This is a genomic window from Sphingobium sp. B12D2B (assembly GCF_025961775.1).
GTDB lineage: Bacteria > Pseudomonadota > Alphaproteobacteria > Sphingomonadales > Sphingomonadaceae > Sphingobium.
Genome location: NZ_JAOQOH010000001.1, coordinates 1 through 225,737, shown reverse-complemented (window position 1 = coordinate 225,737; position 225,737 = coordinate 1). Strand labels below are relative to the sequence as shown.

The 225,737-nt window shown below is 65.7% G+C and carries 223 protein-coding genes, 2 tRNA genes and 1 riboswitch (1 of these 226 running past the window's edge); of the genes, 141 read left to right on the top strand and 84 right to left on the bottom strand.

Annotated elements, in window-relative coordinates; genetic code table 11:
- The 3 genes from M2335_RS01125 to M2335_RS01115 all read left to right on the top strand — a co-directional run.
- Positions 1-238: the 3' end of an ArnT family glycosyltransferase gene (locus tag M2335_RS01125; protein ID WP_264588154.1), read on the top strand. It extends 1,259 nt beyond the left edge of the window; 238 of the gene's 1,497 nt are visible here — the last part of the coding sequence; the start codon falls outside the window, past its left edge; it ends in the stop codon at positions 236-238.
- 58 nt (positions 239-296) lie between these two features.
- Positions 297-1,793, top strand: a complete 1,497-nt coding sequence (locus tag M2335_RS01120) for a CpaF family protein (protein WP_264571622.1) — start codon at positions 297-299, stop codon at positions 1,791-1,793.
- Positions 1,794-1,880: 87 nt separating this feature from the next.
- Positions 1,881-2,687 (top strand): class I SAM-dependent methyltransferase, encoded by an 807-nt coding sequence (locus M2335_RS01115; RefSeq protein WP_264593521.1) that lies wholly within the window; start codon positions 1,881-1,883, stop codon positions 2,685-2,687.
- A gap of 29 nt (positions 2,688-2,716) precedes the next feature.
- Here the strand turns inward: M2335_RS01115 and M2335_RS01110 are convergent, their stop codons facing one another.
- Both M2335_RS01110 and acnA read right to left on the bottom strand, forming a co-directional pair.
- Positions 2,717-3,394, bottom strand: coding sequence for a DsbA family oxidoreductase (locus M2335_RS01110; protein WP_264593520.1), 678 nt, complete (start codon positions 3,392-3,394; stop codon positions 2,717-2,719).
- A 165-nt stretch (positions 3,395-3,559) separates the two neighbouring features.
- Positions 3,560-6,235 carry an aconitate hydratase AcnA gene (gene acnA, locus M2335_RS01105; RefSeq protein WP_264593519.1) on the bottom strand — a complete coding sequence of 892 codons (2,676 nt, stop codon included), beginning with the start codon at positions 6,233-6,235 and terminating at the stop codon, positions 3,560-3,562.
- A gap of 296 nt (positions 6,236-6,531) precedes the next feature.
- On the opposite strand from acnA, the gene M2335_RS01100 reads away from it, so the two are divergent.
- A complete protein-coding gene (locus M2335_RS01100) occupies positions 6,532-7,587 on the top strand; it encodes a MarR family transcriptional regulator (RefSeq protein ID WP_264593518.1) in 1,056 nt (351 codons plus the stop codon).
- Positions 7,588-7,660: 73 nt separating this feature from the next.
- Positions 7,661-7,736, top strand: a tRNA-Val gene (locus M2335_RS01095).
- A 16-nt stretch (positions 7,737-7,752) separates the two neighbouring features.
- Here M2335_RS01095 and M2335_RS01090 read toward each other — a convergent pair.
- The 5 genes from M2335_RS01090 to metX all read right to left on the bottom strand — a co-directional run bounded on the left by M2335_RS01090 (position 7,753) and on the right by metX (position 12,281).
- Positions 7,753-8,619, bottom strand: a complete 867-nt coding sequence (locus tag M2335_RS01090; protein WP_264593517.1) for a pirin family protein — start codon at positions 8,617-8,619, stop codon at positions 7,753-7,755.
- 115 nt (positions 8,620-8,734) lie between these two features.
- Positions 8,735-9,958 carry a multidrug effflux MFS transporter gene (locus M2335_RS01085; protein WP_264577776.1) on the bottom strand — a complete coding sequence of 408 codons (1,224 nt, stop codon included), beginning with the start codon at positions 9,956-9,958 and terminating at the stop codon, positions 8,735-8,737.
- A 136-nt stretch (positions 9,959-10,094) separates the two neighbouring features.
- Positions 10,095-10,688: a methionine biosynthesis protein MetW gene (metW, locus tag M2335_RS01080; RefSeq protein ID WP_181561002.1), complete on the bottom strand. Its 594-nt coding sequence runs from the start codon at positions 10,686-10,688 to the stop codon at positions 10,095-10,097.
- The gene (locus M2335_RS01075) at positions 10,681-11,136 is read right to left on the bottom strand and encodes a GNAT family N-acetyltransferase (RefSeq protein ID WP_264595330.1); all 456 of its coding nucleotides are present in this window, start codon (positions 11,134-11,136) and stop codon (positions 10,681-10,683) included. The genes metW and M2335_RS01075 overlap by 8 nt, the downstream gene beginning before the upstream one ends.
- 5 nt (positions 11,137-11,141) lie before the next feature.
- Positions 11,142-12,281: a homoserine O-acetyltransferase MetX gene (metX, locus tag M2335_RS01070; protein WP_264593516.1), complete on the bottom strand. Its 1,140-nt coding sequence runs from the start codon at positions 12,279-12,281 to the stop codon at positions 11,142-11,144.
- 138 nt (positions 12,282-12,419) lie between these two features.
- Between metX and hisC the strand changes: the two genes are divergently transcribed.
- From hisC to M2335_RS01055, 3 genes are all read left to right on the top strand, one after another.
- Positions 12,420-13,535, top strand: a complete 1,116-nt coding sequence (gene hisC / locus M2335_RS01065) for a histidinol-phosphate transaminase (protein ID WP_264593515.1) — start codon at positions 12,420-12,422, stop codon at positions 13,533-13,535.
- On the top strand, positions 13,535-14,443 hold the full coding sequence (locus M2335_RS01060) for a prephenate/arogenate dehydrogenase family protein (RefSeq protein WP_264583903.1): 909 nt from the start codon (positions 13,535-13,537) through the stop codon (positions 14,441-14,443). Before hisC ends, M2335_RS01060 begins: the two co-directional genes overlap by 1 nt.
- 113 nt (positions 14,444-14,556) lie before the next feature.
- Complete coding sequence (locus tag M2335_RS01055) at positions 14,557-15,225, top strand: hypothetical protein (RefSeq protein ID WP_264593514.1); 669 nt, start codon at positions 14,557-14,559, stop codon at positions 15,223-15,225.
- 70 nt (positions 15,226-15,295) lie between these two features.
- Here M2335_RS01055 and M2335_RS01050 read toward each other — a convergent pair whose 3' ends face one another.
- Complete coding sequence (locus M2335_RS01050; RefSeq protein ID WP_264593513.1) at positions 15,296-17,662, bottom strand: ribonuclease R family protein; 2,367 nt, start codon at positions 17,660-17,662, stop codon at positions 15,296-15,298.
- A 236-nt stretch (positions 17,663-17,898) separates the two neighbouring features.
- On the opposite strand from M2335_RS01050, the gene M2335_RS01045 reads away from it, so the two are divergent.
- The 3 genes from M2335_RS01045 (at position 17,899) to M2335_RS01035 (ending at position 20,369) form a co-directional block, all read left to right on the top strand.
- Entirely contained in the window at positions 17,899-18,531 is a 633-nt protein-coding gene (locus M2335_RS01045; protein ID WP_264595329.1) for a PilZ domain-containing protein, read from the top strand.
- A 130-nt stretch (positions 18,532-18,661) separates the two neighbouring features.
- Positions 18,662-18,982 carry a DMT family transporter gene (locus M2335_RS01040; protein ID WP_264574049.1) on the top strand — a complete coding sequence of 107 codons (321 nt, stop codon included), beginning with the start codon at positions 18,662-18,664 and terminating at the stop codon, positions 18,980-18,982.
- A 136-nt stretch (positions 18,983-19,118) separates the two neighbouring features.
- Positions 19,119-20,369 (top strand): mechanosensitive ion channel family protein, encoded by a 1,251-nt coding sequence (locus M2335_RS01035; protein WP_264593512.1) that lies wholly within the window; start codon positions 19,119-19,121, stop codon positions 20,367-20,369.
- A 46-nt stretch (positions 20,370-20,415) separates the two neighbouring features.
- Here M2335_RS01035 and dapD read toward each other — a convergent pair whose 3' ends face one another.
- Positions 20,416-21,258, bottom strand: a complete 843-nt coding sequence (gene dapD / locus M2335_RS01030) for a 2,3,4,5-tetrahydropyridine-2,6-dicarboxylate N-succinyltransferase (RefSeq protein ID WP_264593511.1) — start codon at positions 21,256-21,258, stop codon at positions 20,416-20,418.
- A gap of 252 nt (positions 21,259-21,510) precedes the next feature.
- Between dapD and M2335_RS01025 the strand changes: the two genes are divergently transcribed.
- A complete protein-coding gene (locus M2335_RS01025) occupies positions 21,511-21,939 on the top strand; it encodes a GlcG/HbpS family heme-binding protein (RefSeq protein WP_181560992.1) in 429 nt (142 codons plus the stop codon).
- Between the two features lie 18 nt (positions 21,940-21,957).
- Complete coding sequence (locus tag M2335_RS01020; RefSeq protein WP_264593510.1) at positions 21,958-24,072, top strand: malate synthase G; 2,115 nt, start codon at positions 21,958-21,960, stop codon at positions 24,070-24,072.
- Positions 24,073-24,130: 58 nt separating this feature from the next.
- Here the strand turns inward: M2335_RS01020 and M2335_RS01015 are convergent, their stop codons facing one another.
- Both M2335_RS01015 and M2335_RS01010 read right to left on the bottom strand, forming a co-directional pair.
- Positions 24,131-24,571 (bottom strand): DUF4168 domain-containing protein, encoded by a 441-nt coding sequence (locus tag M2335_RS01015; protein WP_264571608.1) that lies wholly within the window; start codon positions 24,569-24,571, stop codon positions 24,131-24,133.
- A 204-nt stretch (positions 24,572-24,775) separates the two neighbouring features.
- Positions 24,776-24,850: transfer RNA gene (locus M2335_RS01010), tRNA-Thr, on the bottom strand.
- Between the two features lie 110 nt (positions 24,851-24,960).
- Here M2335_RS01010 and M2335_RS01005 point away from each other — a divergent pair.
- The 9 genes from M2335_RS01005 (at position 24,961) to M2335_RS00965 (ending at position 35,560) form a co-directional block, all read left to right on the top strand.
- Entirely contained in the window at positions 24,961-25,128 is a 168-nt protein-coding gene (locus M2335_RS01005) for a hypothetical protein (RefSeq protein WP_264577787.1), read from the top strand.
- A 205-nt stretch (positions 25,129-25,333) separates the two neighbouring features.
- Complete coding sequence (locus M2335_RS01000; protein ID WP_264574055.1) at positions 25,334-26,038, top strand: CerR family C-terminal domain-containing protein; 705 nt, start codon at positions 25,334-25,336, stop codon at positions 26,036-26,038.
- A gap of 4 nt (positions 26,039-26,042) precedes the next feature.
- Positions 26,043-27,047, top strand: a complete 1,005-nt coding sequence (locus M2335_RS00995; RefSeq protein ID WP_264593509.1) for an HlyD family efflux transporter periplasmic adaptor subunit — start codon at positions 26,043-26,045, stop codon at positions 27,045-27,047.
- Positions 27,048-27,096: 49 nt separating this feature from the next.
- Complete coding sequence (locus tag M2335_RS00990; protein ID WP_264593508.1) at positions 27,097-28,851, top strand: ATP-binding cassette domain-containing protein; 1,755 nt, start codon at positions 27,097-27,099, stop codon at positions 28,849-28,851.
- Positions 28,848-30,032 carry an ABC transporter permease gene (locus tag M2335_RS00985; protein ID WP_264593507.1) on the top strand — a complete coding sequence of 395 codons (1,185 nt, stop codon included), beginning with the start codon at positions 28,848-28,850 and terminating at the stop codon, positions 30,030-30,032. Before M2335_RS00990 ends, M2335_RS00985 begins: the two co-directional genes overlap by 4 nt.
- On the top strand, positions 30,032-31,144 hold the full coding sequence (locus M2335_RS00980) for an ABC transporter permease (protein WP_264593506.1): 1,113 nt from the start codon (positions 30,032-30,034) through the stop codon (positions 31,142-31,144). Before M2335_RS00985 ends, M2335_RS00980 begins: the two co-directional genes overlap by 1 nt.
- 5 nt (positions 31,145-31,149) lie before the next feature.
- On the top strand, positions 31,150-32,601 hold the full coding sequence (locus tag M2335_RS00975) for an efflux transporter outer membrane subunit (RefSeq protein ID WP_264593505.1): 1,452 nt from the start codon (positions 31,150-31,152) through the stop codon (positions 32,599-32,601).
- Positions 32,602-33,027: 426 nt separating this feature from the next.
- Positions 33,028-34,545, top strand: coding sequence for a chromosomal replication initiator protein DnaA (dnaA, locus tag M2335_RS00970; RefSeq protein ID WP_264593504.1), 1,518 nt, complete (start codon positions 33,028-33,030; stop codon positions 34,543-34,545).
- Between the two features lie 412 nt (positions 34,546-34,957).
- Positions 34,958-35,560, top strand: coding sequence for a murein L,D-transpeptidase catalytic domain family protein (locus M2335_RS00965; RefSeq protein WP_264593503.1), 603 nt, complete (start codon positions 34,958-34,960; stop codon positions 35,558-35,560).
- A 32-nt stretch (positions 35,561-35,592) separates the two neighbouring features.
- On the opposite strand, the gene M2335_RS00960 is transcribed toward M2335_RS00965, so the two are convergent.
- Genes M2335_RS00960 through M2335_RS00950 form a run of 3 tightly spaced genes read right to left on the bottom strand, consistent with a single transcriptional unit; the run spans position 35,593 to position 38,082 of the window.
- Positions 35,593-36,789, bottom strand: coding sequence for a L,D-transpeptidase family protein (locus tag M2335_RS00960; RefSeq protein WP_264593502.1), 1,197 nt, complete (start codon positions 36,787-36,789; stop codon positions 35,593-35,595).
- A gap of 30 nt (positions 36,790-36,819) precedes the next feature.
- On the bottom strand, positions 36,820-37,794 hold the full coding sequence (locus M2335_RS00955) for a TauD/TfdA family dioxygenase (RefSeq protein WP_264593501.1): 975 nt from the start codon (positions 37,792-37,794) through the stop codon (positions 36,820-36,822).
- A gap of 57 nt (positions 37,795-37,851) precedes the next feature.
- Complete coding sequence (locus tag M2335_RS00950; protein WP_181561563.1) at positions 37,852-38,082, bottom strand: zinc-finger domain-containing protein; 231 nt, start codon at positions 38,080-38,082, stop codon at positions 37,852-37,854.
- A gap of 51 nt (positions 38,083-38,133) precedes the next feature.
- Between M2335_RS00950 and M2335_RS00945 the strand changes: the two genes are divergently transcribed.
- Positions 38,134-38,865 (top strand): hypothetical protein, encoded by a 732-nt coding sequence (locus tag M2335_RS00945; RefSeq protein ID WP_264593500.1) that lies wholly within the window; start codon positions 38,134-38,136, stop codon positions 38,863-38,865.
- A gap of 108 nt (positions 38,866-38,973) precedes the next feature.
- Entirely contained in the window at positions 38,974-40,575 is a 1,602-nt protein-coding gene (locus M2335_RS00940; RefSeq protein ID WP_264593499.1) for an ABC-F family ATP-binding cassette domain-containing protein, read from the top strand.
- 15 nt (positions 40,576-40,590) lie between these two features.
- On the opposite strand, the gene M2335_RS00935 is transcribed toward M2335_RS00940, so the two are convergent.
- The 5 genes from M2335_RS00935 to M2335_RS00915 all read right to left on the bottom strand — a co-directional run bounded on the left by M2335_RS00935 (position 40,591) and on the right by M2335_RS00915 (position 43,868).
- Positions 40,591-40,923: a zf-TFIIB domain-containing protein gene (locus tag M2335_RS00935; protein WP_264593498.1), complete on the bottom strand. Its 333-nt coding sequence runs from the start codon at positions 40,921-40,923 to the stop codon at positions 40,591-40,593.
- 333 nt (positions 40,924-41,256) lie between these two features.
- Positions 41,257-41,781, bottom strand: a complete 525-nt coding sequence (gene rpsI / locus M2335_RS00930) for a 30S ribosomal protein S9 (protein WP_264571594.1) — start codon at positions 41,779-41,781, stop codon at positions 41,257-41,259.
- Positions 41,781-42,260 carry a 50S ribosomal protein L13 gene (gene rplM / locus M2335_RS00925; protein ID WP_181560974.1) on the bottom strand — a complete coding sequence of 160 codons (480 nt, stop codon included), beginning with the start codon at positions 42,258-42,260 and terminating at the stop codon, positions 41,781-41,783. Before rplM ends, rpsI begins: the two co-directional genes overlap by 1 nt.
- 145 nt (positions 42,261-42,405) lie before the next feature.
- Positions 42,406-42,738 (bottom strand): divalent-cation tolerance protein CutA, encoded by a 333-nt coding sequence (gene cutA, locus M2335_RS00920; RefSeq protein WP_264593497.1) that lies wholly within the window; start codon positions 42,736-42,738, stop codon positions 42,406-42,408.
- Positions 42,735-43,868, bottom strand: a complete 1,134-nt coding sequence (locus tag M2335_RS00915; protein WP_264593496.1) for a COX15/CtaA family protein — start codon at positions 43,866-43,868, stop codon at positions 42,735-42,737. The genes cutA and M2335_RS00915 overlap by 4 nt, the downstream gene beginning before the upstream one ends.
- Positions 43,869-43,979: 111 nt before the next feature.
- On the opposite strand from M2335_RS00915, the gene M2335_RS00910 reads away from it, so the two are divergent.
- The 3 genes from M2335_RS00910 (at position 43,980) to M2335_RS00900 (ending at position 45,751) form a co-directional block, all read left to right on the top strand.
- Entirely contained in the window at positions 43,980-44,363 is a 384-nt protein-coding gene (locus tag M2335_RS00910) for a MerC domain-containing protein (RefSeq protein WP_264574071.1), read from the top strand.
- 131 nt (positions 44,364-44,494) lie between these two features.
- Positions 44,495-44,884 carry a protocatechuate 4,5-dioxygenase subunit alpha gene (locus tag M2335_RS00905; protein ID WP_181560971.1) on the top strand — a complete coding sequence of 130 codons (390 nt, stop codon included), beginning with the start codon at positions 44,495-44,497 and terminating at the stop codon, positions 44,882-44,884.
- Positions 44,885-44,887: 3 nt separating this feature from the next.
- The gene (locus tag M2335_RS00900) at positions 44,888-45,751 is read left to right on the top strand and encodes a class III extradiol dioxygenase family protein (RefSeq protein WP_264571590.1); all 864 of its coding nucleotides are present in this window, start codon (positions 44,888-44,890) and stop codon (positions 45,749-45,751) included.
- Positions 45,752-45,894: 143 nt separating this feature from the next.
- On the opposite strand, the gene M2335_RS00895 is transcribed toward M2335_RS00900, so the two are convergent.
- Positions 45,895-47,049 (bottom strand): L-lactate dehydrogenase, encoded by a 1,155-nt coding sequence (locus M2335_RS00895; protein WP_264593495.1) that lies wholly within the window; start codon positions 47,047-47,049, stop codon positions 45,895-45,897.
- Positions 47,050-47,402: 353 nt separating this feature from the next.
- Between M2335_RS00895 and M2335_RS00890 the strand changes: the two genes are divergently transcribed.
- Positions 47,403-47,702 (top strand): hypothetical protein, encoded by a 300-nt coding sequence (locus M2335_RS00890; RefSeq protein WP_181560968.1) that lies wholly within the window; start codon positions 47,403-47,405, stop codon positions 47,700-47,702.
- Between the two features lie 93 nt (positions 47,703-47,795).
- Here M2335_RS00890 and M2335_RS00885 read toward each other — a convergent pair whose 3' ends face one another.
- From M2335_RS00885 to M2335_RS00855, 7 genes are read right to left on the bottom strand one after another with little or no spacing between them, the layout of a single operon-like run.
- Positions 47,796-48,452, bottom strand: coding sequence for a glutathione S-transferase family protein (locus tag M2335_RS00885; protein WP_264588227.1), 657 nt, complete (start codon positions 48,450-48,452; stop codon positions 47,796-47,798).
- Between the two features lie 4 nt (positions 48,453-48,456).
- Entirely contained in the window at positions 48,457-48,948 is a 492-nt protein-coding gene (locus tag M2335_RS00880) for a VOC family protein (RefSeq protein ID WP_264588228.1), read from the bottom strand.
- 11 nt (positions 48,949-48,959) lie between these two features.
- Positions 48,960-49,730, bottom strand: a complete 771-nt coding sequence (locus M2335_RS00875; RefSeq protein WP_264593494.1) for a VOC family protein — start codon at positions 49,728-49,730, stop codon at positions 48,960-48,962.
- Positions 49,731-49,753: 23 nt separating this feature from the next.
- Positions 49,754-50,113, bottom strand: a complete 360-nt coding sequence (locus M2335_RS00870) for a DUF1428 domain-containing protein (RefSeq protein ID WP_181560964.1) — start codon at positions 50,111-50,113, stop codon at positions 49,754-49,756.
- Positions 50,110-50,793: a glutathione S-transferase family protein gene (locus M2335_RS00865; RefSeq protein WP_264593493.1), complete on the bottom strand. Its 684-nt coding sequence runs from the start codon at positions 50,791-50,793 to the stop codon at positions 50,110-50,112. Before M2335_RS00865 ends, M2335_RS00870 begins: the two co-directional genes overlap by 4 nt.
- A 42-nt stretch (positions 50,794-50,835) precedes the next feature.
- Positions 50,836-51,066, bottom strand: a complete 231-nt coding sequence (locus M2335_RS00860) for a DUF4287 domain-containing protein (protein WP_264571582.1) — start codon at positions 51,064-51,066, stop codon at positions 50,836-50,838.
- Positions 51,067-51,089: 23 nt separating this feature from the next.
- Positions 51,090-51,503: a VOC family protein gene (locus M2335_RS00855; RefSeq protein WP_264571581.1), complete on the bottom strand. Its 414-nt coding sequence runs from the start codon at positions 51,501-51,503 to the stop codon at positions 51,090-51,092.
- Positions 51,504-51,588: 85 nt separating this feature from the next.
- On the opposite strand from M2335_RS00855, the gene M2335_RS00850 reads away from it, so the two are divergent.
- On the top strand, positions 51,589-52,311 hold the full coding sequence (locus tag M2335_RS00850) for a winged helix-turn-helix transcriptional regulator (RefSeq protein ID WP_264593492.1): 723 nt from the start codon (positions 51,589-51,591) through the stop codon (positions 52,309-52,311).
- 39 nt (positions 52,312-52,350) lie between these two features.
- Positions 52,351-53,862: a YifB family Mg chelatase-like AAA ATPase gene (locus tag M2335_RS00845; RefSeq protein WP_264593491.1), complete on the top strand. Its 1,512-nt coding sequence runs from the start codon at positions 52,351-52,353 to the stop codon at positions 53,860-53,862.
- A 35-nt stretch (positions 53,863-53,897) separates the two neighbouring features.
- Here the strand turns inward: M2335_RS00845 and M2335_RS00840 are convergent, their stop codons facing one another.
- Positions 53,898-55,187: a dipeptidase gene (locus tag M2335_RS00840; RefSeq protein WP_264593490.1), complete on the bottom strand. Its 1,290-nt coding sequence runs from the start codon at positions 55,185-55,187 to the stop codon at positions 53,898-53,900.
- A 102-nt stretch (positions 55,188-55,289) separates the two neighbouring features.
- Positions 55,290-56,129, bottom strand: coding sequence for a diacylglycerol/lipid kinase family protein (locus M2335_RS00835; RefSeq protein WP_264593489.1), 840 nt, complete (start codon positions 56,127-56,129; stop codon positions 55,290-55,292).
- Positions 56,130-56,320: 191 nt separating this feature from the next.
- Here M2335_RS00835 and M2335_RS00830 point away from each other — a divergent pair, with 191 nt between their 5' ends.
- The 5 genes from M2335_RS00830 (at position 56,321) to M2335_RS00810 (ending at position 61,610) form a co-directional block, all read left to right on the top strand.
- A complete protein-coding gene (locus M2335_RS00830; RefSeq protein WP_264571563.1) occupies positions 56,321-57,106 on the top strand; it encodes a succinate dehydrogenase iron-sulfur subunit in 786 nt (261 codons plus the stop codon).
- 41 nt (positions 57,107-57,147) lie between these two features.
- Complete coding sequence (locus M2335_RS00825; RefSeq protein WP_181560956.1) at positions 57,148-57,612, top strand: GFA family protein; 465 nt, start codon at positions 57,148-57,150, stop codon at positions 57,610-57,612.
- Positions 57,609-58,727: a cell division protein ZapE gene (zapE, locus tag M2335_RS00820; protein WP_264593488.1), complete on the top strand. Its 1,119-nt coding sequence runs from the start codon at positions 57,609-57,611 to the stop codon at positions 58,725-58,727. The genes M2335_RS00825 and zapE overlap by 4 nt, the downstream gene beginning before the upstream one ends.
- A gap of 85 nt (positions 58,728-58,812) precedes the next feature.
- A complete protein-coding gene (locus M2335_RS00815; RefSeq protein ID WP_264593487.1) occupies positions 58,813-60,480 on the top strand; it encodes a hypothetical protein in 1,668 nt (555 codons plus the stop codon).
- Positions 60,481-60,491: 11 nt separating this feature from the next.
- A complete protein-coding gene (locus tag M2335_RS00810) occupies positions 60,492-61,610 on the top strand; it encodes a glycosyltransferase (protein ID WP_413716130.1) in 1,119 nt (372 codons plus the stop codon).
- Between the two features lie 10 nt (positions 61,611-61,620).
- Here the strand turns inward: M2335_RS00810 and M2335_RS00805 are convergent, their stop codons facing one another.
- Complete coding sequence (locus M2335_RS00805) at positions 61,621-63,084, bottom strand: glycosyltransferase family 39 protein (protein WP_264593486.1); 1,464 nt, start codon at positions 63,082-63,084, stop codon at positions 61,621-61,623.
- A 170-nt stretch (positions 63,085-63,254) separates the two neighbouring features.
- On the opposite strand from M2335_RS00805, the gene sppA reads away from it, so the two are divergent.
- Together sppA and M2335_RS00795 are read left to right on the top strand one after the other, a co-directional pair.
- Positions 63,255-65,150 carry a signal peptide peptidase SppA gene (gene sppA, locus M2335_RS00800; RefSeq protein ID WP_413716129.1) on the top strand — a complete coding sequence of 632 codons (1,896 nt, stop codon included), beginning with the start codon at positions 63,255-63,257 and terminating at the stop codon, positions 65,148-65,150.
- Between the two features lie 2 nt (positions 65,151-65,152).
- Positions 65,153-65,416, top strand: coding sequence for a GFA family protein (locus M2335_RS00795; protein WP_264593484.1), 264 nt, complete (start codon positions 65,153-65,155; stop codon positions 65,414-65,416).
- A gap of 109 nt (positions 65,417-65,525) precedes the next feature.
- Here the strand turns inward: M2335_RS00795 and M2335_RS00790 are convergent, their stop codons facing one another.
- Positions 65,526-66,191, bottom strand: a complete 666-nt coding sequence (locus M2335_RS00790) for a trimeric intracellular cation channel family protein (protein ID WP_264593483.1) — start codon at positions 66,189-66,191, stop codon at positions 65,526-65,528.
- Between the two features lie 131 nt (positions 66,192-66,322).
- Between M2335_RS00790 and M2335_RS00785 the strand changes: the two genes are divergently transcribed.
- The gene (locus M2335_RS00785; protein WP_264593482.1) at positions 66,323-66,901 is read left to right on the top strand and encodes an NADPH-dependent FMN reductase; all 579 of its coding nucleotides are present in this window, start codon (positions 66,323-66,325) and stop codon (positions 66,899-66,901) included.
- A 2-nt stretch (positions 66,902-66,903) separates the two neighbouring features.
- Here the strand turns inward: M2335_RS00785 and M2335_RS00780 are convergent, their stop codons facing one another.
- Positions 66,904-67,581 (bottom strand): YggS family pyridoxal phosphate-dependent enzyme, encoded by a 678-nt coding sequence (locus tag M2335_RS00780; protein ID WP_264593481.1) that lies wholly within the window; start codon positions 67,579-67,581, stop codon positions 66,904-66,906.
- A gap of 43 nt (positions 67,582-67,624) precedes the next feature.
- Here M2335_RS00780 and M2335_RS00775 point away from each other — a divergent pair, with 43 nt between their 5' ends.
- Positions 67,625-68,212 carry a thiamine phosphate synthase gene (locus tag M2335_RS00775; RefSeq protein ID WP_264593480.1) on the top strand — a complete coding sequence of 196 codons (588 nt, stop codon included), beginning with the start codon at positions 67,625-67,627 and terminating at the stop codon, positions 68,210-68,212.
- Here M2335_RS00775 and M2335_RS00770 read toward each other — a convergent pair.
- Together M2335_RS00770 and M2335_RS00765 are read right to left on the bottom strand one after the other, a co-directional pair.
- Entirely contained in the window at positions 68,205-69,500 is a 1,296-nt protein-coding gene (locus tag M2335_RS00770) for an SGNH/GDSL hydrolase family protein (RefSeq protein ID WP_264593479.1), read from the bottom strand. The two genes, M2335_RS00775 and M2335_RS00770, sit on opposite strands and share 8 nt — an antisense overlap.
- 153 nt (positions 69,501-69,653) lie before the next feature.
- Entirely contained in the window at positions 69,654-70,412 is a 759-nt protein-coding gene (locus tag M2335_RS00765; protein ID WP_264593478.1) for a hypothetical protein, read from the bottom strand.
- Positions 70,413-70,761: 349 nt separating this feature from the next.
- Between M2335_RS00765 and M2335_RS00760 the strand changes: the two genes are divergently transcribed.
- From M2335_RS00760 to M2335_RS00735, 6 genes are all read left to right on the top strand, one after another.
- Positions 70,762-71,211, top strand: a complete 450-nt coding sequence (locus M2335_RS00760; protein WP_264574095.1) for a DUF3576 domain-containing protein — start codon at positions 70,762-70,764, stop codon at positions 71,209-71,211.
- A gap of 62 nt (positions 71,212-71,273) precedes the next feature.
- Positions 71,274-73,919: a leucine--tRNA ligase gene (gene leuS / locus M2335_RS00755; RefSeq protein ID WP_264593477.1), complete on the top strand. Its 2,646-nt coding sequence runs from the start codon at positions 71,274-71,276 to the stop codon at positions 73,917-73,919.
- Positions 73,919-74,416 (top strand): LPS assembly lipoprotein LptE, encoded by a 498-nt coding sequence (lptE, locus tag M2335_RS00750; protein WP_264593476.1) that lies wholly within the window; start codon positions 73,919-73,921, stop codon positions 74,414-74,416. Before leuS ends, lptE begins: the two co-directional genes overlap by 1 nt.
- Positions 74,413-75,396, top strand: coding sequence for a DNA polymerase III subunit delta (locus tag M2335_RS00745; RefSeq protein ID WP_181560942.1), 984 nt, complete (start codon positions 74,413-74,415; stop codon positions 75,394-75,396). Before lptE ends, M2335_RS00745 begins: the two co-directional genes overlap by 4 nt.
- 202 nt (positions 75,397-75,598) lie before the next feature.
- Positions 75,599-76,009 (top strand): peptide-methionine (R)-S-oxide reductase MsrB, encoded by a 411-nt coding sequence (msrB, locus tag M2335_RS00740; protein ID WP_264572327.1) that lies wholly within the window; start codon positions 75,599-75,601, stop codon positions 76,007-76,009.
- A gap of 91 nt (positions 76,010-76,100) precedes the next feature.
- Positions 76,101-78,242 carry a transglycosylase domain-containing protein gene (locus tag M2335_RS00735; RefSeq protein WP_264593475.1) on the top strand — a complete coding sequence of 714 codons (2,142 nt, stop codon included), beginning with the start codon at positions 76,101-76,103 and terminating at the stop codon, positions 78,240-78,242.
- A 145-nt stretch (positions 78,243-78,387) separates the two neighbouring features.
- On the opposite strand, the gene lpdA (M2335_RS00730) is transcribed toward M2335_RS00735, so the two are convergent.
- The 7 genes from lpdA (M2335_RS00730) to mdh form a co-directional block, all read right to left on the bottom strand.
- Complete coding sequence (gene lpdA / locus M2335_RS00730) at positions 78,388-79,791, bottom strand: dihydrolipoyl dehydrogenase (RefSeq protein WP_264593474.1); 1,404 nt, start codon at positions 79,789-79,791, stop codon at positions 78,388-78,390.
- 50 nt (positions 79,792-79,841) lie between these two features.
- Positions 79,842-80,108, bottom strand: a complete 267-nt coding sequence (locus M2335_RS00725; protein WP_264595327.1) for a GIY-YIG nuclease family protein — start codon at positions 80,106-80,108, stop codon at positions 79,842-79,844.
- Between the two features lie 67 nt (positions 80,109-80,175).
- Positions 80,176-81,450 carry a 2-oxoglutarate dehydrogenase complex dihydrolipoyllysine-residue succinyltransferase gene (gene odhB / locus M2335_RS00720; protein ID WP_264593473.1) on the bottom strand — a complete coding sequence of 425 codons (1,275 nt, stop codon included), beginning with the start codon at positions 81,448-81,450 and terminating at the stop codon, positions 80,176-80,178.
- A 33-nt stretch (positions 81,451-81,483) separates the two neighbouring features.
- Complete coding sequence (locus tag M2335_RS00715; RefSeq protein WP_264576918.1) at positions 81,484-84,303, bottom strand: 2-oxoglutarate dehydrogenase E1 component; 2,820 nt, start codon at positions 84,301-84,303, stop codon at positions 81,484-81,486.
- A 99-nt stretch (positions 84,304-84,402) separates the two neighbouring features.
- Complete coding sequence (gene sucD, locus M2335_RS00710) at positions 84,403-85,287, bottom strand: succinate--CoA ligase subunit alpha (protein ID WP_264593472.1); 885 nt, start codon at positions 85,285-85,287, stop codon at positions 84,403-84,405.
- Positions 85,284-85,592 carry a GIY-YIG nuclease family protein gene (locus M2335_RS00705; RefSeq protein ID WP_264588248.1) on the bottom strand — a complete coding sequence of 103 codons (309 nt, stop codon included), beginning with the start codon at positions 85,590-85,592 and terminating at the stop codon, positions 85,284-85,286. Before M2335_RS00705 ends, sucD begins: the two co-directional genes overlap by 4 nt.
- Before the next feature lie 70 nt (positions 85,593-85,662).
- Positions 85,663-86,625, bottom strand: coding sequence for a malate dehydrogenase (gene mdh / locus M2335_RS00700; RefSeq protein WP_181560933.1), 963 nt, complete (start codon positions 86,623-86,625; stop codon positions 85,663-85,665).
- A gap of 450 nt (positions 86,626-87,075) precedes the next feature.
- Between mdh and groES the strand changes: the two genes are divergently transcribed.
- From groES to pepF, 3 genes are all read left to right on the top strand, one after another.
- A complete protein-coding gene (groES, locus tag M2335_RS00695; protein WP_181560932.1) occupies positions 87,076-87,363 on the top strand; it encodes a co-chaperone GroES in 288 nt (95 codons plus the stop codon).
- A gap of 38 nt (positions 87,364-87,401) precedes the next feature.
- Positions 87,402-89,048: a chaperonin GroEL gene (groL, locus tag M2335_RS00690; protein WP_181560931.1), complete on the top strand. Its 1,647-nt coding sequence runs from the start codon at positions 87,402-87,404 to the stop codon at positions 89,046-89,048.
- A gap of 187 nt (positions 89,049-89,235) precedes the next feature.
- Positions 89,236-91,101, top strand: a complete 1,866-nt coding sequence (pepF, locus tag M2335_RS00685) for an oligoendopeptidase F (protein WP_264593471.1) — start codon at positions 89,236-89,238, stop codon at positions 91,099-91,101.
- Positions 91,102-91,810: 709 nt separating this feature from the next.
- On the opposite strand, the gene M2335_RS00680 is transcribed toward pepF, so the two are convergent.
- Positions 91,811-92,020 carry a hypothetical protein gene (locus tag M2335_RS00680; RefSeq protein ID WP_264593470.1) on the bottom strand — a complete coding sequence of 70 codons (210 nt, stop codon included), beginning with the start codon at positions 92,018-92,020 and terminating at the stop codon, positions 91,811-91,813.
- 10 nt (positions 92,021-92,030) lie between these two features.
- Positions 92,031-92,438 (bottom strand): EVE domain-containing protein, encoded by a 408-nt coding sequence (locus tag M2335_RS00675; RefSeq protein ID WP_264593469.1) that lies wholly within the window; start codon positions 92,436-92,438, stop codon positions 92,031-92,033.
- A 151-nt stretch (positions 92,439-92,589) separates the two neighbouring features.
- Here M2335_RS00675 and M2335_RS00670 point away from each other — a divergent pair, with 151 nt between their 5' ends.
- Positions 92,590-93,537: an isopenicillin N synthase family dioxygenase gene (locus M2335_RS00670; protein WP_264576911.1), complete on the top strand. Its 948-nt coding sequence runs from the start codon at positions 92,590-92,592 to the stop codon at positions 93,535-93,537.
- A 115-nt stretch (positions 93,538-93,652) separates the two neighbouring features.
- On the opposite strand, the gene M2335_RS00665 is transcribed toward M2335_RS00670, so the two are convergent.
- Positions 93,653-94,024 (bottom strand): dihydroneopterin aldolase, encoded by a 372-nt coding sequence (locus tag M2335_RS00665; RefSeq protein ID WP_264593468.1) that lies wholly within the window; start codon positions 94,022-94,024, stop codon positions 93,653-93,655.
- Positions 94,025-94,189: 165 nt separating this feature from the next.
- Here M2335_RS00665 and M2335_RS00660 point away from each other — a divergent pair, with 165 nt between their 5' ends.
- From M2335_RS00660 to M2335_RS00645, 4 genes are read left to right on the top strand one after another with little or no spacing between them, the layout of a single operon-like run.
- Entirely contained in the window at positions 94,190-94,735 is a 546-nt protein-coding gene (locus M2335_RS00660; protein ID WP_264574108.1) for a GNAT family N-acetyltransferase, read from the top strand.
- A gap of 23 nt (positions 94,736-94,758) precedes the next feature.
- Positions 94,759-95,385, top strand: a complete 627-nt coding sequence (locus M2335_RS00655) for a DUF1285 domain-containing protein (RefSeq protein ID WP_264593467.1) — start codon at positions 94,759-94,761, stop codon at positions 95,383-95,385.
- The gene (locus M2335_RS00650; RefSeq protein ID WP_264574110.1) at positions 95,382-95,981 is read left to right on the top strand and encodes a CoA pyrophosphatase; all 600 of its coding nucleotides are present in this window, start codon (positions 95,382-95,384) and stop codon (positions 95,979-95,981) included. The genes M2335_RS00655 and M2335_RS00650 overlap by 4 nt, the downstream gene beginning before the upstream one ends.
- Positions 95,978-97,198, top strand: coding sequence for a CCA tRNA nucleotidyltransferase (locus M2335_RS00645; protein ID WP_264574111.1), 1,221 nt, complete (start codon positions 95,978-95,980; stop codon positions 97,196-97,198). The genes M2335_RS00650 and M2335_RS00645 overlap by 4 nt, the downstream gene beginning before the upstream one ends.
- Here the strand turns inward: M2335_RS00645 and M2335_RS00640 are convergent.
- From M2335_RS00640 to M2335_RS00625, 4 genes are all read right to left on the bottom strand, one after another.
- Positions 97,162-98,877 carry a putative bifunctional diguanylate cyclase/phosphodiesterase gene (locus M2335_RS00640; protein ID WP_264593466.1) on the bottom strand — a complete coding sequence of 572 codons (1,716 nt, stop codon included), beginning with the start codon at positions 98,875-98,877 and terminating at the stop codon, positions 97,162-97,164. The genes M2335_RS00645 and M2335_RS00640 overlap by 37 nt on opposite strands.
- Before the next feature lie 205 nt (positions 98,878-99,082).
- Positions 99,083-101,374, bottom strand: a complete 2,292-nt coding sequence (gene parC / locus M2335_RS00635; RefSeq protein ID WP_264593465.1) for a DNA topoisomerase IV subunit A — start codon at positions 101,372-101,374, stop codon at positions 99,083-99,085.
- 41 nt (positions 101,375-101,415) lie between these two features.
- The gene (locus M2335_RS00630; RefSeq protein ID WP_264577839.1) at positions 101,416-101,901 is read right to left on the bottom strand and encodes a cyclodeaminase/cyclohydrolase family protein; all 486 of its coding nucleotides are present in this window, start codon (positions 101,899-101,901) and stop codon (positions 101,416-101,418) included.
- A 47-nt stretch (positions 101,902-101,948) separates the two neighbouring features.
- The gene (locus tag M2335_RS00625) at positions 101,949-103,313 is read right to left on the bottom strand and encodes an MFS transporter (RefSeq protein WP_264593464.1); all 1,365 of its coding nucleotides are present in this window, start codon (positions 103,311-103,313) and stop codon (positions 101,949-101,951) included.
- A 175-nt stretch (positions 103,314-103,488) separates the two neighbouring features.
- On the opposite strand from M2335_RS00625, the gene hemB reads away from it, so the two are divergent.
- From hemB to M2335_RS00610, 3 genes are read left to right on the top strand one after another with little or no spacing between them, the layout of a single operon-like run.
- Positions 103,489-104,484 (top strand): porphobilinogen synthase, encoded by a 996-nt coding sequence (hemB, locus tag M2335_RS00620; RefSeq protein ID WP_181561559.1) that lies wholly within the window; start codon positions 103,489-103,491, stop codon positions 104,482-104,484.
- Positions 104,485-104,505: 21 nt separating this feature from the next.
- Entirely contained in the window at positions 104,506-105,081 is a 576-nt protein-coding gene (locus M2335_RS00615; protein WP_264593463.1) for a GNAT family N-acetyltransferase, read from the top strand.
- Complete coding sequence (locus tag M2335_RS00610; protein ID WP_181560915.1) at positions 105,078-105,635, top strand: gamma carbonic anhydrase family protein; 558 nt, start codon at positions 105,078-105,080, stop codon at positions 105,633-105,635. Before M2335_RS00615 ends, M2335_RS00610 begins: the two co-directional genes overlap by 4 nt.
- Here the strand turns inward: M2335_RS00610 and M2335_RS00605 are convergent.
- Entirely contained in the window at positions 105,610-106,134 is a 525-nt protein-coding gene (locus M2335_RS00605) for a hypothetical protein (protein ID WP_264593462.1), read from the bottom strand. The two genes, M2335_RS00610 and M2335_RS00605, sit on opposite strands and share 26 nt — an antisense overlap.
- Positions 106,135-106,361: 227 nt before the next feature.
- Between M2335_RS00605 and rplU the strand changes: the two genes are divergently transcribed.
- The 3 genes from rplU to M2335_RS00590 all read left to right on the top strand — a co-directional run bounded on the left by rplU (position 106,362) and on the right by M2335_RS00590 (position 107,887).
- Positions 106,362-106,724: a 50S ribosomal protein L21 gene (gene rplU / locus M2335_RS00600; protein WP_264595326.1), complete on the top strand. Its 363-nt coding sequence runs from the start codon at positions 106,362-106,364 to the stop codon at positions 106,722-106,724.
- Between the two features lie 90 nt (positions 106,725-106,814).
- Positions 106,815-107,084 (top strand): 50S ribosomal protein L27, encoded by a 270-nt coding sequence (gene rpmA / locus M2335_RS00595; protein WP_181560913.1) that lies wholly within the window; start codon positions 106,815-106,817, stop codon positions 107,082-107,084.
- A 230-nt stretch (positions 107,085-107,314) separates the two neighbouring features.
- Complete coding sequence (locus M2335_RS00590; protein WP_264593461.1) at positions 107,315-107,887, top strand: GNAT family N-acetyltransferase; 573 nt, start codon at positions 107,315-107,317, stop codon at positions 107,885-107,887.
- Positions 107,888-108,117: 230 nt separating this feature from the next.
- Here M2335_RS00590 and M2335_RS00585 read toward each other — a convergent pair whose 3' ends face one another.
- Complete coding sequence (locus tag M2335_RS00585) at positions 108,118-109,086, bottom strand: magnesium and cobalt transport protein CorA (RefSeq protein ID WP_264593460.1); 969 nt, start codon at positions 109,084-109,086, stop codon at positions 108,118-108,120.
- A gap of 125 nt (positions 109,087-109,211) precedes the next feature.
- On the opposite strand from M2335_RS00585, the gene obgE reads away from it, so the two are divergent.
- From obgE to lptG, 7 genes are all read left to right on the top strand, one after another.
- Entirely contained in the window at positions 109,212-110,282 is a 1,071-nt protein-coding gene (obgE, locus tag M2335_RS00580; protein ID WP_181560910.1) for a GTPase ObgE, read from the top strand.
- 262 nt (positions 110,283-110,544) lie between these two features.
- A complete protein-coding gene (proB, locus tag M2335_RS00575) occupies positions 110,545-111,675 on the top strand; it encodes a glutamate 5-kinase (protein WP_264593459.1) in 1,131 nt (376 codons plus the stop codon).
- Entirely contained in the window at positions 111,672-112,595 is a 924-nt protein-coding gene (locus M2335_RS00570; protein ID WP_264595325.1) for an NAD-dependent epimerase/dehydratase family protein, read from the top strand. Before proB ends, M2335_RS00570 begins: the two co-directional genes overlap by 4 nt.
- 101 nt (positions 112,596-112,696) lie before the next feature.
- Positions 112,697-112,945: an acyl carrier protein gene (locus tag M2335_RS00565; protein ID WP_181560908.1), complete on the top strand. Its 249-nt coding sequence runs from the start codon at positions 112,697-112,699 to the stop codon at positions 112,943-112,945.
- Between the two features lie 4 nt (positions 112,946-112,949).
- The gene (gene spt / locus M2335_RS00560; protein ID WP_264593458.1) at positions 112,950-114,209 is read left to right on the top strand and encodes a serine palmitoyltransferase; all 1,260 of its coding nucleotides are present in this window, start codon (positions 112,950-112,952) and stop codon (positions 114,207-114,209) included.
- A gap of 212 nt (positions 114,210-114,421) precedes the next feature.
- A complete protein-coding gene (locus M2335_RS00555; RefSeq protein ID WP_264593457.1) occupies positions 114,422-115,633 on the top strand; it encodes an LptF/LptG family permease in 1,212 nt (403 codons plus the stop codon).
- Between the two features lie 3 nt (positions 115,634-115,636).
- Positions 115,637-116,731 (top strand): LPS export ABC transporter permease LptG, encoded by a 1,095-nt coding sequence (gene lptG / locus M2335_RS00550; protein ID WP_264574122.1) that lies wholly within the window; start codon positions 115,637-115,639, stop codon positions 116,729-116,731.
- Between the two features lie 608 nt (positions 116,732-117,339).
- On the opposite strand, the gene M2335_RS00545 is transcribed toward lptG, so the two are convergent.
- Positions 117,340-118,155 carry a flagellin gene (locus M2335_RS00545; protein ID WP_181560905.1) on the bottom strand — a complete coding sequence of 272 codons (816 nt, stop codon included), beginning with the start codon at positions 118,153-118,155 and terminating at the stop codon, positions 117,340-117,342.
- A gap of 374 nt (positions 118,156-118,529) precedes the next feature.
- Here M2335_RS00545 and M2335_RS00540 point away from each other — a divergent pair, with 374 nt between their 5' ends.
- From M2335_RS00540 to M2335_RS00445, 20 genes are all read left to right on the top strand, one after another.
- The gene (locus M2335_RS00540; protein ID WP_264593456.1) at positions 118,530-119,789 is read left to right on the top strand and encodes a sigma-54 interaction domain-containing protein; all 1,260 of its coding nucleotides are present in this window, start codon (positions 118,530-118,532) and stop codon (positions 119,787-119,789) included.
- Positions 119,790-119,806: 17 nt separating this feature from the next.
- The gene (gene fliE / locus M2335_RS00535; protein ID WP_181560903.1) at positions 119,807-120,163 is read left to right on the top strand and encodes a flagellar hook-basal body complex protein FliE; all 357 of its coding nucleotides are present in this window, start codon (positions 119,807-119,809) and stop codon (positions 120,161-120,163) included.
- Positions 120,164-120,167: 4 nt separating this feature from the next.
- Positions 120,168-121,934: a flagellar basal-body MS-ring/collar protein FliF gene (fliF, locus tag M2335_RS00530; protein ID WP_264593455.1), complete on the top strand. Its 1,767-nt coding sequence runs from the start codon at positions 120,168-120,170 to the stop codon at positions 121,932-121,934.
- Positions 121,927-122,943: a flagellar motor switch protein FliG gene (gene fliG, locus M2335_RS00525; protein ID WP_264571519.1), complete on the top strand. Its 1,017-nt coding sequence runs from the start codon at positions 121,927-121,929 to the stop codon at positions 122,941-122,943. Before fliF ends, fliG begins: the two co-directional genes overlap by 8 nt.
- Positions 122,936-123,619, top strand: coding sequence for a flagellar biosynthesis protein (locus M2335_RS00520; RefSeq protein ID WP_264576891.1), 684 nt, complete (start codon positions 122,936-122,938; stop codon positions 123,617-123,619). Before fliG ends, M2335_RS00520 begins: the two co-directional genes overlap by 8 nt.
- The gene (locus M2335_RS00515) at positions 123,616-124,947 is read left to right on the top strand and encodes a FliI/YscN family ATPase (RefSeq protein ID WP_181560899.1); all 1,332 of its coding nucleotides are present in this window, start codon (positions 123,616-123,618) and stop codon (positions 124,945-124,947) included. Before M2335_RS00520 ends, M2335_RS00515 begins: the two co-directional genes overlap by 4 nt.
- A complete protein-coding gene (locus M2335_RS00510; RefSeq protein WP_264576889.1) occupies positions 124,944-125,372 on the top strand; it encodes a hypothetical protein in 429 nt (142 codons plus the stop codon). Before M2335_RS00515 ends, M2335_RS00510 begins: the two co-directional genes overlap by 4 nt.
- Positions 125,369-126,760: a flagellar hook-length control protein FliK gene (locus tag M2335_RS00505; protein ID WP_264593454.1), complete on the top strand. Its 1,392-nt coding sequence runs from the start codon at positions 125,369-125,371 to the stop codon at positions 126,758-126,760. The genes M2335_RS00510 and M2335_RS00505 overlap by 4 nt, the downstream gene beginning before the upstream one ends.
- 12 nt (positions 126,761-126,772) lie before the next feature.
- Positions 126,773-127,393 carry a flagellar basal body-associated protein FliL gene (gene fliL / locus M2335_RS00500; RefSeq protein WP_264571515.1) on the top strand — a complete coding sequence of 207 codons (621 nt, stop codon included), beginning with the start codon at positions 126,773-126,775 and terminating at the stop codon, positions 127,391-127,393.
- Positions 127,394-127,431: 38 nt separating this feature from the next.
- Positions 127,432-128,301, top strand: coding sequence for a flagellar motor switch protein FliM (locus M2335_RS00495; RefSeq protein ID WP_264593453.1), 870 nt, complete (start codon positions 127,432-127,434; stop codon positions 128,299-128,301).
- Between the two features lie 11 nt (positions 128,302-128,312).
- Entirely contained in the window at positions 128,313-128,642 is a 330-nt protein-coding gene (fliN, locus tag M2335_RS00490; RefSeq protein ID WP_181560894.1) for a flagellar motor switch protein FliN, read from the top strand.
- Positions 128,639-128,911 (top strand): flagellar biosynthetic protein FliO, encoded by a 273-nt coding sequence (locus M2335_RS00485; RefSeq protein WP_181560893.1) that lies wholly within the window; start codon positions 128,639-128,641, stop codon positions 128,909-128,911. The genes fliN and M2335_RS00485 overlap by 4 nt, the downstream gene beginning before the upstream one ends.
- Before the next feature lie 103 nt (positions 128,912-129,014).
- On the top strand, positions 129,015-129,845 hold the full coding sequence (fliP, locus tag M2335_RS00480) for a flagellar type III secretion system pore protein FliP (RefSeq protein ID WP_264593452.1): 831 nt from the start codon (positions 129,015-129,017) through the stop codon (positions 129,843-129,845).
- Positions 129,846-129,867: 22 nt separating this feature from the next.
- Complete coding sequence (fliQ, locus tag M2335_RS00475) at positions 129,868-130,140, top strand: flagellar biosynthesis protein FliQ (protein WP_181560891.1); 273 nt, start codon at positions 129,868-129,870, stop codon at positions 130,138-130,140.
- Positions 130,137-130,913 (top strand): flagellar biosynthetic protein FliR, encoded by a 777-nt coding sequence (fliR, locus tag M2335_RS00470; RefSeq protein WP_181560890.1) that lies wholly within the window; start codon positions 130,137-130,139, stop codon positions 130,911-130,913. Before fliQ ends, fliR begins: the two co-directional genes overlap by 4 nt.
- A 3-nt stretch (positions 130,914-130,916) precedes the next feature.
- Entirely contained in the window at positions 130,917-132,062 is a 1,146-nt protein-coding gene (locus tag M2335_RS00465; protein ID WP_264593451.1) for a flagellar biosynthesis protein FlhB, read from the top strand.
- 58 nt (positions 132,063-132,120) lie between these two features.
- The gene (locus M2335_RS00460) at positions 132,121-132,564 is read left to right on the top strand and encodes a hypothetical protein (RefSeq protein ID WP_181560888.1); all 444 of its coding nucleotides are present in this window, start codon (positions 132,121-132,123) and stop codon (positions 132,562-132,564) included.
- Between the two features lie 120 nt (positions 132,565-132,684).
- Complete coding sequence (fliD, locus tag M2335_RS00455; protein ID WP_264571513.1) at positions 132,685-134,067, top strand: flagellar filament capping protein FliD; 1,383 nt, start codon at positions 132,685-132,687, stop codon at positions 134,065-134,067.
- 76 nt (positions 134,068-134,143) lie between these two features.
- A complete protein-coding gene (gene fliS, locus M2335_RS00450) occupies positions 134,144-134,512 on the top strand; it encodes a flagellar export chaperone FliS (protein ID WP_264576883.1) in 369 nt (122 codons plus the stop codon).
- A 133-nt stretch (positions 134,513-134,645) separates the two neighbouring features.
- Positions 134,646-134,798 carry a hypothetical protein gene (locus M2335_RS00445; RefSeq protein WP_264571511.1) on the top strand — a complete coding sequence of 51 codons (153 nt, stop codon included), beginning with the start codon at positions 134,646-134,648 and terminating at the stop codon, positions 134,796-134,798.
- A gap of 59 nt (positions 134,799-134,857) precedes the next feature.
- Here M2335_RS00445 and gdhA read toward each other — a convergent pair whose 3' ends face one another.
- The gene (gene gdhA / locus M2335_RS00440) at positions 134,858-136,207 is read right to left on the bottom strand and encodes an NADP-specific glutamate dehydrogenase (RefSeq protein WP_264576881.1); all 1,350 of its coding nucleotides are present in this window, start codon (positions 136,205-136,207) and stop codon (positions 134,858-134,860) included.
- 471 nt (positions 136,208-136,678) lie between these two features.
- On the opposite strand from gdhA, the gene ung reads away from it, so the two are divergent.
- Together ung and M2335_RS00430 are read left to right on the top strand one after the other, a co-directional pair.
- The gene (gene ung, locus M2335_RS00435; RefSeq protein WP_264593450.1) at positions 136,679-137,419 is read left to right on the top strand and encodes a uracil-DNA glycosylase; all 741 of its coding nucleotides are present in this window, start codon (positions 136,679-136,681) and stop codon (positions 137,417-137,419) included.
- A 74-nt stretch (positions 137,420-137,493) separates the two neighbouring features.
- The gene (locus M2335_RS00430) at positions 137,494-138,423 is read left to right on the top strand and encodes a DUF808 domain-containing protein (protein ID WP_264593449.1); all 930 of its coding nucleotides are present in this window, start codon (positions 137,494-137,496) and stop codon (positions 138,421-138,423) included.
- A gap of 58 nt (positions 138,424-138,481) precedes the next feature.
- Here the strand turns inward: M2335_RS00430 and M2335_RS00425 are convergent, their stop codons facing one another.
- On the bottom strand, positions 138,482-138,835 hold the full coding sequence (locus M2335_RS00425) for a hypothetical protein (RefSeq protein ID WP_264593448.1): 354 nt from the start codon (positions 138,833-138,835) through the stop codon (positions 138,482-138,484).
- A gap of 44 nt (positions 138,836-138,879) precedes the next feature.
- Here M2335_RS00425 and M2335_RS00420 point away from each other — a divergent pair, with 44 nt between their 5' ends.
- Positions 138,880-139,992 carry a serine hydrolase domain-containing protein gene (locus M2335_RS00420; protein WP_264593447.1) on the top strand — a complete coding sequence of 371 codons (1,113 nt, stop codon included), beginning with the start codon at positions 138,880-138,882 and terminating at the stop codon, positions 139,990-139,992.
- Between the two features lie 424 nt (positions 139,993-140,416).
- On the opposite strand, the gene M2335_RS00415 is transcribed toward M2335_RS00420, so the two are convergent.
- Genes M2335_RS00415 through pdxH form a run of 3 tightly spaced genes read right to left on the bottom strand, consistent with a single transcriptional unit; the run spans position 140,417 to position 142,876 of the window.
- Positions 140,417-141,244: a PhzF family phenazine biosynthesis protein gene (locus M2335_RS00415; RefSeq protein WP_264593446.1), complete on the bottom strand. Its 828-nt coding sequence runs from the start codon at positions 141,242-141,244 to the stop codon at positions 140,417-140,419.
- Complete coding sequence (locus tag M2335_RS00410; RefSeq protein WP_264593445.1) at positions 141,241-142,245, bottom strand: cation diffusion facilitator family transporter; 1,005 nt, start codon at positions 142,243-142,245, stop codon at positions 141,241-141,243. Before M2335_RS00410 ends, M2335_RS00415 begins: the two co-directional genes overlap by 4 nt.
- 10 nt (positions 142,246-142,255) lie before the next feature.
- Positions 142,256-142,876, bottom strand: coding sequence for a pyridoxamine 5'-phosphate oxidase (gene pdxH / locus M2335_RS00405; RefSeq protein ID WP_264593444.1), 621 nt, complete (start codon positions 142,874-142,876; stop codon positions 142,256-142,258).
- Between the two features lie 173 nt (positions 142,877-143,049).
- On the opposite strand from pdxH, the gene M2335_RS00400 reads away from it, so the two are divergent.
- From M2335_RS00400 to M2335_RS00350, 11 genes are all read left to right on the top strand, one after another.
- The gene (locus M2335_RS00400) at positions 143,050-143,745 is read left to right on the top strand and encodes a DUF4136 domain-containing protein (RefSeq protein ID WP_264593443.1); all 696 of its coding nucleotides are present in this window, start codon (positions 143,050-143,052) and stop codon (positions 143,743-143,745) included.
- A 237-nt stretch (positions 143,746-143,982) separates the two neighbouring features.
- Entirely contained in the window at positions 143,983-144,909 is a 927-nt protein-coding gene (locus tag M2335_RS00395; protein WP_264593442.1) for a DnaJ C-terminal domain-containing protein, read from the top strand.
- A gap of 94 nt (positions 144,910-145,003) precedes the next feature.
- Entirely contained in the window at positions 145,004-145,960 is a 957-nt protein-coding gene (locus tag M2335_RS00390; protein ID WP_264572320.1) for a YihY/virulence factor BrkB family protein, read from the top strand.
- Positions 145,957-146,766, top strand: a complete 810-nt coding sequence (gene fabI / locus M2335_RS00385) for an enoyl-ACP reductase FabI (RefSeq protein ID WP_181560875.1) — start codon at positions 145,957-145,959, stop codon at positions 146,764-146,766. Before M2335_RS00390 ends, fabI begins: the two co-directional genes overlap by 4 nt.
- 52 nt (positions 146,767-146,818) lie before the next feature.
- Positions 146,819-147,889: a chorismate synthase gene (aroC, locus tag M2335_RS00380; protein WP_264588275.1), complete on the top strand. Its 1,071-nt coding sequence runs from the start codon at positions 146,819-146,821 to the stop codon at positions 147,887-147,889.
- Entirely contained in the window at positions 147,886-148,473 is a 588-nt protein-coding gene (locus M2335_RS00375) for a hypothetical protein (RefSeq protein WP_264593441.1), read from the top strand. Before aroC ends, M2335_RS00375 begins: the two co-directional genes overlap by 4 nt.
- Before the next feature lie 27 nt (positions 148,474-148,500).
- Entirely contained in the window at positions 148,501-148,917 is a 417-nt protein-coding gene (locus M2335_RS00370) for a secondary thiamine-phosphate synthase enzyme YjbQ (RefSeq protein WP_264588425.1), read from the top strand.
- Between the two features lie 73 nt (positions 148,918-148,990).
- Positions 148,991-150,313 (top strand): dicarboxylate/amino acid:cation symporter, encoded by a 1,323-nt coding sequence (locus tag M2335_RS00365; RefSeq protein WP_264593440.1) that lies wholly within the window; start codon positions 148,991-148,993, stop codon positions 150,311-150,313.
- Between the two features lie 8 nt (positions 150,314-150,321).
- A complete protein-coding gene (locus M2335_RS00360; protein WP_413716089.1) occupies positions 150,322-151,257 on the top strand; it encodes a glutaminase in 936 nt (311 codons plus the stop codon).
- A 106-nt stretch (positions 151,258-151,363) separates the two neighbouring features.
- Positions 151,364-152,164: a class I SAM-dependent methyltransferase gene (locus M2335_RS00355; RefSeq protein WP_264593438.1), complete on the top strand. Its 801-nt coding sequence runs from the start codon at positions 151,364-151,366 to the stop codon at positions 152,162-152,164.
- 86 nt (positions 152,165-152,250) lie between these two features.
- Entirely contained in the window at positions 152,251-154,107 is a 1,857-nt protein-coding gene (locus M2335_RS00350; RefSeq protein WP_264593437.1) for an ABCB family ABC transporter ATP-binding protein/permease, read from the top strand.
- A 1-nt stretch (position 154,108) separates the two neighbouring features.
- Here M2335_RS00350 and M2335_RS00345 read toward each other — a convergent pair whose 3' ends face one another.
- The 4 genes from M2335_RS00345 to M2335_RS00330 form a co-directional block, all read right to left on the bottom strand.
- On the bottom strand, positions 154,109-154,801 hold the full coding sequence (locus M2335_RS00345) for a methyl-accepting chemotaxis protein (protein ID WP_264577872.1): 693 nt from the start codon (positions 154,799-154,801) through the stop codon (positions 154,109-154,111).
- Positions 154,802-154,901: 100 nt separating this feature from the next.
- Positions 154,902-155,432: a L,D-transpeptidase family protein gene (locus M2335_RS00340; RefSeq protein WP_264593436.1), complete on the bottom strand. Its 531-nt coding sequence runs from the start codon at positions 155,430-155,432 to the stop codon at positions 154,902-154,904.
- Positions 155,429-156,505, bottom strand: a complete 1,077-nt coding sequence (gene ribA, locus M2335_RS00335) for a GTP cyclohydrolase II (RefSeq protein ID WP_264593435.1) — start codon at positions 156,503-156,505, stop codon at positions 155,429-155,431. Before ribA ends, M2335_RS00340 begins: the two co-directional genes overlap by 4 nt.
- Before the next feature lie 13 nt (positions 156,506-156,518).
- Positions 156,519-157,319, bottom strand: coding sequence for an exodeoxyribonuclease III (locus tag M2335_RS00330; RefSeq protein ID WP_181560868.1), 801 nt, complete (start codon positions 157,317-157,319; stop codon positions 156,519-156,521).
- 270 nt (positions 157,320-157,589) lie between these two features.
- Between M2335_RS00330 and M2335_RS00325 the strand changes: the two genes are divergently transcribed.
- Together M2335_RS00325 and M2335_RS00320 are read left to right on the top strand one after the other, a co-directional pair.
- Positions 157,590-157,874, top strand: coding sequence for a hypothetical protein (locus tag M2335_RS00325; protein WP_264588282.1), 285 nt, complete (start codon positions 157,590-157,592; stop codon positions 157,872-157,874).
- Positions 157,875-157,941: 67 nt separating this feature from the next.
- Positions 157,942-158,427, top strand: coding sequence for a vgr related protein (locus tag M2335_RS00320; protein ID WP_264593434.1), 486 nt, complete (start codon positions 157,942-157,944; stop codon positions 158,425-158,427).
- Positions 158,428-158,432: 5 nt separating this feature from the next.
- Here M2335_RS00320 and M2335_RS00315 read toward each other — a convergent pair whose 3' ends face one another.
- From M2335_RS00315 to M2335_RS00275, 9 genes are all read right to left on the bottom strand, one after another.
- Positions 158,433-158,927, bottom strand: a complete 495-nt coding sequence (locus M2335_RS00315) for a flavin reductase family protein (RefSeq protein WP_264576861.1) — start codon at positions 158,925-158,927, stop codon at positions 158,433-158,435.
- Between the two features lie 135 nt (positions 158,928-159,062).
- Entirely contained in the window at positions 159,063-159,494 is a 432-nt protein-coding gene (locus M2335_RS00310) for a SufE family protein (protein ID WP_413715179.1), read from the bottom strand.
- Between the two features lie 40 nt (positions 159,495-159,534).
- A complete protein-coding gene (locus tag M2335_RS00305; protein WP_264593433.1) occupies positions 159,535-159,795 on the bottom strand; it encodes a hypothetical protein in 261 nt (86 codons plus the stop codon).
- Between the two features lie 25 nt (positions 159,796-159,820).
- A complete protein-coding gene (locus M2335_RS00300) occupies positions 159,821-160,120 on the bottom strand; it encodes a hypothetical protein (RefSeq protein WP_264593432.1) in 300 nt (99 codons plus the stop codon).
- 29 nt (positions 160,121-160,149) lie between these two features.
- Positions 160,150-160,452: a cell division protein ZapB gene (locus tag M2335_RS00295; RefSeq protein WP_181561549.1), complete on the bottom strand. Its 303-nt coding sequence runs from the start codon at positions 160,450-160,452 to the stop codon at positions 160,150-160,152.
- A 94-nt stretch (positions 160,453-160,546) separates the two neighbouring features.
- Positions 160,547-160,927 (bottom strand): envelope stress response membrane protein PspC, encoded by a 381-nt coding sequence (gene pspC / locus M2335_RS00290; RefSeq protein WP_181560863.1) that lies wholly within the window; start codon positions 160,925-160,927, stop codon positions 160,547-160,549.
- A 1-nt stretch (position 160,928) separates the two neighbouring features.
- On the bottom strand, positions 160,929-161,195 hold the full coding sequence (gene pspB / locus M2335_RS00285; RefSeq protein ID WP_181560862.1) for an envelope stress response membrane protein PspB: 267 nt from the start codon (positions 161,193-161,195) through the stop codon (positions 160,929-160,931).
- A gap of 3 nt (positions 161,196-161,198) precedes the next feature.
- The gene (gene pspA / locus M2335_RS00280) at positions 161,199-161,867 is read right to left on the bottom strand and encodes a phage shock protein PspA (protein ID WP_181560861.1); all 669 of its coding nucleotides are present in this window, start codon (positions 161,865-161,867) and stop codon (positions 161,199-161,201) included.
- 66 nt (positions 161,868-161,933) lie between these two features.
- On the bottom strand, positions 161,934-162,110 hold the full coding sequence (locus M2335_RS00275) for a hypothetical protein (RefSeq protein ID WP_264593431.1): 177 nt from the start codon (positions 162,108-162,110) through the stop codon (positions 161,934-161,936).
- Positions 162,111-162,292: 182 nt separating this feature from the next.
- On the opposite strand from M2335_RS00275, the gene pspF reads away from it, so the two are divergent.
- Positions 162,293-163,333: a phage shock protein operon transcriptional activator gene (gene pspF, locus M2335_RS00270; protein ID WP_264593430.1), complete on the top strand. Its 1,041-nt coding sequence runs from the start codon at positions 162,293-162,295 to the stop codon at positions 163,331-163,333.
- A 33-nt stretch (positions 163,334-163,366) separates the two neighbouring features.
- Here pspF and M2335_RS00265 read toward each other — a convergent pair whose 3' ends face one another.
- The gene (locus M2335_RS00265; RefSeq protein WP_181560858.1) at positions 163,367-163,930 is read right to left on the bottom strand and encodes a urate hydroxylase PuuD; all 564 of its coding nucleotides are present in this window, start codon (positions 163,928-163,930) and stop codon (positions 163,367-163,369) included.
- A gap of 247 nt (positions 163,931-164,177) precedes the next feature.
- Between M2335_RS00265 and M2335_RS00260 the strand changes: the two genes are divergently transcribed.
- The gene (locus tag M2335_RS00260) at positions 164,178-164,789 is read left to right on the top strand and encodes a superoxide dismutase (protein ID WP_264593429.1); all 612 of its coding nucleotides are present in this window, start codon (positions 164,178-164,180) and stop codon (positions 164,787-164,789) included.
- A 166-nt stretch (positions 164,790-164,955) separates the two neighbouring features.
- On the opposite strand, the gene M2335_RS00255 is transcribed toward M2335_RS00260, so the two are convergent.
- Positions 164,956-165,411 (bottom strand): universal stress protein, encoded by a 456-nt coding sequence (locus tag M2335_RS00255; protein ID WP_181561548.1) that lies wholly within the window; start codon positions 165,409-165,411, stop codon positions 164,956-164,958.
- A 142-nt stretch (positions 165,412-165,553) separates the two neighbouring features.
- Between M2335_RS00255 and M2335_RS00250 the strand changes: the two genes are divergently transcribed.
- The 5 genes from M2335_RS00250 to M2335_RS00230 all read left to right on the top strand — a co-directional run bounded on the left by M2335_RS00250 (position 165,554) and on the right by M2335_RS00230 (position 173,089).
- Entirely contained in the window at positions 165,554-166,873 is a 1,320-nt protein-coding gene (locus M2335_RS00250; protein WP_264593428.1) for a pyruvate dehydrogenase complex dihydrolipoamide acetyltransferase, read from the top strand.
- 7 nt (positions 166,874-166,880) lie between these two features.
- Positions 166,881-167,285: an acyl-CoA thioesterase gene (locus tag M2335_RS00245; protein ID WP_264593427.1), complete on the top strand. Its 405-nt coding sequence runs from the start codon at positions 166,881-166,883 to the stop codon at positions 167,283-167,285.
- A 66-nt stretch (positions 167,286-167,351) separates the two neighbouring features.
- A complete protein-coding gene (lpdA, locus tag M2335_RS00240; protein WP_264593426.1) occupies positions 167,352-168,767 on the top strand; it encodes a dihydrolipoyl dehydrogenase in 1,416 nt (471 codons plus the stop codon).
- A gap of 11 nt (positions 168,768-168,778) precedes the next feature.
- Positions 168,779-169,441, top strand: a complete 663-nt coding sequence (locus M2335_RS00235) for a phosphatase PAP2 family protein (RefSeq protein ID WP_264593425.1) — start codon at positions 168,779-168,781, stop codon at positions 169,439-169,441.
- Between the two features lie 378 nt (positions 169,442-169,819).
- On the top strand, positions 169,820-173,089 hold the full coding sequence (locus tag M2335_RS00230) for a carboxypeptidase regulatory-like domain-containing protein (protein ID WP_264593424.1): 3,270 nt from the start codon (positions 169,820-169,822) through the stop codon (positions 173,087-173,089).
- A gap of 100 nt (positions 173,090-173,189) precedes the next feature.
- Here the strand turns inward: M2335_RS00230 and mtgA are convergent, their stop codons facing one another.
- Both mtgA and M2335_RS00220 read right to left on the bottom strand, forming a co-directional pair.
- Complete coding sequence (gene mtgA, locus M2335_RS00225; RefSeq protein ID WP_264593423.1) at positions 173,190-173,942, bottom strand: monofunctional biosynthetic peptidoglycan transglycosylase; 753 nt, start codon at positions 173,940-173,942, stop codon at positions 173,190-173,192.
- 29 nt (positions 173,943-173,971) lie between these two features.
- Entirely contained in the window at positions 173,972-175,309 is a 1,338-nt protein-coding gene (locus M2335_RS00220; protein WP_264593422.1) for a dihydroorotase, read from the bottom strand.
- 49 nt (positions 175,310-175,358) lie between these two features.
- Between M2335_RS00220 and M2335_RS00215 the strand changes: the two genes are divergently transcribed.
- The 3 genes from M2335_RS00215 to M2335_RS00205 all read left to right on the top strand — a co-directional run bounded on the left by M2335_RS00215 (position 175,359) and on the right by M2335_RS00205 (position 177,163).
- The gene (locus M2335_RS00215; RefSeq protein WP_264593421.1) at positions 175,359-176,135 is read left to right on the top strand and encodes a YgfZ/GcvT domain-containing protein; all 777 of its coding nucleotides are present in this window, start codon (positions 175,359-175,361) and stop codon (positions 176,133-176,135) included.
- Positions 176,132-176,878 carry a glutaminyl-peptide cyclotransferase gene (locus M2335_RS00210; RefSeq protein ID WP_264593420.1) on the top strand — a complete coding sequence of 249 codons (747 nt, stop codon included), beginning with the start codon at positions 176,132-176,134 and terminating at the stop codon, positions 176,876-176,878. Before M2335_RS00215 ends, M2335_RS00210 begins: the two co-directional genes overlap by 4 nt.
- A gap of 102 nt (positions 176,879-176,980) precedes the next feature.
- Complete coding sequence (locus M2335_RS00205; protein WP_264571478.1) at positions 176,981-177,163, top strand: DUF2892 domain-containing protein; 183 nt, start codon at positions 176,981-176,983, stop codon at positions 177,161-177,163.
- A 140-nt stretch (positions 177,164-177,303) separates the two neighbouring features.
- Here the strand turns inward: M2335_RS00205 and M2335_RS00200 are convergent, their stop codons facing one another.
- The 3 genes from M2335_RS00200 to M2335_RS00190 form a co-directional block, all read right to left on the bottom strand.
- Positions 177,304-178,026 carry a DsbA family protein gene (locus M2335_RS00200; protein ID WP_413716128.1) on the bottom strand — a complete coding sequence of 241 codons (723 nt, stop codon included), beginning with the start codon at positions 178,024-178,026 and terminating at the stop codon, positions 177,304-177,306.
- A gap of 92 nt (positions 178,027-178,118) precedes the next feature.
- Entirely contained in the window at positions 178,119-179,543 is a 1,425-nt protein-coding gene (locus tag M2335_RS00195; protein WP_264593419.1) for a M48 family metalloprotease, read from the bottom strand.
- Positions 179,544-179,632: 89 nt separating this feature from the next.
- Positions 179,633-182,320, bottom strand: a complete 2,688-nt coding sequence (locus M2335_RS00190) for an Rne/Rng family ribonuclease (RefSeq protein ID WP_264593418.1) — start codon at positions 182,318-182,320, stop codon at positions 179,633-179,635.
- A 512-nt stretch (positions 182,321-182,832) separates the two neighbouring features.
- Here M2335_RS00190 and M2335_RS00185 point away from each other — a divergent pair.
- From M2335_RS00185 to M2335_RS00165, 5 genes are all read left to right on the top strand, one after another.
- Positions 182,833-183,738, top strand: a complete 906-nt coding sequence (locus M2335_RS00185; RefSeq protein ID WP_319801180.1) for an N-acetylmuramoyl-L-alanine amidase — start codon at positions 182,833-182,835, stop codon at positions 183,736-183,738.
- 71 nt (positions 183,739-183,809) lie between these two features.
- Complete coding sequence (locus tag M2335_RS00180) at positions 183,810-186,311, top strand: penicillin-binding protein 1A (RefSeq protein WP_264593417.1); 2,502 nt, start codon at positions 183,810-183,812, stop codon at positions 186,309-186,311.
- Between the two features lie 184 nt (positions 186,312-186,495).
- A complete protein-coding gene (locus M2335_RS00175; protein WP_264593416.1) occupies positions 186,496-186,987 on the top strand; it encodes a DUF2062 domain-containing protein in 492 nt (163 codons plus the stop codon).
- Between the two features lie 120 nt (positions 186,988-187,107).
- The gene (prfB, locus tag M2335_RS00170) at positions 187,108-188,235 is read left to right on the top strand and encodes a peptide chain release factor 2 (RefSeq protein ID WP_264593415.1); all 1,128 of its coding nucleotides are present in this window, start codon (positions 187,108-187,110) and stop codon (positions 188,233-188,235) included.
- Positions 188,235-188,993 (top strand): class I SAM-dependent methyltransferase, encoded by a 759-nt coding sequence (locus tag M2335_RS00165; RefSeq protein ID WP_264593414.1) that lies wholly within the window; start codon positions 188,235-188,237, stop codon positions 188,991-188,993. The genes prfB and M2335_RS00165 overlap by 1 nt, the downstream gene beginning before the upstream one ends.
- Before the next feature lie 12 nt (positions 188,994-189,005).
- On the opposite strand, the gene M2335_RS00160 is transcribed toward M2335_RS00165, so the two are convergent.
- A complete protein-coding gene (locus tag M2335_RS00160; protein ID WP_264593413.1) occupies positions 189,006-189,677 on the bottom strand; it encodes a helix-turn-helix transcriptional regulator in 672 nt (223 codons plus the stop codon).
- A 102-nt stretch (positions 189,678-189,779) separates the two neighbouring features.
- On the opposite strand from M2335_RS00160, the gene M2335_RS00155 reads away from it, so the two are divergent.
- Together M2335_RS00155 and M2335_RS00150 are read left to right on the top strand one after the other, a co-directional pair.
- On the top strand, positions 189,780-189,965 hold the full coding sequence (locus M2335_RS00155; protein WP_181561545.1) for a hypothetical protein: 186 nt from the start codon (positions 189,780-189,782) through the stop codon (positions 189,963-189,965).
- 8 nt (positions 189,966-189,973) lie between these two features.
- The gene (locus tag M2335_RS00150; protein WP_264593412.1) at positions 189,974-190,357 is read left to right on the top strand and encodes a hypothetical protein; all 384 of its coding nucleotides are present in this window, start codon (positions 189,974-189,976) and stop codon (positions 190,355-190,357) included.
- A gap of 21 nt (positions 190,358-190,378) precedes the next feature.
- On the opposite strand, the gene M2335_RS00145 is transcribed toward M2335_RS00150, so the two are convergent.
- Positions 190,379-190,696, bottom strand: coding sequence for a hypothetical protein (locus tag M2335_RS00145; RefSeq protein WP_264593411.1), 318 nt, complete (start codon positions 190,694-190,696; stop codon positions 190,379-190,381).
- 271 nt (positions 190,697-190,967) lie between these two features.
- Here M2335_RS00145 and M2335_RS00140 point away from each other — a divergent pair, with 271 nt between their 5' ends.
- The 3 genes from M2335_RS00140 (at position 190,968) to M2335_RS00130 (ending at position 195,165) form a co-directional block, all read left to right on the top strand.
- Positions 190,968-191,957: an NAD(P)H-dependent flavin oxidoreductase gene (locus tag M2335_RS00140; RefSeq protein WP_413716088.1), complete on the top strand. Its 990-nt coding sequence runs from the start codon at positions 190,968-190,970 to the stop codon at positions 191,955-191,957.
- Positions 191,958-192,059: 102 nt separating this feature from the next.
- Entirely contained in the window at positions 192,060-192,362 is a 303-nt protein-coding gene (locus tag M2335_RS00135) for a hypothetical protein (protein WP_181560836.1), read from the top strand.
- Positions 192,363-192,675: 313 nt separating this feature from the next.
- Positions 192,676-195,165 carry a PAS domain S-box protein gene (locus M2335_RS00130; protein ID WP_264593409.1) on the top strand — a complete coding sequence of 830 codons (2,490 nt, stop codon included), beginning with the start codon at positions 192,676-192,678 and terminating at the stop codon, positions 195,163-195,165.
- A gap of 16 nt (positions 195,166-195,181) precedes the next feature.
- Here the strand turns inward: M2335_RS00130 and M2335_RS00125 are convergent, their stop codons facing one another.
- Entirely contained in the window at positions 195,182-195,676 is a 495-nt protein-coding gene (locus M2335_RS00125) for a MarR family winged helix-turn-helix transcriptional regulator (protein WP_264595324.1), read from the bottom strand.
- 270 nt (positions 195,677-195,946) lie between these two features.
- Between M2335_RS00125 and ectA the strand changes: the two genes are divergently transcribed.
- The 12 genes from ectA to M2335_RS00065 all read left to right on the top strand — a co-directional run bounded on the left by ectA (position 195,947) and on the right by M2335_RS00065 (position 211,244).
- Positions 195,947-196,462 (top strand): diaminobutyrate acetyltransferase, encoded by a 516-nt coding sequence (gene ectA / locus M2335_RS00120; protein ID WP_264572314.1) that lies wholly within the window; start codon positions 195,947-195,949, stop codon positions 196,460-196,462.
- Entirely contained in the window at positions 196,459-197,769 is a 1,311-nt protein-coding gene (gene ectB, locus M2335_RS00115) for a diaminobutyrate--2-oxoglutarate transaminase (protein ID WP_264593408.1), read from the top strand. The genes ectA and ectB overlap by 4 nt, the downstream gene beginning before the upstream one ends.
- Positions 197,770-197,784: 15 nt before the next feature.
- The gene (locus M2335_RS00110) at positions 197,785-198,198 is read left to right on the top strand and encodes an ectoine synthase (protein ID WP_264593407.1); all 414 of its coding nucleotides are present in this window, start codon (positions 197,785-197,787) and stop codon (positions 198,196-198,198) included.
- A gap of 32 nt (positions 198,199-198,230) precedes the next feature.
- A complete protein-coding gene (thpD, locus tag M2335_RS00105) occupies positions 198,231-199,151 on the top strand; it encodes an ectoine hydroxylase (RefSeq protein ID WP_264593406.1) in 921 nt (306 codons plus the stop codon).
- Positions 199,148-200,584: an aspartate kinase gene (locus tag M2335_RS00100; RefSeq protein ID WP_264593405.1), complete on the top strand. Its 1,437-nt coding sequence runs from the start codon at positions 199,148-199,150 to the stop codon at positions 200,582-200,584. Before thpD ends, M2335_RS00100 begins: the two co-directional genes overlap by 4 nt.
- Positions 200,585-200,607: 23 nt before the next feature.
- Positions 200,608-201,843, top strand: a complete 1,236-nt coding sequence (locus tag M2335_RS00095) for an MFS transporter (protein WP_264585969.1) — start codon at positions 200,608-200,610, stop codon at positions 201,841-201,843.
- Positions 201,840-203,186, top strand: a complete 1,347-nt coding sequence (locus M2335_RS00090; RefSeq protein WP_264593404.1) for an MFS transporter — start codon at positions 201,840-201,842, stop codon at positions 203,184-203,186. Before M2335_RS00095 ends, M2335_RS00090 begins: the two co-directional genes overlap by 4 nt.
- A 179-nt stretch (positions 203,187-203,365) precedes the next feature.
- Complete coding sequence (locus tag M2335_RS00085; RefSeq protein WP_264593403.1) at positions 203,366-206,266, top strand: TonB-dependent receptor plug domain-containing protein; 2,901 nt, start codon at positions 203,366-203,368, stop codon at positions 206,264-206,266.
- An 80-nt stretch (positions 206,267-206,346) separates the two neighbouring features.
- Entirely contained in the window at positions 206,347-207,819 is a 1,473-nt protein-coding gene (locus M2335_RS00080) for an FAD-dependent oxidoreductase (protein WP_264593402.1), read from the top strand.
- A gap of 32 nt (positions 207,820-207,851) precedes the next feature.
- Entirely contained in the window at positions 207,852-208,922 is a 1,071-nt protein-coding gene (locus tag M2335_RS00075; protein WP_264593401.1) for a hypothetical protein, read from the top strand.
- A 34-nt stretch (positions 208,923-208,956) separates the two neighbouring features.
- Complete coding sequence (locus tag M2335_RS00070; protein ID WP_264593400.1) at positions 208,957-209,868, top strand: LysR family transcriptional regulator; 912 nt, start codon at positions 208,957-208,959, stop codon at positions 209,866-209,868.
- A gap of 56 nt (positions 209,869-209,924) precedes the next feature.
- Positions 209,925-211,244: a hypothetical protein gene (locus M2335_RS00065; protein WP_264593399.1), complete on the top strand. Its 1,320-nt coding sequence runs from the start codon at positions 209,925-209,927 to the stop codon at positions 211,242-211,244.
- 72 nt (positions 211,245-211,316) lie between these two features.
- Here the strand turns inward: M2335_RS00065 and M2335_RS00060 are convergent, their stop codons facing one another.
- The 4 genes from M2335_RS00060 to glpD form a co-directional block, all read right to left on the bottom strand.
- Positions 211,317-212,105 carry a DeoR/GlpR family DNA-binding transcription regulator gene (locus tag M2335_RS00060; RefSeq protein ID WP_181560822.1) on the bottom strand — a complete coding sequence of 263 codons (789 nt, stop codon included), beginning with the start codon at positions 212,103-212,105 and terminating at the stop codon, positions 211,317-211,319.
- A gap of 130 nt (positions 212,106-212,235) precedes the next feature.
- Positions 212,236-213,723: a glycerol kinase GlpK gene (glpK, locus tag M2335_RS00055; protein ID WP_264593398.1), complete on the bottom strand. Its 1,488-nt coding sequence runs from the start codon at positions 213,721-213,723 to the stop codon at positions 212,236-212,238.
- Positions 213,724-213,762: 39 nt separating this feature from the next.
- Positions 213,763-214,599, bottom strand: a complete 837-nt coding sequence (locus M2335_RS00050) for an MIP/aquaporin family protein (protein ID WP_264593397.1) — start codon at positions 214,597-214,599, stop codon at positions 213,763-213,765.
- A 28-nt stretch (positions 214,600-214,627) separates the two neighbouring features.
- Complete coding sequence (gene glpD / locus M2335_RS00045; protein ID WP_264593396.1) at positions 214,628-216,145, bottom strand: glycerol-3-phosphate dehydrogenase; 1,518 nt, start codon at positions 216,143-216,145, stop codon at positions 214,628-214,630.
- 294 nt (positions 216,146-216,439) lie between these two features.
- Between glpD and M2335_RS00040 the strand changes: the two genes are divergently transcribed.
- From M2335_RS00040 to M2335_RS00010, 7 genes are all read left to right on the top strand, one after another.
- Positions 216,440-216,640: a hypothetical protein gene (locus M2335_RS00040; RefSeq protein WP_181561543.1), complete on the top strand. Its 201-nt coding sequence runs from the start codon at positions 216,440-216,442 to the stop codon at positions 216,638-216,640.
- Positions 216,640-217,722, top strand: coding sequence for an FAD-dependent monooxygenase (locus tag M2335_RS00035; protein WP_264593395.1), 1,083 nt, complete (start codon positions 216,640-216,642; stop codon positions 217,720-217,722). The genes M2335_RS00040 and M2335_RS00035 overlap by 1 nt, the downstream gene beginning before the upstream one ends.
- Before the next feature lie 483 nt (positions 217,723-218,205).
- A riboswitch (cyclic di-GMP riboswitch) is annotated at positions 218,206-218,282 on the top strand.
- A gap of 271 nt (positions 218,283-218,553) precedes the next feature.
- Positions 218,554-219,075, top strand: a complete 522-nt coding sequence (locus M2335_RS00030) for a DUF4402 domain-containing protein (protein ID WP_264593394.1) — start codon at positions 218,554-218,556, stop codon at positions 219,073-219,075.
- A 19-nt stretch (positions 219,076-219,094) separates the two neighbouring features.
- Positions 219,095-219,667 (top strand): hypothetical protein, encoded by a 573-nt coding sequence (locus M2335_RS00025; RefSeq protein ID WP_264593393.1) that lies wholly within the window; start codon positions 219,095-219,097, stop codon positions 219,665-219,667.
- Positions 219,660-220,649: a hypothetical protein gene (locus M2335_RS00020; RefSeq protein ID WP_264593392.1), complete on the top strand. Its 990-nt coding sequence runs from the start codon at positions 219,660-219,662 to the stop codon at positions 220,647-220,649. The genes M2335_RS00025 and M2335_RS00020 overlap by 8 nt, the downstream gene beginning before the upstream one ends.
- Before the next feature lie 16 nt (positions 220,650-220,665).
- Positions 220,666-223,317: a hypothetical protein gene (locus tag M2335_RS00015; protein ID WP_264593391.1), complete on the top strand. Its 2,652-nt coding sequence runs from the start codon at positions 220,666-220,668 to the stop codon at positions 223,315-223,317.
- Entirely contained in the window at positions 223,314-224,378 is a 1,065-nt protein-coding gene (locus tag M2335_RS00010; RefSeq protein WP_264593390.1) for a DUF4402 domain-containing protein, read from the top strand. Before M2335_RS00015 ends, M2335_RS00010 begins: the two co-directional genes overlap by 4 nt.
- Before the next feature lie 61 nt (positions 224,379-224,439).
- Here the strand turns inward: M2335_RS00010 and M2335_RS00005 are convergent.
- A partial coding sequence (locus tag M2335_RS00005; protein ID WP_264593389.1) for an amidohydrolase family protein occupies positions 224,440-225,737 on the bottom strand: 1,298 nt, incomplete at its 5' end.

The window sequence follows — 225,737 nt, the reverse complement described above, 5'->3', positions numbered from 1 at the left end:
GGTGATCGCGTTGTCACACACCCCTCTCGTGCGCCCGCACAACGAAGCGACGCGCGCTATTCTCATGCAGGGCTTGCAGCGCAATTATCGTTTGATAGCAAGGCTTCCAATGAACGAGGCCCATCGGCCCCGTTATGAAATGGAGGTCTGGGCGTTGCCCGCCCCCCCGCCGCACCGCCGTTTCACTGCACCTGGGTCGAAATCCGACCACCTCTTAGCATTTTCCAAACAGTTCTGAGCGTAAATCAAGCGCAATGGTCGGCGCATGCCGACGACAGCTGAAAGCAGACCTGTCGATGAATGCATTTGGACGAAAGACCGGTTTAGGCGCCAAGTCGTCCTTTGGGGTTGCGCGGCCGATGCATGGGGGCGTTCCCTCAGCCAGTCCAGCCGTCGCGCCGCTAGAACCAGCCGCGCCAGATATTTCCCCTGCTGGCGTAGGCTCCACCCCCGACCGCCACGCCGATGCCCTCGGGCGCCTGAATGAGCGGATGAATTCCGAGCATGCGCAGACCGATCATTCGCAGGGTTTCGAGGCCAACGTCCATCGCATCAAGGAGCAGGTGCTGCCGCGCTTGCTGGAGCGGGTAGATCCGGAGGCGGCGGCGACGCTGACCAAGGATGAGCTGGCCGAGGAATTCCGGCCGATCATCATGGAGGTGCTGGCGCAGCTCAAGCTCACGCTCAACCGGCGCGAGCAGTTTGCACTGGAGAAGGTGCTGGTTGATGAGCTGCTCGGGTTCGGGCCGCTCGAGGAGTTGCTGGCCGACCCGGATATCAGCGACATCATGGTCAACGGCCCGGCCCAGACCTACATCGAGAAGAAGGGCAAGCTGCAGCTCGCGCAGATTCATTTCCGCGATGAGGAGCATCTGTTCCAGATCGCCCAGCGCATCGTGAACCAAGTCGGCCGCCGGGTCGACCAGACCACGCCGCTAGCCGACGCGCGCTTGCCGGACGGTAGCCGCGTCAACGTGATCGTGCCGCCGCTCTCCTTGCGCGGTACGGCGATCTCGATTCGTAAGTTCGCCGCCAAGCCGATCACGCTGGACATCATGGCGCGGGGCGACTCGATGTCCGACAAGATGGCGACGGCGCTCAAGATCGCCGGGGCCTGCCGGTTCAACATCGTGATTTCGGGGGGCACCGGCTCGGGCAAGACGACGATGCTGAATGCCCTCTCCAAGATGATCGATCCGGGCGAGCGCGTGATCACCATCGAGGACGCGGCGGAACTGCGTCTCCAGCAGCCGCATTGGCTGCCGCTCGAAACCCGGCCACCGAATCTGGAAGGGCAGGGGGCGATCACTATCGGCGATCTGGTCAAGAACGCCCTGCGTATGCGGCCGGACCGCATCATCCTGGGCGAAATTCGTGGCGCGGAATGCTTCGATCTGCTCGCGGCCATGAATACCGGCCATGACGGCTCCATGTGTACGCTCCACTCCAACAGCCCGCGCGAATGCCTGGGCCGTATGGAGAACATGATCCTGATGGGCGACATCAAAATCCCCAAGGAAGCCATTTCCAAGCAGATCGCCGATTCGGTGGACCTGATCGTGCAGGTGAAGCGCCTGCGCGACGGCTCGCGGCGCGTCACGAACGTCACCGAGGTGATCGGCATGGAAGGCGACGTGATCGTCACCCAGGAGCTGTTCAAGTTCGAGTATCTGGATGAAGATGCGGACGGGCGGATCATCGGCGAATATCGCTCGATGGGCCTGCGCCCCTATACGCTGGAGAAGGCGCGCGGGTTCGGCTTCGATCAGGCGCTGCTGGAAGCCTGCCTCTAAGGGCAGCGCGTTCGTCCGTCATTGGGTTGCGCTCCGTCCGGGCTTCCGACATCTTGCCGCATAACGCCCCTCACGGAGAGACACCCCATGCCTTTCAGGACATCCCTCATGCTCGCCGGTGCGTTTCTGCTGGCTGGCAGTGCCGTCGCCACCGCTCCGGTACTGGCGGCTACCGAGGCAGCCGTCGCCATCAAGCCGGACATCGCCGCAGCCGTGGCTGCGCCGACCCGCACAGCCAGCAATGTTGCACGCGACACATATCGCCACCCGGCCGAAACGCTGAGCTTCTTCGGCGTGAGCGGCAATCAGACAGTCGTCGAATATTTCCCCTCCGGTGGCTGGTATCTCGAGATTCTCGCTCCGTTGGCGGCCAAGGGCGGCGGCACCTATTATGGCGTCCAGCCGGGCGGGCAGGGGCGCCAGTCCACAGAGAAGCTGATCGCATCCAATCCCGCGCTCTATGGCGGGGTGAAGCTGGTCGAGCTGACCGAGGTGCCAGATGGCGCGGCGGATACTGTGCTCACCTTCCGCAATGTCCACAATATGGTCATGCGCGGCAATGGCGGCGAGATTTTCGGCCAGTTCTTCCGGATGCTCAAGCCCGGTGGCGTGCTGGGGGTGGTCGATCATCGCCTGCCCGAAGACCGCGACACCGCGGCCGAGAAGACGAGCGGCTATCTGAAAGTCTCGACGGTGCGCAAGCTGGCGGAGGATGCCGGCTTCGTGCTGGAGGCAAGCTCTGACGTGAACGCCAACCCGCGTGACACGGCGGACTGGGCCACCGGCGTCTGGACGCTGCCGCCGACCCTGCGCAATGGCGCGGTCGATCGGGACAAATATCTGGCGGTGGGCGAAAGCGACCGCATGACGTTGCGGTTCCGCAAGCCCGGCTAAGCGGCGCGGCCCCGCGCAGCCCCCATCTTTTATGCGGGGGCGGGCGGGTTGCCGTCTGATGGGGCCTGTGCGGCGATCTGCCGCAACGCCTGCTCATAGGCTTCCGCGGGCTGCGCGCCGGAGATCAGGTAGCGACCGTCGATGATCGCTGCCGGCACGCCTGTCACGCCGCGGGTCTGCCAGAGATATTCGGCCTGACGCACATCATTGGCATATTCATCCGAGTCGAGCACCGCGCTTGCGGCATCCCGGTCCAGTCCGGCTTGCTCGGCGGCGTTGAGAAGCACGGCAGCGGTCGCGATATTCTCGTTGCGGCTGTGATAAGCCTCAAACAAGGCGCGCGCGAGGGCCGGCTGCCGGCCCTGCAGCCCTGCCCAATGCATCAGGCGATGGGCATTGAAGCTGTTGTAGACGCGCGTCTCCAGCGAGGTCTTCATGTCGAAGCCCAAAGCGGCGGCGCGATCGCTCACCACGGCGCGGCGCTGGAGGATCTCGTCGGGCGTTGATCCATAAGCCTGCGCAAGATGATCGACGACAGTGCGTCCCTCCGGCGCCATATCTGGGCTGAGCTCGAACGGTTGGAAATGCAGATCGACATCCACGTCACCCGCCAGGCGACCGATGGCCTCTTCAAGCCCGAGCAGGCCCAACACGCACCAGGGACAGGCAATGTCGGATACGAAGTCTATTCTGAGGGTGGGGGTCATGGTCTCTCCTGATCGCGACGAGTGTAGCGGAGGGGAGGGGGAGCACAACCCCGGCGAGGGCCGTCTACCGCCGCCTCTGGCACATGAAGAAGGGGCGACAGACTATCGTCCATCGCCCCTTCATGTTGATCGTCGGCCGGGTCAGCGTGCCCGGCGATCTGCGTCTCAGGCTGCGAGCTTGCGCAGCACGTAGGGCAGGATGCCGCCGTTGAGGAAGTAATCCAGCTCGTTCACCGTATCGATGCGGCACAGCGCCTCGAAGGTGAAGCTGGTGCCGTCCGCGCGGCGCGCTTCTACCGTCACTGTCTGGCGCGGCTTGAGGCCGGCGACGTTGCGGATGGTGAAGCTCTCGTCGCCCTTGAGGCCCAGCGTCTCGCGGTTCGTGCCCTCGGGGAACTGCAGCGGCAGTACGCCCATGCCGACGAGGTTGGAGCGGTGGATCCGCTCGAAGCTCTCGGCCACGACCGCACGCACGCCGAGCAGGCGCGTACCCTTGGCCGCCCAGTCACGCGAGGAGCCGGTGCCATATTCCTTGCCGGCGATGACGACGAGCGGCGTGCCGTCGGCCTCATGCTTCATGGCTGCGTCATAGATCGGCATCACTTCGCCGGCATAGCTGGTCATGCCGCCTTCCACGCCGTCCAGCATCAGGTTCTTGATGCGGATGTTGGCGAAGGTGCCGCGCATCATCACCTCATGATGGCCGCGACGCGAGCCGTAGCTGTTGAAGTCGGCAGGGGCGACCTGCCGTTCCTGCAGCCACTGGCCGGCCGGGCTGGCCGCCTTGATCGAGCCGGCCGGAGAGATGTGGTCGGTGGTGATCGAATCGCCGAAGATGGCGAGCGGCTTGGCGTCGATGATGTCGGCGACCGGCGCGGGCGTCATCTCCATGCCCTCGAAATAGGGCGGGTTGGCGACATAGGTGCTGCCGGCGCGCCACGCATAGGTATCCGAGCCGGTCACGTCGATCGCCTGCCAGCGCTCATCGCCGGTGAAGACGGCGGCATAGCGGCTCTGGAACATGTCGCGCGTGAGCGCGCCTTCCATCACCGAGCGGACTTCCTCGTTCGAGGGCCAGATGTCCTTGAGATAGACGTCCGTGCCATCGCTGCCCTGGCCGATCGGCGTCTCGACAAAATCGGTCGTGACCGTGCCCTTGAGCGCATAAGCCACCACGAGGGGCGGGGACGCGAGGAAGTTGGCGCGCACATCCGGGCTCACGCGCCCTTCGAAGTTGCGGTTGCCCGAAAGGACCGAGGCGGCGACGATGTCGTTGCCGTTGATCGCCTTGCTGATCGGATCGGCGAGCGGGCCGCTGTTGCCGATGCAGGTCGTACAGCCATAGCCGACGAGATTGAAGCCGACGGCATCCAGATAGTTCTGGAGACCCGCCTTCTCGAGATAGTCGGTGACCACCTGCGAGCCGGGTGCGAGGCTGGTCTTCACCCACGGCTTGGGCTTGAGGCCCTTTTCGGTGGCCTTCTTGGCGACCAGACCGGCGGCGACGAGGACGCTCGGGTTGGAGGTGTTGGTGCAACTGGTGATCGCGGCGATCACAACGTCGCCGTCACCAATGTCATGCGCCGCGCCCTCGACGGGCACGCGCACGGCGGCGTCCTTCTTGTAGACCTTGGCGAGGTCGGCGTTGAAGACCTCGTCCACCTGCGTGAGGATCACCTTGTCCTGCGGGCGCTTGGGGCCGGCGAGGCTGGGCACGACCGAGCCCATGTCCAGCTCCAGCGTGTCGGTGAAGATGGGGTCGGCAGCTTCGGGGTCGAGCCAGAAGCCCTGCACCTTGGCATAGGCCTCGACCAGCGCGATCTGGTCTTCGTCACGGCCGGTGAGGCGCATGTAATCGAGCGTCTTGCCGTCGATCGGGAAGAAGCCGCAGGTCGCGCCATATTCCGGCGCCATGTTGGCGATGGTCGCACGGTCGGCGAGACTGAGCGCCGAAACGCCGGGACCGTAGAACTCGACGAAGCGGCCCACCACGCCCTTGGCGCGAAGCATCTGCGTGACCGTGAGCACGAGGTCGGTGGCGGTGATGCCCTCGGCCAGCGTGCCGGTCAGCTTGAAGCCGACGACCTCGGGAATGAGCATGGAAACCGGCTGGCCGAGCATCGCCGCTTCGGCCTCAATGCCGCCGACGCCCCAGCCGAGCACGCCAAGGCCATTGATCATCGTCGTATGGCTGTCCGTGCCGACGCAGGTGTCCGGATAGGCCACCGTTTCGCCATTGGCGTCGACCGAGGTCCACACGGCCTGTGCGACATGCTCCAGATTGACCTGGTGGCAGATGCCGGTGCCGGGAGGAACGACCTTGAAGTTGTCGAGGCTCTTCGAGCCCCATTTGAGGAAGTCATAGCGCTCGGCGTTGCGCTGATATTCCAGCGCGACATTGTCCTCGAACGCCTTGGGCGTGCCGAACTCGTCGACCATCACCGAGTGATCGATGACGAGGTGGACAGGCACCTGCGGGTTGATCTTGCTGGCGTCCGCGCCGAGCGCGTTCATCGCGTCGCGCATCGCGGCGAGGTCGACCACGCAGGGCACGCCGGTGAAATCCTGCATCAGCACGCGCGCGGGGCGATACTGGATCTCGTTGCTGGAGGCCGTGGGGTTCTTGAGCCAGTCGATGACCGCCTGCGCATCGCTGGTGGTGACAGTGACGCCATCCTCGAAGCGGAGCATGTTCTCCAACAGCACCTTCATCGAGAAGGGAAGGCGCGAGCAATCGCCGAGCTTCGCGGCGGCCTTCGCCAGCGAGTAATAGCCATAGCGCTTGCCACCGACATCCAGTGTGTCGCGCGTGCCAAGCGTATCCTGTCCGATCGCGGTCATCAGCGGGTCTCCTCGAAAAATATCAGTGGCTGGCACTCCGCATGGTTCTAGCCGTTCAGTGCGGTCGCAGCGCAGGGCGTTTTGATCGGTTGGGCCATAACGGTTCAATGCGACCTGTCAACGGGAGCGCGAGCGCGGGCCGGGCCAATCAGAGCGCGGACGTGGCGCCCCGGCTCGGTGCCGATAGGATTGGATTGGTGGCGGGACAGCCAATTCATCCAAAATGGAACAAAACTGGTTCAAAAGGTTAATCGAATGGCGCATATTGGTGTCAGATCAAGCAATTGAGGCTCCAAATGTTAACAGGCTTCGATGACAACCCGCGTTATGATGCAAGCTTTGCGCCCCGGCTCGACCAGATGCTGTGCGAAGCGTTGGAGCAGCCCACGGTCCTGGTGGGAGGGGATCGCCCGGCAGGTGACTTTTTGGCGCGGGCTGCAGAGCGCGCGGGACTGCAATGCATCGGGTCTACAAGCCTCACGGCCCTTCTTTGGTCGGCGGTCTCGACCGTGCCCGATCTGCTGCTGCTCGATCTAAGGGGTGAGGAGGCCCACGACTGGCTGGAGCATCCCTTGGCGCCACAAGTCATGCTGAAGGGGCGCCGGGTCTGTGTGCTCGTCGATCTGGCTTCCCTCGAGCGCGCTTTTGCGCTTCTCGAAGGCGTCGAGGCCGAGGTCTTGTGCGATCCCAGCCTTGCGGACATCGTCACGATGCTCGTCTCAGCCGGGCTGCGCCCAATGACGTCCGGGCCTGCGACGATGCGCGATATCGCCGGGGACGGGGAGGGCGTTCGGCTGGAGAGACTGAGCGAGGAAGTCCGCCGGCTCGCCCAGACGCTCGAGCGACTGTCCGGCAGCGCCAAGCCTGCTTCATCGCTAGAGGGTTCGACATCGCAAAGCGGACAGGGGCTTTCGTCGCCGCCCTCCACGCAAAAGCCTCAGGCCGCAGCGCTCCCAGCCCAGCCGGCCATGGCGGAGCGGTCGCCGATCGAAAGCCGCGCCAGCGCCGCAGAGATCCGCGCCCTCATCCGGGCGCGGCGGCTCCGCGACGAGTTTCTGCCGGCGGACCTGTTCGCCGATCCCGCCTGGGACATGCTGTTGGACCTGCTGGCGGCCCGCCTTGCCGGCCAGCGCGTTTCGGTTTCGAGCCTCTGCATTGCCGCTGCCGTTCCGCCGACCACGGCGCTGCGCTGGATCACGCAGCTGACCGAACGCAAAATCCTGGTCCGGCTTGCTGATCCCACCGATGGACGGCGGGTATTCATCGACCTGACCGACGAGACGGCGGACGCAGCCCTGCAATGGGTCGACAAGGTGCGTCGCAGGGGCGGGCTTCTGGCGCCGCCGCGTTGAAGCACAGCTTGACCCGCCCCCATAGCGACCGATAAGGGGCGCCTGTGACGGACGAACCGTCACGATGCTGCTGGGGCGATTAGCTCAGTTGGTAGAGCGTCTCGTTTACACCGAGAATGTCGGCGGTTCGAGCCCGTCATCGCCCACCAGCATCCTGTCCGGCGATCACACGGGCGCGCCAAAGCGCCCGCTGTTGAAATCATCGATCGCGGCGTGGATTTCCGCTTCGCTGTTCATCACGAAGGGCCCGTAGCCGACAATCGGTTCGTCGATCGGTTCGCCGGTGAGGACGAGCAGGCTCGACTCACCTGCGGCCTGGATTTGAAGATCCTTGCCGTCCTGGCTCAGTAGCAACACCTCGGCCTCATCAAGCGGCTGGGTGCCATTGATTGTGAGGCGGCCGCTCAGCGCGACAATCAGGGCAATGTGTCCCTCAGGCAGATCGAGCGTCGTGTCCGCGCCTGCGTTCAGCCGCACATCCCACACGTTGATGGGCGTGAAGGTGCGCGCCGGCCCCTGAGTGTCGCCAAGTACGCCCGCGATGATGCGTGCGGTACCCGTATCAGCACCGAGGTCGAGGGTGGGGATGTCTTCGGCCGAAATCGCCTGATAACCCGCCGGCCCCATCTTGTCCTTGCCGGGCAGGTTCACCCAGAGCTGGACGATCCGGAATGGACCACCGGCGCGCGCGAAGGCGGGCGAATGGAACTCCTCGTGCAAAATGCCGCCCGCGGCCGTCATCCATTGCACGTCGCCAGGGCCGATGATGCCGCCATTGCCCGTGGAATCGCGATGCTCCACTTCGCCATCGTACACGATGGTGACCGTCTCGAATCCACGATGGGGATGCTGTCCTACGCCCCGCCGCGCCTGCGTCGGTTCGAACGCGTGCGGCCCAGCATAATCGAGCAGCAGGAACGGGCTGATCTGTTGCCCAAGATCATGATAGGAAAAGAGCGAGCGAACCGGGAAGCCATCGCCGACCCAGTGACCCTGATTGTTGCCGTAACGGCCGAGAAATGCCTTGCGCACGAACGATCTCCGCAGGCGGGCACGGGCCAGCCTTTCCCTATTCAGATAGGGTGAGGGCCTCAGGAAATGAAGGACGGACGGCGCAGTTGCTCGTCCGGCGCTCGCCCGAGACCGCTCAGCGCGGCGGCAGTGGGGGCCGCATGGCGTTGCGGCGCGGGCGGGTGAAGAGGCGTCCGCGTTCGGCAAGCAGGATGAAGACGAGCGCGACCAGACCGGTGGCCATGAAGCCTTCCGCCAATGGCTGGGTGGTGCCATCGAACCGTTGTCCGGTCGCCGCCCCGATCAGCGTGGCAATCGCCATGCGCGCAAAGCTCTGGAAGCTGGCGGCTGATCCGGCGATGTGACCGAAGGGCTCCATGGCGATCGAGCCGAAGTTCGACCCGGTAAAGCCGACCATGCCCATGTTGAGCGCGATCAGCACCATGAACAGCAGCAGCGGCTCGGGATGCATCTGGCTGGCCAGCAGCTGCGCGACGCTGACGACGATGAAGAAGATGAGCGCGAGGTGCGAGACCCTACGGGCGCCGAAGCGCTCGACAATGCGGCTGTTCGAAAAGTTCGCCACCGCCATCGACCCCGCCACGCAGGCGAAGGCGAGCGGGAAGAAAGCCCCGGCATCGAACACGTCGAAGAAGATTTGCTGCGCGCTGTTCAGGAAGCCGAACATGCCGCCCATCATGATCCCCGCGCCGAGCATATAGCCCAGGCCCTGACGATCCTTGACGACCGCCGCCCAGTTGCGGGCGATGACCGGCAGGGAAATGCGCTGGCGCTGGTCTTCATCCAGCGTTTCCGGCAGCCGGCGCCATGTCCACACCAGCACGATGCTGGCATAAGCTGCGAGGACGAGGAAGATCTCGCGCCAGGATGCCACGGTCAGCACCAGTTGACCCACGGAGGGAGCGATGACCGGCACCAGCATGAAGATGATGAAGATCACGCTCATCAGCCGCGCCATGGTGTCGCCCGAGTAGCGATCGCGGATCACGGACACGGCGAGCACGCCCAGGCCCGCGGCAAAGAAGCCGTGCACCGCGCGCATCGTGAGCAGCATCTCGTAGGTCGGCGCCAGCGCGCTGGCGAGGCCGCCGAGCGCCGAGAAGGTAATGCTGAGCAGCAGCATCGGCCGGCGCCCGAACCGGTCGGCCAGCGGACCGGCGACCAGCGAACCGACGGCATTGGCCAGCATATAGGCCGTGATCATATATTGCAGGGAATTGGGGTCGGCCACGTTCAGGGACGCGCGAATCGCTGGGAAGGCTGGCAGCATCGCATCGATGGCGAGCGCATTGAGCGCCATGATCGACGCCATCAGGCCGACAAATTCACGTTCGTTCATAGGAAAGGGCTTGGCCGCAGCAGTCATGTCGTCGTTTCGCTGTTCTGTTCGTGGCACGCCCTATGCACCGCCTGTTGCCATCTGGCCACCCCGTTGTTGCACTGCAGCATGGTTCGGAAGGATGGTGTGTCGCCCATCAGGCATGCAGCAGGAAGACGGCGTGTTCGGCGAACAGATTGGCATTGGCCGATCCCGTCGTTCGGCCATGGTTGAGGAACCATTGGGCATCGATGGTCCAGCCGCGCTCACGCACCAGCGCCCGAAAATCGTCGATGGTGAGGTGGTGGATGTTGGGCGTGTCGTACCAGCGCTCGGGCAACAGCGGCGTCACCGGCATCCGCCCGCCCCACATCAGCGAGAGGCGCCCGCGCCAGTGCGCGAAATTCGGGAAGGACACGAACGCCTGTTTGCCGATGCGCAGCAGTTGCTCGATCACCTTGTCAGGCCGCCGCGTGGTCTGGAGCGTCTGACTGAGGATCGCGAAATCGAAGCTCTTGTCGGGATAATAGCCAAGGTCGGTGTCGGCATCACCCTGGACGACCGGCAGACCGCGTCCGACGGCCGCGGCGACATTGGCCGGATCGATCTCCAGCCCGCGCACATCCGCGTGTGCTCCGTCGCGCATCGCCGCCATGAGCGCGCCATCGCCGCAACCCACGTCCAGCACCCGAGAGCCCGTGGTGACATGGCGGGCGATCAGCGCAAGATCCGGACGCAGGCCGTCAGTCATGCGGCGAAGTCTCTTCGCCATTCAGCAGCGTGTCGAAGGCGGGGTCGAGCCGTTCCATATAGCGGTCCGGCCTTCGCGGACTGCGGAATCCGAGCGGGGCATAGACGCCATGCGCATCGAGCGTGGTGAGTCCGATACGCCGTATGCCCTGGAAATCAGGATGATCGAGAAACCACTGGACCATGCGGCGTGCCAGCCCGGCCCCGCGCGCTGCCTCGTCGACCCACACGTCGCTCAGCCAGGCAAAGGTGGCATGGTCGGTGATCATGCGGGCGAAGCCGATTTGGGTGCCATTGCGATAGGCGCCGAGGCAGTGCGATCCGTCAATGGCCCGGTCCACCAGCGCGCGGGCGATGCTGGGCGACCAGTAGCTCGAGGCTAGCCAACCATGAATGCGCGCGCGGTCCAACCGGACCGGATCGTCGCTCAAAGTGATGTCATGGGGCATCCCGGTCACGCGCCGCCCCTTAGGAAGCCGTCGAGAACACGATTCATCTCCGGCGCATCCAGCAGGAAGCTGTCATGCCCGAAGGGGCTCGAAAGCTCGACGAAGGTCGCGGCCCGACCGGCGGCATGGAGCGCGTGCACGATGTTGCGGGACTCTGTCGTCGGGTAGAGCCAGTCGGTATCGAAGCTGATGATGCAGAAGCGCGCCTGCGTCCGCGCGAACGCACTCGCCAGGCTGCCGCCATGATCTTCCGCCAGATCGAAATAATCCGTCGCCCGGGTGATATAGAGATAGCTGTTGGCGTCGAACCGCTCGACGAAGCTGATGCCTTGGTGACGCAAATAGCTCTCGACCTGGAAGTCGGCATCGAAGCCGAAGGTCTTCGCCTCCCGCGCCTGCAGCTTGCGGCCGAACTTTTCAGTCAGCCCGGCTTCGGAGAGATAGGTGATGTGAGCGGCCATGCGTGCCACCGCCAGACCCGCCGCCGGGGGCTCGCCGCTCGCATAATAGTCGCCGCCGCGCCAGCGCGGGTCGGCCATGATCGCCTGGCGCCCCACTTCGTGAAAGGCGATGTTTTGCGCGCTGTGACGGGCGGTAGTGGCAATCGCCAGCACGGCGCGCACGCGCTCGGGATAGAGGGTCGGCCACGCCAGCGCCTGCATCCCGCCCATCGAGCCGCCGACCACAGCGGCAAGCTGGGCCACGCCCAGATGATCGAGCAGCATCGCCTGGGCGCGGACCATGTCGGCGATGGTGATGACGGGAAAGCGCATCTCAAAAGGCGCGCCGGTGGCAGGATCGATGCTGGCCGGGCCGGAAGAGCCGAGGCAACTGCCCAACACATTGGCGCAGATGATGAAGTGCCGCTCGGGGTCGATCGGCTTGCCAGGCCCCACGGCGCGCGTCCACCAGCCCGGCTTGCCTGTCACCGGATGTTCCGACGCCACGAACTGATCGCCGGTCAGCGCATGGCAGATCAGCACGGCATTGCTGCCCTGCGCGTTCAGCGTGCCATAAGTTTCGTAAGCGATCTCGACGGGCGTCAGGCTAGCGCCGCTATCGAGCCGGAGCGGCCCTGCCAGCCGGATGGACCGCCGCAGGCCGAAGCGCTGGTCTGTGGAAGCGATGGCACTCTCCATGGACATGATCCAGCGCTTGAGCCGAAGAGCGGATATTGTCAATCGGGCCGGCCGGGCGGGGCTGTCGAGCGCATCATCGCGGAGCTTTGGGCGAATCGCACAGGCCTTTGCCAATTGCGCGCAGCGGGGCTAAAGCGCCACGCCATGACAGACGATCTTCAAAAGCCCGCCGCGCCCGTCGCCAAAGACTGGATTATGGCCATCGCGCCTTATGTGCCGGGCAAGTCGAAGGCGGATGACGGCCGCGAGGTCGTGAAGCTTTCGTCCAATGAAAATCCCTTCGGCACGGCCGAACCGGTGCGCGCGGCATTCCGCTCCGCTGCCGATTGCCTGGAGCGCTATCCCGACTCCGCTGCGGTGGAACTGCGCGAGGCGATTGCACAGCGGCACGGGCTTGATCCGGCCCGGATCATCTATGGCACGGGGTCGGACGAAGTGCTGCACATGGCCGCCGGCACCTTCGCTGGTGCGGGCGATGAGATCATCTTCATGCGCTATGGCTTCTCGGTCTACCCCATCGCGACGCGGCGCGTCGGCGCGGTGCCCGTCGAGGTCGCGGACAAGGATTATGCGACGGATGTCGATGCCATCCTCGCCCATGTCACGGACCGCACCCGGCTGGTGTTCCTCGCCAATCCGAACAACCCGACCGGCACGTTCACGCCCCGCGCGGAGATCGCCCGCCTGCATGCCGGACTGCCGCCGCATGTGCTGCTGGTGCTGGATCAGGCCTACAGCGAATATCTCGACGCCGAGGATGACGATGGCGGGCTGGAACTGGCCCGCACCGCGCCCAATGTGCTGGTCACGCGCACCTTCTCCAAGATCTTCGGCCTTGCTGCCGGCCGGGTCGGCTGGGGCTATGCCAGCGCGGCGGTGATCGACGCGATGCACCGTATTCGCCAGCCCTTCTCCTTCCCGATCGCCTCGTCCCGCGCAGCGGTCGCGGCGCTGGAGGCGCAGGACTTTGTGGAGAAGAGCCGCGCGCACAACAGCGAATGGCGCGCCTGGTTCGAGACGGAGATCGGGGCGCTCGGCAACAAGGGGCTGCGCGCCGTGCCGTCCAAGGCCAATTTCAGCCTCGTACTGTTCGAGGGCGAGACGAGCGCCGAGACGGCCTATAAGAGCCTGATGGATGCGGGCTACATTGTGCGCTGGCTGCCGGGGCAGGATCTTCCCAATGCCCTGCGCATCACCATCGGCACGCCGGAAGACATGAAGGGGCTCGTCGCTGCACTCCGTCGGATCGTCGGCGCCTGATGCTGCCCTTTTCGCGCGTTGCCATCATCGGGCTGGGCCTGATCGGCTCGTCGCTGGCGCGCGCCCTGCGGGCCTATGCGCCGACCGTGCGGGTGGTCGGGCATGATGCCAATCCGGACGTGCGAGAGACCGCGCGGCGGATCGACCTATGCGATGATGTGACGGACACGCCCGGCGCGGCGGTGATCGATGCCGATCTGGTGGTGCTGTGCGTGCCGCCGGGTGCGATGGCGCCGGTTGCCGAGGCGATCCGCGACGATCTGGCAGCCGATGTCATCCTCTCGGAGGTGGCCTCCTCCCAAGCCAGCATCATCGCCGAAATCCACAGGGTCCTGCCCGATGTGACGCTGGTGCCGGCACATCCGGTTGCCGGCACGGAGAATAGCGGCCCGGAGGCAGGCTTTGCGACGCTGTTCCGCAACCGCTGGTGTATCCTGACGCCGCCGGCCGGGACCGATCCGGTCGCGGTCACGCGGGTCGAGGCGCTGTGGCAGCGACTGGGCGCCAATGTCGAGATCATGGATGCCGCGCATCATGATCTGGTGCTGGCCGTCACAAGCCATTTGCCGCACCTCATCGCCTATACGATCGTCGGCACGGCCAATGATCTGGAGAGCGTGACGCGCAGCGAAGTCATCAAATATTCGGCCGGCGGCTTTCGCGACTTCACCCGCATCGCCGCGTCCGATCCCACCATGTGGCGCGATGTCTTCCTCACCAACAAAGACGCGGTGCTGGAGATGCTTCAGCGCTTCTCGGAGGATCTCTCGCAACTGCAACGGGCCATTCGCTGGGGCGATGGCGATGCGCTGTTCGAGCATTTCAGCAAGACGCGGGCGATCCGCCGCTCGATCATCGAGCAAGGGCAGGACGACGCCGCGCCTGACTTCGGGCGGCAGCACGAATAATCGGCCGCCGAAACACAGCGATCGCTTCCGCAGCGTATATCCCTGACAGGATATGACGCCTGTACCCGGCTCGGGCATGAGCGCGCCCTCACGACATTTGGGGGGAAAGCAAAATGCCTATCAAGATGAAGACCTGTCTCGCACTGAGCACCGCCACGCTTCTGGCGGTGTCGCCCGCCTTCGCAGAAGATGCGCGTTACTCGGTTGGCGTCACCGCCGGCACGCTCGGCGCCGGGCCGGAAGTGGGGATGAGGATCAATGAGACGTTTGGCGTACGAGCCAGCGCGTCCTTCTTCGATTTCAGCCATGACATCGACGTCAACGACCTGACCTATGAGGGCAAGCTGAAGCTCGAATCCTATGGCGCCGTCGCGGACGTCTATCCGTTCGGCGGCGGGTTCCGGCTTTCCGGTGGTTTCCGCATCGCCAAAAACCGGGTCAGCGCTACGGCGACGCCGACCGAGCCTGTGACCATCGGCGATGTTACTTATACCCCGAGCGAGATCGGCACGCTCTCCGGCACGATCCGCGCCAAGGACTTCGCGCCGTTGCTGACCGTGGGCTATGCGGGCGGCCTGACGCGCGGCATCAAGTTCGGCGTGGACGCCGGCGCCATGTTCCAGGGCACGCCGCGCGTGGATGCGCTGCGGGCCACCGGTAGCCTCGCGACCAACGCGGCTTTCCAGGAGCAGTTGCTCAAGGAACAGGCGGACGTCAACGACGAGGTCAACAAGTACAAGGTTTACCCTGTGCTGCAGTTTTCTCTGTTCTATGCCTTTTGACCTGACAGCGCAGGAATGAACGACGGGGCGCGCCTAGATGGAGCGCCCCTTTATCCAATGTCCCGCGCGATCAGCGGCGTTTGACCGGCCCCTTGCGGCGCGCGGTGTGCCGGATGTTCGGCGGGCGTCCGGTGCGGCGGACGGGCGCACTGCCGGGCCGGCGGCGGTCCTTGCGCTCGGCCATGTGGCTGGCGCCGTGCGGAATCTCGAAGCGCAGCGCGCCGCTCACCGGGTCGGATTCGGCGATGCGCAGGTCGATGCGGTCGCCCATGGCATAGCGATCGCCGCTATCCTCGCCGATCAGCGCCTGCTGCACTTCGTCATAGCGAAAATATTCCCCGCCGAGCGTCGAGACCGGGACGAGGCCATCGCCGCCCAGTTCGACAACGGTGGCGAAGAAACCGAAGCTCTGCACACCGGTGATGCGGCAGGCCATGATCTCGCCGACATGCTGCGCCAGAAACGCCGCGACATAACGGTCGACTGTTTCGCGTTCCGCTTCCATCGCCCGACGCTCATATTGGCTGATCCGCTCGCCGATGGGCGCGAGATCGGCCACGTCTTCCGAAGAGAGCCGCGTGTCGCGCGGGAGCGACTTGTCCGCCGGGGCGGGCATTTCCAGCCCATAGGCGCCGACCAGCGAGCGATGCACCAAAAGGTCCGAATAGCGCCGGATCGGTGAGGTGAAGTGCGCATAGGAGCCGAGCGACAGGCCGAAATGGCCGAGATTGCGCGGGCCGTAATAGGCCTGCGTCTGGCTGCGCAGGATCTGCTCCATGATCTGCGGCCGCGCGGCGGCATCATCCGGAATCTGCTCGATCAGCCGGTTGAAGGTCTTGGTGGTGATCACCTGCCCGAGCGCCAGACTGATGCCGTAGGTTTCGAGATACTCCTTGAGCGTCGTCAGCTTCTCCCGGCTGGGTGGCTCATGAACGCGGTACATGACCGGCGCCTTCTTGGCTTCCAACGCCTTGGCGGCGGCGACATTGGCGGTGACCATGAAATCCTCGATCAGCCGGTGCGCATCCAGCCGTTCGCGGATGGCGATGCTGACAATGCGGCCTTCCTCGTCGAGCACGACCCGTCGCTCGGGCAGGTCGAGATCGAGCGGACCACGGGCATCGCGCGCCTTGGCCAGCGCCCGCCAGCAAGCCCAGAGCGGCACCAGCGCGTCGTCAATCAGCCCATCGCCCTTGAGGCGGTCGATGAGGCCCATATCGAGCCGGGTGTCGGAGAAGGTCCGCTCGGGCTTGCCTTCCACCCGGTCCACGGCGGCCTGTGCCATCTCATAGGGAATGTTGGCGGCGACGCGGATGATCGCGCGGGTGAAGCGCCAGGATTTGAGCGCACCGCCCGGTCCGATGACGAGATGACAGGCCAGTACGGCGCGATCCTCGCCTGCCTTGAGCGAGCACATGTCCGACGAGAGCGCGTGCGGCAGCATCGGCACGACACGGTCGGGGAAATAGACGCTGTTGCCGCGCTTGCGCGCGGAGCGATCCAGTGCCGAGCCGGGCCGTACATAATAAGAGACGTCAGCAATGGCGACGATGGCCTTGAAGCCGCCTTCATTGGCCGGATCATCGTCCGGCGCGGCCCACACGGCATCATCGAAATCGCGGGCATCGACCGGATCGATCGCCACGATGGGCAGGGCGCGCAGGTCCTCGCGCGCATCGGCGTGGAGGGGCAGGTCGTGGACCTTCGCGGCTTCGGTCTCGGCCTCCTCGGGAAACACGTCGGGAATGCCATATTTGTGAATGGCGATCAGGCTGAAGCTACGCGGCTGGAAGGGGTCGCCAAGCACGTCCGTCACCCGCGCCGTGACGCGCGGCGGTCGGCCACTCTTCTCGGCCAGCACGAGATCGCCCGGCTGCGCATCGCCCTGGTCACTGATCGGCGTCTCATAGCGGATGCGCTTGTCGACGGGACGCAGGATCAGCTTGCCGCGCTCGTCCTTGGCCACCACGCCGAGCATCTGCTCGGTCGCGCCGGCCAGCTTCTTCATCGGATGGGCGACCCAGCCATGACCGGCCTGCTCGGTGCGCGCCAGAATCCGGTCGCCAATGCCCAGCGCGCCGCGCTTGCCGCGCTCGATGACGCGCAGCTTGGGAATAGGGTGGCCCTCGGCTTCCCAGCGCTCCGGCACGGCGATGACCTGGCCGCCATCGGACTCGACCACGCGCAGCACGGTGACCTTGGGGACGCCGCCCATCAGGTTGAACGCTCTCGCCTTGCCGGTTTCGAGCAGGCCTTCATCGGCCATGTCGCGCAGCAGGGCCTTGAGCGCGATCTTCTCGTTGCCGCGCAGGCCAAAGGCCTTGGCGATCTCGCGCTTGCCTGCCGGCTGATCGGCATTGCTGATGAAATCGAGGATCTGTTCGCGCGTCGGCAGGCCGGCGGGCTGAGGACGGGTGGGCTTTCTGGGTGGTGCCATAGCGTCGATATAGGCACGTGCCGGCGCCGGCGCTAATCAATTGCAACGCGGCCCGTTCGGCGCATTTCGGGACTCGGCATGGGGCGGGAGTCGACGGATGGGATTTGCGCCGGCAAGCGAGCCTGCTATTTGCGGGGAGATTTCCTCAGCCCCGCAGACGTCCGGGAGGTCGGACGGACGCCGGGCCGAGCGACGGATCTAGAGAATGTTTTTTGGATAGGAAGCCGATTGTGCCGATGCCGGCAGACCAGTCCAACCCAGCGGCCGCTCGGCCTTCCCGCACGAATCTGCTCCTGTCCGCGACTATTGAGGCGGAGGGGATCGCCGCTCCGGTGCGCATCCGCAATCTCTCCGAGCACGGCGCGTTGCTGGAAGGCGCCGCGCTGCCGCCGGTCGGCGCGGGCCTCGTCTTGCGGCGCTTGCAGCTGGAGATGGGCGCCACGGTCATCTGGGTGGACAAGAATCGCTGCGGCGTGCGCTTTGAGGGCACGATTTCGGTGTCCGGCTGGCGCGAGGGCAATTGGATCGCCGCCGCAAGTCAGACCGGGCAGCCCCGCGTCGATGCGCCTCTGCCGTCATCACGGCCCGCTGCGGCTGGGACGGCGCCCCGCGCCTCGACCCCGACTGCGGAGCTGGATCGGCGGATCGCCGAGGAACTGGATGTGCTGCGGCATCTGATCGAAGACCTCGGCACGCAACTGGTCGAAACGGTTGATGTCACGAGCCGGGCGACCGCCTTGCAGCAGTTCGATCTTGCCGCGCAGACGCTTGGCTATCTGGCCGAGGTGCTCAAGGCGTCCGACCGGGCAGTCGCCATTGACGCCATCGGCATGGAACGCCTCCGCCAGCGCCTGCTCGGCGGCGGCTGAGGGCTTGATCGACTTAGGGCCTAAGTGCCCTTGATCGGGCGTGGTGTGGCGCCTAAATTTTCTCTGCGGCGACCACGTTCCCGCCTCTGACGTCAAGACCGGGACGGCCCGGCGCTTTCAGGAGGCTGTCATGGCGTGGATTGCGCTTTTTATCGCGGGGTTATTCGAGGTCGTCTGGGCAACGGCCATGAAGCAGTCGGATGGCTTCACCCGGCTATGGCCCACCCTCGTCATGATCGCGGCGATGCTGCTCAGCTTTGCCTGCCTGGCCTGGTCGCTGAAGGTTTTGCCACTCGGCACGGCCTATACGATCTGGACGGGCATCGGCGCGCTCGGCGCATTCGCTGTCGGCATCGCGTTTTTTGGGGAGGCGCTTACAGTGCTGCGGCTGACCGCTGCTGCGCTGATCGTTTCGGGCCTCGTCCTCATGAAGATTTCAACGCCGGTCTAGATCGTCTGGCCCAGCCAGCGGCCCGCACAATCCGGCCGCTGGTTTGACTTCATGCCTAAAGGCAGGCAGGTTGGCCGCCCAATTTGAGATAAAACAGGAGCTTATCGCCGGCCCGCTCGCGGCCGCGCCCTTTGTCATGATTGATTCTATTCCCACGGCAACCGACCCTTCCTTTTCGATTCCCCTTTTTGATCGGTGGTTCGCCGGTCTGCCGGCCTGGGCTGAAAGCCTCGCCGGGCTGGCGATCCTGATTGCGGTCGCGGCGCTCGCGAACTTCATCTTCAAGTCGATCCTGCTGCGCATGGCGCTGCGCGTCCTGCCGCACGATACGCCCGCGCTCGGCCGCGCGGTGGCCCGGCTGACCAATATCGTCCCGGCTATGGTCGTCTCACGCGGGATCGCGGCCGTACCGCATCTGCCGCCGTCGCTGGTGACGGTGGTGCAGAATGTGGCGGGCGCGTTCGTGATCCTCACCATCGTGCTGGCGCTCAGCCATGCACTGACCTTCGTCAACGATCTCTATCAGCGGCGGCCGCACGCCGTGAACCGGCCGATCAAGGGCTATATCCAGGTTCTCAAGATCGTGCTGTTCGCGGCGGCGGCGATCCTGATGATCGCCCAGCTGATGGACAAGTCGCCGCTGCTGCTGCTGTCCGGCCTTGGCGCCATGGCGGCGGTCATCATGCTGGTGTTCAAGGATACGATCCTGTCGCTGGTGGCCTCCGTCCAGCTGACCTCCAACGACATGCTGCGCGTGGGTGACTGGATCGAGATGCCGCAGCTCAATGCTGATGGCGACGTGATCGACATCGCGCTGCACACGGTGAAGGTGCAGAACTGGGACAAGACGATCACCACCATCCCGACTCACCGGCTGATCGAGGAGAGCTTCAAGAACTGGCGCGGCATGTCCGAATCCGGCGGGCGGCGGATCAAGCGCTCGCTGATGATCGACCAGACCAGCGTGCGGTTTCTGTCCGATCAGGAAGAGCAGAGCCTGCGCCGCTTTGCGCTGCTGGGCGACTATCTGGCGGAGAAGCAGGCGGAGCTGGAGCGATGGAACAGCCGCATCGCCCATGACGGCCTTGATCCGGTGAACAGCCGGCGCGTCACCAATTTCGGGACATTCCGGGCCTATATGGCCGCCTATCTGCGGGCCAATGGGCGCATCTCGAAGGAGATGACGCTGCTGGTGCGGCAACTGGACCCGACGCCGCAGGGCATTCCGCTGGAAATCTACTGCTTCACCACCACCACGGCTTGGGCGGCCTATGAGGCGATCCAGGCCGACATCTTCGACCATATGCTGGCCGTGCTGGACTCCTTCGATCTGCGGGTGTTCCAGGAGCCAAGCGGACGGGATCTGCGCCAGCTCAAAGCCGCGTGAAAATGTTGAAAAGCGGGGCGAGGTCTGGCCCCGCCCCCTTTCCGGATCAGTCGCGCAGCAGGTCGTTGATGCCCGTCTTGGAGCGGGTCTGTGCGTCGACGGTCTTGACGATGACGGCGCAATAGAGGCTTGGGCCGGGCGTGCCGTCCGGCAGCGGCTTGCCGGGGAGCGAGCCGGGCACAACCACCGAATAGGGCGGCACCTCGCCCATATAGACCTTGCCGGTGGCGCGATCGACGATCTTGGTCGACTGGCCGATGAACACGCCCATCGACAGCACCGAGCCCTGGCCGATGCGCACGCCCTCGACGACTTCCGAGCGCGCGCCGATGAAGCAGTCATCCTCGATGATGACCGGGTCGGCCTGCAGCGGCTCCAGCACGCCGCCAATGCCGACGCCGCCGGAGAGGTGGACGTTCTTGCCGATCTGCGCGCAACTGCCCACCGTCACCCAGGTGTCGACCATCGTGCCGTCACCCACGAACGCGCCGATATTGGTGAAGCTGGGCATCAGGATGACGTTTTTGCCGACATAGCTGCCAGCGCGGACGATGGAACCCGGCACAGCGCGGAAGCCCGCGGCGCGGAAATCCGCCTCGCCCCAGTTGGCGAACTTGGACGGCACCTTGTCCCACCAGTGGCCGGCGCCGGGACCATTGTCGATCAACGCATTGTCGTTAAGGCGGAAGGAGAGCAGCACGGCCTTCTTGAGCCATTGATTGACCTGCCAGCCATTCCCGGTAGCCTCGGCAACGCGCGCCTCGCCGCTGTCCAGCAGCGCCAGCGCCTTCTCCACCGCCGCACGGACGTCACCAGTGGTGGACAGGCCGATATTGGCGCGGTCCTCCCACGCGGCATCGATGGTGGCGATCAGCTTGGTATCGGTCATGACGTCCCTCGTAATTCATCGCGAGTGCGGAGTGTGGGCCGCCCCTTAATGCGTTTTGGCACGATGCTGAACCGCTTTGTGACCGGGGCGTTGGCATTTCGGCAGTTGCTGTGACGGATGTCCTGTCGCCAGCAAGGCGTTGCGCTTCGCGGCTGATTCGACGCGGACTTCGCTGGTCTCGACTGAACGGGCCGGCTATGTCCACGCACAGCCAAATCCCGATGATCGCACGTGAGCGGAAGGAACAGATTTATGAGCCGGATCAGTTTGCAACAGGCCAATGCGGTCATCGAGGGTGTCTTCGAGAAAGGGCAGGCCGCAGGGTTCAAGCCGCTGAGCGCCGCCGTCGTGGATGCCGGCGGGCATTTGATCGCCTTTCAGCGTGGCGATGGCGCTTCTTTCGCGCGCGCGCAGGTGGCGACGGGCAAGGCGGCCGGGGCGCTCGCCATGGGCGTTTCGTCGCGCAAGCTGGGGGATATGGCGCAGGAGCGGCCCTGGTTCATCGGCGCTTTTGCGGCCTCCGCGCCGCATGCGGTGATCCCGGCCGCCGGTGGCGTCATCATCGTCGACGATGAGGGCGTGGCGATCGGCGCGGTCGGGGTGACCGGCGACACGTCGGACAATGACGAAGCGGCCGCGCTGGCCGGGCTGGCAGCGGCCGGCCTCAAGGCGCAGGGCTGAACGGCGGGGATGCAAGGCATGACGAACAAGGTGGACCGCGCCGGGCTCTCGGTGGCGCAGGAACTGGCCGATTTCATCGAGCAGCGCGCGCTGCCGGGTACGGGGCTGACTGCGCAAGCCTTTTGGGCCGGGACGGCGGCGATCTTCGCCGATTTTGCACCGCGCAATCGGGCGTTGCTGGCGAAGCGCGACGATCTTCAGGCGCAGATCGATGCCTGGCATGAGGCGCGGGCCGGCCAACCGATCGATCAGCCGGCCTATGAGGCGTTCCTGCGCGAGATTGGTTATCTCGTTCCAGAGCCGGCGCCCTTCACCATCGATCCGCAAAAGGTCGATGCCGAGCTCGCAACGCTGGCCGGTCCGCAATTGGTGGTGCCGGTGCTCAACGCCCGCTTCCTGCTCAACGCGGCCAATGCGCGCTGGGGTAGCCTGTACGATGCGCTCTACGGCACGGATGCCTTGCCGGGAACGGCCAGGCCGGGCGGATACGATCCCGAGCGCGGCGCGCAGGTCATCGCCTGGGCCAAGGCCTTTCTCGACCAGGCTGTGCCGCTGGTGTCCGGAAGCTGGGCGGACATGGGCGATCCCGCCAAGGGCTTCGCGATCGCGGATGGCACCCAATATGTCGGCCAGACGCCCAAGGGCCGCCTGTTCCGCAAGAACGGCCTGCATATCGAGGTGGTGTTCGATCGCAATCACCCCATCGGCAAGGATGATCCCTCGGGCATCGCTGACGTAGTGATCGAATCAGCGCTCTCGACCATTGTCGATCTGGAGGATTCGGTCGCGGCGGTGGATGCGGAGGACAAGGTGGCGGCCTATGCCAACTGGCTTGGGCTGATGCAGGGTGACCTCTCTGCGACGTTCGAGAAAGGCGGCAAAACGCAGACGCGCAGGCTCAACCAGGACCGGGTTTTCAAGGATCGCGACGGGTCGGAATGGTCGCTCAAGGGACGCAGCCTCCTGCTCGTCCGCAATGTCGGCCATCTGATGACCACGCCAGCGATTGTGCTGCCCGATGGTGCCGAGGCGCCCGAAGGCATTCTCGATGGCATAGTCACCAGCCTGATCGCCCTGCACGATCTCAAGGGCGCCGGCCCGGTGCGCAACAGTCTCGGCGGCAGCGTCTACATCGTGAAGCCCAAGATGCACGGGCCGGAGGAATGCGCCTTCACCAACGATCTGTTCGATGCGATCGAGGATTTGCTGGGCATGGACCGGCACACGATCAAGGTCGGCGTGATGGACGAGGAGCGGAGGACGTCCGCCAACCTCATGGCCTGCATCTCGGCGGTCAAGGATCGGGTGGTGTTCATCAACACCGGCTTCCTCGACCGGACTGGCGATGAGATTCACACATCGATGCGGGCCGGGGCGATGATCCGCAAAGGCGACATGAAGAGCGCCGCCTGGATCAAGGCCTATGAGGATCGCAACGTGCAGATCGGTCTGGCCTGTGGGTTCTCCGGCCGGGCGCAGATCGGCAAGGGCATGTGGGCGGCGCCGGACCGGATGGCCGACATGCTTGAGCAGAAGATCGCGCATCCCATGAGCGGGGCGAACACGGCCTGGGTGCCCTCCCCGACGGCGGCGACGCTGCACGCGACGCATTATCACACCGTCGATGTCGCGGCGCGCCAGCAGGAGCGCGGACACGAGCCGGTGGCGCCGCTTTCGGACCTGCTCACCGTGCCACTCTCGCCCGGCACCAACTGGTCCGAGCAGGAGATCGTCGAGGAGCTGGAGAATAATGCGCAGGGGATTCTTGGCTATGTCGTCCGCTGGATCGATCAGGGGGTTGGCTGTTCGAAGGTGCCGGACATCAACGACATCGGCCTGATGGAAGATCGCGCGACGCTGCGCATTTCCTCCCAGCATATCGCCAATTGGCTGCTCCATGGCGTGTGTACGCCAGCGCAGGTCGATGCGGCCTTCGAGAAGATGGCGGCCAAGGTCGACGCCCAGAATGTCGGCGATCCGCTCTATCGACCGATGGCAGGCCATCCGGAGAGCCTCGCCCTGCAAGCCGCACGGGCCTTGGTCTTCGAGGGCGTCGCGCAACCGAACGGCTATACCGAGCCCCTGCTTCATGCGTGGCGATTGCGGGTGAAGGGGCAGGACAACCGGGCATGAAAATGGGCGGCTCCGGAGGGAGCCGCCCAATTCGTTTCAGCGTTGCGCCCGCCGCGTCTTAGGGATTCGCGGTGGCCGGCTGCTGGGTCGCCATGTCGGCCGAGGCCAGTTCCTGGATCTTCTTCACGAGATCCGGATTGGTCCGGGTCGCCTGGGCAATCTCGTTGTAGCGCGCCGGCGTCAGGCCATTGGACTGCACGGCGGCGAGCATCTGCTCCTGCTTGGCGTCCGCAGCGACCGTTGCGTCCTTCTGGATCTTGTCCGCTTGGATAGCGGCCTTGGCAAAGCCGACCAGCTCCGCGTCCGTAAAGCTCGTGGGAGCCGCTGCCGTAGCCGGTGCGGCCGGCGTGGCAGGAGAAGCCGGCGCTGCGGGCGAGGCGGGCGACGCGGGGGCCGCCGGCTGTGCAGTGGCCGGCGCTGTGGTGTCCTGCGCCATGGCTGGCACAGCAATGCCGCCGCTCAGCAGCAACGCAGCGGTGTAAAGCAGTGATGACTTCATGACGGATACCTTTCAGATGTTTTGAACCGTGCTTGAAAGGTAGGGAGCGATGGGGAGGGGGCAAATAAACGTCGATTACACGTTTACTCACCGGGGTGAGGTGTGTCTGCAGCGCCACTCATACACCGTAAGTCGATGATTTCTCGTGGCCCGCAACCACCCTTCACGGGCTGGCTCTGGGTTCTTCACAGCAAATGGGGAAAATGGTGCTGCCGGCGAGGATTGAACTCGCGACCTCAGCCTTACCAAGGATGCGCTCTACCACTGAGCTACGGCAGCACTGCCGTTCGCAGGGGGACCCCGCGTCAGCAAGGCCGCGCCTATGGCCTTACCGTCTGGCCTTGTCAAGGCGACTTGCAGCGTAAAAGCCGGATTCGTAAAGCAGGAGCATGAGTACCCCGCCCTCCGACCGCCAACGCCGGCTCGCCGAAGCGCTGCGGGCCAATCTGCGCCGCCGCAAGGGGCAGGCCCGTGCCAAGACGGATGCGCCGGATTCAAAGGCCACGCTGGATCAACCTGTCGAGGGGCGCGAGGAGGAGGCTCCTACGGATCGCTAGGGCGTCACAGCGGTTCAACCTAGCCTTCCGGATGGTTACTCTCACCATTTGACATTGTTCGTTCGATCGAACAAATATCCTTCATGCGGTCTCCATCGTCATTGTGCTGGTCATCGTTGAACGCCACTCGACGAAGGATGTCGAGATCGAGCGGTTCAGGGACGTGCCACCAGCACGTCCGCCACGCCATGACGGGCAAAGAAAAATGCATGAGGCCGTAACCCGCACGCGCAAGAAAGCGCTCGCGACGGATATCGGGGCCGCATCCGTGGACACGGAAAGCCCTGCAAGAAGCGATCTTCCGTTGCAGATTATCGAGGCAGCTCTTGAGCAATTCGGCCGCTTCGGCTTCGATGGGGCAAGCACGCGCGAAATTGCCCGCGCCAGCGGGACGGCGATGTCCTCGATCACCTATCACTTCGGCTCCAAGGAAGGGCTCTACCTCGCCTGCGCCGACCATATCGCCTCCGTCGTGGGGAGTATCTACGCGCCGCTGATCGCCATCATCGAGAAGCAGCCACCGCAGACGCCCGCGCAGGCCCGCACACAGATGCTGGCGCTGCTGGAGACGCTGGCGCGCTTCCTGCTCTCGTCGCGCTCGGCGACCTTTGCGCAGTTCGTGGCCCGCGAGCAGCAGCACCCGACCGAGGCCTTCACGCGCCTCTACGATGGATTGATAGGGCCGCTGGTGGAGACCGCGATTCTTCTCTCCGCGGTCGCACGGCCCTCGCTCGCGGAAGCGGAGCGCCGCCCGCTGATCCTCCATATCATGGGCATGGCGCTGATTTTGCGCCTCGGCCGCGCCTGCGTGGTGCGGACCATGCAAGTGCCCGATCTCGATTCCGCCACGGGCGAGGCGCTGGTCGCCAGCCTGCTCAAGTCCGCCGAAACCCTGCTCACCGAGGAATGACGCCATGACCCGCCAGCGCCTGATCGTGCTCATCATCGTCACCGTCCTGCTGATCGCTGCCGTGAGCACGCGCGGCTTCGGGCTGCTGGGGCGGGATGACGGGCCTCTGACGCTCTATGGCAATGTCGACATTCGGGAAGTGGATCTCGGCTTCCGGGTCGGCGGACGGATCGCGCAGATCCCGGTCGAGGAAGGCCAGCGGGTCAAGCAGGGCATGCTGCTGGCCGAGCTGGACCGGGCCTCCATCGATAGCGCCGTCGCCCAGTCCGATGCGCGCGTGGCGCAGGCTCGCGCGGAACTGCTCAAGCTCCAGCGCGGCAGTCGGCCGGAAGATGTCGCTCAGGCGCAGGCTCGCTTTGCGGCAGCGCAGGCGGCGGCGCGCGATGCCCAGCGCGACTATGAACGCCGGCAGCCGCTGGTCGCCCCGGGCGCAATCAGCCGCGATGTGTGGGAATCGACCGTCGCCATGCGCGATCGCGCTAATGCCCAGCTCGCTGAAGCGCAGGCGGCGCTGACCCTGGTGCGCACCGGCGCGCGGCGTGAAGATATCGAGGCGGCGCGCGCGGCGCTGCAGGCGGCCGAGGCCGCGCGAAAGGGCGTCGGCACCGATCTCGACGACGCGCACCTGCTCGCCAGCGTGGATGGCGTGGTGGTCACGCGCGCGCGCGAACCCGGCGCGATCGTGGCGCCGGGCGAAACCGTCTTCACGCTGGCCATCGATCGCCCGGTGCGCGTGCGGGCCTATGTCGCGGAGAACCAGCTCAGCCGGATAGCGCCGGGCATGACGGTCACGATCACGGCGGACGGCAATCCCAAATCCTATTCCGGCATCATCGGCTATATTTCGCCGCGCGCGGAATTCACCCCCAAGACGGTGGAGACGAGCGACCTGCGCACCGACTTGGTCTATCGCTTGCGGATCGTCGTGGATCATCCGGACGGCAAGCTGCGGCAGGGCCAGCCGGTGAGCGTCTCCATCGCCGATGCCGCTCCTGTAGCGAAGCGCTGACCATGCGCGGGACGTCGCCATCGCGACGGAATAACGGCGGTAGGCCGATATGAGTGACCTCGCGCCTGTTGCTGGCGATGGCCAGCCGGTCGCGACGGCGATGGGGATCGTGAAAGCGTTCGGCGATACACGCGCGCTCGGCGGGGTCGATCTGGTTGTGGTGCCGGGCAAGGTCACCGGGCTGGTGGGGCCGGATGGCGCCGGCAAGACAACGTTGATTCGCGTGCTGGCCGGGCTGATGCGGGCGGACGAGGGCACCGTTTCCATTCTCGGCGCGCCGCCTGCCGACCGCCTTGATTCGATCGGCTACATGCCGCAGCGCTTCGGCCTCTATGAAGACCTGACCGTGCGCGAGAATCTCGTTCTTTATGCCGAGATGCGGGGTCTGCCGCGCGATGCGCAGGAGAGCGTCTTTAAGCGCCTCCTCGAATTCACCGACCTTGCCCGCTTTCAGGCGCGCCCGGCCGGCAAGCTCTCGGGCGGCATGAAGCAGAAGCTGGGTCTGGCTTGCGCGCTGGTGAGCACGCCGCCATTGTTGTTGCTCGACGAGCCGGGCGTGGGCGTCGATCCGATCAGCCGCCGCGAGCTGTGGGCCATGGTTGCCGAGCTTACCAAGGAGGGCATCGGCGTGCTCTGGTCCACCGCCTATCTCGATGAAGCCGAGATGTGCGACACGGTGTATCTGCTGAGCGAGGGGCGGACGCTGTTCACGGGTCCGCCGGCCACGCTGACCGATGCGATCAGCGACCGCGTGATCCGGGTCACCGGCTTTGCCGAGCGCCGGCGGCAGGCGCTCACCCGCGCGCTCGACCGGCCGGACGTGATCGACGGCACCTTGCAGGGCCGCGCGATCCGCCTGCTCATCGGCGAGGGCCATCCGGTGCCGGATGCCGACGCGCTCGATATGGGGCCGGAAACGCAGGTGTCTCGGGCGCCCGCGCGCTTCGAGGACGGGTTCATCGAGCGGCTGGGGGGCGGGCCGGAGGGGACCAGCGCGCTGGCGGCGGCCTATCGCGACATTCCCGCCAGCGACGCACCCGCCATCGAAGCCAGGGGGCTGACCAAAAGATTCGGCGACTTCACGGCGGCGCGTGATGTGAGCTTCACGGTTCCGCGTGGCCGGATTTTCGGCCTGCTGGGGCCAAATGGTGCTGGCAAATCGACCACGTTCAAGATGCTGTGTGGCCTGCTCACGCCGAGTGAGGGCAGCGGATCGGTGGCCGGGCACGATTTGCGCCGGGCCGCCGCACAGGCCCGCGGATCGCTGGGCTATATGGCGCAGAAATTCTCGCTCTATGGCGATCTGTCGGTCGCCCAGAATCTCGATTTCTTCGCCGGGGCTTATGATCTGGCTGGCGCACAGGCGCGCGCGGCGATCGAGCGTGTGACGGACATTTTCGAGCTCGGCGGCAACCTCAAGCGCAATGCCGGGACGCTGCCGCTCGGCTTCAAGCAGCGCCTCGCTCTGGCCTGCGCGGTGATGCACGAGCCGCCGGTGCTGTTCCTCGATGAGCCGACATCCGGTGTCGATCCGGTGATGCGCCGCGAGTTCTGGACGCATATCAACGGACTCGTCCGGCGCGGCGTCACGGTACTGGTCACCACCCATTTCATGGACGAGGCCGAATATTGCGACGATGTGACGCTCATCTATCGCGCGCGGCAGATCGCCAGCGGCCCGCCCGACTCGCTCAAGGCGAAAGCTGGCGAACTGACCGGCAAGGATGATCCCACGATGGAGGACGCGTTCATCGCCCTCATTGAGGCGTCCGACGCCGACAGGGACGCGGAGGCCGCGGCATGAGTGGGACCGATCCCGACCCGACGCTGGCGCAGGTGGAGGCGAGTGCCGGCGCCATGGCAGGCTCTTCGCACCGCCGGCTGCTGGCGCTGATCGTCAAGGAATATGCCCAAATCCGGCGCGACCCTTCGACCTTCCTCATCGCCTTTGCGATGCCGCTGCTGCTGCTCTTCCTCTTTGGCTATGCGATTTCTCTCGATCCGCGCGACACCAAGATCGCGCTGGTGGTGCAGGATGACAGCGCGCCGGCCGCGCGGCTGGCGCAGGCCTATGCCCATTCGCCCTATTTCCAGGTCACCCCGCTCAATGCCGTGCTGCCCGCCCGCGCGCTGATGCAGCAGGGGGCGATTCGCGGCTTCGTCGTCATTCCGCCCGATTTCGGCCGGGCCATGGCCCAGGGAACACCGCAGCCGATCCAGATTGTCACCGATGGCACTCAGCCCAATCAGGCGAACTTCGTCGCCAGCTATGCCGAGGGGGTGCGCCAGACATGGATGGCCGACGAGCAGGGGATGCGCCTCGGGCGCCGGGCTGCGCCGCCCATCGATGTCTCCCAGCGCATGTGGTTCAATCCGGGCCTGCAGAGCCGCTATTTCCTCGTGCCCGGCGCCATCGCCATCGTGATGACGATGATCGGGACGCTGTTGACCGCGCTGGTCGTCGCGCGTGAATGGGAGCGCGGCACCATGGAGGCGCTGCTGGCCACGCCGATGCGGATGACCGAGTTCATTCTCTCCAAGGTGCTGCCCTATTTCCTGCTCGGCATGGTCTCCATGGCGCTGTGCACGGTGATCGCCGTGACCACCTTCGGGCTGCCCTTCCACGGGTCGATCTTCGCCCTGTTCGCCATCGCTGCCGCCTTTCTGCTGCCGGCGCTGGGGCTGGGGCTGTTCATCTCGGCGACGACGCGCAACCAGTTCGTGGCCAGTCAGGTGGCGTTGCTCGCCTCCTTCCTGCCGACCTTCCTGCTCTCCGGCTTCATCTTCGAGATCGGGTCGATGCCCTGGCCGATCCAGGCGCTGACCTATGCCGTGCCGGCGCGCTACCTCATTCCCGCGCTGCAAACCGTGTTCATGGCCGGGGACATCTGGGCGATCATCCTGCCCAACATCCTGATCATGCTGGGCTTTGGCCTCCTGTTCTTCATCCTGTGCTTCCGCGCCACGCGGCGGAGCCTTGACTGATGGCCGCCCGGTTCACCCGCCTGCGCGCGATGATCGTCAAGGAGATCTGGGCGCTGCTGCGCGATCCCAAGTCGCGCATCGTGCTTGTGCTGCCGCCGCTGATTCAGTTGCTGATCTTCACCTTCGCCACCACGCTGGACGTCAAGAATGTCGACATCGGCCTCGTCGATCGTTCCGGCGGCGCCCATGCGCAGGAATTGCTCCAGCGCATCGAGGGCAGTCCGCGCTTTCGGGACGTCATCGTGCTGCCCTCCATGGCGGCGATGGAAGAGGCGATCGACGAGCAGAAGGTGCTGGCGGCGCTCGTCATCCAGGAGGATTTCGATCAGCGCCTCGCGCGTGGGCAGAGCGCCGCGCTGGGCCTGGTGCTGGACGGCCGCCGGTCCAATGCTGCGCAGATCGTCGCGGGCTATGTGAGCCAGATCGCGGCGGGCTATGGGGCGGAACTGGCGCCGATCAGTGCGCGCATGGCCGGCGGCAGCGCGGTGACGCATTGGTACAATCCCAGCCTCGATTATATGTGGTTCACCCTGCCGGGACTGGTGGCGCTGATCATCTCGATAGCCGGCATCGCCATCACCTCGCAGGCGGTGGCGCGCGAGCGGGAACTTGGGACGTTCGATCAGCTGATGGTCTCGCCCATGCGGGTACATGATATCCTCATCGGCATGATGGTGCCGCCGCTCTTGGTCGGCATGGTCAACGGCGTCTTGTTTCTGGTGGTGGCGCAGGTGGCGTTCGGGGTGCCTTTCACCGGCTCCTTCCTGCTCTTCCTCATTGCGATGCTGTTCTACCAGCTTGCTCTCATCGGCCTGGGTCTGCTCGTTTCGGCCATGTCGATGACGCAGCAGCAGGCGTTTCTCGGCTCGTTCATCGTCACCGTGCCGCTCATCCTGCTCTCCGGCTATGCCGCGCCGATCGAGAACATGCCGGACTGGTTGCAGATCATTACGCACGCCGATCCTGTCCGCTATTTCCTCATCATCGTGCAGGGCCTGTTCTTGAAGGCCATGCCCGCCGCCGTCGTGTTCCATCAACTCTGGCCGCTTGGCATCATAGCCCTCGTCTCTCTGAGTGCGGCGGCCTGGCTGTTCCGTGCCCGAATGGAGTGAAGTCCATGCGTGTTACCCCTCTCCCTCCGCTCGCCGGCGCTGCGCTGGTACCGCTGCTGCTCTCCGCCTGTGCGCTCGGTCCCGCCTATGCGCCGCCGCAGACCCAACTGGCGGATCGCTGGCTGGGCGAGGCTGGGACGGGCGCTGTGAAGGCCGAGCGGTGGTGGGAGCAGTTGCACGATCCCATGCTAAACGGACTGGTCGAGCAGATGCTGGCCGGCAATCCCGATCTGCGCGAGGCACAGGCGCGGGTCGCGGAGGCGCGGGCGAATCGCGATGCCGTGCGCGGCGGGCGCCTGCCGCAGGTGACGACGAGCGCCAGCGGCAATCAGGTGGTGCTGAGCGAGAATGGCCAGATGCCGGTGGGCCAGATCCCGGGCTTCGCGCGGGACTTCCCGCTGTTCGATGTCGGCTTCGACGCCAGTTGGGAACTTGATCTGTGGGGCCGGCAGGCGCGCCAGAGTGAGGCCGCGCAGGCGCGTAGCGAGGCGGCGGCGCTCTCGGCGCAAGCGGCGCGGATGCAGCTCATCGCGGAGCTGGCCCGGGCCTATGTCGGTCTGCGGCAGGCGCAGGCGGATCTTGCGGTCGCGCAGGACATACTGGCCGCGCGCACGCAGCTTGCCGATCTGGCGGGGCTGCTGGAGCGTGCTGGCGAAGCCAATGCCATCGATGCGGGCCGCGCGCGGGGCGAGGCCGAGACCGCCCGGCTGGCGGTAACGCAGGCGCAGGCCGGCGTGCGGAGCGCAGCGGTGCAGGTAGCGCGGCTCGTCGGCAAGGAACCCGCGGCGCTGGTCCCGCAACTGGAGCAGCCGGGCGCCATTCCCGCGCCGCCGCCGGCCATTGCGGCGGGCCTGCCGTCCGAGCTGTTGCGGCGTCGGCCGGATATTCTCGGCGCCGAGCGGGAGCTGGCTGCAGCCACGGCCGACATCGGCGCGGCGCGGGCCGATCTGTTTCCGCGCCTGTCGCTCAGCCTGGCTGTCGGCCAGCAGGCCCGCGCGATCGGCGATCTGGTGAGCGGGGACAGCACCCGGCTGCAGGGCGGGGGCGGCCTGTTCTGGCCGCTGTTTAACGGCGGGCGGGCGCGGGCGATGGTGCGTGCGGCCGATGCGCGCGCGCAGGCAGCCGTGGCCCGCTATGATGGCGCCGTGGTCGGCGCGCTGGCGGACAGTGAAGACTCGATCAATCGATTCGACCGCAGCGTGGAGGGGCTCACCGCTGCACGCGAGACGCTGGCGCGGGAAGAGGCTGCCTATGCGCTGGTGTCCCGCCGCCAGGCCGCTGGCGAGGACGACCGGCTCGCGCTGGCGCGGGCCGCCCTGGCGCGCCAGTCCGCGATGCAGCAGCTGAACCGCGCGCAGGCGGGGGCGGTCCAGGCTGCGATTGCACTCCACAAGGCATTGGGCGGTGGCTGGACGTCCGAGTCGCAGGCCTCGATGGAACCCGATGGAGCGCGCTGAGCGAGCCGCGTGAGAACAAGAAGAGGACAAGCGCAAATGGTGTCCGAACGGTTAAACTTTCGGGGTGCAGGAGCGCCGCGACCTGATCTTCGGAATCCCAACGATTCGCAGCGGGCGCAGCAAATTCCGGCTTCCCGATGCCTAAAAAATATACTAGATATCAGTGCCTTATCTGTTTAACCGTCCTTCCGGTCGGGATTCCGTGGTCAAGCATTTTATTTCAGATTTTTGACAGAGGGCGTGCTTGATCGGGGGGGCGAGCACTGCCACAACTTGCCCTCGGCGGGGCTCGAATCGTAGCCTCGTCATACAGCGGTCTGAGTTGAACACTGGACGTGGGAGGGGCACTCCCGCGAGGGATTTTCGCGTCCAGCGTCTGACAGCAGATCACCTGCGAGGAGTAGGACGATCGGGGATCGGGAAGACATGGGGCAACACGTGAATCAGCAACATTTCAGCAGCGTTGCCGACGGCATCGGGCCAGCCGACATTGGCGAGCAGCCCGAGCGCGAGGCGTTGGAACAGGCATGGACGGAGATCCGCGCAGGGCTGCGCAGGGCCGTCGGGGTTCGCCTGTTCGATCAATGGATTCGGCCGTTGCGGCTGGGCAGCTTCTGCGCCCAGTCCGGCACGCTCGATATCGAGGCGCCGTCGGAATTCGCGGCGAGCTACGTCTCCAGCAATTTCGCCACGCGCATCGCACTGGCCTGGCGTACGACGCCCGTCGGCGTGCATGATCTGCGCATCGTTCGCGCCAGCGAGGCGCCTGAAACGGTGCCGGTCACCCCGCGCGGCTTCCGCCCACAGGAGAGCGCGGCGCGTCCGAGCCAGTCGACGCGGGCGCTTGCCTCCTCGCAAGACGCATCGACCAACCGCGAGTCGGCGGGGCGGCGCGCTGCACACCGCTTCGAGCCGCGTCACGATTTCGCCGGCTTCATGACGGACGAGAGCAATGTGCTGGCGGCGTCGGCTGCCAAGGCCATGGCCGGCGCGACCCGCCCGGCCTTCAATCCGTTGTTCATCCACGGCCCGACCGGCTTTGGCAAAACGCACCTGCTCCATGCCATTGCGCAGGCCTATGGCGAGACGCTTGGCGGCAGCACCGGCGCGCCGCCGAGGGAGGGGGCGATCCTCTATATGTCGGCCGAGCGATTCATGAACGAGTTCGTGGCAGCGATTCGCGCCAACGACACCTTCTCGTTCAAGGCCCGGCTGCGCGAAGCACGGATGCTGCTGATCGACGACATCCAGTTCATCGCCGGCAAGGGGCCGACGCAGGAGGAATTCCTCCATACGCTCAACGATCTCATCGATGCCGGCGCCCGGATCGCAATCGCCGCCGATCGTCCGCCCCAGCAGCTTGGTTCGGTCGATCCGCGCATCCTATCCCGCCTCGCCGGCGGGCTGGTCGCCGACATCCAGCCTGCCGGCCTTGAGCTGCGCATGAAAATTCTGGAAGCGCGGCGCGAGGCGGTGGCGGACATCGCCGTGCCGGACGACGTCATCGCCCTGCTCGCCGGGGCCATCCGCACCAGCATTCGGGAGCTGGAGGGCGCCTTCAACAAGCTGGTGGCTTTTGCCCAGCTCGTCGACAAGGCGATCACCACCGAATTGGCGCAGTCGATGCTGGCCGAATCGCTTCGGGCTAGCCATCGGCGCATCACGATCGATGAGATCCAGAAGCTGTGCGCGGCCCATTACCGGATCGACCAGTCCGAAATGCGCTCACAGCGTCGCGCCCGTGCGGTTGCCCGGCCGCGTCAGGTGGCGATGTATCTGGCCAAGAAGCTCACGCCGCGCTCGCTGCCGGAAATCGGTCGCGTGTTCGGTGGACGGGACCACAGCACGGTGATCCACGCCGTGAAGACCATCGAGGCGATGCGCCTCGACAATCCCGAGATGGATGCGGATATCCGCACGCTGCAGAAGCAGCTCGAGGGATAAAGGGGTGAAGAGGCGGGCTGGGTGCGGTGTGTATCCGGCTCGGCTTTGGTCCTTTCGGGACTGGATCCGGCTGGGCTGGTCACGCGTGGCCACCAGCCGAGATAATCATGCCCCGCCTCGGCCAGCTTGAGATGATCACCTGCTCTCCACCCATCCACCCAGTGCTCCTGCGAAGGCAGGAGGCCAAGGCGGTTTAGGCGGTCCCGTGCGCCCTAGGCTCCTGCCTTCGCAGGAGCACGGGGTGGTCAGGTCGTGGGGTTTTCTTGCCCATCGCGCGGCCAGCGAAACGCGCGATGCACCGCACGGGGGTTGGCAAATGGAGGCTCTTCCCCTATTTTCCGATCTATCGAAGCCTCCGCGGGGACGGGATGCGGGGCGCGTTGCAATCATCGATTGATCGAAAAGAGCCGTCATGTCCTTAGTGCATCGCCGTCAGTTTCTTACGCTCGCTGGAGCGGCCGTATCGGCTGCTCTGGTGCCTGCCAGTGTGCGCGCCGCCGTGCGCACGCCGCCGCAATGGGCCAAGCTCGTTGCCAAGGCGGAAGCGGCCATGGACCAGTATAGCGTCAAGTTGCGCGACCGGTTCGTCGTGGTGGACTTCTCGCTGCCCTCGGCGGCCGCGCGGATGCTGCTGGTCGATCGCGAGAGTGGCCTGCATCGGCTGCTCACCGTCGCGCACGGGCGTGGGTCCGACCCGGCGCATAGCGGCTTCCTGCATAGCTTCAGCAATGCGCCCGGCTCCAACGCCAGCTCGCGCGGGGCCTATCTTACCGGCGCTCATTATACCGGCCAGCATGGCCGCTCGCAGCGGCTGATCGGCCTGGAGACGAGCAACGACAATGCCGAATCGCGCGCCATCGTGATTCACGGGGCTTGGTACAGCAATGACGACATGGTGAAGCGCCTCGGCAAGCTCGGCCGCAGCGAAGGCTGCTTCGCCGTGAGCGAAACGCAGATCAACCCTCTGCTCGACTGGCTTGGCCCCGGGCGGATGCTCTACGCCGACAAGGTGTAAGGCGCCGCACTGCCGAGCGTGTTACGGGGCGCCTAGCCGGCCAGACATCCCATGCTGGAGAGTTGCCGGGTTGCGGCGAGGCTGCCGGCGCCGAGGGCCGCGGCAATATCGCTATCCAGCCCGTAGACATCATCGAACCTGTTGAGCCGGCCTTTCGCATCGGCACGCGCGGTCATGTAGACGATGTAGACCGGAATCGGTGCGGACAGCTTGGCCGTCACGGTGGTGCCGGCGGCGACTGCAGCGTCGATCCGCGCTCGCGTCCAGTCCGTACCGGTGAGCATCGCCACGGCGAGGTCGAACGGTTGGTCCGTGCGCACACAGCCGTGGCTGAAGGTGCGCTCTTCCTTCTCGAACAGGCTCTTGCTCGGCGTATCGTGCAGGAAGATGGCGAGCGGATTGGGCATGTCGATCTTCATCTGCCCGAGTGCATTGCCGGGGCCTCGTTGCTGCACGACCTGCAGGCTGCCGCCCTGCTGGGTCCAGCTATAGCCCCGCGCGCGGGCCGTGGCCGGGCGCGTGCGGATCAACGCGCCGACGCTCTCGCGCACGATCGACTGTGGCACGGTCCACGTCGGGTTGAGGATGACCCCTGTAGCGGTGGTGGCGAATTGCGGCGTCGGCGTGCCGGGTTTGCCCACGATCACCCGGTGGGTGGCTAGCACCGCACCGCGATCGACCAGTTGCGCCACATATTCCGGCACGTTCACGATCAGATAGCGCGGCCCCATGTCGCGGGGCAGCCAGCGCCAGCGTTCGAGATTGGCGCGCAGCCGGGCGCGGTCCGCCACGGCATCGGCCGGCAGGCTCAGCAGCGCGGCCCGAAGCCTGAGATAATCGGCATGGGCAGGGGCCAGCCGGTCCAGCTCGGCAGCGATATCGCCGCTGCTCAGCGCGCGGTCGATCAGGGCGAGCACCGCGTCCGGGCTGAGATTGGGGGTGCGGAAATAGGAGAGGCGGCGCTGGTCGGCAGGCACCCGGCCATTGGCGAGGTCGCGGGCTATCAAGGCAAAGCTGCGCGTCGCAGCGATGTCAAGGCCGCGCTGGTCTCCAGCGCCAAGGGCAGTGCTGAGCCGGTCCAGCTCATAATCGCGCGGATCGAGGCCGTGCGAGTCGATCTTCCGGCCATAATCGAGCAGCGTGGTTGCCGCGGGGCGGGACCAGGGCGTGCTGGCCTGCGCCGGCATCGCGATGAGAAAACACAGAAGAGCGAGCAGGATACGAGGCATGGGCCGTCCTCCCAAGATGATCGGTCCCTCCTAGGCCGGCACCGCAACCCCGCCATGATATGCATCAATCTCCGCCGTCAGGCTGCGCATGGCGGGATGAATCGGCCGTCCGTCCGGGATGTTCAGCCACAGGCGCAGCAGCAGGCGGCGCGCATCGGGCGTGTCATGGAATTGCTGGCGCGAGTGCAGCACGAGGAAATTGTGCCAGAAGAACATCTCGCCGGGCTGCAGCACGAAATCGGCGCGGACATCGGGCCGCAGCGCGATCTCGTCGAACAGGGCGAGCGCCTCGCGGAATGCAGCAGGCAGCTTCTCCGGCTCGCGGCCATGGCGCAGGAACACGCGGTTGTTGAACCCGCTCGTCTTGCCGCCCAAGTTCCAGAAGAAAGGCAGCGCCTCCTCATGAGGCTGCGGCCGCTGCGGCCAGTCGATATAATGGCCCTCGTAGAGGCGGGCGAGAAGATCGGGTCGCTCGCGGGCCATGATGTTGTGGATGGCGAGCAGGCTGACAGCACCACTCTCACCGCCCTGCGCCGAGGCACGAAGGCCGTAGAGCGAGAGCACTTCGTGAAAATCCGTATGGGAGCGCAGTTCCAGATCGGACGTGTAGCCGCGCGGCGGCCCGCCCTCTTCCTTCTGGACATGGGCGATATGGTCGCCACGTGGGCTTTGCACGACGCCGGTGCCGATATGGGTGCCAAGCCCCCAATAGAGCCGCTCATGATCTGCCAGATCATAACGGCCCGCATCGATCCCGGAGAGAATGACCGCGCCGCAGCCATGGAAAAGCTGCCAGCGTGCTGCCTTCATCAGCGCGTCGATTTCAGGGCAGGAGAAATCCTCGCGCCGGAGGTCCTGCGCGACTCGGCCGCGCACGCGGAGCACGGCGCGATCGATAGCGTCGCGTTGCGCAGGGGAAAGCCGATGGGTGAAGCCTTCGCGTCCACCGATTTCGGCACTGGTCCAGACAGCGGGATCGTCGACCGGCACGGGATGCAATGGCATGGGCGGTCGATCCTCTCCGTTGATGGCCCGGTCTTCGCCGGGTGGGGCGTCAGCCGTTCAGAGGCTGGCGCCGGACGAAATGTCTGGCTTGTTCACAATGTCCGGGGTGTCGGCCGGGCCACCCGCCAGCACGAAGCGCCTGTCGCAATAGCCGCAATCGACATAGCCATGCTCGTCGATCTCCAGAAAGATGCGCGGATGCCCCAGCGCAGCGGGGATGCCGTGGCCCGAGCCATCGCAGGAGACTCGGCGAGCATGAACGTGAATGATTTCAGGCGGCGTGTGCATGAGGTTGGCGGTTAGCATCCCCGCCGCCAGCGGGCAATATGGAGGATGCGGTTGATCCCGCGCAAAGCCTGGCGGTGGGGGCTGACCTATCCTGTGCACATGTTGGAAGACGAGCGGCAGACGATGGGCAATCCATCAGAGCAGCAGGACCGCGCGATGGCCGCACGGCTCGCTTATGCGGCTGCACTGGCCTGCGCGTTGTTCGCCCTCGCCTATGTCTGCGGGCAACTGCTCGAATGGCTTGGCCTGCTCGGCTCTGCCGGCGGCCCGAATGCTGCCAGCGCCCCGCGCGGGCTGGCGCTGCTGCTCACGCCGTCGCTGTTGCTCGGCCCAGCCTTCGTGATCCTCATGGCCGCCCTGCATCGGCTCGCGCCGCCGGGGCGTCGGGCCTTCAGTCAAAGCGCGTTTGGCTTCGCGATCATGTATGCCACGCTCACGGGCCTCGTCTATTTCGTTCAGCTCACCTTCGTAGCGCCGAGACTGGCCAGCGGCCATACGGCCGGCATCGAGCCCTTTCTCTTCCTGCCTTATCGCAGCTTTCTCTTCGCAGTGGATCTACTGGGCTATGCTCTGATGAGCCTCGCTTCCCTGCTGGCTGCCTTCGCGCTTCCCGCCGGGCGGGGCGGTCGCGCGGCTCATGCAGCCCTGCTCGCCAACGGCCTCCTGATGCCGGCGCTGGCGCTGCAGATGTTCTGGCCGTGGCTGATTTGGGTGGGCGCCTTGTGGGCACTCAGCTTTCCCGCCGCGATGCTTCTCGTCGCGCGCTTGGTGCGGCGGATTTGATTCCGCGCACGATCGCGCCTACATCGCCCCTTCAACGCCGGCAGGAGCACATCATCATGGACAAGGCACCGGACATCCGCCCGATTGTTCCTTCGTCACAGGTGTTCCATGCCCGGCCCAAATCCCGCTCTTCTCACCCTCGATCACGTCACGCTCGCGCGGCCTGACGGGACGGCGCTTTTCTCTGACCTGACTCTGGCCATCGGGCGGGAGCGGGTCGGCCTTGTCGGGCGCAACGGCGCCGGCAAGTCGAGCCTGCTCGCCATGATCGCCGAGGGCGGCGCGCCACAGGCGGGGACGATCCACCGGACCGGGCGCATCGGCACCTTGCGGCAGATCCAGCCGGATGCTGGCAGCGTTGCACATGCGCTCGGCTTGTCCGATGCGCTGGAGAGACTCGCGCGCCTGGACGCGGGCGAAGGATCGCTGGAGGATGCAGCGGAGGCGGACTGGACTCTGCCCGAGCGCCTTGAGCGAGCGCTGGCCGATGTCGGGTTGACCGGCACCGGCCTTGATCGCGATTGCGCGACGCTGTCTGGTGGGGAACGCACCCGCGTCGGGCTGGCGGCGATGCTGCTTGCCGAGCCCGAACTGCTGCTGCTCGATGAACCCACCAACAATCTCGACGACGCCGGCCGGGCCGCGGTGGGGGAGTTGCTGGCCTGCTGGCCGGGCGGCGCACTCGTCGCCAGCCATGATCGCGCGCTGCTGGAAGGCATGGACCGGATCGTCCAGCTCTCGCCGGTCGGGGCCTTCAGCGTCGGCGGGGGTTGGAGCGCCTTTGTGGCGAGTCGCGATGCGATGCGCGCACGGGCCGAGGACGAGCTGGATCGCAGCCAGCGCACACTCGCCCGGCAGCAGCGGGATGCCCAGGCTCAGGCCGAGCGAAAGGCCCGGCGGGACAGGGCCGGGCGCACTGCCCGGGCGCGGGGGGATCAGCCGCGCATTCTGCTCGGCAAGCGGGCGGAGCAAGCCGAGCAAAGCGGGGCGCGCGAGCGTCATCAGGCTGAGCGCCAGATCGGCGCCGCCAGCCAGTCGCTAGAGGCCGCCCGCGCGCAGGTGGAGGTTTTGACGCCGATGCAGATCAATCTGCCATCGGCCGGCCTCCCGCATAATCGCACGTTACTGCGGTTTGAGGATGTGGTGCTGGCACGGGGCGGGCGCCGGCTGTTCGGCCCGCTGTCCTTTGCCATCACCGGGCCGGAGCGCGTCGCGATCACGGGCCCGAACGGCAGTGGCAAGACCAGCCTGCTGGCCCTGGCGGTCGGCTTGGCCGAGCCGAGCGCGGGGACCATCCATCGCGGGCCGGGCCGGATCGCGCTGCTCGACCAGCATGCCGACCTTCTGAGGCCCGGCCAGACCCTGCAAGGGGCGATGCTGGCCGCGCATCCCGGTATGACCCTGCACATGGCGCATGAGGCGCTGGCCCGCTTCGCCTTCCGCAACCGCGATGCCCTGAAGGATGTCGCGGTGCTGAGCGGCGGCGAGCGGCTGCGCGCCGCCCTGTGCGTGATCACAAGCTGGCCGGTGCCGCCGCAGCTCTTAATCCTCGATGAGCCGACCAATCATCTCGACATCGAGAGCATCGAGCTCCTTGAGCAGGCACTCGCTGACTATGATGGCGCCTTGCTCGTCGTGAGCCACGATGCCGCGTTTCTGGACCGGATCGGCATCGAGCGGCGGCTGAGGCTGGGCGTGGACGGCTTGTGAGAGCTAAACCCCCGATCAGTCGAACAGCTCTTCGAGGAACGACTTCTTTCGCTTAGGATAGCCTTTATGCGAGCGGTAGCCGTCATCCCGATGGCCCTGCTCGCGATATCGCTCATCGCGGTACGGCTGCTGAGCCTGAGATTGAGGCGGATAGGGCTCGGCGCGGGTCTGTGGCGGGGCGGCAGGCGCCAATTCGGCACTGGCGCGCTCGATAATCTTGTCCAGCTCGCCCCGGTCCAGCCACACGCCACGGCATTGGGGGCAATAATCGATTTCGACGCCTTGGCGCTCGCTCATCACGAGCGGCACGCGGCAGACGGGGCAGGGCATGGACTGGGCTGATGACATGAAAAACCTCCGATGGAACGACTGTCGATCGGGTGACTGATGCAGGTCTTCAATGGGTCTGGACCCGGCACCGAGCGCACTCGATGCGGTCCGACATCACGATCCATAGGGGATCGCCAGAGGGGCCCGGCCCGCAAGGCCAAAGTAGGTGAGCCCTGTTGCAGGTCAAGCCGTCGCGCGTGAACCTATGAGCGCTGCGCCCACAACGCGTCCAAAAGAAAAGGGCCGCCCTGAAGAGCAGCCCTTGTTCCGATCCCGGACGGGAAATTCTGAAGCTTCTGCGCGTCCGCGGAGCCGGACCATGGTCTGCTCCGCGAAACGACGCCGACGTTCTTAGCGCTTCGAGAACTGGAAGCTGCGGCGAGCCTTGGCGCGGCCGTACTTCTTGCGCTCGACGACGCGCGGGTCGCGCGTGAGGAAGCCTTCTGCCTTCACGGCGGCGCGCAGCGTGGGCTCATATTTGCTGAGCGCCTGCGCGATGCCGTGCTTCACGGCGCCGGCCTGACCGGAAAGACCGCCACCCTTCACGGTGCAGATCACGTCATACTGGCCGGTGCGGTCGGTGACCGTGAAGGGCTGGTTGATGACGAGACGCAGCGTGGGACGTGCGAAATAGGTTTCCTGATCGCGGCCGTTGACCGTGATCTTGCCGGTGCCGGGCTTCACCCACACGCGGGCGACGGCATCCTTACGACGGCCGGTGGCGTAGGCGCGGCCCTGCTTGTCCAGCTCCTGCTGGCGCAGCGGCGCGTTCGACACCTTCACGGGTGCCTGCACGGCGTCGGTGGCGGCGGGCGCATCGGCGTTACCCTGGGTGAGGTCCTGCAGATCGGACAGCGAGTTGACGGTATCGGACATCAGGCACCAACCTTGTTCTTGCGGTTCATCGCCGCAACATCGAGCACTTCGGGGTTCTGGGCTTCATGCGGATGTTCGCTGCCCGCGAAGACGCGCAGGTTGCGCATCTGCTGACGACCGAGGGGACCGCGCGGAATCATGCGCTCCACGGCCTTCTCCAGCACGCGCTCGGGGAAACGACCCTCGAGCACCTTCTGCGGAGAGGTCTCCTTGATGCCGCCGGCATAGCCGGTGTGCTTGTAATAGCGCTTGTCGGTCAGCTTGTTGCCGGTGAACTTCACCTTGTCGGCATTGATGACGATGACATTGTCACCGCAGTCGACATGGGGAGTGAAGCTGGGCTTGTGCTTGCCGCGCAGGATGTTCGCGATGATGCTCGCGACGCGACCAACGACGAGACCCTCGGCGTCGATCAGCAACCATTTCTTCTCGACCGTGGCCGGGGTTGCCGGCTTGGTGGTCTTCATGAGCGCCTTCATGGCCTCTTGCCTCCAGGAATGAGTATCCAGAAAATAACAACAGCGGCGCCCCGGAAAAGGCACCGCCCGCGCGGCCCCAATGGCGATGAGGGGGCGGAGAGTCAAGAAAAAGCACGCCCTTGCTGACGGGTATCAGGATACCCTATCAGTCCAGACGGGCGTCAGGCCGGGTTTTTTCGTGCACCCAGGCCGCATAGGCCGCGGTGGTGTGCGCGGGCCAGGTGAGGATCGCGGGGAGATCATAGGCATGGGCCTGCGCAATGGCGGTCATGAGCGCCGCGCAGCGGTCCGGCGCGGTCTTGAACAGCACCACCGTTTCGGCGCTCTGCTCGATGACGCCATCCCACGGATAGATCGAGCAGCCTTCGCCCAGCACATTGGCGCAGGCGGCCAGTCGCTCTTGCACCATCTGGCGGCCCGCCGCTTCAGCCTCGGCGCGCGAACCATAAGGCACGTAGACCAGAGCGATCTCGCTCATGCGCGCGCAGGCGCGAGATCCGATTCGCGATCCCGCTGGCCGATCCGATGCGCGCCGGCGACCGCGATGGCGAGGAGCAGCGCGCCGGTGACCTGATGCGTGACGGCAATGTGCAGCGACACGCCGGTCAGCACAGTGCCGATGCCGAGCATCACCTGCACCAGCGTGGCGCCGGTCAGCGCATAAGAGAGGCGAAGCGCGCCCTGGGCATGAAGGCGCCCGGCCATCCACAGCATGGCGCCCGCCGCGACCATGGCCCACCAGCGATGGAGGAAGTGGACGAGGAACGGGTCACTGGTCAGCGTCATCCACAGCGACCCCCACCATGCGATTCCGTCAGGCACGAAGCGGTCGTTCATCATCGGCCATGTGTTGGAGACATAGCCGGCGCGCAGACCGGCGGTGAGCGCGCCGAGCAGCAACTGGATGAAGAGGATGAGCACGGGGATGGTGCCCGCCCATGTCGGCACGGCCCGTCGCGGCGCGAGGCTGGCGGGAGTGGTGGCGCTGGCGGGATTGGCGGCACCATGCCGGGCCAGGCGCAGGAAGTCGCAGGCGGTCCACACCACGGCGCCGAGCAGGATCAGTGCCATGCCCAGATGCGCGGCGAGCATCGCCGGCTGCACGTTCACCCGGTCGACAAGGCCGCTCTTCACCATCAGCCAGCCGACGGCCCCCTGGGCGCCGCCCAGCGCCAGCAGCACCAGCAAGCGGACACCGAAGCCGCGCGGAATAGCGCGACGCAGCGCGAACCAGGCCAGCGGCACGGCATAGGCAAGGCCGATGATGCGGCCGACCAGCCGGTGGAAATATTCCCAGAAATAGATGTGTTTGAACGCTTCGAGCGTCATGCCCTTGTTCATCAGCGCATATTGTGAGCTGGTGCGATACTGGTCGAACTCTTCCTGCCACTGCGCCTCGTTCATGGGCGGCAGGGTGCCGGTCACCGGCTTCCACTCGGTGATGGAGAGGCCCGACTCGGTCAGGCGGGTGATGCCACCCACCGCCACCATGAAGAGAATCAGGCCCGCGACGACGAACAGCCAGCGTGCCAGCGGGGCGGGACGGCCAAGATGGCGCCCGCCGACCGCGGGCGCACCGGGCGAGGACGAGTGCGCAAGTTCAGCCATCCGGTCCCCATGCGCCGCGGGATCGGCGGAAGCAAGCCCCCCGCATAAAGGCCTCACCCGGAGGCAAAGGATATGTTGTATCTTCCCGCGAGGGGGCGTATGGCCCTTGCAATGAGAACGCTCACCGCACCCCGGATGTGGACAATGCCACAGCTCGACCGGCTGGCCATCGGCCTGTCCGGCCTGTGCGCCGTGCATTGCCTGACGACGGCGATTGCTGTGGGCGTGCTGTCTTCTGTCGCGGGCATTTTCGAGGCGGAGATCATCCATGAGGCCGGCCTGATGATCGCCATGGTGCTCGGCGCACTGGCGCTCGGCCACGGCGCGCTCAAGCATGGCATGGCGCTGCCGGTTGCGGTCGGCGCGCTCGGCCTCGGCATCATGGCCGGGGCGCTCAGCCTGCCCCATGGCTGGGCCGGCGAGACGCCTTACACGCTGCTCGGCGTCGCCCTGCTTGCCTTCGGTCACGAGCTTAATCGCCGCGCCTTCTGGTGACCCCCTAGCGCCAGGGGCGCTGCGACGACGACCCCCCGCGCGATCAACATCCCCTGCTTGATCAAGGTCAATGTCTGCCCGGCGCGGCGAGCGCAGTGACGGATCCAGTCCTGAAGCAGGAGCATGGATCAATGGGTGCGATCGAAACGATCGAGGCGGGAACGACCGCCAAACGAATCATTCCCGGTACGCCGGTCTTCGACGGTGATGCGGCGGCGCGCGGCTTCGCGCTGAACGCCATGTGCTTTTCGTTCAACGATGCTGCCAATCGCGCCGCCTATCAGGCGGACGAGGAAGCCTATTTCGAGCGCTTCCATCTGACTGAGGAGCAGCGCGAGGCGGTCCGCGCCCGCAATGTCCTCCAGATGATCGAGGCGGGCGGCAACATCTATTATCTCGCCAAGCTGGCCGGCATCTACGGCCTCAATGTGCAGGATGTGGGGGCGCAGCAGACCGGCATGAGTGTCGAGGCTTTCCGTCAAATGCTGCTCGACGCAGCCCATCAGCAAGAGGAGGCCTGAGCCATGGCGCATATTCTCGGCGGTATCTTCACCAGCCACGTGCCGGCAATCGGCGGCGCCATTGCGCGCGGTCAGGAGCAGGACCCTTATTGGAGCCCGTTCTTCGATGGGTTCAAGCCGATCCATCGCTGGCTTGCAACCGCCAGACCGGACGTTGCCGTGGTCTTCTACAATGACCACGGCCTCAACTTCTTCCTCGACAAGATGCCGACCTTCGCGGTGGGCGCGGCGGACAGCTACCACAATGCCGATGAGGGCTGGGGCCTGCCGGTGCAGAACGGATTCAAAGGCGACGCCGCCCTCTCCTGGCACATCATCGAGGGACTGGTGGAAGACGAGTTCGACGTCACGACCTGCCAGTCGATGCTGGTGGATCATGCGCTGGTCGTGCCGTTCCAGCTGTCCTGGCCCGGCGGCGGCCAGTGGCCGGTGCGCATCGTGCCCATCGCCATCAACACCGTGCAGCATCCGCTGCCGAGCCCCAAGCGCTGCCTGGCGCTGGGTCGCGCGGTCGGCAAGGCGCTGCGCAGCTGGCAGGGCGATGAGCGGATCGTGGTGTTCGGCACCGGCGGACTCTCCCACCAGCTGGACGGGGAACGCGCCGGCTTCATCAACCAGCGCTACGACCAGTTCTGCATGGACAATCTCGGCCCCGATCCGGATGCGCTGACGAAAATCAGCGCGCTGGATATCGTTGAGGAAGCCGGCAGCCAGGGCATCGAGATCGTCAACTGGATCGCGGCGCGCGGGGCCTTGGGCGAGGATGTGGCCGAGGTCAGCCGGAACTATCACATCCCCATCTCGAACACGGCGGCGGCGACGATGTTGCTCGAAAGCGGTTCGACCGCCCTTGAACAGGCGGCCTGACGAGGAGGCTATGTTCTCCCCTCCTCTTTAGAGGAGGGGGCGGGGGTGGTGGCGATGCGCCAGCATCGCGCAGGCTTGAATGACGGCGAAGTCGTCGCACCACCCCAACCCCTCCTCTGAAGAGGAGGGGCTTAATAAGGTTGCTAGTATCCGCCCCGCTTGTCGAGCAAATGCGGCCCGGCGTCCGCCACGCGGGCGCAGCCGGTGAGCGCGAGGCCGGAGCGCAGTTCGAGCGCATATTGCGCGAGCATCCGGGAAACAGCGGCTTCGCCCCCGGCGGCGAGGGCGAAGGCCCAGGGGCGGCCGATCATGACGCCCTTGGCACCCAGCGCCAGCATGCGCAGCACATCGAGGCCGTTGCGGATGCCGCCATCGATCAGCACGGTGAGGCGGTCACCCACCGCTGCCACGATGTCCGGCAGCGCCTGCGCGGTGCCCACCGTGGCATCGAGTTGGCGGCCGCCATGGTTGGAGACGACGATCCCATCCGCGCCGATCTCCGCCGCGCGGACCGCGTCGGCCGGGTCCATGATGCCCTTGAGCACCAGCGTGCCGGACCAATGCTCGCGGATGAATGCCAGATCCTTCCAGGTGACGGACGGATCGAAGTTCTGGCCGCTCCAGCGCAGAAAATCGCCCATGCGCACCTTGCCGTTCATGATCGGCACCAGATTGCCGAGTGTATGCGGGCGGCCGTGCAGCCCGACATCCCAGGCCCAGCCGGGATGGGCAAGGATCTCACGCCAGCGCCGGGCCTGACCGCGCAGGCCGGGCGGTCCCGAGAGGCCCGAGCGCTGGTCGCGCCAGCGCGGGCCGGGCAAGGGCAGGTCGACGGTCATGAACAGCGTGTTGCAGCCCAGAGCCTTCACCCGGGCCAGCAGGTCGGCGATGAACGCGCGATCCTTCGCCATGTAGAGCTGGAACCAGAAGGGCAGGCCGGTGCCGGCGATTTCCTCGGCCGAGCAGACCGTCACGGTCGAGGCGACCATCGGCACGCCGTTGGCATGGGCGGCACGGATCGCCTGCGCCTCGCCGCGCCGCGCCAGCAATCCGCCCATGCCGATCGGCGCGAGCATCAGGGGCATGGCGAGCTTTTGCCCGAACAAGGTGGTCGAAAGATCGGATGCCGAGACGTCGTTCAGCACCTGCTGGCGCAAGGTGACGGCGCGAACGGCGGCGCTGTTGCGCGCTAGGGCCAGCTCGTCGATGCTCCCGCCATCGACATAATCGAACAGGAAGCGCGGTAGCCGGCGGCGGGCGGCGTCTCGAAGATCGGTGAAGCTGTGCGGCCAGACCATTCAGCGCCGTGCCTCGCGGGCCTTGGCGGGCGCGTTCGACGCCGCCTTCGTCATCCTCATCATCTGGCTCTCCTCACGGGGTGTGTGCCCACCATTCTGTTTGCGGCGGTGAGCGTAGAGCGGATGACGCGCAAACAAAATAGCGTGCTCTCGATACGGCGCTCGGTGCGCGATGGTGAATTTCGCCAACTATCTGGACGAATAACCAACCTGTGGGAGGGGGCTTTTGACGGCGCTGAGCTTCCCGATTTTCAACATACTGAAAAGAGGTGTTTTTATGATTTGGCACGCAAAGTGCAAAGCCTTGTGTGTCAGTCATTCGGGACTGAAAAAATTCAGTAGGGAGAACCAACATGTCGAGCAAATTTCATCTGATCGCCGCCGCTGCCGCTATCGCCATCCTGCCGCTGGCCCAGCCGGCGCTGGCCGCGCCTGCTGCGGAAACCACCTATCAGATTCCGGCCAAGGTGCTGAAGCGTGGCGACCAGACCTTCTATTGCTTCAAGCAGCAGGCGACGACTGGCACGCGCATGTCCCGCCGGGTTTGCGTGACCGAGAAGGAGCTGAGCTATGCCGGCGCGCGGATCGAAGGCGCGGGGGACTCGGTGCAGATCAGCAAGGGCGGCGAAACCCGGATCGCGAGCCAGCGCTGATCGCCACGCGCTCCGCATGACACACAGGGGCCACAGGCCGGGGGGGAGCGTGGGAGCGTGACCCCTCGGCAGCCGGCCGATGGTTAGAGGATTTCAATCCCGGTCCGGCGCGCCAAGCGGGAAATAATGGCGATAGGGCCTCGCGCCCTCGATGCAGCGGGCAACCGACGGGCGCTCGTTCAGCCGCCCGCGATAGGCGCGCACTTCCGGATAGCGCTCGCCGATCGGGTGGACCCAATCGGCATAGAACAGAGCCGGCGCGGCGGCGCAATCCGCCATGCTGAACCCTTGCGGCGAGGCCCAGAGATGCCCGGTCAGCCGCGTTTCCAGCCAGCCATAAATGGTCTCGAGCGCGTCTCGCGCGCGCTGGGTGCGCACCGGATCGCTCGCGCCGATGAGGTGGGGCAGGGCCTCGGTCACCGCCGCCTGAACGGGCGTCATCACATGATTGTCGAACACGCGGTCCATGAACCGCACATCCAGCGCGTCATGGGCGGTGGCGGGAATCAAGGGCGCGCGCTCATAGTGGCGCAGGTCCAGATATTCGATGATCGTCGTCGCCTCGATCACCGGTGTGTCTTCATCCATCAGCACCGGGAACTTGCCGAGCGGCCACTGGTCGCGCAGCGCGTCCATCACGCCTTCGTCTTCCACATTGCGCAGCGTGTAGGGCAGTTCCTTCTCGTGCAGCGCGATCATCGCCTTCCAGCTGTAGCTGGAGAAGGGATGGGCAAAGAGGATGTAACTCACGGGGTCAGTCTCCGGAAAAGGCGGTTTCGAGCGTGGCGATGTCGATCTTGTGCATGGTCATCAGCGCGCTGCTCATGCGGCGGACGGCGTCTGCGTCGTCGCTGGCCTGCATCTCCAGCGCCCGGCGCGGCACGACCTGCCAGGAGACGCCGAAGCGATCCTTGCACCAGCCGCACATGCTTTCCGCGCCGCCATCCGCGATGAGTGCGGTCCAGACGCGGTCCAGCTCGGCCTGATCCTCGACGGGGATGACGAAGGACACGGCTTCGGTCTGCGGAAACATCGGCCCGCCGTTCAATGCGGAGAAGGGACGGCCGCTCAGCGTGAACAGCACGAGCATGGCCGTGCCGGCGGGGAAATTGGGCGGGAAGGGCGAGTCATCGACATAGCGGACGATCCGGTCGATGCGGGAATCCGGGAAGAGCGAGACGTAGAAGGTCGCGGCCTCCTCGGCTGTCCCGTCCATCCAGATGCAGGGCGTGATCGCGCTGGTCATCTCCGCTCTCCTTATCGACCGCCCACAAGCGCAAAACGCGCGCCCTGCGGATCGGTGCCCATGACGACCCAGTCACCGCCGGGGACCTCATGGGGGCCTGTGGTGATGGTGCCGCCATGGGCTGTGATGGCTTCCATCGCGGTCGCGATGGACGGTACGCGGAAATAGAAGCGCCATTCGGCCCGCTGGTCTTTCTGTTCCAGACTGGCGCCGATGGGCAGATCGCCGACGGACAGGAAGCGATAGTCGCCCATCGGCCCCATCGGCATGGCGGAGGGGTTGGTCCAGCCGAACAGGCCTGTATAGAAGGCGAGCGCTGCCGGCTGGTCCGGCGAGGATAGTTCGTTCCAGCCGCAATGGCCCACCGCTTGCGGCGAGAAAGCGCGGCTGACGCCACCCTCGACGCTGCCGCGCATGATATAGAAGGGCGCGCCATGCGGGTCGGCCGCCATGGCGAAGCGGCCGACACCGGGGATGTCCTGCGGTTGCACGTAGAGGCGACCGCCCATGGCCAGGATCGCCGCCGCTGTCGCATCGACATCATCGACGCCGATATAGCCGAGCCAGATCGGGCGCCCGCCGCCGGCGATCATCTCGGCATCCAGCGCCATCATGCCCCCGACCTCGCCATCGGCGGCGCGGATCATGCGATAGTCCATGCCCGGCATGTCGCTTCGCTCCGCGATGCTCCAGCCGACCACGGCCCCGTAGAAGGCGCGGGCGGCCTCCAGATCGGTGGTCATCAGCTCGTACCAGATGAATTCGCCCTGCCTGTTGGTCATGGGGCCGCCTCCTCCCGCCAATGCTATTTGCGCTCGTCCAGAATCACGGTGAAGCCCCCGTAGATCATGCGCGGGCCGACCATCGGATTGTCCTCCGGGGCGTGCGCCATGCGCTCGTCGGCCATCAGCTTCTGCCAGCCGGAATCGCGGGTCGCCTTGTCCGGCCACTCGATCCAGGAGAAGACGACATCCTCGCCCTCTTCCGCCAGGACGGCGGTGCGCAGATCGTTGGTCTTGCCGGGCTGCACATCGTCATTCCAGCCCTCCACCACGCGCAGCGCGCCATATTCGATGAAGAGTGGATCGACCCGGCGGGCGATCTCCAGATAGTCTGCCTTGCGGCCGGGTTTCACCGGCACGAGGATGCCATCGATATAGGTCATGCGGATACTCCTTCTGATTGGACCGCATCATCGGAGATGAAGTCGGCCATTTGCGCCGCCATGGCGGCCTTGAATGCGGGACGCGCCTCGCCGCGCGCGACATAGGCGGTCAGCACGTCCGGTATGGCGAGGCGATCCGGCGAGAGATTGCGCAGCGCCTCGACCATCAGAAGGTCGCCGACCGTGAAGCGCTCTTCCAGCCAGGGTTTGTCGCCCAGCGCTGCGGCAAGCCGGTCGAGGCGGCCTTCCACCTGCCTGACGGCATCCGGGCGGCGCAGCCTCGCCCACTCCTGCCCGGCGCAGAACAGGTCGATATCGGCCAGATGCATGATGCCCGGCTCGATGCTGTTGAGTGCGGCGACGGCCCATGTGATCGCCCGCGCCCGCCCGACGGGATCGCGCGGCATCAGCCGCTCGTCCTTCTCGGCGATGTGGAGGACGATGGCGCCACTCTCGAACAGGGCGACATCCCCCTCCCGATAATGCGGCACCTGGCCGAAGGGCTGCTCGCGATAATAGTCCGCCGGCCGGTCGATGGCGCTGATCAGGCGGGTGCGATAATCGAGGCCTGCCTCCTCCAGCGCCCAGCGCACCCGCAGATCGCGGACATGGCCGCGCGCGAACGGCGGCACCCATGAAAATGCAGTGACCTCGATCGGCGCATCAGTCTTCTGCGGCATGGTGAACTCCTCTCATCGGATGCGCTGAGGCGATGGGCGCGCTCAATCGCCTTCCTTGCGAATGCCCTTGAGCAGGGCGTAGACGGCCATCGCGTGGCCCCGGCCAAGATCGAAATCGCGCTTGAGACTGGCGATCAGCGTCGCGGCCTTCACGTCCGGCTTCAGTCTCTTCTCGTCATCGAGAAAGCCGTGAAAGGCGGCATAGGCGCGCAGATCGTCCGGCGACTGGCCGGTCTTTGTCCGAATGGTATCGAGATAGGCCTGAAAGGACATGGCGTGTCTCCGTCGTGTGGCAATTAGGCAGGCTCAGGCATTGCGCTCATGTCCATCCATACCGGCTCCCAGATGTGCCCATCGGGATCGGCGATGCTGCGCGCGTACATGAAGCCATGGTCTTGCATGGGGTTGGGATCTGCGAGACCGCCGCTGCCGGCGCCGCGCTGGACCATATCGTCCACGGCCTCACGGCTTTGCTCGCTCAGGGCAAAGGCCGCCTGCGCGCTGCGGTGGGCGTCGATGATCTCCCGGTCGGTGTAGCTCGAGAAGCGCGGGCGGGTGAGCAGCATGACGCAGATCGCGTCCGAAAAGCGCATCATGGCGGCGCTGTCATCCGTAAACTCCGGCACATTGACGGCGCCGATCGCCTCATAGAAGTGCATCGATCTCGACAGATCGGTCACTGGCAGATTGACGAAAATCATCCGTTCCATGGGCAGCGCGTTTCCTCTCCGGTAGCGAGCCGACCGACTCGGTTCGCCTTGACGATCCTGACCCACAGACTTAAATGTTGCAACCATGGAGTTAGAAAAAATAACTAACGAGTCGAAACTCCCTCAAAAGCGTCGATTTGACGATGCCTGCGGCCTTGCGCACGGGCTCGATCTGGTCGGCGAGCGCTGGGCGCTGCTTGTCGTCCGCGAATTGCTGCTCGGGCCGCGTCGCTTTTCCGATTTGCGCGCGGCCTTGCCGGGGCTGAGCGCCAATGTGCTCACCCAGCGCCTGACCGAGCTGGAGGAGCGCCACATTGTCGAGCGCCTGCGCCTGCCGCCGCCCGCCAATGTGCAGGTCTATGGTCTGACGCCATGGGGCAAGGAGGCCGAGCCGATGGTGCTGGCGATGGCGCAATGGGCCTATCGCTCGCCGACGCATGACCGGATGCTGCCGCTCAACGGCACGGCCATGATGCTCTCCTTCAAGATCAATCTGGATCGGGCAGCGGCGGCGGAGATGGTGCTGCAGGTCGGCTTTCGCATTGACGGCACGCCCTATCGCGCCAGTCTGGATCGCGGGCTTTATCATGTCGAAGCCGGCGAGGTTTCCGACCCGGACCTGGCCTATGAGGGCACGGCGCGGGGCCTCGCCAAGCGCTTCTACGGCAAGATGCCCGTCGACCAGCTTGCCGAGACGGGCGAGCTTAGCGTGAGCGGCGATGCGGCGCTGGAGGCGCGCTTCGCGGCGCTGTTCACTTTGCCCGCGCGATACCAGCCCAACGAAAGCGGCTCGACTTTGCCCCTCTGACCCGACATAGACAGGGAGGGGAACAAAGAGGGGGCAAGCTTGGTTGCGACGGTGGAAACGGTGGCGTTTCTCGGGCTGGAGGCCCGGCCGGTCGAGGTGCAGTGCCAGCTTGTCTCCGGCTTGCCGAACTTCATCGTTGTCGGGCTGGCCGACAAGGCCGTGGCGGAAAGCCGCGAGCGCGTGCGCAATGCCATCGCCGCCATTGGCCTCTCGCTGCCGCCCAAGCGCATCACGGTCAATCTCTCTCCCGCGGACCTGCCCAAGGAAGGCTCGCATTACGATCTGCCGATTGCGCTCGCCTTGCTGGGGGCGATGGGCGTCGTCGATGCCGAGCAACTGGCCGATCATCTCGTCGTGGGTGAGTTGGGGCTGGACGGGCGCATCGCGCCGGTGCCGGGCGTGCTGCTGGCCGCGCTCCATGCGGCGCAGGCGGACAAGACGCTGATCTGCCCGGCGGCGCAGGGGTCGGAGGCTGCCTGGGCAGGCTCCGAAGGCGTGCTGGCCGCGCCGGATCTGCTCGGTCTCATCAATCATCTCAAGGGCGCGACGGTGCTGCCGCGCCCGGCACCCGGGACGGTCGAACCGCCGGTGCCGGGGCCGGATCTGCGGCAAGTGAAGGGCCAGGAGGTCGCCAAGCGGGCGCTGGAGATCGCGGCGGCTGGCGGGCATAATCTGGTGATGGTCGGGCCGCCCGGAGCCGGCAAATCCCTGATGGCGAGTTGCCTGCCCGGCATATTGCCGCCGCTCACGCCGGCCGAAGCGCTGGAAGTCTCCATGGTCGCCTCCGTGGCCGGTACGCTCTCGGGCGGGCGGATCAGCCAGAACCGGCCCTATCGCGCGCCGCATCACAGCGCGTCCATGGCGGCGCTGGTCGGCGGCGGGCTGCGGGTGAAGCCGGGGGAAGTCAGCCTCGCGCATCTGGGGGTGCTGTTTCTGGACGAACTGCCTGAATTTCAGCGCGCGGTGCTGGATAGTTTGCGGCAGCCGCTGGAGACGGGCGAGGTCAGCGTGGCGCGCGCCAATGCGCATGTGACCTTCCCGGCGCGGGTTCAGCTGATTGCCGCGATGAACCCCTGCCGCTGCGGGCATCTCGCCGATCCCGCTTTGGCCTGCTCGCGGGCGCCACGCTGTGCGGGCGATTATCAGGCGAAGGTTTCGGGGCCGCTGCTGGACCGGATCGATCTGCATGTGGAGGTCGGCGCGGTTTCGGCGGCGGACCTGCTACTGCCGCCGCCGGTCGAGGGATCGGCGGAGGTCGCCGCCCGCGTCGCGCAGGCCCGTGCCCGCCAGACGGCGCGCGCGGCATCAAGCGGGGGCGCGCGCACCAATGCGGAACTGAATGGCGATGCGCTGGATGCCCATGCCGCGCCGGATTCGCCGGGCCGCGATCTTCTGGCGCAGGCTGCCGCCGCGATGAAGCTGAGCGCGCGGGGCTATACCCGCGTGCTCCGGGTCGCCCGCACCATTGCCGATCTGGCGGGTGCAGAGACGGTGGGGCGGGTGCATGTGGCGGAAGCGCTGAGTTACAGGCGGCGCGCGCCAGTGAATTGAGGGGGTGAATTGAGCGGGTGAATTGAGGGGATGGCTTAGCTCTTCGGCGCGGCGTCCATCGCCTCGCGCGTGCCGGTGGCGGGTGGTTCGTCCTTCAGGGAGGCGGCGACCTTCTCGGCCTGTTCCATGACGCGCAGGATGTTGCCGCCGGCCAGCTTGGCGATATTGGCATCGCTCCAGCCGCGCTTCATCAGCTCCAGCAGCAGCGGCGGATAGCTTTCCACGCCGGTCATGCCGTCCGGCAGGGCTGGTAGCCCATCATAATCGCCGCCCAGGCCGACATGATCATAGCCGGCGACCCTGGCGATATGATCAATATGGTCGGCGACCATCTGCACCGTCACGCGCGGCTCGGGATTGGCGGCGAGCCAGGCCTCCATGGCGGCCTTCGCCCGGTCCGGCTGGCCGATATAGAGGCCGTTGAGCGGCGGCTGGTTGTAGAGCGCGCGCTGGGCGCCCTGCTGCACCCCCCACACCCGGCGCGCCTCCGAAATATAATTGGGCGCGAAGGCGACCATGACGATGCCGCCGGTGCGCGCGACTTCCTTGAGCACCTTGTCCGAGACGTTGCGAGGATGATCGCACAGCGCCCGTGCGCTGGAATGGGAGAAGATGACCGGCGCGCGGCTCGCGGCAATCGCGTCCAGCATCGTGTCCTCGTTCACATGGCTGAGATCGACCAGCATGTTCAGCCGGTTCATCTCGCGCACCACCGCCACGCCGAAGGGTGTGAGCCCGCCATGGGCCGGATCGTCGGTGGCGCTGTCCGCCCAGGCAATGGTGCGGCTGTGCGTCAGGGTGAGATAGCCCACGCCCAGCTCGGCATAAGCGCGCAGGACCGAGAAGCTCTCATCGATCTGGCCGCCGCCTTCCGCGCCGATCAGCGAGGCGATGCGCCCGGCCTTGTGCGCGGCCCGGACCTGCGCGGCGGTGCGCGCGAGCGTGAACTCGGCCGGGTAGCGGCGCACGATGGATTTCACGAGGTCGATCTGTTCCAGCGTCTTCTTGACCTGCTCCAGCGGCGGCAGCGTCGCGGGGACGTAGACGGACCAGAACTGACCGCCGACCATGCCCTGCCGCAGCCGGATGATGTCCGTATCGAAATCCTCTGTGTTCAGCCGCGTCAGGTCCACCGACCAACGCGCATCGCCATCATGGCCGGCGATGGCGCCGGGCCAGTCATTATGCCCATCGATCAGCGGCGTGGCGCCGAGCACTTTCTTGAGGCGCGGCAGATTGGGATCGGCGGGGTCGGCCGGTTCGGCCAGCGCGGTGGTCGCGGAGAAAGCCAGAGCGGCGGTGAGCAGGCGCGTGAGCATGGACATGGCTGCATTTCAGCATGTCCGCGGGCTGGTGGGAAGGGGCCGGCGGGGCGCTGGAGGGGGAGAAATGTCGTACGGCGGGCGGCGGCGCTGCGGCGCTGCGGCTCAGCGCCAGCCTGCGTCGCCCTGTGCGGCGAAGAAGCGCACGCCTGATTGCGCGCTGCGGAGGTTGAAGGGCGCCTTGGTGGTCGCCTTCTCGCCATCGACGAGCAGGTCCAGCGTCTTGCCGGCGCTTTCTATCTCCAGATGATCGGCGGCGCCGAGCGATTCGGAAGGCCCATTGCGGAAATCGCCCGAGAGCCAGGCCCAGCCATGCGCGAATAGCTCGCCGGCATTGCGGGCGAGCACGCCATAGGCATGCAAGCCCTGCTTGGCCGGCTCTACGAAGATCGCGGGATAATCGCGCGGATCGCCGACGAGGGAGACGGCCGGGGCCTCGAAGGTGGCGGTGATGGCCTCCGGCACCTTTTCCGCCAGCGCGGCGAGATCATGATTGCGCAGCGCCTCGCGCACATTGCCCCATGCGGCCGTGGGGCCGACGATGATGCCCGTATAGGCGGTGATCTCGTCTGCCTCGATCACCGGCACGGCCATCACGGTCCCCTTGTCCGCCAGATAGGCCTTGGCGATGGCGAGCGGATCGAGATTGCCGTGGAGCCGGTGAGCCAGCAGGTTCATCGTGCCGCCGGGCAGCGCGAGCAGGGTGCCATCCCAGCCGGCGAGCGCCTGCGCCGTGGAGGCCAGCGAGCCATCCCCGCCGAGAATGATGACGAGGCCGATGCCGCGCTCACGGGCCTGCGCGGCGTTTGGCAGCGGGCCGTCGTCGATGGGCCGGGCGGTGCCGATGGGCCGTCCGGCCTGCGCGAACGCGGCCTGGATCGCGGACACCAGCGCAGGATCGCATGTGCCGCTGCGCTCATTATAGATGAAGAGGGAGTCGCTCATTGTGACCGTCATGCTCGCCGGGAACGTCTGGCGGGGTGTTTGGATGCAGGATGGCGGTGGTTACAAGCAATTTCGCTTGGCCTCCGCTCGGTGCTTGAGCCGCGCGGACACACGCGCTAGGACGCCGCATTGCTTTTATTGCGGCGCGGCATCAAGCGCCCGATCAGCCAGCAGGCGGCAGGAAACAGACGATGGCCGAATTCTCCCTCCCCGCAAACAGCGTCGTTCGCAAGAACGGGACCGTGCATAAGGCGCAGGACGGCGCCACGAACGTCAAGAAGTTCAAGGTCTATCGCTACGATCCGGATAGCGGCGAGAACCCCCGCTACGACACGTTCGAGATCGATCTCGATAAATGCGGGCCGATGGTGCTGGACGCGCTCATCAAGATGAAGGGCGAGCAGGATTCGTCGCTGACCTTCCGCCGCTCCTGCCGCGAGGGCATTTGCGGCTCCTGCTCGATGAACATCAACGGCAAGAACGGCCTCGCCTGCACGACCGCGATCGAGGACTGCAAGGGCGAGGTCCGCATTACGCCGCTGCCGCATATGGACGTGATCAAGGATCTCGTGCCGGACTTCACGCATTTCTATGCGCAATACAGCTCGATCAAGCCCTGGCTGCAGACCGTCACCCCGCCGCCGAGCGGCAAGGAGCGGCTGCAGAGCCCGGAGGATCGCGAGAAGCTGGACGGACTCTACGAGTGCATCCTGTGCGCCTGCTGCTCCTCCAGCTGCCCGAGCTACTGGTGGAATTCCGATCGCTTCCTTGGCCCGGCGATCCTGCTCCAGGCCTATCGCTGGCTGGCCGACTCGCGCGACGAGATGACCGGTGAGCGCCTCGATGATCTGGAAGATCCCTTCCGCCTCTATCGCTGCCACACCATCATGAACTGCGCCAATGTGTGCCCCAAGGGCCTGTCGCCCGCCAAGGCCATTGCCGAGACGCGGAAGATGATGGTCGAACGCGCGATTTGACGTCACAGTCGACCGAGACAACGACAATTCGGAGATCGGCGATGGTGAAGGAAGGCGAAGTTCTGGATGGCGGCTGCTTGTGCGGAGAGCTCCGCTACAAGCTGACCGGGCCGACGCTGTGGGTCTCCCAATGCTGCTGCAAGGATTGCCAGAAGGCGACCGGCACCGGCCACACCACGATCATCGGCATTCATAACAGCCAGCTCGCCATCGAGGGCACGCCCAAGACCTATACCAACCATGGCGATACCGGAGGGGATGTGACGCGGCATTTCTGCGGAACATGCGGCGGGCGGATTTTCACCTCCGGCACGCTGCCGGGCGAGTTCATCATGGTGCAGGCCGGGTCTCTCGATGAGCCCGACCGCGTCTCGCCGCAAAGCGTCATCTACATGAAGGATGCCGTGGCCTGGGACTATTTCGACCCGGCGCTGCCCAAATATGAGATCATGCAGCCGCGCGTGCAGCACAGCGCCCCGGCGGAGGCCTCCCCGCGCGACGCATGAGTGGCCTGCTCTCCTGTTATGACGACCTTATCGCCGCTGGAGAGCTGAAACCCGATCCGGATCAGCGCGCTGCCGCGATCCGGCTCGACCGGCTGCAGCAGGAGCTGGAAGCCGCGCCGAAGAAAGGCTCCGTGCTCTGGCGGATGCTCCGCAAGGCGCCCGAGCCGATCCGCGGCGTGTACCTGTGGGGTGGCGTCGGGCGCGGCAAGTCCATGCTGATGGACCTGATGCGCGATTGCCTGGATGGCCCCGCCAAGCGCCGCATCCACTTCCACGAGTTCATGCTCGATGTGCATGCGCGGCTGAGGGCGGTGCGCGAGAGCGAGAGCGGCGACCCGATTGCGCCCGTCGCCGCGCAACTCGCGGCCGAGGCCAAGGTGCTGCTGTTCGATGAAATGGTGGTCAACAATATGGCGGATGCCGCCATCATGTCCCGCTTGTTTACCGCCCTGTTCGATGCTGGGGTGACGCTGGTCGCCACCTCCAACCGCGCGCCGGACGATCTCTACAAGGATGGGCTCAACCGCGAGCTGTTCCTGCCCTTTATCGATCTGCTCAAGGCGCGGCTCGACGTGGTGCCGCTCAACGGGCCAACCGATTATCGGCTGGATCGGCTGGGCGGCATGGACATCTGGCATGTCCCCAATGGCGATGAGACCACTGCCAAGCTGCGCGAAATCTTCTTCCGCCTGACGGACTATCCGCCTGAAGACAGCGCCAATGTGCCGAGCGAGGAACTGAGCGTGGGCGGCGGGCGCAGCCTGCATGTGCCCAAGAGCCTCAAGGGCGTGGCGGTGTTTTCCTTCAAGCGCCTGTGCGGAGAGGCGCGCGGCGCGGCGGACTATCTCGCCATTGCGCGGCGCTTCCACAGCGTCATCATCGTCGGCATTCCGGTGCTCTGGCCGGAAAACCGCAACGAGGCCGCGCGTTTTGTCACGCTGATCGACGCCCTGTACGAGCATAAGGTCAAGCTGATCGGCGGTGCGGACGCCCTGCCTCAGCATCTCTATCCGCAGGGTGATGGCAAGTTCGAGTTCGAGCGGACGGTCTCCCGCCTGATGGAAATGCAGTCGCTGGAGTATCTCGCGCTCGGCCATGGCGCGCACGCCAGTTGACGTAAAATTAGGCTGCCGGTGCTAGCGGCTAGCTGAATGATGATCTGATATGCGGGCCGGTGGGCCTGTGGGACGTGGGGAATCAATGAAGCAGGGGTCCAGCGGTGCAGGACGGCTTTGGCTTGCGGCCACGCCCGTCCTCGTGATTTTTGCCATCGCGGCAGTCCTCTTCGCGCGTGTCCAGAATATCTGGATCGACGAGACCACCCAGCTTTCCGGCGTCATGCTCGCGCCGGGCGCGCTGCTCTCCTGGCTGGCCGGCGGCTATGATGCCGGGTTCGGCGTGCCGGACGACCGGATGCCGCCGCTGAGCTACTTTATCGATATGATCGGCTGGCACCTGTGGGGCGCCAATGAGTTGGCGTTCCGGCTTTATCATGCTGCGATCACGGCCGGCGGCATCCTGATCCTGATGCGCGCGCTTGCATCCCGCTACGGGTTGCGCGCGGCCGTGATTGCCGGGCTGCTGCTGGTGCTTTCCCCCCGGCTGGTCTCCATGGCCGTCGAAATCCGGGCCTATCCCATCCTTCTCGCGATCAGCTGTGCGCAGGCGGCGATGGTGATTCGCGGCGATGTGGCGCAAAGCGTGCGGCGGCTGGGCCTGTTCGTGCTGCTCGGTGTGCTGAGCGGCTACACGCATTTCTTCGGCATCGTTGCGACATCGGCCTATACGCTGGCCATCTTCATCGATGCGCGGACTGTGCGCGGCGCCGTGCGGGTGGTGCTGGCCTATGCGCTGCTGTTGCTGCTGTGGGCAGGACTTGCGCCCTTCATTCTGGGTGCGGCCAATCTGAGTTCGCCGGCACCCGGCTCCGCCGCGCCGGCCGGCGGGGTCGGTCTGGGCGACATCGCGGCCTTTCTGGCGCAGATGCTGGTGAGTGGCGCGACTTTAGTCGATCTGCCGGTGGCCGCCTTTTGCTTTGCGGGGGGCGCCATCCTTTTGCTCGTCGCGGCAGTCGGTCTTGGCGGGCAGGCCGCCACACGCGGAACAGCCATCCGGCATGATCCGGTCATCGGCCTGATCCTCGCGCTGGCTGCGGGCATGATCGTGACCATCGCGGCGGCGCTGCTGGTCTCGCAATTCGATGCGCTCGCGCCGCGCTATAATATCTGGATGCTGGCGCCGCTCGCGGTGATCCTCGCGCTCGCCGCTGACGGGGCCATCGCGAGGCGCGGGCGGATCGCCGACTGGATTCGCCACGCGGGCACCGCCCTTCTGGTGATTGGCAGTGCGGCGGCGCTGGTGATGTTTCTCGTGCGGGCCGACTGGTTCATCCACGGACCGTCGCGCACGCTGGAGTCCATGGTGGCCGAGGCGGAAAAACCGCTCGCTGTGCTGCACGTCGGCGATGCCTGGGCATGGGCCTATTTTCCGCTCTATCGCACCCATCGCGACGATCTGCCGCAATGGCTGCTGACGGCGGACGGGCAGTCCGCGATCCGGATCACGCGCGGCGGCGATCCGGGTGGGCCGCCGCAGCCGCTGACGGCGCTGGCCGACCGCGCGACATTGCTGGTCAGCCATGTCGAACTCAAAAGCCACAATGACCTGCGCGCCTTGGCGCGGGGTGAGAAGCCCCCGCCGGCGAGGGATCCGGTCCCCGCCCTGACGGCGGCTGGATGGCGCCCGGCGGAAACAATCGATCGTCCCGGTAATTTCGCCTTCACCGGTACGCTGTACCATCATCCCGACCCTGCATCAGCGCCGACCCGTCAACCCACCGCGCCAGCCATTGAGGACCTTTCCGAGTGACCATCCAGACCATGACAGACGCTCCGGTCGCGGCGCAGATGCTTCCGGCCGAGCTTGCGATCGTCGTTCCGACTTTCAACGAAGCGCAGAATGTGGCCTTGCTCGCCGATCTGGTCGACAAGGCGCTGCCCGGCGTCGCCTGGGAGCTGGTGTTCGTGGACGATAATTCGCCCGACGATACCTCCGGCAAGGTGCGGGCGCTGGCTCAGCGCGATCCGCGCGTGCGCATTCTCCATCGCTTTGGGCGCCGGGGCCTGTCGAGCGCCTGTGTCGAGGGCATTCTTGCGACGTCCGCCCCTTATGTGGCGATCATGGATGCCGATCTTCAGCATGACGAATCCGTGCTCAAGACCATGTTCGAGCGGATCAGGGCGGACGATGTCGATCTGGTGGTCGGCAGCCGCTATGTCGAAGGCGGCGGCATGGGCGACTGGAGCGAGAGCCGCCAGCGGATGAGCCAGTTCGCCACCAAGCTGGCGCTCAAGCTGACCAAGACGCCGATTTCCGACCCGATGAGCGGCTTCATGATGATGCGGCGGGATGCCTTCATGCGCTCGCTGCCCAATCTCTCGACCGTGGGCTTCAAGATCCTGCTGGATATCGCGGCCAGCGCACCCACGCCGCTGCGCGTCGCGGAAGTGCCCTACACCTTCCGCACGCGCCAGTTCGGCGAGAGCAAGCTCGATAGCCTGGTGCTGTGGGAATATGTACAGCTGCTCATGGACAAGGCGGTGGGCCATATCGTGCCCGTCCGCTTCCTGAGCTTCGCCATGGTCGGCGGCACGGGTGTGGTCGTCCACTTTGCCGTGCTGACGCTGCTGTTCGTGGCGCTGGGCGTGAGCTTCGCGGTGGCGCAGACCGCAGCGACGCTCGTCGCCATCACCAGCAACTTCCTGCTCAACAACATGTTCACGTACCGCGACCAGCGCCTGCAGGGCTGGGGATTGCTGCGCGGCTGGATCACCTTCAACCTCGTCTGTGCCTTCGGTGCTGCGGCGAATGTCGGCGTGGCAGACTGGCTGTTCGTCAACAATGGCTACTGGGCCCTGTCCGCACTGGCAGGCATTCTGGTCAGCGTGGTGTGGAATTATGTGATGTCCGCCTTCTTCACCTGGAAGAAGAAGGGCTGAGCGTGGCAGATCATTCGAACCTAACGAAGCGGTGGTAAGCCTCGGTCCGGTCGTCCCGGACCGGGCTAATTCGCGCTAACCGGGTAACCATGGCGCTCCAAGCCTCGCCCAAATCGGAATCGAACGGCGGGCGCTGTTCAAAAACCAGAATCGTTGGCGGACACTTGTTGATGGCATCGGCACACCGCCTAAGCTGACTGGCAATTGCGACTTCATCTGCCTCCGGGCTTCTCCGGCTAAGCACATGCCAAGTCGAGGCAGGGAGTCGGTAAGCGGCGAGCTCGCGCGTGAGCTGCTCATCATAATAGACGGTCGCGCCGCGCCAGCCTGAAGCCTTAGCGGCAATCGCCTCTCCGGGGTTGGGCAGGCGCTGTGCAGGGTAGTCAGGCAGAAGCGCCCAGATATGAGCGATCGCGAGGAGGAGAAGCACGAGCGGGCGCAAGCTGCGCGGCAGGCTCATCACGGAAAAAGCGAGCAAAATCGGCAACGTCACAAGAGCGCCCATGAACGATCGTGCGAGGTAGATAGGCTTGAAGACGCCGACAAAGGCGAAGAGAAGTGGCCCCAGCACCAGAAAGGTCATCATGACGATGAACAGCCGCGGGGATTGCTTCCACAGTTGCAGGGCCCCGAAGACATACAGACTTACAACAACGATCTTGGCGAGCGCCGGAAAGGCGATGGCCGTCATCGTCTGTTCGTAGAAAACCTTCACGTCCGTGGGTGCGATCCAGCTGTTGCGGACCGCACCTTCCGTCATCGCGTAGCCCAGAAAATGGACCGACTGTGGAATGCACAGCAAGGCCGCGACGGCGATGCAGGCACTCAGCAGCCAAAACAGTCGCCAGTCGCGATCGTAAAGCAGCAGCAGAAGCGTTGCTGCGCCAAAGAGGACCATGAAGAGCAGCGAGACATATTGGAGGTAAAATGTAAGGGCGAGGAAGAGTGTAAAGCCAATGGCGCATCGCCACTGTCTCTTCCTCGGCATGTCGCGCTGTCGGAGCAACTCGAGATAGAAGTAGGTCGCCCACAGCATTGCGAAGGCGATGACGCCGTAAAAGCGGATTTCCCGAGTGTAATGAACATTCAGCGGGTGAAAAACGAAAAACAGTCCGGCGAGGATCGCTACCGGCAGGCCGAGCCAGTTCCGCGCAATCAGGAAGAGTGCAGGCACAGAAAGAGCACCGATGAACGCCGGTAGCGCGCGCATCGCAGTGCGGCTGTCACCGAATACGGATATCCAGGCCTTGAGCAGGACGGTAAAGGTCGGCGGATGTACATCCGTGGTGCGATGAAGCGAGAAGTGGTGGGCGTAAGTTTCGCGGGTATAGAGCCAGGTGAAGATCTCATCTTGCCAAAGAACCGGATGCTCTATCCAGAACAGTCGGACCACGGCCGCGAGAGAAACTAGAAAGGCCAGAAGGCCCGCCTGTCGATAGGTCCGATCCCCAATCCATGCAGCAAAACTTGACATATCGTCCCCCCACCCGGCTGTTGCATATCCACATTCCCGCAAGCCGCAAAGAACAACCCCTTGTTCCGTGAGCGCCCTGTGAGCGTGCTCGCCAGAGGTGCTGCATCTGACGGGAACGTGCATCGGGCAGGAAGATGCGCTAGCGAAGCGGCAAAGGAGCCGCCAACGTGCTGAGTCTTGTGAAAACTGCCTGGAAAATCATGATGGGGGTGAAGGACGCGCTGGTCCTACTCTTCCTCATCCTCTTCTTCGCGCTGCTCTATGCCGGCCTCAAGGCCGCGCGGATGGAAGAGAGCTTTCCGGCAAGCGGCGCGCTCTATCTTGCGCTGGACAGGCCGATCGTGGAGCAGCCCCGGCCGATCGATCAATATGCGATGGTCGCGGGCACCGGCGGGTCGGGCGAGTATCGGCTGCGCGACGTGGTGCGCGCCATCGAGGCAGCGGCGGGCGACAGCGCGATCAAGGCCGTGGTGCTCGATCTGGATGGCTTTGGCGGCGGCGGTCAGGTCGCGATGCAGCGCGTGGGCGAGGCGCTGGACAAGGTGCGCGCCGCGGGCAAGCCGGTGCTCACCCGCGCCTCTTATTATGATGATGCCAGCTATATGCTGGCCGCCCATGCCAGCGAGGTGTGGCTCGATCCACTCGGCATGGTCGGGGTGACCGGGCCGGGCGGGAGCAATCTCTACTTCAAGGGCCTGATCGACCGGCTGGGGGTGAAGGCGCATGTCTACCGCGTCGGCAGCTTCAAGAGCGCGGTGGAGCCCTATACGCAGGCAGAACAGTCGCCCGAGGCGCGCGCCGCCAATGAGGCGCTGGTGACGGCAATCTGGTCCGACTGGCTGGAACATGTGGGCAAGGCGCGTCCGGCGGCGCGGGTGCGCGATTATCTGGCCGATCCGCTGGCGCTGCTGCGCGCCAATGGCGGCGATACCGCCAAGGCGGCGCAGGCGGCGGGCCTGGTCGACAAGCTCGGCGATCCGGTCACGTTCGGCAATCATGTCGCCGAAATCGTCGGGGAAGCGAGCGACCCGCGGCCGGGCGATTATGCCGCCATCCCGTTCGAGGGCTATTTGCGCAAGCACAAGGAAGGCAGCGGCGGGCAGGTCGGCGTCGTCACCGTCGCCGGAGAAATCGTGGATGGCGAAGCGGCGCCCGGCCAAGCCGGGGGGACCAGCGTCGCCAGCCTGATCAACGACGCGGTGGCCGAGGATTCGGTGAAGGCACTGGTGCTGCGCGTCGATTCGCCCGGCGGATCGGCGGCGGCGGCGGAGGAAATTCGCCTCGCGCTGGCGCAGGCGCGGGCCAAGGGCCTGCCGATCGTCGTCTCGATGGGCAATGTCGCGGCCAGCGGCGGCTATTGGGTCAGCACGGCCAGCGACATGATCTTTGCCGAGCCGGCGACGATCACCGGCTCGATCGGCGTGTTCGGCATATTGCCGAGCTTCGAGGATGCGTTGGCCAAGGTCGGCATCACCAGCGATGGCGTGAAGGCGACGCCGCTCTCCGGCGAGCCGGACGTGATCGGTGGGGTGAGCCCGGAGTTCAACGCGCTGGCGCAAGCGAGCGTGGAGGATATCTACGGCAAGTTCATCGGTCTGGTTGCCAGCAACCGCAAGATGACGCCGCAGCGCGTCGACGAGATCGCGCAGGGCCGGGTGTGGGCCGGCGGCATGGCGCATCAGCTCAAGCTCGTCGACCGCTTCGGCGGGGTCGAGGATGCCGTTGCGGAGGCGGCCCGGCGCGCCAAGCTGAGCGGCGACGCTGCAAGCGCGCGCTATTTCGACCCCGAGCCGGATTCGCTAGCGCAGTTTCTCGGCATGTTCATGAGCGGGGAGGCCAGAGCGCCCGCCATCACCGCGCCGCGCGATCTGCTGAGCTATGCGGCGCGGCAGCAGCGCCAGATTGCCGTGCGCATCATGCGTGATCTCAAGGGGCTGGTCGAGGGGCCGTCCATCCGCGCGGACTGCCTGGAGTGCCGCGCCTTTACGCCCGCCAGCGCCATGACGTCGGGCGAGCAGGCAGGCTGGCTCGGCATCCTCCTTGGCGCTGCCCAGCGGCCGCTCTGAGAATGGCGGCCGCGATCACCGGCGGTTGCCTGTGCGGTGCCTGCCGCTATGCGACCGATGCGGCGCCGATCAACATTCGCGCCTGCCATTGCCGGCTCTGCCAAAAGGCGACGGGCGCGCCGCTCTATGCACGGGTGCTGGTGCCGCTCGATGCCGTCCGTATCGAAGGCCCGGTGGGATGGCATCACAGCTCGGCGGCGTTGCGACGCGGCTTCTGCACCGCGTGCGGCACCACATTGTTCTCGGAGCGCGCCTCGGCCATGTGATCGGCCTTGCCATTGGCAGCCTGGATGAACCCGAGCGCTATCCACCCACCGAGCATATCTGGACGTCAAGCGCGCTGAGCTGGCTGACATCGGCCGATGATCTGCCGCATTATCCCGAGGGGCCACCCGCCTGATCCGGGCTGTTGCCGGTGCGATAATGCGGGAGCGCAAGGCCGCGCACGATGGCAACGGCGCGCAGGATGAAGCCGGCGATTACGGCCAGCACGGCGGCCCAAGGGGCGGCCATGCCGATGCTGGCGAGCAGGGCATAGAGGCCTGCCGACAAAGCGGCGGCCGTCACATAGATTTCCGGACGCAGCACGATGGAGGGCTGGCCTGCGAGCAGATCGCGGATGATGCCGCCGACGCAGGCCGTGATGATGCCCATCAGGGCGCTGATGAAGGGCGGGATGTCCAGGCTCATGGCCTTGGCGGTGCCGAACACGGCGAAGGCAACCAGCCCCACGGCGTCCAGCCAGTCGAGCGCGCGCTCGCTCCACCAGCGCTCGGGGGTCATCCACACCACCAGCGATGCACCGAGGCAGATGAGCGCCGGGCGCACATCGTGAATCCAGAAGACCGGCGCGCCGATCAGCAGATCGCGCACCGTGCCGCCGCCCACGCCGGTGGCGATGGCAAAGAAGGCGAAGGTGACGAGGGTCTGGCCCAGCCGCGCCGCAGCCAGCGCGCCCGAGGCCGCAAAGACGAAGATACCGACCAGCCCCATGGCGGAGAGCAGGGCATCGACGGGGACGGGTAGATCCTGCGGTGTCATGCGCCTCCCTTAGCGCAGATCGCTTGGCTTTCCATCTCTGCTGCCCCCTCTGCTGATACGGCGTTTCGCCCGTCGCGCAGGATGGGACAGGCTGCTAGGCTCGCGCCGACATTGCCACGGAGCCTGACAATATGAGCCTTTCGCTTCTCGTCTTCTATGGATCCTATCGGGAGGCGCGCGCCGGCATCAGGCTCGCCGACTATTGCGTGCGCGCGCTGTCCGAACGGGGCCATAAGGTGGAACTGATCGATGCGCGCGCGGTCGGCCTGCCGATGCTGGACAAGCGCCTCTCCGATTATGCGCCCGGCACCGCCCCGGCGGAGATGACCGCGCTCGCCGAAAAGATCAGCGCTGCGGACGGCTTCGTGTTCGTCACCGGCGAGTATAATTCAGGTCTGCAGCCGGGCCTCAAGAACCTCATCGACCATTATTATCAGGAATGGCGGCGGCGCCCGGCCGGCATCGTGAGCTATTCGGCGGGGCGGATGGCCGGTGCGCGCTCCAGCTACGCCTGGCACCCGACGCTGACGACGCTGGGGATCGCCGTGATTCCCGCCAGCGTGGCAGTCGGCGGGATCACGGACAGTCTCGATGCGGCCGGCGAACCAAGCGGCGCGGGTGGCGCGGCGCTGGTGCGCAGCTTTGCCGGCTTTGCGGACGAGCTGGAATGGTGGGCCGGCGCGGTGAAGGCGCAGCGCAAGCCGGGCTGACGTCAGATGGCGTCGCGGGTGCCGAACAATGCGGTGCCCACCCGCACATGGGTGGCGCCGAGCATCACAGCCGTCTCATAATCGCCGGACATGCCCATGGAGCGGCCCGGCAATTCATGATCGCGGGCCAGCTTGTCGAGCAGGGCGAAATAGGGCGCGGCCTCGACCTCAGCGGGGGGCACGCACATGAGCCCGACGACCGGCAGGTCCGCCGCGCGCGCCTGTGCCAGCAGGGCCGGTACATCGGCGATGGCGCAGCCGCCCTTTTGCTCTTCCTCGCCGATATTGACCTGCAGGAAGCAGTCCGGCCGGCGGCCCGCCTTGTCCATGGCCTTGGCCAGCGCCGCGATCAGCGAGGCGCGGTCGACGCCATGAATGGCATCGAACAGCGCGACGGCGTCCTCCGCCTTGTTGGACTGAAGCTGGCCGACGAGGTGGAGGCGGATATCGGGATAAGCCTCGCGCAGCGCCGGCCATTTGGCCTGCGCTTCCTGCACGCGGTTTTCGCCGAACACGCACTGCCCGGCCTCGATGAGCGGGCGCACCGCCTCAGCCGGATGCGTCTTGCTGACGGCGATCAGCGTCACCGACCCCGCAGGACGACCCGCGACGCGCTCGACCCTGCTGATCGCATCCCGCACATGTGCCAACCGGCTCTCGGCCGTGCCTTCGGCGCTCATCTGATTATTTTGCCCATTCATCGGCGCCGCTATAAAAGGCGCGATGCACGCAGGCCAAGGCAAATCGCGCACTCCGCTCCCGACCGTGTGGCTGATGAGCGACGAGCGCGTGGCGACGGACGATCTGGTGCGCGCGGTCGCACGGCTGCCGCGACAGTCGGCCGTCATCTTGCGCCATTATCGCCTCGACCCCATCGCACGGCGGGCCTTGTTCAATCAGGTGCGGCGGGCAGCGCGCAAGCGCCATTGCCGCATCCTGCTCGCCGGCGATGCGAGGACGGCCATGCACTGGGGGGCAGATGGCCATCATGGCCCGACGGCCGGACCGCGCAACCCGCGCTGGCTGCATAGCGCGCCGGCGCACAGCCATAAGGAAATGCGGGACGCGCAGCGCGCCGGTGCGGATGTCGTCCTGCTGTCCCCGCTGTTTCGCACGCGTTCGCACCCCGGCGCGCGACCACTCGGCCCTGCCCGCTTTGCGGCGCTCGCGCGGCTTGCGACCCTGCCGGTGATCGCCCTTGGCGGGGTCCACCCGCGCCATGCCGCCCTGGTGCGGCGCCTTGGGGCTATGGGCTATGCCGCTATCGACGGGTTGACGCCCCGACGTGGCCCGCGCGGTGGCGCTATTTGAACAGCGAGAGATCGATGGACGCGGCCAGCGCCTCATAACCCGCGTCGGTGCCGTGCAGGAAGTCGCCCATATGATAGCCGGGCCGCATCTGCTGGGGATTGGCGGGGTCCGCAAAGGCGGCGTCGAAATCCAGCCAGGCATCGAAGATCGCGCCGGAGCGGATGGCGGCGTTGATGCCTTGCCGCACGGCCTCGGCTTCCGGCGTCCAATAGGTCGCGCCTTTATAGGGGGCGATCGTCGCACCGACCGCGGTGATGCCGCGCGCGCGTGCGCGCTCGGCGATCTGGCGATAGCCCGCCAGCATCGTCTCGAGCGTCACCTTGGTGCCATCGGCGAGGACATTGGGCCGGCCGGCCTGCTGGGCCATGCGCTCGGCGCCAAAGGCGATGCCAAGATCGTTCACGCCCTCGAACACGATCAGATAGCGGATGCCGGGCAGGGCGAGGATGTCACGGTCCAGCCGGGCCAGCGCGCTATCGCCAAAGCCATCGCTGAGCACGCGGTTGCCGCTGATGCCCTGATTGGCGATGCCCCACTTGCCGGGATTCGCCGCCAGCAGACGGGCGGCGAGGAAGTCCGGCCAGCGCCGGTTCGCGCCGGGCGTGGAGCCAATGCCGTCGGTGATCGAATCGGCCAGCATGGCAATCGTCCCGGCACCGTCCTGCGCATCGACCTCCACGGCGGCGAGGAAGGGGCGGTGCGGGCCTTGCTGCACCGGCTCGAAGGGTTTGCCGAGATAATTGCCGGGTGGCGAGACGCGCAGCGTATCCAGCCCGCTTTCATGGCAGGTGCAGGGGCCGGTGTCGCCCGGCACATAGATTTGCACGGAGAGGCGGGCGAGGTCCGGCACCGGCATATCGACCGTGTCGCTCAGCAATGGCGCGCGCGCCGGGATGCGGGCTGTCGCCGCGCCGCCGAAGCGCAGCATCCGGGCCGAGCCCGGCACTTCGGCGCCTTGCGGATCGAGCAGGGCGATGCGCACCCCGCCGATCTCCAGCGGCTTTTCGCCATAGGCATTGGTCAAGCGCAGCCGCAGTGCCGTGCCGCCGGCTGCGATGCGAAGCGTCTGCACCAGCGTCTGATTATTATAGCTTCTCGGCGCCATCAGTGGGCCAAGATCCGTGCGGGCGCGGACCGGCGCGGCGGACCAGCTGGTGATCCAGTCCGCCCGCGCGGGGACGGCCGAGAGAAGCAGGCCTATGGCCATCGCGGCGATGCCCGTCGTGCGTCCGAGCCGGCTTTTCCCGGCGTGATCGCGACGATGATGGGCGATCTGATTTGTTTGCATAGTCCCTCTCCCCGTTGCGGCGCCGTTCGGCGGCCCGCACCGCGGTGCTGCCTTGTGGGGCGCCGCTGTGTCAATCATCGAGACGGAAGAACCACAGCACTTGCGGGCGCGACTCATCGCGTTCGCAAACAAGAGGTCAGCGCACAGGCGGGCTTAGAACTTGAAGGTGGTTCCGACGTAGACGGCCTGGCTGTCCTGCGCCTGATCCGTGACGGTCGGCGCGAGCCGGTTGTTCGGCCCGGCATAGCGCACGCCAGCCTTCAGGTTCAGGTTGCGGGTCAGCGAGTAGCTGCTCGAGAGATCGACGGCGTAGCTGGGCTCGGCGCCGAGCGTGGCCGGCGTATCTTCCGCTGGCGAGGCAGCCGCGACTTCGCGGTGCTCAAGCTGGACATTCGCCGAGAAGCGATCCTGCTTCGGGCGCAGCGTGAAGCTGGCGACCGGCTCGCTGATCGACTTCTCGATGATCGGGTCGAGCCTTGAGGATTCGATGCGGGTGCCCGGCGTGAACCGCGCGAGACCCTTGGTCACGCCCAGCCGGTATGCGACAGGCGCGACGCCGAGATTGGGCAGAACCCGCTCGGACCGGCCATCCAGCGCGGAGGCCATGGCGTTGGGCGTGCGGACGAGAATGGTCAGCGAGCGATTGCCGGCCGCCGAACCGCTGGTCGGCGTGAAGCGGAAGCCCTTGCTCTGCGATTCGCGCGCGGCCTGGGCATAGGCCTTGGCCAGCTTCTCATCATGGGTGACCGGCGTAAACGAACCGATGCTGCCCAGCATCTTCAGCGACACGCCGCTTTGATCCAGGCCCTTCGATTCTGCGCCGAGAACAGCGGAAAGCGCCGGGGTGAGGGCGAGCGACAGGGCGGCTGTCAAAGCCCCCACCAACGCGATCTTTCCCGTCTTCACCGTCACCGTTCGCTCCCTGCGCCGACTCCATTTTGAGGGCCGGTCTGTGTTCTTATATCATGAGGGGATAGCGCGGACCAGAAGCAGAGACGATTCGCTGGAAAGCGTGACCGATTCTCCACAGTGGCCACCGGCGAGCCGGTTATCCCCTTATAATCCCTTCGTGAAACGACCATTGTTCAACACGGTTGCAAAAATCAACCCACCGCAACTGAAATTGCGCCGGGCCGATGCCGGCAGCGGCGCGAGCGGCAGAGCCCGCGCAATCCGCCACTTGTGCCGCCGCCCTGCCTCACTATAGAGGCTGATCGACAGGGAGCCCGGTCACCACCGGACATCACGGGATAGGCAACGCATGGTTCTGAGCGGACACAAGACTTTGAAGGGCGGCCTGCTGCTGGCGCTTTCCTGCGGGCTGCTGGCAGGCTGCGGCGGCGGGAAGGATCGCCCCAAGGCCGATCTGGCCGCCTCGCGCGTGACCAGCATCGGCATCAACGGCTATCTCTGGCGCGCCAGCCTCGAGACGCTGTCCTTCATGCCCCTGCTCCAGACCGATTCCAACGGCGGCGTGATCCTGACCGACTGGTACATCAATCCCGCCGCGACGAACGAGCGCATGAAGCTGACGGTGACGATCCTCGACCAGGATCTGCGCGCCGATGCCCTGCGCGTGGCGGCCAGCCGCCAGATGCTGCAGAACGGCCAGTGGATCGACGCCCCGGTGCAGGCGGCGACGACCCAGAAGCTTGAAGAAATCATCCTGACGCGTGCCCGCGACCTGCGGCGCCGCGCGATCAGCGGCTGACAAAGCCCGGCCTCGGCGCCCGTCACGGGGCCGGACCGGCCCTATTGATGAACGAGGCGAGAGTGAGCGACAGACGCTTCAACCCTGCGCAGGCTGACGCCCGCTGGCAGGCCGTGTGGGACGACAGGGAGAGCTTCAAGGCCGGCACCCGCCAGGGCGCGCCGAGAAGCTATGTGCTGGAGATGTTCCCCTACCCCTCCGGGCGCATCCACATCGGCCATGTGCGCAACTATTCCATGGGTGACGTGCTGGCCCGCTTCCGCCGGATGCAGGGCCATGACGTGCTGCACCCGATGGGCTGGGATGCCTTCGGCATGCCCGCCGAAAATGCCGCGATGGAAAAGAAGATTCATCCGGGCAGCTGGACGCGCGACAATATCGCCTCGATGAAGGCGCAATTGAAGCGCCTCGGCTTCGCGCTCGACTGGAGCCGCGAGCTGGCGACCTGCGAGCCGGATTATTACGGCCAGGAGCAGGCGCTGTTCATCGACCTGTATGAGGCCGGCCTCGTCTACCGCAAGGAAAGCGCGGTGAACTGGGACCCGGTCGACATGACCGTGCTCGCCAATGAGCAGGTGATCGACGGCCGCGGCTGGCGCTCGGGCGCGCTGGTCGAGAAGCGCAAGCTCAACCAATGGTTCCTGCGCATCACCGACTTCGCAGACGACCTGCTCGCCGGCCTGGGCACGCTGGACAAGTGGCCCGAGAAGGTTCGCCTGATGCAGGAGAACTGGATCGGCAAGTCGCAGGGCATGCAGTTCCGGTTCAGATTATCCCAACCCCTCCCCTTCAGGGGAGGGGCCGGGGGTGGGGGCGATGCGTCAGCATCGCTCGCGGAGCGCCCCGGCGCGAGCACCCAGCCCCACCCCAACCCCTCCCCTGAAGGGGAGGGGCTTATTGAAGAGCTGGAGGTCTTCTCCACCCGGCCGGACACGCTGTTCGGCGCGAGCTTCGCGGCGATTGCCGCCGATCATCCGATTGCGCTGGCGCTCGCTCAGGACAACGCCGATCTGGCCGCGTTCGCCGAGGAATGCCGCCGGTCGGGCACCGCCGCGGCTGACCTGGAGACGCAGGAGAAGAAGGGCTTCGACACGGGCCTGAGCGTTGTCCATCCGCTCGATCCGGACTGGAAGCTGCCGCTGTTCGTCGCCAATTTCGTGCTGATGGATTATGGCACGGGCGCCGTCTTCGGCTGCCCGGCGCATGACCAGCGCGACCTCGACTTCGCGCGCAAATATATGCTGCCGGTGGAGCGCGTCGTCGCGCCGCAGGGCGAGGAGCAGGCGCCGATCCACGACGAGGCCTATACCGGCCCCGGTCGCCTCGTGAACTCGCGCTTCCTCGACGGCATGGCGGTGGAAGAGGCCAAGGCCGAAGTCATCCGCCGCGCCGAGGCCGAGGGCTGGGGCAAGGGCACGACGGTGTGGCGCCTGCGCGACTGGGGCGTTTCGCGCCAGCGCTACTGGGGCACGCCGATCCCGTTCATCCATTGCTCGGATTGCGGCGTGGTGCCCGTCCCCAAGACGCAGCTGCCGGTGGTGCTGCCCGAGGATGTGAGCTTCGACGTCCCCGGCAATCCGCTCGACCGGCACCCGACGTGGAAGCATGTCGATTGCCCCAAATGCGGCAAGGCTGCGGTGCGCGAGACCGACACGCTCGATACCTTCGTGGATTCGAGCTGGTACTTCATTCGCTTCGCCAGCCAGCCCGATGACCAGCCGTTCGACCGCGCCGAGGCCGAGAGCTGGCTGCCGGTCGGCCAGTATATCGGCGGTATCGAGCATGCGATCCTGCATCTGCTCTATGCCCGCTTCTGGACGCGCGCGCTGGCCCATATCGGCAAGATCAGCGTTGCCGAGCCGTTCGAGAGCCTGTTCACGCAGGGCATGGTCACGCATGAGACCTATGCCCGCAAGCAGGGCGAAGGCCTGCCGCCGCTCTACTACGCGCCCAGCGAAGTGACGCGCACCGCCGAGGGCGCGACGCTGCTGGCCGATGGCGCGCCGGTCGAGATCGGCCGCGTCATCAAGATGTCCAAGTCCAAGAAGAATGTCGTGGACCCGGACGAGATCATCGAGCGCTATGGCGCGGATGCGGTGCGCTGGTTCATGCTCTCGGACTCGCCGCCTGAGCGCGACCTGCCGTGGAGCGAGGCCGGCATCGAGGGCTCATGGCGCTTCGTCAATCGCTTGTGGCGCATCTTCGGGCAGGTCGGCGAAACCGGCGACGGCAGCGAGGAAAAGGCGCTCAAGCGCAAGCTGCACCAGACGGTCGACGGCGTCGCCAGGGATATCGAGGCACTGGCCTTCAACAAGGGCGTCGCCAAGATCTACGAGCTGGCCAATGCAATCGAGAAGGCGGCGCCGTCCGCCACCCGCGCCGAGGCGATTCGCGCGCTGACGCTGCTTGTGGCGCCGATGACGCCCCACATCGCCGAGGAAGCCTGGGCCGAGATGGGCCATGAGGGCCTGATCGCCGACGCCATGTGGCCGTCTGTCGATCCGGCCTTGCTGGTCGATGACGAAGTGACCATCGCCATTCAGGTGATGGGTAAGCTGCGCGATACGATCACCGTCGCCAAGGGCACGGACAAGGCCACGCTGGAGAGCCTTGCGCTCGCCGCGCCCAATGTCGCGCGGCAGCTTGAAGGCCGGGCGCCGAAGAAAGTGATTGTGGTTCCGGATCGTCTGGTCAATCTGGTCGTCTGATGACCAGCGCTTTCCCCCGCCTCATTCTGGGCCTCGCCCTTGCCGCCAGCCTCTCGGCCTGCGGATTGAAGCCCATGTATGCCGGCGGGCGCAGCGGGGCTGCGGCGCAGGCGCTGGCGAGCGTGCAGGTGGAGCCGATCCCCGGCAAGAGCGGCTGGCTGATGCGCAATGCGCTCAACGACCGGCTGGCCGCCATGGGCGATGCCGCCCCGCGCTATCTGCTCAAGGTGCAGCTCGATGATCGCATCGAGGGTCTGGGCGTGCGCGCCGATGACACGGTGACACGCGAACGCCGCACCCTGCGCGCGCGATACCAGTTGGTCGACACGCAGGATGGCAAGACCGTGCTGGACGAGACCTCAAGCTGGGACGCCGGCATCGATGTCGCCTCCAGCGAATATGCCACGGTTGCGGCCGAGGATAGCGCGCTGGAGCGACTGACCGAGATCGTCGCCGACCGCGTGCTGGCCAGCGTGGCGCTCGCCGCGCGCGAATGAGCCTGCGGGCGGACAATCAGGCCGCGCTCAAGGCGCTGGACGACCCCGCGCCGAACATCCGCCTCTATCTGCTGTACGGGCCGGATGAAGCCGGCAGCGAAGCGCTCAGCGCCCGCGTGGGCAAGGCCATGGGGGCGGGTGCCGAACGGATCGACCTGGATGGGGCGACGCTGCGCAGCGACCCGGCGCGCCTGCCGGATGAAGCCGCCGCCATCTCCATGTTCGGCGACAAGCGCTGGGTGCGCGTGCAGCCGGCGGGCGAGGAAGTCGTGCCGGCGGTCGAAGCTCTGCTGCAGGCGCCCGCGACTGGTAATCCGGTCGTGATGATCGCGGGCAATCTGCGCAAGACGAGCAAGCTGCTCAAGCTGTGCGAAGGCGACAAGGCGGTGATGGCCATTGTCAGCTATGCGCCGGAGGGCCGCAATGCCGATGCGCTGGCGGTCAGCATGGCGCGCGAACTCGGCCTGGAACTGCCGGGCGATCTCGCCCGTCGGCTGGTGGCGCTGACCGGCGCCGAGCGGGGGCTGCTGGCCGGCGAGATCGAGAAGCTGGCGCTGTATCTGGATGCCTCGCCCGAGGAGCCCAAGGCCGCGACGCCCGAGGCGCTGGATGCGCTGGGCGCGGAGGGGGGCGACCAGCAGCTCTTCAAGGCGGCGATGGTCGTGCTCTCCGGCAATGTCCGCGCCACCGAGCATGAGATGGCCCGGTTGCGCCAGAGTGGCGGCTCGCTGGCGGGGCTTGCCCGCCTCACCCTGCAACGCGCCATCGGCTTTGCGCAGGCGCAGGGCGGACAGGCGCCGCGCTTTGGCGGGCGCGGCGACGAGGAGGTGGCGCGCCGCTGGAGTGCCGAGGCGCTCGACAAGGCCATTCACCGGTTGGCCGAGGCCGAGCGAACCAGCCGCCTCTCGCACCAGATCGGCGAGACGGTGCTGGCGCAGGAGTTGATCAACGTCGCACGGCTCGGCGCACGCGGGCGCTAGGGCCAATCGACATTCAGCGCTGACGGCCTGCAAATGGCGGCATTCCGCGCTTCCGGTTTCTTAATCTGTCTGGGCCAGCGATCTTCAAGGCAGCGGGATCCCGGATCAAGTCCGGGATGACGAAAGAAGGGCTGACGAAAGCGTTTCTGCCCTCAAACCCGGTGCCATTGACGCGCCCGGGCAGGCACCCGATATTCCGTGCATGGATAAGATGAACCTCAGCGATGCCGAGTGGCGCGAGCGCCTGACCCCCGAGCAATATCATGTGCTGCGCGAGCATGGCACCGAGCGCGCCTTTGCGGGTGCCTATGACAAGCTCAAGGATGCCGGCATCTATCATTGCGCCGGTTGCGGCCTGCCGCTGTTCGACAGCGGCCATAAATATGACAGCGGCTCAGGCTGGCCGAGCTTCACCGCTCCGCTGGAAGATGAGGCGGTCAGCGAATATACCGACACGAGCCACGGCATGCGCCGGGTCGAGGTGCGCTGTGCGCGCTGCGACGGGCATCTGGGCCATGTCTTCCCTGATGGGCCGGGGCCGGAAGGCCTGCGCTACTGCATGAACAGCGTCGCGCTGGACTTCGAGCCGCAGGGCACCGCACAGGACGATTGATATCCTATTCAGCGCTTGTAAAGGCGCTGGACGCTTGTAGCGTCCTGCACAGTTGCAGCACGCAGCGGTTCGGAGCGATACAAGGCAAGGCATGGCCAAGGCAAAATCGGGGAGCTCGATCAGGCTCTGGACCATCCGGCTGATCAAGGTCGGCATCGCACTCGCCATCGGCGGACTGATCGCGCTGGTGATTGCGGTCGTCATCGCGATGCAGTCACTGCCGAGCTTCGACTCGCTCAAAAGCTCGCCCAATGGGCAGATGATCCGCGTCCATGCCGCGGATGGCTCCGTGCTCGTCTCGCTCGGCCCGAGCTATGGGCGCTGGCTCAACCATTCACAGATTCCCGAGGTGATGACCCGCGCTTTGGTCTCGGTGGAAGACAAGCGCTTCTACATGCACCCCGGTGTCGATCCGATCGGCGTCGCCCGTGCGGCCTGGGTGGGCTATGTCCGCCGTGGCGAGGGGCGGCGGTTGCAGGGCGCGTCGACCATCACCCAGCAGCTGGCGCGCAACATCTTCCTCAACAACAGCTATTCCGCCGGCCGAAAGCTGCGCGAGATGATCCTGGCGCTGGCGATGGAGCGCAAGTTCAGCAAGTCCCAGATTCTGGAGCTGTACCTCAACAAGGTCTATTTCGGCGGTGGCGCCTATGGCGTGGATGCCGCGAGCCGCAAGTTCTTCAATCACCCCGCGACGACGCTCAGCCTCGAGGAAGCGGCGATCATCGCCGGGCTGGTGAAGGCGCCCTCGCATTATTCGCCCACGGCCGATGCCGATGCTGCCGCCGGCCGCGCCCGTGTGGTGCTGGACGTGATGGCGGCCAATGGCGACCTTACCAGCGCCGAGCGGGCCGCCGCCGATCTCGATAGCGTGCGGCTGGTGCCCGAGAAGGCGCAGGACAGCGTGCGCTACTTCACCGACTGGGTGCTGCCGCAGCTCGATACGCTGATCGACGAGCGCGAGCAGCCGCTCGACGTCTACACCACGCTCGATCCCCGGATGCAGCGGGCCGCCGTGGCGGCGCTCAAGGGCCATGTGCCGGGCGGCGCGCAGGGTGCGCTGGTCAGCCTCGACCGCGATGGCGCGGTGCGGGCGCTGGTTGGCGGGCTGGATTATGTCAGCTCCAACTATAACCGCGCGACCGTTGCCCAGCGGCAGCCGGGCTCGGCCTTCAAGCTGTTCGTCTATCTCTCGGCGCTGGAAGCCGGTTACACGCCCGAGACGCGGGTGGTGGACAGCCCGGTGACGATCAACGGCTGGTCGCCGCGCAACGACAATCGCCGCAATGTCGGCGAGATCGACGTGCGCACCGCCTTTGCCTATTCGATCAACACCATTGCCGCCAAGCTGGGCATGGAAGTGGGCTTCTCGACCGTCGCCGACATGGCGCGGCGGTTCGGCATTTCCACGACGATCAACACGCACCCCTCGATGGTGCTCGGCACGTCCGAGGTCCACCTCATCGACATGACGCAGGCCTTTGCCTCCGTTGCCCGCAAGGGCGTGGCGGTGCGGCCCTATGGCATCCTCAAGGTGACCACGGCCGATGGCACCACGCTGTATGAGCATGAGGACGATACCAGCCGCGTGCTGGTGGCGCCCTGGGTTGCGGCGGGGATGACTGACCTGATGCAGACGGCGGTGAACACCGGCACGGGCCGCGCCGCGCAGATCGGCCGGCCGGTTGCGGGCAAGACCGGCACGACCACCAGCAACAAGGATGGCTGGTTCGTCGGCTTCTCCAGCGGCCTCACCACCGGCGTGTGGATGGGCCGCGATGATAATCGCACCGTGGGCGGCCTGGCCGGCGGGCGCGCGCCCGCACGGGCCTTCGCGGCCTATATGCGCACCGCCGTGGCCAATCGCCCGGTCGAGAATTTCGAGACCGAGGTGGTGCTGCCCGAATGGCAGCTCGAACCGGACGAAGAGGCCTATGGTTCGCCCGACAATGGCATGATGGTGGACGAGAATGGCCTGCCCCTGCCGCCCGCCGAGGGCCAGAGCAGCGGTGCCGAAGGCGCGACACCGGGCGACACCAGCGGCACCGAAGCGCCGCGCCGGATCGACCAGCGCTGGATCGACGAAGTGCTCGGCCGCGATGAACGCCCGGCGCGCCCGGCACCCGCCCAGCCAGGCCAGCAACGCCCGCCGCAGCAGCAGCGTCAGGCACCGCCCGCGCAGCCCCAGCCGCAACGGGAATCGCCGTCGATCCTGCCATCGGGGATGCAGTAGGGGGGCTGGTTCAGCCGCGGAAGACTCGTCAGCGCGGCGCCAGACGTGCGCGAATCTTCCGCCAGCATTCAGCTTCGCTGGCGAACAAGCTTACACGCGGGCAAAGGGGAAGCTCCTGACCGGACAGGCCGGTCAGGGCGCCAAGTCACATGTGGATGGGCTTGCCGAGCACTGCCATCGCGGCTTCCTTCACCGACTCATTGTGCGTCGGATGGGCGTGGCAGGTGTAGGCGATGTCCTCTGACGTCGCGCCGAACTCCATGGCCTGCGCGGCCTGGGCGATCATCGTGCCGGCGGGATCGGCGACGATCCACACGCCCAGCACCCGGTCGGTCTCGGCATCGGCGATCACCTTCACGAAGCCGTCGGTGGCGCTGATCGCCTTGGCGCGGCTGTTCGCCATCATCGGGAACTTGCCGACCTTGACCTCGCCCTTCTCGCGGGCGGCTTCCTCGGTGAGGCCGACACCGGCGATCTCCGGGCTGGTATAGACGACGCTGGGGATGACGTCATGATTGACGATGCCGGTCATGCCGGCGATGTTCTCGGCGACGGCAATGCCTTCATCCTCGGCCTTGTGCGCGAGCATGGGGCCGGGAATCACGTCGCCAACGGCCCACACGCCATCGACCTTGGTGGAGAAATCGGGACCGGTCTCGATCTGGCCGCGCTGGTTCAGCTCCAGCCCGATCTTGTCGAGGCCGAGGCCCTGCGTGTTCGGGCGGCGGCCGATGGCGACCAGCACCGTATCGGCCTCGATCGTCTCGGCGGTGCCACCAGCAGCCGGCTCGACCGTCACGCTGGCCTTGCCGCCCTTGACGGCAACGCCGGTCACCTTGGTGCCGGTGCGGATCTCGAAACCCTGCTTGGCGAACAGCTTGGCGGCTTCCTTGCGCACCTCGCCGTCCATGCCGGGCAGGATCTGGTCGAGATATTCGATCACGGTGACCTTGGCGCCCAGGCGACCCCAGACCGAACCCAGTTCGAGGCCGATGACGCCGCCGCCGATCACCACCAGATGATCCGGCACCTTCTTGAGCGCCAGCGCGCCGGTGGAATCGACCACCACGCCCTTGTCATTGTCGATCTCGACACCGGGCAGCGGCGTTACGCTGGAGCCGGTGGCAATGACGATGTTCTTGGCGGTCACCGTCTTGCCGGCCACCTCGACGCTGTGCGCGTCCTTGAAGTTGGCGAGCCCCTTGAGCCATTCAACCTTGTTCTTCTTGAACAGGAACTCGATGCCGCCGGTGAGGCCCTTCACCGCCGCATCCTTGTCCGCCAGCATCGCCGGCAGATCGAGCGATACCGAGCCGAGCTTGATGCCGTGCTTGGCCAGCACGCCATCCTTGGCCTCATGGAACAGGTGCGAGGCGTGCAGCAGCGTCTTGGAGGGAATGCAGCCGACATTGAGGCAGGTGCCGCCCAGCGTCTCCCGGCTTTCCGCGCAGGCGGTCTTCAGCCCAAGCTGCGCGGCGCGGATCGCCGCCACATAACCGCCCGGCCCGGCGCCGATTACGAGAACGTCATAGTCGAACTGGTCTGCCATTACTCATATCTCCTTCCAGTGCTCCTGCGAACGCAGGAGCCCAGGGCGGCTCAGAACCAACGGTCGAACAGATCCTGCCATTGCGGATTATCCTGTTCGATCAACTCAATCTTCCAGCGTCGTTTCCATTTCTTGATCCGCAGTTCGCGCGCCCGCGCTTCCTGAAGATCGTCATGCTGCTCGAACCAGACAAGGTGTGTGCAGCGATGCTCTTTCGTGAACCCGTCGATCAGGGCGTTGCGGTGCTGATAGGTCCGTCCAGCCAGGTCGCTCGTCACACCCGTATAGATCGTCCCGTTCGGCCCGCTGGCCATGATATAGACATATCCCGGCTTCGTCGCGCGTCTCCGCCCTGGGCTCCTGCTTTCGCAGGAGCACTAAACCTCACAAATCGATCAGCAGGCGGGTCGGGTCCTCGATGGCGTTTTTGAGGGCGACGAGGAAGGTCACGGCCTCGCGGCCATCGACCATGCGGTGATCGTAGCTCAGCGCCAGATACATCATCGGGCGCGCGACGATCTGGCCGTCGACCACCACGGCGCGCTCCTCGATGCGGTGCAGGCCGAGCACGCCGGACTGGGGCGGGTTGATGATCGGCGTCGACATGAGCGAGCCGAACACGCCGCCGTTGGAGATGGTGAAGGTGCCGCCGGCCATGTCCGCCATCGACAGCGTGCCTTCCTTGGCGCGCTTGCCGAAATCGGCGATGGTCTTCTCGATCTCGGCGATGCTCATCGTCTCGGCATTGCGGATGACCGGCACCACGAGGCCATTGGGCGCCGACACCGCGACCGAGATGTCGCAGAAATCATTGTAGACGATCTCGTCGCCCTCGATCTGCGCATTGACGCCGGGGATGTCCTTGAGCGCCATGCATGCGGCCTTCACGAAGAAGCCCATGAAGCCCAGGCGCACGCCGTGCTTCTTCTCGAACAGATCCTTGTACTTGGCGCGCGCCGCGATGACGGCGCTCATGTCCACATCGTTGAACGTGGTCAGAATGGCGGCGTTGTTCTGCGCTTCCTTGAGGCGCCGCGCGACAGTCTGGCGCAGGCGCGTCATCTTCACGCGCTCCTGATGGCGCGACGGGCCGGCGCTGCCGGTCGCCGGTGCCGGCGCGGCGGCGGCCACGGCGGACTCGCTCGCGACGGCGCTGCCATCGGCGATGGCGGCCATCACGTCGTCCTTGGTCAGGCGCCCGTCCTTGCCCGTGCCCTTGATCTTGCTGGGGTCGAGGCCATGCTCGAGCACCAGCCGGCGCACGGCAGGCGAGAGGGTGATGGCGCCAAGCGTGCTGTCGCCTTCATGCGCGGCCTGCGCGGGCGCGGGTGTGGGTGTGGGTGCAGGCGCTGCCTCGGTCTTGGCCGGGGCCGGCGCAGCGGCTTCCGCCTTGGCCGGTGCGGGCTTGCTGGCCGCAGCCGCGCCTTCCTGCACGGTGGCGATGACGGCACCGACATTCACGGTGTCGCCTTCCTTCACCAGCAGCTCGCCCAGCACGCCGGCAACCGGCGCGGGGACTTCCACCGCAACCTTGTCGGTCTCCAGGCTGGCGATCGGCTCATCGGCCTTCACCGCGTCGCCGGGCTTCTTCAGCCACTGGCCCACCGTCGCTTCCGTGACGGATTCACCCAGAGTCGGCACTTTCACTTCAGTGGCCATGTCTTTCCTCCTGCCCGGCGCGGCCTGCGCGGACTATGCTTTCTTCTGGCGCTTGATCTCGGTGCGCACATTGTGACCGAGCGCGTCCGCGATGAGCGCACCCTGCTCGGCCTGGTGACGGCGGGCAAGGCCGGTGGCAGGCGAGGCCGAAGCCTTGCGACCTGCGTAGCGGGCGCGCATCGGCGCCTTGCCGGCCTGATCGAGCGCCTCCTCGATATAGGGCTCCACGAAGAACCACGCACCATTGTTGCGCGGCTCCTCCTGACACCACACCACTTCCTCCAGCGCGGTCATGCGCTTGAGGCGCGTGGCGAGCGCCTCGGTCGGGAAGGGATAGAGCTGCTCGATGCGGACGATCTGCACGTCCTTGTCGCCGGCGGCATCGCGCGCTTCCATGAGGTCGTAGGCGACCTTGCCGGAACACAGCACCAGCCGGCGCGTCTGCTCGTCCGCCGCCGGTGTGGGGTCGGAGAGGATGCGCATGAAGTGGCGATCGCCCTGGAAATCCTCGGCCTTGCTCACCGCCAGCTTGTGCCGCAGCAGCGACTTGGGCGTGAAGATGATCAGTGGCTTGCGGAACGGGCGCAGCATCTGCCGGCGCAGGATGTGGAAATAGTTGGCCGGCGTGGTGCAGTTGGCGATCTGGATATTGCCTTCCGCACAGAGCTGCAGGAAGCGCTCGAGCCGTGCGGAGCTGTGCTCCGGCCCTTGCCCTTCATAACCATGCGGCAGCAGCAGCACGAGGCCGTTGGCCCGCAGCCACTTGGACTCGGACGAGGCGATATATTGATCGATGATGATCTGCGCGCCATTGGCGAAATCGCCGAACTGCGCTTCCCACAGCACCAGGCTCTTGGGGTCCGCCATGGCATAGCCATATTCAAAACCCAGCACGCCATATTCGGAGAGCGGGCTGTCATAGACCTCGAAGTGGCCGTGCGGCACGGTGGAAAGCGGGATGTACTTCTTCTCGCTGTCCTGATCGACCCAGACGGCGTGACGCTGGCTGAACGTGCCGCGGCCCGAATCCTGACCCGACAGGCGCACGCCATAGCCTTCCGACAGCAGCGAGCCGAAGGCCAGTGCCTCGCCCGTTGCCCAGTCGAAATTCTCGCCGGTCTTGAACATCTCCGCCTTGGCATCGAGCACGCGCCGCAAGGTGCGGTGGACGTTCACGCCCTCGGGCACCGTCGTCAACGTGCGGCCCAGGCTCTCGAACAGCTTGGGGGACACCGCAGTTTCGACATTCTTGCGCGCGGTTTCGATGTCGGCGGGCTGATGCAGGCCCGACCAGCGACCGGCAAACCAGTCGGCATGATTGGCCTTGTAGGTCTTGGCCGATTCAAATTCTTCCTCGAGATGATCGACGAAGCCCTCGACCTGCGCGGACAGGAACGAATCGTCCACCACGCCCTCTTCGCGCAGGCGCGAGGCGTAGACCTCGCTCACCGGCGGATGCTGCTTGATGCGCGCATACATGAGCGGCTGGGTGAAGCTCGGCTCGTCGCCCTCATTGTGGCCGAAGCGGCGGTAGCACCACATGTCGATCACGATGTCGCGATGGAAGGTCTGGCGATATTCGATCGCCAGCTTGCAGGCGAAGGTCACCGCCTCGGGATCATCGCCATTCACATGGATGATCGGCGCCTGCACGCCCTTGGCGACGTCGCTCGGATAGGGCGAGCCGCGCGAGAATTGCGGGCTGGTGGTGAAGCCGATCTGGTTGTTGACGACGAAGTGGATGCAGCCGCCGGTATTGTAGCCGCGCACGCCGGAGAAGCCGAAGCACTCCCACACAATGCCCTGGCCGGCGAAGGCCGCATCGCCATGGATGAGCACGGGCAGCACCTGCTTGTGCTTGCCGGGGCCGATATCGTCGCGGAACAGCTGCTGCGCGCGCACCTTGCCGAGCACGATCGGGTCGACCGTCTCCAGGTGCGAGGGGTTGGGCACCAGCGACATGTGGACATTGATGCCGTCGAAATCACGGTCGGTCGATGTGCCGAGATGGTATTTCACGTCGCCGGAGCCGCCGACATCCTCGGGATTGGCGGTGCCGCCCGAGAACTCGTGGAAGATCACGCGGAAGCCCTTGGCCATCACATTGGCCAGCACATTGAGGCGGCCACGATGGGCCATGCCGTACACGATCTCGCGGACGCCCAACTGGCCGCCATATTTGATCACGGCTTCGAGCGCCGGAATCATGGACTCGCCGCCATCGAGGCCGAAGCGCTTGGTGCCGACATATTTGCGGCCCAGGAACTTCTCATATTGCTCGGCCTGGATGACCTTGGCGAGGATCGCCTTCTTGCCCTCGGGCGTGAAGATGATTTCCTTGTCCTTGCCTTCCATGCGGTCCTGCAGGAACCGGCGCTCCTCCACATCGGAGATGTGCATATATTCGAGGCCGACATTGCCGCAGTAATTGGCGCGCAGAATGTCCACCAGCTCGCGGATCGTCGTCCACTCAAGACCGAGCGCGCCGCCGACATAGACCTTGCGGTCCTGCTCCGCGCCGGAGAAGCCATGATATTCCGGCGTCAGGTCGGCCGGAAGGTCGCGCTGGCTCAGGCCGAGAGGATCGAGATTGGCCGCCAGATGGCCGCGCACCCGATAGGTGCGGATGAGCATCATCGCGCGGATCGAATCGGCGGCTGCCTTGGCGACATCGGCCTGCGAGGCGGGCGCGCCGCTCTTGGCGGCGGCGGCCTTGATCGCCACCTGCATCTGCGTGGGGTCGAGCGCGGCGGTCAGATCGTCCGTGCTGTCGAGCGGCCAGCCCTTGCGCGCCCAGCTCGGCCCTTGTTCGGCCTCTTGCGCGCCGCTGAATTCCTGATTCTCGTAACCCATCGGTTCGATCCTTGCCTCTCTCCGCCGGGCGGAAGACGCCTGTGCCGCCATCCCGGACCGGCCTGTTAAGCCGTCCCGGGTGAAGCGGCTGTTAACCACCTACGCCTTGAGCACCTCAAGCAGCGTCGTGCCCAGCTCCGAAGGGCTGGCCGCAACCTTGATGCCCGCTGCTTCCATCGCCGCGATCTTGCTTTCCGCATCGCCCTTGCCGCCGGAGACGATCGCACCGGCATGGCCCATGCGACGGCCCGGAGGCGCCGTACGGCCCGCGATGAAGCCGGCCATCGGCTTCTTGCGGCCACGCTTGGCCTCGTCGATCAGGAACTGCGCGGCCTGCTCCTCGGCATCGCCGCCGATTTCGCCGATCATGATGATGCTCTGCGTCGCCTCGTCGGCGAGGAACAGCTCCAGCACGTCGATGAAATTGGTGCCGTTGACCGGATCGCCGCCAATGCCGACGGCGGTCGTCTGGCCAAGGCCGGCATTGGAGGTCTGGAACACTGCCTCATAGGTCAGCGTGCCCGAGCGCGAGACCACGCCGACGCTGCCCTTGCGAAAGATGGAGCCGGGCATGATGCCGATCTTGCACTCGTCAGGCGTCAGCACGCCGGGGCAGTTCGGGCCGATGAGGCGCGACTTGCTACCCGAGAGCGCACGCTTCACGCGCACCATGTCGAGCACCGGAATGCCTTCCGTGATCGTGACGATCAGCGGCACTTCCGCATCGATCGCTTCCAGGATCGAATCGGCGGCGAATGGCGGCGGCACGTAGATGACGCTCGCGGTGGCGCCGGTCTTGGCCACGGCTTCTTCCACCGTGTCGAACACCGGCAGGCCGATGTGGCTGGTGCCGCCCTTGCCCGGCGTCACGCCACCGACCATCTGCGTGCCATAGGCCAGCGCCTGTTCGGTGTGGAACGTGCCGGTCGCGCCGGTCATGCCCTGCGTGATGACCTTGGTGTTCTTGTCGACGAGGATGCTCATGGGCTCGCTTCGCTTCCTTGTTCCCCGGCGAAGGCCGGGGTCCAGTTCTGACAGATGGACTCGAACAGATCGTTCCAGTCCGGGTTTACTTCTTCAATGATCCGCAGTTCGCGCTGTCGCGCGTTCTGAAGATCGTCATGGGCTTCGTACCAAACCAGCAGCTTGCAGCCATATTTGGCGGTGAAGCCCTTGATCTCTCCTGTCCGATGCTGAGTGACGCGTCTCACCAGATCACTCGTCACACCGGTATAAATCGTCCCGTTCCGCCGACCTGCCATGATGTAAACATAGCCGGCGCAGGTCATTGCATCACCGCCGCTGCTGGGCCCCGGCCTTCGCCGGGGAACAGGAAGAGCAAGCGATGCGCGTCATCGCTTAGGCCAGGCTCGGATCGATGCCCTTGCACGCCACCAGCAGTTCCTTGACCGCATCGACGCTGACCTGGAGGTTGCCCTTCGCTTCGTCATCCAGCTCGATCTCGACGATCTGCTCGACGCCGTCCTTGCCGATGATCACCGGTACGCCGACATACAGGCCGTCGACGCCGTACTTGCCCTCGACATAGGCGGCGCAGGGCAGCAGGCGCTTCTGGTCGCCCAGATAGGCTTCCGCCATGGCGATTCCGCTGGTCGCGGGCGCATAATAAGCCGAGCCGGTCTTGAGCAGGCCGACGATCTCGCCGCCGCCCGAACGGGTGCGCTGCACGATGGCATCGATACGCTCCTTGGTGGAGCGGCCCTGCTTGATGAGGTCGGGCACGGGAATGCCGGCGACGGTCGAATATTGCACGACCGGCACCATGGTATCGCCATGGCCGCCGAGCACGAAGGTCGTGACGTCCTTGGCGGACACTTCGAACTCTTCGGCGATGAAGTGGCTGAACCGGGCCGAATCGAGCACGCCGGCCATGCCAACGACCTTGTTGTGCGGCAGGCCGGAGAATTCGCGCAGCGCCCAGACCATCGCGTCGAGCGGGTTGGTGATGCAGATCACGAACGCGTCGGGCGCATTGTCGCGAATGCCCTCGCCGACGGCCTTCATGACCTTGAGGTTGATGCCGAGCAGGTCGTCACGGCTCATGCCCGGCTTGCGGGCGACGCCGGCGGTGACGATGATGACGTCGGCCCCGGCAATGTCCGCATAGTCGTTGGAGCCGGTGATCTTGGCGTCGAAGCCTTCGACCGGACCGCACTGCGAAAGATCGAGCGCCTTGCCCTGGGGAATCCCTTCGACCACGTCGAACAGGACGATATCGCCAAGCCCTTTGAGAGCCGCGAGGTGAGCAAGCGTGCCGCCGATATTGCCGGCACCAATAAGCGCGATCTTCTTCCGGGCCATGCGCGTCTCCTTCTTTGCGCGGTGGTCGATGAGGCGCCCATAGGCCCAATTTCCTTACCGTTCAATGACGATCGGGCCAGATTTCGGCTTTTCTTTGCGATTAGTTCGCAATATCATTTGGGGGCGTTCAGCCGGTCCTTGAGGCGGATGAGTGACCGTCATCGATGGATCGCGACGCCTTCGACGCGATACCGTCCAACGGCCGAGAAGGCCGAACGGTCCACCGCGCCGGCAAAAGAACGAATAGTTTTTTGCTGCACCGCGCCTTGACGTGGGGTTCGACCGACCCATATGGCGGCCGTTAGCACTCACTCACTGACAGTGCTAACACAGTGTTTCACAGGCGGGGTGCCGGAGTCGGTATCCGGGGGCGCGCAGGCTTCGGCAAGGGCCGGCCGGGCGATCCATCGGAGAGCGACAGCGCCCGCCGCTATGGAAAGGACTTGGATAATGGGATTTCGTCCGCTGCACGATCGCGTGCTCGTTCGCCGCATCGAAGCCGATGAGAAGACTGCCGGTGGCATCATCATTCCCGACAGCGCCAAGGAAAAGCCGCAGGAAGGCGAGATCGTCTCCGTGGGCACGGGCGCCAAGGCGGAAGACGGCAAGGTGACGCCGCTCGACGTCAAGGCCGGTGACCGCGTGCTGTTCGGCAAGTGGTCCGGCACCGAGGTCAAGGTCGACGGTGAAGACCTGCTCATCATGAAGGAAAGCGACATTCTGGGCGTCATCGCCTGATTTTCGCACTCCGTTGAATTCAAGGAAGGACTAGCAACATGGCAGCCAAGGACGTCAAATTTTCCCGCGATGCCCGTGAGCGCATCCTGCGCGGCGTGGACATTCTCGCCGATGCAGTGAAGGTCACCCTCGGTCCCAAGGGCCGTAACGTCGTGATCGACAAGAGCTTCGGCGCCCCCCGCATCACCAAGGACGGTGTGTCGGTCGCCAAGGAAATCGAGCTCAAGGACAAGTTCGAGAACATGGGCGCCCAGATGGTGCGCGAAGTGGCCTCGAAGACCAACGACATTGCCGGTGACGGCACCACCACCGCGACCGTTCTCGCCCAGGCGATCGTGCGCGAAGGCATGAAGTCGGTTGCGGCCGGCATGAACCCGATGGACCTCAAGCGCGGCATCGACCTCGCGGTGACCAAGGTGGTCGAGGACCTCAAGGCCCGCTCCAAGGCCGTTTCCGGCAACAAGGAAATCGCCCAGGTCGGCATCATCTCCGCCAACGGCGACACCGAAGTCGGCGAGAAGATCGCCGAGGCCATGGAAAAGGTCGGCAAGGAAGGCGTGATCACGGTCGAGGAAGCCAAGGGCCTCGATTTCGAGCTGGACGTCGTGGAAGGCATGCAGTTCGACCGCGGCTACCTCTCGCCCTACTTCATCACCAATCCCGAGAAGATGCAGGTCGAGCTGGCTGACCCCTACATCCTCATCCACGAGAAGAAGCTCTCCTCGCTGCAGGCGCTGCTTCCCATCCTGGAGGCCGTGGTGCAGTCGGGTCGTCCGCTGCTCATCATCGCCGAGGATATCGAGGGTGAGGCTCTGGCCACGCTCGTCGTCAACAAGCTGCGTGGTGGCCTGAAGGTCGCTGCCGTGAAGGCGCCGGGCTTCGGTGACCGTCGCAAGGCCATGCTGGAAGACATCGCCGTCCTGACCAAGGGCGAGGTGATCTCCGAGGATCTCGGCATCAAGCTCGAGAACGTCACGGTCGGCATGCTCGGCACCGCCAAGCGCGTCACCATCGACAAGGACAACACCACCATCGTCGATGGCGCTGGCGATGCGGATGCCATCAAGGGCCGCACCGAGCAGATCCGCGCGCAGATCGAGACGACCACGTCCGACTATGACCGCGAGAAGCTGCAGGAGCGTCTGGCCAAGCTGGCTGGCGGCGTGGCCGTCATCAAGGTTGGCGGTGCGTCCGAGGTCGAGGTGAAGGAGCGCAAGGATCGCGTTGACGATGCGCTGCACGCCACCCGCGCAGCTGTCGAAGAAGGCATTGTCCCCGGTGGCGGTACGGCTCTGCTGTACGCCACCAAGGCGCTGGCCGGCCTCAAGGGCGTCAATGACGACCAGACCCGCGGCATCGACATCATCCGCAAGGCGATCGAAGCGCCGCTGCGTCAGATCGCTCAGAATGCGGGCTTCGACGGTGCCGTCGTCGCTGGCAACCTGCTGCGCGAAAATGACGAGACCCGGGGCTTCAACGCTTCGACCGACGTCTATGAGAACCTGGTGGAAGCCGGCGTGATCGACCCGACCAAGGTTGTGCGCGCCGCTCTGCAGGACGCGGCTTCGGTTGCCGGTCTGCTCATCACCACCGAGGCGACCATTGCCGAGCTGCCCGAGGACAAGTCCTCGGCTCCGGCTGGCATGCCCGGCGGCATGGGTGGCATGGGCGGCATGGACTTCTAAGAAGTTCACCGCTTTGGTATCAGGGAAGGCCGTCGGGAAACCGGCGGCCTTTTCCTTTGGGCAACGGCGGGCCGTGCGGGCGCCGCCGGTTTCGCACAAGCATCTTCCCATCGGCGCGCAATGCCGACACAGTGGGGCATCGCAACCTGGCGCTGCCTGTTCCGCGGCGCCCGATCAGGATGACCGCATGACCGACCTTTCCCGCCGCGAAGCCGTGGCCGCCGCCGCTCTTGCCGGCCTCGCCGCGCTGGCGCCTGCTTCGCTTGCCGCGCAAACCGCCTCCAACCGGGATATTACCTGGGATCTCAGCGCGCTTTATGCCGACGATGCCGCGTGGGACAGCGCCCGCCTTTCCGCGCTCGAGGCGGTCAAGGGCATGGCGGCCTATAAGGGGCGGCTCGGCGAAAGTGCCGAGACGCTCGCGGCGGCCTTCACCATGCAGTCCGACCTCTACCGGCAGATTCTGCGCGTCTATGTCTATGCCAGCCTGCGTGCCGACGAGGATGTGCGCGTCTCTGCGAACCAGGAGAAGCAGGGGCAGGCGGTTGACCTGTTCACCGCGTTCAGCGAGGCCAGCGCCTGGATCGCGCCGGAAGTGCTGAGCATTGGCGAGGCGAAGATCAAGCAGTTCATCGCCGCGAATGCCGTGTTGCGCGATCGGTTCGATCATGCGCTGGCCGACATGCTGCGTCGCGCGCCGCATACCCTCTCGCCGGAAGGCGAAGGGCTGCTGGCGAGCGCAACATCCGTGCTTTCGGCGCCGGGCGACATTTCGGACCAGTTGCGCAGCTCGGACATCCCCTGGCCCAGCATCACCCTGTCCACTGGCGAGAAAGTGAAGCTCGACAATCAGGGCTATACCGTCCACCGCGCGGCACCCGAGCGGGCGGATCGCAAGGCGGTGTTCGATGCCTTCTGGAAGACCTATGGGGAGTTCCGCAACAGCTTCGGTGCGACCTATCTGGCGCAGGTCCGCGGCAATATCTTCGATGCAAAGGCGCGCAAATATCCCACCGCGCTGGCGTCGGCCCTCGCCGGATCGAATGTGCCGGAGGGTGTGTATCGCACCCTGGTGGCGGAAACCAACAAGGGCCTGCCCCAGCTTCACCGCTATTTCGAGCTACGCCGCCGGATGCTCAAGCTGCCGGACCTCTATTATTACGATATTTATCCGCCGCTGGTGGAGACGGGGCGCCGCTTTTCGCTCGATGAGATGCGGCGACTGACGCTCGCGGCGGTGCAGCCGCTGGGGCGCGATTATGCCGCCTCCCTCTCACGCGCGACGGCCGCGCGGTGGATGGACCCGTGGCCGCGGACCGGCAAGCGGCCGGGCGCCTATATGCAGTCCAGCGCCTATGATGTGCATCCCTATCTGCTGCTCAACCTGAGCGACGAATATGAGAGCCTGAGCACCTACGCGCATGAGTGGGGCCATGCCATGCACAGCCTGCTCGCCAATGCCGCGCAACCTTTCGAGAAAGCGGATTATCCGATCTTCACCGCGGAAATCGCCTCGACGCTGAACGAGCTGCTGCTGCTCGATTATATGGAGTCGCAGGCCAAGACGCGCGAGGAGAAGCTCTTCTATCTCGGCCAGCGGATGGAGAATATTCGCGGCACCTTCTTCCGCCAGACGATGTTTGCCGAGTTTGAGCTGGTGGCGCATGACCGGGCCGAGGCGGGCGATGGTCTGTCGGGTGGCGCCTTCACCACGCTCTACACCGATCTGCTGGCGCGCTACCATGGGCCGAAGGTCGGCATGGAGCCGGCCTATGGCAATGAATGGGCCTATATTCCGCACTTCTACAACAGCTTCTACGTCTACCAATATGCCACCTGCTTCTCCGCCGCCGTCTATTTCGCCGGTGAAATCAAGCGCGGCGGGGCGAAGGCGCGGGACAATTATCTGGCCGTGCTCAAGGCCGGCGGCTCGGATTATCCGGTCGAGATCCTCAAGCGCGCGGGGCTGAACATGGCGGGGCCGGAGCCCTATCGTGCCGTCGTCCAGCTCCTGTCGGATACGCTGGATGAGGCCGAGGCGCTGATGGTCTGATCGAAGGCCGGGCGTGCGGGGGTTTTCACCGCGCGCGACTCATGAAAATGGGGGCCGGCATCGCTACCGGCCCCCACGATGCCATCGCCTTCCAGCCCGTCTCCGGGACATCCAGCGTCTGGCACGACGCTCTCGATCGTCAGATCGTGCGCCTCACGTCCTATTCCTTGCGGAAGTCCGACGTGCTGATCCGGCTGCGGCAGGCCGCCTTCGGATCGACCGCGCGAGGCTCGCCCGAAGGGCAAGCCGTGCCGGCCTTTGCGGATGCGGGATCATGCCTAGACGGCAGAGCCTGCATCCTTCCCGCTGCCTCGCGATCCTGTTCCCGGGGGAAGCGTGATCCTGCGGTCGGCGGCGGGCCGAACCAACGCGCTGAGCACGTCACCGCGCGCAGGTCTTGGTCCGTAAGATCAACTCAACATTCTGATTTAACAGAATATTTCTGTCTCTCTATGGCTTGATGGTCTCACGAGAATCGAGTCGTGCAAAGCATTATCCGCCGCTGCAATGCGGGGACCGCGATCAAAACTGTGGATGAGTGTGGATAAGTCCGGGGATAATCCGCGCCGGGCCGATCCTTGTTCCGCGCTGTAGGGAAGCGGCCGCAGATGCGCCAGCAAAAAGGCGCACAAAAAAGGCGACGCCTTGCAGCGTCGCCTTTTGATTTGCAGCAGAGCCACCTCAGTGGGTCGCGCCGTGCGTCATCTGCTTACAGGCCGCCGAACGGAACGCTCATGGCAGCGGCAGAGATGTAGGCAGCAAAAATCTTCTTGAGAATGGTCATGTCGTGGCTCCCGGAATTGATCGGGCGCAGCGCCCGGGTCTCTGGAGGCCATTTGTGTTGCAACGCAGCAAAGTTCAATTGCAAACGCCGAGCGACGAATGCAAAAACTGCAATCGTTGTGGCCCGCGCATTCAATCGGGAATGCTTATTGCTCCGATAAATCAACGATCCTCTGGAATTCCACGTCGCTCACCGACGACACGGACAGGCGCGATTGTCGCACCAAAGCCATGTTCGCAAATGCAGGATCGGCCTTGATCTGCTTGAGCGTGACCGGCTTGGCGAGTTTGCGCACCGGCGCGACTTCCACCGCGAACCACTTGCCGGTTTCATCCGTGCTGTCCTGCTCGGCCCCGCGGACGATCTCCATGATGCCAACGCATTCGACGCCGATATTGCTGTGATAGAACAGCGCCTGGTCACCGACCTCCATGGCCTTCATGTTCAGCTTGGCGGCATGGTTGCGGACCCCGTCCCACTCGGCGCGACCCTTCTCGACCAGATCGTCCCAGGAGAACACATCGGGCTCCGATTTCATCAGCCAGTAGCGCATGGGCGATCGATCCTCCTTTGCCAGCCTGCCCGGGCGCCATTCCATGCCGGTACGCGGCGTGCAAGGGCCTTCCGTCCGCCAGGCCCGGCGTGACAGCCGCGCCGCGAACGCCTAGTCAGGCATCATCATTTCACGTTCGAGTGAGACCGTCATGACGTCATCCGATCCGCTGGGGCATGTCCCCACTCTCTCGCTCGCGCGCCTCTCGCCGCAGGATTTCGCCGATGCGATCGGCAGCAGCTTCCGCGAATATGGCTTCGCCATCGTCACCGATCATGGGATGGACCCGGACCTCGTGGCGCGCGGCTGGGCGCTGGCAAAGGCATTCTTCGCGCTGCCCGATCCGGTCAAGCGCGCCTATCTCGTGCCCGGCGGCGCGGGACAGCGCGGCTACACGGCGTTCGGGACAGAGGTCGCCAAGGGCGCCAGCGAGAACGACCTCAAGGAATTCTGGCATGTCGGCCGCGCCCTGCCGGCCGGTCATCCGCTCGCCGCCGATATGCCGCCCAACATCTGGCCGGGCGAGATCGCGGGGTTCGAGGAGACTTTTACGGCGCTGTTCGCGGCGTTCGATGCCGTGGGCGCGCGCATCCTCTCCGGCGTCGCGCGCCATCTCGGCCTGGCGCCGGACTGGTTCGACGCCAAGATCGACGAGGGCAATTCCATCCTGCGGCTGCTGCATTATCCGCCCGTCTCCGCGCAGGCGCCGGGCATTCGCGCCGGCGCGCATGAGGATATCAACCTCATCACCCTGCTGCTCGGCGCCGAGGAAGGCGGGCTGCAGCTGCTGACGCGCGAGGGCGAGTGGATTCCGGCCACGCCGCCCGCTGGCGCGCTGGTCATCAATGTCGGCGATATGCTGCAGCGGCTGACCAATCATGTGCTGCCCTCGACCAGCCACCGCGTCGTCAATCCCCCGCCCGAGCGCCGGCACATCCCGCGCTATTCCATGCCTTTCTTCCTGCATCTCGAGCCGGACGTGATGATCGAGGCGCTGCCGCAATGCGTGAGCGCGGAAAATCCGCTGCGTGAACCGCCGATCAGCGCGCATGATTATCTGCATGAGCGGCTGCGCGAGATCGGGCTGAAGAAGGGTTAGGTTTTCACCAAGCACATCCCGTTCGTGTCGAGCGAGTCGAGACACGCGAGCGCTGTTCTAACGTGTCTCGACTTCGCTCGACACGAACGGGCGGAGGAATGTGGGTCTGCGAACCCTATTTCCGCCAGCGGGAGAGGGTGACGCCGATCTTCTCGTTCCGCTCGGAGAGGGCCAGCTTGACGATCTTCACCGTCACGTGGCGCGCCTTGCGGTCCTGCAGGAAGATGGTGTCGATGATGTGATCGGCCACGGCCTCGACCAGCATGAAGTGCTGGCCCCGGGTGATCGCCGTGGTCGCCGCATGCTTGAGGTCCATATAGTTTTTGGACGTGCTGAGCGGCGTGTTGGGCTCGTAATGGCTGCGATGCTCGAGCAGGGCGCGAATGCTGATTCGCAGCGGCTGCGGCAGATGGGTTTCCTCGGAATAGATGCCGGTCAGCACATCCACCTCAAGATCCTCGATCTCAAGCAGCAGCATGTCATCCATGGGATTCACGCCGTTTGCCGGATTGGCGCTGTGCCCTCCCGTTCCTGGCATTCCCGCCTCGCGTCCCGCCATCATAGCCTCGAATAACCCTTTTCATTTGGGCGTGAAGCGCTAAAGGCCGCCGCCTCGGGCGCTATTGCCCGCTTGGAAGGCGGACGGCAAGCGGTGACACGGATCGGCGAGCTGGCAGGAACCGGAGACGCGGCGATCACCGCGCTGCTCGATGCGGCATTTGGCCCGGCGCGCCACGGCCGCACGGCTTATCGCATCCGCCTGGGCATGGCCTGGTTCACGGACCTCTCCTTCGCCGCCTTCGATTCGGACGGGCAATTGATCGGCACGCTGCAAAGCTGGCCGGTGGCCCTGCACGGCCCGGACGGTCGCGAGACACCGCTGATCATGGTCGGGCCGGTCGCGGTGGTCCCAGCGATGCAGCGCCATGGCACCGGCCGCGCGCTGATGGACCGGCTGATCGAAACCGTCGATCTGCATCCGGGCGATCCGCTGGTGATGATCGGCGATCCCGAATATTATGGCCGCTTCTGGGGCTTTACGGCCGATGCAACGGGGGATTGGGCCGTGCCCGGTCCGGTCGAGCGGCACCGCTTGCTGACCCGCGCGGCGCCCGGCGTGGTGCTGCCCTCCGCCGGCAGTCTTGGCCCGCGCGGCACGGCCCTGGTGGCGGGGGCGACGGCCACGCCGGCGGTCTGAGCGCGTTGATCGCGGCGGACGCCATGTGGCACCGGTGCGAGACGCCCTTTGCCAAGCCGGCTGGCCTTGCCTATCTGCAGCGCATGGTTGCGCCTCTCGATCCCGGTTCCGATCTGCCCATTGCCGGCGTCCCGCAGGATGCCGATCCGGCGCGTCCCTATCCGGTTATGGACTGGTCGCCCACGCGCTGCGGGCACAGCGCCATGCGAATCGATGCGCAGGGCCGCTGGTTTCATGAAGAGCGCGAGATCCGCCGCCCCGAACTGGTGAGCCTGTTCGCGCGCCTGTTGCGGCGCGAGCCGGACGGGCGGCATGTGCTGGTGACGCCGGTCGAGATGCTCGACATCGAGGTCGAGGACGCGCCTTTGTTCGCGGTGGAAATGGCGAGCGAGGGGGACGGGCAGGCGCGCACGCTGCGGTTCCGCATTGGGGCGACCGGGCAGTGGGTCACGGCTGACGGCGCCCATCCGCTCGGGATGGAAGAGAATGCGGCGGGGCCGCGTCCCGCGCTCGGGCTGGAGGCTGGCCTGCGCGCGCGGCTGATCCGCCCGGTCTATTATGCGCTGGCCGATCTTGCCATTGCGGAGGGGCACGATCCCCTGGGCCTGTGGAGCGGCGGCGTCTTTCACGCGCTGGAGACGACGGCATGAGCTGGCGGGACCGGCTGACGGCCTCGTTGCGGCCGGAATTCGACTCGGCGCATACACATGATTTCTTCCTGTATCGCAACCGGCCCGAGCCGGAGGGGCCATTCACCCCCGCGGCGGTGCTGATCGCGGTGACCGACCGCCCTGATCCGGGCATGATCTTCACCCTGCGCCACGCGGGGCTACGCGCCCATGCCGGGCAGGTCGCCTTTCCTGGTGGCCGGCTGGACCCGGGCGACCGTGACGCGGTGGAGGCGGCCCTGCGCGAGGCGCATGAGGAAATCGCGCTGCCGCCCGAGGCAGTGGAGGTGATGGGCCGGTCGGATCGCTTCCGCACCGGCACGGGGTTCGAGATCGAGCCGATTGTCGGCATCGTCCCGCCCGATCTGGCGTTGCGGCCATCCGAGGCGGAGGTTGACGCCATCTTCGAGGTGCCGCTCGATTTCCTGCTCGATCCCACCAACCGCGCCTTGCGCACCGTGGATTGGGAAGGCGGCACGCGCAGCTATTACGAGTTTCTGTGGCAGGAGCACCGCATCTGGGGCGTGACGGCAGCGATGCTGGTCAACCTCGCCCGGCGCATCGAGGCGGCCGCATGAGCGCGCCCCTCCCCGAGCGGCTTCCCGATGCCGAGTGGCGGGCTTGGCCGGGCCTACTGGCACTCTGCGAGGCGCTGGGCGCGGACCAAGGCGAAGCGCGTTTCGTCGGCGGCGCGGTGCGGGATGCCCTGCTGGGCATCGCGGTTAAGGATATCGACATCGCCACCGTCCACCTGCCGGAGGAGGTGGTCCGGCGCGTCAAGGCCGCTGGCCTGCGCGCCGTGCCGACCGGCATCGCGCATGGCACGATCACCGCCATTCTCGATCATCGCCCGATCGAGATCACCACATTGCGGCGGGATGTTTCCACCGACGGACGCCGGGCGACGGTCGCGTTCGGCACGGACTGGCAGGATGACGCGGCCCGCCGCGACTTCACGATGAACGCGCTTTATGCCGATCCCGCCAGTGGCGTCTTGTCCGATTATTTCGACGGGCGCGCCGATCTGCTCGCTCGCCGCGTGCGCTTCATCGGCGATCCCCATCAGCGCATCGCCGAGGATCATCTGCGCATCCTGCGCTATTTCCGCTTTACGGCCCGGTTTGGCACGCTGGATCGCGACACGCCGGATTATCGCGCCTGCGTGGCGCACGCGACCAGCCTCATGGCGCTTTCGCGGGAGCGCGTCGCGGACGAGATGCTCAAGCTGCTCGGTCTGCCCGACCCGGCCGACGTGATCGCGGCGATGGTGGGCGACGGGGTGCTGGCGTCCGTGCTGCCGGAGATCGATGTGGAGGGCGTCGCCGCCTTGCGCGCGCTCATCGCCGCCGAGCAGGCGACGGGCATCGCGCCGGCCGGCTTGCGTCGTCTGGCGGCGTTGCTTCCGCCCGATGGCGCGCTGGCCGATCAGGTCGGCGCACGGCTGCGGCTCTCCAACAAGGCGCGCCAGCGTTTGCGCGCGGCCGCTACCCCGACCTCGGCGGCCACTCCGCAGGCACTGGCCTATGCGCTGGGCGAAGACAGCGCGGTCGATCAGCTGCTGCTGGGCCGGGCCTTTTCGTCCGACTGCGCGCCGACGCTGATCGGCTGGCAGGCGCCGCGCCTGCCGCTTTCGGGAGGCGATCTGATTGCGATGGGGCTGACGGCAGGTCCGCTGGTGGCGCGGACGCTTCAGGCGCTGGAGAGAGCGTGGATCGACCGGGGTTTTCCCGAGCCGGATGAGACGCGCGAGATGGCGCGTCAGATGGTCGGGGCGGCGCTGCGCTCCAGCCAGTAGTGGAAGGCTTCCTGCGGCGGCAGGGGGCGCGCGAAATGATAGCCCTGACCGAAATGGCAGCCGAGCTTGCGCAGGGCATCGGCCATATCGGGCGTCTCGATGCCCTCTGCGGTGGTTTCCATACCGAGCGCGCCGGCGAGGCTGACGATGGCGCGCACGATGGCGATCTTGTCGGCGTCGCCGATCATGTCCGTCACGAAGCTGCGGTCGATCTTGAGCACATCGATGGGGAGCGACTGGAGGCTGGCGAGGTTGGAAAAGCCGGTGCCGAAATCGTCCATCGCCACCGTGACGTCCATCGCCTGCAGCGCCCCCAGCAATTGCCGGGTCTTGTCCGGGTCGGCGATCAGGGCGCTTTCGGTCAGCTCGATGATCAGGCGGTTGCCGGCAATGCCGGCATAGCGCAGCGCTTCCTCCACCGCGCGGGGCACATTGTCGCGCACCATCTGCACCGGTGAGAGGTTGACGTTCATCGTGATCGGCAGGGTTTCGCCGAACCGCCTGTCCCAATCCGCGAGGGTCTGCACGCACTCGCACATTGCCCAGCGCCCCAGCGGCACGATCAGCCCCGATTCCTCGGCGACCGGGATGAACTCATTGGGAGAGACCTGCCCCAGCACCGAGTCTTCCCAGCGCGTGAGCGCCTCGAAACCCTTCACCGCGCCCGTCTGAAGGTTGATCAGCGGCTGGAACACCATCGTCAGCTCGCCATTGTCGATCGCCTCGCGCAGGCGGTTCTCCAGCGTGAAGCGCTTGAGCGCCTCGCGGAGGACGTTGGCGCGGTAGACCTCCAGCGCGCCGGATTTCTTGGCGCGCTTCACCGCAGCCTGCGCCTGGCGGAGCAGCCGCTCGATATCGTCGCTGTCTTCCTGCGCCAGCGCGCAGCCCAACGCGACCTCGACGTTGATGAGATAGGTGGAGAGGCGGATCGGTGCCTCGAATGCCTTGCGCACCCGCTCGGCGATCTGGAGCACTTCGGACAGGCCATGGCCGACATGGGCGAAGATGGCGAACTCGTTGCCGCCGATTCGGGCCAGCACGTCGCCCGCCCGCAGCACGGATTTGACGCGCCGCGCGACGGTGATGATCAGCTCGTCACCTGCCATGGCGCCCAGCGATTCGTTGATGCGGCTGAACCGCACGAGATCGAAGCCGATGATCGCATAGGTCGCCTTGCTCGCGGCCGGGCGGCCGTTTTCGGCGAGGCCTTCGATCTGCTCCACAAAGCCGATGCGGTTGGGCAGCGAGGTCAGGCTGTCCGTCATCAGCTCCTTGCGCAATGTGCTTTCCGCATTGCGCTCGCTGGTGCGGTCCGTGGCGGTGAAGAGCACCAGCCGGGCGGGCTGCGCATCGTCTTCCTCCACCCAAGTCAGCGAGCAGCTGTAGGCGCGCAGCCCGAGCCGGTCATGAAATTCCAGCTCGAAGCGGTCGGAGCGGCGCTGCGAATCGAACATCGCCTGCGCGCGGTGCCGCCAGTTACGCTGCCTGCGCTGGCTGTCCTCGCAGTCGAGCAATTCGTTGGCGGCCTGATCCTCGACGAAGCTGAAAAACTCCGCATTGCCGACCAGAACGTGCAGGCCTGAGGGGGATTGGGTCAACAGCGCGGCGGGATAAGGGAGCGCCTTGAGGAAGGCGGTATAGCCGCGCAGGTCGTCGATCGCCGGCAAGGGCGCTGTCATGGAGGCGTCAAAGGGCGCAGGCCGCGGGCGTGCCGCTGCCTCTACATGCTCCGTCTCGCGTTTTGCGCTTGCCGTCATGGATCGCCGGGTTAACGGCCCATGGTAAATTAAGGCTGAAAGTCTGGCGCAAGCCCCTATTTTTGTTGATGCTGCAACAGTCCCCCTCGTCCCGTGACGGGAAAAGGAGGATTTGTGCGCTGACGGGTCAGTCGAAGCGGTTGTCGCGGGGGAAGCCGTTGGGCGGCATTCGCCCGGCAGCGCCGCGGGCCGCGCGCCAGGAGAGCAGGTCGGTTTCGGTGCGAGTCCGCCCGCTGTCCCCGCCCATCGTCCAGGAGAGGCCCTGCGTCAGCGTGAGCGTCATCGCGTCGGAGAGGCCGCCATCCTTGTAGCGCTGCAGGGTGACGCCCTGTCCGCGCGCCATTTCCGGCAGTTCGGCGAGCGAGAATATGACCAGCTTGCGATTCTCGCCGATGACAGCGACCGAATCGGCCCCCGGTGCCACCGGCCGCACCACCTTGAGCTGTGCGCCGGCCTTGAGGTTCACTACTTGCCGGCCCTTGCGGGTCTCGGCGATGATCTCGCTCATCGCGGCGATGAAGCCGCGCCCGTCGCTGGCGGCGAGCAGCAGTTTGCCGTCGGCTCTCGCTGGCAACAGCGCGACGATGTCGGTCTCATTGGCCAGATCGATCATCAGCCGCACCGGCTCGCCAAAGCCGCGCCCGCCCGGCAGCTTGTCCGCGCCCAGCGTGTAGAAGCGCCCATCCGATCCGGCGAGCAGCAGCTTGTCGGTGGTCTGCGCGTGGAAGGCATAGGCCGGGCCGTCGCCTTCCTTGAACTTGAGCGCATCGGTGGCGGTGAGATCGGCATGGCCCTTCATCGCGCGAATCCATCCGCGTTGGGACATGATGACGGTGATCGGCTCGCGCTCGATCATCGCCTCAAGCGGAATCTCGCGCGCCGGCCCGGCCTGCTCCAGCCCGGTTCGTCGTGCGCCGATGCCCTTTTCCGGCGTGTAGCGCTTGCGCAGATCGGCAAGGTCGCGCTTGAGGCGGGTGCGCTGGCGGGCGGGCGATTCGACGAGCTTGTGCAGATCCTCGCGTTCGGCGGCGAGGTCGTCGCGCTCGCGCCGCAACTCCATTTCTTCCAGCTTGCGCAGCGAGCGCAGCCGCATGTTGAGGATCGCCTCGGCCTGCCGGTCGGTCAGCTGGAACTCCGCCATCATCACCGGCTTGGGCTCATCCTCGCTGCGGATGATCTCGATCACCCGGTCGAGGTTGAGATAGGCGATGATATAGCCGTCGAGCAGTTCCAGCCGGTTGTCGATCTGTTCGATGCGGTGCCGGGCGCGGCGGACCAGCACCTCGATCTGGTGCTTGAGCCATTCGGTCAGCAGATCGCGCAGGCCCATCACGCGGGGCGTGTGGCTGGCATCCAGCACGTTCATGTTGAGCGGGAAGCGGCTTTCCAGATCGGTCAGGCGGAACAGGCTGTCCATCAGCACGTCCTGATCCACCGTGCGCGCGCGGGGCTCCAGCACGATGCGCAGAACCTCGTCCGACTCGTCGCGCACGTCGGCGAGGATCGGCAGCTTCTTGTCGGCGATGAGCTGGGCGATCTGCTCGATCAGCTTGCCCTTGGCGACGCCATAGGGAATCTCGTCGATCACCGCGATCCAGGTGCCGCGCCCTTCATCCTCGCGGTGCCAGCGGGCGCGCAGGCGCATGCTGCCCCGGCCGGTCGCATAGGCGTCCGAGATCACCGAGGGCGGATCGACCAGCACGCCGCCGGTCGGGAAGTCCGGCCCACTCATATACTGCATGAGCTGGGCGTGATCGGCTTCCGGCTGGTCGATCAGCAGCGTGGCCGCGTCGATCACCTCGGCGACATTGTGCGGCGGAATGCTGGTCGCCATGCCCACCGCGATGCCGCTGGCGCCATTGGCGAGCAGATTGGGGAACAGGCCGGGGAAGACCTCGGGCTCTTCCTCCTCGCCATTATAGGTCGGGCGGAAATCGACGGTGCCATGGTCGAGGCCGGCCATCAGATCGGCAGCAGCCTGGGTCAGCCGCGCTTCCGTGTAGCGCATGGCGGCAGCGTTATCGCCATCGATATTGCCGAAATTGCCCTGCCCGTCGACCAGCGGGGTGCGCAGGGAGAAGTCCTGCGCCAGCCGGACCATCGCGTCATAGACCGAGGCATCGCCATGCGGGTGATATTTGCCGATGACGTCGCCCACGACGCGGGCGCATTTCTTGTAGCTGGTGGTGTTCCGCTCGGGATTGGCGACCAAAATATCCGGCGCCGGCCCGCTCGGTTCGAGCCGCAAAAGGCGCATCGCCCACAGCAGGCGGCGGTGGACCGGCTTCAAGCCGTCGCGCAGATCGGGCAGCGAGCGCGCGGTGATCGTGGAGAGCGCGTAGACCAGATATCGCTCGGACAGCGCGGAATCGAAGGGGTGGTCCTTGATGCTGTCCAGCGGATCGCGAAAATCTGTCATGCCGCGCGATTAGCAAGCGCAGCGGCGCTTGGGTAGGGGAGCTATGCGCCTTCGGTTGCGTCGCCTGCGTTCTCCGAGCCATTGGCCTCCATGATCGCGGAGGCGGCGTCGGCCAGTCGGCGAGCGGCGAGGATGTCATTGGCCATGTTGGCGCGCAGCAGTGGCGCCAGCCGCTCGGCTTCAGCCATGAGTTGCGCGCAGAGCCAGGTGAAGCGGTCGGCCAGCGCCACCAGATCGTCCGCGGCCTGGGCTTTCTCACCCTCCGGGCGGGCGCGGACGAGGCGCGGAAAGCCGACGGCGTCCGCCTTGGCGGCGGCGAGCGCGCGATCCTGCAGGGCGCAAAGGCGCGCCGCCGAATCGTGCAAGGCAGGGTCGACAGGGGGATGGTGGAGGCTCACCGCGATCGCCTTGCGCAGGCAGGCAATGGCCATCGCCAGCGCACAGGCTGCAGCCGTGCCGGAGCCGGACGAGAGGTCGCCCGAGGCGATCTCCTCCAGAACATCCTCAAATGGTGCGCGCGCCAGCATGCGCCTTAAGCGGACCTGCGCAGATTCGGTTCCCGGGTCTTGATCCTTCAGGCCGGCAGCGGGACCGGGCGCCCGGCGGGCGGCATATGCTGGTCGACGATGAAGGAGGCTGCCGAGACGAGAATGGCGCCGACTGCCAGCACCGCGAAGAAGGGAATGACGCTGCCATTGCCCAGCTCCAGCAGCGCGCCGCCGAACGCGCTGGCCGACACCGCGCCGACCCGGCTCATGAAGATGCCGAAGCCGATTCCCGACGAGCGGCAGGAGGGCGGATAGCCATGGGTCATGATGACATACATGGTCGCGATGCCGCCGCTGAACGCCGCCGCCGAGGCGCCGATCAGGCTGACCACGATCAGCCGCTCGGTCTCGGTCGGCACCGGGGAGAGCGTCTCGACGAAAAAGCCGAGCGTGACGATGCAGAGGAACAGCGCGATGCTGATGCCGCTCATCACCGTGCGGGTGCCCAGCCGCCGGCTGAGGAAACCGGCGGCAATCGCCGCGACCATGGAGGTGATGCCCGCCACCGAGACGGCATTGCCCGCCTGGGGCAGGGTGAAGCCGGCGGCGGTCAGGAATGTGGTGGACCAGTTGAGGATGCCATAGGCGACGAGGGCGCAGGCGGTGAAGGAGGTGCAGACGCCGATGTTCATCCGCAGGTTGCTGCGATGGAGCACACCGATGGCAACGCCGGCGCCATCATCCGCGCGATGGCGCTCCGGCATGAGGTCGATGTCTTCATCCAGCACGCGGCGGGCAACGGCCTGCGCCTCCGCCTTGCGGCCGCGCGCGATGAGGAAGGAGGGGCTGTCGCGCAGCACGGCGATAATCAGCACGATGAGGAAAAGCGTCGCGATGCCGAAGACCATGAAGGTCCAGCGCCAGCTATAAAGATCCGACAGGGCCGGGGCGACCCAGCCGACCACGGCGCCGCCAATCGGGGTGCCGACCGAGAGCGAGCTGACCGTAATCGGCCGCAGCCGGTCCGGCAGCCACTCGCTGGCCATGGTCAGCGCGTTGGAATAGGCCGCGCCAAAGCCGATGCCGCTGACCAGCCGCCACAGGGCCATGCTGGTCACGCTGCCGGCCTGGCCTGCCGCGATGGTGCCGAGGCCGAAGATGATCGCGGCGAAGGCGAGGGCGTAGCGCCGCCCGATCCTGTCGCCCAGCATCCCGCCCAGCCAGCCGCCGAGACCGAAGCCGCTCAGCGCCGCGCTCATCGCAATGCCGAATGTGCCGCGATCCACGCCGAAATCGGCGATCACCAGGGGTGCGACGATGCCGAGCAGCTGCATGTCGATGCCATCGCTGACGAGGATGAGCAGGCAGATGCCGACCGTGATCCACTGAAACCTGCGCACGGGCCTGCTGGCCAGCGCGGCGCTGAATGTGGTGGCGGCGGTGGATGCCATGCCTGCCTCTCCCTTGGATCTGTTGTTGGCCGGATATCGGCCGTTTGCGACGGCGTAACGGATTGAATATCATTTGTCGAAGGAATGAACGTGGATGGGCGCGCCCCACCGTCTCTCAAGGGCGAGCGGCGCCGCAGCCATTGATCGGCGCGCGCGAGAGGCCTATTCCGCCGGCATGACGCACGCTGCCTATCCCGAGCTTCGCCTTCGCCGCACTCGCGCTGCCGCCTGGAGCCGCCGCCTTCATGCCGAGCATCGCCTGACGCCGGCCGATTTCATCTGGCCGCTGTTCATCACGGCGGGGCGCGGGGTCGAGGAGCCGGTCGGCTCGCTGCCGGGCGTCTCGCGCTGGTCGGTCGATCTCGCCGTGGCGCGCGCGCGGGAGGCTGCGGCGGCGGGCATTCCCTGCCTCGCCCTGTTCCCCAACACCCCGCATGATTTGCGCAGTGACGATGGCACGGAGGCGCTCAACCCGGATAATCTGATGTGCGAGGCGATCCGCGCGATCAAGGATGCCGTGCCACAGATCGGCCTGCTGACCGACGTGGCGCTCGACCCCTATACCGCGCACGGCCAGGACGGCCTGCTCGATGAAGCCGGCTATGTCGTGAACGATGCTACGGTGGAGATGCTGATCGGCCAGGCGCTCAATCAGGCCGCCGCCGGGGCGGACATCATCGCGCCGAGCGACATGATGGACGGGCGCATCGGCGCGATTCGCGAAGCGCTGGAGGCCGATGGTCACGCCAATGTGCAAATCATGGCCTATGCCGCCAAATATGCGAGTGCCTTTTATGGTCCGTTCCGCGATGCGGTGGGCTCGGGCGGGCTGCTCAAGGGCGACAAGAAGAGCTACCAGATGGACCCGGCCAATGGCGCCGAGGCGCTGCGCGAAGTGGCGATGGACATTGCCGAGGGCGCGGACAGCGTGATGGTCAAGCCCGGCCTGCCCTATCTCGATATCGTCGCGCGGGTGAAGGATGCCTTCAACATCCCGGTCTTCGCCTATCAGGTGAGCGGCGAATATGCGATGATCGAGGCTGCCGTGACCGTCGGCGCAGGCGAGCGCGACGCGCTGGTGATGGAAACGCTGATGAGCTTTAAGCGCGCCGGCTGTACGGGCGTGCTGACCTATCATGCGCTGCATGCCGCCCGGCTGCTGGGCGGCTGAGCGGGCCAGTGAGGGAACGCCATGGCCAGAATGATCGCTGAAACCGAGCGGCTGATCCTGCGGACCGAGCGGCCGGGCGATCAGGCGGTCTGGCTTGCCCACATGAACACGCCGGAAGTGCGGGCCTATCTGGGCGGCCCCAGACCGGCGGAGGCCATTGCGGACAATTTCGCGCGGATCGCGGCCGACTGGGAGACCAAGGGCATCTCGCTGGCGATGATCGAGCGCAAGTCCGACGGGCTGCTGCTGGGTGATTGCGGGCTTGGCCTCATCGATTCGCCGGAAGCCCCCGACGAGCTGGCCGGGCAGTGGGAGATCGGCTGGATCATCCGGCACGATTGCTGGCGCAGGGGCTATGCGCAGGAGGCTGCGCGGGCGATGTTGGCGCGGGCGTTCGGGCCGTGGGATCTGCCGGCGGTCTTCGCGCAGACCTCGCTCAGCAATCCGCCCTCCTGGGGCCTGATGGAGAAACTCGGCATGCGGCGTCGTGCCGATCTGGACTATGGTGACAGCCGTTATCCGGCGGCCGACAACCCCACGATCATCTATGAGATGCGGCGCGCGGACTGGACGGCGCTGAGCGAGGACAAGTCATGACCAGGCCTCTTATCCTTCCCTTCAACGGCAAGACGCCGAAGATTCACGAGACCGCCTTCGTGGCGCCGGGCTGCGTCATCATCGGCGACGTCGAGATCGGCCCGCAGGCCAGCGTTTGGTACAATTGCGTGCTGCGGGCGGACATCAACGCCATTCGCGTGGGCGCGCGCTCGAACATTCAGGATGGCAGCACTGTCCATGTCGAGAGCGATTTCGGCGATGGGGGCCATCCGGCGATCATCGGCGACGATGTGCTGATCGGGCATATGGCTATCATCCATGGCTGCACGCTGGAGAATCGCGCTTTCGTCGGCATGGGCGCCATCGTGATGGACGGATGCGTCATCGAGGGGGATGCGATGCTCGCGGCAGGCGCGATGCTCACGCCCGGCAAGCGCATGCCCTCAGGCCAGCTCTGGAGCGGGCGACCGGCCAAATATATGCGCGATCTGGGCGAGGCCGACCTGCACGGGATGCGGCGCGGCGTGGAGGCCTATGTCGAGGAGGCGGCGCTGCACACCGCCGCGCTCAAGGCTGCGGAAGCTGGCGCCTGAGGGCGTCGAGCGCATCATTCTGCGCGTCGACCATCGCGAGCACGCGCAGGCGGGCCGGATCGATGACGGCAAGGTCTGCGGCGACGCGGGCGGCATCCTCCGCGTCCTGCCGCTCGACAAAAAGCGTATCGAGCGCGGCGAGCGCGGCGACGCTTTCATAACGGGCACTGTCGAGCGCGCTGATCGCCGTCTGCGCGGTCACCCAGGATTCGCTGTTCGGGGCCGCCCCTGCGCCTGCTGCCACGCTGGCGCGACTGCCGGCGAGCAGGCTCTGAAAGGCCGTGTCGGCACTGCCTGCATCGCGGGTGAAGCGATCCACCTGCGTGGCGAGCGCCGGGTCCGGGGCGGCGGGCTTGATCGCCGGCGCCGGGGGCACGGTGCGGTCGCGGCTTTCGACCGGACGCTTAGCGAGCGACGGGAAGGCGCGCGGGTCGGCCTGCGCGTTGACGGCAGAGCCCAGAATCATCAGGGCGAAAAAGGCGGTGAGTCGGCGCAGCATGATGCCTTTCATTTAGGGTGGCGGGAGAAGCGCTTCAACCATGGCGCGCAGCCGGTGCCCGTTGCCGGTTTGATGGCGCGGCGCGTGAGGTTGCGCGGCGAAAATCCGAGTCTTTCCGTTGACAGGTCCAGCGACCCTCACTAAGGGGCCACATTCCCGCGCGGACAGCTCCAAATGGCTGTGCCATGCCGTTCGCGCCAAGCATTTGATTGATGGAAGTTAAGCCCATGTTCGCTGTCGTGCGTACGGGCGGCAAGCAATATCGCGTCGCCGCCGGAGACAAGATCGTCGTCGAGAAGATCGCTGGTGAAGCCGGCGAAACCGTCACGCTGGACGATGTCCTGCTCGCGGGTGACGGCTCGGAAATCAAGGACAGCAAGGGCCTCACGGTCTCGGCTGAGATCATTGCCCAGGCCAAGGGCGAGAAGGTGATCGTCTTCAAGAAGCGTCGCCGGCACAATTACCGTCGTCGCAACGGCCATCGCCAGCAGCACACGATCCTCAAGATCGTGGCGATCGGCGCCGAAGCGCCGAAGAAGAAGGCCGCCGCCAAGAAGGCCGACGCCGCTCCGGCAGCCGCCGAAGCCTGAGCCTGAATTTGGTTGATTGAGCATTTTCGGACGCAAAACCGGTTTCCACCTTTGCTGAAAATGCTCTGAAAGTTTCGAGGAGTTTAGACCATGGCACATAAAAAAGCTGGCGGTTCATCGCGCAACGGTCGCGATTCAGAATCGAAGCGCCTTGGCGTGAAGAAGTTCGGCGGCCAGAGCGTGCTCGGCGGCAATATTCTCGTCCGTCAGCGCGGCACGAAGTTCTACCCGGGCCGCAATGTCGGCATCGGCAAGGACCACACCCTGTTTGCGCTTACCGAAGGTCGCGTGGTGTTCCACGACGGCAAGCTCGGTCGCAAATTTGTGTCTGTGGACGTGATGGCGGAAGCCGCGGAATAATCGGACGATTCATGACAGGGATCGTCCAGCGGGACGATCCCTTGGTGAGCCGGTGCCGGTTCATCTGAAACCAAGGGAGAAGGGATCGCCCCTCCTCCCTTTTTCTTGTTCTCCCTGGACCCTCGATAGACCTCGGCGCGTCAGGAGCACGGTTGCTCGCAGCGTTCGCAAGGCTGTCTCACAGGCGTCATCTGTCTGCGGCAGAGCGCCCCGGAACCGGAGACAAGACCATGTTTGCACGTACCCCCCGTTTGCTGCTGCGGCCCGGCTGGCCGGAAGATGCGCAGGCGCTCTATGCCGCCATCGCGGATGAAGCGATCGTGCGGAATCTTGCCCGCGCGCCCTGGCCCTATACGCTGGACGATGCGGTCGATTTTCTCGCCGGCGATCACGATCCGCTGCAGCCCAAGTTCCTGGTGATGAAGCGCACGCAGGGAATACCGCGTCTCATCGGCTCCTGCGGCATCCACGCGCAGGACGATGGCGCGCTGGAACTGGGCTATTGGGTCGCGCGCCCCTATTGGGGCCTGGGTTTCGCGACCGAAGCCGCCTCCGCCGTGATGCAGATCGCCCGCGCGACGGGCGTGCGCAACATTCGCGCCAGCCATTTCACCGACAATCCCGCCTCCGGCCGGGTGCTGCGCAAGCTCGGATTCCGGCCGACGGGCCGCCCCGAGCCGCGCCACAGCCGTGGCCGCAATCGCGCCGATCTCTGCCAGTTCTATGAAGAGGGCGGCGAAGGCGACATGCGCGAGGACGTGGCGGTGGAAATTTACGCGGATCGCGAGCCCGTCGCGGCCTAGGCCAATCGACATTCAGTCCTGACGGCCTGCAAATGGCGGCTTCCCGCGCTTCCGGTGCTCACGTACTAGAAGTACGCTGCGTCCGGGGCGCAGAAATCCACCATTTTGCCCTCCGGTCGCTTCGACTCCGCCACGTCATCTTCTGAATGTCGATCGGCCTGCTGGTCGCGTGACGGCGATGCGTTTGGCGGTCCGTGGCCGTGCTCACCCCGAGCGCGGCCGCAGACCGCTCACAGCCAGCCGAGCTTGCGGAAGCGCCGATAGAGCAGGGCGCAGATGATCGCGATGCCGCCCAGCACGATGAAATAGCCATAGCGCCACTGCAATTCAGGCATGTTGCTGAAATTCATGCCGTAGATGCCGGCAATGGCGGTGGGCACAGCGAGAATCGCGGCCCATGCCGCCAGCATCCGGGTGATGTCGCCCTGTCGGCGCTGTTCGAGCAGGCTGCTCGTTTCCGCAACGGAGGTCAGATAGTCGCGCAGCCCGGCGACGCGATATTCGACCCGCCGGACATGATCCAGCACGTCGCGGAAATAGGGCAGTATGTTCTCATCGATGTTCGGCTGGACATGATTGACCATGCGCCCGGCAACGTCGCTCATCACCCCGAGGATGCGCTGGAAGCGGACGATCTCCCGGCGGGTCGCGAAAATCTGGCGGATCTGGTCTGAGTCGAGGAAGGCCTCGCCGGCAGCGGCTTCCATCGCCAGCACCTGTTCCTCCAGCGCATCGACGACCGGGAAATAGCCGTCGACGATGAAGTCCATGATCGCGTGCAGCACATAATCCGGGCCGTGGGCCAAGGCGGCGGGCGCGCTCTCCAGCCGGGCGCGCAGATCCGAATGCGCCCGCGCCGAACCGTGGCGCACGGTGACGATGAAGTCCGCGCCGAGAAAGACCGAGGTCTCCCCATAGCCAATGAGATCGCCTTCCAGATGCGCCGTGCGCAGGATCAGGAAGAGCTGGTCTCCGTACAGCTCCAGCTTGGGCAATTGTTTGCCCTTGCGCGCGTCTTCCTGCGCGAGCGGGTGCAGGCCGAAACAGGTGCCGACCTGGGCCAGTTCTTCGGCATCCGGCTCATGCAGGCCGATCCAGACGAACTCGCCCGCCGGCAGCCGGTCATGGCGGGGGCAGTGGATGTCGACATCCCCCACAACCTCGCCATTGCGATATCGCCGTGCTGCTATGACGGTCACGCGCGTGCCTTTCACCAGTCGAACCCGGCTGAGGTAACGCCTCGCCGGAGAAATGGAAGCATGGGAAGGCGGGCCCGTATGAGGCTGCGCTTCACCTTTGCGGGCAAAGGCCTTATGGGCGGCCGATGCATTTCCTAGATCAGGCCAAGATTTTCATTCGCTCGGGTGCGGGCGGGCCGGGAGCGGTCAGCTTCCGGCGCGAGAAATATATTCAATATGGCGGCCCCAATGGCGGCAATGGCGGCAAGGGTGGCGACATCATCTTCGAGGCGGTGCCCGGCCTCAACACGCTCATCGACTTCCGCTACACCCAGCATTTCAAGGCGCCACGCGGCGGCCATGGCGAGGGTGGCGACCGCACCGGCGCGGGTGGGGATGATCTCGTCATCAAGGTGCCAGTGGGCACGCAGGTCATCTCCGAGCCGGATGAAGAAGGCTATAGTGAAGTGCTGGCCGACTTCACCGAGCCCGGCCAGCGGATCGTCCTGCTGCGCGGCGGCGATGGTGGCCGCGGCAATGCCAGTTTCAAGACCAGCACGAATCGCGCGCCGCGCCAGCACGGCACCGGTTGGCCGGGCGAGGAGCGCTGGGTGTGGCTGCGCCTCAAGCTGCTAGCCGATGTGGGGCTGGTCGGACTGCCCAATGCCGGCAAGTCGACCTTCATCAATCAGGTGACCAACACCAAGGCCAAGGTCGGCGCCTATCCGTTCACGACGACTAAGCCGCAGCTCGGCGTGGTGCTGCACAAGGGGCGCGAATTCGTGCTGGCCGATATTCCGGGGCTGATCGAGGGCGCCTCGGAAGGCGCAGGCATCGGCGACCGGTTCCTCGGGCATATCGAGCGCTGCCGGGTGCTCATCCACCTCATCGACGCGACCGGGGACGATCCGGTCGAGGCCTGGCGCATCGTGCAGACCGAGCTGGAGAATTATGGCGAGGGGCTGGAGGACAAGCCGCAGCTTCTCGCGCTCAACAAGGGCGATCTGCTCGGGCAGGAGCTGATGGAAGATGTCGCCAAGGACCTGAAGAAGGCCGGCGCAGGCAAGGCCTTCATCATCTCCGGCGCAACCGGCGAGGGCATGGAGGCGCTGCTCGATGCCGTGCTGCCCATGCTGGGCGAGGTTCACCGCGCCGAGGCCGAGGAGAAGGCCGCGCAGGAAGGTGAGGTGGAGGACAAGCCATGGTCCCCCATTTGAGGATGTATCTCCCCTCCTCTTTAGAGGAGGGGGCGGGGGTGGTGATGCGCCGGTGTCGGGTGCGCGGCGCTCACGCCCCATCGTCCAGCACCACCCCAACCCCTCCTCTGAAGAGGAGGGGCTTTTCCCCCGTCCCCCGCGCCGTTCGTGTCGAGCGAAGTCGAGACACGGCTGGCACAGGTCTCGCGTGTCTCGACTTCGCTCGACACGAACGGGGGGTTTGTTCTGGGCATGAGAGAAGAGTGCGTTGGGGATACCCATCATGACTGACGCCCTCACCGGCTTCCCGCCCGCCGCCATTCGGCGCATTGTCATCAAGGTCGGCTCGGCGCTGCTCGTCGCCCCGGACGGCTCCGTGCGGCGCGACTGGCTGACCAGCCTTGTGGACGAGATCGCCGCCCGCCGCGCGGATGGGCAGGAGATTATCGTCGTGTCCTCCGGCGCGATTGCGCTTGGCGCGCGCCGTCTGGGCCTCGCCAAGGGGGGGCGGGCGACGCTGGAGGATGCGCAGGCTGCGGCCGCCGTCGGCCAGATCGCGCTCAGCCAGGTCTGGGCCGACCTGCTTGCCGGGCACGATATTCCCGCCGCGCAGATGCTGGTGACGCTGGGCGACCTTGAGGATCGCCGCCGTTACCTCAATGCCTCCGCCACGCTGGACCGGCTCGCGGGCCTCGGCGTGGTGCCGGTGGTCAATGAGAATGACAGCGTCGCCACCGAGGAAATCCGTTTCGGCGACAATGACCGGCTGGCCGCGCGCATCGGCCAGGCGGCAGGCGCCGATGCGGTGGTGCTGCTCTCCGATATCGACGGGCTCTACACGGCGAACCCCCACAGCAATCCCGATGCCACATTGATCCCGCTGGTCGAGAAGATCGACGCCGCCGTGCTGGCTATGGGCGATGGCAACAGCGCCTCGGGCATGGGATCGGGCGGCATGATCTCCAAGCTGCAGGCCGCGCAGATCGCGACCGGCGCCGGTGCGCATCTGGCGATCATTTCCGGCCGTGTCGATGCGCCGCTCGGCCATTGGCAGAGCAGCGGACGCGGAACAGTGTTCCGCGCCTCGGCCAAACGCGGCGGGCGCAAGGGCTGGCTGGCCGGGCGCCTCACCGTCAAGGGCAAGCTCAGCGTCGATGCCGGCGCGACCGAAGCCCTGCGCAAGGGCCGCAGCCTGCTGCCGGCCGGTGTCACCGGCACGAGCGGCGTCTATGCGCGCGGCGATGTGATCGATATCGTCGGGCCGGATGGCGCGGTGATTGCGCGCGGTCTCGCGCAATATGACAGCCAGGACGCCGAGCGGATCATCGGCAAGCGCAGCGCTGAGGTTGCCGGACTGCTCGGCGGTACCCCGCGCGCCGCGATGGTCCATCGCAGCTATATGGTGCTGCTCTGAGCACGCTTGCCCTCACCGGCGCCACCGGCTTTGTCGGCAAGGCGACGGTGGAGACGGCGCTGGCCGCCGGCCATGCCGTGCGCGCGCTGACCCGCCGCCCCCAGCCGCCGCGCGAGGGCGTGAGCTGGATTGCCGGCTCGCTGGAGGATGCCGCCGCGCTGGATGCGCTGGTCGCCGGCGCGGATGCGGTCATCCACATTGCCGGCGTAGTCAATGCACCGACCCGCGCCGGCTTCGAGGCGGGCAATGCCACCGGCACTGCGGCTGTTATTGCCGCCATGCGGCGTGCGGGCGTCATGCGGCTCGTCCATGTCTCCAGCCTCGCGGCGCGCGAGCCGGGGCTCTCCGATTATGGATGGTCGAAAGCGGAAGCCGAGCGGCATGTGCAGGCAAGCGGGCTCGACTGGACGATGATCCGCCCGCCCGCGATCTACGGTCCGGGTGATGCCGAACTGCTGGAGCTGTTCCAGATGGCGACGCGCGGCTTCGTGCTGCTGCCGCCGGGCGGGCGTCTCTCAGCCATCCATGTCGATGATCTGGCCGATCTGCTGGTGCGGCTCGGCGCGCGGCAGGGCGGCGAGACGCAGGGCAAAGTCTATGAAGTGGACGATGGCACGCCCGAAGGCTGGAGCCATGTCGATTTCGCCCGGGCCATTGGCCGCGCCGTGGGGCGTGCCTCGGTGCGGACGATTTCCATGCCGTCCGCCCTGGTCCGCCTCGGCGCCCGCATCGACCGGCTGCTGCGCGGCGACAAGGCGCGCTTGACGCCCGACCGCGCCGCTTATTTCTGCCATGCCGACTGGGTGTCGAAGGCAGCATTGCATCCGCCAGCCGATCTCTGGCGCCCGGCCATCGCCGCCGAGGCGGGCCTTGCCATGACCGCGCAGGCCTATCGCGACAAGGGCCTGCTGCCGCGCTGATGCCCGAATCCCGCCTTATTCGCTTGCCATAGGCAGGGCGAAGCGGGCATTCGGCTCGCAACAGGGCCTTATCGGGCTATTACGGAAAGAAAGTCGCAGCCATGTCGGACCGTCAGGACGTCTACGCGCAGATCGCAGCGCAGATCGAACCCTTCAACAAGAAGGGCGTCGCCTTGAGCGACAGCACCACCTTCGCTGGCGACCTGGAGTGGGACAGCCTCACCGTCATGGATTTCGTCGCCGCGATCGAGGACGAGTTCGAGATCATCATCACCATGAACATGCAGGCGGAGATCGAGACGGTCGGCCAGCTCGTCGATGCGGTGATGAAGCTGAAGGCGGAGGGCTGAAGCCATGGCGAGCGTGATCGACGGGGCAGAAACCACCATGCGCGTGGCGGAGGCCGACAAGGACCTGTTCTCCAAGTTCGACCCCCTGATCGCCGAGCGCGAGGCGCTGCTGGCGACTGGTGTGCGCGATCCCTTCGCCATCGTGATGGACGAAGTGAAGTCGCCCACGCTTGCGGTGATCAAGGGCAAGGAGACGATCCTGCTCGGCACCTATAACTATATGGGCATGACCTTCGACCCGGACGTGGTCGCGGCGGGCAAGAAGGCGCTGGACGAGTTCGGATCGGGCACCACCGGCAGCCGCGTGCTCAACGGGACCTACCAGACCCACAAGGCCTGCGAGGATGCGCTCAAGGACTTCTATGGCACCAAACATGCCATGGTGTTCTCGACCGGCTATCAGGCCAATCTCGGCATGATCTCCACGCTGGCCGGCAAGGGCGATTACATCGTGCTGGATGCCGACAGCCATGCCAGCATCTATGATGGCTGCGCACTCGGCAATGCCGAGATCGTGCGCTTCCGCCACAACAGCGTGGAGGATCTGGACAAGCGCCTCGGGCGCCTGCCGGCCGATGCGCTCAAGCTGGTCGTGCTGGAGGGCGTCTATTCGATGCTCGGCGACGTCGCGCCGCTGCCGGACATGGTTGCCGCGATCCGCAAGCACCCCAATTGCATGATTCTCGTCGATGAGGCGCATGGCATGGGCTTCTTCGGCCCCAATGGCCGTGGCGTCTATGAGGAGCAGGGCGTCGAGAAGGAGATCGATTTCGTCGTCGGCACCTTCTCCAAGTCGGTCGGCACGGTCGGCGGCTTCTGCGTCTCGGATCATCCCAAGTTCGATGTGATGCGCTTGGTCTGCCGGCCTTATGTGTTCACCGCCTCGCTGCCGCCGAGCGTCGTCTCCACCGCCGCGACCTCAATCCGCAAGCTGATGCACGCCAGCGAGAAGCGCGCGCATCTGTGGGAGAACAGCCGCCGCCTGCACAAGGGGCTGATCGATCTCGGCTTCACGCTCGGCACCAAGACGCCGCAATCGGCGATCATCGCCGTCATCCTCACCGACCAGACGCAGGCCGTGGCGATGTGGCAGGCGCTGCTGGAGCTGGGCCTCTATGTGAACATGGCGCGCCCGCCCGCAACGCCGGCCGGCACCTTCCTGCTGCGCTGCTCGCTCTGCGCCGAGCATTCGAGCGAGCAGGTCGGCCAGATTCTCGAGATGTTCGCCACGGCGGGCCGGATGACGGGCACCATCGCTGGCTGATCGACCGGCCGGGCCTGTCACAGCCCGGTCAAGCCGCCCGTTGGTCGCACGACCGGGCGCCTTCCCGGCTCCGGCTGGCGCGTGGCGCTATGATCTGGCGGGCGCTGATACACTCTAAGGTTGCGGCGCGGGCGCATCCCGCTTACGGCCTTGCCGTGTCCGGACCTTCCGGCCGGGCCACCTGAACCGGCTCAAGGAACCTGCGGACTCTCATGCTGACCGCTCTGGACCGCTACATGGCGAGGCTGATCGCGGTCCCGCTTTTCGCAAGCCTCATCGTTGCGGCGATGCTTCTGGTGCTGGACCGGATGCAGCGGCTGTTCGTGTTCGTCGCGACCGAGGGCGGTCCGGTGAGCGTGGTGTGGCGGATGCTCGCCAATCTCCTGCCCGAATATCTCGGCCTTGGCATCCCCATCGGCCTCATGCTCGGCATCCTGCTGGCGTTCCGCAAGCTGGCTCTGTCCTCGGAGCTGGATATTCTGCGCGGCGTCGGCCTCTCCTATACGAAACTGCTCAAAGTGCCGTATATGTACGCCATCGCGCTGGCGATCCTGAACCTGACCATCGTTGGCTTCATCCAGCCGGACAGTAAATATGCCTATGAGCGGCTGCGGTTCGAGCTGCGATCGGGCGCGCTGGGCGCGTCCATCAAGGTCGGCGAGTTTACCAAGCTGGGCGACGGCATCACCATCCGCATCGAGGAGAGCGAGGACGAAGGCAAGAAGCTGAGCGGCATCTTCGCGCGCATGGACAGTGACGGCGGCCAGTCGCTGGCGGTCACCGCCGCGCGCGGCCAGTTCCTGGCGACCGACGACCCCGATACGATCATCATGCGCCTTACCGATGGCGTGCTGGTGCATAATTCGCCCAGCTTCACCGAGCCGCGCATCCTCTCCTTCTCCAACCACGATCTGCCGATCTCGCTGCCGAAGATCGAGGAGTTCCGCACGCGGGGCGATGGCGATGTGGAACTGAGCCTGCCGGAGCTGTTCCGCGCCGGCCTCAGCCGCGATACGGCGCTCGGCCGGGCGCAGGCTTGGTCGAACTTCAATTTCCGCGTCGTGGAAGTGGCGATGATGATGTTGCTGCCGCTCGCGGCGATTGCCTTCGCGATCCCGCCGAAACGCTCGACCTCCGCGCTCGGCGTCTTCCTGTCGATCGTCTTCATCGTCACCTATCACAAGATCAACCAGACGATGCAGTCGCTGGGCGCACTGGGCCGGATCGATCCGTTTCTGGGCCTGTGGGGACCGTTCCTCATTTTCGCCGGGATCATCGCCTGGCTCTATTATCAGACCGCCTATGTGCCCGGCGGCCAGCCCATCGGCGCGCTGGATCGTCAGTTCGCCAAGCTGCTCGGCCTGTTCAAGTCGCTGCTCAAATGGTTCGGCGACCGGCGTTACCGCAAGGCACATCGGGGGTAGGCCATGCTGCTCAACTTCTTCCCTTCCCGCGCGCTGGCGCTGTATCTGGGCAAGACCTTCCTGCTGCGTTGCCTGGCGATGCTGGCGATGCTGGTGCTTATCCTGCAGATGCTCGATCTGCTGAGTGAGGCAGGCAAGGTGCTGGCCTATCCCGGCAATGGCGATGCGCAGCTGTGGCAATATGTCAGCCTGCGCGCGCCGCAGATCATCTCCCGCTTCCTGCCCTTCTCGGTGCTGCTCGGCACGCTGATCACGCTGGCGACGCTCAATGCCAATAGCGAGGTTGTGGCGATGAAGTCGGGCGGGCTCTCGGCCCACCAGATTCTCGCGCCGCTCATATTGGCCAGTCTTGCCGTGGCGGCGATCAGCTATGTGTTCAACGAGCGGGTAGTGGTGCGCGCCACCGCGACGCTCACCGCCTGGGAGGCCGCCAAGTTCGGTCCCATCCCCTCGGACCCGGGGGTCAAGGGCAATGTCTGGGTGCGGCACGAGGATGATCTCATCCGGGCCGGGACGATCACCGGCCGCGGCAATGCCGTGCGGCTGCAGGACGTGAACGTGTATGACCGGCATAACAACGCCCTGATCTCCATCGTCTACGCTAAGCACGGGCGCTTTACCCCGGATGGCTGGCTGCTTGAGGATATCCGCGTGTTCGATGTCGTGCGCGGGGTCAGCCGCCATGTCGACCGGATGGTTGTCGGCAAGGGGGTTACGCCGGACCAGTTCACGCTGTCTTCGGTCGATCCCGACGCCATGTCCTTTGCCGATCTGAGCGAGGCGATCGATACCTTGCGCGAGGCGGGGCGCCCGGTTGCATCGCTCGAAGGGTCGCTCTGGCACAAGATCAGCGGGCCCTTGTCGGCATTGCTCATGCCGTTGCTGGGCTCTGTCGCCGCTTTTGGTATTGCACGCTCCGGCAAGCTGTTCGTGCGCGCGGTGATCGGCATGGCGTTGGGCTTCGCCTTCTTCGTGGCCGATAATTTCGCGCTCTCCATGGGCAATCTGGGGGTGTACCCCCCGATGCTGGCGGCCTGGGCGCCGTTCCTGCTCTTTCTGGTGGTTGGCGAAGCGGTGTTGATTACCACGGAGGAATAGCGCTCTGCCCGGATGGGCGGGGCGGTCCTTCGATACGCCGCTTCGACAGGCTCAGCAGCTACTCAGGACGAACGGAAGTGGATCCTTGGCACGCCACGTGCTGGATCGGAGCGGAACCGACACTGTTTTCCCAAGCTCGGAATTTTGTCCACGCCGCCTAACCTCCCGTTCGTGTCGAGCCCTTCGACTGCCCGCAGGGCGGGCGCTCAGGATAAACTTCAGCCGAAGGCTGAAGTCGAGACACGGTACGCTTCACCCTTCTCGACTTCGCTCGAAGCGAACGGAGTGGTGGTGCGATGGAAGGGATCATGGCTGGCCACTCCCCTTCTGGCCTCCGCCCATTGCATGTCCGCATGAGCATCAGGCTGGCGAGCGGCGCCTTCATGCGCGCTCCACGTGCCCGATCAACACCTCTCGCTTGTCCGCCGGGGGCCGGCGCCTCGCTCGCCTACAGGAGAAGAAACCCTCCGCCCGGGGGAGCGAAGGGTTTCCATATTCCCTGTTGGGGATGCTGACCCCCGGCACGATGGGGACTCTATGGTGCCGGGGGTCAACCGGGCCGGCGAGTGTGGACCAGTACCCTCGCCGTCCGATCTTAGGTGCTGCCCTTAGCGGAGCAGGCTGAGCACGCCCTGCTGGCTCTGGTTCGCCTGAGCGAGCATCGCCGTGGAGGCCTGGCTGAGGATCTGGTTCTTGGCGAGCGCCGTCGATTCCTCGGAGAAGTCGGCGTCTTCGATCCGCGAACGGGCGTCGGACAGGTTGGTGATCGTGGTGGTCAGGTTGCTGGCAGCCGATTCGAGGCGGCTCTGCGTGGCACCGAGATTGGCACGGCCGGTAGCAACCGCTTCGATCGCCGTGTCGATGGCGGTCATCGCTGCACCGATCGTCGTGCCGGCGCCGCCGATGTTCGGTGCGGCGGTGGCGAGCGCGGTGAGCGCCGTCGTTACGGTCGAGGTGTCAACCGAGACAGTGTCGGTCGAGCCGGTGCCGACCTGGATCGAGGTGGCCGTCGCGCTGAACAGGGCCACGCCGTTGAACTCCTGACCCTGCACCTTAGCGATCTGGTCGGTCAGCGCGGTGACTTCCGCCTGCAGATTGTCACGAGCGGCGGTGTCGTTGGTGCCGTTCTTCGCCTGCACAGCCAGTTCCTTCATGCGGACCAGCATGTTGGAGATGTCGCCCAGCGCGCCTTCAGCGGTCTGCGCCAGCGAGAGGCCATCATTGGCGTTGCGGCGTGCGGCAGCGAGGCCACGGACTTCGGCGGTCATCTTGGTGGCGATGGCGAGGCCGGCGGCGTCGTCCTTCGCGGTGTTGATGCGCTTGCCGGAGGACAGGCGCTCCATGGCCTGCGACAGGCCCTGATTCGCAGCGGCCGAGGCATTCTGGGCCCGAATCGCGGACACGTTGGATGCAATAACAGTCATGTGGTTTCCTTTCCCGCTTCACTGAGGGTCGCTGCCCTTTGGCGGTGGCGGCCTCGAAACCACAGAACGGATAAGGCCTCAGGAGCTTTAGGTGACCGTCTCAAATTTCCCGAAATCACCGATTAATATAATGAAATAAAACGATATATTTTGCAACAAAGTGCGGCGGGATGGTTCGTCGAGAGGGAGAGCGGAGGCTCTGCACGTCAAGCGCGACATGATTTTCGCGCCTTCAGACGGTCGGCAAAATCCTGCCGCACTGCGGCAATGGTTCGCCGTCGTTAACCGAATGCTAAGCATTTTTTATCACTTTTAACGGGCAAGACGGGGGTGGCTCGCAAGAGCCCGGACTGGACCAAAACGGGGGCTTACGCATGTTGCATGTCGACATGAGTCAGCGCGTACAGCGGCTGTTGCCGGATCTGGACGTGTGGCTCGATACTGCCTGCTTTTCTGTACGAACGGTGGGCGCGGACACGCCGCGTGGTAAATCGATCCAGCGCATTCTCCTCGCCGAGGAAATTGCCGATGCCACATGTCGTGACCTGCTGATCGAGTGGCGCGAGGGCGCGCCGCGCTTCATGCCGGCCTCCAATGGCTTCCCCGCCCGCATTGCCTTCGGTGCGCAGGACAAGGCGATGGCCTTTGCCCTGATCGCCGAACTGCTCCGCCCCGCGCGGATGCCGGCAGTGGGAGACGAGAGCAGCGCCATGCTGATGCGCCTCGCCCAGCGGATCGCCGCCAGCGATGCGACGGTGCTCGTCCAGGGCGAGACCGGCACAGGCAAGGAGGGCATTGCACGCTTCCTTCATGATATGAGCCCCCGCGCCGACAAGGACTTCATCGCCGTCAATTGCGCCGCGCTGCCGGAAACCATGATGGAGGCGATGCTCTTCGGTCACAAGAAGGGCAGCTTCACCGGTGCTGGCGCGTCGTCCGACGGCCTGTTCCTCGCTGCCAATGGCGGCACGCTGTTCCTCGACGAAATCGCCGAACTGCCGCTGGCTTTGCAGGCCAAGCTGCTGCGCGCGCTGCAGGAAGGCGAAGTGCTTCCCGTCGGCGCGACGCATCCGGTCCCGGTCGATGTGCGCGTCGTCGCCGCCTGCAACCGCGATCTTTCAGCGGAGGCCGATGCCGGTCGGTTCCGCGCGGATCTTTACTGGCGGCTCAACGTGATGCCGCTGCACCTGAGCGCGCTCGCAAGCCGCCCGGGTGACATTCCGGCGATCACCGCCTCGTTTCTGCTGCGCCATCAGGGCGGCCAGTCCGGCTTTGCCTGGCCGACGCCCGCAGCGCTGGCGCATCTTGGTGCGCACAGCTGGCCGGGCAATGCCCGCGAGCTGGGCAATGTCCTCCAGCGGGCCATCGTGCTGCGGGAAGGCGACCAGATCGACGTGAGCGATCTCAGCCTAGCCGGCAACGCCATGCCCGCGCCCGTTCCGGCCGAGCCCGCGCCGCTGCCGGCCCGTGCTCGTCTTCAGGATGTCGCCCGCGCCTCGGCGATGGACGCCATTCGCCTCGCCCTGCGTGACACCGGCGGGCATCGCGCCCGCGCGGCGCGCATCCTTGGCATTTCCGAACGTACCCTGCGCTACCGTCTCGCTGAAATGCGTGACCTCGCGCTGGCCAGCTAAGCGCAGGAGGCATCATCATGTCGGGACTTTCCGTCGATAGCGTGCTGGCCCTGCGCCAGAGCATTCTCCAGCGTAACTCCGCGATCCAGGACGCCGCGAAAAGCGCCGCCGGTGCCGCGACCGGCGGCGCGCCCGCCAGCAGCCCTGCAGGTGGCGCCGATTTCGCGGACGCCATGCGCAGCGCCATCGAGGGCGTGAACAAGCTGCAGACCCAGTCGAGCGACGCGACCGCTGCCTATGAGCGCGGCGAGACCACGGACATCGCGGCGGTGATGCTGACCCGCCAGCAGGCGTCGGTGGGCTTCGAGACGACCCTGCAGGTCCGCAACAAACTCCTGTCCGCCTACAAGGACATCATGAGCATGCCGGTGTAATGAGATGAGCGACGCGAACATCACCACCACCACTGGCAACCAGGCAGCGATGCAGCCCGGCTTGCCCGCCCTCTCCGGGTCTGGCGCGGGCTTTGCGGCCGGCGCGCAGGGCATGAAGCTGCGCCTCACCGGCCTGCTCCAGCAGCCCGCGGTGCAGCGCAGCCTGCCGATGATCGGGCTCATCACCGTTGCCGCGCTCGCCGCGCTGGCCTGGCTGGCATTGCGCGAGCCGCCGCAGCGTGACCTGTTCCGGGGCTTGCCGGAGGCCGATCAGGCCGCCGTGGCCGAGGCGCTGGGCAAGAGCGGCATCGCCTATAATTTCGATCAGACGAGCGGTGCGATCACCGTCGCCGAGACCGATTATTTCAACGCCAAGATGAAGCTCGCCGCCGAGGGCCTGCCCCGCAGCGCGCCGACCGGCGACACGCTGATCGACTCCATGCCGATGGGCGCGAGCCGCGCCGTCGAGGGCGAGAAGCTGCGCAGCGCGCGCGAAATGGATCTGGCCCGCACCATCGAGGCGATCGATGCGGTCACCAAGGCGCGGGTCCACCTCGCGGTCGAGGCGCCGAGCATCTTCCTGCGGGAGCGCTCCCGCCCGACGGCATCCGTGATGCTGCAGCTGGCTAATGGCCGCTCGCTGTCCGAAGGGCAGGTTGAGGCCATCGTCCATCTCGTCGCCTCCTCCGTGGGCGACATGGCGCCGGAATCGGTGTCGGTCGTCGATCAGAATGGCCGCCTGCTCAGCAATGCGACCGGGGCGGGCGCGGAGACGGATCGGCAGATCCAGATCCAGAGCCGCATCGAGGATCGCTACCGTCAGGCTGTGACCGCGCTGCTCACACCGATCATCGGTGCCGGCAAGTTCTCGACCGAGGTGCATGCCGAGGTGAACTTCGCCGAGCGGCAGGCCACGCGCGAAACCTATCCGCAGGACGAAGCCCGGCTGCGCGCCGAAACCGGCAGCTGGAACACGGATGCGCAGGGCAATGCCAATGCCACGCCGGGCGGCATCCCCGGCGCGCTGCAGCCCAATCCGCCGGTCAATCCCGCCGATCCGGGCGGCCCGCCGCCGACGCAGGCGCAGGCACAGGCCAACGCCATGCAGACGCCGCCCGCACCCGGCATGCCGCCGTTCAAGACGACCGAAACCTTCAACCGCAGCTTCGAGCTGGGCCGCGAAGTCTCCGTGACGCGGGACGCCGTGGGCACCGTCCAGCGCTTGTCCATCGCCGTCGCGCTGGATCAGGGCACCGATGGCAAGCCGCGCACGCCGCAGGAGATCGCGGCGCTCGAGGCGCTGGTCAAAGGCGCAATCGGCTTCGATCAGGCGCGCGGTGACGTGGTGGCGATTTCCTCGCGCAAGTTCGCCGAAGCCGCCGGGGACGCCGCCACCGATGCGACGCCCTGGTATCAGGAAGCCTGGGTGGCGATGCTCGCCCGTAACGTCTCGGCCCTGCTCGTCGCGCTGCTGCTGCTGGTCGGCATCGGCCGTCCGCTGCTCAAGCGCTGGTCCGCCGCGCAGGCGGAGCGTCAGGTGCTCGATGCGCAGATCGGCCAGCAGATCGGCACGGAAATCCAGGCCGAGATCGGCCGGGCCTCGGCGGCGGTGCATGACCCCGCTCAGCCCGTGACCCTCGATATGATCAGCGCCACGCATGACTATAGCGATCGCGCCACGCTGATCCGCAACTTTGTGAAGCAGGACCCCGATCGCGCGGCGCTCGTCGTTCGCGATCTCCTCAAGGATGGAGTGAAGGCCGATGGCTGAGGTCGAAGCCGCTCGCCCGCTCACCGGCAGCGCCGCTGCCGCCGTGCTGCTGATGCTCTTCGAGGAAGACGAAGCCGCGCAGATCCTCTCCCGGCTGGAGCCGGACGAGGTGCGCCAGCTCGGTTACGCCATGTATGACGTGGCCGATGTCGAGGTGGACGAGGTGAATGCCGCGCTCGACCAGTTCGTCTCCAAGGCGCGCGGCCGCACCACCATCGGCTACGGGGCGACGCAGCATATTCGCGGCGCCATGCACAAGGCGCTCGGTCCCGACCGCGCGGACAATATGCTCGCGCGCATCACGCCGCCGACGCGCTCGACCAAGCTCTCGATGCTCAAATGGATGGAGCCGGCCGAGATTGCCGCGATCATCGAGCCCGAGCATCCGCAGATCATGGCCATCGTGCTGGCCCATCTGGACCCCGCCGTGGCGGCCGCGACGCTGCAGCTGCTGCCGGCCGAGGTGCAGGACGATGTCGTCTATCGCGTCGCCACGCTCGGCCCGGTGAGCACCGAGGCGCTGGACGAGCTGGAGCAGCTCATCGCCTCCCGCCCGGCGCAGGGCCGCTCGTCCGCCGGCACCACCAAGCGCGGTGGCACCAGCGAGGCCGCCGCGATCATGAACAACATCCGCAAGGATCATGAGCAGCGCATCATCAAGGCGCTGAACAAGCGCGACCGCAATGTCGCCCAGCTCATCGAGGATGAGATGTTCGTCTTCGAAAATCTGCAGGCCCTGTCGGACAAGGATTTGGGCACGCTCATGCGGGCGGTGGACAACGCCATTCTCGTCGTCGCGCTCAAGGGGGCGAGCGACACGCTGCGCACGCGCATCCTGGGCTGCATGTCGCAGCGCGCCGCCCAGTCCATTCAGGACGAGATGGACGAGCGCGGCCCGATGCGCCTTGCCGAAGTGATGGAAGCGCAGAAGGCGATCATCGCCGAGGCGCGCCGCATGGGCGAGGAAGGGGCGATCATGCTGGGCGGAAAGGGCGACGACTATGTCTAGGATCTGGTCGGCCGATAGCGTCAGCGGCGCCGCGCCGCTGGAGAGCTGGGGCAATTTCGGCAGCGTCGGGCGCGATGGCAGGGGCTTTCGCCACCTCTATGCCGAGGAGCAGGGCCATCGGGCCTGGAACGTCACCTTCCCCGGCGGAAGCGGGCCCGGCGGCGACTATGATGAGACGCTGGCCGTTCAGGCGCCGGTCGACCCCATTGAGGAAGCCGCGCGCGATGCCTTCGTGCAGGGCTTTCAGGAAGGCGAGCGCATCACGCGCGAAGCCGCCGAGCAGGACGATGCGGCGCGGCGGGAGCTGGCTGCCGCCGTTCTGGCGCTCGGCAAAGTGGATGAAGGCGCCTTCGCCACGCTGCTGTCCCAAGCGGTCATCCGTCTGGTCGGCCAGATTGTGGGTGAAGTGCCGATCGACGCCGATGTGCTCCGTGCGCGCTGCGAGGCGGTTGCCGCCTGCATCGACACGGACGACGCCAAGGCCCGGCTGGAGGTCAACCCCGAGGATCTGCCGCTGTTGCAGGCCGAGCCGCTGCGCTTCTCGCTGGCGGCCAGCGCCGATGTGCCGCGCGGATCGGTCCGTCTCGCCACGGCGGAGGGCTGGATCGAGGATGGCCCCGACGTGCGCCTCGCGCGCCTCAAGGCGCTGATGGATGATATGGAGGGCCGACTGTGATCCAGGCGGAACTCGCCCGCGCCACGCGCTTGCTCGATCATATGCAGGTGCCCAATCAGGCGCCGCGCCATGTCGGCCGGCTGGTCGGCCATGATGGCGGGATGCTCGAAGTGACCGGCTTTTCCCGCCCCATCGGCGCCGGCGCGCGTATTCGTGCGGCCGATGGTACGTCGGTGCGGGCCGAGGTCGTCGGCTTCCGGGGCAGCCGCGCCGTGCTGGTGCCGCTCGATCAGGATGCGCCGCTGGAAAATGGCGCGCGCGTCGAGCCGGACAGCGCCGCCAACATGGTGCAGGTCGGTGAGGGGCTGATCGGCCGCGTCATCGATGCCATGGGACAGCCGCTCGATCGCAAGGGGCCGGTGCTTGCCAATGGCCAGTGGCCGCTGGCCGGCGTGCGCGGCAATGTGCTGGATCGCGGCAGGGTGCTGGAACGCTTCGATCTCGGTGTGCGCGCGGTGAATGCGTTGCTCACGGCCGGGCGCGGCCAGCGTATCGCCATCATGGCCGGTTCGGGCGTCGGTAAATCGGTGCTGATGGGCCAGATGATTGCTGGCGCCGAGGCGGACGTGATCGTCACCGGCCTGATCGGCGAGCGCGGCCGCGAGGTCAGCGACTTCCTCGAGACCAAGATCGGCGGCGCGCTCATGAACAAGAGCGTCGTGGTTGCCGTGCCGGCCGATCATCCGCCGGTGCTGCGCCTGCGCGCGGCTGCCCGCGCGACCGCCATCGCCGAATATTTCCGCGCGCGGGGCAAGCAGGTGCTGCTGCTCATCGACAGTCTCACCCGCTGCGCCCATGCCCAGCGCGAGATCGGCCTGTCGCTGGGCGAGCCGCCGGCGATGAAGGGCTATCCGCCCTCGGCGCTGTCGCTCATCCCCCGCCTTGTCGAGCGCGCCGGCGTGGACAGCCGCTCGGGCGGATCGATCACCGCGATCTACACTGTGCTGGCCGATGGCGACGATACCGACGACCCCATCGTCGACACCGCGCGCGCCATTGTCGACGGGCATATCGTGCTCTCGCGGCACCTCTCCGAACAGAGCATCTTCCCGGCCATCGACGTCGGGCGCTCGCTCTCGCGCGTCATGGCGGACATCGTGGATGACGAGCATCTGCGCGCCGCCGCCAATTATCGGCGGCTGTGGGCGGCCTATGAGGAAAATCGCGACCTCATCCTGATGGGCGCCTATCGCCCCGGCAACGATCCGACCATCGACGAGGCCGTGGAACGCCGGCAGCAATTGCTGGGCTTCCTGCGCCAGAGCAGCAAGTCCACGATTGACGTCGATACCAGCGCCGCAGCGTTGATCGCGGAGTTCGGGGCATGAGCCGCATGGTCGCCGCGCGCAAGCGCCTCGTCCGGGTGCGGGACGTGCAGCATAATCAGGCCGTCGCCGCGCTCACGCTTGCGCAGGACGAGGCGAGCCAGATTGCCAGCAATGCCCGCCGCATCGCGCAGGTGCGCGAAGAGCTGTGCGGCCAGAGCGGGCAGCAGATTGGTGGACTCTTCGCTGCGCGGCGCGAACTCGCCAGCCGCCTCGAACGCGCCGGCCGGCAGCTCGATGGCGCGCTGTTCGATGCCAATCGGCGGATCGACGCGCGCGATGCGGAACGGGTGGTGGCGGATCGTGAACGCGAAATCGCCGAGCGCCTCAAGGACAAGGCCAAGGCCGCACGGGAAGCACTGCGCGAAGCCAGGCTGGCCGCGCAGCCGCGCGTCCGGCGGATGCAGAACAGGGGACTGGAAGAATGATCAACATCACGTCGCTCTTCAGCATGATGACGGGGCGCACGCCTGCTGCCGATGCGAAGGCCGGGGAGCCGGGCCTCGCCACGGGCGGGCAGTTCGCTGCGCTTGTCGAACTGGCTGCGCTGAACGGCAACGCTCCGGCGGCCGGGAGCGCGGGCCTCAGCCTTGTCGTCGACAATGACGGGACCGCCACGACCGGCCCGGCCGGCGCCCCGGACGAAGGCTTCAGCGCCGATATCCTCGCGCTGGTCGGCGGTGAAAAGCTGGCTTTGACAGCCCCCGATCGGTTCGCGAGCCAGCCTCAGCAGGCTGTTACCGTCGCGGCTCAGCTGCAGGCGCAGCAGGCCCAGCAGGGCGCTGCGACAGCGCCGCCGCCCCAGGATGCCGCCCTGGCGTTGACCGAAGGCGAGCCGAATGCAGACGGCGAGGCCGGTGACACGGCCGCGACGGATGATGGCGCCACCAACGCTGCGGCGCCCGCGCAGCCGCTGCAGGCACAGGTCATTCCCTTCCCGCTCGCACCCGGCATGCCGGCCATGGCTGCGCACGTCGCCGCCGGGACCGGACCCAAGGGAGGCCGGGCCGCCGCTTCAACGCAGGATGGCGCGACCGTGGCCGCTGGTGTGGCGGCGCTCGCTGCCCCCAAGGCCGATGGGGCGGACTCTCCAAAGGCGGAGGGGGCCAGCCTGGCAGATGCTCTGGCGGCGCAGGGCGCCACGACCGGTAAGGCAGCGGCGCCGGCTCCAGACATGGCCCAGCGCTTCGTGATCGACCTGCCGGTCGGCATCTCGACCGAGAGCGGCGCTGTCAGCAGCGGTGGTGGTGCCGGACCGGCGGCGCCTTCGGCAGCCTCGGCGCTGGGCGCACAAATTATCGACATGGGCGTCTCGGGCCAGTGGATCGATCGGCTTGCCCGCGAAATTGCCGGGCTGGCGGAAGGCGGCGGGCATAGCCGCTTCTCGCTCAACCCGCCGCATCTTGGCCGGCTTGAGGTCGATGTGTTCCAGGGCGCCGGCGCCATGGACATCCGCCTTACGGCCGAAACGGACGAAGCCGCACGGCGCCTCAACGAAGGGCGCGGCACGCTGCAGGCCGATGCACGTCTTGCCACCCTGCATCTCGGGCAGATCACGGTCGAGAAGGCCGGCGCCTCCTCGGATGCCGCGCGCGATCAGGGGCAGGCCCAAAATCAGGCGCAAAATCAGGCGCAAAATCAGGCTCAGGGCCAGGCCCAGCGCGATCTGGCGAGCCAGATGCAGCAGCAGGGTCGCGGACAGGATGGCGATCGCGGGACATCGTTCCCGCGCGTCGCCGGGGAACAATCTCGCCAGCCCGATGAGAGCAGGGTCGCCGCGCGCGACAGTGCCGACGGGCATGTGCGCTTTGCTTAAGGGGATCGATTGATGAGTGACGCACCGGACGCCGGCGCCGCCAAGAAAAAGGGCGGCGGCAAGAAGAAGCTGATCATCATCCTGGGCGCCGTGGCGCTGCTGGGTGGCGGTGGCGCGGCCGCGGGGTTCTTCGCCGCTGGCTCCATGCACAAGGAAAGCGGGCCGGCGGAAGACGCCTTTCGCCCGCAGCTGGTGCTGACCGGCGAGAAGCCCGAGGAGGTCGCCAAGACCTGGGCTGCCAAGGCCGCCGAGCAGCACGCGCCTGAGCGCGAGGGCAAGGGCGTGGATCTGCCCCGCCCGGCCAATGCTTCGGCCTATCAGGCGACCTATTTCCAGATCCCGGCGCCGTTCACCTCCAACCTCGCGGACAGTGACTCCTTCGCGCAGGTCTCGATCGCCGTGTCGACCTATTACGACCAGCGCGTGATCGAGGCGGTGCAGGCGCATGAGCTGCCGATCCGCTCGGCCATCCTGATGATGATGGCGCAGGAGCAGGAGCTCGACCTCTCGACCCCGCAGGGCAAGGAGAAGCTCCAAGCGAAACTTCTGACCGTTATTAACGATGTTTTGAAGGAAAAGACGGGCTACGGCGGCATTGATAACGTTTATTTTACCAATTTCGTTATTCAGTAGCGCCGTGTCCGACGGGGGTCGGACGGGGACAATGAACGATGAATGACGTGCAGCCTTTCGCGCTCGGGCGACAGACCAGTGAGCCGGTCGCCGCGATCAGCGGACTGGAAAAACTCGGCGAGCGGGTCGGCCGCCGGTTGCGCGCGATCATCGAGCCTTATGGGGGCGCGCGTCCGCTGGTCACCGCGCTGCCGCTCGAAGAAACCATGTTCATGATGTGGGATGCGAGCGCTCCGGAGTTCGCCAGCCTCTCGCTCTATCGCCTGCACCCCATCAAGGGGCCGGTGGTGCTGCGCATCGACGCGCCGCTGGTCTCGCTGCTGGTCGATCGCTTCTATGGCGGCAAGGGCGACCGCGCGAGCAGCGACAAGCGCGAGTTCACGCCCACGGAAACGCGGCTCGGTGCCCGGCTTGCCGATGGCATCATCGCGGCGCTGGTCGAATGCTGGGCCGAGATCGCGCCGCTGGAGCCGGTGCTGATCAACCGTGAGACCAATCCGGCCCATGCCCAGCTGATGCCCGGCGAGACGGCCATCGTGGTGCAGGGGTTCGAGGTCGACATGGGCGATCATCGCCCGCGCATCATCGAGTTCATTTATCCCAAGGCCGGCTTTGGCGGGCTGGAGATCGTCGGATCGCCCAAGGCGGGGGACGAGGCGCGGCCGGCCGATCCGGTCTGGCGGACCCGTCTCGCCACCCGGCTGGACGATGTGCGCTTCCCCGTCCGCACGGTGCTGGCGCGGCCCAATCTCAAAATGGCGGAGCTGATGTCGCTGAAGCCCGGCGACGTCATCCCCATCCACATCGCGCGGCAATTGCCGCTGCTCGTCGGTGACCGCGTCTTCGCGCAGGGCACCGTGGGCGAACAGGACGGCAGTGCCGCCTTCATGATCGAAAAACTGGCCTGAGGACCAACATAATGAGCGAGATGAGCGAAACACTCCGGGCTGAGGCCGCCGCACCGGTGGACATGGGTCTGGGCCGCAACATGGCCCTGCTGGCCGATATTCCCGTCCGCATGTCTGTCGAGGTCGGCGCCACACAGCTGCGTCTGGCCGAAATCATGAATCTGGGCGAGGGCAGCGTCGTGCAGCTCGATCGTCAGGCTGACGATCTGCTGGACATCATGGTCAACGGCACGCTGGTCGCCCGGGGCGAGGTGGTGACGGTGAACGGCCGTTATGGCGTGCGCATCGTCGAGATCGCCTCCACCGAGGCGCGCCTCGCCGGGCTCGAGCGCCGCGCATGAGCGCGCTCGCCTGGTATTTCCTCAAGCTGCTCATCATGCTGCCGCTGGTCGGCGGCATGGCCTATGGCGCGCTGTGGCTGTGGCGCAAATATCAGCCCGGCATGCTCGGCGCCGGCCAGCGCGATCGGATGGTCAAGCTGGTCGATGTGCTGCCCATGGGCACGCTCGGCAAGCTCGCGGTCGTGGAATTCGAGGGCAAGCGCCTGCTGCTCTCCGTCTCGCGCGGCAAGGTCGAGAAGATCGCGGAGAGCGAAACCCGTCATGGTTGACCCCATTCTGGCGACTACCCAAGTGCTCCTGCGCAGGCAGGAGCCCAGGGCGCAGTCGCTGTCCCTAGCTGCCCTGGGCTCCTGCTTCCGCAGGAGCACGGGTTTGCTGATCCTCCTTTGCGCTCTTCTCTTTGCCGCGCTGAGCCTCACGCAGCCCGCCTTCGCGCAGACTGCCCCGGCTGCACCCGCCGCCGCGCCCGCGCCGCAAGTGCAGGCACCCGCAACCGGCGCGCTGCCGCAAGGCGCTGCCGCTGCCTCGGGCGGGCTGACCCGCGCGCTCGACGATGTTTCGGGCGATGGGCGCCCGCTCTCCATCTCGCTGCAGATCCTCGTCCTGATGAGCCTGCTGACGGTGCTGCCGTCGCTGGTGCTGATGATGACCAGCTTCACGCGCATCATCATCGTGCTCTCGCTGCTCCGTCAGGCGCTCGGCCTCGCGCAGACGCCGCCGAACCAGGTGCTCGTCGGCCTCGCGTTGTTCCTCTCGCTGTTCGTGATGCGCCCGGCGATCGACCAGATCACCGCCAGCGCCTACACGCCTTATGGTGAGGGTCAGATCAGCATCGAGGAAGCGGTGAGCCGCTCGGGCAAGGTGCTGCATGGCTTCATGGCCAAGCAGACCCGCCAGAACGACCTCGCTCTGTTTCAGAACCTCGCCAACGTGCCGGCCTTCCGCTCGCCCGAGGAGATTCCCTTCTCGATCATGCTGCCGGCCTTCATCACCAGCGAGTTAAAGACCGCCTTCCAGATCGGCTTCATGATCTTCCTGCCCTTCCTCATCATCGATCTCGTCGTCGCCTCCACGCTGATGGCGCTCGGTATGATGATGCTCTCGCCGACCATCATCTCCATGCCGTTCAAGCTGCTGCTGTTCGTGCTGGTGGATGGCTGGGCGCTGACCATGGGCTCCCTCGCCGGCTCGTTCGCGACCTGAGCGGGCAGGAAAGGGACGCATCATGGAAAATGGCGATTTCTTCGTCGGCCTCGCCCAGCAGGCGCTATGGGTTGCCGCGCTCGCGACCGGGCCGATCCTGATCCCGGCCCTGCTGGCGGGCGTCATCATCGGCATGATCCAGGCCGCGACCTCGATCAACGAGGCGACGCTCTCCTTCGTGCCCAAGCTCATCATCGTCGCGGTGACGCTGGCGCTGTTCGGCGGGGCGATCCTGATGCTCATCGCCGATTTCACGCGCGAGATCTTCGAGCGGATTCCGGACCTGCTCAGATGATCGCACCGGCATTTGCGGGCCTCGAGGCGCAGCTGTGGCTCTGGATGCTGGCGATGATCCGGCCCGGCGCCGCATTGCTCGCCGCGCCGATCTTCGGCGCCGCCGCCGTGCCGGTGCAGCTGCGCATCATACTCAGCCTCGCGATCGGCATTGCCGCGCTCAACAGCGCCCCCTTTGCGCTGCCCGAACAAGGGCTGGCCAGCATCGCCGGCATCGCCCTCGTCGCGGCGGAAGTGATTGCAGGCCTCAGCCTCGGCTTCGCCTTGCAGATCGGCTATTCGGCGGCGTTCATTGCCGGCGAGACGATCGCCAATGCCATGGGCCTCGGCTTTGCCTCCATGGTCGATCCGCTCTCAGGCCAGCCAACGCCGGTCGTCGGCCGCTTTCTCTCGATCATTGCTACCTTCCTGCTGCTCGCCATGGATGGGCATCTGCTGCTCATCCAATACGTCGTGATGAGCTACAAGGCGCTGCCCCCGGGCAATCTCATGCCGGCGAGCGCGTTCGAGAGCATCGCGCAGTTCGGCGGCACCATGTTTGCCTCGGGCGTCATCATCGCCCTGCCGGTCACCTTCACGCTCATTCTCGTCCAGCTCGTCATGGGCATGCTCGCGCGCACCGCGCCGTCGCTCAATCTCTTCGCGGTCGGCCTGCCGGCGACGCTGCTGGCCGGCCTCGTGCTGCTCGCCATCGCCGCGCCGGTCATGGGCGAGGCGATCAGCGACGCCTTGCGCCAAGGGCTCGACATGAGCCGCTTGCTGGCGGGCGGCTGAACCATGGCGCAGGAAGCCTCCGGCGGCGGCGAAAAGACCGAGAAGCCAACAGCCAAGCGTCTGACGGACGCGGCCAGCAAGGGCGACATTCTCCAGTCCCGCGAACTCTCCACCGCCATGGTGGTGATGGCCGGCGTCGGCTGGCTCGCGATTGCCGGGCCGGCGTTGATCGACGCCATCCGCCTGATGCTCGCCGAGGCCCTGCGGTTCGATCAGGGCGATATTGCGGGCTTCGCCCCGGAGCAGCGCGCCTATCATCTGCTCGCCATCATCGCGCTGCCGCTCGCGGGCGTGCTGCTGGCGACGGTCGTCGCGGCGATTGCCGCGCCTGCCGTGCTTGGCTCGCTCGGCTTCCGCACCGGCGCGCTCGCGCCCAAGCCGGAGCGCATGAACCCGATCAACGGGCTCAAGCGCATCTTTGGCATGCAGGGCATTATCGAGCTGGTCAAATCCCTCGCCAAGGTGGTGCTGCTCGGCAGCATCGGCGGCGTGCTGCTGTGGCGGCAGTTCGATGCGATTCACGGCATGGCCAAGACCGGGGTGATGCCGGCGATGAGCGAGATGGGCCACATCTTCGTGGTCGTCACGCTCGCGCTCGCGGCGGCCCTGTTCCTCATCGCGGGCATCGACGTGCCGGCGCAGATCTTCCAGCGCATGAAGCGGCTCAACATGAGCAAGCAGGAAGTGAAACAGGAGCACAAGGAGACGGAAGGCTCTCCCGAACTCAAGGGCGCGATCCGCCGGCGGCAATATGAGACGCTCAACGGCTCGGTGCGTAAGGCGGTGGAAGAGGCCACGGTGGTGCTCACCAACCCGACGCACTTCGCCGTCGCGCTGCGCTATCATCCGGGGCGCGATGCGGCGCCTGTGGTAGTCGCGCGCGGTTCCGATGAAATCGCCGCGGCGATCCGCACGCTCGCGGCCGATCAGGGCCGGCCGGTGCTGCAATATCCCGAGCTTACCCGCGCCATCTACTTCACCTCGCGCGCGGGGCAGGAAGTGGACGAACGGCTGTTCATGGCCGTCGCCGCCATCCTCGCCTTCGTCTACCGGATCGAGCACGCCATGGCGACCGAGATGGACCGTCCGCACATCGATCTGCCCGATGCGATGCGATTCGATGCGGATGGGCGCAATATCGTGAATTAAAGCTTAGCCGAACTCGTCCGTCTTTTGTTGATGGGGACACATTAGAAGGCAATGTGTCATGAACGAGTTCTTGCCCCGCGCCGGGGCTGTCACCCCGGTGACCAGCGCAACGGAGCGCAGCCCCTTGGCTGTGCCTGCCGTTTCCCAATCCCGTGCCATGCATGGCGGGGCGGAGGGCGAGACCTCCCGCGCCGCCTTGCTGCGGGATCGCGAACGCTCCGCCGCCGCTGCCGATTATGCCCGCATCCATGCCGAGATCGCCGATGTGCTGGCGCATATCCAGCCCTCGGCCCGCAATGCTGAATCGAGTGTCGAACTGGCCGACCGGGCCATCGTCGCATTGATGCCGAGCCCCGTCGTCATGCTCCCCATGCCGCCGACCGACGAGCAGATGGTCACCTTCGTCGCCAATGTGGCGCAGGCGGTGGCGCGGCAGGCCGGGCTGGCCCAGGCGGCGCAGGCATCGGTCACCTCGCTCATGGTGGAAGCCGCCTCGCACTGAGGGTTCCGGCGCCAAGCGCGCCGCTGTTCGACGACTGAATGCGCCTGCCCTGATTCTTTGCCCGTGGCACTAAAGCCGCGCTCGCCGCTGCCGTTCTGAAGCCTTGAAAGGACGACGGATATGGCGACGGATATTGCGAGCGCACTGGGCATCGGCTCCGGGATCAACATCACCCAGATGGTGTCCGATCTCACCAATGCCTCGTTCCAGCCGCGCCAGAGTGCCGTCCAGTCCCGGCTGGATACCGCCAGTGCCCGCGTGTCGGCGCTGGCCTCCGCCAAAAGCTCGCTCGAGACCTTCTCCAAGGCCCTGACCGACCTGCTGCAGGGCACCGGCTATCGTGGCAATCCGGTCTCCAATGATCCGACCATCGCGGCGGTCTCGCTCATTCCGGGCGGCGTGCCCAAGGGCCTGCCGGCGCAGCTTGAGGTGCGCCAGCTTGCCGCCGGGCAGGTACTCCAGTCCGCCGCGCTGGCCGACAGCGCCGCCGTCGCTGGCACCGGCACGCTCAAGCTCACCGTGGGCAGCACCGAGACGATGATCACCGTCGGCGGCACCGGCACGCTGGCTGACCTTGCCTCGGCCATCAATGCCGCGAATGCCGGCGTGACGGCTTCGATCGTCACCGATCAATCCGGCGCGCGCCTCGTGCTCAAGGGCGAGACCGGCACCGCCAAGGCCTTCACGCTCACTGCCGAGGCCGATGCGGATGCCAATCTCCAGCGCTTCGTCTGGGATGGCGCCGCCGGGACGCTGACGCAGAGCCAGGTCGCCGCGAATGCGCTGATCCGCATCGACAATGTCGATATGGAATTCGGCTCGAACAAGATCACCACCGCCATCCCCAACATCCAGATCGACCTCAACAAGGCGGAGCCGGGCAAGACGATCACCCTCGCCACGGACCAGCCGACCAGCACCATGAGCGATCTCGTTCGCGAGTTCGTCACCGCCTATAATCAGCTCAAGGGCGCCCTCAACGATGCGACGGTCGCGCAGGGCGATACGGCCGGCCTGCTCTCGGGCGACTTTGGCGTGCGGGATCTGTCGCGTCGTCTCGCCGGCCTGGTCTCCCAACCGCTGACCGACAGCGGCACCTATCGCACGCTGAGCGATCTGGGCGTGCGCACCGAACGCAACGGCACGCTCACGCTGGATACCAAGCGGCTCGAAGCGGCGCTGGCGGCTGACCCCGAAGGCGTCACCCAGATGCTCAATCCTGCCGTGCCCAGCGCGACGCAGCCGGGCATTGCCGGCGCGCTCAAGGACATCACCGATTATGTGAACGGCAGCGAAGGGCCGCTCGCCAGTTCCGCAGCCATTTACGGGAAGCAGAAGGCCGCGCTGGAGAAGGAGCTGGAGAAGCTGGGCGATCAGCGCAGCACCTACAGCACCCAGCTCACCGCGACCTACGCGAAGATGCAAACGCGCCTGCTGCAGTTCCAGGCGACGCAATCCTATCTTGAGCAGCAGGTCAAGATCTGGAGCCAGAACAACGACTAACAGTCCGGGCGCAGACGCTGGACGCACCAAATAAGGGATACGCTGTATGTACATGGGTTCGCATCCGATGAGGCCGATGGCCGCGCTCCGCCATTATGCGGCGGTGGATAGCGGCAGCCGCGTCGAGGGCGCCACGCCGCACCAGCTCGTGCGCATCCTGTTCGACGAGCTGCTGCTCGCGCTGGATACCGCCGCACTGGCGCTCAAGGCCGGTGACCGCCACAAATGCCTGGACCGGCAGACGCGCGCGCTCGCCATTCTCCACGCGCTGGAGACGAGCCTTGATTTCGATCAGGGCGGCGAGATCGCCATCAGCCTTGCGACCATCTACCGCGAGACGCGCCGCCGGACGCTGGAGGCGACCGTCGCCAATGATCCCAGCCTGATGGAGAGCGCTCACGGCTTCATCGCGGAAATCGCGTCGGCCTGGAAGCAGATCGGCTGACGGCCTACCCGGCCCGTCCGACGCTCCTTTCAACTCGTCCGCTTTTCCGGCATTCGTCGCAAAGCCGGGCACCGGCCGCTCTTCCATCCGTTTCTCTCCCATGCCCATCAAGGGCGACAAGAGAGGATGGACCATGGCAAACCAGAACCAGCAGAATGATCAACAGCGCCAGCCCGGCCAGGGCGGCCAGCAGGACCAGTCCAACACGGACAAGTCCGGTCGCCAGCAGGGCGGACAGGACGATCAGAACCAGCAGGGCGGCGGTCAACGCCAGAACCAGCGCTGATCGGATCAGACATGCGAAGGCCGCCGGTGTTCCGGCGGCCTTTGTGTGTCCACCGCGCGTCAGATCACCCCAAGCGCGTCCATCGCCTCGGCCACGCGGACGAAGCCGGCGATGTTGGCGCCCAGCACATAGTCAGCGGGGGCGCCATATTCCTCGGCGGTTTCCGCGCAGCGGTCGTGGATGTCGTGCATGATCGAGGCGAGGCGGCTTTCCGTCTTCTCGAAGGACCAGCTGTCGCGCGAGGCGTTCTGCTGCATTTCCAGCGCGGAGGTGGCGACGCCGCCGGCGTTGGCGGCCTTGCCGGGCGCAAAGAGGATGCCGGCTTCCTGGAACAGCCGCACGGCATCCGGGGTGGAGGGCATGTTGGCGCCTTCGCCCACCGCGATGACGCCATTTTTGAGCAGCGTCTTGGCGTCATTGCCGGTCAGCTCGTTCTGGGTGGCGGACGGCATGGCGATGTCGCAGGGCACATCCCAAACCGAGCCGCCCTCGACATAATGACTCTTGCCGCCCTTGAGGCGCACATAGTCGCTAATCCGGTCGCGGCGGACGAGCTTGACTTCCTTGACCAGTTCGAGGTCGATGCCGTCCTCGTCCATCACATAGCCGTTCGAGTCCGAGCAGGCCGCGATGATGCCGCCGAACTCGATGACCTTCTCCATGGTGTAGATGGCGACATTGCCCGAGCCGGAGACGGTCACGCGCTTGCCATCGAAGCTCTGCTTGCGGGTCGCCAGCATCCGCTGGACGAAATAGGTCGCGCCATAGCCGGTGGCCTCCGTGCGGGCGCGCGAGCCGCCGTGGAACAGCGCCTTGCCGGTCAGCACACCGGCCTCATAGCGGTTGGTGAGCCGCTTATACTGGCCGAACATATAGCCGACCTCGCGCCCGCCCACGCCGATATCGCCGGCCGGCACGTCGGTATATTCGCCCAGATGCCGGAACAACTCGGTCATGAACGACTGGCAGAAGCGCATGATCTCGCCCTGCGAGCGCCCGCGGGGGTTAAAGTCCGATCCGCCCTTGCCGCCGCCGATCGGCATGCCGGTGAGGGCGTTCTTGAAGGTCTGCTCGAAGCCGAGAAACTTGATGATGCCGACATTGACCGAGGGATGGAAGCGGATGCCGCCCTTGTAGGGCCCGAGTGCCGAGTTGAACTGCACGCGGAAGCCGCGGTTGATCTGCACCTGGCCATTATCGTCCACCCACGGCACGCGGAAGATGATCTGCCGCTCTGGCTCGCACAGCCGCTCGATCAGGGCATTGTCCAGATAATGGGGCCGCTTTGCGACGACGCGACCGAGGCTTTCCAGCACCTCCGTCACCGCCTGATGAAATTCCGGCTCGCCGCCATTGCGGCGGATGACGTCATGCAGGACCGGGCGAAGCTTATCGTCAATTCTCAGCAATGTTTGGTCTTTCTTCTCTGGACGTAAATTTGATGGCTGGGCTGGACGGCGCCGACAGGGCGCGCGTGGGGCAGGCAGAGACGAAGCGACCGAACATTGCCGGGCCGAGCAGGACTCAGCGCGCGGTGAAGGCCGGCGGTCGTGCTCTGGTCAGGCCCCGGAAGGGTGGCGGAATGTGATGGAGTGGCGTGGCATCATGCGGACTTTCGGGCGTGGGGCATGCGCGTCTGGAACGTCGCACGGCGGTTCGGCGAAAGGGCCCCGAGCCCGGCGCGCACGGCACCGGGTCCCGGGGCTAGATGCCCGCGAGAAGCTGCCCCGCATGATGGCGGATGGAAAAATGCCTGATGCATATCCGCATAAAAATCCCATGCGTTTCATCGCCTTGCGTGTCAACCGGCAGCGGCTGTCTGCCGTTCGCGCCTATGCGGACTAATTTGCCCGGCGCCGCAAATGCTCTAAGCCGGGCGAATGACTGCCGATGCCGACACCGCCATAACCCCGCCCTCCATCCCTGCCTCGCTCGATGAAAGCTGGCGGGTGGCACTGGCCGATGCGTTCGCCGCGCCCTCCATGGCGCAGCTCAAGGCCTTTCTTCAGGCCCGCAAGGCGGCCGGCGCGCAAATCTTTCCGCGCGGCAGCGACTGGTTCAACGCGCTCGCCCTCACGCCCCTGCCGGATGTCCGCGTGGTGATCCTCGGGCAGGATCCCTATCATGGGCCGGGGCAGGCGCATGGCCTGTGCTTCTCCGTGAAGCCGGGCGTGCGGCCGCCGCCGAGCCTCGTCAACATCTTCAAGGAATTGCGGACCGATGTGGACTTTACCCCGCCCGGCCATGGTCACCTCGTCCATTGGGCGGAACAGGGCGTGCTGCTGCTCAACAGCGTGCTCACCGTCGAGATGGGGAAGGCCGGCGCCCACGCCAATCAGGGTTGGGAGCGGTTCACCGACGCGGTGATCGCCGCCGTCGCCGCGCAGGACAAGCCGGTCGCCTTCCTGCTCTGGGGGGCCTACGCTCAGAAGAAAGCGGCGTTCGTGCAGGATGTGAGCGCGGGGGGGCGGCATCTGGTGCTGAAGGCGCCGCATCCCTCGCCGCTCTCGGCCCATAATGGATTTTTTGGCTGCCGGCACTTCTCGCGGGCCAATGCGTTTCTCACCGCGCAGGGGCGGGGGGCGATCGACTGGTCGTTGCCGCCCGAGCCTGCCGCCTGACCCGCTGCCCGATCTTTCCGCCCGCCGGGAAATCAGGCAGGGTGGCTGCACTATCCTGACGAGGAGCATCCCTTATGGCCTCCGGCCTCGCCGCCCTGCTTGACGATGTCGCCGCCATCGCCCGCCTTGCTGCGGCATCCGTCGACGATGTGACGGCCGCTGCCGGCCGGGCCAGCGTGAAGACAGCCGGCGTGGTGGTGGACGATGCCGCCGTGACGCCGACCTACGTCACCGGCTTTTCGCCGCAGCGCGAGCTGCCGATGATCTGGCGCATCGCGCTCGGGTCCATTCGCAACAAGCTCCTCATCCTTTTGCCGCTCGCGCTTCTGCTCAGCGCGTTCCTGCCGCAAGCGATCACGCCGCTGCTGATGGTCGGCGGCACCTTTCTGGCCTTCGAGGGGGCCGAGAAGATCATCGAGATGCTGCGGGGCGGCCATGCGCAGGAGGAGGACATGCTCCCCGCCGATGGCGACGCCAAGGCGCTGGAAAAGGCGAAAGTCTCAGGCGCGATCCGCACCGACCTTATCCTCTCGGCCGAGATCATGGCGATTGCCCTGGCTGACGTGGCGAGTCGGCCGCTGCTCACGCAGGCGCTGGTCCTCGCCGTCGTGGGCCTGCTGGTCACCGTCGCGGTCTATGGTGTGGTCGGGTTGATCGTGAAGCTCGACGATATCGGTCTGCATCTGGCCAAGACCGGTGGCCCTTTGGTCCAGCGGGTCGGTCGCGGGCTGGTGCGGATGATGCCGGGGGTGCTGAGCCTGCTCGAATCGATCGGCATGGTGGCGATGCTGTGGGTCGGCGGCGGGATCATTCTGCACGGGCTGGAAGGGACGCCGCTGGGGGCGCTGCCCCATGGCCAACACGCCATTGCCGAAGCGGTGAGCCACGCGCCGGCGATCGTCTGGACCATCAGCGCGATGCTGGCGGCGCTGTTCGGGTTTCTGGTCGGCGCGGTGGTGGCGGCGGTGGTGCACCTCATCCAGCGGCTGCGCGGCAGGCACTGATCTATCTTAGTCCCTCCTCTGAAGAGGAGGGGAGATATGACGGGCCACCCTACGCCCCTCAGCGCTCGGGCATGCAGCCGAAGCCGGGCTTGAGTCGCGCGGATCGCGTGGCCAGCATGGGTATCTTGGCGGTCAGGCGCCGGGCCTCGGGTGCATCCTCATAGCGCACGAGCGCTATCCAGGGCACGCCGGCCAGATCGCTCTGGCAGCTTTCGAGCGGGCGATTCTCGACGTAGCGGCACGAGCAGCCTAGGCGCGCGGCGAGGCCGGCGGCCTGGTCGGCCTCCCGCTCCCAGCCCGGCCAGCTCACCGCGACCCAGAAGGCGACCAGAACCACCGGTAGCAGCGCGAGCCAGCCGCTCGCGCGCTTCATCATGGCCTTGCGCTTGAGAGGATCGCGCTGCCCCCACATCTGATTATCCCCTTTCATCGCGCTGCGTGATAAGGCCGCGCGCCATGAAGATCAAAAGCCTTTCCCGCTGGCTGTGCGTCACCGCCGCCAGCCTGATGCTCGCCGGAGCGGGCGCATCGCAGGACGTGCCGGCCAGCCGCTATGCCGTGCTGAAGGACAGCCCCGGCCTTTCCGCCATGGCGCTGCGCGAGGCGGTGGACCCGCTGTTCGATCCCGGCGATGGCGCGGACGTCGGCGAGACGCGCGCGCTCATCGTGATGCGCGGGGGTGAGATCGTCGCCGAGCGCTATGCCGATGGATTCACGCCGCAGAGCCGCTTCCTGAGCTGGTCGATTGCCCGCACCGTCACCGGCCTCATCGCCGGGATGATGGTCTCCGACGGTCTGCTGGCGCTGGACGATCCGGCGCCCGTCGCCGCCTGGCGACAGACCGGCGATCCGCGCGCCGCGATCAGCTTGCGGCACCTGCTGCAGATGAGCAGTGGCCTGCAATATCGCGAGGATTGGCAACCGGGCGAGCCGAGCGACACTCTCGCCATGCTCGCGGGCGAGGGCAGCACGGATCAGGCGGCGTTCGCAGCGGCCAAGCCGCTGGTGCAGGCCCCGGGCGTGACCTTCGCCCCGAGCGCGGGCAGCACCATGATCCTCACCGGCATCATGACAGACCGGCTGACGGCGAATCAGGACCCGCTCGCCCGCCGCGCCGCCATGGCCCGCTTTCTCGATGCCCGCTTCGCGCGACCGCTCGGGCTCAAGGACTTCGTGCCGGAATTCGATGCGCGCGGGACGCTCGAGGGCGCGCTGATGATGCATATGACGGCGCGCGACTATGCGACGATCGGCGAACTCATCCGCCAGCGCGGCCATGTCGCGGGGCGCCAGATCATCGCCGATCCCTGGTTCGATTTCATGACGGCGCCGTCGCCCGCTCATGCCGCATTTGGTGGGCATCTCTGGCTCAACCGGGGCGGCGACCCCTCACCGCTCTTTCCGGGCCAGGCCGGTGCCGGCGTGATGGCGGCGGTGGGCGAGCGCGGCCAGTTTGTTCTCGTTTCGCCCGAGCAGCGACTGGTCATCGTCCGCCTCGGCATCACCCGCGAGGAAGACATGGACGCCCTGCGCGAAGCCATGGCGCGGCTGGTCCGGCGGTTTTCGTGACTGGTCAGGAGTGTGGCGCTGCCAGTTTAACGGACCAACCGTAGCACGAGGCGTTGGCGTGGATGACGCTCGCGCGCGGTGCGTCGGTCACGACGACCAGCGTTGCCTGCGCCCACTCCAGACGAACAGCTGGTTGACCATCGATCGCTACGGCTCGACAGGCGAAGAGCCGATCCGTTGGAAGCCAGCGGGGCTGTATCCAGACGACTCTGGAGAAGCCGGACAAAGCGCCGCAGTCCGTCATTTGAACGCGCGCTCCGGTCCAACCGTCGGGCGAGAGACTTTCATAAAAAGTCGTTGTGTCGCACATTGCGCTGCCGGCTGACCGCACAAGTCCGAATGCCAGAATGAGGAGCAAGGCGGCGCAGCCCAAGTGGAACTGCCGACGTTCGTTTTGCGTCAGTTCTCTCTTGCTCATGGCGGCTTACCACCCTGAAAGCAAAAACTGCCCCTCGATCACCGTGCGGCATCGACCGGTGAGAATGACGCGGTCGCCGGTGCGTTCGCAGTCGACATAGCCGCCGCGCGCGCTGGCCTGATAGGCGGTGAAGCGGTCGCGGCCGAGCCGGTCGCTCCAATAGGGCGTGAGCAGGCAATGGGCCGAGCCGGTCACCGGGTCTTCGTCGATCCCTGCGCCCGGCACGAAGGCGCGGCTGACGATATCGGTCTCGGCGCCCGGCGCGGTGGCGATGATGAGCAAATTGCCGAGCTTGCCGAGCGCCGCGAAATCGGGGCGCAGCGCGCGCACTTGCGCGTCGTCCGCATAGACGAGCAGGCGATAGCCGCCGTCGCGGGCGTGCGTCTCCTGCGGCGCGGGGCTACCGAGCAGGGCAGCGATTTCTGAAAGGTCCGCCGGCGTCATGGCCATGCCCGGCAGATCGAGCCGGTAGGTATCGCCTTCACCGCCCGCCACGCGTTCGACCACCAGATCCCCGGCCTGCTGTGTGCGGAAGCGCAGGCTCTGTCGCGCGGCGCCCATCAGGGCATGACCGCTCGCCAGCGTGGCGTGGCCGCACAGCGCCACTTCGACGGTCGGCGTGAACCAGCGCAAGTCATAGTCCGCGCCGGCGCCGGGTGGGAGCGGCACGGTGAAGGCAGTCTCCGCGAGGTTATTCTCCTGCGCGATCGCCTGCAGCACATCGTCCGCCAGCCAGTGATCCAGCGGCATGACAGCGGCGGGGTTGCCGGTGAACGGCGCATGCGCAAAGGCATCGACCTGGACGAAAGGGAGGATCATCGGCGCTGCCGTCATGGGGCGGGCGTCTCCGGCCCGGGCGTCTTGTCGCTCGCGGCGGCTTCGTTGACGAGCACCGTGCGGGCATCCTGCTGGGTGAGCAGGTCGCTTTCCGGCTGGTCGGCGGGGTCGGGGTGGATGATCAGCTCCAGGCCGGGGAAGTCGGCGGTCAGGTCGCGGGTGATGTCCTCCATCACGTCATGCGCCTGTTTCAGCGACATATGCGGGTTGAGCCAGATGTGGAACTGGGCGATGTCATGCGATCCGCTGCTGCGGGTCCGCAGATCGTGGATGCCGTGCAGGGCGGGGTGCCGCTCGGCAATGTCGAGGAAGCGCTGGCGCTTTTCCAGCGGCCATTCCTTGTCCATCAGCTCGCCAATGGCGTGCATCGCCGTCCGGCCCGCATTGAGCGCCAGCCACAGGCCGATGCCGAGGCCGAAGAGCGCATCCGCGCCGCGCAGGTGCAGCGCCGTTTCCAGCACCAGCGCGAGGATGACCGAGCCGTTGAGCAGCAGATCGCTGCGATAATGCAGGCTGTCTGCGCTGATCGCGACCGATCCCGTCGCCCGGATCGCGCGTGCCTGATAGCTGACGAGCAGGATGGTCAGCACGATGGCGAGGATGGAGACGCCGATGCCATATTCGATCGCCGTGGGCGTGCCGGCACTGCCGAACCGCTCGACTGAGCGCAGGATGATGAGCACGGCGGCAACGCTGATCAGCGAGACCTGAAACAATGCGGCCAGAGCCTCCGCCTTCCCGTGGCCGAACCGGTGGTCGTAATCCGCCGGGCGCGCGGCGAGGCGGACGGCGAAGAGCGTGACGAGGCTGGCGACCAGATCCAGCCCGGTGTCCGCCAATGAGCCAAGCATGGCGATGGACTCGGTGCGCAGCACGGCCCAGCTCTTGGCCGCCGCGAGAATGAGCGCCACGGCGACGCTGGCGAGCGCGGCCTTGCGATTGATCGCGCCGGTCGTGGCGAGATGATCCTCGCGCGCCGGAGGCGTCGCCGCACTCACCGGCCATGCCTCATGGATAGAGCATCTGCGCGGCCCAGCGACCCACGTTGTCGGCCTCATAGCGGCGACGCTCGTGGAGGCGGAAGGCCCGGTCCAGCCAGAACTCGATTGCGCGCGGGGCAAGGCGGAAGCCCGACCAGTGCGGCGGGCGGGGCACGTCGACGCCGGCGAAGCGCGCCTCGATCTCCCTGATGCGATCCTCGAAGGTCTCGCGCGCATCCAGCGGCCGGGACTGATCGGATGCCCAGGCGCCGATTTGCGACACGCGCGGGCGCGAGGCGAAATAGGCGTCGGCCGTTGCGGCATCGACCGGGCCGACCGGTCCCTCGATCCGGATCTGGCGCCGCAGCGACTTCCAGTGGAACAGCAGCGCCGCCTCCGGATGGGCGAGCAGTTCCCCAGCCTTGCGGCTCTCGAAATTGGTGTAGAAGGTGAAGCCTTCCGGCCCATAGCCCTTGAGCAGGACCATCCGTGTGGAGGGTCGGCCCTGCGCATCGACGGTCGAGAGCGCCATGGCCTCGGGATCATTGGGCTCGCTGACCCGGGCGTCGGCCATCCATTGGGCGAAGAGGGCGAAGGGGTCGTCCGTCAGCGTGGTCGGCTCGGATGAGGTCGCGGTCTGTGTCGTCATGCGCTTCACCTAGCCTGTGCGGCCGCGCGTGGAAACTCTCCTGTCGCTTCATACCCCGGAGGCGCGATGCCCATTCATATGGGGGCAAGGCGTGGGTCGATAGACTATGCGCGCCGATGCTGGACCAGTTGGGTGGGCTGGCGCGGAAACAAGCTCTGCGCAAGAGGACCACCATGAACGCCTCCGTCCCTGTCCGCTTCATCGCTGCCCTCTCCCTCCTCGCGATGGCCGCGCCGGGCGTCGCCCAATGGGGGCGCGGCCCGGATCGCTGGGGCGGCTCGCGCATCGATTCGCCGCGTGCACCCCTCGTGAGCAGCGGCCGTGACTCGCGCGAAGGGCAGGTCGATGCCGCACAGTTCACCGCTGAGGGCGGGGCTGCGCGGCTCGGCAGCGGGCCAGTCCAGGTTTCCACGCTGACCGGCGCGGTCGATGACGTCGCGGGCACCGCGCCCTTTGAAGCGGCGGTGATCGATCAGTTGGTGAAGGCCGGCTATGATACGCTGGCGCAGTCGCAGGGCGACAGCGGGCAGGTGACCGAACTGCGCATCCGCCGCGAGGTGCTGGTGCCCGAGGAGACCAAGCGCAAGCCGGTGAGCGGCGAAATGATGGTCGGAACCGGCACCTATGGATCGACCATGGGCATGGCGCTCGCGGTGGATCTCTCCAAACCGCGCAAGGCGCTGGTGTCGACCCGCATGGAAGCGCGCATCCTCGATAAGGCTACCGGCGCGCCCCTGTGGGAAGGCCGGGCGGAGATCGCGACGCGTGAGGGCGATTCGCGCTGGAGCGACCAAGCGATCGCCACGCGCCTCGCCGAGGCGATGTTCGAGCGCTTTCCGAACGGCCCGGCACGCGTCGCCGCGCGATAGGGCCAATCGACATTCAGCTCTGACGGCCTGCAAATGGCGATTTTCCGTGCTTCCGGTGCTCACGTACCTTGAGTACGCTGCGCTCCGGGTCACGAAAAATCACCATTTTCGCCACGTCATCATCTGAATGTCGATCGGCCCTAGCCGCACGCGCATCCCCACTTGCGGCGCCGCGCCGCAATCGCCAGATGAATGCCATGAGGCATGATATCTTCGTGAACGGGTGGGTAGAACGACATGGCTGATCCCTATTCGCTGCTGGGCGTCCCCCGCAGTGCGGACGAGGCGGCGATTAAGTCCGCCTATCGCAAGCTCGCCAAGGAGCTGCATCCGGACCGGAACAAGGACAATCCCAAGGCCGCGGAGAAATTCTCCGAGGTCACGCGCGCCTATGATCTGCTGTCCGACAAGGACAAGCGCGCCCGGTTCGACCGGGGCGAGATCGATGCCGACGGCAACCCCACGCATCCCTTCGGCTTTGGCGGACAGGGCGGGGGCCGCTCGCAGGGCGGCGGGCCGGAAGGCTTTGAGTTCGGGGCCGGCGGCCCGGACTTCTCGGATATTTTCGAGGGGCTGTTCAGCGGTGGACGCGGGCGACCGGGCGGCGGCTTCGGCTTTGGCGGGCGCGGTGCGCCACCGCCGCAGCGGGGCGCCAACATGGCCTATCGCCTGTCCGTTCCGTTCACCGATGCCGCGACGCTGGCGCCGCAGCGCATCACGCTGGCGGACGGCAAGACCATCGATCTTAAGCTGCCTGCCGGTGTCGAGAATGGCACCCAGATGAAGCTCAGCGGCAAGGGGCAGCCGGGCCCGGCGGGCGCGGGCGATGCCATCGTCACCATCGAGATCGGCGATCACGCTTTCTACAAGCGCGATGGCGACAATGTGCGGCTGGACCTGCCGATCAGCCTCAACGAGGCCGTGGCCGGCGCGCGCGTCAAGGTACCCACGGTCGATGGGCCGGTGATGCTCGCCGTTCCGGCGGGCGCCCATTCAGGGCAGACGCTGCGGCTGAAGGGCAAGGGTTTCCATCGCAAAAGCGGTGGTCGCGGTGACCAGCTCGTCACGCTGATGATCGACGTGCCGGGCCATGATGCCGCGCTGAAGTCTTTCGTGGAGAGCTGGAGCGACACGCGGCCGTTGCGGACGCATCTGGGCGTGTGATCCCGGCGCGGGCAAGCCCTGCGCTATGGCCGGCGACGAGGGGCGCATGTGCGCGATTCCCTCGCCTGCCGCTTTGTTCTAGAGATCGGGCGTGCTGACCAATCCCTCTCCGCAATCGCCTGAAGCGCGCCGTCGCCGGTTGCGTGATCGGGGCGAGCGCCTGCGCGCGGAAATCGAGCGGAGCCGCTGGGCGAGCCGCGCTTTGGCCGTGGTCAAGCGCGTCGCGGTCGGTGTTTATAATGACGGCTTCATTCATGCCGGCAATCTCGCTTATCTCACGCTGGTCGCGGTTTTTCCCTTCTTCATCCTTGCTGCGGCAATCGCGCAGATCCTCGGGCGCACCCGCGCCGGTCTCGAAACGGTGAACGGTTTTCTGCTGACGGTGCCGCCCAGCGTCGCACAGGTGCTGCGGCCGGCCATCGTCGATGTGCTGGAGGCGCGGACCGGACCCTTGCTCTGGCTTGGCGCGATCATCGGCCTGTGGACCGTCGGCAGCCTGATCGAGACGATCCGCGACATTCTCCGCCGGGCCTATGGCACGCGCTCGACATCGCCCTTCTGGCATTACCGGTTGCGGGCGATGGGCATCATCGTGCTCAGCGTGTTCGGGGCGCTGCTGGCGCTTTCCCTGCAGGTGCTGCTCGTCGCGGCGGAGACGATCGTCGAGCAATTGCTGCCGGGCAGCGACCAGGCTTTCGCCATTCTTACCGCCACCCGCTTCGTGCCGGCGATCATCCTTTATCTCGCGCTTTACTTCATCTTCGCGGCGCTGACCCCGAGCCGTTATCGCGCCAAGCGCTTCCCGAAATGGCCCGGCGCGGCGTTCACGGCGGGCTGGTGGTATGTCACCTCGTTGCTGCTGCCGCTCTTCTTCTCCAACATCACCAGCTACAGCCTGACCTATGGCGGTCTGGCGGGCGCGATGATCACGCTCATTTTTTTCTTCATCATTGGGCTTGGCGTGGTAATTGGCGCCGAACTCAACGCCGCGCTGGCTGATTTCCCGGACGGGGAAGAACCGGCGGAAGAGACGGAGGATCCAACATCATGACAGGCCTTATGGCCGGCAAACGCGGCCTCATCATGGGGTTGGCCAACGACAAGTCGCTGGCCTGGGGTATTGCCAAGGCACTTCACGCGCAGGGCGCACAAATGGCCTTCTCCTATCTGGGCGAGGCGCTGGAGCGGCGCGTGCGCCCGCTGGCGGCGGAAGTCGGCTCCGATTTTCTGTTGCCCTGCGACGTGTCGGACATGGCGTCTGTCGATGCCTGCTTCGAGGGACTGGCCGCGCGCTGGCCGACCATCGACTTCGTGGTCCACGCCATCGGCTTCTCGGACAAGAACGAACTGCGCGGCGGTTATGTCGACACTAGTCTCGAAAACTTCCTGCTGACCATGAACGTCTCGGCCTACAGCCTCGTCGCCGTGACGAAGCGCGCGGTGCCGATGATGAGCGAAGGCGGGTCGATCGTCACGCTGACCTATTACGGCGCCGAGAAGGTGATCCCCCACTATAATGTGATGGGCGTCGCCAAGGCCGCGCTGGAGACCAGCGTCAAATATCTCGCCATGGACCTGGGGCCGCAGAACATCCGCGTGAACGCGATTTCGGCCGGGCCGATCAAGACGCTCGCGGCATCGGGCATCGGCGACTTCCGCTACATCCTCAAGTGGAACGAGCTGAACTCGCCGCTGCGCCGCAACGTCACCATCGAGGATGTCGGCGGGGCTGGGCTGTATCTGCTTTCCGATCTTGCCTCCGGCGTGACCGGCGAGATCCATCATGTCGATGCAGGCTATAACGTCATTGGCATGAAGGCCGAGGACGCGCCGGATATCGCGCTCGACAAGGGATGAGCGGCAGCGCAGCCGTCTGCGCTGCCCTGGCGGCTGAGCTGGAAAGAATGGCATGAGCTTCAATAGTTTCGGGCGGGTCTTCCGCTTCACCACCTGGGGCGAGAGCCATGGCCCGGCTATCGGCGCCGTGGTGGATGGCTGCCCGCCGGGACTGGCGCTGAGCGAGGCCGATGTGCAGCCCTGGCTGGACAAGCGCCGCCCGGGGACGTCGCGCTTCACCACCCAGCGGCAGGAGCCGGATCAGGTGCGCATCCTCTCCGGCGTGTTCGAGGGGAAGACGACCGGCACCCCGATCAGCCTGATGATCGAGAATGTCGACCAGCGCTCCAAGGACTATTCCGAGGTCGCGCAGGCCTATCGGCCCGGCCATGCCGATTATGCCTATGATGCCAAATATGGCCTGCGCGATTATCGCGGCGGCGGGCGCTCATCCGCGCGCGAGACGGCGAGCCGGGTCGCGGCGGGTGCCGTGGCACGGCTGGTGGTGCCGCAGGTCCAGATCCTTGGCTATGTCAGCGAGATCGGCGGGGACGCCATCGATCCTGCGGCATTCGATGCCAGCGAGATCGGCAACAATCCCTTCTTCTGCCCGGACCCGGCTGCGGCCGCGCGCTGGGAAGCGCTTGTCGATGCGGCCCGCAAGGATGGCTCCTCGCTCGGCGCCGTAGTCGAATGCGTCGCCATGGGCGTGCCCGCAGGCTGGGGCGCGCCGCTGTATGCCAAGCTGGACAGCGAACTGGCGGCGGCGATGATGAGCATCAACGCGGTGAAGGGCGTGGAGATTGGCGATGGCTTTGCCGCAGCGCGGCTGCGCGGCGAGGAGAATGCCGACCCGATGCGCCCGGGCAATGACGGGCGACCCGTGTTCCTCGCCAATCATGCCGGCGGCATCGCCGGCGGTATCGCCACCGGTCAGCCGATCCGGGTGCGCGTGGCGTTCAAGCCGACCAGCTCGATCCTTATTCCGCAGGAAACGGTGACGCGCGAGGGGACGGCAGCGGACATCCGCACCAAGGGCCGCCATGATCCCTGCGTTGGCATTCGCGGCGTGCCGGTCGTCGAGGCGATGATGGCGCTGGTGCTGGCCGATCAGGCGCTGCTCCACCGGGCGCAGTGCGGATGAGGGCGGCGCTCGCAATCCTCGCTCTGGCAAGCCTTGCCGCCTGCCAGTCCCAGCCTGCCGATCCGGACAATGGCGCGCAGGCGGGTCGCAACATGGCTGTGCCGGCCAATGACAGCGCCGACGCGGCGAATGCGGCCGAGGAGCCGGCGGAGGCAGAGACGCTCGACCAGGTCGGGCCGATCCGCATTGGCGCCACCCTCGCCGAACTGGCCGCTGAAGGACTCGCGGTCGCCGGGCGGGACGATCCCATGCCGGGCTCGACCTGCACCTATGCGCATTTCAAGGGCTGGCCGGACGCGGCGGTGATGCTGGATGGCGACCATGTCGTGCGGGTCGATGTCTCCGATGCGCAGCATGAGGGACCATTTGGCCTGCGCGTGGGCCAGAGCGAAGCCGAGGCGATCAAGCGGCTCGGTTCCGCCGAGGTGCAGCCGCATCCCTATACCGGCCCGACCGGCCATTATCTGGTGTTCCATCGGGCCAATGCGCCGACGGGGCTGATCGCGGAAACGGACGGCAAGACCGTGCAGAGCTGGCGCATCGGCCAGTGGGAGCAGGTCCAGTGGGTCGAAGGCTGCTCGTGATCTTAGCGCCCGCCGGTCATGGCTGATCTGCGGCAGGCCAGCACGGTTCTGCGCATCGCGACGCCGGGGCAGGCCATGGTGGAGATCAGCCGCGAGGTTTCGCGCTGGGCTTTGGCGCAGGGCATGGACGAAGGCCTGCTGACCGTTTTCTGCCGCCACACCTCCGCCTCGCTCACCATTCAGGAAAATGCCGCGCCGGCGGTGCAGAAGGATCTGCTCGCCTGGCTGGCGCGGATGGCGCCCGAGGACCAGCGCTACCTGCATGACGATGAAGGGCCGGACGATATGCCGGCGCATCTCAAGGCCGTACTGACCGGCGTTTCGCTCAGCGTGCCGCTGATCGGCGGGCGGCTGGCGCTCGGCACCTGGCAGGGCATCTATCTGGTCGAGCATCGCCGTGCCCCGCATCAGCGCGAGGTGGCGTTGCATCTTCTGGGATGCTGAGTGGCTTTTTGCGTATTTGCGATGCGCTCCCCGCACTGTTAGCCTGCTTCGCAACACCAAAAGGGGATCGAGCATGACCGAAGCCAGCGCGGGCGAAGACCGCAAGGAAACGCGCCTGCAATACTGGATGCTCGGCGGTTTTCTAGCGGGATTGGTGCTGGGGCTGATCGTCCACAGCGTCGCGGCGGACGCGGCCTGGGTGGCGCTCGTCACCACCTATGTCACCCAGCCCATCGGCCAGATCTTTCTGCGCCTGCTCTTCATGCTCATCATTCCGCTGCTGGTCTCGGCGCTGATCGTGGGCGTCGCGGATATGGGGGAGGCGCGGCATCTCAAGACCGTGGGCCTGCGCACCTTGCTCTACACGGTCGTCGTTTCCAGCATTTCGGTCGCCATCTCTCTGGCACTCGTCAATCTGCTCCAGCCGGGCGGCGGCATCGATCCGGCGCTGGCCCGGAGCATGATCGCGCAATCCTCGGAAGGGGCGGCCTCCATCGTGGCGCAGGCCGGCGAGTCCAAAACCGGCGTCGAGGCGGTGCTGGCGATCGTGCCGACCAACTTCGTCGCGGCGATGAGCGCGAACGACATTCTGGCGGTGATGTTCTTCGCGCTCTTCTTCGGCGTCGGCTTCCTGCTGGTCGATCCAGCGAAGACCGCGACGATCAAGGCCGGGTTCGAAGGCATTTTCGAGGTCTCGATGCGGCTCATCGGCCTTGTCATCAAGCTCGCGCCCATCGCCATCTTCTGCTTCATGTTCAATCTGGCGGCGCTGTTCGGCTGGGAACTGATCGGGCGCCTCTCCGCCTTCGTCTTTGTCGTGCTGCTGGCGCTCGGCCTGCAGATGTTCGGCGTGTTTCCGCTCATCCTCAAGTTCATCGCCGGCAAGAATCCCATCGCCTTCTTCCGCGAGACCCAGGAAGCGAGCGTGATGGCTTTCGCCACGGCCTCTTCCAATGCGACCCTGCCCACATCGTTGCGGGTCGCCGAGGAGAAATTGAAGCTTCCGCGCCCCATCTCCCGCTTCGTGCTCACCATCGGCGCTACCGCCAATCAGAATGGCTCAGCCATGTTCGAGGGCGTGACGGTGCTGTTCCTCGCGCAGTTTTTCGGCGTCGATCTGACGCTGGGCCAGCAGCTCGTCGTGATGCTCATCTGCATCATGGGCGGGATCGGCACGGCGGGCGTTCCGGCCGGTACGCTGCCGGTGATCGCGCTCATCCTCGCCAGCGTGGGCGTGCCACCTGCGGGCATCGGGCTCGTGCTGGGTGTGGACCGCTTCCTCGATATGTGTCGCACCACGGTGAATGTGGTGGGCGATCTTGTCGCGGCGCAGGTGATCGCCAGCACCTCAGGCGATGAGCTGCCGCCGGAGCCTGCCGATATCGTCATCCATTGATCGCTCCGATGGCTGGCGACCTGCAGACAATCGTCGACGAGATCGTCGCGGCCATGGCGGCCGAACGGGATCGCGGCGCCGTCGCGACCTATATCCCCGGCCTTGCCAACGTGTCCCCGGACCAGTTCGGCATGGCCATTGTCGGCGCGGACGGGACCATCGCCATCGGCGGGGATGCGCGGACCAGCTTTTCGATCCAGTCCATCTCCAAGGTGTTCGCGCTCACCATGGCGCTGGGCAAGGTGGGGGACCAGCTCTGGAAGCGCGTCGGCCGCGAGCCTTCGGGCAATGCCTTCAACTCCATCGTCCAGCTTGAGGCCGAACAGGGCATTCCGCGCAATCCGTTCATCAACGCCGGCGCGCTGGTGGTGGCGGACGTCAATCTCTCCGGCCATCGCCCACGCGAATCCATCGGCGCGCTGCTGCGCTTCGTGCGCTATCTGGCGGACGATGACAGCATCGCCATCGATGAAAGCGTGGCGCGGCGCGAGGCGGAGACCGGCTATCGGAACATCGCGCTGGCCAATTACATGCGGGCCTTCGGCAACATCCACAATCCCGTCGAACTGGTGACGGGCTGCTATTTCCACCAATGCGCCATCGCCATGGATTGCGTGCAGCTGGCGCAGGCCGGCCGCTTCCTCATGCTGGATGGCCGCCAGCCGGGGGGCGGGCGCGTGGTCTCGCCTCGCCGCGCTCGCCGCATCAACGCGCTGATGCTGACCTGCGGCCATTATGACGCCAGCGGCGACTTCGCCTTTCGGGTCGGGATGCCGGGCAAATCCGGCGTCGGCGGTGGCATTCTCGCCGTCGTACCGGGCAAGGCGAGCATCGCCGTCTGGTCGCCCGGCCTCAACGAAAGCGGCAACTCCCACCTCGGCACGCGCGCGCTCGAACGGCTGGCCGAAGCGACCGGCTGGAGCGTCTTCAGCGCGCGGGCGTGAGTTGGTGAATCTTTGCGTGCGATCTCGGCGAGATGATAAGATGAGGCCCTATGCCGGTGCCGGAGTCCAGAAGTTGAGAGACAAGAGCGCACAAACAGCGGAACAATTGCGCCGTTTTGGGGGCGCGGTCGATTTCGGGCGGGCTGCGGCGGACTATGGGCGCCACCGCGCCGGTTTCCCGCCCATATTCTTTGATCGGCTGGCGGGCCAAATTGCCATGCAACCCGGCCAGCGTGCGCTGGACATCGGCACCGGCACAGGGTCCGTGGCGCGTGGCCTGGCGCTCAGGGGGCTGACCCTCACCGGCCTCGATCCAAGCGAAGCTCTGCTCTCAGAGGCGCGCGCGCTGGATGGGGCTGCCAAGCTTGAGGTCGACTATGTCGTTGGGACAGCCGAGGCGCTGCCTTTCGCCGATGGGGCTTTCGATATCGTAACTGCTGGACAATGCTGGCACTGGTTCGACCGGGAGCGCGCTGCGCGGGAAGCGAGCAGGGTGCTGCGACCCGGCGGCTTGGTGGTCCTGGCTCATTTCGACTGGCTTCCGTTGCCCGGAACGGTGGTGGAGGCGACCGAAGCCCTCATTCTGGCGCACAATCCCGCGTGGCCCGGCGCGGGGGGCGGCGGCGTCTACCCGCAATGGCTAACGGATTTGGCCGGAGCTGGCTTCAGCGAAATCGAAACGGCGTCCTTCGACATCGATCAGCCCTACAGTCATGAAGGATGGCGCGGGCGGATTAAAGCCAGTGCGGGCATCAAGGCGAGCCTCGGGGCCGATGCCACTGCGGCCTTCGACTCGGCTCACGCAGCGATGCTCGCTGAGCGCTTTCCTCGGGAGCCATTGCTGGCGCCGCATCGCGTTTGGTGGACAATCGGTCGAAAGCCCGTGCCCTCTGCGCCACAGGGCTGATGTCACAGCACGTCGCAACGAGGGTAATCGGGCGCGCAAAGCTCACCGCCCTTGGCAAGCGGTTGCCGCGCGCCTAACTGGCATCCATGCCACCGGACAATCAGGATAAGGATCTGCCCACGCCGCCTGCATGGGCGACGTTGCGGCGTTTTCTGCCCTATCTCTGGCCGGCGGGTGAGCCCAATCTCAAGGCGCGGATCATCGTCGCGCTGGTGCTGGTGTTGCTGGGCAAGGCGATCATCCTCGTCATGCCCTTCGCCTATAAGGGTATCATCGACCGGATGGGGCCGGGGATGCAGGCGGGGGTGGCCGTCGCATTGGGGCTGGTGCTGGCTTATGCGGGCGCACGCTTTGGCGGCGTCGTCTCGGATAATCTACGCAATGTCGCCTTCGAGCGGGTCGGGCGCAATGCCCAGCGACTGATGGCCGAACAGACGCTGCGCCACCTGCACAATCTCTCGTTGCGCTTCCACCTCAACCGCAAGACCGGCGGCGTTACCAAGGTCATCGAGCGAGGCACCACGTCCATCGAGACGATGCTGCACTTCCTCCTCTTCAACATCGCGCCGACCGCGATTGAGCTGATCGCGGTGTGCATCATCTTCCAGGTCAAGTTCGGCTTCGGGCTGGTGGCGGGCACGCTGGTGATGATCGCGCTCTACACGGCCTTCACGCAGAAGATCACCGAATGGCGCAACGCGCTGCGGCGGGAGATGGTCGATCTCGATACCGGCGCGACGGCCCATGCCGTGGACAGCCTGCTGAACTTCGAGACGGTCAAATATTTCACGGCGGAAGACCGCGAGGCGGCTCGCTACGGGGCGGCGCAGCGCAGCTACATGAACGCGGCGACCAAGAGCAACAACAGCCTTGCGATGCTCAACATCGGCCAGGCGCTCATCACCAATGTGATGATGGGCGGGGCGATGGCGTTCACGGTGTGGGGCTGGGCCCAGGGCCGGTTCACGCCGGGCGATGTGGTGCTGGTGAATGCGCTGCTGATGCAGCTTTTCCGCCCGCTCGATCTGCTCGGCATGGTGTATCGGACGATCCGCCAAGGCCTCATCGACATGGAGGCGATGTTCCGGCTGATCGATACCGAGACCGAGATCAAGGACGTGCCCGATGCGCCGCCGCTGGCGGTGACAGCGGGCGATATCCGCTTCGAGGACGTGGTGTTCGGCTATGATCCCGACCGAACGATCCTCAAGGGCGTGAGCTTCCATGTCGCGGCGGGTACGACGCTGGCGGTGGTCGGCCATTCCGGCGCGGGCAAGTCGACCATCGCGCGGCTGCTCTTCCGCTTCTACGATATTCAGGGCGGCCGCATCCTCATCGACGGACAGGATATTGCCCGCGTGCAACAGACCTCGCTGCGCGCCGCCATCGGCATCGTGCCGCAGGACATGGTGCTGTTCAACGATACCATCGGCTACAACATCGCTTATGGCCGTGACGGCGCGACGCAGGCGGATATCGAGGCCGGTGCGCGCGGGGCGGCGATCGACCGCTTCATCGACTCGCTGCCCAAGGGCTATGACACGCGGGTGGGCGAGCGCGGCCTCAAGCTCTCCGGTGGCGAGAAGCAGCGCGTCGCCATCGCGCGCACGCTGGTCAAGGACCCGCCGATCCTGGTCCTCGACGAGGCGACCAGTGCGCTCGACAGCCGCACGGAAGCGGCGATCCAGACCGTGCTCGATGACGTAGCCGCGCGGCGCACGACGATCATCGTCGCGCACCGTCTCTCGACCATCGTCCATGCCGACAGCATCATCGTGATGGATGACGGCCGTGTGGTCGAGCAGGGCACGCATGCGCAGTTGCTCGCGCTCGGCGGCCATTATGCGCAGATGTGGATGCGCCAGCAGGCCGAGCGGATGAACCCGGAGGCGGGGTTGGCGGCATCCGAACCCAGCGCATCGCTGGAGGATGCGGCGGAGTAGCTCAGGCGGCGATATCCGGCGCGATGCTGTGCTTCATCATGTCCACCGCGCGGGAGGTCGCGAGGCGGGTGTCCCCGGCCAGCTTCTTCACCTCATTGGCGACGACCGCGAAACCCTGACCGGCCTCGCCGGCGCGGGCGGCTTCGATGCGCGCGTTGAGCGCCAGCAGGTTGGTCTGGTTGGCGATGGCGCCGATCGTGGTCACGATGGCCGCCAGTTCGGCCATGGTGGACTGGAGCCGCGCATTGCCGCGCTGCAACTCACCCTGCAGGCGCTGGCTTTCCTCATAGCGGGCCTGCACTTCCTGTTCGAGCTGGACCTGCCGGGTGACGTCGGATGCGATCTTGAGGATGCGCACCGGTCTGCCCTGACAATCGACAACGGGATTGTAGGTGGCCTGAAGATAGACGGGGGCGCCGCCGCGTGAGCGCCGCTCATAGCGGCCGGCGTGGAACGCGCCGGAGGTCAGTGTCCGCCAGAAGGCCGCATAGTCAGTGGAGCGCACGAAGGATGGCGCGCAGAAGATGCGATGATGCTCGCCGACCACCTCATCGAGGCGGTAGCCCAATGTCTCGAGCAGGACGTCATTGGCCCACAAGATGGTGCCTTCGGGGCTGAATTCGATGACGCCCTGGGACCGGCAAATGGCTTGCCAGGCTGCGTCGGTCCGCCCGTCTTCGAGATATGCGTTCATGAATCACCTTGTGGTCGTCCCGGCAGGTGAGGCCCCTGTGGTTAAGCGCTGCTTACCATGGGGTGGTTTCGCGACGAGCCGTTGAATGCGGCAGGATGCGCTATCGCAAACGGAGCGTCGTGCCGGGGCGAAGCAGCCCAAGGACGGTGCGCATGTCGTCCGGGGCGATGGCGACACAGCCTTCCGTCGCCTTGGGCTGGCCATTCTCACCGATCACCCATTGGTGGAAGAAGATCGCGCTGCCCATGCCGGGCGTTGGCGGCGCATCATTATGGCCAAGGACGATGATGACGTCATAGGCCTGATCCGCGCGTGCGAGCAGCTCGTGGCTGGTGTGGCGCGGCAGATGGACGGGGCGGTTATAGGCCGGGTCGGCGGGATCGTCGCTCCAGCCATCGTCCGGCCGGACCCAGCGCCACGGGATTGCGGGCGCCTGAGCGGCATCGATGCGACCGGGGCGGAGCAGCGCGGCGCGAACCGGCCAGTCACCGATGGGCGAGGCGCCATCGCCCTCGCGCTTGTCCGCCGCAGCGATGAGCCCGCCCTTGCCGACGACACAGGCGCAGGACCAGTCGCCGATGGTCAGGCGCCCCGCCTCGCCATCGACCAGAATGGCTGGCGCTTCGCTCACAACTGATGGCCGGTGCGGTCCCGCTTGGTCGCGAGATAGCGCTCATTATGGGGATTGGAGGGCAAAGCCAGCGGCAGCCGTTCGGCCACGCGGATGCCCTGCGATTCCAGGCCCGCGACCTTCTCCGGATTGTTGGTGAGCAGTCGGATTTCGTCGATGCCGAGCAGATCGAGCATCCGCGCCGCCACGCCGAAATCGCGCGCATCGATAGCGAAGCCCAGGCGGACATTGGCGTCCACCGTATCGAAGCCCTGATCCTGCAACTGATAGGCGCGCAGCTTGTTGATGAGGCCGATGCCGCGCCCCTCCTGCCGGAGGTAGAGCAGAACGCCCCAGCGCGCATGGGCGATCTCGTGCAGAGCGCCGTGCAATTGCGGTCCGCAATCGCATTTGAGCGAGCCAAGCACGTCGCCGGTCAGGCACTCGCTGTGCAGGCGGACGACCGGGGCGCTGCCGTCGCGCTCGCCGATGACGAGGGCGATGTGCTCGCGGGGATCTTCCGGCGAGCGGAAGGCGACGATCTGCGCATCCACGCTGGCTTCGACGGGCAGACGCGCGCGGGCGGCGATGGCGAGCCGGGTCGGGTCTGCATAAGTGGCGATATCGTCCGCGCTCAGCTGCACCTCGGCCTCGGCGTCCTCGGAGCCGATGAAGAAGGCGGGCAACATGCCGGCGAGGCGCGCAAGGGTGAGGGCGGCGGCGGCCAGGGCCGGGTGCGGCACCGGCAGGGCGCGGAACGGGCCTTTGAGCGGCGTCGCGAGATCGCGCACCGGATCGGCAATGGCCATGGCGGCGGCGGGCGAATCGATCCAGCGCTCGCGGGCGATGAGCGCCGGCGCTTGTGGGTCCGCCGCCTCCCGCTGGTTGGCGAGCTTGAGCGTGACGGCCCGCGCGGCGGAGAGCAGCAGGGGCGCCTCTGCCGCCGGGTCGAACGAGGAGAGGCTCGTCGGCGTCGCGCCTTCCACAGGCAGCAGCGTCAGCGCCCCACCTGCATCGACACCTGCATCGACCAGCCGGATAGGCCAGCCGCGCCGAAGGGCATCGATGGCGCGAGCCGCAGCGCGCCCGTCCATTATCGCGCGCCCATCAGAAGGCGAATTCCGTAATCAGCGGAGCGTGGTCCGAGGGGCGCGTCCAGCTGCGGCAATCCTCGGCGACCTGATGCGAGACCGCCGTCTCCGCGAGGTCGGGGCTCAGCCACATATGGTCGAGCCGACGGCCGCGATCAGACTTCGCCCAATCCTGCGCGCGGTAGCTCCACCAGGTGTAGAGCCGCTCGGGCGCGGGCACGAAGCGCCGGCCAAGGTCGATCCAGTTGTGCGAGCTTTGGAGATGGCCGAGCAGGTCGCGCTCGATCTGGGTGTGGCTGACGACGTTGATGAGCTGCTTGTGGCTCCACACATCGCACTCCAGCGGCGCGACGTTGAAGTCGCCGAGCAGCAGGGTCGATCCGCCGAGCTTGCCGGACCAATCGATCATGCGCTGCAGAAAATCGAGCTTCTGGCCGAACTTGCGGTTGATCGTGCGGTCCGGCTCTTCGCCGCCGGCGGGCACGTAGACATTCTCGATGCGCAGCCCGTTTTCCAGCCGCACGCCGATGTGGCGCGCCTCGCCATTGGCCTGCCAGTCGAGTCGCTCGTCCTCACGCACCGGAATGCGGCTGACGATGGCCACGCCATGGTGCATCGGCTGGCCGTGCAGCACCTGATGATTATAGCCGAGCCGGCGGAACAGGCCCTCAGGAAAGGAGCCGTCCACGACCTTCGTCTCCTGCATGCACAGAACGTCCGGCTGATACTCGGTGAGGAAGCGCTCGACGATTTCGAGGCGGGCGCGGACGCTGTTGATATTCCAGGAGGCGATCTTGAGAGTCTGCTTGGTCGACATGGCCAAAGTCCCTAGCCGCCCTCGGCGCCGAACCCAAGCCGCGAAGCGATTATTTTGACTCGAGCGGCTGTGCGTCGCGGCACCAGGCCGGGCGTATAGCGCGGACATCGAAAACCCCCGCTCCGGGGGGCATGGAGCGGGGGCTCGAAGAAAGCGCCTGAATTTTTGCGCATGTGGTGCGGGGCGAAGCCCGGGCAACAGGGGGGAATCCCGAGGTCAGTCCCCGCGCCACATCGCTTTTCTAAGTCAGCCCAGATGACCGCCCGATGAATGGACCTGTCAGACTTGGGCAAGATTGTCGGTTTTTACGCACGGGAAAATGCCGCGCGGGGATCACCCGTGAAAAAAATTCCGCCCGGATGGGGCGGGCGCGGGTTTGATGCCGATCAATGTCGGCGGCGCCGTTCGGTGAAAAGAGGGCTCATCACATGGTTTGCAGGAGCATTCGCGATGAACCTTCTTATGCAGTGGCCGGTCCTGACCTTCATCGGCATGGTTGCGGTCTTTGGCGTCATTCTGGCGGCGGTGTCGGTTCTCGATCTCAAGAGCGAGTGACGGCCGGCGGGCATGCGCCGGGAGAGGCGGGCCTTGCCGGCGAGGCAGGGGCGCCTATCACGGCTGCATGGCCGTCCCATCCCCGCACATTGGCGCCGTCGATCGGCCGCTGTCCCAGCCGGAGCGCGCGCTGGTCGAGCGGGTGTTCGGCGATGCGATCGCCCTGGACGAGGTGCGGATTCGCAACCGCAAATGGTGGCCCTTTCAGCCGCGTGCCATCGTCATGGCGCCGCGCGGGCATATTCATTTCCATCCGCAGGGGCGCAGCTATTGCGATTGCTTCGGTGCCGGCGATCTGGCGGCGCAAGGGCTGTTCATTCACGAAATGACGCACGTCTGGCAGCACCAGGCCGGCATCAACCTGCTGGTGTGGCGGCACCCGTTCTGCCGCTATGATTACGACTACCAGCCGGGCAAGCCGTTCGCGCGCTATGGGATCGAGCAGCAGGCGGAGATCGTCCGCCATGTCTTCCTGATGCGCAGCGGTCGGCAGGTGCCGGGCAAGCCGTCTTTGCCGGAGCTGGAGGCGATCCTGCCGTTCGGCCGGGCGTGAGCCGGTCAGGCGGTGGCGTCTTCCAGATCGATCAGTCGGTGATAGCCACCGCGATAGAAGATCAGCGGCGAGCCCTCGGGCGCACGCTCCATGGCCTGCACCGCGCCGACGACGAGAAGATGGTCGCCCAGTTCCACGACCTTTTCGATCGCGCATTCGATCCATGCGAGCGCACCATCGAGAATCGGCAGGCCGCCGGGGCTGGTGCCATGGGCCATGCCCTCGAACTTGTCGTCATGCCGCGAGGCGAATCGCCGGCAGGTCTCCAGCTGCGCATTGCCCAGCACATTCACGCAGAAGCGGCCGGTGGTGGCGATATTGGCCCAGCTTCCCGAGCGCTTGTCGGGCAGGAAGCCGACCAGCGGCGGGTCCAGCGAGATGGAGGAAAAGGTGCCGACCGCGAGGCCCCAGCGCTGGCCGTCCGCATTATTTGAGGTGATGACGCATACGCCGGTGGGATAACTGCCGAGAACGTCGCGGAAATGCTTGGGATCAATCAATGCGCCACCTGTTTCTTCTGGCGCCCGCCCTGTTCGTGGCGGAGGCCGAATGCGAATGAAGCTGCGGTGAAAACGGCTCACCGGTATGGCGCCCAACCTGCAAGCTGTGACGTGAGCCTGTCAACCGCCCCCTTTTCAACCCGCAGCATCCTCCGCCTGCAGGCGAGTCGCCGTTTCCCGGATCAGCGCGATCATGTTCGGCAGCCCTTGCGTGCGATTGGACGAGAGCTGGCGCTTGAGGTCGAAGGGTGCCAGCGCCTGTTCGATATCGAACGTCGCGACCTCCGCCGGCATCCGGTCCTGCACGGTGAGCAGGACCAGGGCGATGATGCCCTTGGTGATGGCGGCGTTGCTGTCCGCCAGGAAATGCAGCGCGCCATTGTCCAGCCGTGTCGGGTAGACCCAGACGGAGGCGGAGCAGCCCCGCACGAGCGTCGCGTCCGTCTTCAGCGCGTCCGGCATCGGTTCCAGTTCGCGGCCCAGGTCGATCAGTAGCCGGTAGCGCTCATCGCCTTCGAGCAGTTCGTAATCGTCCTGGATGGTCTGCAATGTCGTCATGCCGCCCATATAGGTCGCGGCGCGCGGGAGGCCAGTGAAACTCTGCGGATCAGACGTCGATGCCGGCGGCGATGGCTTCCAGCTTGCGGATGCGCTCCTTGAGATCGGCCATCTCGATCAGCCCGCCGGCCAGGGGTGCGTCCGGGGTCGGCGCGCGCGGGGCGGCGCGGCTGGCGGCCATGTCCAGCTCTGCCCGCTTGAGCGCCAGCCATCCGTTCCAGCCCTTGAGCGAGGCCAGGGCGACAACTGCAAATGATAAAGTTAGCGCTATCATGGTCATGGCGTGCTTCACGAGGTCAAGATCGGTCATGACTCTATCTCCTCCTGTCGATGTCTTAGTGGTCGGTCCGCGTGGGGGTTTCGTGAGGGGCGGATTCAGCGCCGCCGAGCTGGTCGATTTCATGGGCAAGGGCCGCGCCGCGATCGGTCACGATCCGCTCCAGGACCCGCACCCGCTGCTCCAGCCGCTCGACTTGCGCGGCATATTGTGCGGCCTTTTCTGCGGTCTGTGTGCCGAGCACGTCCAACTCGCGCTCGCGCAGCTTCATCTTCTGCCGCATATATTTGCTCCAGATGCCCCCGATGACCGGGATGCCGACGACAATCATGAAGAATAACAGCATTGAAGCAGGCATGATGGGACTCCCGGCCAGTTGGATGGCGATCAGTTGGAGGGGGTGCGCAGGCTTTCGATCTCGTTGGTCAGATGAAGGGCGCTGTCGGTCACGATGCGCTCCACATTGGCCAGCCGATCCTTGACCGCGCCAAGCTCGGCACGCAGCTGCGCATTCTCCTGGCTGAGCAGCTTGATCCGCTCGCTGAGCTCCTCATTCTTCTGCGGGTAGACGGCCTTGCCCCAGCTGTTCTCGAGCGGATAGCCGTGCCGGACGCGCAGCCAGGTGTTGAAGACCCATCCGGCGATGGCCAGCAGGCCGAGCAGCGAACTGGCGCCGACGATGAGCGGCATCGATTCGACGACGGCGTCCGCGGTGATAGGATCCATGGTTGAAATTCCCCTGTAATCGAGCGCTGTTGCGCCTCTCATTCGCCTCGCCCTTGTGTCAGCGCAGGCTGTCGATCTCGTCGGCAAGCCGGGTGTTGCGGCTGGTGTAGAAGGTCTCGATGTCGGACAGGCGCCGGTCGATGTCGCGGAACTTGCTGCGCACATCGCGGGTAGAGCGCGCCGGATTGGTGCGCACGCCCTGCCAGAAGCGCTCGTCTTCCCGGTCGGCATAGAGGCCGGTCGGCTTGGGCTCGGCCATCCATGCGGCGAGCAGATAGGCGATCACCGTCCAGGGGAAGCCGCCGGCCAGCGTCACGAGCACGGCGCCAATGCGGACCCAGAGCACGTCGATGCCCATATAGTCGGCAATGCCGGCGCACACGCCCATGGCTTTGGCATTTTTCTTGTCGAGGTAGAATTTGGTGCGGCGGGCGGACATCTCAGTTCCTCCTGTCGAAATAGGGATCGTCGCTCGCGCTCGGGCGGGCTGGACGGAAATCGGGATTGTCGGCGGCGATGATCCGCTCGACCGTCTGGAGGCGCTCCTCCAGGCGACGGGCGAGCATGTGCATCTCATCGAGCAGCCGTTCGTCCTCATCGGTGATCTTGGGCGCCTGCTTCCACTTTGTGACATAGTGGAAGATCAGCCACGGCATGCCGATGAACAGCATGCCGCAGATGACGATGGGCAGAAAGACGTCCTCCATGGATCAATCCTTCCTGGCTTGCGCGGCCTTGAGCGCCGCGAGTTCGGCTTCCACCTTGTCGGCGGACTGGAGCTCGGCGATTTCCTGCTCCAGCGTCTTGGGCTGACCGCCCAGACCCATGGCATCGGCTTCGCCTTCGGCCAGATCGACCCGGCGCTCCAGCAGTTCGAAGCGGGAGAAGGCATCCTGCACGCGCTCGCCATTATACATCTCGCGCGCACGCCGGCGCGTCTGTGCGCTCTCCATGCGGGCGACGAGGCTGTTCTGCCGGACGCGCGCCTCGCGCAGCTTGGCCTGCAGCTTGGCGATGTCTTCTTCGGATGCGGCCAGCGCCTCATCCAGCATGGCAATCTGCCCGCGCAGCTGCTCGGCCATGTCGCCGGCCTTCTGCTTCTCGACCAGCGCGGCCTTGGCAAGGTCTTCGCGATCCTTGGAGAGGGCGAGCTGCGCCTTCTCGACCCAGCTTTCCTGCAGGGCGTCGAGCTTGGCGATGTGGCGGCGCATCTCCTTCTGGTCGGCGATGGTCCGCGCTGCCGATGCACGCACCTCGACCAGCGTCTCCTCCATTTCGAGGATGATCATGCGGATCATCTTGGCCGGGTCCTCGGCGCGATCCAGCAGATCGGTCACGTTGGCGGCAATGATGTCCCGGGTGCGAGAGAAAATACTCATGTACATACTCCAACTGAGGCGGTTCGGTCGGGGCAGCGGGGGTGTGCTGCCCCGACCTTGAAGCCGTCACACAAGGGATTGTGACGGCTTGTCCGGTGTGTTGTCCAGAGCCGCTGCGGTCGTGGCGGCAGGGGTGCCGCTGACAGCAGGGCCGACAGCGCCGATCACCATGATGGCGCTGAAAATGAGGGTAAGACATGCTGCGGCGGTCTGAGCACCGAAGCGGTCGATACTGTTCAACATGGCGGTCTCTTCCTGATCCTGGTTAGGCCTTCAAATCCCGCTCATTGGCGGATTGCCCAATGCAGTGCAGGGGGCGTGCCAATTTCCGAGAAGCCCGGATTTTCGCCAATTTCTCCCCGTCCGCGGTGCGCGCGAAGCATTGTTTGTTGCAATGAGTTGGGAAATATCCCTAAAAGTTGGGAATGGAAAAGACGACGCATTTTGTCGGGGAATCCCTCGCCTTTCTGGATGCGGTCGAGCAGGCCGGCCGCGCGGCCGATCTCAACCGCCCGGTGCTGGTCATCGGCGAGCGGGGTACCGGCAAGGAGCTGATCGCCGAGCGCATCCATCGCCTTTCCCAGCGCTGGGATGGGCCGCTCATCATTATGAACTGCGCCGCCTTGCCCGAGACGCTGATCGAGGCCGAGCTGTTCGGTCATGAGGCCGGCGCCTTCACCGGCGCGACGCGGGCGCGGGCCGGTCGCTTCGAGGAGGCCGATGGCGGAACCCTGTTCCTCGATGAACTGGGCACGCTCTCCATGGCGGCGCAGGAGCGGCTGCTGCGCGCCGTGGAATATGGCGAGGTGACGCGCATCGGCAGTTCGCGGCCGCTCACCGTGGATGTGCGCATCGTCGGGGCGACCAACGAGCATCTGCCCGATGCGGTGGAAGCCGGGCGGTTCCGGGCCGACCTGCTCGACCGGCTGAGCTTCGAGGTGATTACCCTGCCGCCTTTGCGCGGGCGCGAGGGCGATGTCGACGTTCTGGTCGAGCATTTCGGGCGCAAGATGGCATCGGAATGCGGCTGGTCGTCCTGGCCGGGCTTTTCCAAGCGGATGATGACGGCGCTCAATGCCTATCGCTGGCCCGGCAATGTGCGCGAGCTGCGCAATGTCGTCGAGCGCGCCGTGTATCGCTGGCCCGATCCGGATCGGCCGATCGACGAGATCCAGCTCGATCCCTTTGCTTCGCCCTGGAAGCCGCAGCCGATGCCGGGAAAACCCGCTACCGCCACCGCGGCGCCTGTCGCCGGTCCTTCCGAGGAGGGTGCAGTCGAAGATGGACGATTGCTGATCGCGCTGGACGATGTCGCCGACTTTCGCGGCGCTGTCGACGCGCACGAGGCTGCGATCCTGCGCCATGCCCTCCAGCGCCACCGCTTCAACCAGCGCGCCACGGCCAAGGCGATCGGGCTCTCCTACGACCAGCTGCGCCACTGCCTGAAGAAACACGCCCTGCTTTGAGGCGCTTGCCGCCTCGCGCAGGGCGCCGGCCGCTCAGCCGCCGTTGAAGTTCACCATGCAGTAGAGCATCGGGATCGACAGCAGCGTGTTGGTGCGGCTGAAGATCATCGCGCGGGTCGCAGCGCTGGCCTTGGTCGCATCGTCGGCGGCCACCAGCCCCAGCGCCTTCTTTTGCGCCGGCCAGATCACGAACCACACGTTGATCGCCATGATCAGGGCGAGCCACATGCCAAGGCCGATCAGTTGATAGGGCGCCTTGAACGCGAACGCCTCGTGCAGATAGCCGGTGCGCCATGCCACCAGCAAACCGGTCAGCACGGTCAGCGCGGCGGCCCAGCGGAAGAAGAACAGCGCGGAGGGCGCGATGAACTTGGAGACGCCCGGTTTCAGCTCTGCCGGCACCTTGGGCATGGTCGGGATCTGCACGAAGTTGAAGTAATAGAGCAGGCCGATCCACAAAATGCCGAAGAAGGTGTGCAGCCAGCGCAAGGCGGCGGAAACGGATTCGCCATTCGGGCCAATGCCGTAAATGACGGCCAGGGTCAGAATAACCCCGATCAGCAGGACGAGATGCAGATTGCCGAACAGTTTCGTCATGATGCTCCCCCAGTCGTTTGCCGGGTGCTTTGACCGCACCCTCCCCTAAAGCCGGTTATCGGCCATCGCACAGGCTATGCCAAAGTCGCGCCGCTGTCATATCGAAATTATATTTGGCGCTGATCGGGAGAGATGACTGGAAAGCTGCCGGTCTACGCGCCATCTGCTGCGGGCAACCGACACGAATCGCGCGCCTGCGCGTTTCGCCTGCAGAACGACTTTAATGCACCAAGAGGAGATTAGCGCCATGGCATTCACACTGCCCGACCTTCCCTATGCCAAGACCGCCTTTAGCGATGACATGTCGGCCGAGACCTTCGACTATCACCACGGCAAGCACCACAATGCCTATGTGACGAAGGCCAATGAGCTGGTCGCCGCCGATCCGGCCCTGCAGGGCAAGTCGCTGGTCGAGCTGATCAAGTCCTCCAAGGGCGGTCTGTTCAACCAGGTCGGCCAGATCTGGAACCACAGCTTCTTCTGGCAGTGCCTCTCGCCCGAGACGCAGGAGCCGAGCGGCAAGCTGGCCGATCTCATCAACGAAGGCTTCGGCTCGACCGACGCGCTGATCGAGAAGCTGAAGGCGGAAGCCGTCGGCCACTTCGCCAGCGGCTGGGCCGCGCTGATCCTCAAGGACGGCAAGCTGGAAGTGACCAGCTATCACGACGCTGATTGCCCGGTGGCGCATGGCGATACGCCGCTGTTCATCCTCGATGTATGGGAGCACGCCTATTACATCGATTATCGCAACGCGCGCCCCAACTTCGCGGACACGATCCTCAAGAAGCACGTCAACTGGGCGTTCGTCGCGGAGAATCTGGACGGCAATGGCGCCGAACGGGCCAACCAGCCGGGCTGAACCCGCCGCAATCGGATTTTGAAGGAGGGGCTGGCGAAGGTCGGCCCCTTTTTCGTTAGGCTGGTCGTGCTCCTGCGAAGGCAGGAGCCTAGGGCGGTAAGATCTGTCAGTTGCGCCCTGGGTTCCTGCTTTCGCAGGAACACGCCGTAGGGCCACAATGGCTGACCTAGCTCAGCCGCTCGATATCCTCGCGGCTCAGCGATCCGGGGATGATCATCACCGGGCAGGGCAGCGTACCCGCATCATTGCCGGCAAAGTGCGCCACCAGCGGGCCGGGCGCGCCCTTGGGCGCCGCCCCGAGCACGAGCGCGGCGACCGTTTCGCCCGAGGCCAGCATCTCCTTCACCGATGCCACGGGATCGCCGACCTTCACCGTAATCGCGGGCTGGATGCCGGCTTCTGCCATCAGCGTGCCGGCGGCGCTGGCCGCGAGAGCCTCGGCGCGGGCGCGCGCTTCTTCCTCCATCGTCGCCTGCACGGCGCCCCATTGGACGAACTCGGTCTTGGGCACGAGTGCCAGCATATGCACGCCGCCGCCCGTCTTGGCAGCGCGGCGCGCGGCGAACAGCAGGGCCGATTCCGCCTCGCTGCTTTCGTCCACCACGACGAGATAAGTCCGCATCATCGCCTGCTCCCCCGAAGAAACCGGCTCGGTAGGTGCGGGAAATTCGGTCTGGATGCAAGGGATGGCCTTGACCCCGACGGGCAAAGCGTGAAGGTGGCCGGTGATTGTCCAACCCGAAAAACAGGAAAGCCTGGCCCCCATGGCGATCAATATCCAGATGCCCGCCCTCTCGCCGACCATGGAGGAAGGCACGCTTTCGAAATGGCTCGTGAAGGAAGGCGACACCGTCTCGTCCGGCGATTTGCTCGCCGAAATCGAGACCGACAAGGCCACCATGGAATTTGAAGCCGTGGACGAAGGGGTCGTCGGCAAGATCCTCGTCGCCGAAGGGACCGACAATGTGAAGGTCGGCACCGTCATCGCGGTGCTGGTCGAGGAAGGCGAGGAGGTGCCGAGCGGCGATGCCCCCGCTGCAGCCAAGCCCGCACCCAAGGCCGACGCCGCTCCGGAGAAGAAGCCGGAAGCCGCCAGCGCCCCCAAGCCGGAGCCGGAAGTCGCGAAATCGACCGCTGCGCCGGCCGCTGCCTCCTCTGGCGATCGCGTCAAGGCCAGCCCGCTTGCCCGCCGCATCGCCACGAACAGCGGCATCGATCTGGCCGCGGTTTCGGGCACCGGCCCCAATGGCCGCATTGTGAAGGCCGATCTGGAGGGCGTGAAGCCCGGCAGCACCGCGCCCAAGCCTACCGCGAGCCCCTCAGCGTCGGCTCCCGCCGCGCCTGCGCCTGCGCCTGCGCCTGTGGCCGCGACCGCGACCGCGCAGGATTTCGGCATTCCGCACGAGGTCGAGAAGCTTTCGAACATGCGCAAGACCATTGCGCGCCGCCTCACCGAATCGAAGCAGCAGGTGCCGCACATCTACCTCACCGTGGATGTGCGCCTTGATGCGCTGCTCAAGCTGCGTGGCGAGTTGAACAAGGCGCTCGAATCGCAGGGCGTGAAGCTCTCGGTCAACGATCTGCTCATCAAGGCGCTGGCCAAGTCGCTGATCGCCGTGCCCAAATGCAATGTGCAGTTTGCCGGCGACCAGTTGCTCAAGTTCAGCCGGGCCGACATCTCGGTGGCCGTGTCCATCGAGGGCGGCCTCATCACGCCGATCATCACCGATGCCGGCGCCAAGTCCGTCTCGGCCATCTCGACCGCGATGAAGGACCTCGCCACCCGCGCCAAGGAAGGCAAGCTCAAGCCGGAAGAGTTCACCGGCGGCACGGCCAGCCTCTCCAACATGGGCATGATGGGCATCAAGCAGTTCGAGGCAGTGATCAATCCGCCGCAGGCGATGATCATGGCGATCGGCGCCGGCGAGAAGCGGCCTTATGTGATCGACGATGCGCTTGGCATCGCGACCGTCATGTCCGCCACCGGCAGCTTCGATCATCGCGCGATCGATGGTGCGGACGGCGCGGAGCTGATGAAGGTGTTCAAGGAACTGGTAGAGGCGCCGCTGGGTCTGGTGGCGTAAGCGCACCATGGCCGCTGACGAGGATGTCCTGCCGGAAGGTGCGCCCGCCACGCGGATCACCGCGATGCCGGCGGATGCCAATCCCTATGGGGACATTTTCGGCGGCTGGCTGATGGGCCAGATGGATATGGCGGCGGCGCTTGTCGCCTCGCGGCACAGCAAGGGCCGGGCTGTCACCATCGCCGTGGAAGGCATGCAGTTCCACCGCCCGGTGCTGGTGGGGGACGAGGTCTCCGTCTTCGCGACGCTCGTGAAGGTGGGCAGCACGTCGATGACCATTGAGGTCGAGGCCTGGCGCCGCGCGCGGCACAGCGAGGAAACCTACAAGGTCACGCAGGCCCGGTTCATCTTCGTTGCCATCGACGAAGTGCGCCGCCCTCGCAGGGTGCCGGCCTTGGCGAACGCGCAATGAAGGCGCAGTTGGTCATTTTAGACCTCTCTCCCTCGAGGGGAGAGGGGCTTTTGAATGGAGCATTTCGTGTCTGAATCCTATGACGTCATCGTTCTCGGTTCCGGCCCCGGCGGCTATGTCGCGGCGATCCGTGCGAGCCAGCTTGGCCTCAAGACGGCCATTGTGGAGCGCGAGCTGCTCGGCGGTATCTGCCTCAACTGGGGCTGCATCCCGACCAAGGCGCTGCTGCGCTCGGCCGAGATCTTCCATTATATGAGCCACGCCAAGGATTATGGCCTGGCCGCTGAGAAAATCAGCGCGGACATCGAGGCTGTGGTGAAGCGCTCGCGCGGTGTTGCCAAGCAGCTCAATGCCGGCGTCACCCACCTGATGAAGAAGAACAAGGTCGCCGTGCACATGGGCACGGGTACGATCACCGGCAAGGGCAGGCTCTCGGTCACGGACAAGGACGGCAAGAAGACCGATCTGGCGGCCAAGCACATCATCGTGGCGACTGGTGCGCGGGCACGCGACCTGCCGTTCGCACCGGCCGATGGCAAGCGCATCTGGACCTATCGCACCGCGATGACCCCGCCGGAAATGCCGGGCAAGCTGCTGGTCATCGGCTCGGGCGCCATCGGCATCGAGTTCGCGAGCTTCTATAACGACATGGGCGCTGACGTGACCGTGGTCGAGATGATGGATCGCATCGTACCCGTCGAGGACAAGGACGTTTCGGCGTTCCTTGAAAAGCAGCTGGTGAAGCGTGGCATGAAGATCGTCACCGGCGCCTCGCTGGAGAGCCTCAAGGCCAGCGACAAGGGCGTTACCGCCGCCATCAAGGGCAGGGATGGCAAGAGCGAGACCAGCGAGTTCAGCCATTGCATCGTCGCCATCGGCATCGTGCCGAACACCGAGAATATCGGGCTGGAGGCGCTGGGCGTCACGCTGGAGCGCGGCCACATCAAGACCGATGGCCTGTGCCGCACCGGCGTGGATGGCATCTGGGCGATCGGCGATGTCACCGCGCCGCCATGGCTGGCGCACAAGGCCAGCCACGAGGGCGTGACCGCCGCCGAGGCGATTGCGCAGGCGCTGGGCAACAAGGATGTCCACCCGCATGAGATGGACCCGCTCAACATTCCGGGCTGCACCTATTGCCAGCCGCAGGTCGCCTCGGTGGGCCTGACCGAGGCGAAGGCCAAGGACGCGGGCTATACCGTCAAGGTCGGCACTTTCCCGTTCATCGGCAATGGCAAGGCGATCGCGCTCGGCGAGGCGGAGGGCTTCGTGAAGACCGTGTTCGACGCCAAGACCGGCGAGCTGCTCGGCGCGCACATGGTCGGCGCTGAGGTCACCGAGATGATCCAGGGCTACACCATCGGCAAGACGGCCGAGCTGGTGGAGCAGGACTTCATGCAGACGGTCTTCCCGCACCCGACCATCAGCGAATCCATGCACGAGAGCGTGCTGGCCGCTTATGGGCGGGCGCTCCACATCTGATCCAAAGGCGGATGCGGCAACTGCCAACTCCGGGCGTCGCGCTCAGTTTTGCGCTCGGCCTGGCGTTGCTGGTCGCGGCCATCGGCTTCCTCCAGCCCACCGGCCTGTTCGCGCCCATCGATGAGCGGCTGATGGGACTGGCAGGCAAGCTGCACGGCGTCCGCGGTGCGGGGCTGGTGACGCATGGCGCAGTGGCGCTGGACCGGCTGGGCGCGGTGGGCGGCCGCACGCTGATCGTGCTGGCGGTGGGGCTGGTCTTCATCAAGTTGGGACATCCCGAACGCCTGATCCCGCTGCTGGTCGCGGGCGTGGGGACCGCGCTCGTCATCGGCGTGGTGAAGCTCGGCTTCAATGCGCCGCGCCCGATGATGCTCTCCCCCGATATGCTCCCCTGCCTCGTCGAGACTGTGGGCACCAGCTTTCCCAGCGGGCACGCCGCCGGCGCCATGGCGCTCTATGGCGCCATCGCGCTGCTGGCGCGGAGCCGGGTGGTGACATGGATCTGCGCGGCGATGATTCTCGCCACCGGGGCCAGCCGGGTGTGGCTCGGCGTGCATTGGCCGAGCGATGTGGCGGGCGGCTGGGCGGTCGGCCTGATCTGGCTGCTGCTCGTGCTTTTCATCCTGCCCTGGTGGCGTCCGCTTCTGCAGTGGCCCATCATCTCGCGCGACTGAGCCTCGCCGGCAGCCCAGACGGTCGATTGGGCCAGCGATCCGTTCATCTCATGGCAAGATTCTGCGCGAGCGTTGCATCGATGCCGCACTGCACAATATGCCATTGATATCGCGCGATTTTATTGCCGCGTTACGAGCGATTTGCGGAATTTTCCTCCTTTTTCCGGATACATACCGCTCATTTCGCAATGGCGAGACTGGGCTGGTCGCCAGTATGAACCCGCCATCGTCATAATTGAGTCACGTCCGCCAGACACGGGCGATGACATAAGGATCGCAGACCAGGCGAGAGGATGTGTCCGAGCCCACAGGGGTGAAGGCAGCCGTGATCAGGACGGCTCAAGACCAGTTTTCGTGATGATCTAAAGGGGATCTTCGATGCGCAACTTCCGCTTCTTCCTCGCTGCCTCGGCCGCGAGCATCGCCACCTGCGTGGCGCTCAGCCCTGCCCATGCGCAGGAAACAACCTCTTCCGTGCGCGGCACTGTCACGGCAGAAGGCGCGCCGGTCGCCGGCGCCGCCGTCACCGTGACGCACGTCCCCTCGGGCACCGTCTCGCGCACGACGACGGGCGCCGACGGCAGCTTCTCGACCAGCGGCCTGCGGATTGGTGGGCCTTACACCATCATGGTCAGTGCGCCGGGCTATCTCGATGCGACCGTCACGGATGCCAATCTCACGGCCGGCCAGACCTTCCGTCTGCCCATCGCGCTCACAGCCGAGGGTGAGACCATCGTCGTGACAGCCTCCGCCGTCACCGGCGCAGGCTCTTACAGCCAAGGTCCCGCCAGCGCGTTTACCCGCGATGACATCGAGGGTGTCGCTTCGGTCAACCGCGATATTCGCGACGTGGTTCGTCGCGATGCTTTCGCCACGCTCGATCTCACGAACAGCCGCGCTGTTTCCATCGCCGGCCAGAACCCCCGTTTCAACCGCTTCTCGGTCGACGGCGTGCAGTTCTCCGACGACTTCGGTCTGAACAATGGTGGCTTGCCCACCGGTCGTGGCCCGGTTCCGCTCGATGCGATCGGTCAGGTCTCGGTCAAGGTCGCGCCATATGACATCTCGGCCGGCGATTTGCAGGGCGGCGCCATCGATGTGGTGCTGCTCTCAGGTACCAATGACTGGCATGGCACCGGCTTCTACAGCTTCAGTAGCGACGGTCTGACCGGCAACCGCACCAAGGACCGGCCCCTCAATCTCGATTTCGAGAGCCGCGTCTATGGCGCGACGCTGCGCGGGCCGATCATCCCCGACCGTCTATTCTTCATGGTTTCCGGCGAGCGTGCGCGTGAATCGACGCCGATCAATATCGGGCCTATCGGTGGGGGCTTCGGCAGTGAGGTTCAGGGCGTCACGCAAGGCCTGCTCGATCGGATTTCCGGCATTGCGCAGAGCGTCTACGATTATGACGCGGGTGGCGTCCCGACGAGCAACACAGAGCGGGACGACAAGGTTGTCGTAAAGCTCGACGCGAACCTGTCCGACAATCACCGCGCTGCCCTGACCTATATCCATAATGACGGCTCGTTCTATGTGCAGACCGGGCGGGACAATAACTTCTACTCAGGTACGGAGTTCAGCGCGACCCGGCCGCAATATGGGCTGTCATCGAACAACTATATTCTGAGCGAGAAGGTCCACTCCGGCGTCTTCCAGCTCAACAGTGACTGGTCGGACACCTTCTCGACTGAGGCGCGCGTCGCCTATCGTAAGTACACACGCGGCCAGAACCCGACGCAGGGCGCGAATTTCTCCCAGTTCTCGATCTGCGCTGATGAGACATCGCAGGTTGATCCGGCGGTCTCGGCCTCTCCGACGACCTGCACCAGTGGTGTTCCCGTTATCAACATCGGTCCGGATGCCTCGCGCCACTTCAATGCATTGGAAAGCGAGAATTTTTCGGGGCAGTTCCTCGGTGAGCTTAACCTGAACAGCCACCGTGTACGGCTGCTGGCAGGCTTCGAGAATGTGAAGACCTATAACGCGTTCCTCCAGCATGCGTTGGGCACTTACTACTTCGATTCGATTCAAGACTTCCAGAACCGGCGTGCAAGCGCGCTGCGCTATCAGGGCGCGCGTTCTCAGGAGCTTTCCGACGCTGCTGCACAGTTCCGTTATACGATGTTTACGTTCGGCATCATGGATGACTGGGAAGTTACGCCTGACTTCACTTTCACCTATGGCGTGCGTTGGGACGTGTATGACATGAACACGCCCGTTCCGTTGAATTCCAATGTTTATAATCGTTTGGGCTTCACCAACACGGCCACGCTTGGTGGACGCGATGTCTTGCAACCACGCGTCGGCTTCGACTGGCGGGTAAATGACCGGTTGTCCGTGCGCGGCGGCGGCGGCCTGTTCGGAGGCGGTTCACCGGACGTGTGGGTCTCCAACAGCTACAGCAACACCGGCATCGTGACGTCCAGCCTGACCATCCAGCGCAATGCCGCAGGTGCCGTGACAGGTGGTCCAGCGGCTGGTCTGCTGAACGTGACAGGCCAAGGTGTCGCACAAGCCGTGATGGACGCGGTTTCAAACGCATCTGCCGGCACGACCGGTTCTACAGCGCTCCTTGATCCTGAGTTGAAACTGCCGAGCCAGTGGAAATTCAGCCTGTCCGCTGACTACCGTGCCGATTTTGGTGCGCTGGGCGATGGCTGGAACTTCGGTGCGGATCTGCTCTACACGCGGGTCAAGGATGCGCTGGTCGTTACGAATGCCCGGTTTGTAAAGACGGGCGCGACCACTCTGGATGGCCGCCCCAAATATGTGAGCGTGGTTGGCCCGACCGACAGCAATGAAGACCTGATGCTCACGAACGGGGATCAGGGGCGGAGTATCGTCGGTGTGGTCCGGTTCGACAAATCGTTCCAGAACGGTTTTTCGTTCGGCGGCAGCTACACTTGGCAGGATGTCAAGGAACTCAGCCCTCTGACTTCTTCCACGCCGGGATCCAACTTTACCAATGCTGTGTACGTGGATCCCAATTATCCGGCTTACGGAACCGCCAACGACCAGATCAAATGGCAGTTCAAATATTATGCCGGCTTCGAGCATGCGTTCTTCGGCGACTACAAGACGCGCTTCCAGCTTTTCGGCGAGACGCGTGACGGTCGTGCATTCAGCTACACCATGAACGATGCATCGGCTGTTGGTGGCGTCTCGCAATTGTACGGGATCAACCGCACGGGCGGTCGTCATCTCCTCTATGTCCCGAATGTGAGCAGCCAGACGGCCGATGCAAATGTGGTATATGCCAGCACTGCTGTGTACGAGGCTGTTCGCGATCTCGTGAACGGATCTGTCCTTAAGAACTTCCAGGGTCAAACTGCACCGAAGAACGTCGGACGCTCGCCCAGCTTCACGAAGATCGATCTTCACATGGAGCAGGAGATTCCGGCGGTTGTCGGTCGGTCGCGGATTACGCTGTTCGCGGACATCGAGAATGTTCTGAACCTGCTGAATCGGGACTGGGGGCAGCTTCGTCAGGTCGCGTTCCCATATCAAGCAGCAGTGGTTACCGTGACGTGCGGCAACGCCGCATGTACACAGTACCGCTATGCTTCTCCCACAACGCCGCAGGAAGTCGTTCAGACCCGCCAGTCGGTTTATCAGGTCCGCCTCGGCGCGCGCTTCAGCTTCTGATCTGCCGCGAATAGAAACCGGAAGGGCGGGGGCAGCGATGCCTCCGCCCTTTTTGTTGGGCTGCTTATTTGCTCTTTGTGCGGGAACTGCGTCTGCCCGCTCAGTTCAGATCCAGGCAGGCATCCAGCCCGTCGGCCTTCACATGGCCGATCCAGCGGGCGATTTTGTTGCCGTGGCGGCGGGTGAAGCCGGCGGGGGCGATGGCGCCGCGCTTTTTGGGCAGGGGGAGGACGGCGGCGATGCGGGCGGCCTCGGTGCGGCTCATCCTGTCTGCGCCATGGTTGAAGTAGCGGATTGCGCCGGCCTGCACGCCGTAGGTGCCGATGCCCGTCTCGGCGACGTTGAGATAGACTTCCATGATCCGGCGCTTGCCCCAGATCGCCTCGATCAGCACCGTGTACCAGGCCTCCAGCCCCTTGCGGAAGAAGCCGCCGCCCTGCCAGAGAAACACATTCTTGGCGGTCTGCTGGCTGATCGTGGAGCCGCCGCGAATGCGCCCGCCGCGTGCGTTCTGTTCCATGGCTTGCCGGATGGCATCGGTGTCGAAGCCGTGATGTTGGCAGAATTTGGCATCCTCGCCGGCGATGGCGGCACGCGGCATGTCCGGATCGATGTCCGAAAGCGACGTCCAGTCCTTGGTGATGCCGTTCTTGTCCATCAGCATGGTGATCGTCACCGGCACCGGCACGAATTTATAGACCAGCACCTGCAGCAGCGAGATGCCGATGAAGCCGAGGATGAGCATCAGCAGCCAGCGGAACAGCTTGCCCGGCAGGCTGGTGGGATTGCCGGGAAAGCGCAGGCCCTTGCGCCGGGGCGCCTTGCGTCTCGTGGTGCCGCGCGTTGTCCCCATCGCCCCGCCTTCCCCCTTTTGCCTTCGCCTCAGTGGCCAGGGAATTCGGTGGCCTCGAAGCGCACCGGTTCGCCCACTGCCGCATTGGCGAGCTGATTGTCCCACATCACCCGATGGCCGCGCACGACGGTGCCGATCGGGCGGCCGGTCACGCTCATGCCCTCGAACGGCGACCAGCCGCAGCGCGAGGCCATCCAGTCCGCGTCCATCGTCCAGCGCGCCTTGAGGTCGACCACGGTGAAGTCGGCATCATAGCCGGTCGCGATGCGGCCCTTGCCGACCAGGCCAAAGATGCGCTGCGGTCCGGCGCTGGTCAGATCGATAAAGCGCTGGAGCGTCAGGCGGCCGTTCGCCACGTGATCGAGCAGCAGCGGCACCAAAGTCTGCACGCCGGGCATCCCACTCGGGCTGGCCGGGTAGGTCTTGGCTTTTTCTTCCTTGGTATGCGGCGCATGGTCGGAGCCGAGCACATCGGGCACGCCTTGGCCGACCCAGTGCCACAGCTCTTCGCGGTGCGCGGCGCTGCGGATCGGCGGGTTCATCTGCGCATAGGTGCCGAGGCGCGGATAGGCGTCCTCGCCGGCCAGCGTGAGGTGCTGGGGCGTCACCTCGCAGGTCGCGACATCCTTGTGCTGGCTCAGAAATTCCAGCTCGGCGGGTGTGGTGACGTGCAGCACGTGGATGCGGCGCCCGGCCTCGCGCGCCAGCTTCACGATGCGGCGGGTGGCCATCATCGCGCTTTCATCGTCGCGCCAGACCGGGTGGCTGGCCGGATCGCCCTCGATCCGCTCATCCTTGCGCGCATTCATCCGCGCCTCGTCCTCGCAATGCACGGCGACGCGGCGGCGGCCATGGGCGAGCACCCGCGCGAGGGCCTCGTCCTCGGCGACCAGCAGGCTGCCGGTGGAAGCGCCCATGAAGATCTTGACGCCCGCCGTGCCGGGGATGCGCTCCAGCTCGCCGAGCTGCTCGGCATTGTCGCCGGTCGCGCCCACATAAAAGGCATGGTCGCACCACATGCGGTGATGGGCGCGCTTGAGCTTGTCGGCCACGCGCTCGGCGGTGTCCGTATTGGGATTGGTGTTCGGCATCTCGAACACGGCGGTCACGCCGCCCAGCACTGCGGCCCGGCTGCCCGATTCGAGATCTTCCTTATGCTCCAGCCCGGGTTCGCGGAAATGGACCTGGCTGTCGATCACGCCCGGCAGCACGTCGAGGCCGGCGCAGTCGATCGTTTCGCCCGCATCGCCCAGGCTGGTGCCGATCGCCGCGATCCTGCCGGCATTGACGCCCACGTCCACGCGTGCGGGGCCGCTCGGGAGGTGGACGGTGCCGCCCTTCAGCAGCAGGTCGAATATCTGGGCCATCGCGCGAACCTCTCTTGGCTTGGTGCTCCTCTCCCCCTACCTAAAGCGCATGTCCGCCACCACCCCCCTTGCCACGCCGCCCCTCGCCACCACGCTGCGCGATCGGGCCATTCTTCGTGTCGGCGGAGCGGAGGCGCGGCCGTTCCTGCAAGGCCTGCTCACGCAGGACGTGCTGAGCCTGCAGCCGGGCGCGCCGCGTTATGCCGGACTGCTCACGCCGCAGGGCAAGGCGCTCTACGATATGCTGCTCTGGGCCGATCCGGCGGGCGGCGAGGACGTGCTGATTGATTGCGAGGCATCGCGTGTCGAGGCGCTGGCCCGCAGGCTGACGCTGTACCGGCTGCGCCGCCCCGTCACCATCGGCATCGAGGAAGGGCTTGCCGCGCACTGGTCCGCCGATCCGGTCGATGGCGCATCCACCGACCCCCGCCTCGCGGCACTGGGCTGGCGCTGGCTGGCCCCAGCGGGGGAGGACGACGCTTCGGACATGTATCGCGCCCATCGTCTGGCCCAAGGCGTGGCGGAGGGCGTGGCGGAGCTGGGCGAGGACAAGACGCTCTGGCTGGAGTGCAACGCGGAAGAGCTGCACGGCGTGGATTATGGCAAGGGCTGCTATGTCGGGCAGGAGAATACCGCGCGGATGCACTATCGGAACAAGGTGAACCGCCGCCTCGTGGTGGTGCCGCTTGACCGGTCCGACCCGGCCCGGCTGCGCATTGCCTATCCGGCTTTGGGGCTCGCGGTGGATCATCGCCCGGTCGATTCGCTTGAGGGACTCACGCTGCCGGACTGGCAGGCCGACGCGCTCGCGGAAGACGCCGAATGAAGCGGCTGCTGGTCTCGCTCTTCGTCCTCGTCTTCAGCGCGGGGCCAGCGCAGGCGGAGATCAAATGGGAGATCGTGCGCGAACTGCCGCATGATACCCGCGCCTTCACCCAGGGCCTCACCATCCATGGCGAGCTGATCTACGAAACCACCGGCCAAGTCGGCGAGTCAGATGTGCGGATCATGCGGCTGAGTGACGGCAAAATCCTGCAGCGGCGGCCCATGCGCGCCGATGTCTTCGGAGAAGGCAGCACCGTTTGGGGCGACCGGATCGTGAGCATCACCTGGAAGGACGAGACCGGCTTCGTCTGGAACCGCAAGGATTTGAAGCCGATCGGCTCGTTCCGCTACACGGGCGAGGGCTGGGGCCTCACCCATGATGGCCACGCGCTGATCATGAGCGATGGCACGCCGGACCTGCGCTTTCTCGATCCCGAGAGCTACAAGGAGCAGCGCCGCGTCACCGTCACATGGGAAGGCGAGCCCGTGCGCTTTCTCAATGAGCTGGAGCAGGTCGGCGACGTTCTCTATGCCAACATCTGGTTCTCGCCGCTCATTGCCCGCATCGATCCGGCCAGCGGCAAGATCGACGACTGGATCAACCTGCAACCGCTGGTGGCGAAGAATATGAGCGCGAGCGGGGAAGGGGTGCTCAACGGCATCGCGTGGGATGCCAAGGCGCAGCTTCTCTACGTCACCGGCAAGAACTGGCCCAAAATCTACGCGCTGCGCCTGCGGGACTGAGCCTGAACGACTGAGATTGCGCCTGTTTGATCTTCATCAAGGTCAGGCGCCCGCCACCCGCCTAGCATCACCATCAGATGAAATGGTGAGAGGGCTGTGGCCATGGCTGCGAACATCGGACGACTGGACCGGATTATCCGGATTCTGATTGGCCTCGGGCTGATCGCGCTCGTCTTTGTCGGCCCGCGAACGCCGTGGGGTTGGATCGGCCTGGTGCCGCTGCTCACCGCGTTCGTCAGCTTCTGCCCGCTCTACGCACTGATCGGAATCAGGACCAAGTCCTGACCGTCACTTTGCGCGCCTCTCGTCCCACCGTCCGGGCATTGGAGGCCAGTGCAAAGGGAGGCCCCCTCTTGGCAGCGGAGGGGGCCTCCAATGTCCGGCCGGGACTCTTGAACGGCGCCGACTGAGCCGTTTCCGGTCAATCAGCCCTTGGTGCGCGCCTTGTCCACGGCCGCCTGTAGCGTCTCGGTGCCGACAAGGCCGTTGAACACCTGATCGCCCACCACGAACAGAGGCGTGCCCTCCGCGCCGAGGGCCTGGGCGAGGCGGATGTTGCTCATGAACTCATCATCGCCGCCCTTGGCCGCGATGGCGGCCTTCGCCTTGTCGGCATCCAGCCCCGCCGTGCGCGCGGCCTTGAGGATGGCGTCCGAGGAGACGCCGCCGGCCGCGTACATCGCCTTGTGGAAGGCCATGAACTTGTTCTCGCTGGCGGCCAGCAGGCTGACCTTCGCCGCATTGGCACTGCCATCGGCAATGATCGGCAGTTCGCGATAGACGACGCGCAGATCGGGATTGGCCTTCACCAGTTCCTCGATATGCGGCAGCGCGGCGCGGCAATAGCCGCAGGCATAATCCATGAAGGCGACGAGGGTGACCTTGGGCTGGGCCGCGCCTTCCCATGCGCCCGGATAGGGGGTTTCCAGCGCGGACCGGTTCTGATCGACCGTGCCGGCTGTCTGCTTGGCCTTCAGCCGTTCCATCGCCTGCGGGATGATCTCGGGATGCTCGAGGATATAGTCGCGCACCACCGATTCGATGGCGGCGCGGTCCGCCGTCGGCATGGCTGGGCTCTGATTGGTCGCAGCATAGGTCACCGCGGCGCCGCCGGCGAGCAGCGCAACGGCCATAGCCGGCATCACCATCCGCCCGCGCTTGCGCTCGCCGGTGCGGGTGCCCAGCGCGGACACGATCACCCCGGCTGCGCGGAACAGCGCGCCCGCGCCTGCCTTGTTCGTCATTTCTTTCGTGTCCTTTCCATGGAGGCGCGGCTGGCCATCGCAATGTCCTGCGCCCGCAGATAATCGGGTGAATTGGGCTGGATGCCGGCCAGTGCTACATCGGCATGGCGCAGGGCGAGGGCGTCCTGCCCTTCCATCGAGTAGCGCTCGGCCGTGGCGAGCGCGGCGCGGGCGGTATCGCCCTTGCGCTGATAGACGACGCCGAGCGAATACCAGGCAAACGGATTCTGCCGATCCCGCGCGACCGTGTTGCGCAGCACGCGCTCGGCTTCGTCGAGATGGCTGTCATCCTCGGTCGCGACGAGCGCATGGCCGAGCATCGCGGCGATCAGCGGCTCGCCATTGGTGCGCTGCACGGCCTCGCGCAGCGGCGGGATGGCATCGGCGGGCTTGCCGGATTCGAGCATGACCTGCCCTTGCAGCTCCAGAAAATAGGGGTCGTGCGGCGCGGCCTTGAGCAGGGTATCGACTTCCGCCAGCGCTTTCTCGGTGAAGGCGCTCTTATGATAGGCATAGGCCCGCGCATAATGGGCGGGCAGGCTCTGGTCCGAGGGCGGATAAAGCTTGAGGGTCTTTTCCGGCTCGCTGACGAAGCCGATCAGCTTGGCGCGCACACGCTGGAAGCGCGCTTCCAAGGCCGGGTCGGTCGGCTTGTTCCAGGCCGGATCATTCTCATACAGCGCCGTCAGGGCCGAGATGCGGTCGCGCGAGAGCGGGTGGGTGCGGACATAGGTGTCCTGCGGCACATACAGCCGATATTCGAGATTCTGCAGCTTCTGGAAGAAGGCGATGCTGCCCTTGCCGCTGATGCCGGCCGCCTTGAGATAGCGCGCGCCGGCGGCGTCCGCGCTCGATTCCTGCGTGCGGGTGAAGGTGAGGAAGCGGCCCATCGCGGCCTGTTGACCGGCCGCCATGATGCCCATGCCGGCCTCGCCCCCGCCCGCTGCCATCGCCGCCGCACCGAGCAGCAGCGAGACGAGCTGGATGCCGGTCGCTTCCCGCGCGCCATCTGCAAAGCGCACGATGTGGCCGCCCTCGATATGGCCAAGCTCGTGGGCCATCACGCCCTGCACCTGATTGAGATCATCGGCCTCGGCGATCAGGCCGCTGTGGAACCACACGATCTGCCCGCCCGCGACGAAGGCGTTGAGGCTGGGATCGTTGATCACCAGCATCTGCACATTGCGCTCATCGAGCCCGGCGGCCCGGATGATCGGGACGGAGGCATCGCGCATCAGCGCTTCGGTTTCGGCATCGCGCAGGACGGACTGGGCCAGGGCGGGCTGCGCGGCGAGCAGGCTCAGCAGCGCAAGAACGGCGAGAAGTCGGCCGATCAGCCAGGGCGCGACAGCCGCCTCACGGGGATGACGGGGTTTGAGCTGGCCGGCGAGCTGCCGGGGAGGGGAGAGCGGCCGATCCATGACCAGCCCCTTAGCCCGGCGAGCCTGAACCCGGCATGACGGATCGGACGATCCATCATGCCGGTTCTCAGACCGCAGGGCGGTGTGCGTCACGCGCCGAACGTGCGCTGCCACCAGCCGCGACGGGGCGTTTCAGCGCTGTCGCCATCGGCTTGCGCCGACGCATCAGCGTCCGTTGCCGTGTCGGCGGCATCCGCCACCAGCGTCTCACGCGCCTCGGTAGCGGCCTCGACGGTCTTGGGCTTGCGACGAGCGCGCGGCTTGGGGGCGGCCTTGGGCGCCTCTTCTGCCGCCTCGGTGCTTGCCTCAGCTTCGGGCTGGGCTTCACCCTCGGTCGCGGCGGGCGTTTCCGCAGCCTTGGTCGTCTTACGACGCGTGCGGCGCTTGGGAGCCGGTGCCTCTTCGGCGGCCTCGGTCGGTGCTTCAGCAGCAGGCGCTTCGGCGGTCGGGGTCTCGGCCAGTTCCGGCGAGACTTCGACCGTCACGGCTTCATCCGTGGCTTCGGCAGACTTGCGGGTGCGACGACGGCGCTTGGGCGCAGGCGCTTCTTCCGCTTGCGCAGCGGGCTCGGGCGATGCGGGCTCGGCCGTCTCCTGCACTGCCTCGGCAGCGTCCGCCGATTCGACCGGCGCGACGCCTGCGGCGTCGTCCGTCTCGCCTTCGTTGGCTTCGGCACCATGGTCTGCACCGTCGCTCTGTCCGCCCCGCCGGCGACGACCACCCCGGCGACCACGGCGGCCGCGGCGCGGTGCCTCGTCAGACCCTTCGGCCTCGCTCGATTCGGACGGGCCGGCTTCGGCCTGCTCGTCATCGCGCTCATCGGCATCGGCCTGCGCGTCATCATCCTCGTCGGACGCAGCACCATCGCTATCCTGCGGCGACTGGTCGTCCCGGTCACGCCGGCCACGGCGGCCGCGACGGCGCCGCTTGCGCTTGCGGCCCTCGCCACCTTCGTCGTCTGCGCGAGGCTGGCGCTCTTCAGCGACTTCTTCCTCTTCCTCGACGTCCTCGATCTCGTCCTCTTCGTCTTCCACCTCTTCGGTGATGACGGGCGCATAGCTGACCTGCATGGTCGGGCGCGGGCCACTGGCCTCGACCGACATGCGGGCGCCCTCGATCTCGCCATCGGGCAGGATGAGGATGGTCACGCCATAGCGGTTCTCGATCTCATCGAGTTCGCGGCGCTTGTTGTTGAGCACGTAGAAGGCCGCTTCCTGGCTGGCGCGCAGGGTAATCTGGCTCCCGCGACCGCGTGCGGCTTCCTCTTCCAGCATGCGCAGGGCCGAGAGGCCCGCCGAGGATGCCGTGCGGACGAGACCGGTGCCCTCGCAATGCGGGCAAGGCCGGGTCGAGGCTTCCAGCACGCCGGTGCGTAGGCGCTGGCGGCTCATTTCCATGAGGCCGAAGCCGGAAATGCGGCCGACCTGGATGCGGGCGCGATCGTCCTTGAGCGCCTCCTTCATCGCCTTCTCGACCTTACGGATGTTGGAGTTGTGCTCCATGTCGATGAAGTCGATGACGACGAGGCCGGCCATGTCGCGCAGGCGCAGCTGGCGGGCGATCTCGCGCGCAGCTTCCAGATTGGTGGCCGTGGCGGTCTGCTCGATGCTGTGCTCGCGCGTCGAGCGGCCCGAGTTGATATCGATGGAGACCAGCGCCTCGGTCGGGTTGATGACCAGATAGCCGCCGGACTTGAGCTGCACGACCGGATTGTACATCGCGGCGAGCTGGTCCTCGACGCCGAAGCGCTGGAACAGCGAGACCGGATCGGCATATTGCTTCACGCGCCGGGCATGGCTCGGCATCAGCAGCTTCATGAAGTCCTTCGCCTGGCGATAGCCTTCATCGCCCTCGACGATCACTTCCTCGATATCGCGGTGATAGATGTCGCGGATCGCGCGCTTGATGAGGTCGCTGTCATTGTGGATCAGCTCCGGCGCGGCGGCCCTGAGCGTGTTCTCGCGAATCTCGTCCCACAGGCGGGCGAGATAGTCGAAGTCGCGCTTGATCTCGGTCTTGGTGCGCGAGAGGCCCGCCGTGCGCACGATGCAGCCCATGGTGTTGGGCAGCTTCATCTCGGCGATGATGGACTTCAACCGCTTGCGATCCGCACCGTTGCTGATCTTGCGCGAGATGCCGCCGCCATGGCTGGTGTTGGGCATCAGCACGCAATAGCGACCGGCGAGGCTGAGATAGGTAGTCAGCGCCGCACCCTTGTTGCCGCGCTCTTCCTTCACGATCTGGACGAGCAGCACTTGGCGGCGCTTGATGACGTCCTGAATCTTGTAGCGACGGCGCAGGGCCATGCGCTTGCGGCGCACTTCTTCTGCGGCCTGCTCATTGCCCTTGCCGTTCTGCTTGCGGGCCGGCGCTTCGCCTTCGCTCTCTTCGTCTTCGTCGAGATTGGGGCGCTCGACGACTTCTACGCCATCCTCGCCATGATCATCCTCGTCGTCGACATCGCCGCGCAGGGCGGCTTCTTCGGCGGCGTGCGCGGCTTCTTCAGCCAGAAGCGCCTCACGGTCCTCGCGGGGGATCTGGTAATAATCTGGGTGGATTTCCGAAAAGGCGAGGAAACCGTGGCGATTGCCACCGTAATCGACGAACGCCGCCTGCAGCGAGGGTTCGACTCTGGTAACCTTGGCGAGATAGATATTGCCCTTGAGCTGCTTGTGTTCAGCGCTCTCGAAATCAAACTCCTCGATCCGGTTCCCCGTTACGACCGCGACCCGGGTCTCTTCCCGGTGGCGCGCATCGATCAGCATACGCATTGTCATTAAAGTCTCTCCAGCCGGTCATCGCCATGCGCCGCAAGCGGGGATGGCGACCCGGTGTCATGTAGGGGGGCGCGCTCTTGCGTGTCGTGTCGACACGGCAGCGGCGCTGAAAACCCCGGTTTTCAAAAAAGGATTGCGTGTCTGTCGCCTGGGCATGTCCGCGTCCTGCGGATACCGGCTTGAACAGTGCTCGCGGCTGAAGGCCCGCTTTCGCGCGCTCCAAGCTCATCAAGCCATGCCCCATGCAACATCAACCTGTCGGATCGCCCAGAAGGCGATGATTAACCGGAAAAATCCCCACCGCGCGCCAGTCGGGCACAGCGGGTTGTCCGGGAGAACGAAGCGCTAGCAGGGCTTGCTCCGCAGAGCAACGTGGAAAAGCAGAAGGCCCCGCGCTGCCAGACCAAGCCAGGCTGCTTACCAACGCGGCGGCACCCTGCACGCAAGAGCCTTGCCGGCCGGTTAACTTTTGGCTGGCGCTGGCGCCGCATGGACGGCAAAAGTCGCCTTCCATGGCCCTGTTGACCGCATTTTCTGCTCTTGTGCTGAGCCTTGCCGCGCCGTCGGACGAGGGGCTGGCGCCTGTGTCTTGGGCGCCTGTGTCCGGCGCTGGCGACCTCACAAACCATATGAGCCGCCCGCCCAAGGGGCCGCGCCTTGTCGTGCGCATTCCGGATGCTGCGCCGGCCGTGCCCCTGCCGACGATCGAAGGGCCGAAAGACCCGCGCCGCCCGCTGGTGGTGATCGACGCCGGCCATGGCGGGCACGATCCCGGGGCCTACAATGCCAGCCTCGATATTCGCGAGAAGGATCTGACGCTGGCCATCGCGCAGGCCGTGCGGGATGAACTGCTCAAGACCGGCCGCATCCGCGTTGCGCTGACCCGGTCGGACGATCGCTTCCTCATCCTGCAGGAGCGCTACAGCATCGCGAGCAAGCTGGGCGCCGGGCTGTTCATTTCGATTCACGCGGACGCCGCGCAAGACGGGGAGGCGCGCGGCGCCACCGTGTATACGCTGTCCGACGTCGCGTCCGACCGCGAGGCGGCGCGGCTGGCGGCGCGCGAGAACCGCACGGATATCATCAATGGCGTCGACCTCTCGGGCGCCAGCACGGCGGTCAGCTCGATCCTGATCGATCTGACCCGGCGGGACACGATGGAATCCTCGGCGCGCTTTGCCGAGATTCTGCATCGCGAGGGGCTGCCGCATTTCCGCTTCCGCACGCCCTATCACCGGCAGGCCTCGCTGGTCGTGCTCAAATCGGCCGATACGCCCTCGGTGCTGCTGGAAACCGGCTATGTCAGCAACAATGCCGAGGCCGGCTGGATGGCGACGCGCGATGGCCGGTTGCAACTGGCCAAGGGCGTTGCTGCCGCTGTCTCGGTCTATTTCGCGCGGCAATCGGTGCAGCGCTGAATTCCAGATTTGCGCGCACCCTGCCGCAAAATCGGTTCCCTCACGCGGCAGAATTGGTCTAGGTGGCGCGCATGGAAGAAGCGACAAACGAAGCGACGAGCTTCCGGTTGCAGCGGGGCGGGCGTCTTGACGCCGTGCGCGCGCGCCTGCGCGACATGATGAAGCGGCGGCGCTGGCGCTGGCTGGCTTATGCGCTGCTGGCCTTCATTGGCGCGATTTTCCTCTTCTGGCTGCTGTTTGCGCGCGATCTGCCCGATGCGCGCACGCTGCTCGATTACCAGCCGCCGCTGCCGACGGTGGTGCGCGATATCGATGGCCAGCCCGTCTACAGCTTCGCCCGCGAGCGCCGCGTCCAGCTGCAATATTCCGATTTCCCGCCGATGCTGGTGAATGCCTATCTGGCTGCGGAAGACCGGACGTTCTTCAGCCATCACGGCCTGGATTATCCGGGGCTCGCCCGCGCCGCATTCCAAGGCCTGATGAGCGGGCAGACGCCGCGCGGCACCTCCACGATCACCCAGCAGGTCGCCAAGAACCTGCTGGTCGGCAATGAGGTGAGCTATACGCGCAAGCTCAAGGAAGCGATCCTCGCCTGGCGCATGGAAAGCGTGCTGACCAAGCAGCAAATCCTCGAACTTTACCTCAACCAGATCTTCCTTGGCCGCAACGCTTATGGCGTGCAGGCTGCGGCGCGCGCCTATTTCGACAAGGATGTCGGCGATCTCAAGCTGCACGAGGCGGCCTATCTCGCGATCCTGCCCAAAGGGCCGGCGAACTATCGCCCGGAAGTGCACATGGATCGCGCGCTCGAACGGCGGAACTGGGTGCTGGGCGAGATGCTGCGCAACCGCTTCATCACGCAGGGCCAGTTTGGGGAAGCGCGTGCGCAGCCGCTCGGCGCGGTGCGGCAGCGCGGCAGCGGCTACAGTGCTGTGGGCGGCTATTATATCGAGGAAATCCGGCGGCGGTTGATCGCCGAGTTCGGTGAAGCTGCCGAGCATGGCCCCAACAGCGTCTATGCAGGCGGCCTGTGGGTGCGCTCGCCGCTCTCGCCTTTCATGCAGGAGCAGGCGGCGCGGGCCCTGCGCGAGGGCCTGCTGCGCTATGATTCGGGCAAGGGCTGGTCCGGGCCGATCGCGAAGATCGACAATCTGGATCGCTGGGAAAGCGAGCTCGCCGCGTCCAATCTCGGCATTGATTATGCGGACTGGACCGTCGCGGTGGTGCTGGACAAGTCCGGCAGCAGCGCCTCGCTCGGCCTGCCCGGTGGCCAGACCGGCACATTGCCGCGCTCGTCGGCCCTGCTCGCGGACCGGCGCAATGGCCGGCCGACCTTCGATTCGCTCAAGCCCGGCGATGTCATCGCGGTGAAGCCCGAAGGCAATGCCTATGCGCTGCGCAACGTTCCGGGCGTCTCAGGCGGCTTCATGATCGAGGGCGTCCACACCGGCCGGGTCTTCGCCATGCAGGGCGGGTTCGATGCGCGCCTGTCTTCATACAACCGGGTGACGCAGGCGATGCGGCAGCCCGGCTCGACCATCAAGCCGTTCGTTTATGCCGCCGCGCTCGACAATGGCATGACGCCCGCCTCGATCATCGTCGATGGCCCCTTCTGCGTGTGGCAGGGCGCCAATCTCGGGCAGAAGTGCTTCCGCAACTTCTCCGGCGGGGGCGGTGGCGCGCAGACGATGCGCTGGGGCATCGAGCAATCGCGCAACCTGATGACGGTGCGCACGGCCGCGCAGACCGGCATGGACCGCGTCGTCCGCACGATCAAGGCGATGGGCATCGGCGATTACCAGCCCTATCTCGCCTTCGCGCTCGGCGCGGGTGAGACGACCGTCGAGAAGATGGTCAATGCCTATGCGATGCTCGCCAATCACGGCCGCCAGCTCACCCCCAAGGTGATGGATTATGTGCAGGACCGCAACGGCCAGGTGATCTGGCCGCGCAACTGGAAGCCGTGCCAGGGCTGCAATGCCGATGACTGGAACGGCAAGGCCATGCCGCGCTTCGCCCATGGCGGTCGGCAGGCGATGAACCCGATGACCGCCTATCAGATGGTGCACATCACCGAGGGCGTGATCCAGCGCGGCACCGCGACCAGCCTGCGCGATCTCGATCGGCCGCTGTTCGGCAAGACCGGCACCACCAACGGCCCGACCAACGTCTGGTTCGTGGGCGGATCGCCGGACATCGTGGCCGGTGTCTATATCGGCTACGATCAGCCCCGGAACATGGGCGGTTATGCCCAGGGTGGCACGATGGCGGCGCCGATCTGGAAATCGGCCATGACGCCCATTCTCAAGGATATGCCCAAGACGCCGTTCGTGGCGCCGGCGGGCGTCCGCATGGTGCGAGTCGACCGGCGCAGCGGCAAGCGCGTCTATGGCGGCTGGCCGTCGGACGATCCGCGCACCGCGATCATCTGGGAAGCGTTCAAGCCGGAAACCGAGCCGCGCATTTCCATGCGTCGCGACGAGCTGGAAGAGCGGGCGCGGGAAGACAAGCCAGCGGCGACCCGCCGGGATGCGAGCCGCGATTTCGCCGGGGAGCAGGGCGGCATCTATTGAGCCACAGGCCCGGCGACCTAATATCGCGTGTCTGGCCCGTTCCTTGTCCCGTCCTTGTGCGCCGCGTTCACGCGATGCTCAGCCTCGATGGGTTAGACAGGTCGCCTGTCATGGAGGACCCGTCTTGAAGCGCTGGTTGATCAGCTGCCTGCCGACCCGCGAAAGCTTGCTGTCGAATCGGTGGATGAAGCCGTTCGCGCACCGCATTGCGCACCCGCTGCTCTGGCATTTCAACCGGCGGTCGACAGCGCGCGGGGTCGCGCTGGGTCTGTTCGCGGGCTTCCTGATTCCCTTCGGGCAGACGCCGGTTGCGGCCATGCTGGCATTTTCGGCACGGGCCAACATATTGACCGCTGCGTGCGCAACGCTGGTCACCAACCCGCTGACCTTCCCGCCGATTTATTTCGCGGCGTACAAGCTGGGGCATGGTGTGCTGGGCGACCGGCTCTCGGCAAGCGGCGATACCATGATTCGCTCCATCGGCGCGCGCGCGCTGGATTTTGCGGCACCCACCGCGCTCGGGCTTCTGCTGTTCGCCATCGTCGCATCGATCCTGGGCTTTTGCCTCGTCCACCTCGGCTGGCGCGGCTGGGTGGCCCATCGCTGGCGGCAGCGCGGCCGCGCGCGGCAGGGCGATTCCGCCGTATCCGATCCGCCCGATCAGTCGTTGATCTGAGAGCAACTTTCCGCCCGCTGTGCCAAGGCCGGCCTTCTCGCCCCTTGACCGGGGGGAAGCGGCGTCGCATCGGGCTGCATTCGGCCCACCATTTGGCCACGGACTTGACGGAGATTTCTCATGCGTGCCGAAGCGCAGGCCCATGTCGACCACATTCAGGCAGCGCTGGATTTGCTGCGCCGGTTCCTCGACTGGGATCGCGCGCTGCGCCGCCTGGATGAGTTGAACGCGCGCGTGGAGGATCCGACGCTGTGGGATGATCCCAAGGCGGCGCAGGACGTCATGCGCGAGCGCCAGCGGCTCGACGCTGCCATCAACGCCACCCGCGCCATCGAATCCGAGATGAACGACACCGTCGAGCTGATCGACATGGCGGATGCCGAGGGCGACGAGGAGATGGCCAATGAGGGCCTCGCAGGCCTCGCCGCGCTGGCCGAGCGGGCCGACCGCGACAAGGTGACGGCACTGCTCTCCGGCGAGGCGGACGGCAACGACACCTATCTGGAAATCCATGCCGGCGCCGGCGGCACCGAGAGCCAGGACTGGGCCGAAATGCTGCTGCGCATGTACCAGCGCTGGGCCGAGAAGCGCGGCTATAAGGTCGAGATGATCGAGTATCAGGCGGGCGAACAGGCGGGCATCAAGTCCGCGACGCTGCTGCTCAAAGGCGAGAATGCCTATGGCTACGCCAAGACCGAGAGCGGCGTGCACCGGCTGGTGCGGATCAGCCCCTATGACAGCTCCGCCCGGCGCCACACGTCATTCAGCTCGGTCTGGGTCTATCCGGTGATCGACGATAATATCGAGATCGAGATCAAGGAAAGCGACCTCAAGATCGATACCTATCGCGCGTCCGGCGCGGGCGGTCAGCACGTCAACACCACCGATTCCGCGGTCCGCATCACCCACGTGCCCTCCGGCATCATCGTGGCGAGCCAGAATGACCGCTCCCAGCACAAGAACCGCGCCACCGCGATGAATATGCTCAAGGCGCGCCTCTATGAGGCGGAGCTGCAGAAGCGCGAGGCCGAAGCCAACACCGATTATCAGGCCAAGACCGAGATCGGCTGGGGCCACCAGATCCGCTCCTATGTGCTGCAGCCCTATCAGCTGGTGAAGGATCTGCGCACCGGCGTCACCTCCACCGCGCCCGATGACGTGCTGGACGGCGCGCTCGATCCGTTCATGGCGGCCGCGCTCAGCCAGAAGGTGACCGGGGAGAAGGTCGACGTCGAGGATGTCGACTGATGCTGGGCGGGCGGGATGCGCGGCGCTCTGCCGCGCTGGTCCTGCTGCTTGGCCCTGCCTTGCTTTCGGGCTGCGATTCGCTCGCGCCGGCGTCCAGTGGTCGGCCCGACACGGCCGAAGCCTTCCCCCGCGCCGACCGGCCGGTGGCGCCGATCATCTCGACGCGCTGGTCCACGGAGGAGGCGCGCGACCGGGTCAACGAGGCCGAGGAAATCATGGACCGCGCCGGCATCGCGCCCGGCATGACCGTGGCGGACATCGGCGCGGGTGAGGGATACTACACCGTGCGGCTTGCCACACGGGTCGGGCCGAGGGGTCGCGTGCTCGGGCAGGACATCATCGCCGAGGTGATCGACCAGCTCGGCCAGCGCGTGACCCGCGAGAATCGGGACAATGTCAGCGTCAAGCTCGGCACGCCGGACGATCCGCGCCTGCCGGAGCACAGCTTCGACCGGGTGCTGATGGTGCACATGTATCATGAGATCGCCGAGCCCTACGCCTTTCTCTGGCGGCTCTATCCCGCGCTCAAGCCTGGCGGGCAGGTGGTGGTCGTCGATATCGATCGCCCGACCGAGCATCATGGCACGCCGCCGGCGCTGCTGCGCTGCGAGTTCGAAGCAATCGGCTTCCGCTTCGTCGGCATGGAAGGCCGGACAGCGGCGGGCGGCTATCTGGCGCGTTTCGAGCCCGGCGAACGCCGTGTCGAGCCGAGCGAAATCAGGCCGTGCCGCCTCGCGCGCCGTGGTCGCCCCGGATAGCCGGCGAGGCGATCAGCCCACCCGGCGCCCGGCCCAGATCACGCGACCGACGATATTGACGAGGGCGGGGTCGACATCCTCCCATGCGGGATAGAGCGGGTTGTCGCTGCGGATCGAGAAGAGCCCGCGGCGGGGCGCGAGCGCGACGCGCTTGACCATCAGCACATCATCCATGCGCAGCACATAAATGCCATCGCGCAGCCGATCGATGCCATCGGCCCGATCGACCATGATGTCGTCGCCATCGCTGAGCGTCGGCGCCATCGATTCGCCATCCACGCGGATGATGGAGAGCTGATCGGGCTGGCCGCCCAGGGCTCTCAGCCAACGCATGTCGAAGGCTAGCGCGCCGGCCGCCGCCTCATCCTCGACCAGCGCGCCAAGGCCGGCAGAGGCGCCGAGAGCGAGTCGGGGAACTGCGATGAGCCCGCGCGGCAGGGGTGCGCTGTGTCTCATCGGGTTGGGCGTCAGTGCTGAAGAGCCGCCGAGCAGCGCCTCCTCGACGCCAAAGAAGCGGGCGAGCAGCTGGCGATCGGCCTCGTCCAGCTTGCGGGGCGAGCCGCGCTTCACGAACTGCTGAATATAGGCCGGATTGCGACCGAGCAGGCGGGAAATGCTGCCATAGCTTTCCCCACGCTCTTGAATCAGCCGCTCCAGATTAGCTCTCGCATCGACGCTGTCCATTGCGGAACACTACACATAGGAATTTTCCTAGACAAGTAGGAAATAACTTTAGAACCTAGGGGTCTTCCTATTGTCGAGTCCAGTGAGGAGGTTCGGTTGGCGATGACGGTCCTGAGATCCATAGAGTTATTCCTGCGCCGTACAGGCATGGCGGCAACCCGTTTCGGTCGCGAATGCGTGCGCGATCCCCGCTTCGTGCATGATCTGCGTCGGGGGCGTGAACCCTCCGAACGCACGCGGCGCCGCGTAGAACATTTCATGAACATATATGAAGAAGGTGCGCAATGAGAGCGCTGTTGAGATCCAGGCCGGCCCGTTCATCGGTCACCACCAGCCTCTTGCCTCGCACGGCTGCTCCGCCCCGCAGCACACGGCGCGATTGTCACGGCCGTCTGCTGGCTGCCTTGCAGGCGCTGGCCGGTCCGGACTGTGCTGTGGAGGATGGGGGACAGCGCCCCTGGTGCAGCGCGACGTTCGTCGGTGCGCAGCATCGGATCGTGCTGCACCTCGCAGGTCCGGATGCGTGGGACAGGGCGACGGCGCTGACCAAGACCTTGCCGGACGCCGAGATCGCCCTCGTCCATCACATCGTCGTCGATCTGGCGGTCGATTCCGTGATGGATGCGCAGGATGGCGGGGTGGAGATGGCGTTGGCCGTCCTCACGATCGAGGACTGGTGACCGGCGTGCGGTGCCGCTTTGTCAGTGGCGGGACTGGATGGTCAGCGCGCGCAGGCGGGCGAGCGCCTCACTCAGCGCGGCCTGCATCGCGGCAGAGTCCTCCTCCGTTGCATCGCTGGCAGCAGGGATGGCAGCCTCATCGCTTATCGGTCGTATGCGGGGCCAGTGCGCAGCGGCCAGCGCGCTGACCTCCAGATCGCTGAGCGGCGCTGGCATGACCGCGCTGAACGACGCCCATGCAGGCAGCGCGTTGGTCTCGGTGACGAGCATGAGGGCCGGGCGGCGCGGCGTCGGCGCTGTCTCCGCCACATCCGGAGCGGTGGGCAGGTCGTCGTTCATACGAAAGCGAGGCGCCGGCCTTGGGCTCCATGCGGAGGGTGCAGCCTGACTCTGAACCGATGCCTGCGCGCGACTCGTGCGAGCGAACAACCGCGCCAGCAAGCTCGTCACATCCGGCGCTGCCCATGTCAGGCCCGCCCGCATCGTTCTTGTCTGTCCCATGCCGCTTACCCCCTTGGCCTCGATTGGCCCTGCCGTAGCGGTAGCGCGCGGATGGTAAATGAAACGGTAACGATGCGATTTTCGCCGGCATTGACGGGTGCAGGCCGCCATGTCAGGCCGGGCGGGAGAGGAGAAACTGGTGTCCGTTCCCGAGAGCCTTCGCCGTGGTTTGCGCCTGCCCGTCATCGGCGCGCCGCTGTTCATCATCTCAAATCCCGATCTGGTCATCGCGCAGTGCAAGGCGGGCATCATCGGTGCCATGCCCTCGCTGAATGCCCGCGCGCCGGACCGGCTCGAGGACTGGCTGGAGCGCATCGTCACCGAACTCGCGGCGCATGATGCCGCCCATCCCGAGGCGCCGGCCGCACCCTTTGCCGTCAATCTCATCGTTCATCGCTCCAACCCGCGCCTGATGGAGGATCTTGCGATCTGCGCCCGCTTCAAGGTGCCGCTGATCATCACCTCGCTGGGCGCCAATGAGGAGGTGAATGCGGCGGTGAAGGCCTGGGGCGGCCTCGTCTTCCATGACGTCATCAATCAGCGCTTCGCTCACAAGGCGGTCGAAAAGGGCGCGGACGGCCTGATCCTGGTGGCGGCGGGCGCGGGTGGCCATGCCGGCAGCCAGTCGCCCTTCGCGCTGGTGACGGAGACGCGGGCGTGGTTCGACGGGCCAATCGCCCTTTCCGGCGCCATCGCCACCGGCAGCGGCATCGCTGCCGCGCAGGCGATGGGCGCGGACTTTGCCTATATCGGCTCGGCCTTCATCGCCACGCAGGAAGCGCGGGCCAGCGCGGCCTACAAGCAAGGCATCGTGGACGGGCAGGCGGCGGACATCGTCTATTCGGATTACTTCACCGGCGTCTCCGGCAATTATCTGCGCGCGTCCATCCTCGCACAGGGGCTGGACCCGGATGCGCTGCCCGCAAGCGACCCATCGGCGATGGACTTCGCTGCGGCGACAGGCGCCAAGGCGTGGAAGGACATTTGGGGCGCCGGCCAGGGCATTGGCGCGGTCACCGATGTGTTGCCGGCCGCTGCGCTCATCGCGCGATTCGCCACGGAATATGAGGATGCGCGCCGCCGCCTTTGCGCATCGTGAAGGTGTGCGCCGTGCGCGGGCTGCATAGCGCGCAACGCTCCCGCCGGGCAAAACACGCCATGGGCCTTGATAATCGGCGACAAACCGGCCAATGGCCCGGCCATGGACAATAGTCGCATCTTTGAAGCGATCGCGCTGCGTCGCTGTCTTTCCGCCCGCTACAACAAGCTGGCGCTCGTGCTCGCGCCGCATGTGCTCTACAAGCGCAATGACAGCTACTTCATCGATGCCATCACCATCACCCGCGACGGCGCCGAGCCGCGCGAACCGAAGGTCGGCAGCTACAATCTGGCGGGCCTGAGCGAGCTGGACGTTCTTGAGACCACGTTCGATGTCCACCCGCTGTTCGACCGGATGGACCCGAAATATCGGGAAAACACGCTGTTCATGATCGACGCGGACTGAGTCTGGGTGGGGCGTACGCCCTGAAGACTTCCTCCCGTCCAGGCTCATCTGAGTCGGATGACGCCGCAGCGCCCGCCATTTTTGGCTCCTCTGCATTCCAAGACGGCCCGAGATTTCTGCTGTTTGTAGCCTGTTCCTGTTTCAGAGCGGGCACAGGCTAGTCTTTGGGTGAAAGCGCCGAGCAGACTCTGTACAAAATGGCATTTCGCGACCGTAGGTGGTGAGATAAACCGTAAGACCTTGGCGTATCGGCGAAGATGGCAAAATCTCGCGGGCGGCCCTCGATAGGATCTCGATACGAATGCTCCAGAATATGCCTGCGCGCGCTCAACATCTGGCCTCTGCCGATCTGGCCTTCCTGGCTGGCGGGGGCGAGTGCGCTGCGTTGATCAGGGACAGGGACTGGAGCGCCACGCCACTCGGTCCGATCGAAGACTGGGCGCCCTGCCTCAAATGCGCCGTTTCGCTGCTGCTTCGCTCGCAGGTGCCGATCGTGATGTTGTGGGGCGAGGAAGGCGTCATGCTGTATAACGACGCCTATTCCGGCTTCGCGGGCGGGCGCCACCCCGAGCTTCTGGGTTCCAATGTTCGGGAAGGATGGGGCGAGGTCGCCGACTTCAACGACAATGTCATGAAGGTCGGGCTGGCCGGCAAGACGCTCCATTATCGCGATCAGGAATTGACGCTGCACCGCCACGGCCGGCCCGAGCAGGTGTGGATGGACCTCGATTATTCGCCGGTGCTCGATGAGCAGGGCCAACCGGCGGGCGTCATCTGCATTCTCGCCGAAACGACCGAACGCGTTGCGGCTGAGCGCAAGACCGAATTCCTGATGTCGCTGTCCGACGCGTTGCGCCCTTTGACCACGCCGGCCGACGTCATTGCCCTGACGGCGGAACGCCTTGGGGCGTATCTCTCGGCCAGCCGGGTGTTCTACGCGGAAATCACCGACGGCCGCATGACCGTCGAGCGCGATCATCATCGCGGTGTCGGATCGATCGTCGGCGAACATTCGCTCGAAGCCTTCGGCCCGGATCTGCTGAACGCGTATCGCGTCGGCACGCCCGTGGTGGTGCGCGATGTGCAGGCCGACGCGCGCCTGAGCGCCGAGGCAAAGGCCGGCCTTGGCGCGCGCGAGGTCGGCGCCTTTGTGGACGTGGTGCTGTTCGAGGAAAAACAGTGGGTGGGCTTGCTCGCGGTCCAGAATGCCACGCCGCGCGTCTGGACGGCGGAGGAGGAAACGCTCGTTCAGGAGGTGGGCGAACGCGTCAAGGTCGCCGTGGAACGCGCGCGCTCGGAGCGGGACCGGCTGTGGACCTTGTCGCAGGATATGCTCGCGCGCGCCGATTTCACCGGCATGATGTCCGCCGTGAGCCCGGCCTGGACGCAGGTGCTGGGCTGGACCGAAGCCGAGCTTCTCACCCGTGGTTATGCGACCTTCATGCATCCCGAAGACATGCCGCCCACGCTGGAAGCCATTGAGCGCATGGCCCAAACCGGGGAGCCGACGCGGTTCGAGAACCGCATTGCGACGCGCGATGGCGGCTGGAAGCATATCGAGTGGACCGTCGCGCCGGAGCCCGATGGCGTGAACTTCGTCGCGGTCGGCCGTGACCTCAGCGAAACCAAGGCCCGCAATGCGGAGCTCGAAGCGGCGCGAGATGCGCTGCGGCAGAGCCAGAAGATGGAAGCCATCGGCCAGCTGACCGGCGGCGTCGCGCATGATTTCAACAATCTGCTGATGGCCATCACGAGCAGTCTCTCGCTGCTCGGCAAGCGGATCCCCGATGACCCGATGTCGAAGCGACTCCTCGACAATGCCCAGCAGGGCGCCGAGCGCGGCGCCGCACTGACCCAGCGCATGCTGGCCTTTGCGCGGCGGCAGGACCTCTCGCCCGAACCGGTCAACGTCTCCTCGCTGCTCGACGGGCTCAAGGAACTGGCGCAGCGGACGCTGGGGCCGCTCTGGCCGCTCGAATTTCATGGCGTTGCGGACGGCCCGTTCATCGTCGCCGATCCCAACCAGATCGAGATGGCGCTGCTCAACCTGCTGGTGAATGCGCGCGACGCCTCGCCCGATGGCGGCGCGATCCGGATCGAGACGGATACCAAGCGGATCGCGCCGGGCGAATCGGCCGAACTGGCGCCGGGCAGCTACGTGCGCATTCTGGTCATAGACCAGGGCACGGGGATGGATGCCGAGACGCTGGCGCGGGCGACCGAGCCGTTCTTCACCACCAAGGGCGTCGGCAAGGGAACGGGCCTTGGCCTGTCGATGATCCATGGCCTTGTGCGCCAGCTCGGGGGCACCTTTACCCTGACGAGCGCACCCGGCATCGGGACGACGGCGGCGCTCTGGTTCCCCGTCTCCAGCGACGACGCCAACCGGCCGGCACGGGAGGCGGAGCCCGCGCTGTCTGCGGACGGCAAGGTTCGCCCGCTCAAAATTCTCGCCGTGGACGATGATCCGCTCATCCTGATGAACACGGCGGCGTTCCTGGAAGATCTCGGCCATCAGGTGTGGGAGGCCGATTGCGCGGCCGATGCTCTTAAGATCTTGCGGGACAATCCGGGCATCGACCTGCTCGTCACCGATCAGGCCATGCCGAACATGACCGGCGTGCAGCTTGCCATGCAGCTGATGGCCGAGGACATCCGCCTGCCGATCATCCTCGCCACTGGCTATGGCGAGGTGCCGACGGATAGCGGCCTCAACGTCCTCAAGTTGGGCAAGCCGTTCTCGCAGGGTGAGCTGAAGGCGGCCATCGCCCGCGCCATGGCGGAAGTCCGGCAGGCTCTGTAAGCGCCGGGATCAGCGCTCAGGATGAATGCGGCCGGGCCCGGTCGATGGGGCCGCTGTCGAGCAAGGGCGCTGCGTCGATATGTTCGGCGTCCATCAACATGGCGAGACGCTCGGTCGCGGCGAGGACCATCGCCTGTTCCCAGACGGGCAGGGCTGAAAAGCGCTCGGTGAAGGTCGCCTGAAGGGGATCGGGCGCTTCTGAAAGGGCGGTTTCTCCCGCCGCCAGAACATGCAGATGGAACTGCCGCTTGTCGCGTTCGCTGCGCTCCCGCTGGACAAAGCCCAAGGCGACAAGGCGGTCTACGATCGCCGTGATGGTGGCCTGGCTGAACTGCAGCGATTGGGCAATTGCGCTTGGCGTGGCGGAGGAGGCGGCGGCGATTTCCCGCAGCACCAGCAGTTGCGAGGGGGTGAGGCCGGTGGCCGTGGCGAGCTGGCGGCTGCCGATCTCCGTGGCGCGGAGAATCCGTCGCAAGGCGCGCAAAGTGGACGAAGCAATATCGAGGCTCATGCCGTGTCGATAGCGCAAGGCGCGTCCCACGCCAATTCGCCGGAACGACGGGAGCGGGCGGGCATATGCTTTATCAGATGAACTAAAATTTGCCTCTTCCGGTTGAAGTGAGCGAGATAAGTGCCATATATGGCGCCGAACGACGCTCTGCGCAGCGTCGCGTCTCAGAAAAGATAATTCGGGAGATAAACAATCTTTGATCGACAAGCTACAGCGGCTCTTGAGCCGCCAAGGGCTTCTGCGCACTTTTTAGATCGCGAGGGGCGATCTATCTCGCTTCGAAAGCCCGCTGCCACGGACGGGCCTGCCGTCAGTGCCCTGATTGCCGCATCACCGCCGCTGGATGCGAACTCCGCCTATTGCAATCTGCTCCAGTGCACCGATTTCGCCGATAGCTGTGCCGTCGCGGAATGCGATGGCGCACTGGTGGGCTGGGTGTCTGGCTATCGCGTGCCGCAATCGCCCGAGACGTTGTTCGTTTGGCAGGTGGCCATCGCCGCCGCCATGCGGGGCCATGGCCTCGCAGGCCGGATGATCGAGGCCTTGCTGGCGCGCCCGCAGCAGCATGGCGTGACTCACATCACGACCACGATCACGCAGGACAACCGTGCATCCTGGGCGCTGTTCGAAGGACTGGCGCGGCGGTGGAACGTCCCCATCGAGAAGACCGCGCGCTTTGAGCGCGAGCCACATTTTGCCGGAGCGCACGCCACCGAGTGGCAGGCGCGCCTCGGCCCGCTGCCTCATCTGGCAGCCGCAACAGAAGAAGGAACGCTGACAGCATGACCGCCAACATCTTGCCCCATCCCACGGCCCGCAAACCCGACACCGCCATCTATGAGCGGCGGGAATCCGGCGTGCGCAGCTATGCGCGCTCCATGCCGCGTCAGTTCAACCGCGCGCAGGGCGTCTGGATGCACGACAATCAGGGTGGCCGCTATCTCGACTTCCTGTCGGGCTGCTCGACGCTCAACTACGGCCATAATCATCCGGTGCTCAAAAGCGCGCTGGTCGATTATGTCGCCAGCGACGGCATCACCCACGGCCTCGACCTGCACACCGATGCGAAGGCGGATTTTCTCGCTGCGCTGGAAGAGGTCATTCTGCGCCCGCGCGGACTGGATTATCGGGCCATGTTCACCGGGCCGACCGGCACCAATGCGGTCGAGGCGGCGATCAAGCTCGCCCGCAAGATCACCGGTCGCGAGATGGTGATCGCGTTCACCAACGGCTTCCATGGCATGACGCTGGGCGCGCTGGCCTGCACCGGCAATGCCGCCAAGCGCGGTGGCGCCGGCGTGCCGCTAAGTCATGTCGCGCATGAGCCCTATGATGGCTATCATGGGCCGGACGTCGACACGGCCGAGCTGCTGGAACGCCGCCTCTCCGATCCGTCCAGCGGCCTCGATGCGCCGGCTGCCATTCTGGTCGAGACGGTGCAGGGCGAAGGTGGGCTCAATGTCGCGTCAGCGGAATGGCTCCGCAAGATCGCCGCGATCGCCAAGCGCCACGGCGCGCTGCTGATTATCGACGATATTCAGGCGGGCTGCGGCCGCACCGGCAACTTCTTCAGCTTCGAGGGCATGGGCTTCGCGCCGGACATCGTGACGATGGCGAAGTCGCTCTCCGGCATGGGACTGCCCTTTGCGCTCACTTTGTTCAGCCCCGCGCTCGATCAATGGTCGCCGGGCGAGCATAATGGCACCTTCCGGGGCAACAACCATGCCTTCGTGACCGCCACCGCCGCGCTTCGCCATTTCTGGAGCGACGACACATTCCAGCAGGACATCGCCCGTCGCGGCGCGCTGCTGGAGCGGCGGCTGGAAGCGATGGCCGCCGAGCATGGCCTCTCCACCCGCGGCCGCGGCATGATGCGCGGCATCGATGTCGGATCCGGCGAGGTCGCCGAAACCATCACCGCCGCCTGCTTTGCGCAGGGGCTCATCATCGAAACCAGCGGTGCACATGACGAGATCGTGAAGGTGCTCGCGCCTCTCGTGATCGAGGACGACGTGCTGTCGGCCGGCCTCGACATTCTCGAGGAGAGCATCGGGTCCGCGCTCAGCGTCCCTTATGGCGTCGCCGCAGAGTAAGAGGAGATACGCAATATGATCGTTCGCAAGCTGCAGGACATCCGCAAGACGGACCGCAACGTGAAGTCCAAGGGCTGGGAGAGCGCACGCCTCCTGCTCAAGGACGACGATATGGGCTTTTCCTTCCACGTCACCACCATGCACGCGGGTGAGGAACTGCACATGCATTACCAGAACCATCTGGAGGCGGTGCTGGTCCTCAAGGGCACCGGCACCATCGAGGATCTGGGCACGGGCATCACGCACAAGCTCTCGCCCGGCGTCATGTACGCCCTCAACGACCATGACCGGCACATCGTGCGCCCGGAGACGGACATATTGTGCGCGTGCACCTTCAATCCGCCGGTGACGGGCCAGGAAGTCCATGACGAACATGGCGCCTATCCCGCCGACACCAGTGCCCCGCGCGAGCCCGCGCTCGCCGACTGAACTACCTTTCAACCATTAGAAGGGGGAGAAGCATGCAAGACCTCTACCCATCCCGCCACGATAGCGTGGCGGCCTTTTCGCCGCGCCGCGACCCCGTCGTTCACAGCGACTGGAGCGAGGACGCACCCATCAGCCGCGCACAGGCCGAGCGCTTCGACCGCGACGGCTATCTGGTGCTGGAAGACCTGTTTTCCGACGAGGAAGTCGCGTTCCTCCAGCGCCACGCCGGCAAGCTGCTGGCCGATCCCGATGCGCTGGAAGACGAAACGGTGATCAGCGAGCCGGGCAGCCGCGAGATCCGCTCCATCTTCCGCATCCACGCGCAAAGTCCGGTGCTCGGGCGGCTGGCCGCCGATGCGCGCCTGGCCGAGGTCGCCCGCTTCCTGCTGGGCGACGAGGTATACATCCACCAGTCCCGGCTCAACTATAAGCCCGGTTTTCGCGGCAAGGAATTCTACTGGCACAGCGATTTCGAGACGTGGCATGTGGAAGACGGGATGCCGCGCATGCGCGCCCTGTCCATGTCCGTGCTGCTGGCCGAAAACACGCCGCATAATGGCCCGCTGATGCTGATCCCCGGATCGCATCGCCAGTTCCTCACCTGCGTCGGTGAAACGCCGCAGGACCATTATCGCCAGTCTCTCAAGAAGCAGGAATATGGCGTGCCGGACGAGGACAATCTCGCCGAGCTGGCCGACACGTTCGGCATCGTCGCGCCGACCGGCAAGCCGGGGTCCGTGGTGATTTTCGACTGCAACATTATGCATGGGTCGAACGGCAACATCACGCCCTTCCCGCGCGCCAATGCCTTTCTGGTCTACAATGCCGTCTGCAACCGACTGGTCGCGCCGTTCGGTGTCGAGACGCCGCGCCCGGCCTTCATTGCCGCGCGAGGCGAGCCGCAGGCGATCACGCCTGTGAAGGGGCCGTTGATGGAGGAGGCGCTGGCATGAGCCATAGTGTGGAAAAGATCGGCGGTACATCCATGGCCGCCACGACGACTTTGTTCGACAATGTGCTGATCGCCGGCCGCAAGGGTGCCGATCTCTACAACCGCATCTTCGTCGTCTCGGCCTATGCCGGCATGACCGACCTGCTGCTGGAGCACAAGAAGAGCGGCGAGCCGGGGGTCTATGCCCGCTTTGTCGCGGATGACGATGCCGATGGCTGGCGCCACGCCATGGATGCGGTGCGCGACGCGATGAAGACGCGAAACGCCGGGATGTTCGTGCGCGAAGAAAGCCTCGCCGAAGCGGACGCCTTTGTCGAGATGCGGATCGCCACCGTCGCTGCCTGCCTCGATGATCTGGCGCGGCTGCGCAGCCATGGCCGCTTCTGCCTCAAGGAGCAGCTGGTGACGGTGCGCGAGTTGCTCGCCGGCCTCGGCGAGGCGCACAGCGCGCATTCGACGGCGCTGCTGCTGCGCGACCGGGGCGTCAACGCCGCGTTCGTCGATCTCACCTTGTGGGACCAGCAGGACATGCGCGAACTGGATGAGCGCATCCTGCAGGCCTTCGCGTCCATCGATCTCAGCAACACGCTGCCGATCGTGACCGGCTATGCCGGGTGCAGCGAGGGCATGGTGCGGCTGTATGCCCGCGGCTATTCGGAGATGACCTTCTCGCGCATCGCGGTGCTAACGGGCGCGCGGGAGGCGGTGATCCACAAGGAATTCCACTTGTCGAGTGCCGACCCGCGCCTCGTCGGGACGGACAAGGCCCGCAAGATTGGCCGCACCAATTATGATGTGGCCGATCAGCTCGCCAATCTGGGCATGGAGGCCATTCACCCGGGCGCCGGGCGGGGCTTGCGCCAGACGGACATTCCGCTGCGCGTGCGCAATACCTTCGACCGGGAGGATGGCGGCACGCTCATCTGTGGCAAATATGTCTCCGATACGCCGCGCGTTGAAATCGTGACCGGCGTGCGCCAGGCGCAGGCCCTGCAGTTCTTCGAGCAGGATATGGTCGGGGTGAAGGGCTATGACGCCGCGATCCTCGAGGCGTTGACCCGCCACGGCGCGTGGATCGTCAGCAAGGCCTCCAACGCCAACACGATCACCCATTATCTCTCGACGGACGCCCCCACGGTGAAGCGCGTGATCGCGGATCTGCAGGGACGCTATCCGGATGCGGCGATCTCGGCCCAGCCGGTGGCGATCGTCTCGGTGATCGGCAGCGACATCTCGCGGGCGGGGCTGCTGGCCGATGCCTTGCGCGCGCTCGCGGATGAAGGCGTGCCGATCATCGCGATGCAGCACCAGATCCGCAATGTCGACGTGCAGTTCATCGTCGCTGTCGAGGATTATGAGACCGCCGTCGGCGCTCTCCACCGCGCCTTGGTGGAGGATGACGCGGCCCTGACGGAGGACCGGCGCGCGGCTTGAACCCGCGCGCTGCTCCACCCCTGATGCTCGCCGCGATCCAGCCCGTCCGCAGCCTCCTGCTCGCCATCTTCATGCTGATGGCGGGCAGTGGCTTTTTGTCGACGCTGATCAGCCTGCGGCTGGAGCGAGCCGGGGCGGGCACGATCGTGATCGGCGTGGTGGCCACGGCCTATTTCGCCGGGTTGGTCGTCGGCGCGCTGCGGGCCGGCGAGATCGTCCGGCGGGTGGGGCATATCAGGGCCTTTGCGGTGTTCGTCTCGCTGCTCTCGGCGAGCACGCTCTCTTATGCCCTCATCCAGTCCGCACCGTTCTGGGCAGGCCTGCGCCTGATCGACGGCCTGTGCGTGGCCGGGGTCTTCATCTGCCTCGAAAGCTGGCTCAACGACCGGGCGGAGATGGAGACGCGCGGCAGCATCCTCGCCGCCTATATGGTCGCGCTTTATCTCGGGCAGGCAGTGGGCCAGCTGCTGCTCGGTGCCAGTGGTACGCTGCCGGCCGCCCCGTTTCTGCTCGCGTCCATTCTCATCTCGCTGGCGATCATTCCGCTCTGCCTCACCCGCAGCAGCGCGCCGGCGCCGGTCGATGCGGAAGCCTTCACGATACGAGGACTCTACGCCGCCTCGCCGCTGGGCACGGTCGGTGCGGTGGCGACGGGCCTGATGCTTGGCGCCTTTTACGGCATGGCGGCAGTCCATGTACGGCGGCTGGGACTGGACCTGAGCGCCACGGCCACGTTCATGATGATTGTCATCCTCGGCGGCGTGGCCCTGCAATGGCCGCTGGGTCGCCTGTCCGACCGGCTGGACCGGCGGCGCGTGATCGTCGGCTGCTTCACGGCGACGCTGGTCGTCAGCCTGATGCTCGCCATGCTGGCATCGCGCGGGCTGGACCTGCTGGTCCTCGGCGCCTTGTTCGGTGGGCTGAGCTTCGCCCTGTATCCGCTCTGTGTCGCGCACTGCAACGACCGGTTGCTGGCGGCCGAGCGTGTCGCGGCGAGCGGGCGGCTGGTGCTGCTCTACTCGGCCGGCGCTGCCGCCGGTCCGCTGGGTGCGGCGCTGCTGATGAGCGCGGCGCCCGTCGGCGGCCTGTTCTTCTTCATCGCGCTGTGCGCGGGCCTGACGCTCGCTTTCGGCCTCTGGCGGCAGGCATCGACCCCGCCTGTGCCAGCGCCCGATCAGCAGGATTTCCAGATCGTCCCGCGCACCACCCCCATGGCCTCGCTGCTGGACCCCAACACTGTCGACGGACACACCGAATGACCGCATCCCCCCTGCCAGCCTCCCCCGACCAGCCGGTCGAGACTGCCACGCTGCGCCGCGCGATCGCGGCTTCGGCATTGGGCAATGCCACCGAATGGTTCGATTACGGCATCTATGCCTATGGGGTGACCTATATCTCGGCTGCGCTCTTCCCGGGCGATCTGGATGATGCGGTGCTGTTCGCGCTCGCGACCTTCGCCATCTCCTTTTTGGTGCGTCCGCTCGGCGGGCTGTTCTGGGGACCGCTGGGCGACCGGCTGGGGCGCAAGTCGGTGCTCGCATTCACCATTCTGCTGATGTCGGGCGCCACGCTCGCGGTTGGGCTCATCCCGTCCTATGCCAGCATCGGCCTCTGGGCGCCCGCGCTGCTCATCCTGCTGCGGATGGTGCAGGGCTTTTCGACCGGCGGCGAATATGGCGGCGCGGCGACCTTCATGGCGGAATATGCGCCGGATAAAAGGCGCGGCTTTTACGGCAGCTTTCTCGAATTCGGCACGCTGGCTGGCTTCTCCTTCGGCGCGATCCTCATGCTGAGCTTCTCGATGCTGCTCGGGGAGGCGCAAATGTATGAATGGGGCTGGCGCATTCCGTTCCTGGTGGCGGGGCCGATGGGACTTGTCGGCATGTATCTGCGCTCGCGCATGCAGGACACGCCGGTCTTCCGCGCCCATGAGAGCGAAGCGCGGCCTTCGGTTTCGCTCCGCCAGCTCATGCACAGCCACTGGCGCCCGATGCTGGTCGTGGGCGGACTGGTCGTCGCGCTCAATGTCGTCAACTATACGCTGCTCAGCTACATGCCGACCTATCTCGAGCGGCGCATCGGCCTCACCGCGCAACATGCGCTGATTGTCCCGATTGTCGGCATGCTGTTCATGATGCTGTTCCTGCCCTTTGCCGGTTCGCTCTCGGACCGGATCGGGCGCAAGCCGATGTGGCGCTTCTCGCTCATCGGCCTGCTGGTCTGCGTCGTGCCGCTCTATCTGCTCATGGGTACGGGCTTCGTCGGCGCCACGATTGCATTCGTGTTGCTCGGCCTCCTCTATGTGCCCCAGCTGGCGACAATTTCGGCGACATTCCCGGCGCTTTTCCCGACCGCCGCGCGCTTCGCCGGCTTCGCCATCGCCTATAATGTGTCCACCTCCATCTTCGGTGGCACGGCGCCGGCCATCGGCAGCGGCCTGATCACACTGACGGGGAACGAGCTGATGCCGGCCTTCTATATGATGCTGGCTTGTCTGGTCGGGCTGGTTGCCTTGCGCTTCATGCCGGAAACGGCAGGCCGCTCGCTTCACGAAGATGTTTTTGCTCGCGGTGACCGCCCCGGGAGGCCGACGCGCCACTGACCATTCTCGAATCGAGAATGCACCGCCAAAGCTACATGGCCTTCTGAACTGGTCCTCTCGCGCGTACCGCAGATCCTATCGCGCTCAGCCCCGACGGGAATCGTGTCGAACCAAGCTCTGCTGGTTCGCGTCTTCGGTCTGGCGATGCGCAATAAGAGCTTGAGCAGGGAGAGGATCAGATGAAAGCTATCAGCGCAGCCCGTTCGCGGTTCCATTTGGGCGTTTGCATTGCGGCAATGCTGTGCCCCCTCAGCGGCGCCTTGGCGCAGGTGAGCGACGATGCCGCCGAGCCGGCGACGGCCCAGGTTACGAGCGCGCAGCCGGAAGGCGCCGGTGCGGCCTCTTCTGCCGGCGCAGCGGCCGACCAGGACATCGTCGTCACCGGCTCACGCATTCAGGCGAGCGGCTTCACGGCGCCGACGCCGACCTCGGTCATCAGCACCGCGCAAATTCAGTCCGTAGCGCCGACGCGGGTCGATGACGCGCTCCGCCTCATCCCGGCCTTTTCGACGACGGGCAACGGCGTTGCACGGGCTTTGTCATCCGCGACGGTGGTTGCCGATCTGCGCAATGTCGGCGCGCAGCGCACGCTGGTGCTGGTCGATGGCCGCCGCCATGTCGCGACCGCGCCGGAGGGCACGGTCGACCTCGGCGTCATCCCGGCCATTCTCATTGAACGCACGGAAGTTGTCACCGGCGGCGCCTCGGCGTCCTGGGGGTCGGACGCCGTGTCCGGCGTGATCAATCTCATTCTCAAGTCCAAACTCCAAGGCGTCGAGGGCACGGTACAGAGCGGCATTTCGCAATATGGCGATGCCCAGAACGTACTGGCAGGGCTGGCGGCCGGAACCAGCTTTGGCGGCGGGCGCGGCCATATTCTGATCGGCGGCGAATATTCCAAGAATGAGGGGATCGGCCAGACGCCCTATCGCCCGCGCCCCTGGGTGAGCCGTGGCGTCGCCGGCAACTCGGCTTATGCGCAAAATGGCCTGCCTGCGACCATCTACGCGGACGATGTGCGCCGCACCGATCTGTGGGAAGGTGGCCTGATCACCAGCGGTCCGCTGCGTGGCACGACCTTCCTCCCGGGGCAGCAGACCGGCCAGTTCGGCTATGGCGAAGTGTTCGGTAACCGGATGATCGGCGGTACGAGCAACTACACCGAGATCATCAATCCCGGCGGCAACCTCCAGCAGCCGGTCGAGCGCTATTCGGCGATGGCCCGCGTCTCCTATGAGGTGGTCGACAACCTCACTCTGTTCGCGGAAGGCAGCTTCGCGCGGTCGATCACCAATGGCTATTTCGCCGAGCCGCGTCAGCAGGGCTCCGTCACCGGCAATCCCACCTGTTCGGCGACCACCATTCCCGGCGGGCAGACCGGCAATGTGCTGGTGCCGATCACCAACCCCTATCTGAGCGACGACTTCCGCACGCGTGCGCTTGCCGCCGGCGTCACCTGCTTCAACTTCGGTCGCTCTCTGCGTGAGCAGGGCCTGGGCGCCGTACGTGGGCATGTCGGCTCGCCGTCGGTCTATCGCGGCGTCGTCGGCGTGGAAGGCACGCTCGGGGACTGGTCGTTCGATGCTTATTATCAATATGGCCGCAACCACTTCGTTCAGGAGTATGTCGGCCAGATCAACATGATCAATTATCGCAAGGCGATCGACGCCGTGCGCTCCGGCAGCAACATCGTCTGCCGCGTGAATGCCGATGCCAATCCGCTCAATGACGACCCGGCGTGCGCGCCGCTCAATCTGTTCGGCTTTGGATCGCCTTCGCAGGAAGCCATTGCCTACATCACAGGCACGTCGCGCTTCGACCTCATCACCAAGCAGCAAGTCGCTGCGTTCAGCGCCAATGGTGCGCTGTTCGAGGGCTGGGCCGGCCCGATCAACGCCGCGTTCGGCGCGGAGTATCGCGAAGAGTCGATCGATGCGACGGTGGACGCCATTTCGCAGGCGGGCCAGTGGCAGAGCGGCGCGCGCCAGCCGATCTCCGGCAGCTACAATGTGAAGGAAGTGTTCGGCGAACTGGCGATCCCGTTGTTGAAGGATCTGCCGTTCATTCGCTCGTTCGACCTCAACCTCGCCGCGCGCTACACGGATTACAGCACATCGGGTGGCGTCACGACCTGGAAGGTCGGCGGCACATGGGAATTGTCGAGCGAACTGCGGCTTCGCGCGACGCGGTCCCGCGATATCCGAGCGGGCAATTTTGCCGAGCTGTTCGCGCCGACGACGGTGGCGCGCCAGAATATTCGCGATCCGCGCCGGTCGACCAACTACACGGTCGAGGTCGCATCTCTGGGCAACCCCAATCTCGATCCCGAAAAGGCCGATACGCTCACGGCGGGCATCGTCTATCAGCCCCGCTGGCTGGACGGCCTGCGTCTCTCGGTCGATTATTACGATATCGACATCAAGGGCGTGATCGGGACGATCTCGGCGAACGAGGTGCTTGAGCGCTGCTATGTCGACGGCATTTCCGACTTCTGCGGTCTCGTCACGACCGCTGGCGGCGCCCCGGCTGGTGACATCACCGGTGTGACGGTCCGCTTCGAGAATCTGGATCGCCTGAAGACCAAGGGCGTCGATTTCGAAGCCGCCTATCGCTCCTCGCTGGAGAACATCTTCGGTCAGGGCGCCGGCTCGCTCTCCATTCGCCTGCTGGGGACATATCTGGACACATTGGCCACCACGGCCGTGTCCACCGCCAGCACGGAAGAACGGGCGGGCGAATATGTGACGCCGCACTGGCGCGTGTCCGGCCTCGTTACGCATGAACTGGGCCGCCTGACGAGCACGCTGGACCTGCGCTGGCTGCAGGGCGGCAAGATCGACAATGATTTCGTTGTCGGGACCGGCACGCTGAACAGCATCAACTTCAACGATACGAAGAACACCTTCTACACCAACGCGACGTTCACGGTCGATGTCTCGCGGGATGCCGACCGGAGCCGGGAGATGTTCATTCGTCTGAACAACATCTTCAACGTCGCGCCGCCCTTCCCGGACCAGGCATCGCCCTTGTTCGATCAGGTCGGGCGCGCATTCCGCGTCGGTCTGCGGTTCAAGATGTAAGGGCGCCCGCGCTTCACCAACACTCATGGGATGGCGCCCGCAGCGCCATCCCTCCCCAGAAAGGATATGGTTCGCCGATTATGGACAGACCTAAAGTTCAGGAAGTTCGCCAGTCGGAGGATCGTTTTCTGGCCTCTGACGTGTTCGAGACGGGTGGTCGGGTGCTGCCGCGGGCCAATGGCACGGGGACCTGGGTCGAGCCCGCGCGCGAGATTCCGGTGTATCACAGCTGCGACGTGCTGGTGGTCGGCGGCGGGCCTTCGGGCACGGCGGCGGCCTGGGCAGCGGCGCAGGCTGGGGCTGATGTGGTGCTGATGGAGCGCTATAATCATCTGGGCGGCCTTTCCACCGGCGGCCTCGTGATCTGGATCGACCGGATGACCGACTGGACCGGTCGCCAGGTCATCCAGGGCTTTGCCAATGATGTGCTCGGGCGCCTGCCCGCCGCTGGCCTTGCCGGACCACCGCGCGCCGACTGGGGCTCGCGCGATCCCAAGAAGGCGAGCTATTGGGGCCAGCGCACTGCCGCGTTCCACGGCACGGTCTGCTGGTCGCCCACGCTCGATCCCGAGCGGTTGAAGCTGATCAGTCAGGAGATGCTGCTGGCAGCCGGCGTGCGGCTGGTGTTCCACAGCTGGGCAGCAGTGCCGATGGTCGCCGACGGCAAGGTCGAAGGGGTGGTGTTCGAATCCAAGGCCGGGCGTCAGGCGCTGCGTGCCAAGGTGGTGGTCGATACCACCGGCGATGGCGACATCTTCGCGCGCGCCGGCGCCGAGTTCGACACCGATATCGAGGAAGGCGACGTCCACCACAGCGCCAACACCGGCTTCATGCTGGGCGGTGTGGACATGGACCGCTGGCTGGCGTTCCGCGCCAATGAGCCCGAGCAATATGCCGAGTTCGCCAAGCTCGGCCGTGAGCGGCTCGGCTTCTTCCAGCCGCCTTATGTCTCCTGGCGCAACGACATCGCGCTGTTCCTCGGCCCACGCCAATCCGGCCTGTCCGCGCTGGATGTGGATGACCAGACCGAGCTGGAGATCCGCTCGCACCGCTTCATGCAGACGCATTGCGAGTTCTTCCTCGAACATGCGCCAGGGTTCGAGCAATGCTATATGCTGCAGAGCGGCTCGCAGCTTGGCGTGCGCCACACAAGGCGTCTGGCCGGCATGGGCAAGATCCTGCGCAGCCAGTGGGCCGACGGCATTGCGCTCCCTGACGAGGTCGGCGTCAGCCCATCGGTCAGCCTCAAATATCCGGTGATCTCGGTGCCCTATGGCGCGCTGGTGCCGCGCAAGCTCGATGGCTTGCTGGCAGGCGGCAAGCACATCAGCTGCGATGCCAACTCGCATGGCTTCATGCGCGAGATCCCGCAATGCTGGCTGACCGGCCAGGCCGCTGGCGCCGCAGCGGCGCTTTCGGTGAACGCCGGCGTCCAGCCGCGCGCGCTCGACGTGACCAGCCTGCAGGCAGAGTTGCGCAGGCAGGGCGTGTTCCTGCATGACCAGCCCGGTGAGATGAGCCAGACAGCGCAGGCAGCCAGCCGGCAGGCCTGAGGCGCCCATAGAGACGATGGAGAGGATCAGAGATGCGCAGCGGTAACAGGACGAAGCGAACATATGCCGGGTTGCTGGCCGGTCTCCTGATCTCTCCGATCCTCGCCGGCGCCTCTCCCGCGACTGCTCAGGCGCCGACATCGCGCTCGACCGAGAGTGTCAAAGTCTCGGCTGTGGTAGCGGAGCGCATCGGCTCAGGCCCCGTCATCTATCCGGACATGCCGGGGCTGGAAGGCGATCTGGGCAACAATATCAACGGCCCGTCGGTGATCCGGGTGCCGAGTTGGATCAAGAATCCGCTCGGCAAATATTACATGTATTTCGGCCATCACCGCGGCGGCTACATCCGCCTGGCTTATGCCGATCGGCCCGAAGGCCCCTGGACCGTCTATAAAGATGGCACATTGCGGCTTGAGCAGACCTCGGCGCTACACCACATCTCGTCTCCCGATGCCGTCGTGGATGAAGAGAATAAGCGGATCGTGCTCTATTATCATGGCGCCACCGAGATGCCTGGCGGCGACTATGGCGGCCGGCCTTATGCCCAGCGCAGCTTCGTTGCGACCTCGCCCGATGGATTGAGCTTCACTGCAGCGTCCGGCGCGTTCGGGGCGCCCTATATTCGCGTGTTCAGCTACAAGGGCAACAGCTACGGATTGGGCATGGCCGACAAGGCGAGCGCCTATCCGGTCTGGCTGCGCAGTGGCCAGTTCTTCCGGTCCGCATCGCTCCTGCCGCCGTTCGAGGCCGGCCCGCGCATTCTCGATGAGATGCGTCATGCCGGGGTGACGCGCATCGGCGACACGCTGCATGTCTTCTACACCAATGTAGGGGACTCGCCCGAGCGCATCCTCCATGCCAGCGTCGATCTGCGCCCGGATTGGTCGGAGTGGACGGCTTCGACGCCAACGGAAGTGATGCGCCCGGAAAAGGCATATGAAGGCGCCAATCTGCCTTTGGTCTCCTCGCGCGGGGGCATGGCGACGGGCGCGGAGCATGCCTTGCGCGATCCCGGCGTTCTCAACGACGATGGCCGCATCTATCTCTATTATGCCGTCTCCGGCGAGAAGGGGATTGCGGTGGCGCGGGTGACTTTCAAATGATGACGCGCGGGCGGCCATTCGTGAGCGCGCCCTGATGGATACGCTGCTCAACATGCGCGCCTTTCTGGCCGTGGTTGAATGCGGCAGCCTCGCTGCTGCCGCGCGCAAGCTCAATATCGCGCCCTCGGTCATGTCCAAGCGGATCGGGCGACTGGAGGATGAACTGGGCGCGGTGCTGTTCGTCAGGACGCCGCGCAAGGCCGAGCTGACGGCCTTTGGCGAACGACAATTGCCGCGCGTCCGCGCGCTGGTGCGCCAGACTGACGATGTCGTCGCCGGCGCGCGTCGATCCCGCCAGGCGCTGGACGGGCATCTGCGGATCAAGTGCCCGACCACGGTGGCCAGCAGCTATTTCGGTCGCTTCTTCGCGGATTTCGTGCAGAGCCATGTCGGCGTCAGCATCGATCTCATGCTGGTCGATCGGTCCGTAAACCCCATCGAGGAAGGCTTCGATCTGGCGATCGGCGCCATGGCCGCTTCTTATGCCGGGGTGATGGATGTTCCCCTGTGCGAGCATCCGATGGTGATCTGCGCCGCGCCTTCTTATCTGGCCCGGCGGGGGCACCCCAAGCATCCGCGCGAGCTGGTCGAGCATGATTGCCTCAACTCGCAGTCGATCGGGGGGACCTGGGTCTTCGAAAGCGAGTCAGGCGATCTGGCGGTCGATGTCAGTTCGCGCTTTGCGGTCAACACCGCCATCGTCCTGCGCGATGCCGCTCTGAGGGGCGCGGGGATCGTCATGCTGAGCGAGTTCGTCTCGCGCGAGGCCGTGCGCGCTGGCCGGCTCGTGCAATTGCTGCCGGACTTTCCAGTCAAATCTCTCTGGCTCAAAGCCCTGGTTCCCAATGTCAAAATGAGCCTGCCGCTGATGCAGGCGCTGATCGAAGATCTCCTCGCCTTCACCCAGCCCGTCGCGCCCTGGGACCGGGCGGACCCGGCCAACTGAACCAGCGCCTGCGGGCGACCCATAGAAGGAACACATCGATGCAGAGCAGGCGTGATATGCTTCAGGCTTCTGTCGGGCTGGCGGGCGTCGCCGTCTGGGCTGGCGGAGCGCCGGCCTCGGCTGCATCCGCTCCGGCACCCACCGGCGCCGCGCCTTTTGTGTCTCCGCTGCAAAAGCAGCTGCGCGAAGACATGGAGACCTACGCATCGTTCGGGAGCAAGGTCTCGGGCTCGCCGGGCGATCTTGCCACCGCAGCGTGGATCGGCAAGCGCCTCGCGACGGCCGGCTTCAAGGTCGATGAGGTCAAGTTCCCCATTCCCACATTCGAGCCGGCGGTGACGGAGTTGCGCGCCGGGGACAAGCGGGTCGCGGTGGCCGCGCAGCCGGTCGTCGTCCCCACGCCGGCGAAGGGCGTTACCGCACCGGCCGTTCTGGTCCGCGATGCGTTCGAGGCGCAGGGCGTCGCCGGGAAGATCGCCATCGTCGTCCTGCCTTATGGTCGCCACGCGGCGATTTTCTCGGGCGAGGTCAAGCCGATGCTGGATCGGGTCATCCCCAATAAGCCGGCCGCGATCGTCATCGTGACGACCGGGCCGACCGGCAGCATCGTGGCGCTCAACACCCGGCTGAAGCCCATCGCCGACGTGCCCATCGCGCTGATGGCGCCGCGCGACCTGCCGATCATCGCCGAGGCCGTTGCCGCGCGCCGACCCCTGACCCTCATTCTCACCGGGAAAAGCGCGACCGGCCACAGCAGCAATATCATCGCGCGACGCGAGGCAGGCCCCAAGTGGCTGGCTTTCTCCACGCCTCGCTCGGGCTGGGGCGTCAGCGTCGGCGAGCGGGCGCCCGGTACTGCCGTCTTTCTGGAGCTGTGTCGCTGGGCCGCGATCCGCTATCCCGACCATTCGCTCTTCGCCATCAACGCCGGTGGGCATGAGCTCGATTTCGCCGGCACGCATTACTCCCTCTCCGAGGGGCCGCCGGCCGCCCAGACACAAATCTGGACCCATCTGGGCGCCGGGCTCGCCACCCGCGATGCCTATGAGGTGCTGAGCCGCAATCACCAGCTTCTCTCCTGCGCCGATCCGCAGCGCGTCCTCATGACCTCACCGGGCTTGATGGCAGAGACCACTGAGGCGTTTCGCGGGCTTGCGGGTTATGAGCGGCCGATCGAAGTCGTCGGTGGCGCGGGTGAGCTGTCTTCGATCATCGACCGGGGCTATGTGAACGCCTTCGCCGGCCTTGGCATCCATCGCTGGTGCCATGTCGAGGACGATACGATCGACAAGGTCGATGCCGCGCTGCTCGAGCCGGTTGTGGAAGCCCATCGCGCCGTGGTCGAAGCGGCCGTCGCGCGGGCAGTGAGGGGTTAGGCGGCAGCTTGAGCCCCTCCTCTTGAGAGGAAGGGAGTCACTTCGCGCCCTGAACACCCATGGTGCTGCGCCTTATTCTGTCGTGGCGCTTTCGGGCATTGCGTTGACGACCTCGACATTATGCTCGGCGCAGACTGCGGCGAGTTCCGGACTGTCGAGATAGTCGGTCACGAGAATATCGACGGCGCTGATGTGGCCGATGCGGACCGGCGCGCTGCGGGTGAGCTTGCTGCTGTCCGCGACGAGGATGACGGAGCGCGAGTTTTCGACGATGGCGTGCGAGACCTGCACCTCGTTCAGGTCGAAATCCAGCAACGAGCCATCCTCATCGATGGCGGACGCGCCGATGACCGCGAAATCGACCTTGAAGTTCCGGATGAAATCGACGGCGGTAGGGCCGACCGCCGCCCGATCGGCATGACGTACCCGTCCGCCGACGACGATCAGGTCGATTGCGCTATTTCGGCAGAGGATATCGACCACGTTCAGATTGTTGGTGAGAACCATCAGATTGCTGCGGCCGGCGAGCGCCCGCGCGACTTCCTCGGTCGTGGTGCCGATGTTGATGAACAGGGAGGCGCCATCGGGAATGCGGGCCGCAGCCTCCTTGCCGATCGCCTTTTTTTCGGCCACGGACAGGCGGCGGCGGGCCTCATATTCCAGATTCTCGACGCCCGAGCCTAGAATGGCGCCGCCATGAACGCGCGACAGATAACCGCGCTCGCACAGATCGTTGAGATCCTTTCGAATGGTCTGGGGCGTCACATTCATGCGGCCGACGAGATCCTCGACCGTCACCTTGCCATTGCGGCGCGCCAGATCCAGGATCTGGCGGTGGCGGGTGTTGGATGCGCTCGTCATGCCGGCGTTCTGACGCTTCGATCCTTGAGTTGCAAGCGTCCTTGCATCCGGGCGCGCGGCATCATGGGCAGGCTGTAATGGCTGGGCGGCCGGCCCTTCTTGCGATGGAGCAGCGGTGGGAAAGCGCGGCTCAGGAAATGGCGCGTTCGACCGCCTTGCGCCAACCATCGACGGCGGCCGATCGGGTCGTTTCTGGCATCTTCGGCTCGAAGCGCCGTTCGCGGGTCCAGATCCGGTCGAGATCATCCAGACCGCTCCAGACGCCGGTCGCCAACCCGGCCATGAACGCCGCGCCCAGTGCCGTCGTCTCGACAATTGCGGGCCGCTCGACCGGCGCGACCAGGACGTCGGAGAGGAACTGGCAGAGCCAGTCGTTGACAGCCATGCCGCCATCGACACGCAGGGCGGTTTCGCCTTCGCCGACATCGGCCTTCATGGCGTCGATCAGGTCCATGGTCTGATAGGCGACGGATTCCAGCGCGGCGCGGGCCAGGTGCGCGTCCGTCGCATCCAGCGTGAGGCCGCAGATCAGCCCCCGCGCGTGCGGATCCCAATATGGCGCGCCCAGGCCGACAAAGGCGGGCACCATATAGACGCCATGACTGTCCGGCACGCGGGTGGCCATGCCGTCCGTTTCCGAGGCATGGGTGATGATCTTGAGCCCGTCGCGCAGCCATTTGACCGCCGCGCCGGCGACGAAGATCGAGCCTTCCAGCGCATAGGTCGTCGTTCCGGCCAAGCGATAGGCCGGGGTGGTTAGCATGCGCGTCTTCGAGAGCACGGGCTCCGTGCCGATGTTCATGAGCGCGAAGCAGCCTGTGCCATAGGTTGATTTCGCCATGCCGGTGCGGAAGCAGCCCTGACCGAAGAGCGCGGACTGCTGATCGCCGATCATCCCCGCGACCGGGATGGCCTTGCCGAGAATGTCGGCATCGCATTGGCCGAAGATGCAGCTATTGTCCCGAACCTCCGATAGCATCGCGGCGGGCACGCGGAAGAGGCTGAGCAATTCGTCGTCCCAGGCCTGGTCCATGATGTTGAACAGCAGCGTGCGGCCTGCATTGGTGGGGTCGGTTGCATGGACTGCGCCGCCCGTCAGCCGCCAGAGCAGGAAGCTGTCGATCGTACCGAACGCCAGTTCGCCGCGCTCGGCGGCAGCGCGGGCGCCCGCGACATTGTCCAATATCCACGCGGCCTTGGTCGCCGAGAAATAGGGGTCGATCAGCAGCCCGGTCTTGGCGGTGACCATCTCTTCGGCGCCGCTGTCCTTCAGCCGCGCGCATTCATCGGCGGTCCGCCGGTCCTGCCAGACGATCGCGTTGTGAATGGGCTTGCCGGTCGCCCGATCCCACACCACGACGGTCTCCCGCTGGTTGGTGATGCCGATCGCGGCGACATCCGCGACATCGACACCGGCCTTGGCCACCACATCCCGCATCATGGCGACGGTGTCGGTCCAGATGTCCTCGGGATCATGCTCCACCCAGCCGAGATTGGGATAATGCTGCTTGAATTCGCGCTGCGTCGTGGCGACCGGATTGGCGGCGGCATCGAACAGGATGCACCGCGTCGAAGTCGTGCCCTGGTCGATCGCGAGAATATAAGGTGGCTGGGCCATGATTGCTCTCCTGTGGTCGCCGGCTGCGCGGCGCGATTGTCAGTTGGCCGCGTCTGCCTCGGCGGGGATCGTCTCCTGCAGGGCGCGCTTGTGGCGTGCGGGCAGGAACGGCCGGATCAGCCAATGATAGACGCTGGCGCCCAGCACGCCGCCGCAGAACGGGCCGGCGATGGGCACCCACCAATAATTGCCCGGCCCCGGGAAAGCGGATTCGCCCCAGCCCGCCAGATAGCCGAAAATGCGGGGACCAAGATCACGCGCGGGGTTGATCGGCCACCCTTCCAGATATCCCGCGCCGCCGCCGATCATGGCGACCAGCAGGCCGATGATGAGCGCGCTCGAATTGGCCTCGGGCGCCTGCGTGTTATATTCCTCGGTGATCGCGAAGATGCCGAGCAGCAGGAAGCCGGTCAGCACGATCTCGTTGAAGAACGCCCGGATCGGCGTGATGTGCGCCCCCGGTGCGGTGAAGAATACACCCGCACCGCCACCGGCCGCCCGCTCCACGCCCTGCGTCGCGTTGAACGCGTCGATCACCGGTGAGAACATCATGTAGACCACGACAGCCCCCAGAAATGCGCCGAAGATCTGCGCCAGCCAGAATGGCACGACCTTGCGCGCGGGGAAGCCGCGATAGATCATGAGCGCGAGGGTCACCGCCGGGTTGGCGTGCGTGCCGGAGACCGCGCCGGTCACATAGATGGCGATGGTGACGGCAAGACCCCAGGTGATGCACACCCCGAAATAGGCTGTGCTGTAAGGGCTTGGATCATAAAGAAAGTACATCGCGGCGGCAGAACAGCCGATGGTGATGATGATGAACACTGCAATGCATTCGGAGATCAGTTCTCCAATAAATGCCTTCCCCGGTGACATTGGCCCCTCCACGTTTATCGATTGTCATTTATCCGACGGCGTTGACGTCCAGCCTCGCATGATCCGCGAGATAGGCTTCCAGCACCGCCACCTCTTCCCTGCGCATATGCAGGCCAAGTTTCGATCGACGCCAGACAATATCGTCGACCGAGCCTGCCCATTCATGCGCGAGAAGATAATCCACTTCGGCTTGCGTGAGCCCGGCGCCGAAATGCTGCCCGAGGTCCTCCGCCGTCTTCACGTCCGCGAGCAGCTTGAAGATGCGTGAGCCATAGCTCTCCGCCAGGCGGCGGATGGTGGTTTCGCTCAGAAATCCGACCTTTTCCCGCAGGTCGGCAATGAGGCCATCCAGCCCTCGCGCGTCCAGGTCGCCGCCGGGCAGCGGAGCGGTGGCTGTCCAGGCCGGTCGCAGGCTCGGGAGGTGCCGGGCGAGCTTGTCCATCACCTCTTCGGCCAGCGCGCGGTGGGTGGTGATCTTGCCGCCGAAAACGCTCATCACCGGCGCCGCGCCCCCGGCATGATCCAGCGAGAGGACGTAGTCGCGACTGATCTCCGAGGCGTTGGTCGTCGCGTCGTCATAGAGCGGGCGCACGCCAGCGAAACTCCACATCACATCCTGCGGCGTGATCTGCGTGGCGAACCAACGGTTGACGGAGTCGCAGAGATAAGCCGTTTCGGCCGCATCGATCTTCACGACGTCCGGCGCGCCCTGCCACTCCACATCCGTCGTGCCAATCAGCGTGAAGTCGTTTTCATAAGGAATGGCAAAGACGATCCGCTTGTCCGGATTCTGCAGGATATAGGCGTGGTCGCCCTCGTACAGCTTGCGGGTGACGATGTGGCTGCCCTTGATCAGCCGCAATGTGCCCGCGCCCGCAACGCCGGCCCGCTCGGGCAGGAAGTCAGCGGCCCAGGAGCCGGTGGCATTGACGAGCACATGCGCCGTCACGGAGAACGGCGTGCCGTCAGTGCCCTGCAAGGAGACGCGCCAGCCATGCTGATCCCTTTGTGCGGCGAGGCATTTTGTGTGGGTGAGGACCGTCGCGCCATGCTCGGCAGCATCCTGCGCGTTGGCGACGACGAGGCGGCTGTCGTCGCCCCAGCAATCGGCATAGACATAGCCGCGGCCAAACCGAGATTGAATGGCGCTGCCATAGCCATCCCCGGCCAGCCTGATCGCCCGCGAGTGGGGCAGGCTGCTGCGCCCGCCCAGCCGATCATAAAGGAACAGGCCGATGCGCATCATCCACATGGGGCGCATGCCGCGATCATGGGGCAAAACGAACTCGAGCGGGCGGATGAGGTGCGGCGCCGCACGCATGAGCCGTTCCCGCTCCGCCAGGGCCTTGGCGACCAGCCGGAACTCATATTGCTCGAGATAGCGCAGCCCGCCATGAATGAGCTTGGTGCTGGCCGAGGAGGTGTGCGCGGCGAGATCGTCCTGCTCGACGAGCATGACACGCGCGCCACGGCCCGCCGCATCGCGCGCAATCGCAGCGCCGTTTATGCCTCCCCCAACGACCAGAACATCATACTCAATAGCCATGAAGCGACTTTCGCAGCACTAACTAACGAAAGTCAAATGCTTTCGTATCTTTCGTTATTCTGAGATGGATAGATGGTCGGGCGCCGGCGCGAGCGAATTTCGCTCGCAAGACTATATTGGCTAGCGAGTTTCCCGTTAGCTTAGCCGGACGACGGGGTCGGCGCGAGATACGGGACCTATCAGCGCACGGAAAAGCGAAATTTCAAACGAACCCCGTCGGATGTACCCGCGCGGCGTCGGCAGGCCATCAATATCACTGGACCGAAGCACGCCGTGATGGCTATCGGCTGGGCCATGAGTGTCATCGCAACCATCATGAATTCGGCCACCGGCCAGCCCGTTCAGAAAATGACCTTCGGTCGCATGCCCAAGCCCTGGGCCAGCTTTAATCTGGAAAGCGGCGAGCTGGTGACGATCGATCGCGTCCAGGTCGGCAAACCAGCGCCCGGCAAGTTCGTTGCGCCTGTCGAGGTCTGGGTCACGCCGAAAAGCTGATGTCGGCAAGCCCGGAGCGGATGAGCGACATTCTGATCGTCGGCGGCTCGCTCGCCGGCCTCATGACCGGCCTCGCACTGTCGCGGCATGGCTTCTCGATCACGCTGCTGGAGCGCTCGACCGATACCGACCGGACCGGGGCCGCGCTGCAGGTCGGCTATGGCTTGCTCGAGCAATTGACCGGGCGCCCTCATGCCGCCGGCGCGCTCGCGACGGGCGTCCAGGCATGGCAATCGGTCTATCGCGGTCTGCGCGCAGCGGCGGACGAGGCCGGCATTGTGGTCCTGCAGAACGCCCGCGTCGAAGCGACGGGAGAGACGGAGGGACGGGCCTGGGCAAGGACCGCCGATGGCCGGCGGTTCGACGGCACGGTGCTGGTCGGCGCGGACGGCTATCAGAGCGTTGTGCGGCGGCAGGTCAGTCCGGAGCGCCCGAATGCGGTCTTCGCGGAGTATCTGGCCTGGGTCGGCTTTGCCGAAGAGTCGGCGCTGTCTGTCCGCTATCCGCCCAGTCTGGAGTTTCTCGAGGCCGGGCCCTATGTGCTTCTCGGCTTTCCGCTGACCGCCGCCGATGGCAGTCCGGAGCGCGGCCGCCGCCGGGTCGGCTGGGGCTGGTACGACGCCGGACATAACGCAATCCTGCGCAGAACAGGGGCAGTCGAGGGCGCGCTGGTGCGGCATTCGCTACGCCCGAACGACATGCCGGATGCGCTGTTCGATGAGCTGGCCGCACTGGCGCGCCGGCACTGGCCATCGCCCTGGCGCGACGCGATCTTGGAATGTATCGCCCGCAAAGCGGTGCTCGGCACACCGGTCGTGGAATATTGTCCCGACCGGCTCGTCGCCGGCCGCATGTGTCTGGTTGGCGACGCCGCCCATGTCTGCACGCCGATGACGGGCAATGGCTTTGCAACCGCCGCGCAAGATGCTCTCACCCTCGCGCGCTGCCTCGACCCGGCGGCCTTGCGCACCGACCCGAATGCCGCGCTCGCGCGATATGAAGCGTCCCGGCTACCCGAGGTGCGCAGACTGGCCCGGTCTGGCCAGCAGATCAGCCAGAATTTCGTGCGCTCTGCCGGTTGAGGCGGTTGCTCTCCGGCATTGCGCCGACATCCTGAGGCCGCACCCCACCCCGCAAACGCTCAAACGAGGACCGACGCTTGGCCGCGTCGCGCGCTCCACGCCCTGACAAGCGAAGCGATGGGAGAGGAGCCCAAGCGGCGTTTTTCGCGGGACGGGCCTTGGCATTTAGCCCGGATGTGTAATTCGTCGGGATGATAGCGACTGCAACGAAATACATCCTCATGGAATTCGGTTTGGCGCGAGCTAACCGCATCGTCGGTTCGCTTCAGTCCGCGAAGTTCTTGGCGTGTTGCTTAGGCTCTGATGATCCAAACCTCGCGTTTATTTCATTGAAAACAAACGCGCTCCTAATTGGGCTACTCGATCTGCGGTTCAACATGAGAGTAGTCGCACAATTCTCCATCTGGTCGTTCACCACATAAGCGTTGACTGCGTAGCGTATAATAGTTAAATCAAAATTTACCTAATAGCGCCCGAGATTCTCGGTCGAAACGGCAAACCATCGGCGACGATGGGACGCAAAGCCTCCGGTCCCTCACAGGGATAGCGGGGTTACCGAAACGGAGAACTATTGTGGACCTGTCGTCCTCGCGCCTTCCAGATCCTTTACGCCCTCGTCGGGCGACGGCCCGTCTTTGGCGACGGTCAGCAAGCACCAGTACCGATCATCACGTGATCCAGTCGCTTGCGACTGGCTCGCCAGATGCACGCGCTTGCAATCCAAAGCTCCGCGAAACGCAGTCGCCCGAGGGACTCTAAGGTAGGCGGAGTCTAATATTTTCCGTTTAAATTCATGTGCATATCAAGAAAGAGAAAGACATCGTCATGTTCGTGAACTTGAAGTCTATCGCGACAATTGCGCTTCTGGGCTCCATCCCGGCGGCAAGCTACGCTCAGTCCTCAGCATCTGTGTCGACCACGGGTACAGCCCGGATTGTTCAGCCGATTTCGATCGCAAAAACCAGCGACCTTGCGTTCGGCACGATCGTGAAACCCTCGGTAGCAGGGACCAACACGGTCACTGTCGATGCCTCGACGGGCAACCGCAGCCTGTCTGGTTCCGGCGACGCCGTTGCCGCTGGCGGCACGACGTCACGCGCAGCCTATACGGTCTCAGGTGAAGGGGGGCAGACTTTCTCGATCTCGGTGCCCGCCAGCTTCTCCATGACCGGTACGCCCGGCGGCACGATCACCGTCACGCTGACGCCGAGTGCCGCAACGGGCACATTGTCCAGCTCCATCGGCACAGCTGGCACAGCGACCTTCGGCGTCGGCGGTAGCTTCTCCCTGCCCAATACGCAGGCCTCTGGCAATTACTCGGGCAGCTTCACGGCGACCGTCGCCTACAACTGACCTGTGACAGGAGCGTCTCGTGACGGTCTCATCATCCATCCGGATGGGAGCGCGCCTGTTGCGGGCGACCGCTCCTGCGCTGGGAGCGCTGTGCCTTTGCGCGGCGCTTCCAGCCTCACAGGTGAACGCGGCTGAAGCGACCGCGAAAGGCCAGGTTTCGATCGTGGAGCCGGCTTCGATCACGCAATCGGCGAAGGACATTGTCCTGCAGCCGGTGCTGGTTCTTCAGTCGAGCCTCCGGGTCATGATCTTGTCGCCAGGGCCGCAGTCAAACGAGAGCGACCAAAACGCCGGGCTTTCCATGGCCGCTCCTATTCAAATCGCCGGGGGCAGCAACCAGACGTTTTCTCTCCTGGTCTCGCAAGCATTCGTCCAGCCAGGCACAGGGGGTTCGCTCAGGGTACCGATTGCGACGCTGAGCGATGATAATTTCCCGCCCTTTGAAGCCGGTCCCTCGGGGTTCGAGGATGTCCTCATGGGCCGGCTGAGCGGCGATGGGCTTCTGTCTGTTCCGCCGTTTCTTTTGAAAGCGCTACGCGAAAGCTATGGGTCCGACGGCGGGCCTTTGCTGGTCCTGGCGCAATATGAATGAGCTGGAGACGCCGGTGATGACTCTGCCAGGCGTCGTGAAGCGTGTCACGCGATCTGCGAACCAACGCAAGAGCATCGCTATCGCTATCGCGTTGGTCGCTGGCGCCTTCCCATCCGCTTTTTGCACTTCCTCTTCTGCCCAGCCTGCGGCGACAGAGCAGGCCGGCGGAAGCGCCAGCCTCAACATCAATCCAAAGCGGATCACCTTTGATAGGCTGGGGCGGACGGCGAGCATATTCCTCTTCAACCAGGGCACCGCCGCAGGGGTTTATGACATAAGCTTTGTCGACCGGGTCATGTTGCCCACCGGCCAGATCCGCCCAACGGATGAAGCAGACGGCGCGCCGGAGGTGAGAGACCTCAGTGCCAAGCTTCAATCCGCGCGTTCCATGATGCTGGTGACGCCCAGGCGCGTGCTGCTCAAGCCGGGGACGGGGCAGACAATCCGACTTCGTGCAGGTGGCACCGGCGACTGGCCCGCCGGCGAATATCGCACGCATCTGACGGTGACTGCGGTGCCGCCACCTGACACGGGCCTAACCGCCGATCAGGCTGCAAATGCGGAACCGGGCGCTGTTTCGTTCCGCATCGCATCTGTTCTGGGCATTTCCATCCCTGTGATCGTGCGCATCGGCACGCCCCAGGTTGAGGCCGCGATCGAAAACACACGGTTTACGATGGAGAGTCCTGGTCCGGGGTCTGAGCTGAACAGCCCTACGCCAGTCGTCACTTTTGACCTTGTGAGGCGTGGGCCGAATTCCCTTTTCGGCGATGTCGAAATCCGGAAGGCGAAGGCCCGCCGTGAGGACGAGCCGTTGGGTGTCGTGCGCGGGATCGGTGTCTATCCTGAGATAGAGCGGCGACAGGTAAAGATCGCTTTGCGCTCTCATCCGCAGCGAGGCGAGCAAATCAGCGTTGTGTTCACCGACCAAGACACAGCTCCGGGGAAGATACTTGCGCAGAGCCAGATCTCCTTGCCGTAGCCTGTGGATTGGACTGATGCTCATGATCGCCACTGCTCAGCCTACTCATCTTTGGGCGGACAGCGGCGAACTGGCCGCTGACGATAATCAACTTTTGCTGCTTGAGGTTGTCCTTGACCGGGCATCTTTATCGGATGCGCTTCCCGCACTTCTGGTGGGCGACGATATCGTTCTCATCCCCGTCGGCGCGCTGACGCGCCTTCTCGATCTGGATGTTCAGGTTTCACCGGCAGATGGGAGATTGACGGGGCAGGTGGGTCAGGCTCGCCAGTCCATCTTCCTTGATATTGCGTTGGGTGAGGCGCGGGCGGGCACTGCGCGCATCATACTGAAGCCGGGTGACGCGCTGCAAGAGAGCGGAGACATCTACCTGACCGTTTCCCTGATGGAACGGCTGCTCCCGGTTCGAATGACATTGGATGTGTCGGAATTGAAGCTCAATCTCGAGGCTCGAGAAAAGCTGCCCGTGCAGATGCGGGCTGAGCGGATGGCGCAGGGAGAGGGCATCGCGCATTCTGGCGCTGTCCTGGAGCCGGTTCTTTCGGTGGCGGCGCCAGCTGGCATGCTGTCTTTTCCCGCCTTCGATGTAACCATGGATTTGGGCTCCGATACGCGGGGGCAACCCTTTCAAAGGCGGTTCGACGTGCGGGCTTCGGCCGCACTCTTGAACGCCGGGTTTCAAGGTTATCTCGCCTCCGACGATCGTGGGAAGCCAGCTCTGGCGCGGTTGCTTCTTGAGCGGCGTGAGCCGAAGGGCGGCTTGCTGGGCCCCCTGCGGGCGACCAGCGCTTCCTTGGGCGACACATTCCTGCCGGCCCTCGCACTAGGCCCCAGAAGTGTTGCCGCGCGTGGCTTTGCGTTTTCAACCCGGCCTTTGGAGCAGGCGAGCATCTTCGAACGTGTCGATATTCGCGGCGAGCTCGCGCGTGGGCATGACGTCCAGATCTATGTGAACGACATCCTGAGCGGTGCGCAGTCGACGGCGGTCGAAGGACGCTATGAATTCGACGATGTCCCCCTGGTTCGTGGCCTCAACGTCATCCGGATTGTGGATTATGGCCCCAATGGCAGCCGCACTGAGACCACCCGGGTCATTTCCGTCGGCAGTGGACAGGCCGCTCCCGGAGAACTGATTATCGACTTTGGCATTGGCGAGCAGGGCAAGACCCTCGTTGGCTTTGAGGGCACGCAGGAGCCATCCGTGGGCGCTGGGCGGCTCGTGGGTACGCTGAATGTGCTGTACGGCTTTTCCGAGCGCTGGACAGGCGTGGTCGGTCTGGCGCGCTATTCGCCCACGCAGGATGCCGCGCGCTTCCTCCTCTCGGCCGGCGTGCGAGGTTCGGTATTCGGCTTGGCTGTTCAGGGCGATGCAGCGCGAGACAGTCTGAGCGGATCTGCTGCTGCCGTGGGCATCGCGGGCAAGCCGTTCGGGATCGCATCGACGATACGACGCGCCGAATTCCGAAATGGCTTTATCGATGAAGCCGCCCCCCATGGTGGTGACGGGCGCGCTCTGCGATCTGGAACCGAAGCAACTTTCGACTTTGGCCTGAAGACCGGAAACCGCTCGATCATTCCGGTGGCCTTGCGGATCGGTCAAGACGCCTATGTGGACGGACAGAGCGCCGTCTATGGGACATTGAGCATGTCGCTTCCGATTGCCCGTGCGCTGGTCTCTGCCAGCTGGGATTATAACCGCGTGACCGGACCAGGGGCTCAGAACCGATTGACCGGAAATGTCTCGGCTTCTTTCAATCCGGGCTATGAATGGCAAGTTCGGGGCGGCTTTGACTATGATGTGCAGCCCTCTCTTCAGGCCCGATCCTTCAACCTGGCAGTCGACCGAAGCGTGGGAGAAGGCTCCTCCCTGCGGCTCGCGGCCGGACAATCATTTGTAACGACCTGGGATACGACGGCGGAAGCGGGATTGAGTGTCCGCTTGCCGATAGCCGATCTTACCTTCAGCGCGGATTATTCCAGACCCCGAGGGGACTGGAGCGTCGGCATCCAGCTAAGCTTCAGTCTGGCCCCCAATCCATTGAGCGGGCGCTATGCTGTGCGGCGCTCCGGGGCGGCATCGGGTGGGAATCTGGCGTTCGAAAGTTTCTTCGATTCCAATGGCAATGGCCGACGAGATCCGGGCGAATTGCCTGTATCCGGGCTCAGACTGAAAGGCGGGACTAGGGAGGAGATCACCGACGCGAACGGCCGAGCGCTGGTGACCGGCCTGGGATATGGCCCCTCCGCCCGAGTCACGATTGGGTTGGATGATGTGGATTTGCCCTATGTCGCCGTTCCGCCCCAGATTGTGGAATTTGCGCCCGTCCGGGGCAAGGTGGCGGTGCTGGCTTATCCGTTCAAGCCGGTAGGGGAAGCGCTTGTTCATATCGTCTTGCGGCAACCGACTGGCAAGCTTGTTGGCCTGTCGTCCGTGCGCGCTGCGCTTGTGGGCAAGGATGGTATGCGGAAGGAGGCGGTTTCCGAGTTCGACGGCAGCATTTATTTCGAGAGCCTGCCTCCCGGCGCCTATGATCTGCAACTCGATCCCGATCAGGCCGGGCGGCTGGGCATGGCGATGGCCGCGCCGGTTTCCGTCATTATTCCGGAAGCGGGAGGCATGGCGCAGGACGCGAACGCGACCGTCATTTTCGAAGGGACAAGGCATTGAGGCATGCGACCGCATCTGGGGCCGCGCGCAGCGACTTGCCCAACCCGCAGCCGGCGCCGGCGCGGCGGCTGCACACGCTGGCAGCGATCTGTGCGGCAATGCTCTCGCTCGCGCTTCCGCAAGGGCCGGCATTGGCCCAGTCTTTCACAGTCAACACTATCACAACGAACACGCCGAACTTCGGCAATGTGGCGGCGGCGGCGAGCGGCAATACCGACTTCGCCATGACGACGAGCGGGGCGGTTTCCTCGGCGGCGGGCAGCGGCGGAAATATCGCCTCGGGGACCAAGTCGGCCGCGACCGTTACCATCCGGTGCTCGGGCGGCAGCGCGTGCACGAGCGCGACGGCGCTCGTCCGCCTCTTTTCGCTGACGACGATCAGTGGCCGGGCTCAGGCAGTCAAAAACTTCATTGTGGCTTCCGGCACTGGAACGGTGGGCGCTGTCACCACGAATCCCGATGGCTCGATCACCTTTCCCCTGACCGGCTTCTCCTCAACGAGCAGCCGCACCTTCCTCGTTGGAATGACCCTGCCGATTCTTGGCGATAATGCCTCTACCAGTACGAGCGCGTCAGCCTCATGGGGCGTGGGCGTCGCGAAATCGCCGACAGTCCCCTCCGCATCCTCGCTTTCCCGAAACGCAATCGCGACCATTCGCAAGTCGCTGACCCTCACCAAGAGCAGCGATCTGGCGTTCGGCGCGATCCGGCCGCCTGCGAGCGGTAGCGGCACTGTCTCGATCAGCAACGTGAATGGCGCCCGTTCCATCGGAACGGGAAGCCCCGTCCTGCTTCCCGGCCTCACCAGTGGTCGCGCGCAGTTTTCCATTGGCGGACAGGCAAGCACGGCGATCACGGTCACGACGCCGGGCAGCCTGACAATGAGCGGGAGCGGAGGAGGCACGCTCAGCGTCACACTTTCACCATCCGCCAGCGGCGCACAAACACTGAATACATCGGGCTCCCTCACATTGGGCGTAGGGGGCACTCTCACGGTGCCGAGTAGCGCCGCCTCGGGAGATTACGCCGGCAGCTTTGCCGTTACGGTGAGCTATAATTGACGAGCGTCCAGTTGCGCCTCGGAAGCTGCCGCAGGGCTCGCTTGAACCAGCATCGGTGTATCTATTCGCAGCAATAGTAGCGCCCTATGGCCGACTTTGCCTGCGCGATGTCTCGCTCAGACGCCGGTGACCGGGCGAAGGCATCTCGCGCTTCCTCGACGAGCCGCGCTTCTAGTGCGCGCAGATCGATCCTGGTGCATTGCCCTCCCTGAACGACGGGGCGACCGCCGATGAGCAGACATTCGACATGCTCGGCTCTGGCCCGTCCGAGCGCAAGGCGGACAGGATCGGGATCAGGCATGACGCAATCGGCGGCCAGAACGTCGAAGCGAAGGATTAAAAGATCCGCATCCTGGCCCGCTGCGACCGCATGGGCGGGCGTCGCAGCAGTGCCGAGGATGGACTGCCTCCCCCAGTCGAAAACGCCTTTCAGGATTTTGCCGGGGTCCCGGCCCATGCCCCACTTCGTCTCGCGAGCGCCCACATGCCATGCCAGCCTCAGCTCCCGTAGCATATCCTCGTCGTCGTCCAGAGCCATGCCATCCAGCCCGAACGCGACACGCACGCCAGCATCGAGCAGACGGCCGATCTGAGGCATGCCCGACCGGAGACGCAGATTGGAGGAAAGGTTGACGCTCACGATGACGCCGCGTTCGGCGAGTAGCGCGATGTCGCGATCATCGAGCCAGATTGCATGTGCGACAGTGAGCTGCTCATTGAGCAGGCCCAGGGTGTCTAGCCAGCTCACGACACCCCCCGGACAATTGGCCCGCGACCAATCCCGTTGAAGCTCGGTTTCCAACATATGGGTGTGCACCCGTCGTCCGTCCGCTGCTGATGCACGCGCGATCGCCTCGAGCGTCTCGGGTTTTGTCCATTGCGGCGCCACCGGATGGTACTGAAGCGTGAAATAGTCGTGCTCGAGTGCCTTGGCTTGCTCGAACCATGAGAAATTCGTGGCACAATCCCGCATTCCATCAGCGGACGCGAGAATTCCCGCGCGCTGTTCTTCAGGATAGAAAGCGGCGAGACGGCCCAGATCGCCGTAGACTTGGGGGTTTCTGTCAAAGAATGGCCAGCCAAACCCGACACGGATTCCCACATCGCGCGCGGCCCGCGACACAGCCTCCGCCTCAGCGAGCAAGGCGCGCCCGTCCTGCGTATTGTGGCAATGGTTGACGGCGGCGACACCGCTCAACGCAATCCTGCCGAGCGCCACGACAGCGTTGAGCCAGGGATCGACCCGTGGGTGGCGGCGCAGGTCGGGCAACCAGCTTTCCAGAGATTGATCGGGCGCGCCAAAGGCGAGGGTCCGAAGGCCTCTGCCATGATCATGCGCGTTGGACAGTGCCGGCATGA

Coding starts and splice junctions, on each gene's coding strand:
- M2335_RS01120 (WP_264571622.1), top strand. CDS start 297: ATGAATGCATTTGGACGAAAGACCGGTTTAGGCGCCAAGTCGTCCTTT.
- M2335_RS01115 (WP_264593521.1), top strand. CDS start 1,881: ATGCCTTTCAGGACATCCCTCATGCTCGCCGGTGCGTTTCTGCTGGCT.
- M2335_RS01110 (WP_264593520.1), bottom strand. CDS start 3,394: ATGACCCCCACCCTCAGAATAGACTTCGTATCCGACATTGCCTGTCCC.
- acnA (WP_264593519.1), bottom strand. CDS start 6,235: ATGACCGCGATCGGACAGGATACGCTTGGCACGCGCGACACACTGGAT.
- M2335_RS01100 (WP_264593518.1), top strand. CDS start 6,532: ATGTTAACAGGCTTCGATGACAACCCGCGTTATGATGCAAGCTTTGCG.
- M2335_RS01085 (WP_264577776.1), bottom strand. CDS start 9,958: ATGAACGAACGTGAATTTGTCGGCCTGATGGCGTCGATCATGGCGCTC.
- metW (WP_181561002.1), bottom strand. CDS start 10,688: ATGACTGACGGCCTGCGTCCGGATCTTGCGCTGATCGCCCGCCATGTC.
- M2335_RS01075 (WP_264595330.1), bottom strand. CDS start 11,136: ATGCCCCATGACATCACTTTGAGCGACGATCCGGTCCGGTTGGACCGC.
- metX (WP_264593516.1), bottom strand. CDS start 12,281: ATGTCCATGGAGAGTGCCATCGCTTCCACAGACCAGCGCTTCGGCCTG.
- hisC (WP_264593515.1), top strand. CDS start 12,420: ATGACAGACGATCTTCAAAAGCCCGCCGCGCCCGTCGCCAAAGACTGG.
- M2335_RS01060 (WP_264583903.1), top strand. CDS start 13,535: ATGCTGCCCTTTTCGCGCGTTGCCATCATCGGGCTGGGCCTGATCGGC.
- M2335_RS01055 (WP_264593514.1), top strand. CDS start 14,557: ATGCCTATCAAGATGAAGACCTGTCTCGCACTGAGCACCGCCACGCTT.
- M2335_RS01050 (WP_264593513.1), bottom strand. CDS start 17,662: ATGGCACCACCCAGAAAGCCCACCCGTCCTCAGCCCGCCGGCCTGCCG.
- M2335_RS01045 (WP_264595329.1), top strand. CDS start 17,899: ATGCCGGCAGACCAGTCCAACCCAGCGGCCGCTCGGCCTTCCCGCACG.
- M2335_RS01040 (WP_264574049.1), top strand. CDS start 18,662: ATGGCGTGGATTGCGCTTTTTATCGCGGGGTTATTCGAGGTCGTCTGG.
- M2335_RS01035 (WP_264593512.1), top strand. CDS start 19,119: ATGATTGATTCTATTCCCACGGCAACCGACCCTTCCTTTTCGATTCCC.
- dapD (WP_264593511.1), bottom strand. CDS start 21,258: ATGACCGATACCAAGCTGATCGCCACCATCGATGCCGCGTGGGAGGAC.
- M2335_RS01025 (WP_181560992.1), top strand. CDS start 21,511: ATGAGCCGGATCAGTTTGCAACAGGCCAATGCGGTCATCGAGGGTGTC.
- M2335_RS01020 (WP_264593510.1), top strand. CDS start 21,958: ATGACGAACAAGGTGGACCGCGCCGGGCTCTCGGTGGCGCAGGAACTG.
- M2335_RS01015 (WP_264571608.1), bottom strand. CDS start 24,571: ATGAAGTCATCACTGCTTTACACCGCTGCGTTGCTGCTGAGCGGCGGC.
- M2335_RS01005 (WP_264577787.1), top strand. CDS start 24,961: ATGAGTACCCCGCCCTCCGACCGCCAACGCCGGCTCGCCGAAGCGCTG.
- M2335_RS01000 (WP_264574055.1), top strand. CDS start 25,334: ATGCATGAGGCCGTAACCCGCACGCGCAAGAAAGCGCTCGCGACGGAT.
- M2335_RS00995 (WP_264593509.1), top strand. CDS start 26,043: ATGACCCGCCAGCGCCTGATCGTGCTCATCATCGTCACCGTCCTGCTG.
- M2335_RS00990 (WP_264593508.1), top strand. CDS start 27,097: ATGAGTGACCTCGCGCCTGTTGCTGGCGATGGCCAGCCGGTCGCGACG.
- M2335_RS00985 (WP_264593507.1), top strand. CDS start 28,848: ATGAGTGGGACCGATCCCGACCCGACGCTGGCGCAGGTGGAGGCGAGT.
- M2335_RS00980 (WP_264593506.1), top strand. CDS start 30,032: ATGGCCGCCCGGTTCACCCGCCTGCGCGCGATGATCGTCAAGGAGATC.
- M2335_RS00975 (WP_264593505.1), top strand. CDS start 31,150: ATGCGTGTTACCCCTCTCCCTCCGCTCGCCGGCGCTGCGCTGGTACCG.
- dnaA (WP_264593504.1), top strand. CDS start 33,028: ATGGGGCAACACGTGAATCAGCAACATTTCAGCAGCGTTGCCGACGGC.
- M2335_RS00965 (WP_264593503.1), top strand. CDS start 34,958: ATGTCCTTAGTGCATCGCCGTCAGTTTCTTACGCTCGCTGGAGCGGCC.
- M2335_RS00960 (WP_264593502.1), bottom strand. CDS start 36,789: ATGCCTCGTATCCTGCTCGCTCTTCTGTGTTTTCTCATCGCGATGCCG.
- M2335_RS00955 (WP_264593501.1), bottom strand. CDS start 37,794: ATGCCATTGCATCCCGTGCCGGTCGACGATCCCGCTGTCTGGACCAGT.
- M2335_RS00950 (WP_181561563.1), bottom strand. CDS start 38,082: ATGCACACGCCGCCTGAAATCATTCACGTTCATGCTCGCCGAGTCTCC.
- M2335_RS00940 (WP_264593499.1), top strand. CDS start 38,974: ATGCCCGGCCCAAATCCCGCTCTTCTCACCCTCGATCACGTCACGCTC.
- M2335_RS00935 (WP_264593498.1), bottom strand. CDS start 40,923: ATGTCATCAGCCCAGTCCATGCCCTGCCCCGTCTGCCGCGTGCCGCTC.
- rpsI (WP_264571594.1), bottom strand. CDS start 41,781: ATGTCCGATACCGTCAACTCGCTGTCCGATCTGCAGGACCTCACCCAG.
- rplM (WP_181560974.1), bottom strand. CDS start 42,260: ATGAAGGCGCTCATGAAGACCACCAAGCCGGCAACCCCGGCCACGGTC.
- cutA (WP_264593497.1), bottom strand. CDS start 42,738: ATGAGCGAGATCGCTCTGGTCTACGTGCCTTATGGTTCGCGCGCCGAG.
- M2335_RS00915 (WP_264593496.1), bottom strand. CDS start 43,868: ATGGCTGAACTTGCGCACTCGTCCTCGCCCGGTGCGCCCGCGGTCGGC.
- M2335_RS00910 (WP_264574071.1), top strand. CDS start 43,980: ATGAGAACGCTCACCGCACCCCGGATGTGGACAATGCCACAGCTCGAC.
- M2335_RS00905 (WP_181560971.1), top strand. CDS start 44,495: ATGGGTGCGATCGAAACGATCGAGGCGGGAACGACCGCCAAACGAATC.
- M2335_RS00900 (WP_264571590.1), top strand. CDS start 44,888: ATGGCGCATATTCTCGGCGGTATCTTCACCAGCCACGTGCCGGCAATC.
- M2335_RS00895 (WP_264593495.1), bottom strand. CDS start 47,049: ATGGTCTGGCCGCACAGCTTCACCGATCTTCGAGACGCCGCCCGCCGC.
- M2335_RS00890 (WP_181560968.1), top strand. CDS start 47,403: ATGTCGAGCAAATTTCATCTGATCGCCGCCGCTGCCGCTATCGCCATC.
- M2335_RS00880 (WP_264588228.1), bottom strand. CDS start 48,948: ATGACCAGCGCGATCACGCCCTGCATCTGGATGGACGGGACAGCCGAG.
- M2335_RS00875 (WP_264593494.1), bottom strand. CDS start 49,730: ATGACCAACAGGCAGGGCGAATTCATCTGGTACGAGCTGATGACCACC.
- M2335_RS00870 (WP_181560964.1), bottom strand. CDS start 50,113: ATGACCTATATCGATGGCATCCTCGTGCCGGTGAAACCCGGCCGCAAG.
- M2335_RS00865 (WP_264593493.1), bottom strand. CDS start 50,793: ATGCCGCAGAAGACTGATGCGCCGATCGAGGTCACTGCATTTTCATGG.
- M2335_RS00860 (WP_264571582.1), bottom strand. CDS start 51,066: ATGTCCTTTCAGGCCTATCTCGATACCATTCGGACAAAGACCGGCCAG.
- M2335_RS00855 (WP_264571581.1), bottom strand. CDS start 51,503: ATGGAACGGATGATTTTCGTCAATCTGCCAGTGACCGATCTGTCGAGA.
- M2335_RS00850 (WP_264593492.1), top strand. CDS start 51,589: ATGGAGTTAGAAAAAATAACTAACGAGTCGAAACTCCCTCAAAAGCGT.
- M2335_RS00840 (WP_264593490.1), bottom strand. CDS start 55,187: ATGTCCATGCTCACGCGCCTGCTCACCGCCGCTCTGGCTTTCTCCGCG.
- M2335_RS00835 (WP_264593489.1), bottom strand. CDS start 56,129: ATGAGCGACTCCCTCTTCATCTATAATGAGCGCAGCGGCACATGCGAT.
- M2335_RS00830 (WP_264571563.1), top strand. CDS start 56,321: ATGGCCGAATTCTCCCTCCCCGCAAACAGCGTCGTTCGCAAGAACGGG.
- M2335_RS00825 (WP_181560956.1), top strand. CDS start 57,148: ATGGTGAAGGAAGGCGAAGTTCTGGATGGCGGCTGCTTGTGCGGAGAG.
- zapE (WP_264593488.1), top strand. CDS start 57,609: ATGAGTGGCCTGCTCTCCTGTTATGACGACCTTATCGCCGCTGGAGAG.
- M2335_RS00815 (WP_264593487.1), top strand. CDS start 58,813: ATGAAGCAGGGGTCCAGCGGTGCAGGACGGCTTTGGCTTGCGGCCACG.
- M2335_RS00810 (WP_413716130.1), top strand. CDS start 60,492: ATGACAGACGCTCCGGTCGCGGCGCAGATGCTTCCGGCCGAGCTTGCG.
- M2335_RS00805 (WP_264593486.1), bottom strand. CDS start 63,084: ATGTCAAGTTTTGCTGCATGGATTGGGGATCGGACCTATCGACAGGCG.
- M2335_RS00795 (WP_264593484.1), top strand. CDS start 65,153: ATGGCGGCCGCGATCACCGGCGGTTGCCTGTGCGGTGCCTGCCGCTAT.
- M2335_RS00790 (WP_264593483.1), bottom strand. CDS start 66,191: ATGACACCGCAGGATCTACCCGTCCCCGTCGATGCCCTGCTCTCCGCC.
- M2335_RS00785 (WP_264593482.1), top strand. CDS start 66,323: ATGAGCCTTTCGCTTCTCGTCTTCTATGGATCCTATCGGGAGGCGCGC.
- M2335_RS00780 (WP_264593481.1), bottom strand. CDS start 67,581: ATGAGCGCCGAAGGCACGGCCGAGAGCCGGTTGGCACATGTGCGGGAT.
- M2335_RS00775 (WP_264593480.1), top strand. CDS start 67,625: ATGCACGCAGGCCAAGGCAAATCGCGCACTCCGCTCCCGACCGTGTGG.
- M2335_RS00770 (WP_264593479.1), bottom strand. CDS start 69,500: ATGCAAACAAATCAGATCGCCCATCATCGTCGCGATCACGCCGGGAAA.
- M2335_RS00760 (WP_264574095.1), top strand. CDS start 70,762: ATGGTTCTGAGCGGACACAAGACTTTGAAGGGCGGCCTGCTGCTGGCG.
- lptE (WP_264593476.1), top strand. CDS start 73,919: ATGACCAGCGCTTTCCCCCGCCTCATTCTGGGCCTCGCCCTTGCCGCC.
- M2335_RS00745 (WP_181560942.1), top strand. CDS start 74,413: ATGAGCCTGCGGGCGGACAATCAGGCCGCGCTCAAGGCGCTGGACGAC.
- msrB (WP_264572327.1), top strand. CDS start 75,599: ATGGATAAGATGAACCTCAGCGATGCCGAGTGGCGCGAGCGCCTGACC.
- M2335_RS00735 (WP_264593475.1), top strand. CDS start 76,101: ATGGCCAAGGCAAAATCGGGGAGCTCGATCAGGCTCTGGACCATCCGG.
- lpdA (WP_264593474.1), bottom strand. CDS start 79,791: ATGGCAGACCAGTTCGACTATGACGTTCTCGTAATCGGCGCCGGGCCG.
- odhB (WP_264593473.1), bottom strand. CDS start 81,450: ATGGCCACTGAAGTGAAAGTGCCGACTCTGGGTGAATCCGTCACGGAA.
- M2335_RS00715 (WP_264576918.1), bottom strand. CDS start 84,303: ATGGGTTACGAGAATCAGGAATTCAGCGGCGCGCAAGAGGCCGAACAA.
- sucD (WP_264593472.1), bottom strand. CDS start 85,287: ATGAGCATCCTCGTCGACAAGAACACCAAGGTCATCACGCAGGGCATG.
- M2335_RS00705 (WP_264588248.1), bottom strand. CDS start 85,592: ATGACCTGCGCCGGCTATGTTTACATCATGGCAGGTCGGCGGAACGGG.
- mdh (WP_181560933.1), bottom strand. CDS start 86,625: ATGGCCCGGAAGAAGATCGCGCTTATTGGTGCCGGCAATATCGGCGGC.
- groES (WP_181560932.1), top strand. CDS start 87,076: ATGGGATTTCGTCCGCTGCACGATCGCGTGCTCGTTCGCCGCATCGAA.
- groL (WP_181560931.1), top strand. CDS start 87,402: ATGGCAGCCAAGGACGTCAAATTTTCCCGCGATGCCCGTGAGCGCATC.
- pepF (WP_264593471.1), top strand. CDS start 89,236: ATGACCGACCTTTCCCGCCGCGAAGCCGTGGCCGCCGCCGCTCTTGCC.
- M2335_RS00675 (WP_264593469.1), bottom strand. CDS start 92,438: ATGCGCTACTGGCTGATGAAATCGGAGCCCGATGTGTTCTCCTGGGAC.
- M2335_RS00670 (WP_264576911.1), top strand. CDS start 92,590: ATGACGTCATCCGATCCGCTGGGGCATGTCCCCACTCTCTCGCTCGCG.
- M2335_RS00665 (WP_264593468.1), bottom strand. CDS start 94,024: ATGGATGACATGCTGCTGCTTGAGATCGAGGATCTTGAGGTGGATGTG.
- M2335_RS00655 (WP_264593467.1), top strand. CDS start 94,759: ATGTGGCACCGGTGCGAGACGCCCTTTGCCAAGCCGGCTGGCCTTGCC.
- M2335_RS00650 (WP_264574110.1), top strand. CDS start 95,382: ATGAGCTGGCGGGACCGGCTGACGGCCTCGTTGCGGCCGGAATTCGAC.
- M2335_RS00645 (WP_264574111.1), top strand. CDS start 95,978: ATGAGCGCGCCCCTCCCCGAGCGGCTTCCCGATGCCGAGTGGCGGGCT.
- M2335_RS00640 (WP_264593466.1), bottom strand. CDS start 98,877: ATGACAGCGCCCTTGCCGGCGATCGACGACCTGCGCGGCTATACCGCC.
- parC (WP_264593465.1), bottom strand. CDS start 101,374: ATGACAGATTTTCGCGATCCGCTGGACAGCATCAAGGACCACCCCTTC.
- M2335_RS00630 (WP_264577839.1), bottom strand. CDS start 101,901: ATGCTGGCGCGCGCACCATTTGAGGATGTTCTGGAGGAGATCGCCTCG.
- M2335_RS00625 (WP_264593464.1), bottom strand. CDS start 103,313: ATGGCATCCACCGCCGCCACCACATTCAGCGCCGCGCTGGCCAGCAGG.
- hemB (WP_181561559.1), top strand. CDS start 103,489: ATGACGCACGCTGCCTATCCCGAGCTTCGCCTTCGCCGCACTCGCGCT.
- M2335_RS00615 (WP_264593463.1), top strand. CDS start 104,506: ATGGCCAGAATGATCGCTGAAACCGAGCGGCTGATCCTGCGGACCGAG.
- M2335_RS00610 (WP_181560915.1), top strand. CDS start 105,078: ATGACCAGGCCTCTTATCCTTCCCTTCAACGGCAAGACGCCGAAGATT.
- M2335_RS00605 (WP_264593462.1), bottom strand. CDS start 106,134: ATGCTGCGCCGACTCACCGCCTTTTTCGCCCTGATGATTCTGGGCTCT.
- rplU (WP_264595326.1), top strand. CDS start 106,362: ATGTTCGCTGTCGTGCGTACGGGCGGCAAGCAATATCGCGTCGCCGCC.
- rpmA (WP_181560913.1), top strand. CDS start 106,815: ATGGCACATAAAAAAGCTGGCGGTTCATCGCGCAACGGTCGCGATTCA.
- M2335_RS00590 (WP_264593461.1), top strand. CDS start 107,315: ATGTTTGCACGTACCCCCCGTTTGCTGCTGCGGCCCGGCTGGCCGGAA.
- obgE (WP_181560910.1), top strand. CDS start 109,212: ATGCATTTCCTAGATCAGGCCAAGATTTTCATTCGCTCGGGTGCGGGC.
- proB (WP_264593459.1), top strand. CDS start 110,545: ATGACTGACGCCCTCACCGGCTTCCCGCCCGCCGCCATTCGGCGCATT.
- M2335_RS00565 (WP_181560908.1), top strand. CDS start 112,697: ATGTCGGACCGTCAGGACGTCTACGCGCAGATCGCAGCGCAGATCGAA.
- spt (WP_264593458.1), top strand. CDS start 112,950: ATGGCGAGCGTGATCGACGGGGCAGAAACCACCATGCGCGTGGCGGAG.
- M2335_RS00555 (WP_264593457.1), top strand. CDS start 114,422: ATGCTGACCGCTCTGGACCGCTACATGGCGAGGCTGATCGCGGTCCCG.
- lptG (WP_264574122.1), top strand. CDS start 115,637: ATGCTGCTCAACTTCTTCCCTTCCCGCGCGCTGGCGCTGTATCTGGGC.
- M2335_RS00545 (WP_181560905.1), bottom strand. CDS start 118,155: ATGACTGTTATTGCATCCAACGTGTCCGCGATTCGGGCCCAGAATGCC.
- M2335_RS00540 (WP_264593456.1), top strand. CDS start 118,530: ATGTTGCATGTCGACATGAGTCAGCGCGTACAGCGGCTGTTGCCGGAT.
- fliE (WP_181560903.1), top strand. CDS start 119,807: ATGTCGGGACTTTCCGTCGATAGCGTGCTGGCCCTGCGCCAGAGCATT.
- fliF (WP_264593455.1), top strand. CDS start 120,168: ATGAGCGACGCGAACATCACCACCACCACTGGCAACCAGGCAGCGATG.
- fliG (WP_264571519.1), top strand. CDS start 121,927: ATGGCTGAGGTCGAAGCCGCTCGCCCGCTCACCGGCAGCGCCGCTGCC.
- M2335_RS00520 (WP_264576891.1), top strand. CDS start 122,936: ATGTCTAGGATCTGGTCGGCCGATAGCGTCAGCGGCGCCGCGCCGCTG.
- M2335_RS00510 (WP_264576889.1), top strand. CDS start 124,944: ATGAGCCGCATGGTCGCCGCGCGCAAGCGCCTCGTCCGGGTGCGGGAC.
- M2335_RS00505 (WP_264593454.1), top strand. CDS start 125,369: ATGATCAACATCACGTCGCTCTTCAGCATGATGACGGGGCGCACGCCT.
- fliL (WP_264571515.1), top strand. CDS start 126,773: ATGAGTGACGCACCGGACGCCGGCGCCGCCAAGAAAAAGGGCGGCGGC.
- M2335_RS00495 (WP_264593453.1), top strand. CDS start 127,432: ATGAATGACGTGCAGCCTTTCGCGCTCGGGCGACAGACCAGTGAGCCG.
- fliN (WP_181560894.1), top strand. CDS start 128,313: ATGAGCGAGATGAGCGAAACACTCCGGGCTGAGGCCGCCGCACCGGTG.
- M2335_RS00485 (WP_181560893.1), top strand. CDS start 128,639: ATGAGCGCGCTCGCCTGGTATTTCCTCAAGCTGCTCATCATGCTGCCG.
- fliQ (WP_181560891.1), top strand. CDS start 129,868: ATGGAAAATGGCGATTTCTTCGTCGGCCTCGCCCAGCAGGCGCTATGG.
- fliR (WP_181560890.1), top strand. CDS start 130,137: ATGATCGCACCGGCATTTGCGGGCCTCGAGGCGCAGCTGTGGCTCTGG.
- M2335_RS00465 (WP_264593451.1), top strand. CDS start 130,917: ATGGCGCAGGAAGCCTCCGGCGGCGGCGAAAAGACCGAGAAGCCAACA.
- M2335_RS00460 (WP_181560888.1), top strand. CDS start 132,121: ATGAACGAGTTCTTGCCCCGCGCCGGGGCTGTCACCCCGGTGACCAGC.
- fliD (WP_264571513.1), top strand. CDS start 132,685: ATGGCGACGGATATTGCGAGCGCACTGGGCATCGGCTCCGGGATCAAC.
- fliS (WP_264576883.1), top strand. CDS start 134,144: ATGGCCGCGCTCCGCCATTATGCGGCGGTGGATAGCGGCAGCCGCGTC.
- M2335_RS00445 (WP_264571511.1), top strand. CDS start 134,646: ATGGCAAACCAGAACCAGCAGAATGATCAACAGCGCCAGCCCGGCCAG.
- ung (WP_264593450.1), top strand. CDS start 136,679: ATGACTGCCGATGCCGACACCGCCATAACCCCGCCCTCCATCCCTGCC.
- M2335_RS00430 (WP_264593449.1), top strand. CDS start 137,494: ATGGCCTCCGGCCTCGCCGCCCTGCTTGACGATGTCGCCGCCATCGCC.
- M2335_RS00425 (WP_264593448.1), bottom strand. CDS start 138,835: ATGTGGGGGCAGCGCGATCCTCTCAAGCGCAAGGCCATGATGAAGCGC.
- M2335_RS00420 (WP_264593447.1), top strand. CDS start 138,880: ATGAAGATCAAAAGCCTTTCCCGCTGGCTGTGCGTCACCGCCGCCAGC.
- M2335_RS00415 (WP_264593446.1), bottom strand. CDS start 141,244: ATGACGGCAGCGCCGATGATCCTCCCTTTCGTCCAGGTCGATGCCTTT.
- pdxH (WP_264593444.1), bottom strand. CDS start 142,876: ATGACGACACAGACCGCGACCTCATCCGAGCCGACCACGCTGACGGAC.
- M2335_RS00400 (WP_264593443.1), top strand. CDS start 143,050: ATGAACGCCTCCGTCCCTGTCCGCTTCATCGCTGCCCTCTCCCTCCTC.
- M2335_RS00395 (WP_264593442.1), top strand. CDS start 143,983: ATGGCTGATCCCTATTCGCTGCTGGGCGTCCCCCGCAGTGCGGACGAG.
- fabI (WP_181560875.1), top strand. CDS start 145,957: ATGACAGGCCTTATGGCCGGCAAACGCGGCCTCATCATGGGGTTGGCC.
- aroC (WP_264588275.1), top strand. CDS start 146,819: ATGAGCTTCAATAGTTTCGGGCGGGTCTTCCGCTTCACCACCTGGGGC.
- M2335_RS00375 (WP_264593441.1), top strand. CDS start 147,886: ATGAGGGCGGCGCTCGCAATCCTCGCTCTGGCAAGCCTTGCCGCCTGC.
- M2335_RS00365 (WP_264593440.1), top strand. CDS start 148,991: ATGACCGAAGCCAGCGCGGGCGAAGACCGCAAGGAAACGCGCCTGCAA.
- M2335_RS00360 (WP_413716089.1), top strand. CDS start 150,322: ATGGCTGGCGACCTGCAGACAATCGTCGACGAGATCGTCGCGGCCATG.
- M2335_RS00350 (WP_264593437.1), top strand. CDS start 152,251: ATGCCACCGGACAATCAGGATAAGGATCTGCCCACGCCGCCTGCATGG.
- M2335_RS00345 (WP_264577872.1), bottom strand. CDS start 154,801: ATGAACGCATATCTCGAAGACGGGCGGACCGACGCAGCCTGGCAAGCC.
- ribA (WP_264593435.1), bottom strand. CDS start 156,505: ATGGACGGGCGCGCTGCGGCTCGCGCCATCGATGCCCTTCGGCGCGGC.
- M2335_RS00330 (WP_181560868.1), bottom strand. CDS start 157,319: ATGTCGACCAAGCAGACTCTCAAGATCGCCTCCTGGAATATCAACAGC.
- M2335_RS00325 (WP_264588282.1), top strand. CDS start 157,590: ATGGACCTGTCAGACTTGGGCAAGATTGTCGGTTTTTACGCACGGGAA.
- M2335_RS00320 (WP_264593434.1), top strand. CDS start 157,942: ATGGCCGTCCCATCCCCGCACATTGGCGCCGTCGATCGGCCGCTGTCC.
- M2335_RS00310 (WP_413715179.1), bottom strand. CDS start 159,494: ATGGGCGGCATGACGACATTGCAGACCATCCAGGACGATTACGAACTG.
- M2335_RS00305 (WP_264593433.1), bottom strand. CDS start 159,795: ATGACCGATCTTGACCTCGTGAAGCACGCCATGACCATGATAGCGCTA.
- M2335_RS00300 (WP_264593432.1), bottom strand. CDS start 160,120: ATGCCTGCTTCAATGCTGTTATTCTTCATGATTGTCGTCGGCATCCCG.
- M2335_RS00295 (WP_181561549.1), bottom strand. CDS start 160,452: ATGCCGCTCATCGTCGGCGCCAGTTCGCTGCTCGGCCTGCTGGCCATC.
- pspC (WP_181560863.1), bottom strand. CDS start 160,927: ATGTCCGCCCGCCGCACCAAATTCTACCTCGACAAGAAAAATGCCAAA.
- pspB (WP_181560862.1), bottom strand. CDS start 161,195: ATGGAGGACGTCTTTCTGCCCATCGTCATCTGCGGCATGCTGTTCATC.
- pspA (WP_181560861.1), bottom strand. CDS start 161,867: ATGAGTATTTTCTCTCGCACCCGGGACATCATTGCCGCCAACGTGACC.
- M2335_RS00275 (WP_264593431.1), bottom strand. CDS start 162,110: ATGTTGAACAGTATCGACCGCTTCGGTGCTCAGACCGCCGCAGCATGT.
- pspF (WP_264593430.1), top strand. CDS start 162,293: ATGGAAAAGACGACGCATTTTGTCGGGGAATCCCTCGCCTTTCTGGAT.
- M2335_RS00265 (WP_181560858.1), bottom strand. CDS start 163,930: ATGACGAAACTGTTCGGCAATCTGCATCTCGTCCTGCTGATCGGGGTT.
- M2335_RS00260 (WP_264593429.1), top strand. CDS start 164,178: ATGGCATTCACACTGCCCGACCTTCCCTATGCCAAGACCGCCTTTAGC.
- M2335_RS00255 (WP_181561548.1), bottom strand. CDS start 165,411: ATGCGGACTTATCTCGTCGTGGTGGACGAAAGCAGCGAGGCGGAATCG.
- M2335_RS00250 (WP_264593428.1), top strand. CDS start 165,554: ATGGCGATCAATATCCAGATGCCCGCCCTCTCGCCGACCATGGAGGAA.
- M2335_RS00245 (WP_264593427.1), top strand. CDS start 166,881: ATGGCCGCTGACGAGGATGTCCTGCCGGAAGGTGCGCCCGCCACGCGG.
- M2335_RS00235 (WP_264593425.1), top strand. CDS start 168,779: ATGCGGCAACTGCCAACTCCGGGCGTCGCGCTCAGTTTTGCGCTCGGC.
- M2335_RS00230 (WP_264593424.1), top strand. CDS start 169,820: ATGCGCAACTTCCGCTTCTTCCTCGCTGCCTCGGCCGCGAGCATCGCC.
- mtgA (WP_264593423.1), bottom strand. CDS start 173,942: ATGGGGACAACGCGCGGCACCACGAGACGCAAGGCGCCCCGGCGCAAG.
- M2335_RS00220 (WP_264593422.1), bottom strand. CDS start 175,309: ATGGCCCAGATATTCGACCTGCTGCTGAAGGGCGGCACCGTCCACCTC.
- M2335_RS00215 (WP_264593421.1), top strand. CDS start 175,359: ATGTCCGCCACCACCCCCCTTGCCACGCCGCCCCTCGCCACCACGCTG.
- M2335_RS00210 (WP_264593420.1), top strand. CDS start 176,132: ATGAAGCGGCTGCTGGTCTCGCTCTTCGTCCTCGTCTTCAGCGCGGGG.
- M2335_RS00205 (WP_264571478.1), top strand. CDS start 176,981: ATGGCTGCGAACATCGGACGACTGGACCGGATTATCCGGATTCTGATT.
- M2335_RS00200 (WP_413716128.1), bottom strand. CDS start 178,026: ATGGTGATGCCGGCTATGGCCGTTGCGCTGCTCGCCGGCGGCGCCGCG.
- M2335_RS00195 (WP_264593419.1), bottom strand. CDS start 179,543: ATGGATCGGCCGCTCTCCCCTCCCCGGCAGCTCGCCGGCCAGCTCAAA.
- M2335_RS00190 (WP_264593418.1), bottom strand. CDS start 182,320: ATGACAATGCGTATGCTGATCGATGCGCGCCACCGGGAAGAGACCCGG.
- M2335_RS00185 (WP_319801180.1), top strand. CDS start 182,833: ATGGCCCTGTTGACCGCATTTTCTGCTCTTGTGCTGAGCCTTGCCGCG.
- M2335_RS00180 (WP_264593417.1), top strand. CDS start 183,810: ATGGAAGAAGCGACAAACGAAGCGACGAGCTTCCGGTTGCAGCGGGGC.
- M2335_RS00175 (WP_264593416.1), top strand. CDS start 186,496: ATGAAGCCGTTCGCGCACCGCATTGCGCACCCGCTGCTCTGGCATTTC.
- prfB (WP_264593415.1), top strand. CDS start 187,108: ATGCGTGCCGAAGCGCAGGCCCATGTCGACCACATTCAGGCAGCGCTG.
- M2335_RS00165 (WP_264593414.1), top strand. CDS start 188,235: ATGCTGGGCGGGCGGGATGCGCGGCGCTCTGCCGCGCTGGTCCTGCTG.
- M2335_RS00160 (WP_264593413.1), bottom strand. CDS start 189,677: ATGGACAGCGTCGATGCGAGAGCTAATCTGGAGCGGCTGATTCAAGAG.
- M2335_RS00155 (WP_181561545.1), top strand. CDS start 189,780: ATGACGGTCCTGAGATCCATAGAGTTATTCCTGCGCCGTACAGGCATG.
- M2335_RS00145 (WP_264593411.1), bottom strand. CDS start 190,696: ATGAACGACGACCTGCCCACCGCTCCGGATGTGGCGGAGACAGCGCCG.
- M2335_RS00140 (WP_413716088.1), top strand. CDS start 190,968: ATGTCAGGCCGGGCGGGAGAGGAGAAACTGGTGTCCGTTCCCGAGAGC.
- M2335_RS00135 (WP_181560836.1), top strand. CDS start 192,060: ATGGACAATAGTCGCATCTTTGAAGCGATCGCGCTGCGTCGCTGTCTT.
- M2335_RS00130 (WP_264593409.1), top strand. CDS start 192,676: ATGCCTGCGCGCGCTCAACATCTGGCCTCTGCCGATCTGGCCTTCCTG.
- M2335_RS00125 (WP_264595324.1), bottom strand. CDS start 195,676: ATGAGCCTCGATATTGCTTCGTCCACTTTGCGCGCCTTGCGACGGATT.
- ectB (WP_264593408.1), top strand. CDS start 196,459: ATGACCGCCAACATCTTGCCCCATCCCACGGCCCGCAAACCCGACACC.
- M2335_RS00110 (WP_264593407.1), top strand. CDS start 197,785: ATGATCGTTCGCAAGCTGCAGGACATCCGCAAGACGGACCGCAACGTG.
- thpD (WP_264593406.1), top strand. CDS start 198,231: ATGCAAGACCTCTACCCATCCCGCCACGATAGCGTGGCGGCCTTTTCG.
- M2335_RS00100 (WP_264593405.1), top strand. CDS start 199,148: ATGAGCCATAGTGTGGAAAAGATCGGCGGTACATCCATGGCCGCCACG.
- M2335_RS00095 (WP_264585969.1), top strand. CDS start 200,608: ATGCTCGCCGCGATCCAGCCCGTCCGCAGCCTCCTGCTCGCCATCTTC.
- M2335_RS00090 (WP_264593404.1), top strand. CDS start 201,840: ATGACCGCATCCCCCCTGCCAGCCTCCCCCGACCAGCCGGTCGAGACT.
- M2335_RS00085 (WP_264593403.1), top strand. CDS start 203,366: ATGAAAGCTATCAGCGCAGCCCGTTCGCGGTTCCATTTGGGCGTTTGC.
- M2335_RS00080 (WP_264593402.1), top strand. CDS start 206,347: ATGGACAGACCTAAAGTTCAGGAAGTTCGCCAGTCGGAGGATCGTTTT.
- M2335_RS00075 (WP_264593401.1), top strand. CDS start 207,852: ATGCGCAGCGGTAACAGGACGAAGCGAACATATGCCGGGTTGCTGGCC.
- M2335_RS00070 (WP_264593400.1), top strand. CDS start 208,957: ATGGATACGCTGCTCAACATGCGCGCCTTTCTGGCCGTGGTTGAATGC.
- M2335_RS00065 (WP_264593399.1), top strand. CDS start 209,925: ATGCTTCAGGCTTCTGTCGGGCTGGCGGGCGTCGCCGTCTGGGCTGGC.
- M2335_RS00060 (WP_181560822.1), bottom strand. CDS start 212,105: ATGACGAGCGCATCCAACACCCGCCACCGCCAGATCCTGGATCTGGCG.
- glpK (WP_264593398.1), bottom strand. CDS start 213,723: ATGGCCCAGCCACCTTATATTCTCGCGATCGACCAGGGCACGACTTCG.
- M2335_RS00050 (WP_264593397.1), bottom strand. CDS start 214,599: ATGTCACCGGGGAAGGCATTTATTGGAGAACTGATCTCCGAATGCATT.
- glpD (WP_264593396.1), bottom strand. CDS start 216,145: ATGGCTATTGAGTATGATGTTCTGGTCGTTGGGGGAGGCATAAACGGC.
- M2335_RS00040 (WP_181561543.1), top strand. CDS start 216,440: ATGAGTGTCATCGCAACCATCATGAATTCGGCCACCGGCCAGCCCGTT.
- M2335_RS00035 (WP_264593395.1), top strand. CDS start 216,640: ATGTCGGCAAGCCCGGAGCGGATGAGCGACATTCTGATCGTCGGCGGC.
- M2335_RS00020 (WP_264593392.1), top strand. CDS start 219,660: ATGAATGAGCTGGAGACGCCGGTGATGACTCTGCCAGGCGTCGTGAAG.
- M2335_RS00015 (WP_264593391.1), top strand. CDS start 220,666: ATGCTCATGATCGCCACTGCTCAGCCTACTCATCTTTGGGCGGACAGC.